Raw genomic sequence first — 220,996 nt, forward strand, 5'->3', positions numbered from 1 at the left:
GTAGCTCAGGTCGACCAGCAGGTTGGCCGCCACGAACAGCACCGAGGTGAACAGCACGCCGGCCTGCACCACCGGGAAGTCGCGCGCGAACACGGCCTCGACCACGGTGCGGCCCAGGCCCGGCCAGGCGAACACCACCTCGACCACGAAGGCGCCGCCCAGCATGGCCGCGAAGTACACGCCCAGCATGGTCACGAGCGGGATGGCGGCGTTGCGGAACGCGTACTTGGCGACCAGCAGCCATTCCGGCGTGCCGAGCGCGCGGCCCATGCGGATGTAGTCGCTGTCCAGCACGTCCAGCATGGCCGAGCGCACGATGCGCGTCTGCGCCGCCACCGGGTACCAGCCCAGCGCGATGGCCGGCATCAGGATGTGCGCGGCCGTGCCGTGGCCGAAGGCCGGCAGCCAGCCCAGGTGCACCGAGAACACCAGGATCAGCAGCAGCCCGACCCAGAAGCCCGGCATGGACTGGCCCAGCATCGCGAAGCCCTTGCCGAAGCTGTCCAGCCAGGTGCCGCGGTACACCGCCGACAGGATGCCCAGCGGCACGGCCAGCGCGACGCTGAACAGCAGCCCGGCGCAGGCCAGCTGGATGGTGGCCGGCAGGCGTTCCAGCACCAGGGCCAGCGCCGGCGTCTGCCAGCGGTAGGAGTTGCCGAAGTCGCCGAGCAGCGCATGCTGGGCGAACAGCAGGTACTGGCGCCACAGCGGCTGGTCCAGCCCCATGCTGCGGCGCATGGCCTCGATCACGGCGGGCGGCGCATCCACCGGCAGCAGCAGCACGATGGGGTCGCCCGACAGGCGCGAAATGATGAAGATCACCACGCTCGCGCCGACGATGCTGATGAGGCCCAGCCCGACGCGTCTCAACAGGAATTGCAGCACTTCAGCGATCCATGGCACTGCGCGCCAGCCGCAGGGCACGAAGGCGACTCGCAAGCCGCGGTTCGAGGGGCCGCGGAACTGGCTCTGCCAGGCCGCTGGCGGCGCCCCTGGAGGGGGATGGGATGGCTACACGCAGTGAGCCATCCAAACGGGGTGGTCTCATTTCAGGCCGATCTGTTGGAGATTGCGCCAGAAGCCGGGCCAGGGCCAGGGCGTGTAGTCGACCTTGTCGCGCCAGGCCATGGTCACGAGCGGCCGGTAGGTCGGCAGGCCGCCCAGCACGCGCTCGTGCTTGAGCTTGGCCAGGCGCTGCAGCACGGCCTCGCGCTGGGCTGGGTCCATGGTGCGCTTGGCTTCCTCGACCATCGCGTCGAGCTCCGGGTCGCTGGCGTACGAGTAGCTGCCCCAGCCCTTGCCCGCGACGAAGCTGTGCAGGTGCCCGGCCCAGGCCGTGCCCGGATCGCCCGGAAGGCCCTGGCCCCACATCCAGCTGATGACGCCGTCCATCTCGGGCGGGCCGTTGCGGCCGCGCCGGCCCAGGTTGATCCAGGCGCCGTACTCCAGGCCCTGCACCTTGCAGCGGATGCCCGCGGCCGTCAGGTAGGCGAACATGGCCTCGCCCATCTCCTTGACGTTGGGCTCGCGCGGCGTGGTCAGGTTGTAGCAGTTGGTGTCGAAGCCACGCGGGAAGCCGGCCTGCGTGAGCAGGTCCCTGGCCTTGCGTGGATCGTAGGGATAGGGCTTGAGGTTGGGGTCGTAGCCGGCACCACCCTTGCCGACCTGCACATAGCGCTCGCCCTGGCCGAACAGCACGGCCTTGACGATGGCGTCCACGTCAATGGCGTGGGCCGCGGCCTGGCGCACGCGCACGTCGCGCCAGGGCGAGTTGGGGATCTGCTCGGCGAAGTCGATGAACAGGTTGTTGCCCGAGACCACGGTGCTGGTCTGCACGCCGGGCATCTTCTTGAACTCGGCGATCATGGCCGGTGGCACGGCGTCGATCCAGTCGACCGCGCCGGTCTTGAAGGCCGCCACGCGCGTGAGGTCCTCGGGGATGATCTTGATGGTGAGGTTCTTGACCGTGGGGCGCGCGGTCTTGTGCCAGTAGTCGTCGAAGGCCTCCAGCTTGAGTTCCTCCTTGACGCTGCGCGAGACGAACTTCCAGGGGCCGGTGCCGACCGGCGCCTTGGCGAAGCCTTCCTCACCGACCTTCTCGAAGTAGGCCTTGGGCATGGCCCAGAGTTGCAGGTTGTCGGCGATGTAGGAGCCGTCGCCTTCCTTGAAATGGATCTTGAAGTGCAGGTCGTTCACGACCTCGAAACGCTCGACCGCGGCCTGCAGGTGCGACCAGCGCGATTGCGCCGGATCGGCCAGGCGCTTCTGCGAGAACTCGAAATCGCGCGCGGTCAGCGGATCGCCGTTGTGGAACTTCACGCCCTTGCGCAGCTTCACGTCGAGCACGGGCTTGCCGCCCACCTCCGTGACCTCCCAGGACTCGGCCAGCCAATTCACGCGCTTCTGGCTCGGGTCGGGTTTGACCAACTGCTCGAAGATCTGGCCGATGAAGTAGGTGTCCACGCCGGCCGAGTACTTGACCGGGTCCAGCGTGGTGGCCTCTGCCGCGAAGGCGATGGTCAGGCTGCCGGTGGCGGGCTTGGCGGCCTGGGCCGTCGCCAGTGGGCCGGCCATCGCCAGCGTGGCGGACAGCGCGAGCGCGCGCAGCGCAGGATGGGAAATCCGCAGGGCCATGTCTTGTCTCCGTTGTGGGAAATCGGCAGCAGCGGCACTTCGCAGCCGTGCACCAAAAACCGTCTATTCGAAAAACTGCAATGCAATGACATCACTTCCAGGATGTGACGAGAACCGGGAATACCCTCTGTTCTAAATTTGTCCCCTTCGCGACATTGGAAGAACTTTCCCCGCCACTGGATGCGCCACTTCCGACCTGCATGACGCCACACCCCGACGCTGCCGTTGAGCGCACGCGCAAGTTCACGCACAAGCGCGAGGCCGTGCTGGCGGCCGCTGCCGATCTGTTCAACCGGCGTGGTGTGCGCGGTGCCACGCTGGCCGATGTGGCCGCCAGCGTGGGGCTGGTCAAGAACAGCGTGACCTACTACTACCGCAAGAAGGAAGACCTGGCGACCGCCTGCTTCCTGCGCGCGATCGAGGAGCACCAGGCCTTCATCGCGCAGGCCGCGGCGCAGCCGAGCGTGGCCGCGCGCGTGGGCACGCTGTTCGCCCAGCTCGCGCAGCGCCTGGCCATGATCGAGGCCGGCACGCAGCCCGCGCTGATCCTGTTCCACGACCTGCGCGCACTGCCGCCGCCCCTGGTCGCGCAGGTGTTCGCGGCCTACACCGAGATGTTCCGCCGCGTGCGCGACCTGCTGCGCGGGCCGGAGACGGCCGGGCTCTCGCGCGAGGCGCTCAACGCACGCGGCCACCTGCTGCTGTCCACGCTCAACAACCTGCGCAGCAGCGTGCTGCGCCACGAGCCGCACGAGTACGCCCGCATCGCCGAGCGCGCCGCCGACATCGCATTGCGCGGCATGGCCGGCCCCGCGGCCACCTGGCAGGACAGCGGTGCCGAGCAGGCCTGGGTGCTCGACAGCGCGTCCGACATGGCGCCGGGCTCCTTCCTGCGCTCGGCCACGGAGCTCATCAACGAGCTGGGCTACAAGGGCGCCTCGGTCACGCGCATCTCCGAGCGGTTGCAGCTGACCAAGGGCGCCTTCTACGCACGGCACGACGCCAAGGACGACCTCGTCACGCAGTGCTTCGCCCACACCTTCGCCACCGTGCGCAAGGCGCTGGGCCTGGCCCAGGCCGCGCCGGGCAGCGCCTGGGACCAGCTGTGCCTGGCCACGCGCGGCCTGGTGCTGTTCCAGCGCTCGCCCGCCGGCCCGCTGCTGCGGCTGACCGCGATCTCGGCGCTGCCCGACCCCGAGCACCGCGCCCGCATCCTCGACGAGACCAACCGCCTGACCGAGCGCATGACCAGCCTGGTCGTGGAAGGCATGATGCAGGGCTCGGTGCGGCCGCTGGACGCATCGCTGGCCGCGCAGATCGCGCTGAACGGCATCAACGCGGCGGCCGAGTTGCACCGCTGGTCGCCGACCGCCGCGGCTGGCAACGTGGCGGCGCTGTACGCCAGGCCGCTGCTGCTGGGCCTGCTGCAGCCCGGCTGACGGCCGGTGCCATCCCGCGGACGCGCGATGGCGGCGCCGTGGGCCGCTGGCAGAATGGCCCGGCCCCCAGGGAGGAAGCATGGCCATTGAGGTGCTGATCGTCGAGGACGAGCCCGAGTTCATGCGGCGCTTTGCCGATGCCGTGCTCGGCGATGCCGGCCTGGCCCTGCTCGGCGCCGTGTCCAACGGCCAGGCTGCCAAGGCGCTGCTGGACCGGCAGCGGCCCGACGTGCTGCTGGTCGACCTGGGCCTGCCCGACATCAGCGGCATCGAGGTCATCCAGCATGCCCAGCAGCGCCACCCCGACTGCGACGTGCTGGTCGTCACCATGTTCGGCGACGACGCCCATGTGGTGGGCGCCATCGAGGCCGGCGCGGCCGGCTACCTGCTCAAGGACGCGGCGCCCGAACGCATCGCGGCCGCGGTGCACGAGCTGCGCAGCGGCGGCGCGCCGATCAGTCCCAGCATCGCGCGACGCATCCTGTCGCGGCTGCGCGGCGGAGCATCGGCGGGCACGCCCTCGCGGCCGGTGCCGCTGGAGCAGGCCTCGCCGCTGACCGCGCGCGAGACCGAATTGCTGCGCATGGTGGCCAAGGGCCTGCCCTTCGACACCATCGGCGAGCTGCTGGAGATTTCGCCGCACACGGTGGTCGCCCACGTGAAGAAAATCTACCGCAAGCTCGCCGTGCACTCGCGCGGCGAAGCGGTCTATGAAGCTTCGCAGCTGGGCCTGCTGTAGCGCGCTGCTGCTGGCCGCCTGGCTGCTGGCCGGCCTGGCGCAGGCGCAGACGCTGGAGCCGCTGCAAGCCGAACTGCTGCGCAGCGACGCCGCCCAGCCGCCGGACCCGCGCGATGAGCGCTGGCAGACCGTGGCGCTGCCCGATGCGCAGGAGGCTCCGGCCGTCTGGTACCAGCTGGTCTTCACGCTGCCGGACGCTGCAGCGGAGCATCTGCAGCACGATGGCTGGATGCTGTACCTGCCCTACTTCTACGGCGGTGGCAGCGTCTGGCTCAACGGCCGGCTGGTCGGCGCAGTGCCCGAGACCACGGACCAGGTGCGCGTGCGCTGGCAACGCCCGCAGCTGCTGGCCCTGCCGCCCAGCCTGCTGCTGCCAGGCGCCAACCGGCTGCAGCTGCGCGTGGCGACCTCGCAGGCGCCGGCTGCGGCGATGCTGCCGCGGCTGGTGCTGGGCCCGCAGAGCGATCTGCTGCCGCAGTTCGATCTGCGGCTGTTCTTCGTGCGCACGGTGCCGGTCATCACGGTGGTCGTGTCCTCGATGGCCGGCGTGTTCGCGCTGTACATCTGGCTGCGCCGGCCTCGGGAGACGCTCTACGCCATCGCCGGGCTGGTCGGCTTGGCCTGGGCCTTGCGCACCACCACCTTCGTGTTCGACGTGCTGCCGGCCTGGGCCTGGCCGCTGTGGCGGCTGATGTACCACGCCAGCAACGGCGGCTTCATCGTGCTGCTGGTTCTGTTCGCGCTGCACCTGGCGCGCTGGCAACCCCGTTGGCTCGTCCGCGGCCTGGTCGGCTGGTGGGCGCTGGGGCCGCTCGTGTACCTGCTGGGCGGGGCCAGCAGCGGGGCCGAACAGTGGGTGGCACGCTGGTGGGTGGCCGGGTTCATCCCGATCGGGGCGATGGGCGTGCTGGTGGCCGTGTTCGCGGCCTGGCGCCGGCCGTCGGCAGAGCGCGCACTGATCGCGCTGGTCTTCGTGCTCACGCTGCTGTCCGGCCTGCACGACCACTTCATGGCCCAGCAATCGCCCTGGTTCACCGCTCTGCTGCCGGGCTGGAGCGCGCACCGCTTCTTCCTGCTGCACTATGGCGCCAACCTGCTGCTGCTGACCATGGGCGGGCTCATCACGCTGCGCTACGTGCGCAACCTGCGGGCGCTGGAGGAGTCGCACCGCACGCTGGAGGCCCGGGTGGCTGCGCGCGAGCAGGAGATTGGCGCGAGCTATGCGCGCATCGCCGCTTTGCAGCGCGAGCAGGCCGCCACCGACGAGCGCCAGCGCATCATGCAGGACCTGCACGACGGCCTGGGTGCGCAGCTGTTCACCTCGCTGCTGCGTGCCGAACGCGGCGCGCTCGCGCCGCCGCAGGTGAGCGGCGTGCTGCGCGCGGCCATCGACGAGATGCGTGTAGCGCTGGACGCACTCGGCTCGGACGAGGGCGACTTCGCCGCCGCCTGGGCCGACTTCCGGTTCCGCTGGGACGCACGGCTGCGCGAGGCAGGCCTCGCGGCCCACTGGCGTCAGGAGCTGCCCGAGCAGGCCCTGCCGCTGCCGCCGCACAGCACATTGCAGGTGCTGCGCATCGCCCAGGAGGCGCTGACCAATGTGCTCAAGCATGCCCGCGCGCGCACCGTGGAGGTCACACTGGCCTGGCGCGACGGGCTGCTGCAGATGGACCTGGCCGACGACGGCGTGGGCATCCCGGCCAGCCCCGGAAGTGGCCACGGCCTGCCCAACATGCAGGCCCGCGCGGCGCGGCTGGGCGGCCGGCTGCTGCGCATGGAACGCGCGCAGGGCTGCTGCTGGCGGCTGGAGCTGCCCCTCGCGCAAACACGCGATGGCCTGCCGCACTGACGGCATTCCCGCCGCCGCCCCGCCTGCCTAGAGTCACGGCGTGCGCTGCCCGGTGGCGGCCGGAGACATGCCCATGCAGCCCCGCTCCCTGGCCCTGCCGCCAGTGCCCCATCCATGACCGCGTGGTCGCTGGCCATGCCGGAGGGTCCGCTCGCCGCCGTCGGCTGGGCCTACCTGTTGTCCAACGCGCTGCGCGTGTTCACCTATGTGCCGCAGATCGTGACCGTGTGGCGATGCGAGGACGGCGCGCGTTCGCTGTCGCTGCTGACCTGGTGGTCCTGGGTGGTCTCGAACGTCGCGACCACGGCCTACGGCCTGCTGGTGCTGCGCGACCTGCCCTTTCTGCTGATCGCGCTGCTCAACCTCGGCGGTTGCGGCGCGGTCGCCATGATCGCCCTGCGCCGGCGCGCGCAATGGCGGCGCCGGGCCTGCGTCTGATCAGAGCTTGGAGAAGTCGGGCTTGCGCCGCTCCATGAAGGCGCCGAAGGCCTCGCGCGCGGCCGGCTCGCCCAGCATGCGGCGAAACAGCGCGCCCTCTTCGTCCATGCGCGCGAGCACGGCGTCGGCGCTGGTCTTCTTGAGCAGGCGCTTGGTGGCGATCAGCGAACTGAGCGGCTTGGCCGCCAGCTTGCGCGCCTGGGCCTGCGCCAGCGCGTTGGCCTCCGACGGCGGCACGACACGGTTGACCAGCCCGACCTCCAACGCCGCCTCGGCCATGAAGGGCTCGCCCAGCAGCAGGGCCTCGGCCGCGCGGTGGTAGCCCATCATCTGCGGCACCAGCAGGCTGGAGGCCGCCTCGGGCACCAGGCCCAGGTTCACGAAGGGCATCGAGAAGGCCGCGTTGTCGCCGGCATACACCAGGTCGCAGTGGAACAACATGGTCGTGCCCACGCCCACGGCCGGACCGCAGACCGCCGCCAGCAGCGGCTTGGAGAAGCCGGCGATGCCGCGCAGGAAGCGGAACACGGGCGATGCTTCGCCGCTCGGCGGTGCGTTCAGGAAATCGCCGATGTCGTTGCCCGCGCTGAAGATGGTCTCGTGCCCCTGCAGCACCGCCACGCGCTGCGCGGGGTCGGCGTCGGCGGCGGCCAGGGCATCGGCCAGCGTCGCGTACATCGCGGCGGTGATGGAATTCTTCTTGTCGACGCGGTTGAAGGTGATGGTGGTGACGCCTGCTTCGGCGTGGACCAGGATGTCTTCGCTCATGGCTTATTCCTTGTAGTAGACGATCTGGTGGGAGGTGGCCAGCAATTCTCCGCCCTCGTTCCAGAGCTGGGCGGTCTGGTCGAAGAAGCCGTTGCTGAAGGCCTGGCCGCGGGCCTGGCCGAACAGATAGCCCGTGCCGCTGCGCGCGAGCATGGCCGCGTCGGCATGGAAGTAGGTCGTGATCGAGACCGTGCCGGCCGGCACGCGCGTGGCGCGGCGCAGCCAGACGCGCGGGTAGAACACGTCGGCCAGCGAAGCCAGCGAGAGGAAGTCCAGCGGCCGGCCCGGCTCATCGCGCACCCACAGCTGCGTGAGGCTGTGCTCGCCGCTGCCGTCCCAGGTGGCGGGCACGGCGCCGTGCACGGTCCGCATGTCGTAGCGCTTGAGCCACTCGGCCCCGAACGGCTTGAACCGATCAAGCGTGTGCGGCGCCGGTGCCGTCGGCATGGGCGCGTCGCTCAGGCCCCAGGTCTCGCGCCGCGCCGCCGTGACGGCCGTGGCGGTCAGCACCGTGTCTTCGCCGCCATCGGCACCGGGCTGGGTCATGGCCAGGGTCCAGTGCTGGGTCGAGCGGTTGGTGCGCACCGGCACGGCCGCGAGCCGGTAGTCGCCCGGCCCCAGCGCGGCCGCGTAGTTGACCGTCAGCGCGATGGGTGCGCCCAGCAGCTTCGGGTGCGACAGCACGCCGTTCAGCGCGCTGGCCGCCGTGATGCCGCCAAAGGGCCCGACCATGTTGGCCCAGGCCGGGTGCGCGGCGCCGCGGAAGGCGTGCTCACCGTCCGGCTGCAAGGCCACGGCCTGGTCGAAGAAGTGTTCGCTCATGTGCTTCAGATTCTCTCGAAGATCCCGGCAGCGCCTTGCCCCATGCCCACACACATGGTGACCATGCCGTACTTCAGATTCTTGCGCCGCATGGCATGCACGACTGTCGCAGACCGGATAGCGCCCGTGGCGCCCAGCGGGTGGCCCAGGGCAATGGCGCCCCCCATGGGGTTGACCTTGGCCGGGTCCAGGCCCAGCGTGTTGATCACGGCCAGGGACTGGGCGGCGAAGGCCTCGTTGAGTTCGATCCAGTCGATGTCCGCCAACTGCAGGCCGGCGTTGCGCAACGCGGCCGGGATCGCCTCGATCGGACCGATGCCCATCAGGTGCGGCGGCACGCCGCGGCTCGCGTAGCCCACGAAGCGCGCCAGCGGTTGGAGGTCGTACTGCTTGGCCGCGCGCTCGCTGACCAGGATCAGCGCGCCGGCACCGTCCGAGGTCTGCGAGCTGTTGCCGGCCGTGACCGAGCCGCGCGCGGCAAACACCGGCTTGAGCCGGGCCAGGCCTTCGAGGCTGGTGTCCGGGCGCGGGCCCTCGTCGAGCGACAGGGTCTTGCGCTTCTCGATGGTGGTTCCGTTGGCGAGATCGGCCGTGCGGTCCACCGCCTCGATGGGCGTGATCTCGGCCGCGAACTCGCCGGCCTGCTGGGCCTTCAGCGCGCGCTGGTGCGACTCCACCGCGAAGGCGTCCTGCGCGGCCCGCGAGACCTTCCACTGCTGCGCGACCTTCTCGGCCGTGAGGCCCATGCCGTAGGCGATGCCGTAGTCGTCGAGCTTGTTGGTGTCGGCGAAGATGACGGGCGACAGCGATGGCGAGTTGCCCATCATGGGCACCATGCTCATGCTCTCGGTGCCGGCCGCGATCATCACGTCGGCCTCGCCCACGCGGATGCGGTCGGCCGCCATCTGCACAGCCGACAGGCCGGAGGCGCAGAAGCGGTTCACGGTGATGCCGCCCACGCTGTGCGGCAGGCCGGCCAGCACGGCGCCGATGCGCGCCACGTTGAGGCCCTGCTGTGCTTCCGGGATCGCGCAGCCGCAGATCACGTCTTCCACGCTCCTGGGGTCGAGGCCGGGCACCTGGGCCATCGCGGCGCGCAGCACGGCGGCCAGCATCTCGTCGGGCCGCAGGTTGCGCAGCGTACCCTTGTGCGAGCGGCCGATGGGCGTGCGCGTGGCCGCGACGATGTAGGCGTCCTGGACTTGTTTGCTCATGTTCTTCTCCTCAGTTCCGCAGCGGCTTGCCGGTGTTCAGCAGACCCAGGATGCGCTCCTGCGTCTTGGGGTGCACGATCAGCGCGCAGAAGGCCTGGCGCTCCAGCGCCATCAGGTAGTCCTCGTCGACCAGCGTGCCGGCATCGACATCGCCGCCCGTCACCACGCCCGCGATCAGGCCGGCGATGTGGAAGTCGTGCTGGCTGATGAAGCCGCCGTCGCGCATGTTCACGAGCTGGCCCAGGATGGTGGCCTTGCCGTTGCGGCCGGCCACCGGGAACTGGCGCTTGAGCGGCGGGCGCCAGCCGGCGTTGGCCATGGCCTTGGCCTCCGCCAGCGCCACGTAGAGCAGCTCGTCCTTGTGCGGCACGACGATGTCGGACTCGAGCAGGTAGCCCAGCTTGCGGCTTTCCAGCGCGCTGGTGCCGACCTTGGCCATCGCGGCGGCCGTGAAGCCCTCGGACACGAACTTGAGCAGGTCCTTGTCGGTGGACGTGGCCGCGTTCTCGGCGGCACGGCGGGCGATGTAGGTCAGGCCGCCCGCGCCGGGCACCAGCCCCACGCCGACCTCCACGAGGCCGATGTAGCTCTCCATGGCCACGACGCGGCGCGCGCTGTGGATGGCCAGCTCGCACCCACCGCCCAGTGCCAGGCCGCGGATGGCCGAGACGACCGGCACGGCCGCGTAGCGCAGACGCAGCATGGTCTGCTGCAGGAAGCCCTCGGCGTCCTCGATGGCAGCCACGCCGACGGCCATGAAGGCCGGCAGCATGGCCTGCAGGTCGGCCCCGGCCGAGAACGGCTCGTCGCCGGGCCAGACCACCAGACCCTGGTAGTCCTGCTCGGCCAGTTCCACGGCGCGCGTGAGGCCTTCGGCCACCTCGGGGCTGATGGCGTGCATCTTGGTCTTGATGCTGGCGATCAGCACCTCGTGGTCCAGCGTCCACAGGCGCACCGAAGCATCTTCATGCACCGTCGTGCCGGCCGTGGCGAAGCCCTGCGCGCCGTCGCCGAGCACGCCTTCGGGGAACAGCTGGCGCGCATGCACGGGCAGACGGCGCAGCGGCTCGAAGCGGCCCGTGGTCGGGTTGAAGGAGCCCTCGGGCGTGTGCACGCCGCCGGCCTGCGCGACCGGGCCTTCGAACACCCACTGGGGCAGCGGCGCCGTCGACAGCGCCTTGCCCGCGGCGATGTCCTCCTGCACCCACTGGGCCACCTGCAGCCAGCCGGCCTCCTGCCAGAGCTCGAACGGGCCCTGGCGCATGCCGAAGCCCCAGCGCATCGCGAAGTCCACGTCGCGCGCGGTCTCGGCGATGGACGCGAGGTGCACGGCCGCGTAGTGGAAGCTGTTGCGCAGGATGGCCCACAGGAAGCGGCCCTCGGCACCCTCGGCTTCGCGCAGCAGCTTGAGGCGCTGCGCAGCGGGCTTCTTCAACATGCGTTCGTAGACCGCATCGGCCTTCTGCCCAGCCGGCACGTAGTCGCGGCTTTCCAGCTCGAAGCGCAGCACGTCGCGGCCGACCTTCTTGTAGAAGCCCGCCTTGGTCTTCTGGCCCAGGTTGCCCAGTTCCAGCAGCGCCTTGAGCGCGGGCGGCGTGGCGAAGCTCGCGTAGAACGGATCGGTTTCGGCCGTGAGCGTGTCCTGCAGCGTCTTGATCACATGGGCCATGGTGTCCAGGCCCACGACATCGGCCGTGCGGAAGGTGCCCGAGGAGGCGCGGCCCAGCTTCTTGCCCGTGAGGTCGTCCACCACGTCGTAGGTCAGGCCGTGGTTCTCGACCTCCTTGATCGTGCCCAGCATGCCGGCCACGCCGATGCGGTTGGCGATGAAGTTGGGCGTGTCCTTGGCCCGCACAACGCCCTTGCCCAGCGTGCTCGTGACGAAGGTCTCCAGGTCGTCAAGCACCTGGGCGCTCGTGCCCGGTGTGGGGATCAGCTCCACCAGCTGCATGTAGCGCGGCGGGTTGAAGAAGTGGATGCCGCAGAAGCGTGGCGCCACGGCGGCCGGCAGGGCTTCGCCCATCTTCGTGATCGACAGGCCCGAGGTGTTGGACGCGACGATGGTGTGCGGCGCGAGGTGCGGCGCGATCTTGGCGTAGAGGTCCAGCTTCCAGTCCATGCGCTCGGCAATCGCCTCGATCACGAGGTCGCAGCCGGCCAGCAGGCCGAGATGCTCTTCGTAGTTGGCAGGCTGGATCAGCACGGCCTCGTCGGCCACGCCCAGTGGCGACGGCTTGAGTTTCTTGAGGCCCTCGATGGCCTTCAAGGCGATCCCGCTCTTCGGCCCTTCCTTGGCGGGCAGGTCAAAGAGCACCACAGGCACGCGCACGTTGACGAGGTGCGCGGCGATCTGCGCGCCCATGACGCCGGCGCCCAGCACGGCGACCTTCTTGATTCTGAATTTCGACATGTTCTTTCCTTTCTTCACGGCTGGCGGACCCAGGTCTGGGTGCGCCAGAACGGGCCGATCGAACCGCGCACCTCGAGCCTGGCGCCACCCTCGATGGGCGTGAGGCGCAGCGTGTAGACCTTGCCGGACTCGGGGTCGAGGATCTTGCCGCCCTCCCAGACGTCCTTGCCTTCGGCCTTCCTGGCGCCGCGGATGATCTCCAGGCCCACCATGGGCTGGTCCTTGCGGTCGTCGCTGCACTCGGTGCAGCGCGCCTGCGGATCGGCCTCCTTGCGCAGCAGCTTCTCGATGCGGCCGCTGAGCTGGCCGGCCTGCTCGCTGATCTGCATCTGCGCCTTGGCCTCGCCGGTCTTGTCGTCCACGCTGTGCCAGCGGCCCACGGGCGTCATCTGCGCCTGCGCGGCCAGGCCGCACAGCAGCAGGGTCAGCGGCAGCAGCCTCATGCCAGTGCGGCGTCGGTGTCCATGAGCACGCGGCTGCCGGCGCGCGCGGTGCGCATCAGCGTGGCGGTCTCGGGGAACAGCTTGGCGAAGTAGAAGCGCGCGGTCTGCAGCTTGGCCGTGTAGAACGGGTCGGTGCTGCCGTCGGCGATGGCACGCAGCGATGCCTGCGCCATGCGCGCGAAGAAGTAGCCGAACACCAGGTGACCGGCCACGCGCAGGTAGTCCACGGCCGCGGCGCCGACCTCGTCGGGGTTCTGCAGGCCCTTGAAGCCGATCTCCATCGTGAACTTGGTCAGCTGCTCGCCCAGCACCGCGATGGGGTTGATGAACTCGGCCATCTTCTCGTTGACGCCCTCCTCCTCCACCAGCGCGCCGACCAGCTTGCCGAACTTGCGCAGCGCGGCACCCTGGTCACCCAGCACCTTGCGGCCCAGCAGGTCCAGCGACTGCACGGTGTTCGTTCCCTCGTAGATCATGTTGATGCGGTTGTCCCGCACGAACTGCTCCATGCCCCATTCCTTGATGAAGCCATGGCCGCCGAAGACCTGCATGCAGGCGTTGGTCGCGGTGTGGCCGTTGTCGGTGATGAAGGCCTTGACGATGGGCGTCAGCAGCGCGACGAGTTCGTCGGCGTTCTTGCGCGTCTTCTCGTCGGGGTGGTGGTGGGCCTTGTCGAGCAGCAGCGTGCAGTAGATCTGCAGCGCGCGGCCGCCTTCGGCGTAGGCCTTGGCGGTCAGCAGCATCTTGCGCACGTCGGGGTGCACGATGATGGGATCGGCCTCCTTGTCCTTGGCCTTGGGGCCGGACAGCGAGCGCATCTGGATGCGGTCCTTGGCGTAGGCCAGCGCGTTCTGGTAGGCCACCTCGGTCAGGCCCAGCGACTGGTTGCCCACGCCCAGGCGGGCCGCGTTCATCATCACGAACATGGCAGCCAGGCCCTTGTTGGGCGCGCCGACCAGGCTGCCGATCGCGCCGTCGATGGCGATCTGCGCCGTGGCATTGCCGTGGATGCCCATCTTGTGCTCCAGGCCGGTGCAGAAGATCGGGTTGCGCTCGCCCAGCGCGCCATCCGCCTTGACGTGGAACTTGGGCACCAGGAACAGGCTGATGCCCTTGCTGCCCTTGGGCGCGTCGGGCAGGCGGGCCAGCACCAGGTGCAGGATGTTCTCGGCCATGCCGTGTTCACCGGCCGAGATGAAGATCTTGTTGCCGGTGAGCCTGTACGTGCCATCGGGCAGGGGCTCGGCCTTGGTGCGCAACAGGCCCAGGTCGGTGCCGCAGTGCGGCTCGGTCAGGCACATGGTGCCGGTCCACTCGCCGCTGGTGAGCTTGGGCAGGTAGGTCTTCTTCTGCGCCTCGGTGCCGTGCGCGGCCAGCGCCTCGTAGGCGCCGTGCGAGAGGCCGGGGTACATGGTCCAGGCCTGGTTGGCGCTGTTGAGCATCTCGTACAAGCACTGGTTCACCACGTAGGGCAGGCCCTGGCCACCGTAGGCCGGATCGCAGGACAGCGCCGGCCAGCCGCCTTCGACGAACTGGGCGTAGGCCTGCTTGAAGCCGGTGGGCGTGGCGACCTCGTGCGTGGCCTGGTCCAGCGTGCAGCCCTCGGTGTCGCCACCGATGTTGAGCGGGAAGGTCACCTCGGCGGCGAACTTGCCGGCCTCTTCCAGCACCGCGTTGATGGTGTCGGCATCGACCTCGGCATGGCGCGGCATGGCCTTGAACTCGTCGCCGACGCGCAGCACCTCGTGCAACAGGAACTGCATGTCGCGCAGGGGGGGCGTGTAGCTGGGCATCTTGTTTTACTCCTTGGTGCGGGAAGGGCGGTTGGTCTTGGGTGCGCGCTTGCGCGCGGCTGTGGCGGAAAGGGGAACGACGGTGGCCGGGCTGCCGTAGCGCGCCAGGATGTGCTCGAAGCCGGCCTCGGCGCGGCGGATGGCACCGGGGTTCTGCAGGAAGCGTTCTTCGTAGTGCAGCGCGAGGATCAGGCCGTGGATCTCGAAGGCCATCTGGCGCGCGTCCGTGTCGGCGCGCAGCTCGCCCATCTCCTTGGCCAGGGCCACGGCCTTGTTGAGCGCGCCAAGCCAGGACTTGACGGAGTCGACCAGCGCATCGCGCACCGGACCGGGCCGGTCGTCGAACTCGGCCGCGCCGCTGATGAAGATGCAGCCGGACTGGATCTCCACGGCCACGCGCTGCATCCAGTTGCCGAACAATGCGCGCAGCCTGGGCAAGCCGCGCTCGACCCGCAATGCCGGGAAGAACACCTCCTGTTCGAAGCGCTGGTAGTACTCGCGCACGACGGAGATCTGCAGTTCTTCGCGCGAGCCGAAATGCGCGAACACGCCGGACTTGCTCATCTGCGTGAGCTCGGCCACGGCGCCGATGGACAGGCCTTCCAGGCCCATCTGCGAAGCCAGGCTCAGCGCGGCATCGACGATGGCGGCCTTGGTCTGGCGGCCCTTGGGCAGCACGCGCACCTTGTCCGAAGCGGGCTTGGCTTTCAAAGCAGCAGAGGATGGACGGGGCATATGAACAATAAAACGAACGGTCGTGCGATTTTGCAGGCAAAACGGTCCGGCGCAAGCCCCCCAGGCCTGCTTTTTTCGACGGGTGTTGCGCTCCTACCGCTCGGCCAGGGCCGTGCTGGCGATGGCACGGCCCACGGCCTCGAACAGCCGGCCGGCAGCGCGCTGCACGTCGCGTTCGGCGGCGCAGACCGCGACCACGGTCGCGTCGGCGTCGTAGTCGGCGTAGGCCGCGTCGATGTCGGTGCGCAAGGCATCGGTGGGCAGTTCGAGCGAGTGGCGCACCGCCGTGAAGTCGGTCAGCGGGAACTCCTTGCGTCAACACGCCGGAGCGGCACAGCGCCACACCGACCTCGCGCAGCGCGCGCTCGGCGCGCGCCAGCGACAGATCGCCGCGCGTGCAGGCCACCATGAGCACACGCGTGGCGCCATCGGCCGGCTGCACGATGCCGGCATCTCAGAAGCGGCCACATCGGGTGCCGGTCTTGTGGGCGAAGCGCCCCCCCTCCGCAGGCAGGCCGGCGCGCAGCGCGACGGGGGTATCGAGGCCGCAGGCACCACGCGCTACGCCGCGCAGCACGGCAATGGCCACGGTCACCTCCACGATGGAAGCCAGGCACCAGGACTGCCCGGCCCGGAAGGACACGCTCTCGCCACTGCCCAGGGCACGCGCGTAGGCACCGATGCGCGGCCCATCGGGCGCGGCGTCGATCCGATCCAGCGCGGCGGTCAGCCGCTCCTGTCAGGACGACGCGGCCGCGGCCGATACAGCTGATACGCAAAGACACAGCGCCAGCAAGCACCTGCGGCCCCGGTGAACGGCGCAGGTGCGGCGCTGCATCACCTCAGGGCTGCTCGTGCTGCTGGCGCGTCGACTGCCACTCGCGGTGCTGCTGCCACAGGCGCGCCTCCTCGGCGCGCCGCTCCCGGCGCCACCGCACATACCAGACCAGCACCGCGGTCGCGATTCCCGACAGGCCAAGCACCAACACCAGCAAAGACATCGATCCCGAATCTTTCTCGAAAAAGGAGGCCGGCCAAGCGCCGACGAGAAGCACCATGATGACACCGGCACATGACGGGTCCAAACCGGCGGGCGTTCTCCCGTGACACGAAAGCCTTTGTCCCGGCAAGGGAACACCGCCGCTGCGGTGCCGGCTCAGGCGGGGTAGACCGCCCCGAGCACACGCGCGCCGCGCGCACCGGTCACGCTGGCCAGGCTACCGGTCTGGCCGCGCAGCGTGCGGCTGGCCAGCCAGGCGAAGGCCGCGGCCTCGACCTGCTGCGGCGGCAGGCCCAGGGCCTGGGATGACAGCACCTGCAGCCCCGGCAGGCCCGCCTGCAGCCGGCGCATGAGGTCGCCGTTGAAGGCGCCGCCACCGCAGACCGCCAGCCGCGTGGCCTGAGGCGCATGGGCACGCACGGCATCCACGCAGACGCCGGCCGTCAGTTCGGCCAGCGTGGCCTGCACGTCGGCAGGCGCCAGGCCCGGGAAGGGTGCCAGCCGCGCCGCGAGCCAGTCCGCATGGAACAGGTCACGCCCCGTGCTCTTGGGTGGCGGCAGCGCGAAGAAGGGTTCGGCCCGCAGCGCGGCGAGCAGGCCGGCATGCACCTGGCCGCTCGCGGCCCAGGCACCGTCGGCGTCGTAGGCCTGGCCGCGGTGGCGCTGGCACCAGAGGTCGAGCAGCGCGTTGCCGGGGCCGCAGTCGAAGCCGAGCACGGCCGCGTCCTGGCCCAGCGGCGGCAGCACGCTCAGGTTGGAAATGCCACCCAGGTTCAGCACCGCCAGCGCCGCATCCGGCTGGCCGAACTGCGCCTGGTGGAAGGCCGGCACCAGCGGCGCGCCCTGGCCGCCCGCCGCGAGGTCGCGGCTGCGCAGGTCCGCCACCACGGCGATGCCGCAGCGCTCGGCCAGCAGCGAGGGGTTGAGCAGCTGCAGCGTGTAGCCCACGCCGTCGAAGGCCTGGGGCTGGTGGCGCACGGTCTGGCCGTGGGCACCGATGGCACGCACCTGGGCCGGCGCCAGGCCGGTCTGCAGCAGCAGCCGCCGGACGACCTCGGCATAGGCCAGGGCCACGCCATTGGCGGCCAGCGCCGCGCGGTGCAGTTCGTTGTCGCCGGGGGTGTTCAAGGCCAGCAGCTCGGCGCGCAACGCAGCGTCGAACGGGGCCGCCACATGGGCCAGCACGCGCAGGCCCTGGCCGGCGTCTTCGGCCAGCACGCCGTCCACGCCGTCCAGCGAGGTGCCGGACATCAGGCCGATGAAGCGCTCGGCCATCGGGCTGTGCTTACTGCGCGCTGGCCTGCTGCACCGCGCCGGCCGTCGACAGCTGCTGGCGCATCACGGAAGCCTGGCGTTCGAACGCGGCCTTGGCCGCGGCCGACACGGTGCCGGCCTCGGCCTGCTTGGCCATGACCATCGGATCCTGGTGCTCGCCGTTCACGCGGAACTCGAAGTGCAGGTGGGGGCCGGTGGTCCAGCCCGTCATGCCGACCGCGCCGATCTGCGTGCCCTGCTCCACGCGCTCGCCCTTCTTGACGAGGATGCGCGACAGATGGGCGTAGACCGTCACCATGTCGTTGCGGTGCTTGACATAAATGACGTTGCCGAAGCCGTTCTGCACGCCCGCGAACTCGACCACGCCGTCGCCCACGGTGCGCACCGAGGTGCCGATGGGCGCCGCGTAGTCCACGCCGAGGTGGGCACGCCACTTCTGCAGGATGGGGTGGAAGCGGTTGGCGAAGCCACTGGTCACGCGCGAGAACTCCATCGGCGAGGCCAGGAAGGCGCGGCGCAGGCTCTGGCCGTCCAGACCGTAGTAGCCGCCCTTCTGGCCGGGCTCCTGGAACCACATGGACTGGTAGACCTTGCCGTTGTTGGCGAACTCGGCGCTCAGCACGCGGCCGGCACGCAGCACCTCGCCATCGGCCTCCAGCGTCTCGTAGACCACGGAGAAGCGGTCGCCCTTGCGCAGCGCGCTGCGGAAATCGATGTCGCCCGAGAACATCTCGGCGATCTGCGAGGCCACCGATTCCGGCAGGCCGGCGTCGTCGGTCGCGGCGAACAGCGAGGAGGTGATCACGCCGCTGGCCAGTTGGCTGCCGGCCGTGAGCGGTGCCCGTTCGATGCGCGAACTGAAGCCCTGCGGCGTGCGCTCGACCACCAGGCGCTGGAATTCGGTGGCGTCCGCGCTGGCGATCCAGCGCATGGTCAGGCGCTGCAGGCTGTGGTCGTCGGCGGCTTCGGCCGTGACCAGCCGCCCGGCGCGGCCCAGCAGGGTCTGGCGCACGCGCGCATCGCGGCCCAGGTAGGCCACGGCGGCCGTATCGGCGATGCCCAGGCGGTCCAACAGCGAACGCGCGCTGTCGCTGGAGCGCGTGGTCTCGGTGCGGTAGAGGTTGAAGCGGTGCAGGTCCAGCGCCTCGATCTGCGTGTCCAGCGCGAGCGGCGTGACGCTCTGCGTGAGCTGGCGCACGGGCACGTCGGACACGTCAGGCCCGAGCGAGGCCACGGCAAAGGCGCCGCCGCCGCCGCACAGCAGCACGGCAGCCAGCAAGGCAGTGAGGCGTTTCGGGTGGCGCTGCAGCAAAGGCACAACGGAGTCGAGAACGGTGGCCAGCCCGTTTTTCAAAAGCTTGTCCCCTGAACGAAGGAAGAAACGGCAGCGAACCCGCCGTGGCGGATTGCAAGAGATCGGGTTTTCGTCTTACAGCGCAACCTAAAATTGCACCAAAAAACCGGGCGCAGTATATCGACGTCACCGGCCCGCAACAAATGGATAACCCTAATGGACACGTCTGTAGACAAAAGTAACGGAAGCATGCAAACGTTGAGCGATCGTGTACAGCAAGCCTTGGCCGTGACGCTGCGCGGCTGCGACGAACTCATCCCCCAGGCCGACTGGATCAAGAAGCTGCAGAAGGCGGAGACCAGCGGCCAGCCGCTGCGCATCAAGCTGGGCCTGGACCCGACCGCGCCGGACATCCACATCGGCCACACCGTGGTGCTGAACAAGATGCGCCAGCTGCAAGATCTGGGCCACACCGTGATCTTCCTGATCGGCGACTTCACGACCACCATCGGCGACCCGTCCGGGCGCAACAGCACGCGCCCACCGCTCACACGCGAGCAGATCGAGGCCAACGCCCAGACCTATTACAAGCAGGCCAGTCTGGTGCTGGACCCGGCCAAGACCGAGATCCGCTACAACAGCGAGTGGAGCGACCCGCTGGGCACGCGCGGCCTGATCCAGCTGGCGGCCAAGTACACGGTGGCGCGCATGATGGAGCGCAACGACTTCCACGACCGCTTCCACGCCGGCACGCCGATCAGCGTGCACGAGTTCCTCTACCCGCTGATGCAGGGCTACGACTCGGTGGCACTCAAGAGCGACCTGGAACTCGGCGGCACCGACCAGAAGTTCAACCTGCTCATGGGCCGCCACCTGCAGGCCGAGTACGGCCAGGAGCCGCAGTGCATCCTGACCATGCCGCTGCTCGAAGGGCTGGACGGCGTGGACAAGATGTCCAAGAGCAAGAACAACTACATCGGCATCTCCGAAGAGCCCAACACCATGTTCGCCAAGGTGCTGTCGATCAGCGACGTGCTGATGTGGCGCTGGTACACGCTGCTGTCGTTCAAGAGCGAAGCCGAGATCGCCGCGCTCCAGGCCGAGGTCGAGGGCGGGCGCAATCCCAAGGACGCCAAGGTGCTGCTCGCCAAGGAGATCACGGCGCGCTTTCACAGCGCCCAGGCGGCCGATGCGGCCGAGCAGGACTTCATCAACCGCAGCAAGGGCGGCGTGCCCGACGAGATTCCCGAGTTGCAGTTGAGTGGCGCGCCGATGGGCATCGGCGCCTTGCTCAAGGCTGCCGGCCTGGCCGCGTCGAGCGGCGAAGGCAACCGCCTGATCGACGGCGGCGGCGTGCGCGTGGACTCCAGTGTGGTCAGCGACAAGGGCTTGAAGCTGGCCGCAGGCACCTACGTCGTGCAGGTGGGCAAGCGCAAGTTCGCGCGCGTGACGCTGGGCTGAGGCACCCCCTGGCGCTCCCGGCCGCGGGCCGGGCCACCCTGTCGGTCAGTGGTCCAGCAACTCGTGGTAGCGGCGCGCGAAGTACACGAGCCCGCGGCCGCCGTCCTGCATGGCCAGCGCCGCGACCTGGCAGAACAGCACGTCGTGGGAGCCAACGCCCACGCACTGGGTGATGCGGCAATCCAGGCTGGCGACCGCGCCCATGAGTCGCGGTGCGCCGGTCGCGCCGTTGCACCATTCACCCGCGGCGAAGCGCTCCTCCGTGGGCGTCCTGCCACCGAATACCTGCGAGATCGCCTGCTGCCCTGCCGACAGCACGTTCACGCACACCGTTCCGTTGGCGTGCACCGCCGCGTAGGCGGACGAACTGCGGTTCAGGCAGACCAGCAGCGTGGGCGGATCGTCCGTGACGCTGCAGACCGCCGAAGCCGTGAAGCCGGCGCGCCCGGCCGGCCCGTCGGTGGTGATGATGTTGACGGCGGCGCCCAGGCGCGCCATGGCGTCGCGGTAGTCCAGGCGTGGCACGGTGGCCATGGTGGAATGCATTGCAGACTCCTGTGGGGTCAGCCGAGCCTGCAGGCCTCGGCGAACGTGAGGCGTGGCAGCCTCGGGTACAAGGTGGACGTGTCGCCGTATCCGAGGTTGACCAGCAGATTGGTGGTCCAGGTCGTGCCGGCGAAGAAGGCGGCGTCGACCTGCGGCTTGTCGAAGCCCGACATGGGGCCGGCGTCCAGCCCGAGCGCACGCGCGGCCAGGATCAGGTAGCCGGCCTGCAGCGAGGCGTTGCGGAACGCGGTCTCGTGCGCGGCGGCCGGGCTGCCCGTGAACCAGCTCTTCGCGTCGGCATGCGGGAACAGGCGCGGCAGCTGCTCGTAGAAGGCCGTGTCCCAGGCCGCGACCACGGTGACGGGCGCGGCCATGGTCTTGTCCAGGTTGCCCTTGGACAGCGCAGGCGCCAGCTTCGCCTTGCCTTCGGGCGTGCGCACGAAGACGAAGCGCGCGGGCGCGCAGTTGGCCGAGGTCGGCCCCATGCGCACCGGGTCGTAGAGCTGGCGCAGCAGCGCGTCGGAGACCGGCGCGTCGGTCCAGCCGTTGTGCGTGCGGGCGTCGAGGAACAGCGTGGCCAGCGCGGCCGCATCGAGGGAGGAACTCATGGTGTGGTGTGCTGCGCCAGGAAGGCGAGCACGCGCCAGCCGGCCGCGACCAGCATCTCGACCTGCGGCTTCCAGAACGCGGCCGCGCCGCCCAGGCCGGAGGACAGCAGCACGGTCGGCCGTCCAGCCGATTCAATGGCCGGGCCGTGGATGTCGTGCGCGACGACGGCCATCGCGCTCAGCCCTTCTTGCCCACGTGGGCGACCGTGGCGATCTCCACGAGCGCGTCCGGCTTCACGAGGCCGCACTGGATGCAGTAGCGCGCCGGCTTGCTGCCCGGGAAGAACTCGGCGTAGACGGCGTTGATGGCGCCGTAGTGGGCCCAGTCGGTCAGGAAGATGTGGTTCATGGTCACGTCGGCCATGGTGCCGCCGGCGGCCTCGACCACGCCCTGGATGATCGTCAGCACATGGCGGGTCTGCGCGGCGGCGTCGCCGACATGGACCACGTTGTTCTGCTTGTCGAAGGGCAGCGTGCCGGAGACGTACAGGATGCCGTCGGCCAGCGTGCCGGGCACGTAAGGGGCCAGCGGCACGCCGGTGCCGGGGGGAATCACTGCGGTTTGGGACATGGAAAACTCTTGTGGAAAAAGAGATCAGCCGGCCAGGGTGGCGCAGAACGCGTCGACGCCCGCGACCCAGCCGAAGAAGGTCTGCACGTTGTAGACCACGCCCTGCTGGATCTCGGCCGAGCCCAGCTGGTGCGTGGCCTCTTCCAGCAGCACGGCGAAGTACTCCAGGTGGAAGGCGTCGCTCCACGTAGCCGCCCAGCGAGGCGTAGGCGTTCTGCATGTGCCCAGGCCATCAGGTACTGGACGACATGGACCGGATCAGCAGCGCGATGCTGAGATTGAGGCGGTCGTGCGGGTCTTCGAACGAGCAGCCGCTGAGCGCTTCGATGCGCTGCAACCGGTAGTTCAAGGTATTGCGGTGGACGTGCAGGCGCTCCGCCGCACGCGCCAGGTTGCCGTTCTCCTGGAACCAGGCCTGCAGCGTGGGTATCAGCACCGGCCGGTGGCGCGAGTCGTCGCCGACCAGCGGCCCCAGGATGCGCTCGACAAAGCGGTCCAGCAGGGCGCGGTCGCGAATCGCCGCCAGCAGTTCGAGGGTGCCCAGCGCATTGAAGCTGCACACGCCCAGACGCTCCGGAAAGCACTGCGCCGCCGCCAGGGCCTGGCGTGCCTGGCCCAATCCCTGCGGCAGCATCGCGGGCGTGTGGCCGCTGGTGCTCAGCCCCAGGAACACGCGCAGCGGCGCCAGCTCGGTGTTCAGCCTTTGCAGCCAGGCCGCCAGAGCCTGCCGGTTCTCGCCGCCCTCGGGCAGCAGCGCGATCCAGGACTGCCCGTGGCCCACCAGGGGCAAGGCATGGCCGGCGCCTGCCAGGTGCTCGTTCAAGCGCTGCAGAAAGGTCGCGCGGCCCGCCTGCAGGCGGTCTTCGGCGTCGCCCTGCGCCACCTCGGCGAACAGGTGGTCGGCACCGTCGAGCTTGAACAAGGCCACCTGGCGCGGCATCTGCAGCGCCTGCCCCAGGCCCAGGCCCTCGGCCCGCAGCAGCAGCAGTTCCAGGTTCTGGTAGTCGCCGTCGAGCAGCACCTCCAGCACATGGCGCCGCGAGCGCGCCAGCTGTTCTGCCTGGACCAGCGCCGTGCCGATGGCGTGCGTGACCAGCACCATCTTGAGCGCATAGGGCTGCTCGACCAGCGGCACGCCCAGCCGGTCTGCTGCCGTGACGACCGAAGCGGGAATGGCCTGGATGAACTGCTCGCCGACCAGGATGACCATGCCGGCGCAGCGCCGCTCGTGGGCTTCGTGCAGCAGGCGCAGCAGGTTGGCCTCGTCGCGCGGGTGGCCGATGCCCGTGACGAACACCAGCTCGCCTCCGATCACCCAATCGGCGATGCCGGGGTTCTCCGCCTGGTAGGTCCAGCGGATCGGCTGGTGTTGCGCGGTGTGTCCGGCGCGCAGCCGCATGCCGGACAGTCCGGGCAGGGCCAGCACATCGGCAACGCTCAGGCTCACGGGGGTGGCTTTCGGCGGCGACTCAGGCGCTGCGGACCGGCAGGTTCGTGCTCTTCAGCAGGCGCTGCAGCTCACCCAGCAGGATGTAGCTGGCGAAGGCGGCGCCGATGCCGATCAGCGGCGGCAACCAGGGCGAGAAGTAGGCGCAGGCCGTGCCGATGGCATAGGCCAAAAGGCCGGTGGCGTTGAACCTGGGCAGCTTGGCCTCGGCGATCTTCGGGTAGCGGCCCTTGTGCACGTAGAGGTAGTCGGCCACGATCACGCCGCCCAGCGGGGGGATCAGCGAACCCAGCAGCACCAGGAACGGGATCAGCATCTCGTACATGCCGGCGATGGCCAGCACGGTGCCGATGCCGGCACCGACCAGCGTCATGGTCTTGCGGCGGTCGCTGCGGATCAGGTTGCAGCCGGCGGCGGCGAAGTTGTAGATGGTGTTGTCCTGCGTGGTCCAGACGTTGAGGAACAGCATCACCACGGCCGCCATGGACAGGCCCTGCAGCACCAGCACCTCGACGATGTCGGGCTGCTGGTAGACGATGGCACCGTAGGCGCCGGCGACGATCATGAGCCCGTTGCCGATGAAGAAGCCGACCAGGCTGGACAGCCCCGCGACGCGGGTGCTGGCCGCGAAGCGGGTCCAGTTGGTGGCCTGGATGGCCCCGCTCACGAAGGTGCCGAACACCATGGTGATGGCCATGTTCAGGCCCATGCTTTCCTTGGGCTGCACGGCCAGCAGGGCATCCAGGCCGCCCACGTCCTGCGTGGCCTTCCACAGCGAATAGACCAGCAGCGCGCACATGGCTGGCACGGCCACGCGCGACAGCAGGTCCAGCCCCTTGTAGCCAATGTAGGCCGTGGCGCAGAAACCGAAGCCGAACACCACCATCAGCGGGATGGTCCAGCTCTCGGGCAGGTGCAACAGCTTGACGAGCACGATGGCCACGGTGGCAGTGCCCCAGGCGTACCAGCCGATCTGGGTGAAGCCCAGGAGCAGGTCGGACAGCTTGCTACCCGTCTCACCGAAGCAGAAGCGCCCCATCAGCACCGCATTCAGGCCACTGCGGCAGGCGATCACGCCCAGCACGGCGGCATAGGCGCCCAGCAGCAGGTTGCCGATGACGGCGGCCCACAGCATGGTCTTGAAGTCGAAGGCCATGCCGATCTTGCCGCCAGCGAACATGGTCGCGGTGAAGAAGGTGAAGCCGAACAACAGGATGGAGGTGGAGAACAGTCCCTGGCGGGCGCCGGCAGGCACCTCGCTCAGGGGATAGTCGGTGTCGCTGGAGGCTTGGCTCATGGAAGTGCTCCGGGTTGAAGGACCGGCTTGCACAGCACGCAGCGTGCCAAATGCACACACTTCTCAGAGACACATTTTCATCAAACGATGGTGTGCAATATGCACAAAGATCCGCCCGGAATACCCGTCGGAAGGCGTGGCCGTTCGGCAGTACAGACAAAACTGGTGCGTGGCACGCACCAACAACGGGGCAGCGCGCCACACCGGGGAGCGGCGCCAGCCCACGCCGGTGCGAACAGGCCGATCAACCGCCGAAGACCATGGCGCGGTGCATGGCCGCCCCCGCGACCGTGCCGGCCGACGCAGCCAGCGCCGCGTTGCTCCAGCCCATGGCCGCATCCCCGGCCGCGAACACGCCCGGCACCGAAGTCTGGCCCATCTCGGCGCGGATGAAGGGGCCGGCTGGCGCGGCCTCGAAGGCGCAGCCCAGCTGTTCGGCCAGCGGGCTGGCCATGGCCACGGTGGGTGCGAGGAACAGGCCGCGCAGCGGCACCACGCGGTCCGCCAGCCGCACGCCGGCCAGCGCCGTGCCCTCGCCTTCCAGCGCCAGCACCTTCCCCGGCTCGACCGCGACGCCCAGCGCCGCCATGTGGGCGTGCTCGTCGTCGCTGATGCGGTGGCCGTCCAGGAACAGCGTGGTCGGCCCCCACTCGGCGATCAGCTGGGCCTGGTGCAGCGACAGCGGCATGCGGTAGAGCACGCCCAGCGGCTGGCGGTCGAACTCGTAGCCGTGGCAATAGGGGCAGTGGGCGACGCTCTGGCCCCAGCGCGCGGCCAGGCCAGGCAGCTCGGGCAGCAGATCGCGCACGCCCGTGGCCAGCAGCAGGCGCCGGCCGACCAGGCGTTCGCCGTTGTCCAGCGTCAGCGCGAAACCCTCGCCCTGCGGCGCGGCATCCAGGGCCTGGGTGGCCACGAAACGCACCGTGGGATAGGCCAGCAGCTGCGCGCGCGCCTGCGCCATGAGCGCCAACGGCGCCCGGCCGTCGTGGCCGAAGAAGCCGTGCGAGGCCTGCGCGAAGCGGTTGCGCGGCGCACCCGCGTCCACCACGCAGACCTGGCGGCGCGCCCGCGCGAGTTGCAGCGCCGCCGAAATGCCGGCGAAGCTGCCGCCGACGATGAGCGCATCAATGTCCATGTCCGATCTCCTCTGAAAAATCATGCGGCTGGCGCCCGCTGGCCAGCATGCGGCGGTGGAAGTCGGCCGACAGCTGCGCCAGCGTGACCTCGCCCAGCCGCGCCAGCAGCAACGCCTCGGCCTGCTGGTAGGCGCCTTGCAGTGCGGTGTTCACCGCCTGCTCGACCAGGCATTCGGGGTGCTCGCTGCGGTGGCCCACGGCCAGCAGCGCCGGCCCGCCGACCGCTTCATGGATGTCGCGCAGCGTGATGCGCTCCAGAGGGCAGCACAGCACCCAGCCGCCGCCATGGCCCTTGGCCGAGGCGACGAAGCCGGCCTCGCGCAGGCCGGCCATCAGGCGGCGCACCACCACGGGGTTGGTGGACATGGCGCGCGCCAGCGCTTCCGAGGTGGCCGGCCCCGGCATCTCGGCCATGTGCAGCAGGGCGTGCAGCACGCCCGACAATCGGCTGTCTTTGTTCATGCAACATTATGAGTTGCATGAAAAGAAAAACGCCGACCGGAGGCGCAATGCCCCCGGCCGGCGCTGGGTCACCACATCAACGGCGTTCGGAGACCACCTTGTCCGCCACCTCGCGCGGTGCCTGCGCGTAGTGCTTGAACTCCATGCTGTAGGTCGCACGGCCCTGGCTCAGCGAGCGCAGCGTGGTCGAGTAGCCGAACATCTCCGCCAGCGGCACCTCGGCCCGCACGATCTTGCCGCCGCCGCCCGGGATGTCCTCCATGCCCTGCACCATGCCGCGGCGCGAGGACAGGTCGCCCATCACGTTGCCCATGAAGTCCTCGGGCGTCTCGACCTCGACCGACATCGTGGGCTCCAGCAGCACCGGCGTGGCACGCCGCATGCCTTCGCGGAAGGCCAGGCTGCCGGCCATGCGGAACGCGTTCTCGTTGGAGTCCACGTCGTGGTAGCTGCCGAAGGTCAGCGTGACCTTCACGTCGACCACCGGGTAGCCCGCCAGCACACCGGCCTTGAGCGACTCCACCACGCCCTTCTGCACCGCGGGGATGAACTCGCGCGGCACCACGCCGCCCTTGATGGCGTCCACGAACTCGAAGCCCTTGCCCTCTTCCTGCGGTTCCAGCTTGAGCACCACGTGCCCGTACTGGCCCTTGCCGCCGGACTGCTTGACGAACTTGCCTTCCACGTCTTCCACGGCCTTGCGGATCGCCTCGCGGTAGGCCACCTGCGGCTTGCCCACGTTGGCCGACACGCCGAACTCGCGCAGCATGCGGTCGACCAGGATTTCCAGGTGCAGCTCGCCCATGCCGGAGATGATGGTCTGGCCCGATTCCTCGTCGGTGCGCACGCGGAAGGACGGGTCCTCCTGCGCCAGGCGCGACAGCGCCACGCCCATCTTCTCCTGGTCGGCCTGGGTCTTGGGCTCCACGGCCTGCGAGATCACAGGCTCGGGGAACACCATGCGTTCCAGCAGGACCACCTTGGTCGGATCGCTCAGCGTGTCGCCCGTGGTCACGTCCTTCAGGCCCACGGCCGCGGCGATGTCGCCCGCGTAGACGGACTCGATCTCCTGGCGCTCGTTGGCGTGCATCTGCACGATGCGGCCGATGCGTTCCTTCTTGCCCTTGACGGTGTTGTAGACCGTGTCGCCAGACTTCACCGTACCCGAGTAGACGCGGAAGAACACCAACTGGCCCACGAAGGGGTCGGTCATGATCTTGAACGCCAGCGCCGAGAACGGTTCGGCGTCCGAGGGATGGCGCTCCACGGTCTTCTCGTGGTCGTGCTCGTCGTGGCCCACGATCGCCGGGATGTCCAGCGGCGAGGGCAGGTAGTCGACGACCGCGTCCAGCATCGCCTGCACGCCCTTGTTCTTGAAGGCGCTGCCGGCCAGCATGGGAACGATCTCGCCGGCGATGGTGCGCTGGCGCAGAGCGGCCTTGATCTCGTCCTCGGTCAGCGGCTGGCCGTTGAGGTACTTGTCGAGCAGCGTCTCATTGGCCTCGGCTGCGGCCTCGACCATCTTCTCGCGCCAGGTGTTGGCCAGCTCGACCAGGTCGGCCGGGATGTCCGCATACGTGAAGCGCACGCCCTGGCTCGCATCGTCCCAGACGATGGCCTTCATCTTGACGAGGTCGACCACGCCCTGGAAGTGCTCTTCCGCGCCCACGGGAATCTGGATCGGCACGGCGTTGCCCTTCAGGCGGTCGGCGATCTGCTTCTGCACGCGGAAGAAGTCCGCGCCCACGCGGTCCATCTTGTTGACGAAGGCCAGGCGCGGCACCTTGTACTTGTTGGCCTGGCGCCAGACGGTCTCGGACTGCGGCTGCACGCCGCCCACGGCGTCGTAGACCATCACGGCGCCATCGAGCACGCGCATGCTGCGCTCGACCTCGATCGTGAAGTCCACGTGGCCGGGCGTGTCGATGATGTTGATGCGGTGCTCGGTGTTCGTGCCGGCCATGCCTTTCCAGAAGGCGGTGGTAGCGGCCGAGGTGATGGTGATGCCGCGTTCCTGCTCCTGCTCCATCCAGTCCATGGTGGCGGCGCCGTCATGCACCTCGCCGAGCTTGTGGTTCACGCCTGTGTAGAACAGGATGCGCTCGGTGGTCGTGGTCTTGCCGGCATCGATGTGGGCGCTGATGCCGATGTTGCGGACGTTCTGGATCGGTGTTTTGCGGGACATGGTGAAAGCTCTACTGGATGGAGCCGGCCCGCATGAAAAAGAAAGCGGCCGGCCCGTGGAACAGGGCGAGCCGCGCGCGCACGGCTCAGGGGTGGGTGAATGCGAGGGTGCGTGCGACTTGGTACATCGGAGTCTCCGAAAGGGAAGGCGGAACTTTAGACCAAACGAGGTGGTGGCGCTTGCCGCCGTTTCAAGGGCTGTGGCGGCATTCAGACGGCCAGGCGCTGCGCCGCTTCCTGCAGCGCCTGGCGCAGACCGAGGCGCACTGAATCCAGCCGGATGACCACCATGCCCTCTCCTTCCAGACGCCTCCTGCTCTGCGCCGCACTCTGCGCAGCCGCCTGCGCGCACGCTGCCCCGGCTGCCGCCTGGCCGACCAAGCCCGTCACCATCGTCGTGCCCTACCCGGCCGGCGGCTCGGCCGACGCCATGGTCCGCCCCATCGCCGAGAAGCTGGCCCGCCTGTGGGGCCAGCCCGTCGTGGTGGACAACCGCACCGGCGCCAACGGCATCATCGCCACCCAGCTCGTGATGCGCGCCGAGCCCGACGGACACACCGTGCTGCTGCACCTGACCGGCTTCATCCAGAACGCGAGCCTGTACCGCAAGCTGCCCTACGACCCGTTCAGCGACCTGGCGCCCGTCACCCAGCTCGGCACGCAGCCCATGGGTCTGGCCGTGAGCAGCGGTAGTCCACCTCGGTGAACGCGCTGCTGGCCGGTCTCAAGACCGGCAGCACGCCGCCGAGCTACGGCTCGTTCGGCACCGGCTCCACGGGCCACATCTTCGGCGAGCTGCTCAAGGCCAGCGCCGGCGTGGACCTGCCCCATGTGCCCTACCGCGGCGAAGGCCCGATGCTGTTCGACCTGATCTCCGGCCGCGTGACCACGGGCTTCGTCTCCTCGGCCACGGCCGCCGCGCGGTACAAGGACCGCTCGCTGCGCATCTTCGCGGTCACCGGCCCGCACCGGCTGGCCTCGCTGCCCGAGGTGCCGACGCTGACGGAGTCTGGCCTGCAGGGGTACGACCTGGTCGGCTGGTGCGGCCTGTTCCTGCCCAAGGGCGCGCCGGCCGTCGTCCTCCAGAAGATCGCCGCCGACGCGCGCAGCGTGATCGGCCAGAGCGACATCGCGGCGCGCCTACGCGTGCTGGAGATCGAGCCCACCGGCACCACGCCGGCCGACTTCGCCCGGCTGCTGCGCAACGACCACGCGCGCGGGGACGCGCTGATCAAGACATTCCGCATCGAACTGGAGTGAACCGCATGTCCCCGCCCCTTGCCCTGAACGATCCACCACTGCTGCGCCAGCAGGCCTGCATCGGCGACGCCCGGTTCGATGCCAACGACGGAGGGCAGTCCGCCGTGCGCGACCCGGCCACCGGCGCGCTGCTGCACCGCTGGAACGCGCTGCTGCTGCAGCACACCGACGACCTGGCCCGGCTGCTGACGGCCGAGCAGACGGCGCTCGGCGCGCTGGCGGGTGGCGAACGCCATGCGCTGGGCGGCACCTGCTATCGCCTGGGCGGCATGGGCTGATGGACCGGCTCACCGTCCGCGTGGAAGCCGTGCGCCGCGAGGCGCAGGACGTGCATTCCTACGAGCTGCGCCGGCCCGACGGCGCGCCGCTTGCGCCGTTCGCGGCCGGCGCGCACATCGACCTGCACCTGGCCGACGGTCTGGTGCGCAGCTATTCGCTGACCAACCTGCAAACCGAGCGCCAGCGCTATGTGGTGGTCTTGGGCCGTGCGCAGGACAGCCGCGGCGGTTCGCGCTTCGTGCACGAGCGGCTGCAGGTGGGCACGCTGCTGCCGATCGGCCTGCAGCGCAACCACTTCGCGCTGCGCGAGGATGCAGCCCACAGTGTGCTGGTCGCCGGTGGCATCGGCATCACGCCGCTGCGCGCCATGCAGGCCCGGTTGGCGCAGCTGGGCCGGCCGTGGGAGCTGCAATACGCGTGCCGCGCGCGGGCACGCGCGGCCTTCGTGGACGAGCTCCAGGCGCAGACGCCAGGCCGGGTGCAGCTGTACTTCGGTGACACGGCCGGCCGACGCCTGGACCTCGCACGCACCGTGCAGGCCTCGCCGGCCAGCGCGCACTTCTACTGCTGCGGGCCGCAGGCCATGCTGCAGGCCTTCCAACTGGCCACCGCCGCGCTGCCGGCCGAGCGCGTGCACCTGGAGCGCTTCGCGGCACAGCAGGCGCCGGCCCTGCAGGGCGGCTTCGTGGTCTAACTGGCGCGCTCGAGCCGGCGGTTGCCGGTCGCACCCGGCACGACCATCCTGGACACCTTGCTGGCCAACGGCATCGATGCGCCCTACTCCTGTATGCACGGCATCTGCGGCGCCTGCGCGACGCGCGTGCTCGACGGCCTGCCCGAGCACCAGGACAGCGTGCTCGGCCCGTCCGTGCCGGCAACCAGACCATGATGGTCTGCTGCCCCGGCGCGCGCAGTCCCGTGCTGCGGCTGGACATCCGACCTACGCCAACGCACCCACATGGAGCACAACGCACCAGTTCGAATACCGACAGCAAGGCATGAAATCCATGTTGGTGCATCAATGCACGAGAATGGCGCCCCTCCAACGTTATTCCATCCCTGCATCAGCTCATGCCGTACACCGATTGCCACGCTTTCATGGCCCATGTCGCCCAGCGCAACCCGGGCCAGCCCGAATACATCCAGGCCGTCACCGAAGTCATGGAAAGCCTGTGGCCCTTCATCGCCGAGCATCCGCGCTATGCGGAGCAGAGCCTGCTGGAGCGGCTGGTCGAGCCCGAGCGCATCGTGGTGTTCCGCGTGTCCTGGCAGGACGACCACGGCCAGATCCAGGTCAACCGCGGCTACCGCATCCAGCACAGCCTGGCCATCGGCCCCTACAAGGGTGGCCTGCGCTTCCACCCCTCGGTGAACCTGTCGATCCTGAAGTTCCTGGCGTTCGAGCAGACGCTCAAGAACGCGCTGACCACGCTGCCCATGGGCGGCGGCAAGGGCGGCTCGGACTTCGACCCCAAGGGCAAGAGCCCGGCCGAGGTCATGCGCTTCTGCCAGGCCTTCGCCAGCGAGCTGTTCCGCCATGTGGGCGCCGACACCGACGTGCCGGCCGGTGACATCGGCGTGGGCGGGCGCGAGGTCGGCTTCATCGCCGGCATGGTGAAGAAACTGACCAACCGCGCCGACTGCGTGTTCACGGGCAAGGGCCTCACCTTCGGCGGCTCGCTGATCCGCCCCGAGGCCACGGGCTACGGCACGGTCTACTTCGCGCAGGAGATGCTGGCGCACCAGGGCAAGTCGCTGGACGGGATGCGCGTGTCGGTCTCGGGTGCCGGCAACGTGGCCCAGTACGCCATCGAGAAGGCCATGGCGCTGGGCGCCAAGGTGGTCACGGTGTCGGACTCCAGCGGCACCGTGGTCGACGAGGACGGCTTCACCACCGAGAAGCTGGCCGAGCTCATGGAAGTGAAGAACCACCTGTACGGCCGCGTGGCCGACTACGCCAAGCGCGCCGGCGGCCGCTTCCAGGCCGGCGCCACGCCCTGGGGCGTCAAGGTCGACGTGGCCCTGCCCTGCGCCACGCAGAACGAACTGACGGGCGAGGACGCCCGCCGCCTGGCCGACAACGGCGTGCTGTGCGTGGCCGAGGGCGCCAACATGCCCTCCACGCTGGAGGCGGTGAAGGTGTTCGAGCAGCGCGGCGTGCTGTTCGCACCAGGCAAGGCCAGCAACGCGGGCGGCGTCGCCACCTCGGGCCTGGAGATGAGCCAGAACGCCATGCGCATCAGCTGGCCGCGCGAGGAAGTGGACGCGCGCCTGCTGGAGATCATGCGCAGCATCCACGGCGCCTGCGTGAAGCACGGCACGCGCAAGGACGGCAGCGTGAGCTACGTGGACGGGGCCAACATCGCCGGCTTTGTCAAGGTGGCGGACGCGATGATCGCGCAGGGCGTGCTGTAAACGCTCAGGCCGGTGACTTCGCCGTCACCGGCTTGTACTTGAACGCCGCGCGGATGATGCCGTGGTCGTTCGTGCCCAGCGCCTTGTGGTCCTCGAAGTTGAGGTGGTCGTTGTTGATCACCAGGCCGTCGAACATCCACAGCCGCTTCTTGCTGTTGTCGTAGAACTCCTGGCTCACGAGGATGTGGTCCAGCGATTCGCGGATGTCCTGGTGCACATGGGTGTAGTAGACGTCGCGCGTGTCGCGGTACTCCTGCAGCGTCTGCGCCGTGTACAGCGCCAGATCCCCGCCGCCCTCGGAGTCGCCGACCAGGTAGCGCGGCTGCTCGGTCAGGATGTTGGCGGTGTTGCTGTGCTGGCCGTCGTTGATGTCGCCCAGCACGATGACGGGCTGGTCGTTGTCCTTCATCTGTTCGCTGAGCAGAAAGCGCAGCGCCGCCGCCTCGGCCGTGCGGCGGATCGTGGACAGCGCCGAACCCAGGCCCTTGGCATGGCGGCCATAGGTGACCTTGTCGTACCAGTCTTCCTTGAACACCTGCGTGGGCGCCTTGGACTTGAAATGGCAGACGTAGGCCTGCACGGCCGGCTGTTTCTCGCGCGGCAGGATGGTGAAGTGCAGCACCGGCCGCGAGAAGCCCTGGATGTTGACCTCGATCTGCGGTGTCTGCGGGTCGTCGCCCTGGGACCGCAGCGCGAAGCGCTCGGGAAACGCCGTGATCCAGTCCGGCGCGCCCACCAGCAGTCCCTTGCGCACCAGCGCCGCGCAGACGATGTGCGTGCCGTCCGCGTCCGGCGGCACCAGCAGGTCGTACTGGTCGGCCAGCCCTGACACCTCCAGCGCCGCAGTCAGCGCATCGGCATGCCAGAGCTCCTGCACGCCCAGCACGTCGGGCGCCAGCAGCTTGAGCTGGTGGGCAGTCCAGGCGATCTTGCGGTCGTATTGCGCCTGCGTCCAGCCGGCGCCCGTGTAGATCTTGCGGCCCGGCAGGTTCAGGTTGTAGAGATTGAAGGTGGCAATCGTCAGGCGGGACAGCTTCATGGCCAGGCTCCAGCAGAAAAGGTGCGACGCCGCCGATCTGACGCCTTCAGGCGCGCGGCGGCAAGATGCCGCAGGTCACGCCTGGCCGAGCTGGCGTGCCTCGGCCTGCAGCACCAGACGGTCGATGCGCCCGTCGGGCAGGTTCACGAGCAGCTCGATGTGCCGGCGCAGCGCATGCACGGCGTGCACGAAGCGCTCCGGGTCGAGTGCGCCCTCGGCCCGCGGATCGGCGTAGGACCAGTGCGCGGTGGCGGGGTGGCCGGGCCAGACCGGACAGGTCTCGCCGGCGGCCTCGTCGCACAGCGTGACCACCAGGTCCATGTGCGGTGCATCGGGGCCGCTGAATTCGTCCCAGCCCTTGCTGCGCAGGCCATCGGTGGGCAGCTCTGCCGCGGCCAGGGCCTGCACGGTGCGCGGGTCGGGCTGGCCGTCCGGCGTCGGGGTGCTGCCCGCCGAGTAGGCGGCGAAGCGGCGACTGTCGAGCTGCCGCAGCAGCGCCTCGGCCATCAGGCTGCGCGCCGCGTTGCTGTTGCACAGGAAGAGCACGCGGATCGGGAACGGGTGTTGCATGCCAGGGGATTGTTCGGGCCACCGTGACAGCGGCGTGACAAGCCCGCTCAGCACGGCAGCACGATCTCCACGCGCAGCCCGCCGCCCGCGCGGTTGAACAGCCGGATCTCGCCCGCATGGCGCTGCGCCACGCGCTGCGCGATCGGCAGGCCCAGGCCGGCACCGGTGTGGCCGCTGGCGCGCGACAGGTCGGCCTGGAAGAAGGGGGCGAACACCTGGTCCAGGTGTTCGGGCGCGATGCCCGGGCCGCGGTCGCGCACCGACAGGGCGACCGCGCCGTCCTGCACTTCCAGCGCCACGTCGACCTGCCCGCCGCGCGGCGTGAAGCGCAGCGCATTGCGCAACACGTTCTCCAGCATGCTGGACAGCTCGGCCGCAGCACCGTGCAGCAGCACGGGCTGGCGCGGTGGCTGCCAGGCCACGGCCTTGCCGGCGGCTTCGGCCTCGTAGGCCACGTCGGCGACCGTGTCGCCGACCAGGGCCGCCAGGTCCAACGGCGTACGGGCGGCAGCACGCGGCTCGCGCAGACGTGCCAGCCGCAGCACCTGGCCGGTCAGCAGGTCGAGCCGGGCGCATTCGCGCTCGATGCGGTCCAGCTGCGCCGGCATGCCGGGGCCGCCGCGGCGCGCGAGTTCCAGGGCCAGCCGCAGCCGCGTGAGCGGCGAGCGCAGCTCGTGCGAGACATCGCGCAGCAGCAGTTCCTGGGCCGAGACCAGTTCCTGCAGCCGCTGCGCGGTGGCGTCGAAGTCGGCCGCCAACGCGCCCAGTTCGTCGCTGCGGCCGGCCAGGCCCGGGCCCATGCGCGCGCCGAGTTCGCCACGCGCCAGGCTGCGCAGGCCCTGCTGCACGCCCAGCACCGGCCGCATGATGTGGCGCGCCACCACCCAGCAGACCAGGCCGCTCACGCACACCGCGCACAGGAACAACAGCACCAGCACATGCGGCACGCCCAGCACCTCGTAGGCCGAGGAATCGAACGGCAGGAACAGCGCGAAATGCACGCCGCCGCCGGCGCTCTCGATGGCCGGCACGTTCCACCAGGAGTCGGGCACCGGCACATGGGCGCGGTGCACGGCCGGGCCGGCGCTGGCCGGCGCGCCCTCCCACAGCGCCACCGTCTGGGCCAGGTTCAACTGGACCCAGTCCTGCAGGCGCACCGGCAGCGGCCGGCCCAGCAGTTCGCGCCCCGTACGGTCCACCAGGAACACGCGCAGGCTGGCGTACTGCGCCTCGGTGCGGCGCACCCATTGCCCCAGTGCTGCATCACCCGCGCGGGCCGCGTGGCGCGCGGCCTGCGTGAGCTCGGCCGAACTCACGCCGTCCAACGCATGCAGCCGCGCCGAGGTCACGGCCAGCGTCACGCCGCTGCCGACCAGCAGGATCAGCACCAGTGCCGCCCAGAACGACAGGAAGATGCGGCGGAACAGGCGCGTGCTCAGGCTGGCACCTCCGCCGTGCCGTGCGGCTGCATCGCCGCCTGCAGCACATAGCCCACGCCGCGCGCGCTGCGCAGCACCGGCACGTCGGCGCGCGCGCCGTCCAGGCCCAGCTTGCGGCGCAGGTTGCTCACATGCGTGTCCAGGCTGCGGTCGGCCGGCAGCAGGGCGCGGCCCAGGCCCCGGCGCGTGAGCTGGGCGCGCGAGACCGGCCGGTTGGGCGCACGCATGAGCGCCTCCAGGATGCGCGCCTCGGCCGCGGTCAGCGCCACCGTCATCCCGCCGATGGCCGCCAGCGCCTGGCCCGGCAGCAGCCGCAAGGCATCCAGGGACAGGGCCGGCTCGGGCAGCGGCGCCTCGGGCGCGGGGCGCAGGCCGCGCCGCAGCATGGCGAACAGGCGGGCGCGCAGTTCGCGCGGGTTGAAGGGCTTGGGCAGGTAGTCGTCGGCACCGGCCTCCAGGCCCATGATGCGGTCGTCCTCGTGGCCGCGCGCGCTGAGCATCAGCACGGGCGTGGCCAGGGCCTGGGCACGCAAGGCGCGCAGCACGGCGTAGCCATCCAGCGTGGGCAGCATCACGTCCAGCAGCACCACATCGAAGCGCTCGCGCGCCAGCCGCTCGGCGGCCTCGCCGCCGTCGTGCACGCAGTCCAACTGCACGGGCTCGGCCTCCAGGAACTCCTGCAGCATGCGGCACAGCTCCAGGTCGTCGTCGACCAGCAGCACGCGCGCTGCGGTGACATCCAGGTGCCATGGCGTGATGGCCCGCAACGGCCGCCAGCAGGTTTGCAAAGAATTCATAAGAAAGGTGAAGGGACGGTGACCGGTTTCTATTATCCCCGTTGCGAATATTTCTCATTTGCCACGCTTTCGCGCCGGCAAGAATCCATCCAACGAGGTCCCGTGAACGCACGCATCCGCACCCGCAGCCTGGCCTTTGCGCCCTGTCTCCTGAGCCTTGTGCTGGCCCAGGCCTACGCCCAGAACACCGACCAGGCCTTGCAGACCGTCGTGGTCACCGCCTCGGGCCAGGCGGTGGACATCAAGGAAGCCCCCGCCAGCATCAGCGTCATCACGCGCGAGGACATCGAGAAGAAGCCCGTCACCAGCATCGGCGAGCTGCTGTCCACCATCCCGGGTGTGACCGGCGGCACGGCCGCCACCGGCCCGCAGTCGAAGATCAAGCTGCGCGGCCTGCCCGACAAGTACACGCTGATCCTCGTCGACGGCAAGCGCCAGGGCAGTTCGGCCGGCGTGAACTACCGCGACGACCTGGGCCAGCAGGACCTGGACTGGATCACGCCCGAGATGATCGAGCGCATCGAGGTGGTGCGCGGGCCGATGTCCTCGCTGTACGGCTCGGACGCCATGGGCGGCGTGATCAACATCATCACGCGCAAGATCGGCACGCGCTGGGGCGGCTCGGTCACGGCCAACTACTCGCGGCCCAGCGATTCGGAGCGCGGCGACCGCAAGCAGACCGGCTTCAACATCAGCGGCCCGCTGTCCGACCGCGTCGGCCTGCGGCTGGGCGGCAACTACACGGTGCGCGATGCCGACGATTCCACCGGCGGCTTCACGGGCGGCTACCAGTCCACCGCCGGCGCGAAGAACCAAAGCCTCAACGCGCTGCTGAACTGGCAGCTCACGCCCGACCAGGTGCTGGGCTTCGAGGCCGGCCAGGGCACGCAACGCGCCACGGACTCGAAGACGGTCGATGCCGACGGCGACCCGGTGGTCGGCGCCTGGGGCCTGGCCAAGCTGGTCCACACCCACTTCGGCCTGAGCCACGACGGCAAGTGGGGCGACGTGCGCTCCAAGCTGAACCTCACGCACCACAGGTACGAGGACCAGGGCGACACCATCGGCAACAATTCGCGCGAGACCACGCTGGACGGCCGCGTGGACCTGCCGCTCAAGCTGCTGGGCTTCGACCACGCACTGACCCTGGGCGGCCAGTGGCGCCGCGAGGAACTCGAGAACCGCGACACCATCGGCCTGGCGCCGATCGACTACACCGGCGCGCCGGTCACCAGCGCGGCGCTCAGCAACAGCACCTGGGCGCTGTTCGGCGAGGACAGCATCTTCCTGCGCGAGAACCTCTCGCTGACGCTGGGCCTGCGCATGGACCGGCACAAGAAATACGGCACCAACTGGAGCCCGCGCGCCTACGTGGTCTACCACCCGGCCGAGGCCTGGACGGTGCGCGGCGGCGTGTCGCGCGGCTTCCGTGCGCCAGGGCTCAAGGAGAACTCGCCGAGCGCAGCCACGCAGTCCGGCGGCAACGGCTGCCGCACGCTGCAAGGCCTGGGCTGGACCAGCAGCTTCCGCGACCCCGACGGCAGGGCGGGCTGCTACATGGTCGGCAACCCCGACCTGCAGCCCGAGACCAGCATCAACCACGAGCTGGGCCTGGGCTTCGACCAGGCCGGCTGGGCGGCCGGGGCCACCTACTTCCACACCAACTTCCGCAACAAGATCGACTACCAGCCGCTGGGCTTCTTCAACGGCTACTGGTGGACGCGCATGGAGAACGCGCAACGCGCCCGCACGCGCGGCCTGGAGGCCTATGTCAACGTGCCGCTGGCCAAGGGCCTGGAGTGGAAGAACAACTTCACGCGCATGTTCGAGTCCAAGAACCTGACCACAGGCGCGGCGCTGCTGGCCGTGCCCAAGCTGGTCGCCAGCTCGGCGCTGAGCTGGCAGATCCGGCCGGACTGGAGCGCGGATCTCAGCGCACGCTACACCGGCAAGGAGGTCGTGGTGACCGGCACGGCCACCACCTTCGCCAAGGCCTACACCACGGTGGACCTGGCGACCAACTACCGGCTGAACGAGGCGCTGACGCTGCGCGCAGGCGTCATCAACCTGGCCGACAAACAGACCCGCGACACCGGCGCCAACTACGACAACGGCGGGCGCATGTACTTCGTCGGCGCCACGGCGCGCTTCTAGCCTTGCGCCGCGGCCTGGGCGGCGCGCGCCAGCAGCAGCGTGCGCTCTGCGCCGTTGCCGGCGAGGCCGGCGGCGCGCAGCCACTCGGCCTGGGCTTCGGCGTGGCGGCCCAGCTTGCCCAGCAGGTCGGCGCGCACGCTGGGCAGCCACTGGTAGTTGCGCAAGGCCTTGTCGCCCTGCAGGCGGTCGACCAGCACCAGCGCCGCGGCCGGGCCTTCGGCCATGCCGACCGCCACGGCGCGGTTGAGTTCGACCACGGGCGAGGGCGCGACCTGCGCGAGCCGGCTGTACAGCGCGGCGATGCGGGCCCAGTCGGTGTCCGCCGCCGTGGGCGCGCGCGCATGGCAGGCGGCGATGCCGGCCTGCAGCGCGTAGAAGCCGTCGGCGCCGCCCAGCGCGGCCGCGCGCTCCAGCGCCACCAGGCCGCGGCGGATCAGCAGCCGGTCCCAGCGGCCGCGGTCCTGGTCGGCCAGCAGCACGGGCCGGCCGGCATCGTCCAGGCGCGCGGCCGCCCGGGACGCCTGCAGCTCCATGAGCGCGATGAGGCCCCAGGCCTCGGGCTCCGCGGGCGCCAGGCCGGTCAGCATGCGGCCCAGGCGCAGCGCCTCCTGCACGAGCTCGGGCCGCATCCAGTCGTCGCCGGCCGTGGCCGTGTAGCCCTCGTTGAAGACCAGGTAGACGACTTCCAGCACCGAGGCCAGACGCTCGGCCAGCGCCGTGCCCTGCGGCAGCTCGAAGGCCACGCCGGCCTCGCCCAAAGTGCGCTTGGCGCGCACGATGCGCTGGGCGATGGTGGGCTCGGGCACCAGGAAGGCGCGCGCGATCTCCTGCGTGGACAGGCCACCCAGCAACTTGAGCGTGAGCGCCACGCGCGCCTCGGCCGACAGCACCGGGTGGCAGGCCGTGAAGATCAGCCGCAGCAGGTCGTCGCCGATCTGGTCGGCGCGTGCGGCGTCCAGCGCATCGACGAAGTCCGGCACGGTCAAGGCCTCCTGTGCTTCGAGGTCATGGCCGACCTGCTCCAGCTTTTCAGCCGCCAGCTTGTCGCGCCGCAAATGGTCCAGCGCGCGGCGCTTGGCCGTGGTCGTGAGCCAGGCGCCCGGGTTGTCGGGCACGCCGTCCCGCGGCCAGTGCTCGAGCGCGGCGATCAGCGCGTCCTGCGCCAGCTCTTCGGCCACGCCGATGTCGCGCGTCATGCGCGCGACCACGGCCACGATCCTGGCGGACTCGATGCGCCAGACCGCGGCGATGGCGGCGTGGGTGGCCTCGTGCATCGGATCAGGCCTGCGGCGGCTCGCCACGCATGTGGACGAGCTCCCAGACATGGCCATCCAGGTCGGTGAAGCCGTGCGAATACATGAAGCCGTGGTCTTGCGGCTCGCCGGGCACGGTGGCCCCGGCCGCGCGGGCCTTGCGCACCAGGTCGTCGACCTCCTCACGGCTGGCGCACGACAGGCAGACCAGCACCTCGACGCTCTGGTGCGCATCGACGATGGCCTTCTTCGTGAAGCTCTGGAAGAAGGGCTCGACCAGCAACATGGCGAACAGGTTCTCGCCCAGCACCAGCGCGGCGCCCTGCTCGTTGGTGAACTGCGGGTTGAATTCGTAGCCCAGGCTGCGGAAGAAGGCCTGGCTGCGTGCCATGTCCTTGATGGGCAGGTTGACGAAGATCTGTGCGTGTTGCGGCATGGTGGGTCTCCTTACAGGGTTCCGATGTTCTTGAAGCGGTCGGTGGTGTCGCCGGGCGGGAAGTCGTCGACCTCGTAGAGCTGGCGCACCTCGATCTCGGCCGGTTGGCCGGCGCCGACCGGGTTGGGGAAACGGCGCGCCCATTCCAGCGCCTCCTCGCGCGAGCGCACCTGGATCAGCGTGTAGCCGGCCACCAGCTCCTTGGCCTCGGCGAAGGGGCCGTCGATGACGGTGCGTTGGTCCCCGGCGCCGTAGCGGATGCGCCAGCCCGCGGACGTGGGCTTGAGCCCGGCCGCGTCCAGCAGCACGCCAGCACGGGCCAGTTCCTCGTGGTAGGCGGCCATGGCCGCGTACATGTCGGCGTGCGCCGGATCGTCGGCAACCGGCTGCGTCTCGGTTTCGAACGCCGGCACGGAGCGGACCAGAATCATGAATCGCATGGTGTTCTCCTGTGGACCATGCCTGCACGACGAAGCGGCGTGCGCGGATTCGACAGCCGCGGCGAAAAAAACTCAGGCCGGCCGGCCGTCGTCCCAGCAGGGCGCCAGGCCGCGCACTTCCACCGTGCACCATTCGGCGGCCGGGCATTGGGCGGCGATCTCCAGCGCCTCTTCGCGTGTGCCGCAGTTCAGCAGGAAGAAGCCGCCAACCATCTCCTTGGCCTCGGCGAAGGGGCCGTCCAGCAGGCTGGTCTTGCCGTTGCGCTTCTGCACGCGCGTGGCGGAATGCTCGGAGGCCAGCGACTCGGCGGCCACCAGCAGGCCGCGCGCCTTGAGGTCGGCTCCGAAGCGCAGCATCTGGTCGTAGGCCGCGCGGCCTTCGGCGGCGCTGCGCGTGGCGCGCTGGCCGACGGGTTCGTGGATGAGCAGCAGGTAAGACATCGGTCTCCTTGGCAAAGCGCAGGCATGGTACAGGCCGGCCATGGCAGGCTGCGCTACAAGCTGTTGCTCAGCGCAGCCCCTCCCACCACAGCTTGTTCTGCCGCGGCGCACCCACCGTCAGCACCTCGCCGATCTCCGGCGTGGCCAGGTCGATGCCTCCGGCCTGGGCCAGCGCCGCGAGCTCGGCCAGCGGCGCCTGCCAGCGGTGGAAGGCCAGGTCGAAGGTGCTGTTGTGCACGCTGTAAAGCGTCTTGCCGCGCAGGTCGCCGAAGGCGCGCACGGTCTCGGCGGGCGTCATGTGCACCGAGGGCCACCAGGCGTCGTAGGCACCGTTCTCCATGAGCGCGATGTCGAAACCTTCGAAGCGCGCGCCGATCTGCGCGAAGCCGCCGAAGTAGCCCGAGTCGCCGCTGTAGTAGATGCGCTGGCCGCCGACCTCCAGCACCCAGGACGACCACAGCGTGCTGTCGCGGTCCCACAGGCCGCGGCCCGAGAAGTGCTGCGAGGGCGTGGCCGTGAGCTGCACGCCGGCATGCGTGGCCGCCTGCCACCAGTCGAACTCGGTGATGCGCTCGGGCGCCACGCCCATCTCCACCAGCCGCCGGCCCACGCCCAGCGGCACGAAGTAGCGTTGCACGCGGTCTTTCAGGTAGTCGATGGTCGGCACGTCCAGGTGGTCGTAGTGGTCGTGCGAGAGGATGAGGCCCTCGATGGGCGGCAGCTCCGTGAGGGCCAGCGGCGGCGCGTGGAAGCGCTTGGGGCCCATGAAGCTGAACGGCGAAACCCGCTCGCCGAACACCGGGTCGATCAGCCAGTAGCGCCCCTGCAGCTTGAGCAGGTGCGAGGAATGGCCCAGGCGCACGACGTGGTTGGCGTCCGGCGGCAGCGCCGCGAGCTGGGCCTGCGTGAGCGGGCGCACGGGGATGGCGTCTACCGGCACCGTGCCCTCCTTCTTGCCGAAGAAGAAGCGGCTCCAGATGCGCCACCCCTCCTGCGAGGGCTTTGCCTCGGGGTTGGCCGCGTTGCGGAAGCGGCAAGCCTCGGCCTCGTACTGCGGCGAGGCCGACAGGCCCGCCTCGCAGGCACGCGTGCTGGCGCAGCCGCCCAGCAGGAGCAGGGCCACCAGGCCGATGGCGCGGGCCAGGAAGCCCCTGTCGAAAGCAATTGCAGGCATGGGAAACAAGCGGTGCAGCGCAAGAGGGCGCGGGCGCGAGCTTACCTATGATCCGCGCATGATCCGGATCCGCCTGGCCGCGCTGGCCACCGTCTTCTCGCTGCTGCTGGCGCTGCATGCGCACCCCGTTCAGGCCCAGCCTCAGGCGCAGCCCGTGACGCCCGCGCCTGCCGCACCCGCCCCGGCCGAGCCCGTACCCGACGTGGCCACGCTGCGCAGCGACTTCGAGAAGCTGCCCGAGACCGCCGTCGGCGCCGACGCCGTGCGCGCGCTGCAGGGCCGCTACGGCACGCTGATCGCCGGCGCCAACAAGGTCATCGCGGCGCGCACCGGCCAGCTCAACGACCTCAATGCGCGCCTGGGCGAGCTCGGCCCCGCGCCGGCGGCCGGCGCCAGCGAAGACCCCGACATCACGCGCCAGCGCCAGACGCTCACGCGCGACCGCAACGGCGTGGACGCCGACATCCGGCTCGCGCGCCTGGTGGTCGTCGACGCCCAGCAGCGCAGCGACGACCTGCGCAACCGCCAGCGCGACCTGTTCGAGGCCCAGCTGACCGGCCGCGCACCCTCGCCGCTGGGCAGCGTGTTCTGGCAGCAACTGGCCGACGCCTGGCCGCAGGACCAGGCGCGCCTGGCCCCGCTGCTCGACGAGCTGCAGGCCGCCGTGCAGCGCATGGGGCAACCGGAGCACATCGGCCCCGTGCTGCTGGCGTTGGTGCTGGCGGTGCTGGCCATCACGGTGGGCGACCTGCTGGCCGAGCATGGCCTGGCCCGGCTCGCGCAGCGCCTGTTGCCGGGCGGGCGGCTGCGCCGTTCGCTGCTGGTGATCGCCATCGTGACCGTGAACCTGCTGGTCGTGGCCCTGGCCATGCGGGGCCTGCTGTCCCAGCTGCGCACGCACGCCGCGTTCGGGCCGCTCAGCAGCAAGCTGGTGGCGCTGGCCGACGATTCGATGCTCTTCATCGCCTTCGTCACCGGCCTGGGCCGCGCGCTGTTGGCCAACCGGCGGCCGTCCTGGCGGCTGCCGCGCATCCCGGATGCGCTGGCGCTGCGGCTCAACCCCTATCCCTGGCTGTTCGCGCTGGTCGGCGTGCTGGTCTGGATTCCCACGCAGATCGTCGAGATCGTCGGCGCAAGCCTGGCCGCCGTGCACCTGGTGCAGACCGTGACGGCGCTGGTCCTGGCGCTGCTGATCCTGGGCGCGCTGCTGCGCCTGAATGGCCCGCAGGCCGCCGCGCCCGCGGCCGAAGACGAGGCGACCCCGCCCGAGCCCGACCGCCCGCTGTGGGTCGGCCTGGCGATGGGCGCGGTGGCACTGGCACTGGTCGGCGTGATCGTGCTCACCGCCGCCGGCTACATGACCATCGGCAGCCTGCTGGCTTCCCAGCTGGCCTGGACCGGCCTCGTGGGCGTGACCTTCTACGTGCTGTTCAAGTTCGCCGACGACCTGTGCATGGCCGTGGTTGCCTCCAAGAGCGACTTCGGCCAGCGGCTGCAGCGCGGCTTCGGCTTCGCGCCGGCCACGCTGGACCAGGCCGCCGTGGTGCTGTCGGCGCTGGCGCGGCTGGTGCTGTTCTTCTACATGGTCATCGCGCTGCTGGCGCCGCTGGGCACGCGGCCCGACGAGGTGCTGGAGCAGACCGGCCGCATCGGCAAGGGCCTTTCGATCGGCGAATTCCAGCTGGTGCCGGCCGCGCTGTTCAGCGCCATCGCCGTGCTGGTGGGCGGCTTCGTCGCGCTGCGCGTGTTCCAGCGCTGGCTGCGCGAGCGCTACCTGCCCACCACGACGATGGAGCCGGGCATGCAGAGCTCGCTGGCCACGCTGCTCAACTACGTGGGCGTGGTGCTGGTGGTGGCGGCCGGCATGTCGGCGCTGGGCATCGGCGTGAACCGCATCGCCTGGATCGCCAGCGCGCTGTCGGTGGGCATCGGCTTCGGCCTGCAGGCCATCGTGCAGAACTTCATCTCGGGCCTGATCCTGCTGGCCGAGCGGCCCGTGAAGGTCGGCGACTGGGTGGTGCTGGGCACGACCGAGGGCGACATCAAGCGCATCAACGTGCGCGCCACCGAGATCCAGCTCGGCGACCGCTCCACCGTGATCGTGCCGAACTCCGAGTTCATCACCAAGACCGTGCGCAACATGACGCTCAGCAACGCCGAGGGCCGGGTGCTGATCCGCCTGCCCATGCCGCTGGCGACCGACGCCCCCCGGGTGCGCGAGCTCATGCTGGCGGCCTGCGCTGCCCATCCCAAGGTGCTGCCCACGCCCGCGCCCTCGCTGTCGCTGGAAGGCGTGGAGAACGGCATGCTGGTGTTCCAGTCCATCTGCTACGTGGACGGGCCGCGCAACGCCGGCGGCGTGCGCAGCGACCTGCTGTTCGCGATGCTGGAGTCGTTCCGCGACGCCGGCCTGGCGATGGCCGCGCCGCCCACCGTGGTGGTGGCGCCGCCGCCCGCCGCGCCGGCCTGAAGCCCGCAGAAACCCTGGGGGCGTCGCCCGCGCGGCGCCGTGGTCCCTCCACAATGCGCCCGCCCCAGCCGCGCTGCACGGGGCACCGCGGACTGTTTCCCCAGAAGCAAGGACCCACAGTGACGACCATCGCCCAGGCTCCCCTGTCCCGCCGGCTCGCCGTGCTGTCGCTGGCCGGGCTCGCCACCTCGGCCACGCTGGCCCAGAACAGCGGCTACGCGCCGCAGCGCGGCCAGGCCGGCAAGGACGTGATCTGGATCCCCACGCCGGACGAGACCGTCACGCGCATGCTGCAGATGGCGGAGGTCCAGCCCACGGACCGCGTGTTCGACCTCGGTTCGGGCGACGGCAAGATCGCCATTGCCGCGGCGCGCGAATTCGGCGCGCGCGCCACCGGGCTCGAATACAACGCCGACATGGTGGGCTTGTCGAACCGGCGTGCGCAGGAGGCCGGCGTGGCCGACAAGGTGCAGTTCCGCCAGGCCGACATCTTCGAGGCCGACTTCTCCAGCGCCACCGTGGTCACCATGTACCTGCTGCCCGCGCTGAACCTGCGGCTGCGCCCGCTGCTGTTCAAGATGCCGCCGGGCACGCGCGTGGTCTCGCACTCGTTCACGATGGGCGACTGGGCCCCCGACGAGACCGCCCGCGCCGGCTACGGCGACGTCTACCTGTGGCATGTGCCGGCCAACGCCTCGGGCAACTGGAAGCTCAGCAGCGCCGGCCTGCCCGAGGCCTCGCTGTCGCTCACGCAGCGCTACCAGGTGGTCAACGGCGACGCGGGCTTCGGCGAACTGCGCGCCAGCCTGGTACGCCCGCGCATCGTCGGTCCGCAGATCGGCTTCGGGCTGCGCGATCCCGGGGGCCAGCTCTGGCAGTTCGAGGGCCAGGTGGCGGGTGACCGCATCACGGGCATGGCGACACGGCCGGGCCAGGCCGGCGTGCCGTTCGAGGCACGCCGCACCGGCGAGGCTGCGCCCATCGCGCCCACCACCGCGACGGCGGAGCAGGACGCCAGCGCGTTCGCTGCGAGCACCGCCCGATGACATCGCCGGCGGCCGCCGCGCCGCTGACCATGCGCCACGCCATCGCCATCACGGTGGGCGTGGTCATCGGCGCGGGCATCTTCAAGGCGCCCTCCCTGGTGGCCGGCAGCGTGCCCAGCGCGGGCTGGATGTTCGCGCTGTGGGTGGCGGGCGGCGTGGTCGCGCTGGTCGGCGCGCTGTGCTATGCCGAGCTGGCCACCACCTACCCGAGCGCGGGCGGCGAGTACCACTTCCTCGCGCGCGCCTTCGGCCGCAGCACGGCGCTGCTGTACGCCTGGGCGCGCTTCGCGGTCATCACCACCGGTTCGATCGCGCTGCTGGGCTTCGTGTTCGGCGACTACATGACGCAGCTGCTGCCGCTCGGGCCCTACAGCAGCGCGCTGTGGGCGGCCATCGCCACCGTGGTGCTCACGGTGATCAACCTGCGCGGCATCCGCAGCGGGGCCGAGACGCAGTCCTGGCTCACGGCCGTGGAGGTCGGCGGTCTGGTGCTGATCGTCGGCGCCGCGCTGTGGTTCGCGCTGGGCGGCGGCAGCGCCCCATCGCCACCGGCGGCAGCGCCCGGCCCGGTTTCGCTGGCCGGTGTGGGCTTCGGCATGGTCTTCGTGCTGCTGACCTTCGGCGGCTGGAACGATGCGGCGTACATCAGCGCCGACCTCAAGGACCGGCGCGCCATCGCGCACGCGCTGCTGATCTCGGTGCTGTTCCTGACCGCGCTGTACCTGCTCGTGAACTGGGCCTACTGGTCGGTGCTGGGCCTGGCCGGCATGGCCAAGTCGCAGGCCGTGGCCACCGACGTGCTGGCGGCCGCCTTCGGCCCCGGCGCAGGGCAGCTCATCGCGGCCATGGTCGCAGCGGCGGCGCTGACCTCCATCAACGCCACCATGATCGTGGGCGCGCGCACCGCCAGCGCGCTGGGCCAGGACTGGCCGGCGCTCAAGGTGCTGGCGGCCTGGGACGAAGAGCGCCGCGTGCCGCGCAACGCACTGCCGATCCAGTGCGTGCTGGCGCTGGTGCTGATCGTGCTGGGCGTGGCCTTCAAGGGGGGCTTCCAGGCCATGGTGGAGTACACGGCGCCGGTGTTCTGGCTGTTCTTCCTGCTGGTGGGCATCGCGCTGTTCCGGCTGCGCGCCATCGACGGCACGCGCGAGCGGCCCTTCCGCGTGCCGCTGTACCCGGTGCTGCCTGCGCTGTTCTGCGCCAGCAGCGCCTACATGCTGTGGTCCAGCCTGGGCTATGTGTACTCGCAGCAGTTGGGCGGCTTCAACGCGGCCTGGGTCGGCGTGGGCGTGCTGGCCAGCGGGCTGGTGGTGCTGGGGCTGGTGCGGCGTACGGCCTAGCGCAGAGTCTGGAAACGCTCAACCCCGGCCCGACCAATAGCCAGGTCGCCGCCTGTGCGGCGCGACCGCAAGCACTTCGATGTCGTCGCCAGACTGGCGGTAAAGAATGTTGTATGGGAACCCGGCCATCCTGTAGCGCCGAATCGCGGGCGCGTCTTCCAGGCGAAACCGTTCTGGATGTGCGCAGATTGCCACCATCGCCGTGTCGAAAGCCGCGAGGTAGCGCGCGCCGAGGCCGGCACGCTGCATCTCGTAGTACGCCACGTACTCCAGGTGTTCCACCCGAGCCGCCTCGGCGAAGAAGTACCTCACTTCAGCAGGGCTTGGGCCTGGCGGCGCACCTCGTCGGCGGGCACGCGCTGCACCTGGCCCTGGTCGATCTCGACGGCGCGTCGAGCCGCCTCCGTCGACCAAAGCTGGGCAATCTCCGCCTCGGACAGTTCGTCCAGACTGGACAACAGCTGCTCCGCCAGTTCTGCCCGCTCCTGGACAGAAAGCGCGAGCGCTTCACGACGGATCGTTTCGGTCTTCATGCCCGAAATCCTAGCACTCGGCCGCCAATGCCACACGGTCACGCCCCAGCCGCTTGGCCTCGTACAGCGCGGCATCGGCGCGCGCCAGCACCGCCGCCACACTGGCGTCGCCATGGCGCACGCAGGCCACGCCCACGCTGATGGTGCAGGCCGGCACCTTGGCCGTGGCCGGCAGGCGCGCCACGGCTTCGCGCATGCGCTCGGCCACCATGCGGGCCTCGCCGGCGCCGGTCTCGGGCAGCAGCACCAGGAATTCCTCGCCACCGTAACGGCCGAGGCGGTCGACGTTGCGCAGCGCATGGCCCAGCGCGTCGACCACGCGCGAGAGCACGCGGTCGCCCACCGCATGGCCGTGGCCGTCGTTGATGGATTTGAAGTGGTCCACGTCCACCATCAGCAGCGCGAAGCCGTGCTCGAAACGCTGCCAGCGCCCGAACTCGCGTGTGCAGTCCTCCAGCACCACGCGCCGGGCCAGCGCGCCGGTCAGGCTGTCGTGGTTGGCCAGGTGCTCGAACTCCGAGCGCAGGCGCTCGCTGGCCATCAGCAGCACGCCCACGCTGACCAGCAGCACCGAGAAGCTGTAGGTGGCGATGTAGACCGATTGCATGGCCGAGGGCGCGAAGCGGTGGGAGTCGGGCGCGTCCAGCCAGAAGGTGGACACCGCGCGCGCCAGCAGAACCAGGGTCTGCACCGTGAGCACGCCGGCCGTGAAGCGCGCCGCGAAGCCCTTGCCCGCGCGCTGCAGCAGCAACCGGATGTGCAGCACCAGCACCACCGACAGCGTGCAGGCGAACACGGCCAGGCGCAGCCGGTAGTCCGGGTAGCCGATGTAGAAGAACACCTGCCAGAGCAGCAGCAGCACGCCGACCGCAGCCCAGGGCCGCCAGCCGCTGCGCAGGCCGTAGAAGCGCCGCGTGCCGAAATAGAACAGCGCACAGCCGCTCATGAGCAGGCCGTTGCCGAAGACGATGATCGCCAGCGGCGCGAACAGCCTCTCCAGCCCGTAGAACACGGTCGAGGAGGCCGCCACCACGGGCGCCAGGCCCCACAGCCACATGCCGCGGATCGAGCCCGGGTAGTGCCGCCGGAGCATGAGCAGCACGAAGCCCATGGCCACGCTGGTCATGAACGCCATCAGGGTCAGGGAACGCAGATCCAGGGCGATCATGGCGCGGGAGGCTCAGGAACCGGGACGACCGGGCGAAAGAAAAGGCGCGAGGGTACCGTATCCGGCCCCCCGCGCCCTGGCCCACCCGTGGGCGGGAATCAGCCGCCGCTGAGCTGGCCCAGCCGGATCAGCAGCGTCTCGCCGCTGTTGGCGCCGTCGTCCACGCCGTCGTTGTCGTTGACGATGATCCACTCGCCGTTGGCCAGGCGCGCCAGGCCCTCGATCTTCTCGACCGCGTTGCCACCCGGGGCCTTGAGGTCAGGCAGCAGGTCGCGTACCAGCGTCTTGGTGAGCACGGCACCGTCCGGCTGGCCGCTCAGGTCGATGCGGTACAGGCGCTTGATGCGCGCGTCCGGCCCGCCCTGGTTGTCGCGCTCCACGAGCATGAACTGGTTGTTGCCCATGGCCGTGATGTCCGACAGGCCGACCCAGCCGCCGTTGGGCGAGGCCACGGCGTCCAGCGGGTAGAACATGAACTGCCAGGTCCGCGCCGTGAGGTCGTAGACGCCGATGCGCGGCCGCGTCTCGCCGGCCCAGGCGCGCTGGAAGGCAACGACCAGCTTGCCGTTGGATTCGGCGATGCCCTCGAAGCCGAAGCGCTGCTGCTTGGCGTTGACATCGGCCGGCAACTGGATGATGTCCTGGACCACGCCGGTGGCCGTGAGCTTGAACACCAGGTTGGCCGACAGCACCGGACGCGCCGCCTCGCCCACCGTGCCCGCGCCTTCGGAGGCGATCCAGAAGCCGCCGCCGCTGGCAAGCGAGATGCCCTCGGGGTCCAGGTTGACCGTGCCGTCGGCATTGACCATGGCCGCCAGGTCGGTCGCGTCGAAGGCATTGGCGTCCTTGGCGGCCGGGAGCAGCGCGGCCAGCGCGGCGATCCTGCGGTCCGGGTCGGTGATGCGGATCTCGCGCTTGAGCTGGGCCGGCTTGCTGGCGGTGTCGATCTCGAAGATGCGGTTGCCGCGGAAGAAACTGTCGTCGATCGCGTAGACGATGGAGCCGGTGGGCGCTGCCGCCAGGCCCGACAGTGCGGCCCAGGGGATCGGCGTGCCGTCGGCGCGGTCGGCCGACTGGATGGTCGGGTAGGCCGGCGCGGCGGTCTGGTACTGGTAGATGTTGAGACTGGAGCGCACCAGGCTGGCGCGATCGTCCGCCTCGCTGGCCACGATCAGCAGATTGCGCGAAGGGATGGCCAGCACGCCCTCGGGCGCCAGCGCGGTCGGCAGCACCTGCTTGAAGGCCGGCACGTCGGGGCGGCTCATGTCGTAGACCGAGACCACGCTGGAGCGCTCGGAGGCGACGAACAGATAGTCCGTGCCGTCGAAGCGGCCGAAGCCGACGTTCTCGGGCTCGTTGCCCTTGGCGTCCGAGCGCTTGTCGTTGTAGTGGCCCACGCGCGCGACCAGGTGTTCCAGCGCATTGCCGGCGTCCCAGACCACATTGCCCTCGCTGTTCCACACCGTGAAGCCGCGGCTGCCGCCGTTGAGGTCACCCTCGTTGGCGGTGGCGAAGCGGGTTCTGGACAGCCAGGTCACGCCGTCGGGCTCGCGCAGGCGGTTGGGCTGCGATTCGGTGAAGCTGACCTGGTTGGGGCGCGGCGCGTCCGTCAAGTCCACTTGGGTCAGGTTGACCGCACCGGCGCTGAAGTGCCTGGTGAGCTTGCCGCTGGCCAGGTCCACCAGCGCGATGTGGTTGTTCTCCTGCAGCGTGACCACGGCCACGTTGTCGTCGTTGATGGCCACGTACTCGGGCTCGGGATCGTTCGGGTACAGCGTGGCGATGCCGGCCAGGTCCACCGTGCGCGTCTTCCAGGTGCCGGGCGCGCCGGCCACGTCCACGATCACCAGGCTGCCGCCCGGCAGCTGCGGCGGCGCGCCGTCGCCCAGGTCTTCGTCGCGTTCGTTCTCGATGGCCACGGCCAGGTACTTGCCGTCCTTGCTCCGCGCGATGGAATCGGGCTGGCCCGGCAGCGCGATCTCGGCGACCATCTTGCGCGTGGCGATGTCCACCACCACCAGCTTGCCGCTGGGCGCCGTGAAGCTCGGCGAGGTGTTGACGGCGACGATGGCGTGCGCGCCCAGCACGGTGACCGAGGTCGGCTCGCCGCCCATGGCCAGCGCGCCCAGGGGCTTCGGGACCTTCACGTCGCTGATGTCGACGAAGCCGATCTCCCCCTTGGGACTGTTGCTGTAGACCAGCGTCATGCCGTCAACGCTTGCGGCGACGATCTCGGCCGCCGTCACCGCGTCGGCTTCGCAGGACGCGCCGATCTGGCTGCAGACCGTGAAGGTCGCGGTGCGGTTGAAGAATTTGTCGGCATCGGGCACCGACGCGACAGGTTCGTCGTTGTCGCCGCCGCAGGCCACCAGCACGGCCGACAAGGCCACGGTCGACAGGCCGCTGATCGCCAGCGACATCCAGTTCTTTTGCAAAACGCTCTCCTCGGGTTGTAGGCGAGCGGCTTTGTATGGCGGCGGCGTGACGCCGCGATGACACCGTGTGCGCTGGGGACCAGGGTCTGTCAGCGCGCCTGGCCGTTGAGCCAGGGGTCGCTCGGCTCGCCGCCGTAGTGCTCCACGAGGAACTCGATGAAGGCGCGCGTGCGCCGCGGCAGGTGGCTGCGGCTGGGCACGGCCGCGTAGACACGGTAGCTGGCCGCGGCCCAGGCCGGCAGCACGCGCTGCAGCGTGCCGGCCTGCAGGTCGTCGGCCACGTTGAGCGACAGCGCGCCGGCAATGCCGAAATGCCCGCGCGCGGCCGCGATCAGCACGGACGCGTTGTGCGACGTGATCGCCGAGCGCTGCGGCTGCAGCGTGGCGGTCTCGGGCGTGCCGTCGCGGCCGTCGGAATGGAACAGCCAGACCTTGCGCTCGAAGGCCGACTCGGGCACCAGGATGGTGTGCTCCAGCAGGTCCTCGGGCTTCTCGATGGGCGCGTGCTGGCGCAGGTACTCGGGCGTGGCGCAGAGCACCACCTCGGCATGCGCGAGCAGCCGCGCGACGAAGTTTCCGTCCAGCGGATCGGGGTTGTGGATCAGGATGGTGACGTCGGCCGCATCGTCGGGCACCGTGGCCTCGGGACTGGACAGCAGCAGCTGGATGTTGAGCCCCGGGTGCCGCTGCGCGAAGCGTGGCACCAGCCGCGCCAGGCTGGCGGTCAGGAACTCCTGCGGCGCGGCCACGCGCAGCTGGCCGCGGACCAGGCCGGTGGCCTCGCTGGCCTGGTTGTTGGCGTCAGCTATGTCCTCGAGGATGCTGCGCACGCGCTCCAGGTACTGGGTGCCGACATCGGTCAGCGAGAGCGCGCGCGTGGTGCGGTTCAGCAGCCGCGACTTGAGCGACTCCTCCAGCTCGGCCACGGCGCGCGTGACCACCGAGTTGGCCACGTTGAGCGCGCGCGCCGCACCCGCGAAGCTGCCTTCGTCCACCACCTTGACGAAGGTGCGCATGGTCTTGAGTTCGTCCATGCGCGCATTGTCTCCGCAGGTGTGCGCCACCTGCCCCCGTGGCGCTCAGGGCGGCAGCGTCATGCCGCCGACCGCGCGGAAATCGATCGAGGCCAGATACCACAGGATCAGCGTCGGGATCACGACGGGCAGCGACAGCCCGACGAACAGCAGCACCGTGAGCAGGAAGGTCTTCATGTCCTCGGCCCAGCGCTTGACCAGTTCGATCAAGTCGACTTCCCAGAAATGCTGTTGCTGCTTCATGGTGGGTACCGCCTGGAAGTGGGCAGGGACGTTTGTACACCTGCGGCGCAGGCCCTGTCCATGGCGGGCCAGTGCCAGCGGGCGCGCTGCGGGCTCTCCCATGCCGGGTGTGCCGCAAGCGCGCTGCCGGCCGCCATGCCGGCGCAGGGCCTGCGCCCTTGGGGCCCTACTTCGCCAGGCCCAGCTTCTCGATGATGACCTTCTCGGTCTTCATGGTGTCCAGCGCGTACTGCTTGTAGGTGGCGCTGTCCATGTAGTAGGTCTCCATGTCGAACTTGGCCAGTGATTCCTTGTAGTTGGGCATCTCCATGGCCTTCTTGAAGGCGTCGTGCAGCTGCTGGGCGATCTTCGGGTCGGTGCCCTTGGGCACGACCAGGCCGAACGGCGAGGTCTGCACGAGGTTGATGCCCACTTCCTTGAGCGTGGGCGCGTTCGGGAACTTGGTCGAGCGCTTGTCGCCCCAGGTCGACAGCAGGCGCAGGCGGCCCTGCTCCACGTAGGGGCCCCAGCCCGGCGTGTCGGCCACCGACATCACGTGGTTGCCGATCACGGCCTGCAGCGATTCGGAGTTGCCCTTGTAGGGGATGTGGTTCAGCGTGATGCCGGTCTGCATGGCGATGTTCTCCATCGTCAGGTGCAGCGTGGTCAGCGCGCCGGGCGTGCCGTAGCTGAGCTTGCCGGGATTGGCCTTGGCGTAGGCGATGTACTCCTGCATGGTCTTGATCGGCGAGTCCGCCGGCACCACCAGGCCGAACGAGTAGCCGGCCAGGCCGATCACGTACTGCAGGTCGGTGGCCGGGTCCCAGTTGATCTTCTGCGTGTAGGGCAGGCGGAACACCGGCAGCGGCACCTGGGCCAGCGTGTAGCCGTCGGCCGGCACGCTCTGCATCATCTGCGCCGGCAGGATGCCGCCCGCGCCGGGCTTGTTCTCGATGATGACGGGCTGGCCGAGGATCTTGGAAGCGTTCTCGGCCAGCACGCGGAACGGCACGTCGGTGGAGCCGCCCGCCGTGAAGCCGATCAGGATCTTGATCGCCTTGCTGGGGAAACGGTCGCCCTGCGCCAGGGCGGGGCCGGCCGCCAGGCCGGCGGCCAGCAGCAGCAGGGAGAGGGTGCGGCGCTTGAAGGAACGTGCGTTCATGGTCTCGACTTCCAGGGGAAACATGGCCCGGCTGGCGCCGGGCCGTTGGGGGGAAAAATCAGCTGGCCGGGCAGCTATTGGGCGTGCGCGAGGCCGAGGAGAACTTGCAGCCGTAGGCCGGGTTGGCCACGGTGGCGCGGTCCAGCACCTCGTCGCCGGCGGGCTTGACGCCGTTCTGCTCCCAGTTCGTCATCGCGTCGAAGGCGGCGGTCTGCTCGTCCAGCGTGAAATCGCAATGGCTCACGCCGCGGATGGCGCGCTGCACCAGCCACTTGTCGGTGCCCAGTGCCACGGTGCGGCGCTTGTAGATCTGCTCCATGCTGAACGGCACGTAGACGTCGCCCAGCGTGTGGATGGTCACCACCGGCACGCTGATCTGCCCGGCGGTCTTGGGGAACCAGCGCAGGCCGTCGCGGCGCAGGCGGTTGGCCTCGGGATCGGCCTTGAGCCGGTAGGCGGCCTGGTTGAAGGCCGTTTCCGCGGGCGTCTGGGCCGGGTCGTTGTCGAACTGGTAGACGATGCCGGTGGTGTCGTAGCCATCCTTGTTCAGGATGCCGTTGATGGTGCCGTCGCGGCCGAAGGTGCCCCAGACCGTGGCATTCATGCCGCCGGCGAAGCCTTCGTTGAACATCGGCCGCTCGCCGCCGGTCAGCTGCTTGACGATCTCCTTGTACTGGTCGCCCAGCGGCGTGGTCGCGCTCGGGAAGGTCGTGAACAGCGCCGAGCGCACCTGCGGCGCCAGCGTGGCCCAGTTGGCCACGGGCCAGGCCGTGGCGGGCACGCCGACCAGCTGCTGGGCCGCGATCTGCGAGGCGCCGAAGTAGTTGTAGAGCTCGGTGTCGCCCAGCACGCCGCACATCGGCACGGCGCCGTGGTAACGCACGGGGTTGTTGGCCGTCGCGATGGTTTCGGCCTCGACCGCGGCCGCCGCGATGTGCCCGCCCATCGAAGTGCCGATGATGTAGGTCTTCTTCGGCGCCGCCAGCGTGCGGCCGTTCTGCGCGCCGATCTGCTGGAACGCCAGGGCCAGCGCGTTGGTGTCCTCGACACCGGCGCGCACGTCGTAGTAGTTGCTGGAGAAGCTCGACGCTGCCCAGGCATAGCCCTGTGCGATCAGGTGCGCGCGGATCGGCGCGTCGCTGACGCTGACGGTGGCACCGGTGCCGCCGTAGCCGTGCGCGTACATGACCAGCATGCCGTTCCAGTTCTTGGGCACCTCGACGCGGTAGCCGGCCCCGCGCAGCACGCCCCACCAGCGGTCGGTCTCGGGCGCGCCGGCCAGGGCCGTGAACGGCAGGCGGGTCTCGTCGACCGAAAACTGGCGGCTGTCCTGGACACGCAGCTCCTCGGGTGCGGGCGGGGTTTCGTCGCCGTCGTCGTCGCCACCGCCGCACGCGGACAGCGCCAGCGCGGCGAGGACGGAAAGGGTGACGGCCAGCCGGCCGCGCGAGGCAATGGATCGCATGGGGTTCATCTCCTGTTGGTTTTGACGGCTTTGTTTCTCTTGGCGGAATTCTTTTGAATGCCGAGGACAGCCGAATTTCAGTATCCACCCGTCAAAGAAAGCGATTACCTAGGGAAATCCATGACAAATCCATGGTCCGCACCAGGCAAATAATTCCGCTCAGCAAAATTAACAGGACGCCCATGGGACGGACCCGGCAGATCGATTTCGAGGAGGGCGCGGACAGCCGCCGTTTCGTGACCGCGCTGGCGCGCGGGCTGGACGTGCTGGCCGCGTTCCAGGTCGACGAGAAGTGGCTCAGCAACACCGAGATTGCAGCGCGCACCGGCCTGCCCAAACCCACCGTGGTGCGGCTGGCCTACACGCTGTGCGTGCAGGGCTATCTGCGCCACTCGCGCGAGAGCGGCAAGTACGCGCTGGGCGACAGCGTGGCGGCGCTGGGCATCACCATGGTCTCCAACCTCAAGCTGCGCCGCATCGCGCGGCCCTACATGCAAGACCTGGCGGACCGCTACGACATCTCGGTCTCGCTGGGCATCCGCCACGCGCTGTCGGTGCTGTACGTGGAGAACTGCCGGTCGGGCGCGCCGCTGTCGCTGGGGCTGGACATCGGCTCGCGCATTCCGATCGCCGACACCGCCATGGGCCACGCGCTGCTGGCCGTGATGGAGCCGAAGGAGCGCGAGCGCCTGCTGACCGAGATCCGCCAGGCCGAGGGCGAGCGCTGGCCGCAGGCGCGCCAGGCCATCGAAGACGGGCGCGCGCAATGGCAGGCACGCGGGTTCACGGTGGTGGTGCGCGACTGGCAGACCGACATCAGCGGTGTGGGTGCCGCCATCCGCCAGCCCGATGGCCGCGTGGTCACCTTCAACGCGGGTGGCCAGGCCAGCAAGTTCCCGCGCGAACTGCTGGAGCAGGAGATCGGCCCGCAGCTCGCGCGCATGGTCAAGGGGCTGGAATCGTTCGTGCGCAGCGAGGACGTGTAGCCGCCATCAGTGCGGCGTGGCCACCATGTCCACCCCGCGCAGCATCCGCGCGACCAGCCAGGCGGCCACCGCCACCAGCACGGCACCGGCCAGCGCGACGGCCTGCAGCGCGCCAGCGAAACCGGCCTGGGCGGATTGCAACAGTGCTGCGCCCTGCCCTGCCGGCAGCGACTGCGACAGGTGGACGGCACCGCCCAGCGACGCCCCGGCCGCGGCCAGGGCCTCGGCGCCCAGCCCCGGCGGCCAGGCCGCTGCCAGCCCGTGGCGGTAGACCACCATGCCGGCACTGCCCAGCAGCGCGATGCCCAGCGCGCCGCTGAACTCCGAAGCCGTCTCCGACAGCGCCGACGCGGCGCCCGCGCGCTCGGGCGGCGCCGTGGTGATGATGATCTCGTTGCCGATGGTGAACACCGGCGCCATGCCCAGCGCCATGACGATGGTGGCCGGCACCAGCGTCCACAGCCCCTGCCCCGCGGCCAACAGGCCGAAGCCCAGCGCCGCGGCCACCAGGCCGACCACGATCACGCGCGCACGCGGCCAGCGCGCCGCCAGCGCCGGCGCCGCCAGCGAGCCCACGACGAACGACAGCGCCCATGGCAGCGTGGCGATGCCGGCCGCAAGCGGCGTCAGGTCCAGCACCAGCTGCAGGTACTGGGTGATGAAGATGTAGACGCCGAACATCGCCAGGCAGGTCAGCGCATAGGCGGCCAGCGCGGCGCAGAACGGCGCATGGCGGAACAGCCGCACGTCGAGCAGCGGGTAGGCGATGCGGCCCTGCCGGCGCACGAACAGCGCGCCCACGGCCAGGCCCAGCACGGTGACGGACAACGCCGACACGCCCATGCCATGCTCGGCCAGTTGCTTGAGCCCGTAGATCGTCGGCAGCACGGCCGCGAGCGACAGCGCCACGCTGGCCAGGTCGAGCCGGCCCGCGGCCGGGTCGCGGTACTCGGGCAGCAGCCGCGGGCCGAGCAGCAGCGTGAGCGCCATCACCGGCACGTTGAGCCAGAACACCGAACCCCAGTGGAAGAACTCCAGCAGCACGCCGCCGACCAGCGGGCCGATCGCGCTGCCCAGCGAGAAGGCCGCGATCCACACGCCGATGGCGAACTGGCGCTGGCCCGCGTCGTGGAACATGTTGCGGATCAGCGCCATGGTCGACGGGGCGATGGTGGCGCCGGCCAGGCCCAGCAGCGCCCGCGCCGCGACCAGCAGCTCGGCCGTATGCGCCAGCGCCGCCAGTGCCGATGCGAACGCGAAGAAGGCCGCACCGAGCAACAGCAGCCGGCGCCGGCCGATGCGGTCGCCCAGCGTGCCCATGGTGATCAGGAAGCCCGCGACAAAGAAGCCGTAGATGTCCAGGATCCAGAGCAGCTGCGCGCCGGAAGGCTGCAGTTCGCGGCTCAGCACGGGCAGCGCGAGGTTGAGCACCGTGAGGTCCATGGCGTAGACCAGGCAGGGCAAGGCGAGGACGGCCAAGCCGGTCCATTCGCGCGCCGTGGCGCGGACGGGAGAAGTGGCAGGAGACATCGGCGGAATCTACAGGCTCTGGATGCCCTCCCGACGAAGCAGGCGGGCCGGAATCGACACGCCGTGGCGGCCGCCCGGCCGCGGCAGCTTCAATCCAGCGTCGCGCCCGTCAGCTTGACCAGGCCGGCATAGCGCTGCAGCTCGGCGTTCCAGAACGCCGCGAAGCTGGCCGCCGTGCCCGGCCGCAGTTCGGCCCCCACGTCGCTCAGGCGCTTGCCGAGGTCGCCGGCCTGGAAGGCGGCCTGCACCGCGCCGTTGAGACGCTCGACGATGGCGGCTGGCGTGCCGGCCGGTGCCGCCAGGCCGTACCAGGCGTTCATCTGCATGCCCTTGATGCCGACTTCCTCGAAGGTCGGCACGCCGGGCAGCAGCGGGTGCCGCGTGGCCGAGGCCACCGCGACCGCACGCACCTTGCCGCCCTTGAGCTGGCCGTACGCGCCGGTGTCCAGCATGTAGTCGAGCTGGCCGCCCATGACATCGGTCAGCGCGGGCGCGCTGCCCTTGTAGGGCACGTGGATCACGTCGATGCCGGCAATGGACTTGAACAGCTCGCCGGCCAGATGGGCCGAGTTGCCGACGCCGCCCGAACCGTAGGACAGCTTGCCCGGCTGGGCCTTGGCGGCCTGCACGATGTCGGCCGGCGACTTGTAGGGCGCACCCGCGGCCACGATCATGACGCTGGGGATCACGGCCAGCGAAGCCACCGGCGTGAAGTCCTTGACCGGGTCGAAGCCGGTGCGCTTGTACAGGTAGGGATTGGCCGAGTTGGTCGAGCTCGTGGCCAGCAGCAGCGTGTAGCCGTCGGCCGGCTGGCGCACGAACTGCTGCGTGCCGATGTTGCCGCCCGCACCGGCGATGTTGTCCACCACCACGCTCTGGCCCAGCTGCACGCGCAGCGCCTCGGCCACGGCGCGGCCCACGGCGTCGGCAGCGCCGCCCGCGGGCCAGGGCACGACCAGCCGGATCGGCTTGGCCGGGTAGGTCTGCGCCAGGGCGGCGGGGCCGCCCACGGCCAGGGCTGCGCCGAGTGCGCACAGGCGAAGGAACTGCGTTCTGTTCATGGTGATGTCTCCTGAAAAAAAGTGTGCCGTTGCGCGGCGGCGCAACTCACTGCAGGCCGAAGCGGCGCAGGGTGTCGGTGAGACCCAGCAGCTCGACCGTGGACACGCCCTGCGCGATGGCCTGGCGCTGCTGTGCTTCCTTGTCCTCGCGCGCCAGGCTGGCGGCGATGGTGGCGTCCACGCGCTCGTGCGGCACCACGGCCACGCCATCGCGGTCGCCGACGACGATGTCGCCGGGGCGGACGGTCACGTCGCCGATGCTCACCGGCACGTCCACGCGGCCGGGCTGGTTCTTGCCCGTGCCCTTGATCGACAGGCCGCGGCAGAACACCGGAAAGCCCAGCGCGATGATGAGGTTGGCGTCGCGCACGCAGCCGTTGATGAGCAGCCCGGCGATGCCGCGCTGCATGGCCTGCAGCGTCAGCACGTCGCCCCAGGGGCCGGCTTCCATGAAGCCCTTGGCATCGACCACCAGCACGTCGCCGGGGCGCGCCTTCTGCACGGCGTAGTGCAGCATCAGGTTGTCGGCGGGCCGGCAGTCCACCGTGTAGGCCGGGCCGGCCAGGCGGCAGGCCGGGTCGATCGGCTTGATGCCGTGGTCCAGTGCGCCTTGCGCGCCCTGGGCTTCGTAGACGGTGGCGGCGCCCAGCTGGCGCAGCATGGCGAGGGAATCGGAGAGCGGTGCATTCGGCATGGGCGCGCATCTTCGGGCAATGCGCCGGCCAGGCACAGCAGCGAATGCTGAGCCTTACTTCAGCTTTTCTGAAGTTCTGCCGCGCCGCGCCACGGCCGGTGCGCCGGACTGCAGCAGCGCCAGCATGCGTTCGACCAGGGGGTTGTCGCCGTCCACGCGCGTGACCGCCATCACCACCGTGCGCGTCTTCAAGGCCGGGATCGGCAGGAACACGAGATCGCTTTGGCCGCGTTCGGCCACCGACGCGCCCACGATGGCATAGCCCAGGCCGGCGGCCACCAGGGCCAGCGCGGTGTGGATCTCGATCGCCTCGTGGTCCACGCGCGGCTGCGCGCCGGCCTGCAGCAGCGCTGCGAGCACGCGCTGCGCGAAGCCGCTGTGCGGGTCCTTGGGGTAGCTGATCAGCGGCAGTCCGTCCAGGTCGGCCACCGCGAGCCGGCGCCGGCGCGCCAGCGGGTGCTGGGCCGACAGCGCGACGACGAAGGGGTCTTCGAACAAGGGCGTGTGGCGCAGGTCGGCCACCGGCTCGGGCGCCAGCGCGAAGCGCGACAGGCCCAGGTGGATGCGCCCGCTGCGCAGCTGGGCCGGCTGGTGCTCGGACAGCATCTCGACCAGTTCGAGCTTGACCTCGGGATGCGCCTGCCGGAACGCATGCAGGGCGCTGGGCAGCCGCGAGTTGAGCAGCGAGCGCACGAAGCCGATGCCGAGCCAGCCACTGCTGCCCGTGGCCAGTTCACGCGACTCCTGCTCCAGCCGCTGGCCGTCGCGCAGCAGGGCCTGGGCGCGCGGCAGGAAGAAGTGGCCCAGCGGCGTGAGCACCATGGGCCGGGCGCTGCGGTCGAACAGCGCACCGCCCAGGCAGGCTTCCAGCTGCGCCATCTGCATGCTGAGTGCGGTCGGCGCCACATGCAGCCGCTCGGCCGCGCGCGCCAGCGTGCCGCAGGCGGCCACTTCGCAGAAATAGCGCAGCTGGCGGAAGTTCATGGTGACAGGCCCGCCCCGCGGCTGCGGGACGGGCGCGGATCGTAGCAGCCTGCCCGGCGCCGCCGGGGCGCCGACAGACTCAGACGACCACGCGGACTGCAGGCGCGGAGCGGCGGCCGAGGAAGCCGGCACCGGCGGAGACCGCCAGGCCCAGCAGCAGCACGACCACGCCGGACCAGGCGGCGCGGCTCACACCCTTGGCGGTCGCGTCGGCGGCCTCGCGGGCCTTCTGCTCGGCCTGCACCTTGAGTTCCTGGTACTTCGCGACGGCCTGGTTGTAGGTCTTCTCGTAGTTGGCGGCGATCTGCTCGGCCTCGGTGCGGCTCTTGCCCGTGCGCGCCACGATGACGTTCACCAGCGCCTCCTTGTCGGCGGCGTCCAGCACCGGTTCGGCCTTCTTGCGCAGGCGGTCGAAGAACGCAGAAAGCTCGTTGCCGGCGTCCTGCGGCGCCGTGGCGGCGTCGGCGGCGGCGGCCTTGCCGTCCTGCACGGCGCCTTCGGCCTGCGACTTGACCGTGTCCGGGTTCAGTTCGGGCTTGCCGGTCTGGCGCATCAGGATTTCGAGCTGGTTGCGGGCGTCGGAGAAGTCGAAGTCAATGCCGCTCTTTTGCAGTTGCTGCTTGACTTCGGAGGCCACGCCCGGCGCAGCCGCCGCGACGCCTTGGCCGGCCAGTGCGATGCCGCTGCCCGCCACGCGCGATGCGGCGCCGACCACGCCGGTGGCCAGCGACGACAGTGCGTAGACCGTGACCAGCGTCGTGACGGCCCAGCACAGCACGCCGTGCAGCATGCCCTTGGCGGGCGCGTTGCGGCCGGCGAAGTACGCGCCGATGGCCAGCGCGATCAGCGTGGAGCCGCCGACCCAGATGCCTGCGCCCGTCCCGAAGCCGGCCAGCGGATTGCCGGCCTGCATGGCATCGATCGAGCCCGAACCGATGGCGGTGCCCAGGGTGCCGAGGAAGAGGTAGGTGGCCAGCGCGAGCAGCAGGCCCGCGAAGACCGAGCCCCAGGAAATGGCGGGCGTGGCGACCAGCGGAACGCCAGGGGTGAGCACGGTGGTGTTGTTCATAGTGTGTGCTGTGTAAGTTGCAGGCGGTGCGGCGTTCAGCGCCGGGCCAGCGCAGTTCCGATCAGGAATGCAGCGCCTGCCACCAGGGCGGTCACGAGCAGCGGGTTCTTGCTGGCCGAATCGCGCAGCAGGTCCAGCGCTTCGCCGGCCGCCTGCTCGACGCTTCCGGCGGCCTGGCGCGCCTTGCCCTCGAGTTGCAGTGCGCGGTCGCCCGCGGCGCCGCCGACCGCGTCCTGCACGCGGCCCGCGATCTTGTGGAATGTTCCTTCGGCTTGTTCAAGCATCGTTGGCTTTCGAATGGTTGTCGTCGTCCCAATACCGGGCCGCAACCATGCGACGGGGCCATCAGGTGCCCACACGATTGCGGGCCACTGGATGCTAGGCAGGACGGCCTGCGCGCCGCCGCGACAAGTGCGCCACCGCGCGTAGGTAGACAGGCTGTGGCGCTGCGAGCGCGCAACCCGCCGCGTTCGGCGCTGTCGAGGCCGCGCCCGCTTCACTCGACGCCATCCACATACCAGCGGTCCTTGCCCAGCATCACCCGGTGGTGCCCCGCGCCGGCCGGCATCATGGGGAAGCAGTTCTCCTGCGCTGCCACCTGCACGTCGAGGAAGAACGGCCCGTCATAGGCCAGGCATTCGGCCAGCGCAGCATCCAGCTCGGCCGGATCGGACACCCGCCGCGCACCCCAGCCGAAGGCCTTGGCCAGCGCCACGAAGTCGGGCAGCGCGGCGTTCCAGCTGTGCGAGAGGCGGTTGCCATGGATCAGCTCCTGCCACTGCCGCACCATGCCCATGTAGCCGTTGTTGGACAGCACCAGCTTGACGGGGGTGCGGTGCTGCACGGCCGTGGACAGCTCCTGGATGTTCATGAGCACCGAGGCGTCGCCGCTCACGCAGACGACCAGCGCATCCGGGTGCGCCACCTGCGCGCCGATGGCGGCCGGCAGGCCGTAGCCCATGGTGCCGGCGCCGCCCGAGGTCAGCCAGCGGCGTGGCCGCTCGAAGCGCAGGTACTGCGCGGCCCACATCTGGTGCTGGCCGACGTCGGTGGAGACGATGGCATCGCGCCCTTCGATCTGCGCCTGCAGCGTGGCCATGAGCTGCTGCGGCAGGATGGCATCGGGCTGCGGCGTGAAGTCCAGGCAGCGCTGGGCGCGCCAACGCTCCACGCGGTGCCACCAGGGATCGAGCCGCGTGGGATCGAGGCCGCGCAGCTCGGGCAGGGCCAGCAGCGCATCGAGCACGGCGCCGCAGTCGCCGACGATGGGCACGTCGACCTTCACCGTGCGGTGGATCGCGCTGGGGTCGATGTCGATGTGGATCTTGCGGGCGCGCGGGCAGAACTCGTCGAGCTTGCCGGTCACGCGGTCGTCGAAGCGCGCGCCCACGTTGATGACGAGGTCGGCCTCGTGCATGGCCAGGTTGGCTTCCAGGTTGCCGTGCATGCCCAGCATGCCGACGAATTGCGGATCGGAGGCCGGGAACGCGCCCAGGCCCATCAGCGTGAGCGTGCAGGGGCCGCCGACCTGGCGCACCAGCTGGGTGAAGGCGGCGCAGGCGGCCGGGCCGGCGTTCACGAGGCCACCACCGCCGTAGAACACGGGCCGGCGCGCGGTGGAGATCAGGTCGGCCGCGCGCTGCAGGCTGCCCGACGGAACACGCGGCAGCTCGGCGCCCTGCGCCGCGCGCAGCGGACGCCCCGCCACGGGACGGCCGACCGGCGCGAGCTGCACGTCCTTGGGCACGTCGAGCAGCACCGGGCCGGGCCGCCCGCCCGCGGCGATGGCCAGTGCGCGGCGCACCGCGTCGCCGACCTGGTCCGCGCTGCGCGGCTGGAAGTTCCACTTGGTCACGGGCCGCGACATGCCCAGCGCATCGCTCTCCTGGAAGGCCTGGGTGCCGATCACGGCCGTGGCCACCTGGCCGCTGATGCACAGCACGGGCACGGAGTCGCTCATCGCGTCGAGCAGGCCCGTGATGGTGTTGCCCACGCCGGGGCCGGAGGTGACCAGCACCACCCCGACCTTGCCGGTGCTGCGCGCATAGCCCTCGGCCGCGTGGACGGCGGCCTGCTCGTGGCGCACGAGGATGTGGCGCAGCCGCGGCTCGCCGTGCAGCGCGTCGTACAGCGGCAGCGCGGCCCCGCCGGGGTAGCCGAACAGCGTGTCGACGCCGCCTTCGATCAGGGCGTCCAGCAGCGCCTGGGCGCCATTGCGCGGGGCGGCGGGCACCGCCGCGGGTGCGGCGACGGACAGGGGATCGAGGACATCGGTGTTTTTCATGCCCTCCATTTTTTCGGCGCTGGCGCAGAATAGGCTTCCGATTTTTCGAAGTTACAGCCACAAACTCCGAATTTCATACGGCCCATCTCATGTCAGACGGAAAAATCTTCGACAAGACCGATCTCGCCATCCTGCGCATCCTGCTGCAGGACGCGCGCCGCACGCTGCAGGAGATCGGCGCCGAGGTGGGCCTGTCGCCCACCAGCTGCTGGAGCCGCATCAAGCGGCTGCAGGACGAGGGCGTGATCAAGCGCTACACGGTGGAGGTGGACCCGGCCAGCCTGGGCTACCAGGACACGGTGATCGTCCAGCTCACGCTGGAGAGCCACACCGAGGACACGCTCTACGCCTTCGGCCAGGTGCTGGCCACCATCCCCGAGATCCTGGAGGCCTACCTGGTCTCGGGCGACTACGACTACTACATCCGCATCGCCGTGCGCGACACGCGCGACTACGAGCGGCTGCTGCGCGAGAAGCTCTACAAGATCCCCGGCATCCGGCACAGCAAGTCGCACTTCGTGCTGCGCGTGCTCAAGCAGTCCACCGTGCCCGTGTGAGACGGCGCGCACAGGCGGACGGGCGCCGTGCCTACGGGCCCTTGCACGGTGCCCGCATGGCATGCGCCACCGCGTGCGCCGACCATCGCCGCAGCTGCCACTCCCGCGCAGCGGCACGCGGCGCACAGCCGGAAAGGCGACAGCATGACCAGCGACAGATGGAATCCCGCCAAGCCCGCCAAGCAACTGGCCCTGGCGGCATCGCTGGGCCTGTGCGCCAGCGGCGCCTGGGCCCAGGGCCTGGTGCTGCCCGAACAGCGCGTGTGGCTGCAGGTCTCGGCCTTCCGGCCCAGCGTGGATTCCGGGTTGCGGCTGGACGACACCGACAGCGTGCTGCGCGGCACGCCGCTGGATGGCGAGAACGATTTCGGCCTCGCAGGCCGCAAGACCGTGCCCGCGCTGCTGCTGGGCGGCCGGCTGTCCGAGCGCTGGCGCGCCGAGTTCGAATACTTCTCGCTGGACCGCAGCGCCAGTGCCACGGCCGACGGCATCCGCTTCGGCGAGGGCGAATTCGTGGCCGACATCGACACGCAGATGCGCACGCGGACCTACCGGCTCAGCGCGGGCTACTCCTTGCTCAAACAGCCCGATCGCGAGGCCGGCGTGCTGGTCGGTGCGCACGTGACGGACGCCCTGCTGCGCGTGCGCGGCACGGCCGTGGTCAACGGCCAGGTCGTCGGCGCCTTCACCGAGCGGCGCTCGGAAACCGTGCCGGCCCCCACCGTGGGGCTGTACGGCAGCTGGCGGCCCGGCGCCGGGCGCTGGGAACTGAACGGGCGCGTCGACCTGTTCAAGCTGAACATCGGCGACTACGACGGCCGCCTCGTGAACCTGCAGGCCAACGCGATGTACCGGTTCACGCCCCAAGTGGGCGTGGGGCTGGGCTGGCGTTACCACGACCTGCGCGTGGACGCTGATGCACGCAACTTCTCCGGCGAGATCAACTACCGCATGAGCGGGCCGCAGGTGTTCCTGCAGGCCGGCTTCTGAGCCGGCCGCCGCGCCGGCGGCCTTGGGTCGGTCGGTCAGGACGCCTTCCAGAAGATGTAGTCGGCCTGGTAGGGCACCGTCACACGCTGGCCCTTGGTGGCCATGGTGCAGGGCGCGCCGGAGGGTGCCACGCCGCCCTGCAGTGCCACGCGCTGGATGTAGGTCACGCCGCTCATCGCGCCGCTGCCCATGGCCGGGTTGGCCTTGACGAGTTGGTACGGCAGGCTGGTCGGGCCCGATGGCGCCACGGCCAGCTGCGTGGCCGTGAGCTTGGAGCCGTCGCTCGATTCCCAGGTGGCCGGCGGCCCGTAGTAGCGGCCGACCTGCTTGCCGCCCCGGTCCATGAGCCTGGCCTCCGGGCCGACGAAGGTCCATTCGACCTGGCCTGGCATGCCCGCCTTGTCGCGGCACTCGTACAGGATCTCGCCCTTGCCCACGGTTTCCATGGCCACGCGGTTGCCGGCCGGGACCTGGATGCTCGCCGGCAGGCTGGCCTGAGAGAAGCCCATGGCGCCGCTGCCGGGCATGGCCCCGCACGCAGCCAGCAGGACGGAGGCGGACAGGACGCCGCCCAGGGCAGCGCAACGGTTCAGGGTCGAGGAATGCATGGATGGCTCCCAGCTGTTGAAGGTGCTGCTACTACTGCGCAGCCGCCCGCCTGGATGCAGCGGCAAATGAAACAATTTGTGAGCACACCGGTGCCGCGGCCCCACAGTCCCTTGGCGAAGGCGGCGCCCCGGCCTAGCATGGCGGCCCGCGTCCACCCTGCTGCCCCATGTCCGCCGCCCTGCTCGTCGCCCTGTGCTGCACGGGCGCTTTGCTGCTGACCACGGCCTATTTCTTCCTTGGCGCGGTGCCGCTGCTCACGCTCCAGCACGACACGCCCATGGACGCGCGCTTCGTGCGCAGCTTCTTCAACACCTACTATCTGGCCGCCATGGGCACCGCGGGCGCCACGGCCCTCAGTTGCGCACTGGCCGGGCGGCCAGGCTTTGCGCTCGAGGCCGCCGCCATCGCCGGGCTGGCGGTGCTGCTGCGGCGCACCGTCCTGTCGCGCATGGACGCGCTGCGGGTCCAGGTCGAGGCCGGAGCAGGCGATGTGGCGCGGGCGTTCCGGCGCATCCACGGCGCCGCGCTGCTGGCCAACCTCGCGCAGCTTGTCGTCATCGTCTGGAGCCTGGTCGCCGCCTCGATGCCGTGACGCGCGGCCAGCCGGGGCCGGGGCCTGCCAGCGTCGCCGGCAGCCGCACGGGGGCACGGGCACAATCCGCGCCCCATGCCCGCCCCCGCCCTGCTGCCCCGCCCCACCGCCCTGCTGCTGATCGCCGCCATCGCCTGCTGCTTCGCGGGCAACCACGTGGCCGCGCGGCTGGCCTTCGACGACGGGGCCGGCGTGCTGACGGCCATCCTGTGCCGGGCCGGCACCGCCCTGCTGGTGCTGGGCGCGCTGGTCGCCTGGCGCCGCGAGCGGCTGGCGCTGCCGGCCGGCACCGGCGGCTGGCAACTGCTGCTGGGCCTGCTGCTGGCGGTGCAGAGCCTGTGCCTGTACTCGGCCGTGGCGCGCATCCCGGTGGCACTGGCCCTGCTGGTGGCCAACACCTTCCCGGTGCTGCTGGCCTTGCTGAACTGGGCCACGGGCGGCCCGCGGCCGACCCGGCGCGCCTGCCTGGTGATGGGCATCGTGCTGGCGGGACTGCTGCTGGCGCTGGACGTGCCGGCACGGCTGGCCGAGGCGCGCGGCGGCGGCAGCGGCATCGCCTGGGGTGCGGGCGTGGCCTTCGCGCTGACGGCCGCCACGGTCTTCTCGTTCAGCCTGTGGATCACCGACCGCCGGCTCGCGACGCTGCCGGGCACGGTGCGCAGCTTCTACGCCATGCTGACGGTCTGCGCCAGCATGGCGATGGCCGGCGCGGCCGGGGCCGTGCCCAGCGGCCTGGCCTGGCCGCAGCATGCGCCGGGCTGGACCGGGCTGGCGCTGCTGATGCTGCTGTACTGCACCGGCTTCACGCTGCTGTTCGTCTCGCTGCCGCGACTGGACATGGCGCGCAACGCGCCCATGATGAACGTCGAGCCCATCGCCACGCTCTTCATCGGCTGGGCCGTGCTGGACCAGTGGCTGGCGCCCATCCAGCTGGCCGGCACGGGGGTGGTGCTGGCCGGCATCGTGCTGCTGTCGCGCAGCCGGCGCTGACCTTGGTGGCTGCGGCCGGCACGCCGGCCGCCGCCCTGCGGTAGAAAGCCCTTCCCGCGGCCTGCTGCCGCGCCTTTGCCCACCAAGGTCCCATGCTCGGCTCCCAACTCGTCGTCCGCGCGCTCGCGCGCCAGGGCGTCACCACCGTCTTCAGCCTGTCCGGCAACCAGATCATGCCGGTCTACGACGCCTGCCTGGATGCCGGCATCCGCATCGTCCACGTGCGCCACGAGGCCGCGGCCGTGTCCATGGCCGACGCCTGGGCCCAGGTCACGGGCGGCGTCGGCGTGGCCCTGCTGACGGCCGGCCCGGGCCTGGCCAACGGCCTGGCGCCGCTGATGTCGGCGCTGCACGCCGAGAGCCCGGTGCTGCTGCTGTCCGGCGACACGCCGCTGGCCGAGGACGGCATGGGCGCGTTCCAGGAACTCGACCAGGCGGGCATGACGCGCCCCGTGGCCAAGGCCGCGCGCCGCGTGCGCGGCCTGGACGAACTGGCCGGCGCCGTGGACCAGGCCATCGCGCTCGCGCTGGCACCGCGCCGCGGCCCCGTGCACCTGGCCCTGCCCTTCGACCTGCTGACGGCCGACACCGGTCTGGCCGAGCTGCCGCCGCTGCCGACCGCCGAGCCCATGCCGCACGCCGACGCGGCCACGATCGACACGCTGGCCGCGCTGCTGGCCCAGGCCCGCAGCCCGCTCGTGCTGGCCGGCCCGGACGCGGCGCGCGCGCACAGTCACGCGGCGTGGCAGGCGCGCGGCGAACGCCTGGCCACGCCGGTGCTGCGGCTGGAGAGCCCGCGCGGCCTGCGCGATCCCTCGCTGGGCGCAGCCGCCGAATGCCTGGCCGGTGCCGACCTGCTGGTGCTGGCCGGCAAGCCGCTGGACTTCACGCTGGGCTTCGGCCGCAGCACGGTGTTCGCGCCCCAGGCCCGCGTCGTCGTGCTCGATCCGGACCCGGCGCTGGTCGCGCGTGCGCGCCGCCTGCTCGGCGACCGGCTGGCGCTGGCCTGCGTGTGCGAGCCCGGCGCGGCGCTGGACGCCGCCGCTGCGCGCGTCGCGCCCGAGCGCACGGACTGGCGGCGCAAAGTGGCCGGCGCCCTCGCCGCGCGCAACCAGGCGAACCCTGCGCCCATCGCGCCGGGCCGCATCGGCTCGCGCGCGCTGTGCGAGCAGGTGCAGCGCTTCCTGGCCACCGCGGCCGAACCCATCGTGGTCTGCGACGGCGGCGAGTTCGGCCAGTGGGCCCAGGCCATCTGCCAGGCGCCGGTGCGCATCGTCAACGGCGTGGCCGGCGCCATCGGCGGCGGGCTTCCCCAGGCCATCGCGGCCAAGATCGCGCGGCCCGGGGCCACCGTGGTCGTGCTGATGGGCGACGGCACGGCCGGCTTTCACCTGATGGAGCTGGACACGGCCGTGCGCGAGGCCGCGCCCGTCATCGCCGTGGTCGGCAACGACCTGCGCTGGAACGCCGAACACCAGATCCAGCTGCGCAACCACGGCCCCGGGCGCCTGGTCGGCTGCCAGTTGGCCGAGAGCGCGCGCTACCACGCCGTGGCGCAGGCGCTGGGCGGCTTCGGCGCCGCGGTGCGCGCGGAGGCGGACATCGCCGCGGCGCTGCGCCAAGCCCAGGCCAGCGGCCTGCCGGCCTGCGTCGACGTGGCCATCGACGGCCAGCCGGCGCCGGTGTTCAGCGCAGTGCCGACCGCGGGACACTGAGCACCATGCAGATCCGCCCCTACCTGGAGGCCGACGAGGCCGCCGTCGTCGCGCTCTGGCAGGCCTGCGGCCTGACCCGCCCGTGGAACGACCCGCACAAGGACATCGCGCGCAAGCTCACGGTGCAGCGCGAGCTGTTCCTCGTCGGCACACTGGAGGGCCGCATCGTGGCCAGCGTGATGGCGGGCTACGAGGGCCACCGCGGCTGGGTCAACTACCTGGCCGTGGCGCCGCAGCTGCAGGGCCGCGGGCACGGCGCAGCGCTGATGCAGCATGTCGAGCAGGCCTTCCTCGCGCAGGGCTGCCCCAAGGTCAGCCTGCTGGTGCGCGCGGGCAACAGCGCCGTGCTGGCCTTCTACCGCCGGCTGGGCTATGCGGTGGACGAGGCCGTGCCGCTGGGCAAGCGCCTGATCGCCGACTAGCTTCGGCTTTGGCCGACAGCGCGTAGCGGCCGGACAGGGCAAGATGGCCGCGTCCATGCCAACCGCACCGACTTCCCCCAACGGCATCCACACCGAACCCGCCACACGCCATGCCGCGGCCGAACGCCACCCGCCGCCGGACACGCAGACGCCGGCCGACCGCTACGCCGAGCTGTTCGAGGCGGTGCAGCGCGCCGGCGTGTTCGCCGACAGCAAGACCTTCCCCGACTGCGCACCGCTGGCCGCGCCCGAGCAGATCCTCGCGGCCTACCGAAAGCGCTGCGCGGCGCCGGGCTTCGACCTGCGCGCCTTCGTGGCCGCGCACTTCGTGCCGCAACGGCCGGCATTGGCCGGCCCCAACGATGCCCCGGCGCTGGCCCGCCCTGGCGGCGCGCCGGCGCAGGACCTGCGCAGCCACATCGACGCGCTCTGGGACGCGCTGACCCGCCACCCCGAGCAGCACCCGCACCGCGGCTCGCTGCTGGCGCTGCCGCACCCCTATGTGGTGCCGGGCGGGCGCTTCGTCGAGATGTACTACTGGGATTCCTACTTCACCATGCTGGGCCTGGCGGCCAGCGGGCGCACGCAGCTGCTGCATGCGATGACCGACAACTTCGCCTACCTGATCGAGCGCTTCGGCCATGTGCCCAACGGCACGCGCACCTACTACCTGAGCCGTTCGCAGCCGCCGCTGTTCGCCTGCATGGCCGAGCTCTGCGAAGGCTGCGGCGGCCAGGGCGCGCTGCGCTACCTGCCGCAGCTGCTGCGCGAGCATGCCTTCTGGATGGACGGTGCCGACGCGCTGGCACCGGGCCGGGCGCACCGGCGCGTGGTGCGCCTGGCCGACGGTGCGCTGCTCAACCGCTACTGGGACGACCGCGACCAGCCGCGCGAAGAGGCCTGGCGCGAGGACGTGGCCACCGCCGCGGCCGCACCGCAGCGCGCGGCGGCCGAGGTGTTCCGCGAGCTGCGCGCCGCCGCCGAATCGGGCTGGGACTTCAGCAGCCGCTGGCTCGACGCCCCGGCGGCCGGCCGCGACCGGCTGCAGGCCCTGGCCACCATCCGCACCACGCGCATCCTGCCGGTGGACCTCAACGCGCTGCTGCACAAGCTGGAAAGCCGCATCGCCCACCTGGCCGCGCAGGCCGGCGACGCCGCCATGGCGCGCCAGCACCGGGCCCTGGCCGACGCGCGCCGCACGGCCATGGACCACTGGCTCTGGAACGAAGAGGCCGGCGCTTGGCTCGACCTCGACTGGCCCGAACAGCGGCCGCGCCCGGCCCTGAACGCCGCCACCGCCACGCCGCTGTTCACGCGCACGGCCAGCCCGGCGCAGGCCCGCCGGCTGGCCGACACGCTGGCGCGCCGCCTGCTCGTGCCCGGCGGCCTGGCCACGACGGAACAGTGCAGCGCCGAGCAGTGGGACCGGCCCAACGGCTGGGCGCCGCTGCAGTGGATCGCCGCCGAAGGACTCAGCGCCTACGGTTGCGACGAACTGGCCGGCGAGATCCGCACGCGCTGGCTGCGCACGGTGGCGGCGGTGTACGGCCGCGAGCACCGGCTGGTCGAGAAGTACGCGTTGCACGCCCATCCCGAGGCCGTGGGCGGCAGCGGCGGCGAATACCCGCTGCAGGACGGCTTCGGCTGGACCAATGGCGTCACGCGGCAGTGGCTGTGACGGCGCCGGCTACGATCGCCCCCCATGCCGCACACCCCTGAGACGCCCTGCGTTGCCCTGTACTGGGATTTCGAGAACCTGCACGCCGGCCTGGTCGAGGCCCGCGCGGGCGAAGGCCACTACGCCAAGCCCGATGTGCGCTTCAAGCTGCAGGAGCCGCTGGTGGACGTGGCGGCCGTCACCGCCGCGGCCATCGCCCTGGGCCCGCTGGCCATCCACCGGGCCTACTGCAACTGGCAGTTCTTCAGCCGCTACCGCGATGCGCTGATGCAGGCCGGCATGGACCTCGTGCAGATGTTCCCGCCCGGCGGCGCGGCCAAGAACGGCGCCGACATCCGGCTCAGCCTGGATGCGCTGGAAGACCTGGCGCGCTTCCCGCACATCCGCACCGTGGTGGTGGTGGGCGGCGACAGCGACTTCCTGCCGCTGGCGCAGAAGATCCACGCGGCCGGCCGCCGGCTGGTGGGCGTGGGCACGCGGCCCAACACCAACCGCCACTGGGCCGGCAGCTGCGATGCCTTCCTCTGGTACGAGGATCTGGTGGGCGGAGCAGCCGCCGAGGTGCCCGCGAGCGCCTGAAAACCCCACTCCTATACTGGCCCGGATGCAGCCGACCGACCCTGTCTCCACCACCGATGTGCGCATGCGCGGCTTCACGCAGCGCGCCGAAGTGCCCGCCGCACTCGCCTGGATCGACGCCCACACGCCCTGCCTCGAAGGCGAACCGGTGGCCACCGAAGACGCCACCGGCCGCGTGCTCGTGCAGGACCTCGTCGCCCCCATCGCCGTGCCCGAGTTCGACCGCGCGGCCATGGACGGCTACGCGCTGCGCGGCGGCGAGACCACCGGCGCGGGCGACTACAACCCGCTGGAGTTCGCGGTCGTGGGCCAGGCCTTTCCCGGCCGGCCGTTCGAGGGCGCGGTGCCCGCGGGCGCTGCGGTCCGCATCATGACCGGGGCGCCCGTGCCGGCCGGGCTGGACGCCGTGCTGCCCGCCGAGTACGCACGCGAGGAGCACGGCCGCGTGGCCGTCGCCCAGCCGGTGGCGCCCGGCCAGCACGTGGGCCGCGTGGGCGAGGACATCGCACGCGGCAGCCAGGCGCTGGCAGCGGGCCGGCGGCTGCGCGCGCAGGACGCCGGCCTCGTCGCCTCGCTGGGCCTGGCCCAGGTGCAGGTGCTGCGCCAGCCGCGCGTGCGCCTGCTGGTCACCGGCAACGAGGTGCGCGCACCGGGACAGGCCAAGGGCCCGCACGAGATCTACGACGCGAACTCCGTCACGCTGCGCGGCCTGGTGGCGCGCGACGGCGGCCTGCTCGAGTCGCACCTGCGCCTGGGCGACGACCCGGAGCGGATCGCACAGGCGCTGGCCGCGCCGGGCGCGGACGTGGTGCTGGTCTCGGGCGGCTCCAGCGTGGGCGCCGAAGACCATGCGCCGCGCCTGCTGGCCCGCCTGGGCGAGCTGGCCCTGCACGGCATCGCCATGCGGCCCTCCAGCCCGGCCGGCATGGGCCGCATCGGCACGGCCCTGGTGTTCCTGCTGCCGGGCAATCCGGTGTCCTGCCTGTGCGCCTACGACTTCTTCGCCGGGCGCGCCATCCGCCGCCTGGGCGGCCGGCCGAGCGACTGGCCCTACCCGCGCGTGCAGGCCCTGCTGGCACGCAAGATCGTCTCGCAGGTCGGCCGCCTCGACTACGTGCGCGTGAAGCTCGGCGCCGAGGGCGTGGAGCCCATTGCGCTGTCGGGCGCCTCGGTGCTGAGCTCCACGGTGCGGGCCGACGGCTTCGTCGTCGTGCCGGCGCAGAGCGAGGGCCAGGGCGCCGGCAGCGAAGTGACCGTCCATCTCTACGCATGCCCGTGAAAGCCCAATCCCAATTCCTGCACGTGCTCACGCGCGACGAGGCGGAACAGCGCTTCCGCGCCCACCTGAACCTGGCGCCGCTGGGCGCCGCGACCGTGGCGCTGCATGCCGCGCTGGGCCGCGTGCTGGCCGAGGACGTGGTCGCGGCCGTCGACGTGCCCGGCTTCGACCGCTCCAATGTGGACGGCTTTGCCGTGCAGGCCGCCGACACCTGGGGCGCGATGGAGGAGGAACCGCGCCTGCTGGCCCTCACGGCCGAAACCCTGGCGCCCGGCACCGTGCCGCAGGCCGAGGTGGCCGAGGGCGGGGCCACGGCGATCGCCACCGGCGGCATGCTGCCGCGCGGCGCCGACGCGGTGGTGATGGTGGAGCACACCGATGTGCAAGGCGGCCAGGTGGTGGTGCGCCGCGCCGCCACGGCGGGCGAGAACGTGAGCTACGCCGGCACCGACATCGCGCGTGGCGAGACCGTGCTGCGCGCCGGCCAGCCGCTGAGCTCGCGCGAGATCGGCGTGCTCGCGGCGCTGGGCCTGGACCGGGTGGACGTGTACCGCCGGCCGCGCGTGGCCATCTTCTCCACGGGCAACGAAATCGTGGCGCCCGGCATGCCGCTGCCGGTGGGCGCGGTGTACGACTCCAACGCCGCCATCCTCGCTGCCGCGGTGGAGGAACTGGGCGGCGAGCCCGTGCGCCTGGGCGTGGTGCCCGACGACGAGGCCCTGCTGTCGGCGGCGCTGCGCCAGGGCCTGGAATGCGATGCCGTGGTCTTCTCGGGCGGCACCTCCAAGGGCGAGGGCGATCTGTCCTACCGCATCGTGGCGGCCCTGCAGGACCCCGGCGTCGTCGCGCACGGCGTGGCGCTCAAGCCCGGCAAGCCGGTCTGCCTGGCCGTGACCCAGGGCAAGCCGGTGGTGATCCTGCCGGGCTTTCCCACCTCGGCGGTGTTCACCTTCCATGAGTTCATGGCGCCCGTGGTCCGCGCCTTCGCCGGCCGGCCGCCCGAGCAGCGCCAGCTGGTGGATGCACGCCTGCCCATGCGCGTGAACTCCGAACGCGGCCGCACCGAGTACCTGCTGGTCGGCCTGGTGCCGGGCGACCAGGGCCTGGCCGCCTACCCCATGGGCAAGGGCTCGGGCTCGGTCACCACCTTCAGCGGCGCCGACGGCTTCATCACCATAGCCCAGCACACCGAGATCCTCGACGCGGGTGCGCCGGTGCAGGTGCAGTTGCTCGGCCAGGGCCTGCAGGCCGCCGACCTGATCCTGGTCGGCAGCCACTGCGTGGGCCTGGACTGGCTGGCCGGCGCCCTGGTGCGCCAGGGCCTGCGCATCAAGAGCATGAGCGTGGGCAGCACCGGCGGCCTGATGGCCGCCAAACGTGGCGAATGCGACCTGGGCGGCATCCACCTGATGGACCCGGACACGGGCGTCTACAACACCCACCTGCTGACGCCCGCGCTGGAGCTGGTGCCGGGCTACGGCCGCATGCAGGGCATCGTCTACCGGCACGGCGACGCGCGCTTCGCGGGCTTGGATGCGGCCACGGCCATCGCCGCGGCGCGCAGCGAGGCCGGCTGCGTGATGGTCAACCGCAACGCCGGCAGCGGCACGCGCATCCTGATCGACCGGCTGCTCGGCGGCGCGCAGCCGGCCGGCTACGGCGTGCAGACCAAGTCGCACAACGCCGTGGCGGTGGCCGTGGCGCAGGGCCGCGCCGACTGGGGCCTGGCCATCGACACGGTGGCGCGGCAGTACGGGCTGGGCTTCATCCCGGTGCAGGAGGAGCGCTACGACTTCGTGCTGCCCAGGGACCGGCTGGAACGCGCGCCGGTGCAGGCCTTCCTCGCGCTGCTGCGCTCGGACGCGGCACGCGCTGCGCTGCGCGGGCTGGGCTTTCGCGTCGACCCCGGCGGCTGACACGGCGGCGCTTATGCAGTGCCGTTCATATCGCGCAGAGGAAGGCGGGCCACCAGAATCGGCCCTCCTCTTCCCTTCCAAGGCACCGCCCCGATGCTGCTGCGCAAACGCTTCCTGCTCCTCGCCCTGCCCGCCGCCCTGCTCGCCTGTGCCGCACAGGCGCAGGACAAATTCATCGTGCTGGCCTCGACCACCTCGACCGAGCAGTCCGGCCTGTTCAAGCACCTGCTGCCGCAGTTCACGCAGGCCAGCGGCACCGCGGTGCGCGTGGTGGCTGTCGGCACCGGCCAGGCGCTGGACATGGCGCGCCGCGGCGACGCCGATGCGCTGTTCGTGCACGACCAGCCGGCCGAGGAGAAGTTCGTGGCCGAGGGCTTCGGCCTGGAGCGCCGCGCCGTCATGTACAACGACTTCGTGCTGATCGGCCCCAAGGCCGACCCGGCCGGCACGCGCGGCAACAACATCGCCGCCGCGCTCAAGCGGCTGGCCGACACGGGCGCGGGCTTCGTCTCGCGCGGCGACAAGAGCGGCACCCATTCGGCCGAGCTGCGCCAGTGGAAGCTGGCCGGCGTCGACCTGGCCGCCGCCAAGCCCGCCGGCTACAAGGAATGCGGCTGCGGCATGGGGCCGGCGCTGAACATCGCGGCCTCCACCGGCGCCTACGTGCTGGCCGACCGCGGCACCTGGCTCAACTTCAAGAACCGGGCCGACCTGGGCATCCTGGTCGAAGGCGACCAGCAGCTGTTCAACCAGTACGGCGTGATCGTGGTGAACCCCGCCAAGCACCCGCATGTGAAGAAGGACCTGGCGCAGGGCTTCGCCGACTGGGTGGTCTCTGCCCCGGGCCAGGCCGCCATCGCCTCCTACACCATCGGCGGCGAGCAGCTGTTCTTCCCGAACGCCGGCAGATGAGGCCGGGCGGCCGTGGGACACTGCGGCCCCCCTCGCCTGCTTCGCCCATGCATTCCTCCCGCCGCGGCATCCACCTGCGCTACACCTTCGAGACCGCCGAGAGCCACGGCCAGCAGCGCGCCGAGATCGAGAACCCCCTGTTCGACCTGCTCTCGGCCCTGCAGGCCGAGGGCTCCATCAGCGCCGCCGCGCGCGCGCAGAACAGCTCCTACCGGCACGCCTGGGGCGCGCTCAAGCACTGGGAGGAGGTGCTGGGCGCGCCGCTGGTGCTGTGGGGCCAGGGCCGCCACGCGCGGCTGACGCCGTTCGCACAACGCCTGCTGTGGGCCGAGCGCCAGGCCCGCGTGCGCATGACGCCGCATGTGGAGGCGCTGCGCGCCGAACTGGCGCGCGTGTTTGCGCTGGCCGACGACGCCGCGCTGCAGGTGCTGGAGATCTTCGCCAGCCATGACCTGGGCCTGCCGCAGCTGCAGGCCCTGGCCGAGGAACACGACGGCCTGCACATCGGCCTGCGCTTCGCCGGCAGCCAGGAGGCGCTGCGCGCGCTGAACGAGGGCCGCTGCCGCGTCGCCGGCTTCCATGTGGCGCAGAAGGCGGCACCCGACAGCGTGATGGCGCGCGCGCTGCGCCCGCTGCTGCAGCCCGGCGAGCACAAGCTGATCGGCAGCCACTGGCGGCGCCAGGGCTGGATCTGGCGCTTAGGCGAAGAGCGGCCCGAGGACATCGCTGCGCTGCGCAGCGGCCGCTGGCGCTTCGTCGCGCGCCAGCCCGCCTCAGGCACCCGGCTGCTGACAGACCATCTGCTGGCCCAGGGGGCCGTGGCCCCGGAAGACGTGCCGGGCTACACCACGCACATGGAAGACACGCACGTGGCCGTGGCCGCGGCGATTGCCAGCGGCGCGGCCGACGTGGGCATCGGCATCGAGGCGGCGGCCGCCGAGGCGGGCCTGTCGTTCGCGCCGCTGGTCGACGAGAACTACTACCTGCTGTGCCACAAGCAGGACCTGGAGACGCCGCCGCTGCGCGCCCTGCGCGCGCGCCTGGCCTCGCCGGCCTGGGCCGAGGCGCTGGCCCGGCTGCCGGGCTACGGCGTGCAGCAGCCGGGCGAGGTGCTGGCGCTCACCCGGGCACTGCCCTGGTGGCGCTACGCGCGGCCGAAGGCCTGAGCCTCAGCGCTGCAGCTGCTGCAGTTCCTGCGGCGTGTTGGCGTTGAAGAAGGCGGCCGCGTCGTCGAAGGGCAGCTCGATCTTGCGGTGCTGGCTGGCCCACAGGCCGAACTTGCGTTCGCCCGTGTGCAGGAAGGCCACGAGGCTCTCGACCAGTTCGGTGCGCAGCAGGCAGAACACGGGCTGCGCACGCAGCCGACCGTCCTCCAGCGTGGCCGCCATGGCGATCTCGGCGTCCTGCGCCACAGCGGCCGTGGCCAGGCGTGCGACCAGGTCGGTCGGGAAGTCCGGCGTGTCGCAGGGCACCGTGACCAGCCAGGGCGTCTCGGCGTGCTCCAGCCCCGTCAGCAGGCCGGCCAGCGGGCCGGCGTAGCCCTCCACCGAATCGGGCCAGACCGGCACGCCCATGGCCTCGTAGGCCGACAGGTTGCGGTTGGCACTGACCATGCTCGTCCCCACCTGCGGCTGCAGGCGCAGCAGCGCATGCAAGGCCAGCGGCATGCCGCAGTGGTTCTGCAGGCCCTTGTCGACGCCGCCCATGCGGCTGCCGCGGCCGCCGGCCAGCACCAGGCCGGTGATGTCTTCGCGCGCGATGGTGTTCATGTTTCGATGAGGTCGAAGGCCTGCGTCTCGACCTGGACGAAGGCCAGGGTCATGGCGGCGATGGCACGCCACAGCCGGGCCGCGGGCTGGGCCTCGACCGCCTGGGACAGCGGCTCGATCCAGGGCTGCACGTGGGCGCGGAAGAAGTCGCGCTGCTGCGCCAGGTTGTCCGCCGCCATGCCCTCGCCCGCGATCAGGTAGCGCATGACCTCCAGCACATAGGACACATGGTCCTCGGTCTCGAACTGCGCGGCATCGCGCGTGAGACCCAGGGCCGCGAGGTCCTCGCGCAAACGGGCCAGCGGCTTCTCGTTGACGAAGCCCGCGAGGAAGAACGAGGCATAGGGAAAGACCTCGGGCTTGCCCACGCCCTGGAACAGCGCGGCGAACTCGTCCTGCGCGGACGCCGGCGTGGCGGTGCGCATCTGCGCCACCAGATCCTGCCAGGGCGCTTCCAGGAAGCTGCCGGGCTCGGGCGCCTCGGTCACGGCCAGCTGGAACTGCGCGAGCAAGGCGGCGTCGGGCGGCGCCAGCCACAGGCGCGCCAGCAGGCCATAGAGCTCGGCGCGCGCGATTTCTTCGCTGAAGGTCTCGGTGCTCACAGGTCGGTGATCCGCAGTTCTTGGGGGTTGGAGTACATGTCGACGACGCGGCAGTCGCTGCACATCTTGAGCCGTTCGGCCGCGGCGCCCTGGAAGGCGGCGTGGCCGGCCAGCTTGGTCAGCATGGTCTCGATGGCGCGCAGTGTGCCGAAGGGCTTGGCACAGCGCACGCAATGGAAGGGCTGGGCCTCGTGCAGCACCCGGGCCTGGGCCCGCGCACGGCCACCGTCGGCCAGCAGCAGACGCGGTTCGAGCCGGATCGCGTCCTCCGGGCAGGTGGTCTCGCACAGGCCGCATTGCACGCAGCTCTTCTCGGTGAAGCGCAGCTGCGGCCGGTCCGGGTTGTCGGACAGGGCCTGCGAGGGGCAGGCACCCACGCAGGCCAGGCACAGCGTGCATTTGGCCGCATTGACCTGCAGGCTGCCGTACAGCGCCCCGGGTGCGGGCAGTGCGATGGCCTCGGGCACGGCCTCTTGGCTCTGCGCCAGCAGATGGGCCAGCGCCAGCTCGAGCGTGTTGCGCTTGTCGGCCTGGACCACGAAGCTGGCGGCCTGGGCCACGCCCTGGGCCGGCGGCACGCGCAGGGCCGCGTCGAGCGCGGCGGTGTCGCCTGCCGGGATCAGCCGGAAATGGGTGCCGGCATAGCCCAGACCGTGCACGATGGCCTGGGCCTGCGCCATCTGCGCGGCCAGCGCCTCGAGGTACTGCGGCGCCTCGCTGCTGCCGGTCAGCACCCAGACCTGGCTGGCGCCCTGCGCCAGCGCGGCCAGCCACACGTCCAGCCCCACGCTGGCGCTGTGCCACACGGCCAGCGGCAGCACGCGGGCCGGCACGCCATGGGCCCGGCCCGTGCTGGCCGCGCGGCCCAGGGCCTCGATGGCCGCCGTGCCCTCCTCCTGGCTGTGCAGCAGCAGCGCCGCATCGCGGCCGCCGGCTGCGGCATAGGTGCGCAGCAGCGTGCGCACGCGCTTGCCCAGGTCGGCCGGCGTGGGGTAGGCGAAGCTCAGCGCGCCGCTGGGGCAGACCGTGCCGCAGGCGCCGCAGCCTACGCACAGGTGCGGCTCCACCACGATGCCCGCCGTCGGGTGGCCCACGCTGCCGCGTCCGCGCGCCGCCGTCTTGCCCTTGAGCGAGGCGTCGGAACGGATGGCCTGGGCCGAGCACACGTCGATGCAGGCCGAGCAGCCGACCTGCTGGTTGCGCGTGTGGGCGCACAGCCGCTGCTCGTAGCGGAAGAAGCGGGGCTTGTCGAACTCGCCGACCAGCCCACGCAGCTGCAGCACGGCCTGCGTGAGCGCTGCGTCCGGCGGCACATGGACGTAGCCCTGCGGCGGCTGGTGCATGGTCAGCGCAGGCACCTCGCCGAGGTCCAGCACGAGGTCGAAACGCGCCTCCTCGCTGCGCGGGCTGCGCTCGAAATCGATCGCACCGGCGGCCTGGCAGGCGGCCACGCAGTCGCGGTGCGCCGTGCAGCGCGCGAGGTCGACCTGGTAGCTGAAATCGATCGCGCCTTCGGGGCAGGCCGCGATGCAGGCATTGCAGCGCGTGCACAAGTCGAGGTCGATCGGGTTGCCGCTCTCCCAGCCGGCCTCGAAGGTGCCCAGCCAGCCCGAAAGGCGCGTGAGCCGGCCGCGCAGCACGACCTGGTCGTGCCGCTGCGCCAGCGCACCGCCGTCGACCAGCAGCGTGAGCTCGAGCGCATCGCCGAGCAGCGCCGCCGCGGCCTCGGCACGTTCGGCCGGCCCGACCACCAGGCAGCGGCCGGCCGAGCGGTAGCCCACCGTCGCGACCGGTTCGGGCGGTGGCAGCTGGGCGGCGGCGATCAGCGCTGCCAGCTTGGGCGTGGCAGCAGCGCCATCGCGCGACCAGCCGCCCGTCTCGCGCAGGTTGACGAAGCGGATCGGCCGTTCGGCCATCGGCGGCGCGCCTTCGGTCTGTTCGGCCAGTTCCATGAACAAACGGCTTTCCTGGGTGCAGCCGACCAGCAGTTCCTCGCCCGAGCGGGCGGCGCGCTGGAACGCCGGCGCCTCGCGCCGGCACAGCACGGAGTGGACGTCGGCCAGGCCCTCAGCACTGGCCCCCGGCGTTGCCGCCAGCGCCCGGCTCAGGGCCGGGCGGTCCAGGGTCATGGAGCGATTGCAGTCGCAGATCAGGGTCTTCATCGTGGGGCTCCATCGCGGCCGCAGGTGGGAGCTGCGGGCCGGCTGCCGGCGGACCCGTCCGTGCGGGCTCCGTCTCGGTCTCGGGGGCGGTCAGGCCAAGCCAGGCCGCCTGCGCCATCTGCCGCAGCATGGCTGCGGGCAGGGGGTCGGGGGTGTTGTAGTCGTCGATGTAGGTGTCCAGCCCGTCCATCACATTGAAGTGCGGATCGCTGAACAGCTTCCGGAGCGCGGCGTTGCGCACCTCGCCGCTGACCTCGGGCGCGACGAAGCGCGAGAAGTCGGAGTCGCTGGTCAGCTGCGTCACATCGTCCAGCGTGGGCAGCGGCGGCGCGGCGGGCTCGGGGGCGGGCGCATCGGCAGGCGCCACAACGGGCGCGGGCGCAGCCACGGGCGCTGGCACCTCCGGCACCACCCCCCCCTGGCGCGCCTGCACCTTGCGCTGCGACCAGCGCGCGAGAAAGCCGCTGTCCTGGGCCATGGCTCAGCGCCGCTCTTGCGGCGCCACGAAGGACGCCGGGCGCTTGCGCCGCTTGGGCTCGGGCCGGTAGTGTTCGTCGACGTAGTCCTGCAGCGCGGCGCGCACGCCCTCGTCCAGCGGGCAGTTGTCCACGCGCTCCTGCGCGTCGAGCCAGCGGCCGGCCTCGTTGTACGACAGGGTCACGATCTCGGGCCAGGCCCGCGACGGGTCGGCATGGTCGGTGCGCCACATCACGAACCAGACCGGCGCGCCGGAACTCAGGTTGAGGTAGTAGCCCTCGGCCTCGTCGCGGTGCAGGGTGACCGGCAGATCGGGGAACAGCCACTGTGCGCAGCGGCCATCGTCGCGCAGCAAGCGCGGTGCGCTGCCGAAGCCGCCGTCGTCGGCGACGACCTCGGCGATGCTGAAGCGCCACTCCTCCCAGCGGCTGGGTTGCCGCAGGCGGTCGATGCGCACCGCAACGCGCATGCAGGGAGGAAGCTCGTTCGAGAACACCGTGGGGACACTCCGCGGCGCCGTGGCACCGGTTGGCGGCCTGTCCAGCACGGCCGATGCGCGGCAGTGTAGTGCGCACCCCCCTGTCGCCACAGATGGGGGCAATCCCCAGCATGCGGGAATGGCGCTGCGGCTTATGCTTTGTCGGTAATATGTGTCGCTGTGCCGGCGATCGCGCCGGAAAGAGGTTAGCCAGATGTCCCAGCCAAACCCTTCGCGCGATACGCGCCAGCCCGCCCTGTCCCGCCGCACCGTGTTCGCCGGTGCCGGCGTCGTGGGCGCCGCAGCCGCGGCCGCCGCCGTGCTCCCTGGCGCGGTGCGCAGCCCCGCCCCTGCCGTCGCAGCGGCGCCGCAGCCGACCGGCTCCGGCTACCAGCTCACGGAACATGTGAAGCGCTACTACCAGACCGCACGCGTCTGAGCCGCACGAGGAGCCTGCCATGTTGCTCACCCGCAAGTCCTCCGCCACGCACCCGGTGCACCTGTCCTCGGGCCTGGTGGCCCAGCTCGCGCGCGGGCTGTCCCATGCGGTTCCCACCGTCGACCGCCGGGCCTTCCTGCGCCGCTCCGGCCTGGGCGTGGGTGCCGGCATCGCCGCCTCGCAGCTCACGTTGGTCAAGAAGGTCGAGGCCGCGGCCGACGCCCCGGCCACCGGCAAGGGAAAGGTCGAGGTCAAGCGCACGGTCTGCGGCCATTGCTCGGTGGGCTGCGCGGTGGACGCCGTGGTCGAGAACGGTGTCTGGGTGCGCCAGGAGCCGGTGTTCGACTCGCCGATCAACATGGGTGCGCACTGCGCCAAGGGCGCGGCGCTGCGCGAGCACGGGCATGGCGAGTTCCGCCTGAAGTACCCGATGAAGCTCGTCAACGGCAAGTACGAGCGCATCGGCTGGGACCAGGCTTTGAGCGAGATCAGCGCCAAGATGCTGGAGCTCAAGAAGGCCAGCGGCCCCGATTCCATCTTCATCGTTGGCTCGTCCAAGCACAACAACGAGCAGGCCTACCTGCTGCGCAAGTGGCTGTCGTTCTGGGGCAGCAACAACACCGACCACCAGGCGCGCATCTGCCACAGCACCACGGTGGCGGGCGTCGCCAACACCTGGGGGTATGGCGCGATGACCAACTCCTACAACGACATGCAGAACGCCAAGGCGGCGCTGTACATCGGCTCCAACGCGGCCGAGGCGCACCCGGTGTCCATGCTGCACCTGCTGCATGCCAAGGAGACGGGCTGCAAGGTGATCGTGGTGGACCCGCGCTTCACGCGCACCGCGGCCAAGGCCGACGAGTACGTGCGCATCCGCTCGGGCACCGACATCGCCTTCCTGTTCGGCGTGCTCTACCAGGTGTTCAAGAACGGCTGGGAGGACAAGAAGTACCTGGAGGACCGCGTCTACGGCATGGACAAGGTGCGCGAGGAGGTGCTCGCCAAGTGGACGCCGGACAAGGTGCAGGAGGTCTGCGGCGTCGACGAGGCCACCACGCTCAAGGTCGCCAAGATCATGGCCGAGAACCGGCCCAGCACGCTGGTGTGGTGCATGGGCCAGACCCAGCACACCATCGGCAACGCCATGGTGCGCGCCTCCTGCATCCTGCAGCTGGCGCTGGGCAACATCGGCAAGTCCGGCGGCGGGGCCAACATCTTCCGCGGCCACGACAACGTGCAAGGCGCCACCGACGTCGGCCCCAACCCCGATTCCCTGCCCGGCTACTACGGCCTGGCCGAGGGCGCGTTCAAGCACTTCGCGGCCACCTGGGGCGTGGACTTCGAGTGGATCAAGCAGCAGTACGCGCCGGGCATGATGACCAAGCCCGGCATGACGGTCTCGCGCTGGATCGACGGCGTGCTCGAGAAGAACGAACTCATCGACCAGGACAGCAACCTGCGCGGCCTGTTCTTCTGGGGCCACGCACCCAACTCGCAGACGCGCGGGCTGGAGATGAAGAAGGCGCTGGACAAGCTCGACCTGCTGGTGGTGGTCGACCCCTTCCCGAGCGCCACGGCCGCCATGGCGGCCATGCCCGGCCAGGCCGGCGATCTCAACCCCAACCGCGCGACCTACCTGCTGCCGGCGACCACGCAGTTCGAGACCAGCGGCTCGTGCACCGCATCGAACCGCTCCATCCAGTGGCGCGAGAAGGTCATCGAGCCGCTGTGGGAAAGCCGCAGCGACCACATGATCATGTACCAGCTGGCCGAGAAGCTGGGCTTCGCCAAGGAGCTGGTCAAGAACTACAAGATGCAGAAGGTCAAGGGCATGGACGAGCCCGTGCCCGAGGACATCCTGCGCGAGATCAACAAGTGCGTCTGGACCATCGGCTACACCGGCCAGAGCCCCGAGCGGCTCAAGGCCCACATGCGCAACATGAACGTCTTCGACGTGAAGACGCTGCGCGCCAAGGGCGGCATCGACAAGGAGACCGGCTACGCGCTCGACGGCGACTACTTCGGCCTGCCCTGGCCCTGCTGGGGCACGGCGGAGATGAAACATCCCGGCACGGCCAACCTGTACGACACCAGCCAGCACGTGATGGACGGCGGCGGCAACTTCCGCGCGAACTTCGGCGTCGAGCGCGCGGGCGTCTCGCTGCTGGCCGCCGACGGCTCGCACAGCAAGGGCGCGGACCTGACCACCGGCTACCCCGAGTTCGACCATCTCCTGCTCAAGAAGCTGGGCTGGTGGGGTGAGCTCAGCGAGGCCGAGCAAAAGGCCGCCGAGGGCAAGAACTGGAAGACCGACCCGACCGGCGCCATCATCCGCGTGACCATGAAGAACCATGGCTGCCACCCCTTCGGCAACGCCAAGGCGCGGGCCGTGGTCTGGAACTTCCCCGACCCGATCCCGCAGCACCGCGAGCCGCTGTACAGCACGCGGGCCGACCTCGTCGCCAAGTACCCGACGCACGACGACAAGAAGGCCTTCTGGCGCCTGCCCACGCTGTACAAGACGGTGCAGGAGCAGAACAAGGACATCGGCAAGACCTTCCCGCTGGTCATGACCTCGGGCCGGTTGGTCGAGTACGAAGGCGGCGGCGAGGAAACCCGCTCCAACCCCTGGCTGGCCGAGCTGCAGCAGGAAATGTTCGTCGAGATCAACCCGCGTGCCGCCAACGACCGCGGCATCCGCAACGGCGACCAGGTCTGGGTCAAGACGCCGCCGATGGCCGCCGTGCCCGACTTCAAGGGCCTCAAGGTACGCGCCATGGTGACCGAGCGGGTGGACGCGGGCACGGTGTTCCTGCCCTTCCACTTCTCGGGCCGCTGGGGCGGCATCGACATGGCCAAGTACTACCCCGAAGGCGCGATGCCCATCGTGCGCGGCGAGGCCATCAACACCGCCACGACCTACGGCTACGACAGCGTCACGATGATGCAGGAAACCAAGACCACCGTGTGCCAGATCGAGAAGGCCGCATAAGGAGAACGACATGGCACGCATGAAATTCATCTGCGACTCGGAGCGCTGCATCGAGTGCAACGGCTGCGTCACGGCCTGCAAGGCCGAGAACGACGTGCCGTGGGGCGTGAACCGCCGCCGCGTGGTCACGCTGGGCGACGGCCAGCCCGGCGAGAAAAGCATCTCGGTGGCCTGCATGCACTGCAGCGACGCGCCCTGCATGGCGGTGTGTCCGGTCGACTGCTTCTACCGCACCGACGAGGGCGTGGTGCTGCACGACAAGGACGTGTGCATCGGCTGCGGCTACTGCAGCTACGCCTGCCCGTTCGGCGCGCCGCAGTTTCCGAGCAACGGCACCTTCGGCCTGCGCGGCAAGATGGACAAGTGCACCTTCTGCGCCGGCGGCCCGGAAGAGCACGGCAGCGCCGCCGAGAACGAGAAGTACGGCCGCAACCGGCTGTCCGAAGGCAAGCTGCCGGCCTGCGCCGAGATGTGCTCGACCAAGGCCCTGCTCGGCGGCGACGGCGACGTGGTGGCCGACATCTTCCGCACCCGCGTGCTGCACCGCGGCAAGGGCAGCGAGGTCTGGGGCTGGGGCACGGCCTACGGAAAGCCGGGCAAGTGATGGCCCGCGCCACCCTCCTGTGCGCCGCGCTGGCCGCCGCCGCGCTGCTGGGCGCCTGCGGCGAGAAGCCGCAGCATGCCGGCACCAGCCATGGCAACAGCACGCCAGCCTGGAACGGCCCGCAAAGCGGCTTCACCGCACCGGGCTGGAAGGTCGGCGACCAGGCCAGCTGGGACGAGCAGATCAAGCAGCGCAACCGCGGCCAGAACGAGTACCTGCGCCTGCCCTGACCACCGATGCAAAGGCCTCGACCATGAACAAGGCGCTTTCCCGCTGGATCGCGGTCGCCCTGCTGGGAGCTGCGGGTGCCTGGGCCCAGACCCCTGCCCCGGCCGCCACGACCGAATCCGCCGCCACGGCAAGCAACGGCCCGCCGCCCGGCTTCGTGGCACCGGCCGAACCCCAAGCCGACGACAGCAACGCAGCGCGTGCGAAGTCGCAGCCCGGCAACAACGCGCCGTTCTGGCGCGGCGTGCGCAACTCGGGCGAGACCGCAGGCGTGACGCAGGTTCCCGGCCTCGAGACAGGCGTGCTGATCCAGCGTTTCGAACGCTACCCGGGCGTTGACTACGCCACGGCCGGCGAGGCCTGGCGGCAGGTGCGCAACCGCTTCATCATCCCCTACGGTGGCGCGCTGATGCTGATCGCGCTGGTGGCCATCGCGCTGTTCTACTTCGGCCGCGGCACCATGGGGCATGCCAGCGCGGAAGGCGGCCGGCGCATCGAGCGCTTCACGCCCTTCGAGCGTGCCGCCCACTGGCTCAACGCCATCGCCTTCGTGCTGCTGGGGATCTCCGGCATCGTCATGGCCTTCGGCAAGTTCCTGCTGCTGCCCTGGATGGGGCACACCGTGTTCGGCCTCATCACCTACTGGCTCAAGACGCTGCACAACTTCGTGGGCCCGCTGTTCGCCGTCTCGCTGCTGGTGATCTTCTTCACCTTCGTCAAGGACAACCTGCCGCGCCGGGAGGACTGGACCTGGGTCAAGAAGGCCGGCGGCATGTTCTCCGGCCACGAGGTGCCCTCGCACCGCTTCAATGCCGGCGAGAAAGGCATCTTCTGGGGCGGCGTGTTCGTGCTGGGCCTGACCGTGGTGGCCTCGGGCCTGGTGCTGGACCACCTCGTGCCCAACCTCGCCACCACGCGCGGCACCATGCAGATCGCCCACATGTTCCACGCCACGGGTGCGGTGCTGATGCTGTGCGCCTTCTTCGGCCACATCTACCTGGGCACGCTGGGCATGCGCGGCGCCTACAAGGCCATGCGCACCGGCTATGTCAGCGACGCCTGGGCCCAGGAACACCACGCGCTCTGGTACGAGGACATTCGGGCCGGCAAGATCCCCGTGCAGCGTTCGGGCGATCCGGCGGCCAAGGAACCCCTGCACCCGGCCCGTCAGGCGTGAACGGCCCTCCGGAGACCCCCATGAGACACACCGCCCTGCTGGCTCTCGTCTTTGTCGTCGGCAGCGCGTCGGCCAAGCTGCCCGCGCTGTCGGACGAGGCCAAGGCCAAGGCCGCCGAGACCACCGCCAGGACAGCCTGGTCCGACAAGGTTGCGGCCTACCAACTGTGCCAGGCCATGGACCGGGTGGCCGCCGGCTACCTCGCGCACGCGCGTGCCGAGGGCAAGGCCGTGCAGCCGACGCCCACGCCGCCATGCAGCGATCCGGGCGCGTTCAGCTACGCGCCGCCCGAATCCAAGCCCATCGAGGCGGCCGGTGCGCACTCGCCGCCCCAGACGGCGGCGACGCCTCCCAGCACCACGCAGCCCGCGGCCGCGGGGACCAAGCCCTGAACGCTCCGGACGTTCAGGCCACGGCCGCCCGAGGGTTCGAAGCCAGCGCCACGCACCACCCCTTGCCCGGCGCGCCCCGCATGACGCAGGCGGGCGCGCCGCTGCTGCGCAGCATCGAGATCCTCGACCAGCACGGCGAACGCCGCGCCATCGAGATCCCGGCCGAACGGCCGCTGACCGTGTTTGTCGACAAGCGCGAGCTCGTGACGCTGATGACGCTGGGCGCCCAGCCCGAACTGCTGGTGCTGGGCTACCTGCTCAACCAGCGGCTCATCGCCGGGCTTGGCGACGTGCAGTCCATCAGCGTGGACTGGGAGGTGGATGCCGCCGCCGTCCGCACGCGCGCGGGGCTGGCCGACCTCGAAGCGCGCACTGCCCACCGCATCGTCACCACGGGCTGCGGCCAGGGCACGGTGTTCGGCGAGGCCATGGGCGCGCTCGACGGCCTGCAGCTGCCCGACGCACAGGCCGCGCGCATCACCCAGCGCCAGCTCTACGCGCTGCTGGACAGCCTGAAGCAGCGCGACACCGTGCACCGCCGGGCCGGCTCGGTGCACGGCTGTGCGCTGTTCCAGGGTGGCCGCATGCTGGTCTTCGCCGAGGACGTGGGCCGCCACAACGCCATCGACACCATCGCCGGCTGGATGCTGGTGCATGGCGTGGGCGGCGCCGACAAGGTCTTCTTCACCACCGGCCGGCTGACCAGCGAGATGGTGATCAAGGCCGCGCAGATGGGCGTGCCCATCGTGGTCTCGCGCAACGGCGTGACGGCCATGGGCCACGACCTGGCCACGCGGCTGGGCATGTGCCTGTTCGGCCGTGCGGCCAACCGGCACTTCCTGTGCTACACAGGCCTGGAACGCTTCGACGCCGAGCCGCAGACAGCCGGCCCCGCCCCGGCCTGAGCGGCCGCGCGGCGGCGCCGACAATGCAGCCCCGCGATGCACACCCTCACCGACAGCTGGGCGCTGGCCTGGCAACTCGTCCTGAACGCCGACCCCGAGCTGCTGGGCATCACGGCGCTGTCGCTGCGCATCAGTGGCACGGCCACGGCTGTGGGCGCGCTGGCCGGCCTGTTGCTGGGCGCCTGGCTCGCGGTGGCGCGCTTTCCGGGGCAGGGGCTGCTGGTCTGGCTGCTCAACACGCTGCTGGCCCTGCCGGCGGTGGTGGTGGGCCTGCTGGTCTACCTGCTGCTGTCACGCTCGGGGCCGCTGGGCGCGCTCGGCATCCTCTTCACGCCGACCGCCATGGTGGTGGCGCAGAGCGTGCTCGTCACGCCCTTGATCGCAGCCCTCACGCGCCGGCTCGTGCTGGCGGCGCTGGCCGAGGGTGGCGAGCAACTGCGCGCGTTGGGCGCGCGGCCCTTCGCCGCGGCGCTGCTGATGCTGGTGCACGACCGGCTGGGCGTGGCCACCGTGCTGCTGACGGCCTTCGCCCGCGCCATCGCCGAGGTCGGCGCGGTGATGATCGTGGGCGGCAACATCGCCGGCGTCACGCGCGTGATGACCACCACCATCGCGCTGGAGACCAGCAAGGGCGACCTGGGGCTGGCGCTGGCGCTGGGCTGCGTGCTGCTGGCCGTGGTGGGCGCCGTCAACGGCGCCATCGGCCTGCTGCACTGGCTGGGCAGCCGGGTGCCGCCGGGGCCCGCGCCGCAGCCCGCACCAGCCATGGCCGCGCACCGGCAGGCGGCACCCGCGGCGGCGGCCGCGCCGCTCATCGTGGCCGAGCAGCTCGCGGTCCGCTTCGGCCCGGTGCTGGCGCTGGACGACATCTCGCTCACGCTGCAGCGCGGCGACCGCCTCGTGCTGGTGGGCGCCAACGGCTCGGGCAAGACCACCTTGCTGCAGGCGCTGCACGGCCTGCTGCCCAGCGCGGGCCGCTGCACGCGCCTGGCGCTGCAGCCCGAGGGCCGCCTGCCGCGCACCGCCATGGTGTTCCAGCGGCCATTCGTGCTGCGCCTGTCGGTCTGGCGCAATGTCTGGGTCGGCCTGTGGCTGGCCGGGGTGCCCGCGGCCGAGCGCCACGCGCGCTGCCATGCAGCGCTGGCGCGCGTCGGTCTGCTCGCGCAGGCCCACCGGCCGGCACAGACGTTGTCGGGCGGCCAGCAGCAGCGCCTGGGGCTGGCGCGGGCCTGGAGCCTGCAGCCCGACATCCTGTTCCTGGACGAACCCACCGCCAGCCTGGACCCGGGCGCGCAGCGCGAGATCGAAGCCCTGGTGCAGGCCCTCGCCGCCGACGGCGTCACGCTCGTGATGAGCACCCACCACCTGGGCCAGGCCCGGCGCCTGGCCACGCGCGTGGCCTACCTGCAGGACGGGCGGCTGGTCGCCCTGCGCGGCGTGGCGCAGTTCTTCGACGGCGAACCGCTGCCGCCGCCGGCCGCGCAGTTCCTGCTGGGCGAGCTGGGCTGGCGCTGAAGCGGCTCAGGCCGCGAGGGCCGCGGGCATGGGCTTCGGCGCCAGTGCCTGGCACAGCTTGGTCCAGTCCTGGTCGTCCAGCAGCGCACGGGCCTGCGCCAGCACGGGCGGACGGGCTTCGGGCGGCAAGCCGCCGACCAGCTGCGCCCGCTCGGCGGGACTGAACGCGCGCAGCATCCAGTGCAGCCACTGGCCCATCTCCTGCGGCCCGATGCTGGCGAGGATCCGGCCTTCGATGGCCGCCAGTTCGGCGTCGCTGTAGGCGGCCCACAGGGTCTGGTTGTGGCGCGTCTCCTCCACATCCATGTGCTCGAAGTTCTCGGCGACGAAGGCGGCCAGTTGGCGGTACAGGCGGTGGGCCACCGCCGGTTCGGGCGCTGCGCGCAGCGCCGCGGCCTGCCCGCGCAGCGCGGCGATCGCGTCCAGGTGCTCGCGGTGCTCGACCGCGATGCGGCCGCTGGCGCCGGCGCTGCGCGCCTCGATGGCTGGGTGGATGAAATCGTTCTCGTGCCGCAGGTGGGCGCAGGCGCCATCGAGCAGCGCGTCGAGCCGGGCCAGGCCGGCGGCCAGGTCCTGGGCGTCGTCCAGGTCCATCCGGCCCAGGGCTTGCAGCGTGTCGGTCATGAACAGGCGCAAAGCCTTGTGGATGGGAGCGTAGATGTTGTAGCGGGCAGGGGTGTGCATGGTGTGGCGAAGCCGTGGTGGAGAAGGCGCCAGTGTTGCGGCCGGCGGCGTTGCCGGCATCGCCCCGACGGGCCATCGCCACGGGGGCGCGGCATGGCTCCTTGCGGGCCATGGCCGTGGCCCGTTCGGCCGATGGCCGCGGCGCGCGCGGCCGGCACAGTGGTGTTCCCACCCTCCGGAGTACCGACGATGCAAGCCTTGTTCCTCCTGCTGCCCCTGTGCACCGCTTTGGCCGCGCAGGCGGCCGGCCCCGCACCCCGCGACCGCATCGAGCGCGGCCGCTACCTCGTGAACACCAGCGGCTGCGCGGACTGCCACACGCCGCTGAAGATGGGCCCGCGCGGCCCCGTGCCAGACAGCGCGCGCAGCTTCGCCGGGCATCCCGAAGGCCTGGCCCTGCCGCCCGCGCCCGCGCTGCCGCCAGGACCCTGGCAGGTCGTGGCATCGGCCACGAACACGGCCTGGTCCGGCCCCTGGGGCACCAGCTTCACGGCCAACCTGACGCCCGACCCCGACACCGGCCTGGGCCGCTGGACCGCGCAGGACTTCGTGCAGACCCTGCGCACCGGCCGCCACCTGGGCCGTGGCCGGCCCGTGCTGCCGCCCATGCCCGCCGCCTACGGCCAGATGCGCGATGCCGACCTGCAGGCCATGTTCGCCTACCTGCAGTCGCTGCCCCCCGTGCGCAACCGCGTGCCCGCCCCGCTGCCGCCGCCGCCACGCTGAGCGCCGGCCGCGCGCCGGGCCGGGCCTTCCTAGAATCGGCCGGCCCACCGCCCCGCGCATGGACCTCCGAACACCCACCGCCCCGGCCAGCAAGTACCGCATCCCGCGCCCGCGGCGCGATGCCGTGCCACGCCCGGCGCTGCTGGCGCGCACGCTGGAGCGTGCCGCCGACGCCAGGCTGGTGCTGGTGCAGGCGCCGGCCGGCTTCGGCAAGACCACGCTGCTCGTGCAGCTGGCCGCCGCGCTGGTTGCCACGCCTGGCGCCGAGGTGGTCTGGGTCTCGCTCGATGCCGAGGACAACGACGCCAACCGCCTGTTCGCCGCGCTGTTCGGCGCGCTCGCAGCACTGGATCTGCCCTGGACTGTGCCCCCGGCCACGGTGCTGGCCCAGCTGCAGGACGCCAGCCCCGCCGCGCGCACCGCACTCGGCGCCCTGCTCGACGCGCTGGGCGGCCGGCCGCAGGCCCGCATCGCCATCGTGCTGGACGATCTGCACCATGTCAGCGACACGGCCGCGCTGCAGCTGCTGGACACCTTGATCGCCCGCGCACCGCCCGAGCTGTGCGTGCTCATCGGCAGCCGCGTCGCACCGCCCCTGTCGCTCGCGCGGTGGCGCGCTGGTGGCGAGCTCGTGGAGCTCGGCTTGGAGGACCTGCAGTTCGACCTGGATGCCGCCCAGGCGCTGTGCCGGCTGCACGGCCTGCAAGCCCCTTCCGACGAGGCGCTGCAGGCCGCGCTGGCGCGCACCCACGGCTGGGTCGCCGGCCTGCACCTGGTGCTGGGCAGCGCGCGCCAGGGCCGCGGCATGCCTGCGCTGGTGGGCCCGGCCGCCCACCGCCATCTGTTCGACTACTTCGCGCAGGAAGTGCTGGCCGCGCTGCCACCGCCCTTGCAACAGTTCCTGCTCTACGGCAGCGTGCTGCCCGAGTTGAGCCCGGCGCTGTGCCAGGCCGTCACCGGCCGCGGCGATGCCCGGGCCGTGCTGGACGATCTGTTCGACCGCCAGCTGTTCCTGAGTGCGCTGGACGAGACCGTGCCGGTGCTGCGCCTGCACGACCTGTTCCGCGACTTCCTGCGCGGCGAACTCGACCGCCGCGCCCCCGGCCTGGCCGCCGAACTGCACGCCCGCGCCGCCGCGGCCGAGACCCGGGCCGAGCGGGCCGTGCCGCACTGGCTGGCCGCCGGCCGCTGGCCCGAGGCCCTGGCCGCGCTGCGCCAGATGGCCGAGGGGCTGCTGGCCGTGGGCGGCACCCACCGCCTCGAACGCTGGCTGGAACAACTGCCGCCGGACTGGCGCGAGACACAGGCCGATGCGGCCCTGCTGCGCGGCCTGTGCGCCTGGTCGCGCTGGGACTGGGTGCTGGCACGCGACGAGTTCCAGCGCAGCCACGACGCCTTTGCACGGCAGGGCCAGCCGCGCGACCGCTGCGTGGCACTGGGCATGCTGGGCGCCTGCCACAACGCGCTGGGCGACCTGGAGCGGGCCGGCCAGGTGCTGGCCACGGCGGCCGATGCGCCGCTGCCCGCGGCGCTGCAGGTGGCCTTCGACTCGCTGGCCGCCTGGCACGGCGTGGCGCGCGGCGATGGTGCGGCCGTGGTGGCCGGCCTGGCCGCGATGGCGGACAACGCGGCGCTGGCACCAGCGGCGCGCTACCCCAACATCGTAGACATGAGCTATGGCCACTTCATCGGCCTGCCCGGCACGCGGCCGCTCATGGAGCGGCTGCGCCGGCTCTGCCAGGACGAAGTCCAGGTGCCGGCGCTGGACGCCTGGCTGGCCTTCTGGCATGGCGCCCCTGCCCCGGCCCGGGCGGCGCTGGAGGGCCTGCTGCAACTGCAGCGCCAGCTGCCCGGCGACGTGATGCTGGGCATCAGTGCGCTGCACCTGCACAGCCTGCAGCTCGCCGTGCAAGGCCAGGCCGCCGAGGCCCTGGCCGTGATCGCACCCGTGGGCGACCGCATGACGCCGGGCTTCAGCCAGGGCTGGCGGCGCACCTATGTTCACGTGCAGGCCCGCATCCATTGGCGCGGCGAGGATGCCGATGGCCTGGCCGCGCTGCTGCCGGTGCTGTCCCGGCCGCGCTCGCTGCGCGAATGGCCGGTGCTGGACACCGGCGCCGCGTTGGTGCAGGGCCAGCATGCGTTGCTGCGCGGCGACCTGCCGGCGGCCAGCGCCCTGCTGGAGCAGGCCGTGGTGCTGCAGCGCGGCGGGCGGTTGCCGGCCTTCATGGGCGACGCGCGTTGTGCGCTGGCCATGTGCCGCGCCGCCCAGGGCGCGCTGGATGCCGCGGCCGCGGCGCTGGACGAGGTGCTGGCCGAGGCCGTCGACGACGCGGGCCTGGGCTTGCTGCTGGAGCCCCCCGGCCGTCTACAGGCGCTGTGGCAGGCCGTGGGCCCGCGCCTGCGCTGCCCGGCCAGTGCGCAGGCCGCACTGCGCCGCCGCCTCGCGGCCTGGCAGGTGCAGGGCGCGCCCGGCACCGCGGTGCCGCCGGACGACCCGTTGTCGGCACGCGAGCGCGAGGTGCTGGCCCTGCTGGCCGAGGGCCAGAGCAACAAGCTCATCGCCCGCGCGCTGGAACTGAGCCAGCACACCGTCAAGCGCCACGTGGCCAACATCCTGACCAAGCTGGCGCTGGACAGCCGCACGCAGGCGGCGGCTTACTGGCACCGGCGCTGAGCCGGGCGCGTGCCCGCCCAGCACAACGGCCCGCCACGGCAACCCTTCCAGACGCGACAGTGGCCATCGACTGCGGCCTCACAATTAATGACTGCAATATCAGTCCCTAAATATCATAAGGATTGGTTTTGCAGACACAATGAATTCGAAGATCGCCAAGAGGTTGCGCTCAATTAATGACCTCATTCACAGTCTTTAATAAACTTAAGAACTTTGATTACAAACATTAGAAAAGACAAGCGCACATGTCTGCTCTGACGTTTGGACCGGCCGCCATGAAATACGACGAAACGCTGCGCACCCCTTCATCGCGCTTGCAGGAAGCCCAGGATGTGGGACGCAAGTTGCAGGAACTTCGCATCGCGCATGGGTTCACCCAAAGCGATGTGGCCGCGCGCGCGGGCATCTCCCGGTCAACTGCGGTGCTGATCGAGCAAGGCGACGAGAGCCGAACCCTGGCCCAGGTCCTTCGGTACCTGCACGCCATCGAGTCCCCCCTGACATTGGCGGGGCTGCTGAGGGGCGAGTCGGGCGCCGTGCGCAACATGGCCACCAACGCCAGGACAAAGCGCGTCCGCGTGCGCAGTTCCAGCGCGCGGAAAGCCAACCCTGGTCCGGCTTCCTCGTCCAGCGACGCCGACAAATACGACTTCTGAACATGCGCAATCCCTACGCTAAGCCTCCCGCGAGCGTCACCGTCTTCGCGCACCTGGCAGGAGTCGACGGGAAAAATGGCTTCGTCCCGGCGGGACTGCTCGAAGACGTCGGCACGAAGGCGCCAACGTTCGCGTATGGCCGCCGGTATGTCGAGCGGCCTGCTGCGATCGAGCTTGATCCGGTCGCCCTGCCCCTTGCCAACGAGACGGGCGGCGTCAAGCGGTTCCCCCTGCCGGGGCACGAAGAATTCGGAGGACTGCGCGATGCCGCGCCGGATGCCTGGGGACGCCGCGTCATCGAAAACAAGCTCAAGGCAGGGAGCGGTGTGCTCCCCGAGGTGGCCTATCTGCTGGAAGCGGGCGTGGACCGCGTGGGAGCGCTGGACGTTCGCCTGGACCGCAATGCGCCGGCCAAGGCCTCGGCGGTCGGCGAAGTGAGCGTAGAGCGACTGCTGGAGGCGGCCGACCGCATCGAGAACGACGAACCTGTTGGCGAAGACCTGGCCAGTTGCTTCGAAGGCCTGGGCACCGCGGGCGGGGCGCGTCCCAAAGCTTCCGTCCGTGATGGTGCCGGCGTGCTGTGGCTGGCCAAGTTCCCCTCCAGAACCGACCGCGTGTGCAATGCGGTGCTGGAAGCCGGCACTCTGGAGCTTGCCCGCGCTGCCGGCCTGCGGGTGCCCCCTGTGGATGTGAGAACCGTCGCTGGCGCCCGCATCCTTTTCATCCGGCGCTTCGACCGCTACTGGGCCGAACCTGGTGCAACGCCTCGGGCCGGCCAGGAAAGCTGGGAGCTCTCGCCGAAGACGGAAAACGGCCCGGAAGTCGAAGGCCGCATCGGCTTTTGTTCAGCCATGACCCTCATGGGCATCGATGAGTTTCAAGCCCGCACAGGCTCCTACCAAGCCCTGGCAGAGCAGATGCGCGCGCGCATGGCAGCGGCATTCATCGAACGCGACCTTCGAGAGCTGTTCAAGCGCCAGGCCTTGAACATATTTGCCAACAACAACGACGACCATCTGCGCAACCACGCCTTTGTCTTCGACGTGGCAGCCAAGGGTTGGCGGTTGAGTCCTCTGTACGACGTGCTGCCGATGAACACCGTGGCGCACGACCGCTACCTGCACCTGGAGCTCGGGGACCAGGGCAGGCTCGCAACCCTGGACAACCTGATGACGCGCTGGCAGATGTACTTCTCCGCCCGCAGCGACGCCGTTCGCGCCATCCACGAGGTCTGGGTTGTGGCCCGAGGGTGGAAGGAATACTTCGAGCGCTTCAATCCGTCGGCCTCGGACATGCAGTACCTTGAGGGCGCGTTCAGGCGCCTGGAAGATTTCGCCACGCCGGGACTGGCAAAGGAACTGCGGTCCTTCGTTGGTTGAGCCGCGGGGGAGTCGGCCGATGCGTGTGACGACAGCATTGCGCATGCTGCCGCTTGTTGTTGTTCCCGCCCGCCCCTACTCCACCGTCACCGACTTCGCCAGGTTCCGCGGCTTGTCCACATCCGTCCCGCGCGCGCACGCCGTGTGGTAGGCCAGCAGCTGCAGCGGCACCACGTGCAGCAGCGGCGAGAGTTCGCCGTAGTGCTCGGGCATGCGGATCACGTGGATGCCTTCCCCGCTCTCGATGTGCGTGTCGCCGTCGGCAAGCACGTACAGCACGCCGCCGCGCGCACGCACCTCCTGCATGTTGCTCTTGAGCTTCTCCAGTAGCTGGTCGTTGGGCGCCACGGTGACCACCGGCATGGTGCTGGTGACCAGCGCCAGCGGCCCGTGCTTGAGCTCGCCGGCAGCGTAGGCCTCGGCGTGGATGTAGGTGATCTCCTTGAGCTTGAGCGCGCCTTCCAGCGCCACCGGGTAGTGCAGGCCGCGGCCCAGGAACAGCGCGTTCTCCATCTTCGCGAAGTCCTCCGACCAGGTAATGATCTGCGGCTCCAGCGCCAGCACGGACTGCAGCGCCACGGGCAGGTGGCGCATGGCCTTGAGGTGGCGCTGCTCGGCCTCCTCGGTCAGCCGGCCCTTGGCCTGGGCCAGCGCCAGCGTCAGCAGGAACAGGCCGGCCAGCTGGGTGGTGAAGGCCTTGGTCGAGGCCACGCCGACCTCGACACCGGCGCGCGTGATGTAGGCCAGCTTGCACTCGCGCACCATGGCGCTGGTGGCCACGTTGCAGACCGTCAGCGTGTGCTCCATGCCCAGGCTTTGCGCATGGCGCAGCGCGGCCAGCGTGTCGGCGGTCTCGCCGCTCTGGCTGATGGTGACGACCAGCGTGCGCGGATCGGGCACCGACTCGCGGTAGCGGTACTCGCTGGCGATCTCGACCTGGGTCGGAATCTTCGCGATGCCCTCCAGCCAGTACTTGGCGGTGCAGCCGCTGTAGTAGCTGGTGCCGCAGGCCAGGATCAGCACTCGGTCGATTTCCTTGAACACACGGTGCGCGCTGGCGCTCACACCCTCTTCGTCGGGCTGGCCATCGAACAGCTCGGGCGCGACGCCCACCAGGCCTTCCAGCGTGTCGGCGATCGCGCGCGGCTGCTCGAAGATTTCCTTCTGCATGTAGTGCCGGTAGGGGCCCAGCTCGGCCGCGCCGCTGTGCGCCTGCACGGTCTTGACGGGGCGGGTCACGCTCTTGTGCGCCTTGTCGACGATCCAGTACTTGCCCAGCTGCAGGTCGACCACGTCGCCCTCGGCCAGGTAGACGATCTGGTCGGTCACGCCGGCCAGGGCCATGGCGTCGCTGGCCAGGAAGTGCTCGCCGCCGTCCTTGCCCACGCCCAGGATCAGCGGGGAGCCGGCACGCGCGCCGACCACGCGGTGCGGCTCGTCCTTGGCGAACACGGCGATCGCGTACGCGCCGCGCAGCTGGCGCACGGCGGCTTTGACGGCTTCGAACACGTCGCCGTCGTACAGGCTGTCGACCAGGTGGGCGATGACCTCGGTATCGGTCTGGCTGTGGAACACATAGCCCTTGGACCTCAAAGCCACGCGCAGCTCGTCGTGGTTCTCGATGATGCCGTTGTGCACCAGCGCGATGCGGCCCGGCCGCTCAGCCGCATCGACGCCCGGACCATGGCTGAAGTGCGGATGGGCGTTGTGCACGGCCGGCGCGCCGTGCGTGGCCCAGCGCGTGTGGGCGATGCCGGTGCCGCCCTCGATGTGCTCGGCCTGCACCTGGGCCATGAGTTCGGCCACGCGCGCCGTGCTGCGGGCCCGCTGCAGCCCGCCGCCTTCGGCCGGCCCCAGGCTGGCGGCATGGATGGCGACGCCGCAGCTGTCATAGCCCCGGTACTCCAGCCGCTGCAGACCCTGGACCAGGATGGGAACGATGTTGCGCTTGGACACTGCGCCGACGATGCCGCACATAGAGTTCTCCTGTGAATGAGCGGGCGGATGCTAGGCGATGGCAAGCGTTCTTTTTGTTCGATTTTTCACGGGTTTCGAAACATTGTTTCCCCACACCTGAGAGAAGGAAGAAAATTTCGTTCATGATCCAAAAATGGAATCTTTGGAAATCGATGCCACCGATCTGCGGCTGCTGGACCAGTTGCAGCGCGATGCCTCGTTGAGCAATCTGGCGCTGGCCGAGCTCGTGCATGTGTCGCCGCCCACCTGCCTGCGCCGCGTCAAGCGGCTGGTCGATGCAGGACTGGTGGAACGCCAGGTGGCCATCCTGTCGCCCGACCGGCTGGCGCCGGTGCTGGGCCACGGGCTGACCGCCCTGGTGGAGATCACGCTGGACCGCCAGGGCGCCGAGCAACTGGCCGCCTTCGAGCAGCGCGTGGTGGCCGACGACGCCGTGCAGCAGTGCTACCGCGTCTCGCCCGGGCCGGACTTCTGCCTGGTGGTGCACGCGCGCGACATGCCGGACTACCTGGCGCTGGCCGAGCGGCTGTTCACGGCCGACGCCAACGTGCGCAACGTGAAGGCCTTCTTCAGCCTCAAGCGGGCGAAGTTCCAGACCCTGTTGCCGCTGCCTGGGGCAAGGTGAGCCAGACCGTGCAGCCCTGGCCGGGCGCGGCCTCGGCGCGCACGCTGCCGCCATGGCGGCGCACGACCTGCTGCACCAGCGCCAGGCCCATGCCCAAACCTTCGAAGCGCGCCCCGTGCAGGCGTGCAAAGGGCTGGAACAGGCGCGTGGCCTGGGCCGGCGGGAAACCGGCACCGTTGTCGCGCACGCGCAGTTGCACACCTCCGTCGGGCAGCACCGCGCCATCGACCTGGATGCAGGGCTCGACCGCAGGGCGCGTGAACTTGAGCGCATTGGCCAGCAGCGCGGCCAGCGCCTGGCGCAGCTGCGCCACGTCGCCCGGCACGGGCGGCAGGCCGGGCGCGATCTCCCAACGGATGGCGCGCGCACGGTCGGCCTCGGGCAAGGCGGCCTCGGCCGCGCGGCGGGCTTCGGCCACCAGCAGGGCGCCATCGGTCAGGCCCGGCTGCAATGGCGCGCCCGACAGCCGCACCAGCGCCAGCACGGCGTCCATCATCTCGCCGAGCTGGCGCGAGGAGCGGTCCAGCTGGGCCAGCGCGGGGGCAAGATCCTCGCCGGACGCCGCCATCTCGCGCAGCACTTCGCCATAGGCCAGCACATGGCGCACCGGCGCGCGCAGGTCGTGCGAGACCATGCGCGCCATGTCCTCGGCATCGGCCTGGGCCGCGCCCAGCTGCGCGCGCAACGCCTGCAGTTCGCTGGGGCCGTCTGCGCTCACTTCGCCTTCTTCGCGGGGCGCGTCCAGTTCGGGATGCTGACCTGGCGGCCGCGCGCCACGCTCAATGCACCGGCCGGGGCGTCCTTGGTGATGGTGGAGCCGCCGCCCACGGTGCCGCCGGCGCCGATGGTGACGGGCGCAACCAGCACGCAGTTGCTGCCCACGTGCACGTCGGCCTCGATCACGGTGCGGTGCTTGTTGGCGCCGTCGTAGTTGGCGGTGATGCTGCCGGCACCGTAGTTCACGCGCTCGCCCACGGTGGCATCGCCCAGGTAGGCCAGGTGGTTGGCCTTGGCCCCCTTGGCCAGCGTGGAGTTCTTGACTTCGACGAAGTTGCCGATGTGCACCTCCTCGCCGAGCTTCGCGCCGGGGCGCAGCCGCGCGTAGGGGCCGACGATGGCGCCCGCGCCCACCTGCACCTGGCTGCCCGCGTCGGCGCCGCCTTCGATGTGGCAGAAGGCCTGGATCACGGTGCCGGCAGCGATCTGCGCGTTGGCAATCACGCAATGCGGGCCGATGCGCACGCCCTCGCCCAGGCGCACCTCGCCTTCGAACACGCAGCCGACATCGATCTCCACGTCGCCGCCGCACTCCAGCCGGCCGCGCACGTCCAGGCGCGCCGGATCGGCCAGGCGCACGCCCTGCTCCATGAGGCGCTGGGCATGGCGCAGCTGGTAGGCACGCTCGAGTTCGGCCAGCTGCACCGGGCTGTTGACGCCGTCGACCTGGATGCGGTCGGCCGTCTTGCTCGCCACCACCGGCACACCGTCGGCGACGGCCATCTGCACGATGTCGGTCAGGTAGTACTCGCCCTGCACGTTGTCGTTGGTCAGCCGCGCCAGCCAGCGCTTGAGCTGCGCCGTGGGCACGGTCATCACGCCGGTGTAGATCTCGCGGATGGCGCGCTGCGCGTCGGTGGCGTCCTTGTGCTCGACGATGCGCTGCACGGCATCGCCATCGCGCACGATGCGGCCGTAGCCCGTGGGATCGGGCATGTCCACCGTCAGCAGTGCCAGCCGCTCGCCAGCGCTGCTGGCGAGCAGCGCGCGCAGGGTGTCGGCCGCGATCAGCGGCACGTCGCCGTTGAGGATCAGCGTCACGCCATCGTCGGGCAGCAGCGGCACGGCCTGCTGTACGGCATGGCCCGTCCCCAACTGCGGTTCCTGTCTGACGCAATGCAGCGCCAGGGCGGCCTGGGCGGCGCCCGTCTGTTGGACGAAACTCTCCACCGTCGCAGCGCCATGGCCAGTGATGACGATGGTGCGCCGCGGCGCCAGTTGCGCCGCCGTATCCAGAACGTGCCCAAGCAGGGCACGGCCGGCCAGACGGTGCAACACTTTGGGGATGCTGCTCTTCATCCGCGTGCCCTTGCCCGCGGCCATGACCACCACATCGACGGATGCCATGCACTACCTCGCTTTCACTGGTTCCAATGCCGCGCGGATTATCGTGCTCGCCCTGGCCTGCCTGATGATGGGCTGCAGCTCGGTGCGGCTGGCCTACAACAACGTGCCCACCTTCGGCACCTGGTGGCTCAACAGCTACCTGGACTTCGACGATTCGCAGTCGACCCGGCTGCGCGAAGACCTGGCCAGCCTGCAGCAGTGGCACCGCACGCAGCTGCCCGAGATGGCCGGCCTGCTGCAACGCGCCCAGGCACTGGCCGGGCAGGAACACCTGCCAGCCTCGCAGGCCTGTGCGCTGGTGGACGACGTGCAACGCCAGCTGGCCGACATCAGCGCCCACTCGGAGCCCGGCGCGGCGCAACTGGTGCGCACCCTCACGCCGGCGCAACTGCAGCATCTGGACGCCAAGTACAACAAGACCAACGAAGACTTCCGCAAGGAGTGGCTGGACTTGAGCCCGGACAAGCTCCACGAGAAGCGCTACGACAAGGCACTGGACCGCGCCGAGCACTTCTACGGCCGGCTCAGCACCGAGCAGCGGGCGCTGCTGCGCCGCCAAGTCGATGCCTCCAGCTACGACCCGCGCAAGCTGCAGGCCGAGCGTTTGCGGCGCCAGCAAGACACCTTGCAGACGCTGCGCAGCGTGGCCGGCGAGCAGACCCCGACCGAGCAGGCAGAGCGTGCGCTGCGCGGCCTGTTCGCGCGCTACCGCCAGTCGCCCCAGGCCGACTACCGGGCCTATGCGCAGCGCCAGATCGAGGAGGGGTGCGAAGGCCTGGCGCTGCTGCACGACACCACCACGGCGGCGCAGCGCGAGAACGCCGTCAAGCGGCTGCAGGCCTACGAGAAGGATTTCCGCGCGCTGGCGGCGCAGCGCTGACGCGTCAGCGCTTGGCCAGGCGCAGCGCCGGGCGCGGCTGCGGCAGTTCCCCGCGCTGCCGGCTGCGCTCCAGGTAGGCCTGCAGGCTGGGCGGTACGTCGGGCACGCCCCAGGCATCGCCCTGTTGCGCCCGTGGTTGGAATTCGCCTGTGCCGTTGTCCTGTTGCTGCTGGCGGTTGTCGGGCGGCATGTGGCGGTGCTGCAGCCCGGCGGACACGGAATCGCGGAAATCCTGGTGCATGGCGGTCAAATCCTGGAGCGCCGCGTGCCCGGAACCGGGCATGTCGGCAAGAATGCACCAGCTTAGGGCGCATGCTGCGGCCCCTCCGTCGTCCACGGCTTGTTACAGGCGTCGGCGCCCTCCTACAGCAGCGGCAATTTCTCCAGTGGCTGGGCGGCGTAGTCGGCCAGCTGCGTCAGCGCGTGCGGGTTGCGCAGCAGCAGCCGTCCGTCCTCCAGGCTGTGCAGCCCCAGGGCCTGCAGGCGGCGCAGCGTGCGGTGCGTGTGCACCAGCGAAAGCCCCAGTGCGTCGGCCATGTGCTGCTGCGTCAGCGGGAAGGCGCAGCTGCCGTCTTCGGCGACCAGCCCCAGCCGCTGCAGGCGCTTGAACAGATGGATCAGCAGCACGGCCACCCGCTCCATTGCGCTGCGTCGGCCGGTGGTCAGCAGGTTCTCGTCCAGCATCTGTTCCTCGCGCGCGCAAAGCCAGGTCAGGTCGTAACCCAGGCGCGGCTGGGCGCGGTAGAGCTCCCACAGCCGCTTGCCCTGGAACACGCAGACCGAGGCCTCGGTCAAGGCCTCCACGCCGTAGGTGGCACCTTCCGAGAAGCGCTGCTGCAGGCCGAAGAAATCCCCCGGCAGCAGGAAGTTCAGGATCTGGCGCCGGCCATCGCTGAGTGTCTTGTAGCGGAACGCCCAGCCGGCGTAGAGCGTGTAGAGCCGGCCGCCATCGGCCTGCTCGCGGATCAGCACATGGCCCGCCGGCACGCGCTCGGTGGCGCTGCGCAGGTCTTCGATGAACCCGAGTTCGCTCGCCGCGAGTTGGTGGAAAGCGCCGCTGGCGCGCAGACCGCAGTGCGCACAGCGCTGGGGCATGGGAGGGGCGTCAGGCGGCGTCACGGGGCGCGAGTGTAGGGGCACCGCGCATGCTCCTACACTCGCACCGTCCCGGCACCCGGGACGATGGAGGTGCAGCGATGGGTTCCAGCCTGGATGCCGTGGCGCAAGCGTTCTGCGCCGATCCTGCCTACCCGCAGAGCGTGCGGGCGCTGGCCGCCTTGGGCACGCCGCGCCGCTATGGCAGCGGCGCCAAGCTGCTGCACGAAACCGACCGCGGCGACACGCTGTTCGTCGTCATGCAGGGCCAGGTGCGCGCCTACGGTCACGACCCGCAGGAACGCGAGATCACCTTCGGCTACGTCGGCGCGGGCGACTATTTCGGCGAGATGGCGCTGGATGGCGGCCCCCGCTCGGCCACCGTGGAGGCGCTGGAGCCCACCGTCTGCGCGCTGATCACGCGCGACGCACTGCTGGCCTACATCGGACGCCAACCCAGCTTCGCGCTGGAACTGCTGGCCAAGGTGACACGGCGTGCGCGCATGGCCACCAACAGCGCGCGCAACCTGGCCTTCATCGACGTCTACAGCCGCCTGGCCAAGGTGCTCGGTGGCGTCGCCCGGCCCGAGGGCGACGGCCGCGCCGTGCTGCCCGAGGACCTGAGCCTGCAGGAGATCGCCCAGCGCGTCGGGTGCACCCGCGAGATGCTCAACCGCATCCTCAGGGACCTGCAAGGGGCCGGCTACCTGGAGCGGCTGGACGGCCGGCTGGTGCTGCGCACGCCCCTGCCGTCGCGCTGGTAGTCCCGAAACTGACCCGCTTTTTGCAAGAATTCGCTCCAATTTGTGTGCATACGTCACAAACCACCTGTGGGTTCCACACGGCGTTGCGCCAGGCCTGCCACCTAAGCTTCGCACCGGCCTCGCCCATGCCGCGGGGAACAAGGAAGCTGCCATGTTGGAAGGTTCAACGTCTGTCCACACCGAGGCTGCCTGGGACATCGGCAGCGTCATCGCTGCCACGCCGCGGCGATTCCTTTCCGATGCCACGACGATGCTGCGCTGCATCATCGAACACGTGGATTACGGGCTCGCATTGATCTCGATCGGTTCGCGCCGCTTGCACCTGGCCAACTCGGCCGCCCTGCTGGCGATGAGCGCCGACAGCAACCACAGCAGTGGCCTGTCGGTGGTGGCCGGCGAGCTCTGCGCGCTGACGCCGGTGGGCGAGCGCGCCCTCGAACGCAGCCTCACGCTGGCCCGCACCGGCGTGCGCGACCTGCTGACCGCCAACAAGGGCCCGGGCCGCACCACGGTGGCCGTGGTGCCACTGGCCGGCCCCGAGGACGACGGCCAGGCCCTGCTGATCTTCTCCAAGCCGCGCCTGTGCGACGCCACCACGCTGGCGCTGTTTGCCCGCTCCTGCGACCTCACAGCCGCCGAAAGCAACGTGCTGGCCGCCGTCTGCGAAGGCAAGCGGCCACACGAGGTGGCCCGCCAGCATGGCGTGCAGGTCTCCACGGTGCGCAGCCAGCTGCTGTCGATCCGCCAGAAGACGCGCAGCGGCTCCATCCGCGAGCTCGTGCAGACCGTCTCGCTGCTGCCGCCGATGGCACGCCACCTGGCCTGACCCTGCCGGGCCCCGTCGCGCCCGCGCGCGCGGCGCCGGGATGCATGGCTTAGACTGGCGCGAACACGCCACACCAGCGCCGCCGCCACGCGGCACGTCGAGCCATGATGTCCGAGTTGAGTGCACAGACCGACGCGTTCAGTTCCAACGCCGCCCCGTCCAGCCCCTTGCGCCGCCTTGCCGCCCTCGGCGACGTGCGGCATTACCGCAAGGGCACCATCCTGATCCATGAGTCGGACCATGGCGACACGCTCTTCGTCGTCATGGAAGGCCGCGTCAAGGTCTTCAGCACCGATTCCAACGGCCGCGAGATCACGCTGGGCGTGATCGTCGCCGGCGACTACTTCGGCGAGATGGCGCTGGATGGCGGGCCGCGCTCGGCGAGCGTGATCACGCTGGAGCCGGCCGTGTGCTCGCTGGTGTCGCGCGCCACCTTGCTGGCCTTCATCGGCCAGGAGCCTGGCTTTGCGCTGGACCTGCTGGGCAAGGTGATCCGGCGCGCGCGATCGGCCACCAACGCCGTGCGCAACCTGGCCTTCACCGATGTCTACGGCCGCATCACGCAGCTGCTGACGGAACTGGCCGAACCCCAGCCCGACGGCACCGCGCTGATGCGCGAGCGCATGACGCAGCAGGACATCGCCAGCCGCGTCGGCTGCAGCCGGGAGATGGTCAGCCGCATCATGAAAGACCTGGAGGCCGGCGGCTATGTCGGCGTGCGCGACCGGCGCATCGCCTTGCTGGCGAAGCTGCCGGCGCGTTGGTAGGCCTGGCGCTCAGGACTGCTGCTGCATGCTGCCGCGCGCCGGCGGCAGCACCAGGCCGACCAGGCCCAGCGCCAGCCGTGCCAGCGCGGCGCCGGCCTGGCCCAGGGCCAGCCCGAGGTCGCGCACCGGCTGGGCCACGGCCTGCTGCCAGCGGCCGGACTGCAGGGCACGGCCGACTGCGCGGGCCTGGGTCTGCGGCAGCGGATCCCAGGCGAAGTAGGCTGCAGCCCCACGCTCGGCACCCGAGGATTCGAGCACCACGCGCTGCCCCGCCTGCACCACCATCCCCCGCCCAGGGACCAGGAACAGGTCACCTGAGGCCTGGATGTCGGTGCGCAGCATGTCCATGGTGACCCAGACACGCCCGTGCGCAATGCGCAGCACGCCCGCGCTGGACGGGGTCAGGCTCAGGGCCTGGCCGGCGTCGAGCTTCCAGCAGCCCGGGAGGGCGGCGGCGGACGAGGATTGATGCGTACTTTGCGTGGCTTGGGTGAACATGGCGGGCTCCTGAGTTCGGTGCTTGGGAAGGAATGATCGTCGCCAGCCCCTTGGCGGTCCAATGAAATCGGGCTAGGCTATTGATTCGCCGAGCGCATCAATCACCCCATGCAGCACTCCCAGACCCATCTGCGCACCCGGCCCATCGCGGCCGGCACCCTGCGCGCCTTCCTGGCCGTGGCACGCCACCTGAACTTCCGCGTCGCGGCGGAGGAGCTGGCGCTCACCCAGTCCGCCGTGAGCCGGCAGATCCAGAGCCTGGAGGAAGAGGTCGGCGTGCCCCTGTTCCTGCGTCACACGCGCGCCGTGGAGCTCACGGGCGCTGGCGCGCAGCTGCTGGCCGCCGCCGCACCGGCATTGGAGCGGCTGGACGGCGCCGTGCGCCAGATCCGCCAGAGCGCCGGGCGGCGCAGCGTCTCGCTGACGACCTTCGCCTCGTTCGCCTCAATGTGGCTGATCCCGCGCCTCGAAGCCTTCCAGCGCGACCATCCGGACATCGACATCCGCATCGACGCCACCGACGCCGTGGTCGACCTGGACATCTCCGATGTGGACATGTCGCTGCGCTACGGCCACTTCGCCAACATGCCGGCCGACGGCCGCCGCCTGTTCGGCGAACAGCTGACGCCGGTGGCCAGCCCCTGGCTGCTCAAGAGCGGCGTGCGCCTGCACCAACCCGAAGACCTGGCCCAGTTCACGCTGATCGAGGCCGGCGATGCCCACTACACGCACCTGCAGTGGCTGACCTGGCAGCGCTGGATCGAATTGCAGTTGCCGGCCGCCAGCGCCCGCAAGTTCCAGCCCCAGCGCTGGCTCTACTTCAACTATGCCTACCAGATGGTGCAGGCCGCGCTGGCCGGCCAGGGCCTGGTACTGGCGCGCTTGCCCCTGGTGGCCGAAAGCATGGCCAATGGCGACCTGGTCGAGGTACTGCCCGACCGGCGCATGGACTCGCCGATGACCTACTGGCTCAAGCTGGCGCCCCGCAGCGAGGCCCGGCCCGAGGTTCGGGCCTTCTGCGACTGGCTCATGGACCAGGCGGCGCTCACGCGTGCGGCCGTCGGCGACGCGCCCGACCCCGACACGGTGGACGACATCGATTGACCCGGCCGCGGCCGGCTACTTGATCGGCCAGACCACGCCGTGGTCGTTCAGGATGGCGTCCAGCGGCACGTCGTGCGGCTCGGGCTCGAAGTCGTCCAGGAAGCCCGTGCCGAAGCCCAGGCCCACCGTCAGCGGCTTGGGCTGCAGCGTGGCCAGCGTGCGGTCGTAGAAGCCGCCGCCATAGCCCAGCCGGTAGCCGCCCGCCGCATAGCCCACGCAGGGCACGAACAGCAGCGTGGGCACCACCACCTCGGTGCCCTTGGGCTTGGGAATGCCGTAGGCGTCTTCTTCCATCGGGCAGCCGGGGTACCAGGCGTGGAAGGTCAGCGTCTTGTGCACCTTGTCCACCACGGGCAGGCCGATGCGCTTGCGCGTCGCCTCGCCCTGCAGCTCACCGTCTTCCTTCCAGCGGTGCAGCGCCGGCAGCGGATCGAACTCGCCCTTGATCGGCCAGTAGGCGCCGATCACCGTGTCGGCCCGGCCGACCAGCCAGATGCGCATGACCTGCTGCAGGGCCCGCGCACGCTCCATGCGGTCGGGCAAGGCCAGGCGCGCTTCCAACAGTGCGGTGCGCAAGGCTTTGCGTTCGCGCGCCTTGTCCTCGGCCGATTTCTCCATAATCCTCCCCCATGCAAGTACGGGCCATTCTGACATCGATCGTTCTCATGGCCGGCCTGGGTGCGGCCCTGCCCAGCCCGGCCCAGACCCCTGCCGACCAGCTGATCCTGGACATGCAGCAGGCCGCGCGGCGCGGCGACAAGGCACGCCTGGCCAGCCTGCTGCCGCAGGTGCGTGGCCACGTGCTGGAACCCTGGGCGGCCTACTGGGAAGCCCGCAGCCGGTTGGAGGACTTCACGAGCGCCGACATGCAGGCCTTCAGCGCCCGCTACGCCGGCAGCTACCAGGAAGACCGGTTGCGCAACGACTGGCTGCTCTTGCTGGGCCAGCGCCGCGACTGGAGCACTTTCGCCGCCGAGCACCCGCAGTTCCGCATGGGCGACGACCGCCAGGTGCGCTGCTACGCCCTGCTGGTCGACCAGCTGCGCAGCAACCAACCCGCCTCGCAGGTGGCGGCCGACGACGTGCGCCGCCTGTGGCTGGCCCAGCGCGACGCCGACGACGGCTGCACCCAGGCGGCAGACCGCCTCTACGCCACCCGCCGCCTGCCGGCCGAGGACGTCTGGCGCAAGGCCCGCCTGTCGGCCGAGGCCAACCGCGGCCGCGCCACGCGCGACGCCGTGCAGATCGTCGCGCCCGAGGTGCTGGACCAGGTCGGCCAGCTGCTCGACAGTCCGGTGCGCTACCTGGCCGGCCGCAGCGTGGCCGCCTCCAAGCTGCGCCGCGAACTCATCACGCTGGCCCTGGTCAAGCTGGCCGCCTCCGACCCCGAGCAGGCCGCCGCGGCACTGGACAGCAAGTGGAGCGTGCAGCTCTCGGCCGAGGAGCGCAACTGGCTCTGGGGCACGATCGGCAAGCAGGCCGCGATCCGCCGCTCGCCCACGACCTGGGAGTACTTCAGCAAGGTCCAGCGCGACACCGACCTGCACGACGAAATGCTGGTCTGGAAGGCCCGCACCGCGCTGCGCGAAGGCCAGTGGAAGGCCCTGACCACCACCATCCAGGCCATGGGCGACGAGAGCCGCCTGGACCCGACCTGGATCTACTGGCGCGCCCGCGCGTTGCAGAAGATCGGCAATGAAGCCGACCGCGCCGAGGCGCTGCAGCTGTACGAAAGCATCGCTGGCGTGCGCGGCTTCTACGAGCAGCTGGCGCTGGAGGAACTCGGCCGCAAGATCGAGGTGCCGCCCGCGCCGCCACCGCCCACGCCCGACGAGAAGGCCCTGGCCCGCAGCAACCCCAGCCTGCAGCGCGCGCTCTACGCCATCGGCATGGGCTTGCGCAGCGAAGGCGTGCGCGAGTGGAACTACGCCACCAACCTGCACAGCCCGGGCGGCATGGCCGAGCGCGACCTGCTGGCCGCTGCCGATCTCGCCTGCGAGCGCGAGGTCTGGGACCGCTGCATCAACACCAGCGAGCGCACGCGCCAGGCCATCGACTTCAGCCAGCGCTTCCCGATGCCGATGCAGGATTCGGTGGTGCCGCGCAGCCGCGCAATCAATCTCGACCCGGCCTTCGTCTATGGCCTGATCCGCCAGGAGTCGCGCTTCATCCTCGACGTGCGCTCGCACGTGGGTGCCTCCGGCCTCATGCAGGTGATGCCGGCCACGGCGCGCTGGACGGCCCGCAAGATCGGCCTGACCGACTTCCAGCCGGGCCAGATCAACGACCGCGAGACCAACATCGCCATCGGTACCGGCTACCTCAAACTCGTGCTGGACGATTTCTCTGGTTCCATGCCCATGGCCGCGGCCGCCTACAACGCCGGCCCGGGCCGGCCGCGCGTGTGGCGCGGCCAGGCCGGCAGCCCGACGCTGGAAGCCGCCATCTGGGCCGAGAACATCCCGTTCAACGAGACGCGCGACTACGTCAAGAAGGTGGTCTCCAACGCCACCAACTACGCCGCCATCCTGACCGGCCAGCCGCAGTCGCTGAAGGCGCGCATGGGCAGCGTGGGCCCGCTGGCCACCGGCGCGCCCGACCCGAGCAAGGAACTGCCGTAAGCGGCTGAGGACGCGATGGACAACGCCCTGGCCCGCATCGGCGCCACCGTCGCCGAGGAATTCTCCGACCTGCGCAGCCTGGAGGACGCCACGCGCATCGTGCTGCGCCTGGCCCTGGCCGCCCTGCTCGGCGGCCTGCTGGGCATCGAGCGCGAAGCCAAGGGCAAGGCCGCTGGCGTGCGCACCCACATGCTGGTGGCCATGGGCGCCGCCATGTTCGTGCTGGCCTCGCAGCAATTCGACATCGGCGCGGCCGACATGAGCCGGGTGCTGCAGGGCGTGATCGCCGGCGTTGGCTTCCTGGGCGCCGGCACCATCCTGAAGGGCGACGCCGAAACCCAGGTCAAGGGCCTGACCACGGCGGCCGGCATCTGGATGACGGCCGCCATCGGCGTGGCGGCAGGCCTGGGCAAGGAGAGCACGGCCATCCTCGCCACGCTGCTGACGCTGGCCATCATGGCCTCGCTGCCGCTGTTCGCGCGGCTGTTCGAGCACAAGGGCGGTGCGCCACAGCGCACCTCCACGCCGCCGGACCACTGACCCGGAGCCATCCCGACAGGCTGGCTTCATCGTCGAGCCCCACCGCAGCACCACCGCCCCATTGACCTTGCCCCCATGGCAAGGTTTAGCATCGCGGGCAATTCATGCATCGACGGGATTTCCGCCCGTCGCCCAAGCCCGTGAAACTGCTGCGCATCTGGCTGCTCGTGCTGCTCGCCGTGTTGCTCCCCGTCCGGGGTGCGATGGCGGCGGCCATGGCCTGTCCGCCGCCCGCGAGCGCTCCGGTGCAGCAGCTCGGCGCGGATGCCGGCGGCCATGGGCACGGCAACCATGGGCATGACGAGGCTGGGCATGCCCAAGGCGCCGACAACGCAGCGGCCGACCATGCGCATGCGGCCGGCCCCGCCGACAAGTGCAACATGTGTTCGGCGTCGTGCGCCACGCCGCCGGTGCCGAGCGCGGCGCGGGGCCTCGCCACCCCGCTCGATCTGGCCTCAGCCTCCTTCCCCGATCTCCGGGCCCCGGCGCCGACCTTCCAGTCGGACGGCCAGGACCGCCCCCCACGAACCATCTGACCCTTCGAGGCCTCCGCCAGAGGCCTGATGGGGCTCGTGCGTCCGCTTCGTGGACGCGTGAGCGTCTGCCGGCACACGCCGGCTCTCTCACATGGTTTTGAACAATGAACAAGCTCGCTCACGGCTGGGCACCTGCGCTGGTGCTGTGCCTGTCGCTTGGCGTGTCGGCCCAATCGGTCGGCAGCCAGGCAGAAGATCCTCAAGCGGCTGCGCCGGTGCTGCGCTACGAGTCCGCCTTCTCCGACTACAAGCCCCGGCAGGACATCCAGCCCGGCAACTGGCGCCAGCTCAACGATGCGCTGGTGGCCACGCCCAATGACCAGTCCGGCGCGCACGCCGGTCACGCCATGCCACCGGCTACGGGCAATGCGCCTTCCGCACCGGCTGCCGCCCCTTCGATGGCCGGGCCGCATGGGGGCCGCGCCATGCACGGAGGCAAGCCATGATGCGGCTCACGGCAGCAGCGCTCGCGACCCTGGTGCTGGCGGGCTGCGCCTCCTTCTCGCCTGACGGCGGGTTGGACCGAGTGGCCGAGCTGACCCAAGAGCGTGCAGGCCAAGGCATTGCACCCCAGCGTACCGCGCAGGATGTGGACCAGGCCCGTACCCGGGTCAGCGAGCTGTTGCGCCAACCCCTGTCGCCAGATGCCGCCGTCGAGCTGGCCTTGCTCAACAACCGTGGCCTGCAGGCGAGCTTCAGCCAGCTCGGCATCGCCGAAGCCGACCTGGTCCAGGCGGGGCGCCTGCGCAACCCGGTGTTCGGCTTCGGCCGCCTGGCGCTGGGGGGCGGCGCCGCGGAGATCGATCGCTCGGTGATGTTCGATGTCCTGGGACTGCTGACGATGCCTGCGGCCATCCGGATCCAGCAGCGCAACTTCGAGCAGGCCCAGTACGCCGCAGCGTTGGAGGCGGTCGGCCTGGCCGCCGACACGCGCAAGGCCTACTTCACAGCCGTGGCCGCGCAGGAGATGGTCCAGTACCTTCGGCAGGTCAAGGAGACGGCCGACGCCTCCAATGAACTCGCCAAGCGCATGCTGCGTGCGGGCAACTTCAACAAGCTGGCCCAGCTGCGCGAGCAGGCGTTCTATGCCGACGCGACAGCAGGGCTGGCCCGCGCCGAGCAGCAGGCCGTCGCCGAGCGCGAGCGCCTGACGCGCTTGCTCGGACTATCAGGCGCGCAGCTCGACTTCAGGCTGCCCGGGCGCCTGCCCGAGCTGCCGAAGTCGCCCACCACGCCGCAGAACGCCGAGCAGCTCGCCATCGAGAAGCGTCTGGACGTGTTGATGGCCAAACGCTCCACCGAAGCCACGGCCCGGTCGCTGGGCCTCACGAACGCCACGCGCTTCATCGATGGGCTGGAAGTGGGCTACCAGAACAAGAGCGAGACCGGCGAGCCGCGCCGCAACGGCTTCGAGATCGAGCTGCCCATCCCCCTGTTCGACTTCGGCGCCGCACGGTCGGCGCGGGCCGAATCCACCTACATGCAATCCGTGCACCGCACCGCAGCCATCGCCGTGAATGCACGGTCCGAAGTGCGCGAGTCCTACTTTGCCTACCGGACTGCGTTCGACCTCGCCAGGCACTACCGCGACGAAGTGGTGCCGCTGCGCAAGCGCATCTCCGAAGAGAACCTGCTGCGCTACAACGGGATGCTCATCGGTGTCTTCGAACTGCTGGCCGACGCGCGCGAACAGGTCCGGGGCGTCACCGACTATGTACAGGCCCTGCGCGACTTCTGGATTGCACAGACGAATCTGCAAACCGCGCTGACGGGCCGCTCGCCCGGCGGCGCTACCGCGGCACCGGCTGCGCCCGGCGCAGCCCCCAGCGAACAGGCCGCCGGCCACTGAAAGAGCACCATGTCCAACCGCAGAAACTTCTTCAGGACGGCAGGCGCCGTCGCCCTGGGTGCCACGACGGTCAGCCGCGTGGGCGCCGCATCCCTGCCCGAGGCCGTCTACCAGAGCTCGCCGGCCATGCAGCCGCCGCGCCCGCCCGACACGGGCCGGCCGTTCAACCCGGTCGCCACGCTCAACGGCTGGAGCCTGCCCTGGCGCATGCGCGACGGCGTCAAGGAATTCCACCTGGTCGCCGAGCCCGTGGTGCGCGAGTTCGCGCCCGGCATGAAGGCCAACCTGTGGGGCTACAACGGCAGCAGCCCCGGGCCGACCATCGAGGCCGTCGAGGGCGACCGGGTGCGCATCTTCGTCACCAACAAGCTGCCCGAACACACCACCGTGCACTGGCACGGCATCCTGCTGCCCTCGGGCATGGACGGCGTGGGCGGCCTCACGCAGCCGCACATCCCGGTGGGCAAGACCTTCGTCTACGAGTTCACCCTGCTGCGCGCCGGCACCCACATGTACCACCCGCATGCCGACGAGATGACGCAGATGGCCATGGGCATGATGGGCATGTTCGTCATCCATCCCAAGGGCCAGCGGCAGATGCGGGTGGACCGCGACTTCGTGTTCCTGCTGGCCGCCTACGACATCGAACCCGGCGCGGCCACGCCGAAGACGGCCGAGATGACCGACTTCAACCTGTGGACCTGGAACAGCCGCGTGTTCCCCGGCATCGACCCACTGGTGTGCCGCACGGGCGACCGGGTGCGCGTGCGCGTGGGCAACCTCACCATGACCAACCACCCGATCCACATGCACGGGCCGCACTTCGTGGTCACCGGCACGGACGGCGGCTGGGTGCCGCCCGCGGCGCGCTGGCCCGAGGTGACGACCGACATCGCCGTGGGGCAGATGCGCGCCTTCGAGTTCGATGCCGTGGCCGGCGACTGGGCGATCCATTGCCACAAGTCGCACCACACGATGAACGCCATGGGCCACGACGTGCCGAACATGATCGGCGTGGACCACCGGGGCGTGGCCGAGCGCATCACCAGGCTCGTGCCCGACTACATGGTCATGGGCGACAAGGGCATGGTGGACATGGGCTCCATGGAGATGCCGCTGCCCGACAACACGCTGCCCATGATGACCGGCACCGGACCCTTCGGCCCGCTCGAGATGGGCGGCATGTTCAGCGTCGTCAAGGTGCGCGACGAGGTGCGGCCGGGCGACTACAAGGAGCCTGCGCCCTACCAGCACCCGCCAGGCACTGTCGCCTACGAGTTCAAGGGCCAGGTCGCGCAACCCGCCCGCGCGCCAGCCCCCCAGGCGGACCGCAACACCATGACCGTGCGCAAGCCCTCCGGCAGCGGTCACGCCCACCACTGACACCCAGGACCCCGACATGCACACCAGAATCACGCTGCTCGGCCTTGCCGCGCTGTTGGCCCATGCCGGCGCCCTCGCGCACGGCGCCGAGGACCACCCGGCCAAGGCCAGGACGTTCGACGCCTCCACGGTGGAGGACACCGCCTTCGGCCGCGCCGGCGACCCCGCCAAGGTGGTGCGGACCATCCAGGTCGACATGGCCGACAGCATGCGCTTCACGCCCGCGGACATCACCGTCCGGCGGGGCGAGACGGTGAGGATCGTGGCCGCCAACAAGGGCCAGGTGCTGCACGAGATCGTCATCGGGACGCCCGGGGAACTCCGCAAGCACGCCGAGATGATGAAGAAGTTTCCCGGCATGGAACACGAAGAGGCCTACATGGCCCACGTCAAGCCAGGCAGGCGCGGCGAGATCGTGTGGCAGTTCACCCAGGCCGGCGAGTTCGCGTTCGCCTGCCTGCTCCCCGGGCATTTCGAGGCCGGGATGGTTGGCAAGGTCACGGTCCGATGAAGCGCCGCCTCGTTCTGTCCGCCGCCGCGGCATGCCGGCCGCATTCGGCAGCTGCCATGCCGGCCAAGACCGGCCGCGCATCGGTCTTCGCGCACCATCCCCGCACCTGAAAGATTCCCATGACATTCGCACACATCCTGGCCGCGGCGGCCATCGCCTGCGCCGCCATGGCCGCGCAGGCACAGCCCGCACCGGCCGTTGGCCCCGGCGCCCAGCAACAACCCGGTGCCGCGCCGCTGGTCGATGGCGAGGTCCGCAAGGTGGACCTGGAACAAGGCAAGCTCACGCTGCGCCACGGTCCCATCCCGAACCTGGACATGCCACCGATGTCCATGGTGTTCCGGGTGGCCGATCCGAAGATGCTGGACGCCGTCAAGCCAGGCGACAAGGTGCGGTTCACGGCGGACAAGGTCGGCGGGACCTTCACCGTGACCTCACTGCGCGCCGCGGACTGATCAGGCCTGCAAGGCCGCCACGCGCACCGTGTGGCGCGCGATCATGCTTTCCTCGTCGGTGGCGATGCGCAGGCACAGCACGCGCGAACCGGCGGCGCTGAGCAGTTGGTCCTGCGCGGTGTTGCGGCCCTCGTCCATCGCCACGCCCAGCCAGCCCAGGCCCTGCATGACCTCGCGCCGAACGCGTTGCGAGTTCTCGCCGATGCCGCCCGTGAACACCAGCGCGTCCAGGCCCTGTAGCGTGGCGGCCAGCATGCCGATCTCGCGCCGGATCGCGGCCACGAAGTAGCCGATCGCCTGCTCGGCCTCGGGCGTGCCCGCCGCCTCCAGCGTGCGCATGTCGTTCGACAGCCCGCCCGACAAGGCCTTGAGGCCGGACTGCTGGTACAGCAGCTGCGACAGATCCGCCACCGGCATCTGCCGCTGCTCCATGAGGTACAGCAGCACGCCCGGGTCGATGCGGCCGCAGCGCGTGCCCATGGGCAGGCCATCCAGCACCGAGAAGCCCATGGTGGCGGCCACCGAGCGGCCCTGGCGCAGGCCGCACAGCGAGGCGCCATTGCCCAGGTGGGCGACGACCACGCGGCCCAGCGCCTCGCCCGGGTCGAGCGCGCGCAACCGGCCGGCGATGAACTCGTACGACAGCCCATGGAAGCCGTAGCGCCGCACGCCCTCGGCGTGAAAGTTGCGCGGCAGCGCGAAGGCGTCCTCGTTGAAGCCCAGGCCGCGGTGGAAGCCCGTGTCGAAGCAGGCCACCTGCGGCACGTCGCCGAAGCTCGCGCGCGCGGCCGCGATGCCAGCCAGGTTGTGCGGCTGGTGCAGGCGCGCCAGCGGCACCAGCGCCTGCAGCTGCGCGAGGACGGCTTCGTCGATCAGCACCGGCTCGCCGAAATCGGGGCCGCCGTGCACGACGCGGTGGCCCACGGCCGCCACGCGCAGGCCGCGCTGGTGCTCGGCCAGCCAGGCGATGGTCCAGGTCAGTGCGTCCCGGTGGTCGGCTGGCTGCTCGACGCCGCTGTGCCAGCGATGGCGCGCGAGCACGCCGCCATCGGCATCGCGCACCTGGAAGCCGGCCTGCGCGCCCAGGCCATCGATCTCGCCGGACAGGCGCAACGCCAGGCCCGGCAGTTCGAACAGCGCGAACTTGATGGACGAGGAACCCGCGTTGAGCGTCAGCAGCACCTCGGTGCCAGCGCCCGCGGCCGGCCCCACCGGGACCGCACGGAACAGTGCAGCCTCGCTCATGCTTGCACCTCCTGCACCGGCACGGCGCTCTGCCCCGTGCGCATGAAGTGCTCGGACAGCTGCGCCAGCGCGCAGGAGGCCAGCCGCGCGCGCTCGTCGTCGGCGCGGCTGGTCAGCATCACGGGCACTTTGGCGCCGACCACCAGACCGGCCGAATGCGCCATGGAGACGAAGGTCAGCTGTTTGGCCAGCATGTTGCCGGCCTCGATGTTGGGCACCACCAGCACCTGGGCCGCACCGGCCACGGGCGAGGCCAGCTTCTTCACGCGCGCGGCGCCCGCGTCGATGGCGTTGTCCATGGCCAGCGGTCCGTCGACGATGCCGCCCGTGATCTGGCCGCGCTCGGCCATCTTGGCGATGATGGCCGCGTCCATCGACGAGGGGATCGCCAGGTTCACGGTCTCCACGGCCGACAGCAGCGCCACGCGCGGGCAGGCCACGCCACAGGCGCGCGCCAGGTCGATCGCGTTCTGCGTGATGTCGACCTTGGTCGGCAGGTCGGGCGCCACGTTGATGGCTGCATCGGTGATGAACAGCGGGTAGGCCAGCGTGGCCACGTCGAGCGCGAACACGTGCGAGATCCGGCGGCCGGTGCGCAGCCCACCGTCCTTCTTGACCACCTGGGCCAGCAACTCGTCGGAATGCAGGTTGCCCTTCATGATGGCGCGCACACGCTGCGTGTGCACCATCTCCACGGCGTAGCGGGCCGCCTGGCCCGCGCCGGGCACGTCGAACACCGGCAGCCCGTCCAGCGTTGCGCCGAGCGACTGCGCAGCCGCCAGGATGCGGGCCCGGTCGCCGATCAGCAGCGGCGCGATCAGCCCACGCCGCCAGGCCAGCAGCGCGCCACCGAGCGCGTTGGCATCGTCGGGGCAGACCACGGCGGTGGGCATGGGCGGCAGCGCGGCGGCGGCGTCGATCAGCCGCGTGAAGTGGTCGTGCGCGTCCAGCAACACGGCCGGCAGCTCGCGCGCGCCGGTCACCACGCGCTGCGTGGGCGCATCCACGCGCACCGGGCCGCTGGCGATCAGGCGGCCATCGGCATGGCGCACCTCGGTGTCGAACAGCACGGCCGGTGCGGCCAGCTTCTCGACCACGCGCACAGAAACCTGCAGCGCATCGCCCAGGCGTGCCGGTTCGCCGAAGGCCATCTGCGCGTCGCGGTAGCGCGTGCCGGTGCCAGGCAACACGTTGCCCAGCACGCTGGAGACCAGCGAGGCGATCCACATCGAGGGCACGAAGCAGTCGTCCACGCCGTCACCGTCCAGGTCCATCGCCTGGCCTGGCGTGGTCATGGGGTTCAGGTTGCCCGAGGCGTGGGCGAACAGGTACAGGTCGCGCTCGGTCACGCTGCGCTGGATGCTGGCGGACTCGCCCACGCGCAGTTCGTCCCAGGTGCGGTTGGCGCGGCTGCCGGCAGGCAGCGACAGGTCGGCCGGCGCGTTCATGCCGTGGCCTTCGCGCGGGCGGTCCGGCGCCGGGTGGGCGGCGGTGCGGGACTGTCCTCGTCGGACTCATCGCCTTCGTCGTGGACGATGGGCGCGGCCAGCGGCAGGCGCAGCAGCGCCTCGAAGCGCTGCAGCAGGTCCTGGGCTGCAGCATGCGCGGCCGCGTGCTGGCTGGGGCCCTCGCCCATGATGGCGTGCACGGCAGCCAGCGCATCGCGGCGCTCGGCCTCCGTGTCCAGCAGCAGCGGCAGCGTGGCCAGCGCCTGCTCGGGTTCGAACTCGATGGCGATGGACTGCTGGTAGACCACGCGGCCCCAGGCCTCCTCGTCCATGCGCGCGAACTCGGCCGTGGCGCGGTAGGTCTGCAGCCGCTCCAGGCGCGAGCGGCGCAGGTAGCCGCGCGCCTTGGCCATCAGCAGCAGCATGCGCACCGTGCCCTCGACGGCGCCGCCCTCGGTCATGCCGTCCAGCGCCGCGCGCACATCGGGCAGCGCACGCAGGTCCTCGCGGCGCCGCGCGTGGCGCTGCGTCAGCGCGGGCGTGGCCATGCGCTGCACCGCGGGCGCGCCGTAGAGCAGGTGGAACAGCAGTTCGTTGCGGCCGTCGCGCAGGTCGCGGTACAGGTTCAGCTGCTGCTCCAGCAGCTGCGCGCCCATGCGTTCCCAGGCCAGGAAGGGGTTGGCGGCATCGACGGGCGTGCGTTGCGCGCGCGCCTGTTCGGCCAGCGTGGCGACCTGCCCCATCAGCGGGTTGCGGTCGGAGTAGGCCACGCGCCGCGCGCGCAGCGGCTGCATGGCGCGGAAGGCCTTCGCGGCTGGCGGCGTGACGGCCGCACGCACGAGCGGGCGCAGCGTCGTCTCGTACACCTGGGTGCCGAGCTCGGACAGCCGCGCCACCGAGGCGAACTGCGCCTCTTCGTCGCGGCCGTCATCGAACGCCAGGATGTCCTCGATCTCGCGCGGCTCGAAGCGGATGCGCACGCGGTCCTCGTCGTCCAGCCGCATCTCGTACAGGCCGGGCGGCAGCGCCTCGAGCGCGGCCATCACATCGGTGATGGCGTCATGCTCGCGGCCGGCGATCTTGGCCGAGACGAAGATGCCCAGGTGGCCGATGTCGGCATGCACCATGTAGACGATGCGCTGGCCGTGGGCGCGGATCTCGTCGGCGTCGGCATACAGGTCGGGGATCCAGTTCAGCGCCTGCGGCGGCGGCGTGATGTTGTCGCCCTCGGAGGCGAACACCACGATGGGCGAGCGGATCCTGCGCAGGTCGATGCGCTCGCCACCGAGCTCGGCCTCGCCGCGCGCGAGCTTGTTGCCCACGAACAGGTTCTCCACGATCCAGCGGATCTCAGCCTCGGTCATCAGGAAGAAGCCGCCCCACCAGCGCTCGAACTCGAGGAAGCGTTCTGCTTCCGTGTCCACGTTGGCGTAGAGGTGGTAGACCTTCTTGAACAGGCTGTTGGCCGGGTTCAGGCCCTCGAAGTTGGCGACCAGGGCCGAGCCGTCGAAGATGCCGTCGCCCAGGTCCGACAGCAGCAGCGCCGGCAGCGCACCGCCGCGCAGGCCGCCGACGTAGCGCATCGGGTTCTGCCCGGTCTTTCCGGCCCAGTAGGACATGGGCGCACCGTTGATGACGACCGGGCCGACCAGCTCGGGCCGGGAGGCGGCCAACAGCATGGTGGCCCAGCCGCCCTGGCAATTGCCGACCACGGCCGGCCGGTGCGCCCCGGGGTGGCGCGCGGCGATCTCGGACAGGAACAGCAGCTCGGCATCGCGCACGTCGGCCAGGGTCTGGCCCGGCTCGGGCACGGGGCGGAACGCGACGAAGTAGACCGGGTGGCCGTTCTTGAAGGCCTCGCCAACCTGGCTGTCGGCCTTGAAGCCGCCGATGCCGGCGCCGTGGCCCGCGCGCGGGTCCACGATCATGAACGGGCGCTTGCCCTCGTCGACCACCGCGCCCGCGGGCGGCACCACGCGCAGCAGCTGGTAGTTCACGGGGCGCGGCAGCGTGGCGCCGTCCAGCACGAGTTCGTAGTCGAAGTCCAGCACCGGCGGCATGCCGGCGGCCTCGTGTTCGAGGAAGGTGTTGCCGCGGCGGCGCAGCGTGTCCAGCAACAGCAGCTGGCGCTGGGTGGCATCGCGCCAGTAGTCCTGCCATTGCGCGGCCAGCGCGGCGCCATCGGCCGGCGGCTGCCACAGCGATGCGAACAGCTGCTGCATGCTCTGCGCCAGCGCGCCCAGCCCGGCCTGGGCCTGCTGCGCCTGGCGTTCGGCCAGGCGGCCGATCTGCGCGCCGAAGGCACGCTGGCCGTCCCAGGCGGCGCGTGCGTTGTCGGCCTGTTGCTGCCAGTGCGCGCCGTGGGCGAGCCAGGGGATGGAGAACGGAGCCGGCGATGTCGGCAAAGGCATGGTGTGCGTCCTGGAGGCAAGCGTTGAGGAAAGGCCGGCAGGGGGCCAGCCTTGCGCCGAACCAGCATAGGAAGCGCACTTGACAGCGGCGTGTCGGTGCCGCACCGAAGAAAAACGGCGCCGGAAACCGGCGCCGTTGCACGCGGAACGCGGCCGCCTACAGCGGGGCAGCGCGTGCGGCCAGCGTCTCGCGCACAGTGCCGATCACGGCCACCGGCAGCGGCACGTAGCCCAGTTGTTCGGCCGCGAGCCGGCCCTCGACCAGCGCCCAGTCGAAGAAGGCCAGCGTGCGCTGCGGGCGGCCACTGCGCAGGTTGTCGCGCATGAGGCCGAACACCGTGGCCACGACGGGGTAGCTGCCGGCACCGGGGCTGTCGACCAGCACCTGGTCGAAGTCGCGCGCGGCGTCCCAGCGTGCGGACTGCGCGGCCTCGGCAGCCGCCGCGGCCGACGGCGCCACGAAGGCGCCGGCCGCGTTGCGCAGCGCCACCACCGTGAGTCCGGCCTGGCGCGCCTGCACGGCGTCCAGGTAGCCCAGGGCATTGGGCGTGCGGCGCAGCGCCTCGGCCATGCCGGCGCTGCCGCGCACGCCCTGGCCCACGGGCCAGCGCACCTGCGCGTCGGCACCGGCCTTGGCACGCCAGTCGGCGCTCTGGCCGGCCAGGTAGTGCGTCAGCGTGAAGGTGCTGCCCGAACCGTCGCTGCGGCCGACCACGGCAATCGCCGCGTCGGGCAGCGCCAGCTGCGGGTTCAGCGCGCGGATGGCGGCGTCGTTCCAACGCTGGATGCGGCCCAGGTAGATGTCGGCCAGCACCGGGCCGGACAGGCGCAACTCGCCGCGCAGGCCCGGCAGGTTGGCCGCCACGGCGATGCTGCCCAGCACGATGGGGAACTGCACCAGGCGCTGGCGCCTGAGCTCGGCCGAGGACAGCGGCACCTCGCTGAGCGCGAAGTCCACCGCGCCGGCACGCAGCCGCGCCATGCCGGCCAGCGAGCCGACCGGCTCGTAGTCCAGCGCGGTACCGTTCATGTCGTCGTCAAGCCCGGCGTTGGGCGTGGCGTGGGCGATGCCGCCGGCCAGGTGGTGGCGGTACTCGCGCACCCAGCGCGCGGCCAGCGGATGGACGAAGGTGGAGCCGGCGCCCTGCAGGCCGGCGCGGCCGAACTCATCTTGCGTCTGGGCCATGGCCGGCGCCAGCGCCGCGCCCAGGAGGGCGGCCAGCGCGGTGCGGCGCGAAGGCAGCGTGCGCATGGCGCTCACCCTGCCACCGGCACGGACTGCGTGCGCAGGCCGGCAGCACCCGGGCGGCTCTCGAAGCGGCCCAGGTCGCGCGAGACCGACAGGCGCTCGCTGAAGATGCGCTCGACCAGGAAGAAGGCGCGCTCGGCGCTGCCCAGCAGCGCCAGCACGGCACCGCGCTCGTCCCACGACAGGCCCTGGCCCAGGTCCAGCGCACGCTTGCGCAGCGCCAGCAGCTGCGGTGCGTTGTCTTCCTGCACGTTGCCGCCGAGTTCGCCGCGCGTGACGCGCTTGGCCACGGCGGCATCCACCAGGGCCAGCAGTTCGGCGACCAGCGGCCTGGCCTGGCCGGAGAAGGCCTGCCGCTCGACCCGGCGGCTGATCTGGTACAGCGCCTCGCCCAGGCTCGCGCTGAAGTCTTCTTCCTCGATCAGGCTGGCCAGCAGGTCGGCCTTGGCCGGGGTCTGGTCGGGCGTCAGCATGGCGGCCGTGTAGCTGCGGATCTCGCGGTTCAGCGTGTCCAGCGCCTTGTAGTGCGCCTCGATGTCGGTGGGCGCCCTGGCGTCGCCGCGCGAGGCGGCCATCAGCAGGCCCGCGCCTTCGACGTAACGCGACAGCTCCTTCTGCACCGAGACCACGCCGGCGCCGAAGTTGCCCTGGGCCTTGCGGTCCAGGTGGCGCGGCATGGAGTAGTCCTCCAGCTCCTCCTCGCTGCTGGCGCCGACGCGCGAGAGCACGCGCTCGAACACGCCGATGAAGGGGAACATCAGCACCGTGTTGAAGATGTTGAAGCCGATCGAGTAGATGCCCACGGCCACCGGCACCATGGGGTAGGTCTCCTTGCCGTCGGCCAACACCATCTGCGCCGGGTTCATGCCGAACAGGCCCATGGCCCACTGCAGCAGGTCCATGGACAGGAAGAACAGCGGGAACATCACCGCCACGCCCATGAAGTTGAACGCGATGTGCGCATAGGCCGCGCGCTTGGCGTTCTTGGTCAGGTTCAGCGAGGCCATCCACGAGGTGACGGTGGTGCCCAGGTCGGCGCCCAGCGAGAAGGCCACGGCGGTCTGCCAGTCCAGGATGCCGGCCGCGCCCAGGCCCATCACGATGCCAATGGTGGCCGAGGACGAGTGGATCATGGCCGTGATGCCGGCCGCGGTGAACACGCAGATCGCCAGTCCGCTGAACGTGGTGGCATTCAGGCTGGAGATGGCGGTCATGACCTCGGGCATGTTGCGCAGCGGCTTCAAGCCGCCGGTCAGCAGGTTCAGGCCGTAGAAGATCAGCGAGAAGCCGACGATGGCCAGCGCGATGTTGGTGGTCTTGGGGCTCTTGGCGAACACATAGACCAGGCCGAAGATGCCCGCCGTGATCAGGCCCAGCGGCCCCAGCGGCAGGGCGATCAGCCCGTTGCCCAGCGTGGTGCCGATGTTGGCGCCCATGATCACGCTGATGGCCGGGCGCAGCCCGACCACGCCGGCGTTGACCAGGCCCACCACCATCACGGTCATCGCGGTGCTGGACTGCAGCACGCCGGTGATCAGCGTGCCGGCCGCCAGGCCCTTGACGGGCGTGCCGGCGATCTTGCCGAGCAGCGCGCGCATGCGGTGCACGGCCAGGTTGTGGATGCCGTCGGACATGAATTCCAGGCCGAGCATGAAGATCCCGAGCCCGCCGAAGACGGGCACGAGGATCTCTCGAAAGATATCGACTTGCATAGGTGTGTTGGTGTTGGATGGAGGACGCCGCGAGATTACGAATCGCCCATGTCGTCTACATGACAGCGTGAATTCGTCACAACAAATTCACTGTATGCAAAGAAAACCGCCACACGCGCGGCATCGGAGTGCCGTGCAGCCGCTACAGCCAGCCCGCGCGCCGAAAGCGCCAGTACAGCAGGCCACAACAGCCCGCCATGAGCGCCAGACCGGCCGGGTAGCCCCAGCGCCACTTGAGCTCTGGCATGTGCTCGAAGTTCATGCCCCAGATGGCCGCGAAGGCCGTGCAGACCGCGAAGATCGCGGCCCAGGCCGCCAGCCGCTTGGTGACCTCGCTGTCCTCGATCGCCACCATGGACAGGTTCACCTGGATCGCCGTGGCGATGGTGTCGCGCACCGCGTCGATGGAAGCGTTGATGCGCGCCAGGTGGTCCACCACGTCGCGGAAGTAGTCCTGCGCGCCGGCGCAGACCGGCGGCACGCGGCCACCATGCAGCCGGCCCACGCCTTCGAGCAGCGGCGCGACGGCGCGCTTGAGCGCGATGGCGCGCTGCTTGAGCGCGTACAGCTGCTCGATGCTGGCGCGCGCCGCGCCCTTGGTGAAGATGCGCTGCTCGATGCCTTCGAGTTCGACCTCCAGCGCGTCGATGACCGGGAAGTAGCGGTCGACCACGGCGTCCAGCAGTGCGTAGAGCACGAAGCCAGCGCCATGGCGCAGCAGCTCGGGCTCGCGCTCGCAGCGCTCGCGCACGCCCAGGAAGCCCAGGCGGCTGCGGTTGCGCACGGACAGCACGTAGTTGCGGCCCACGAACACGTCGACCTCGCCCACGTGCAGGGCGGGCCGCGGGCCCACCGAGGGTTCGACCAGGTGCATCACGGCGAACAGCGAATCGCCGTACTCCTCGATCTTGGGCCGCTGGTGGCCGCAGCGCGCGTCCTCGAGCGCGAGCGGGTGCAGGCCGAACTCCTGGCCCATCTCGTCGAGCTCTTCGGGCGTGGCATCGGCCAGCGCCACCCAGACGAAGCAGCCGGGCCGGTCCAGGTAGTCGCTGATGTCGGCCACCGGGATGTCGGCCAGCTTGGCGCCGGCCGCGTAGGCCGCGCAGTTGATCAGCATCGCAACACCTGGTTCCTCTCCGGCATACAGCAGACAAGCGCTCGCGCATTGTTCCGACAGAACGGTGACAACGGCGTGACAGCATTGACACGCCGCTGTCATACGCCATTCCTAGCATTCCCGTTCCCAAAGGACCCGCACCATGAACGACAAGCTTCTCCCCGACCACCACGAGAGCGTGATGCAGCGCATCGAACGTGACCTGCTCGACAGCTACGACGAGGAGCTGGAGATGGAGATCGACGATGGCCGCCTGGATGCGGCCGGGGAAGCCGGTGCCGAGGACGGCCTGGGCCGCCAGGCCTACTTCCGCGAGCTGCTGCGCCTGCAAGGTGAACTCGTCAAGCTGCAGGACTGGGTGCAGTTCCACAAGAAGAAGGTCGTGATCCTGTTCGAGGGCCGCGATGCGGCCGGCAAGGGCGGCGTGATCAAGCGCATCACCCAGCGCCTGAACCCGCGCGTGTGCCGCGTGGCCGCGCTGCCGGCGCCGAACGACCGCGAGAAGACGCAGTGGTACTTCCAGCGCTACATCTCGCACCTGCCCGCGGGCGGCGAGATCGTGCTGTTCGACCGCAGCTGGTACAACCGCGCCGGTGTCGAGCGCGTCATGGGCTTTTGCAACGACGCCGAGTACGAGGAGTTCTTCCGCTCCGTGCCCGAGTTCGAGAAGATGCTGATCCGCTCGGGCATCGCGCTGGTCAAGTACTGGTTCTCCATCACCGACGACGAGCAGCACCTGCGCTTTCTGGGCCGCATCCACGACCCGCTCAAGCAGTGGAAGCTCTCGCCCATGGACTTCGAGAGCCGGCGCCGCTGGGAGGCCTACACCAAGGCCAAGGAAACCATGCTGGAGCGCACCAGCATCCCCGAGGCGCCCTGGCATGTGGTGCAGGCCGTGGACAAGAAGAAGGCCCGCCTGAACTGCATCAGCCACCTGCTCACGCAGCTGCCCTACGAGGAGATCGCGCACCCGTCCATCGTGCTGCCCGAGCGCGCGCGCAACCCCGAATACATCCGCCACCCCGTGCCAGCCGAGATGTACGTGCCCGACCGCTACTGAGCGCCCCCGGCCGCAATTGATTCGCGGCGCGCATCGGTCGCGCGCATTTTCGGCATCCACGGCGCGCCCGCGCCGCGCTAGCATGGCCAGCCCTGAACCCGCGGAATCCGCCATGCTCAAGCTCTACGTCGCCAACAAGAACTACTCGTCCTGGTCGTTGCGGCCCTGGCTGCTGATGGCCCAGGCCGGCATCGCGTTCGAAGAGGTCATGGTGCCCTTTGACGACCTGGCCGCCAGCTCGCCCTTCAAGCAGACGCTGCAGCCGCTCGCGCCCACGGGCCAGGTGCCGCTGCTCGTCGACGGCGACCTGGTGGTCTGGGACACGCTGGCGATCGCCGAGTACCTGGCCGAGAAGTTTCCCGAGAAGAAGCTGTGGCCGGCGGATGCGCGTGCCCGGGCCCGTGCACGCAGCGTCTGCGCCGAGATGCATGCCGGCTTCAGCGCCCTGCGCAACCACTGCCCCATGAACCTGGAGGCCAGCATGCCGGAAATGGGCCGCGTGATCTGGCGCGACCAGGCCGCCGTGCGCGACAACGTGGCGCGCATCGTGGCCATGTGGCAGGAGTTGCTCGACACCCATGGCGGGCCCCTGCTGTTCGGCGAGTTCAGCATCGCCGACGCCTACTACGCGCCGGTCTGTGTGCGGCTGGCCAACTTCGCGCTGCCGGTGCCGCCGGCCATCACGGCCTACATCGAACGTGTGCGAGCGCTTCCGGCCATGCAGCGCTGGACCGAGGCCGCGCTGGCCGAGCACCGCTTCGTGGACTTCGACGAGCCCTACCGCGCCGCGCCCTGATCCTCAGTTGGGCAGGCCGTGCCCACGCACCCGGTAGGTGGCATCGAACACCAGCCGGCCCGGCACACCCTGGTTCATGACGGTGTAGCGCAGGAGCTTGATCGGGGTTTCGCCGAAAGTGGCGTAGAGCTGGCCAGCCATCATGCGCGCGGCGGCCTGGCGGATCGCGGGCTTCTCGGCATCGATCTGCACGGTCAGGCGGTCCGGCCCGCTGCGCAGCACCGACATGCAGTCCAGGCCGCCGAGCTCTTCGAAGGCGGGAATCGTCAGTCGTTCGGTGCGCTGGGCCTGGGCTTGCATCGGGAACCTTCCTCAGGAGACGTTTCGGAAAACGCCGCATTCTGGGGAACCCTGGCAGTTGTACTTGTAGGACGGCACCGCTCCCCACTGCGGGCCGATGCTGCGGGCCGCGCCCTAAAAAAAGAAGGGGCGCCATGCGCCCCTTCCACTCGGCCGCCTGCGCGCTCAGAGCTTGAACGGCACCACTTCCTGGCGCTGCTCGCCCAGGCCTTCGATGCCCAGCGTGATCACGTCGCCCTTCTTGAGGAACACCGGCGGCTTCATGCCCATGCCCACACCGGGCGGCGTGCCCGTGGTGATCACATCGCCCGGGTTCAAGGTGTTGAGCTGGCTCACGTAGGCCACCAGCTTGGCCACGTTGAAGATCATGGTCTTGGTGTTGCCGGTCTGCATGCGCTGACCGTTCACGTCCAGCCACATGCCGAGCTTCTGCACGTTGGCAATCTCGTCGCGCGTGACCAGCCAGGGGCCGATCGGGCCGAAGGTGTCGAAGCCCTTGCCCTTGTCCCAGGTCAGGCCGTGCTCGAGCTGCCAGGCGCGTTCGCTGACGTCGTTGACCACGCAAAAGCCCGCCACGTAGTTCAGCGCATCCTTCTGCGAGACATAGCGTGCGCGCGTGCCGATGACCACGCCCAGCTCCACCTCCCAGTCGGTCTTGACCGAGCCCTTGGGCAGCATGACGGGATCGTTCGGGCCCTGGATGCAGCTGTTGGCCTTGGTGAAGACCACCGGCTCGCCGGGGATGGGCATGTTGGACTCGGCCGCGTGGTCGGCGTAGTTCAGGCCGATGGCGATGAACTTGCCGACGTTGGCCACCGGGCTGCCGAAGCGCGGCTTGCCGCGCACCAGCGGCAGCTTGTCGGTCTTGAGCTTGCGGATCTTGGCCAGGGCCGCATCGCCGAGCTGGGCCGCGCCGATGTCGGGCACCACGGACGAGAGGTCGCGCAGCTGGCCGTTGGCGTCGATCAGGCCCGGCTTCTCCTTGCCGGGGTTGCCATAGCGGACGAGTTTCATGTCTTGTTTTCCTTTTGGAGGGTCAGTAAGTGGAGCGGCCGCCCGAGAGGTCGAACACCGCGCCGGTCGAGAACGAACAGTCTTCGGAGCAAAGCCAGCCGACCATGGCTGCGACCTCCTCGACTGTACCGAAGCGGCCCATGGGGATCTTGGACAGCATGAAGGCGATGTGCTCGGGCGTCATCTGGTCGAAGATCGGCGTCTTCACCGCGGCCGGGGTGATGCAGTTCACGCGGATGCCGGTGTCGGCCAGCTCCTTGCCCAGCGACTTGGTCAGCCCGATCACGGCCGCCTTGCTGGCGCTGTAGGCGCTCGCGTTGGGGTTGCCGTCCTTGCCGGCCACCGAAGCGATGTTGACGATGCGGCCGTAGTTCTGCGCGCGCATGAGCGGCACGATCTCGCGGCAGCAGAAGAACAGGCCATTGACGTTGACCTGCTGCACCTGCTCCCAAGCCTCTGGCGGGTAGTCCCAGAGCTTGACGTTGGGGCCCGTGATGCCGGCGCTGTTGACCAGGATGTCGACCGCCGCGTGCGCGGCGCCGGTCTGGCGCGCGGCCTCAGCCACGCTGGCGTGCGCGGCCACGTCGACCTGCACCGTGTCCACCCCGCTGCCCAGCGCCGCGCTGGCCTGGGCCAGCGCCTCGGCATTGCGGTCCCACAGCGTGACGGTGGCACCCGAGGCCAGCATGCGCTGCGCGATGCCGAAGCCCAGGCCCACGGCCCCGCCCGTGATGACCGCGTGGCGGCCCTTCAGGTCCAGCTGGTTCATATCGTCATGCCGCCGTCGACCGAGAACACCTGGCCCGTGGCGAACACCGACTCGTCGCTGGCCAGGTAGGTCACGATGGGCACGATCTCGGCCGCCTGCGCGAGCCGGCCCATGGGCTGGCGCGCCACGAAGGCCTTGCGCGCCGCCACCGGGTCGGCCTGGGCGTTGATGCGCTCGCCCAGCGAGGGCGTGTCCACCGTGCCGGGCGCGATGGCATTGCAGCGGATGCCGCGCGCCACGTAGTCGGCCGCCACGCTCTTGGTCAGGCCGATCACCGCCGCCTTGCTGGTGCCGTAGACGCAGCGGCTGGGCAGCCCCTTCAGGCTGCTGCACACGCTGGCCATGTTGATGATGCTGCCGCGGCCCTGGCCACCCTGGCCGTCGTCGTTGGCCAGCATGCGCGGCAAGGCCGCCTGGATGGCCCAGAACTGCGCCCGCACGTTGAGGTTCAGCGCGAACGCCAGGTCGTCGTCGGTGGCGTCGAGGATGGGGCCGTTGTGCACCACGCCGGCGCAGTTGAACAGCACGTCGATGCCCGGCATGCCCGCCACCAGGGCCGCGATGGCGGCCTTGTCCAGCACGTCGAGCCGCTGCGTGTGCACCAGCGGCTGGCGCGCATAGGCCTGCTCCAGCAAGCCCTGGTTGACATCGGTGGCCCACACCTCGGCGCCTTCGCGCGCCAGCGCCTCGACCGCCGCGCGGCCGATGCCCTGGCCGGCGGCGGTCACCAGCACTCTCTTGCCCTGCAGTCGCATCGCGTCTCCTCGTGTTCAGGGTTTCGCCGGATGGGTGCCACCCGGAAGCTGTGGAATTATCAATTGGTCAGACCACTTGGCCAATTCAGTACAAGCCCTAAGAACCACCGTGCCGCTGCAGTCCATCGCCCCGCAACGCCTGTACCGCCAGATCGCCGACCAGCTGCGTGCGCTGATCGCGCAGGGCGAGTTCGCCGTGGGCGCGCGCCTGCCGGCCGAGCGCGAGCTGGCCGTGCAGCTGGGCGTGAGCAGGCCCTCGGTGCGCGAGGCGCTGATCGCGCTGGAGGTCGAGGGCTGGGTCGAAGTGCGCACGGGCTCGGGCGTCTACGTGCTGGAACGCGAGCGCCGTGCCGCCACGCCGGTGGCGGAGACCGAATGGGGCCCGCTGGAACTGATCCGAGCGCGCCGCGTGGTCGAGGGCGAGACCGCCGCCATCGCGGCCCAGCAGCGCAAGCGCACGCACCTGGACGCGATGGCCCGCGCCATCGACACCATGCGCGAACTGGCGGACCGCAAAGTCATGCCACTCGAAGGCGACCGTGCCTTCCACCTGGCCATCGTCGACGCCTGCGACAACCAGGTGCTCAGCGAGACCGTGCAGGGCTTCTGGGATTCGCGCCGCGGTCCCATCTTCACGCGGCTGGGCGGTTACTTCGAGACCGTGCCGTCCTGGCGCATGGCGATCGCCGAGCACGAGGCCATCCGCGCGGCCATCGCCGCGCGCGACGAAGCCGCCGCACGCACCGCCATGCACACCCACATGGACAAATCGCACCAGCGTTTCTCCGCCAGTTGGCGCCGCGCCAAAGAACTTTCCTGATCCCACCCACCGAGAGGAGACACACCATGCACAAGCGACACATCCTGAAGACGGTTGCCCTGGCCAGCCTGCTGGCCGCCACGGGCCTGGCCAGCGCCCAGACCAAGCTCAAGTGGGCCCACGTCTACGAGACCTCCGAGCCCTTCCACAAGTACTCGGTCTGGGCCGGAGAGGAAATCAAGAAGCGCACCAACGGCAAGTACGAGATCACCGTGTTCCCGGCCTCCACGCTGGGCAAGGAGGCCGACATCAACCAGGGCCTGACGCTGGGCACGGTGGACATCGTGCTGACGGGCGCCAGCTTCGCCGGCCGCAGCTACCCGCCGCTGGCCATCACCTACTTCCCGTTCATCTTCCGCGATGCCGAGCACCAGCTCGCCTACGCCAAGAGCGACGTGTTCAAGGAACTCGCCAAGGGCTACGACGACAAGACCGGCAACCACATCACGGCGCTGAACTACTACGGCGCGCGCCACGTGACCAGCAACGCCGCGCACCCGGTCTCCAAGCCAGAAGACATGAAGGGCCTGAAGATCCGCGTGCCCGATGCGCCTGCCTACATGGCATTCCCGAAGGCGCTGGGCGCCAACGCCACGCCCATCGCGTTCGCCGAGGTGTACCTGGCACTGCAGAACAACACCGTCGACGCCCAGGAGAACCCGCTGCCGACCATCGAGGCCAAGAAGTTCTACGAGGTGCAGAAGAACATCTCGCTGACCGGCCACATCATCGATTCGCTGCTGACAGTGGTCTCGGGCAGCACCTGGGCCAAGCTCAGCGCAGACGAGAAGAAGATCTTCAGCGAGGTGATGATGGAAGCGGCCGACAAGACCGGCCGCGAGATCATCGCGTCGGAGGCGCGCCTGGTCGAAGAGTTCAAGAAGAAGGGCAACAACGTGATCACGGTGGACAAGGCCGCGTTCCGCGAGGCCGTTCTGAAGAACACCAAGCCCACCGACCACGGCTACCGCCAGGCCGACTACGACAAGATCATCGCGATCAAGTAAAGGCTCTCCCCCGTTTGGCCAGCGGAGCCGGCCGATACCCCCACAGGGGGCGCACCCAGCGGCCTGGCAGAGCCAGTTCCGCGGGTGCGCTGGAACAGGCTTCGCTGCACTCGCCGGCGCAAGCCGCTGCACTCTGGAACACGCATGTCAGATCAGAAAATCATCGACGATGATGGGCACTTCCACGCGCAGGACGAGGAAGTGGACCTGTCCGGCACCATCGCAGAAGGCTGGGCCGCACTGGCCCTGTTCTGGCTGCTGGGCGCCACCGTGCTCTACCAGTTCGTCACGCGCTACGTGCTCAACGATTCCGCGGCGTGGACCGAAGAGGTCGCGCGCTACATGCTGATCGGCGTGGTGTTCATCGGCGCGGCCATCGGCGTGCACAAGAACAACCACATCCAGGTCGACTTCTTCTTCCGCCACATGCCGGCCACCATGGGCCGCTGGCTGTCGCGCGTGGTCGACGTGGTGCGCATCGCCTTCTTCGTCGCCGCGGCGGTCATGACGGTGCAGATGATGCTCAAGATCGGCGGCAACACGCGCATGACGGTGGTCGATGCGCCGATGAACATCGTCTACGGCGTCTGCCTGGTCGGCTTCATCGCCATGGCCTGGCGCGCGCTGCAGGTCGCGCGCATCCACTGGGCGCGCGGCTACAGCTTGCTCGAACGCCCCGAATCCACCATCGACGACCGATAACCCAGCCCCCTGCGCCCATGCTCAAGATCTTCTTCCTGTTGTTCATGGCCGGAGGCATTCCCGTGGCCATCGCCATGGCCGGCGCCTCGCTGGTCTACATCCTGGTGTCGGGGAACCTGCCGCCCTTCGTGGTGGTGCACCGCATGGTCAGCGGCATCGACAGCTTTCCGCTGCTGGCCGTGCCCTTCTTCATCCTGGCCGGCAACCTGATGAACAACGCCGGCATCACCACGCGCATCTACAACTTCGCGCTGTCGCTGGTGGGCTGGCTCAAGGGCGGCCTGGGCCACGTGAACATCGTCGGCTCGGTGGTGTTCGCCGGCATGAGCGGCACGGCGATTGCCGACGCCGCGGGTCTCGGCACCATCGAGATCAAGGCCATGAAGGAGCACGGCTACAGCACCGAGTTCGCGGTCGGCGTGACGGCCGCCTCCGCCACGCTGGGGCCCATCATTCCACCCAGCCTGCCGTTCGTGATCTACGGGATGATGGGCAACGTGTCCATCGGCGCGCTGTTCCTTGCGGGGCTGCTGCCAGGCTTGCTGATGACCATCCTCATGATGCTCACGGTCACCTACTACGCGCACAAGAACGGCTGGGGCCGCGACATGAAGTTCAGCGCGCCGCGGCTGATCAAGGCGCTGTCTGAGCTGGCCGTGGTGATCGGCTGGCCGCTGGGCCTGTGGCTCATCGTCTCCAAGCTCGACGTGCCCGCCCAGCCGGCGGTGTTCGTGGGCCTGGCCTCGTTGTTCATCCTGGACAAGCTGTTCAAGTTCGAGGCGCTGCTGCCCATCATGACGCCCGTGCTGCTGATCGGCGGCATGAGCACGGGCCTGTTCACGCCCACCGAAGGCGCCATCGCGGCCTGCCTGTGGGCCATGATCCTGGGCTTCGTCTGGTACCGCACGCTCAAGTGGAAGATGTTCGTCAAGGTCTGCCTGGAGACCATCGAGACCACCTCGACCGTGCTCTTCATCGTCGCTGCCGCCTCCATCTTCGGCTGGATGCTGACGGCCACGGGCGTGACCACCGACATCGCCTCCTGGGTGCTGGGTTTCACCAAGGAAGCCTGGGTGTTCCTGCTGCTGGCCAACCTGCTGATGCTGTTCGTGGGCTGCTTCCTGGAGCCCACGGCGGCCATCACCATCCTCGTGCCCATCCTGCTGCCGATCGCGCTGCAACTGGGCATCGACCCCGTGCACTTCGGCCTGGTCATGGTGCTCAACCTCATGATCGGCCTGCTGCACCCGCCCATGGGCCTGGTGCTGTTCGTGCTGGCGCGCGTGGCCGGGCTCTCGTTCGAGCGCACCACCATGGCGATCCTGCCCTGGCTGGTGCCGCTGCTGCTGAGCCTGGCCATCATCACCTACGTGCCACAGCTGGTGCTGTGGCTGCCCAAGATGTTCTTCTAAGCCCCGAGAGGCTCCCCACGATGACCCCCTTCATTCGCCTGCACCCGTCCGACGACGTGGTGATCGCCCGCGCCCAGCTGGTCGGCGGCGCCAGCGTCGAGAACTTCACGGTGCGCGGCCTGATCCCGGCCGGCCACAAGGTCGCGGCACACGCCATCGCCCAGGGCGCGCCCGTGCGCCGCTACAACCAGATCATCGGCTTCGCGAGCAAGCCCATCGCCCAGGGCGAGCACGTGCACACGCACAACCTCGACATGGGCCCGGACAAGGGCGACTTCGCACGCGACTACGCCTTCGGCGCCGACGTGAAGCCCGCCCCCGCCAGGCGCGAGGCCAGCTTCATGGGCATCGTGCGCGCCGACGGCCGCGTGGCCACGCGCAACTACATCGGCGTGCTGACCAGCGTGAACTGCTCGGCCACCGCCGCGCGCGCCATCGCCGACCATTTCTCGCGCCAGACCAACCCGCAGGCGCTGGCCGCCTTTCCGAACGTGGACGGCGTGGTGGCGCTCACGCACGGCACGGGCTGCGGCATGGACACGCAAGGCATGGGCATGCAGATCCTGTCGCGCACGCTGACGGGCTATGCCACGCACGCCAACTTCGCGGGCGTGCTCGTCGTGGGCCTGGGCTGCGAGGCCAACCAGATCAACGCCTGGCTCGCCACCGGCCACCTGGCCGAGGGCGAGAACTTCCGCACCTTCAACATCCAGGACACGGGCGGCACGCGCAAGACCGTGGAGAAGGGCATCGCGCTGATCCACGAGATGCTGCCGCGCGCCAATGCCGTGCAGCGCACGCCCTGCAGCGCGGCCCACATCACGATCGGCCTGCAATGCGGCGGCTCCGATGGCTACTCCGGCATCAGCGCCAACCCGGCGCTGGGCGCGGCCGTAGACATCCTGGTCGCGCATGGCGGCACGGCCATCCTCAGCGAAACGCCCGAGGTCTACGGCGCCGAGCATCTGCTGACACGCCGCGCCGTGCGCCGCGAGGTCGGCGAGAAGCTGGTCGAGCGCATCCACTGGTGGGAGCGCTACACCGCCGTCAACGAGGGCGAGATGAACAACAACCCCTCGCCCGGCAACAAGGCCGGCGGGCTGACCACCATCCTCGAAAAGTCGCTGGGGGCCGTGGCCAAGGGCGGCACGAGCAACCTGGAGGCCGTCTACGAGTACGCCGAACCGGTGACGGCCCATGGCTTCGTCTACATGGACACGCCGGGCTACGACCCGGTCAGCGCGACCGGCCAGGTGGCCGGCGGTGCCAACATGATCTGCTTCACTACCGGGCGCGGCTCGGCCTACGGCTGCGCGCCCTCGCCTTCGCTCAAGCTCGCGACCAACAGCGTGCTGTGGCAACGCCAGGAAGAAGACATGGACATCAACTGCGGCGAGATCGTCGACGGCCAGGCCAGCATCCAGGAGATGGGCCAGCGCATCTTCGAGCTCGTGCTGGCCACGGCATCGGGGCAGCAAAGCAAGAGCGAGAAGCACGGCTATGGCCAGAGCGAGTTCGTGCCCTGGCAGGTCGGCGCGGTGATGTAAGGTCAGAACCCATGAGCAAGACCATTTCTTCCCAAGAGTTGACCGGCCTCGTCGCCAAGGTCATCGCTGCCGCCGGCAGTGCCGAGGCGGAGGCGCACACCGTTGCATCCAACCTCGTCATGGCCAACCTCTCGGGCCACGACTCGCACGGCGTGGGCATGGTGCCCCGCTATGTGGACGCCGTGCTCGAAGGCGGCCTGAAGCCCAACACCTCTGCCAAGGCCACCGTGGACATCGGCACCATGCTCGCGCTGGACGGCCAGCGTGGCTACGGCCAGGTGGTCGGCGAGCAGGCCATGGAGTTGGGCATCGCGCGCGCGCAGCAGCACGGCAGCTGCATCATGACGGTGGGCAACAGCCACCACCTGGGCCGCATCGGCCACTTCGCCGAGATGGCGGTGGCGCAGGGCCTGGTCTCCCTGCACTTCGTCAACGTGCTGTCGCGCCCGGTGGTCGCGCCCTTCGGCGGTGGCGACGGGCGCTTCGGCACCAACCCCTGCTGCATCGGCGTGCCGCTGCAGGGGCAGGAGCCCTTCATCCTCGACTTCGCCACCAGCCGCCAGGCCCAGGGCAAGATGCGCGTGGCCCACAACAAGGGCGAGCGCGTGCCCGAGGGCACGCTGATCGACGAGCTGGGCCGGCCCACCACCGACCCCGGCGTGGTGGTGGTGCCGCAGAGCAACGGCCTGTTCGGCGCGCTGATGACCTTCGGCGAGCACAAGGGCTACGGCATGGCCGTGGCCTGCGAGCTGCTGGGCGGCGCGCTGTCGGGCGGCGGCACCTGGCACCGGCCGGCGGACCAGGCGCGCAGCGTGCTCAACGGCATGCTGACAGTGCTGATCGATCCGGCCAGGCTGGGCACGCAGGAAAGCTTCGAGCAGGAGGCATTGGCCTTCGTCGACTGGCTGCGCCAGGGGCCGGCAGGCGAGGGGCATGACCAGGTGCGCATCGCCGGCGAGCCCGAACGCGCGGCGCGCGTAGCACGCCAGGCTGCGGGCATCGTGGTGGACGACCAGACCTGGGCCGAAATCGTCGAGGCAGGGCGCAAGGTCGGCTGCGTGGTGGCGGGCTGAGGGCCCCATCCGGACGGAGCGCCAGCGCTCAGTCCCTCTATCCCGCCGCGGCCCGCGGCACGAGGCGCACCGGTTTCTCGGCCCGCGCCCGCAACTGGCCGCAGCCGCCATCGATGTCCTGGCCGGCCGAGTCGCGCAGCTTGGTCAGTACGCCGCGCTGGTGCAGCGTGCGGGCGATGGCCTTGGCCTTGTCCCAGTCCGGCCGACGGAACGCGAGGCCCGGGATGGTGTTGTACGGGATCATGTTCAGCAGCGCGTACTTGCCCCTGAGCAGGCGCACGATGCCGTCGATCTCGTCCTCGCCGTCGTTCACACCGTCCAGCAGCGTCCACTGGTACTGGATCGGGTAGCCGGTGGCCTGCGCATAGCGTTCGCCGGCGTCAACGAGTTCTTCCGGCGCGAGCTTCGGCGCGCGCGGCAGCAGTTGCTCGCGCAGCGCGCGCTTGCTGGTGTGCAGCGACAGAGCCAGCGCCGGCTTAACCGGGCCCTGCGGCAGCCGCTCGAACACCCGCGGGTCGCCCACGGTGGAGAACACCAGGTTCTTGTGCCCGATGTTGCCGTGCAGGCCCAGCACCTCGATGGCCTCCATCACCTGGTCGAGGTTGTGCGCCGGCTCACCCATGCCCATGAAGACGACCTTCTTCACCGGCCGCAGCGCGCGCGCCAGCGCGACCTGGGCGATGATTTCGGCGCTGCTGACCTGGCGCACCAGGCCTTCGCGGCCCGTCATGCAGAACTGGCAGCCCACCGCGCAGCCGACCTGCGACGACACACACAGGCCGTCGCGCGGCAGCAGCACGCTCTCGATGGACTGGCCGTCCTGCAAGCCGACCAGCAGGCGGGCCGAACCGTCCTCTGCGGGGTGGTGCGATTGCAGCGCGGCCAGCGCGGCCAGGTCGCGCGTCAGCTGTGGCAGGTCTGCGCGCACACGCTGCGGAAAGAAGTCGTCGTGCCAGCGCCGTGCGCCGTCGATCAGCGGGAGGCCCTGGGCCCATTGGCGCAGCACCCGGCCCTCGTGCAGCGGAAGCGCGCCCAGCGCGCGCAGGCGCTGGCGGAGTTCGGTGAGAGTCATCTTCGCGCGGGCGGGCAGGTCGCAGTGGCGGGGCACGGATTGTCGCGCGCCGAACGCAGGGCACGCGCACCGTGCCGAAGCGCCACAGGTCGCGCGCCACCAGTGTCTGGAAGCCCTGCGGTGTGGCGCGGCGCTGCTGGCCGCCACGATGTCCAGCCCCACCTGGACCGAAAGCACGTCGGCCAGCGCCGGGCCGCAACCCTTGCAGGGCACCTCATTCGAACGTAGAACAGGGCAGGGCCGAAGACAGTGCCGCAGCACGGCGAGGCGAACCAACGCAGTGATGCGTTTCAAGACAAAGCCGGCTCAGGCCTGCGGCGTGCCGAGCAGTTGCACGGTGTGCCAGCCGTGCGCCGCAGCATGCGCCTGCAGCATCGCGTCGGGATTGGCCGCCACGGGGTGGCCGACGGCGCCCAGCAGCGGCAGGTCGTTGATCGAATCGCTGTAGAACCAGGCATCGGCCAGCGCGTCGGCCGGCAGCCCCTGCCCGGCCAGCCAGGCCAGCATGCGCACCAGCTTGCCGCCGCGCATGTTCGGCGTGCCCAGCACGCGGCCCGTGTAGATGCCCTGTGCCAGTTCCAGGTCGGTCGCCAGCCAATGGTCGAAGCCGAGTTCGGCGGCCGAGCGCGCAGCGATCACGCTGTTGCTGGCCGTCGTGAGCACTGGCAGGTGCCCCGCAGCGCGGTGCGTGGCCACCGCGTCGCGCGCCGCGGCAGGCAGGCGCGGGCGCAGTTCTTCCACGAGGAAGCGGTCCTGCCAGGGCGCCCAGAAGGCCGGCGTGCGACCCGCCAGCAGGCGCGCGTAGAAGGCGCTGAAGGCATCCACGCCGACCTGGCCGCTGCGGTAGGCCTCGCCCATCTGTTCGTTCTGCTGCGCCAGGGCCGCATCGGCCAGGCCATGGCGCACGAGGAAGCGGCACCACAGGTCGTCGCCGTCGCCGTCCAGCAGCGTGTGGTCGAGGTCGAACAGCGCCAGCGGTGCGGGCATCACAGCGGCACCGCCGGGCCGAAGTCGCCGACGTAGCTCGCGTGCGTGCACAGGCCCAGTTGCGCCGACCAGCGGTGTAGCGAGACCTGGGGCGGCTCCAGCCGCGCGCGCAGCGGCGCACCGGGCCGCAGGTCGAGCGCGATCTGGTGCGCCACCGACGGGGCCACGTGCAGCGGCGCACCGCCGAACTGCATCTGCACCGGCCGGTGCAGGTGGCCGCACAACAGGCCCTGCACCGCGCCATGGCCACGCAGCAGCGCGGCCAGCGCGTCGGCACCGGACAGCAGGCTGCAGGCGTCCATGGCCTCGATGCCGGTGGGCAACGGCGGGTGGTGCATGAAGAGCAGCACGGGCGCGCCGCGGCAGGCATCGAGCGTCCGCGCCAGCCAGGCCAGTTGCGCGTCGTGCAAGGCACCGTGCGACTGGCGCGGCACCACGGTGTCGAGCGCCACCAGCTGCAGGCCGGCGTGCGCCACCTGGTAGCAGCATGCACCGTCCGGGGCATCGGCGGCCACCGGCATGCACCGCGGCAGGGCATGGCGGGCGACGGCGGGGTCGTCGTGGTTGCCGGGCACGGCATAGACGGGCATGGGCAGCGCCGACAAAACCTCGGCGACGGCCGCGTATTCCTCGGCACGGCCGTGCTCCGTGAGGTCGCCGGTCAGCAGCACGAGATCGGGCTGCGGGCGCAGCGCCAGCACATGGGCCACCGCGGTGCGCAGGGCGGCCAGCGTGTCCATGCGACCGTCCAGGAACGCCGGCCCGGTGCCCACATGCGGGTCGGAGAGTTGGGCAATCAGCAGAGGCGGCAGCATGATTTGGAGTCTATGTGCGTTTTTATTTCAATTCCACAAATAAATGTGGAACTGAAATTGCTATCGTGGATTTCATATGGTTGTCATGGTGTTCCCAAAACATCGCGGCGCCAGCTTGATGGCTGCTTTCCCCCACCCACCCCGTCATGAAGGAGTCGTGCCATGTCCCCCTCTCGCCCCGCCCCGTCCCGTGCGCAGTCCGAGATCTCGCTGCCGCGTCGCCGTCTGCTCACCAGCGGTGCCGCCGTGTCGGCCACCGCCATGCTGGGTGGCATGCCGCTGTTCGCCTCGGGGCAGCAGCAGGTCAAGCTGGTGTTCATGTATCCGGTGGGCGTGTCCGGTGACATCAACCGCCTGGTCAGCGGCATGATCGCCGGCTTCAACGCCGCGCACAGCGACATCCAGGTCGAGGCGGTCTACGCCGGCAGCTACGACAACACCGAGCAGAAGGTCATGACCGCGCTGGGCGTGGGCGACCCGCCAGCGTCCTGGCTGCCGATCAACTCCATGCTGACCACCTTTCTGGGCATGGACGCGCTGGAAGACGTGACGGCGCTGGCCAAGGCCGACGACGTCTTCCAGGACTTCCTGCCCGGCTTCCTGGGCACCTGCATGGCCGACGACAAGCTCTACGGCCTGCCGTTCCAGTGCAGCACGCCGGTGCTGTACTACAACAAGAACGCGTTCGAGAAGGCCGGCCTCAAGGCCGCGCCCGCCAACTGGGCCGAGCTGGAGGCTGCCGCCAAGGCGCTGGCGATCCGCCAGGGCGACACCGTGTCGCAATGGGGCCTGACCATCGGCGGCGGCTGGCACGACTGGATCTTCGAGAGCTTCGTGCGCCAGAACGGCCTGGTGTTCTGGACCAAGGACAAGGTGGCGTTCGACGCACCCGAGAGCATCAACGCCATGGAGTTCTGGCTGCGCATGGCGCAGGCCAAGCTGATGCCCGCGGCCTCCACCTGGGAGAGCTCGGCCAACGACTTCATGGCCGGCCGCACCGCCATGCTCTACCACTCCACCGGCTCGATGACCAACATCCTGAAGTCGTCCTCGTTCCCGGTCGGCGTGGCGCCCATGCCGCGCGGCAAGCAGAACGGCTCGACCATGGGCGGCGGCCCCATCCTGATCGCCAAGAAGCAGCCCGATGCCCACAAGCGCGCGGCCTGGACCTTCGCGCGCTGGATGACCAACACCGCCAACCAGGCGCAGTGGTGCGTGGACACGGGCTACCTGGCGGCGCGCAAGTCGTCGTGGGAGACGCCGGTGCTCAAGGCCCACGTGGCCAAGCTGCCCGAGTCGCGCGCGGCCTTCGTCACGGCCGAGGTGGCCGGCGCCTTCCTGCAGGTGCCGGGCTACCACAAGGTGCGCGCCCACCTGCAGAGCGCGATCGACCGCACGCTGGCCGGCGAGATCAAGCCCGACGCCGCGCTGCGCGACGCGACGGCCAAGGCCAACACCGAGATCCAGCGCCTGGCCCGCCGCCGTGCCTGAGGCCATCCTGTCCATGCCGCCCGCCGCGCTGCCGCAGGCCGGGATGGACGCCCAGCGCCGCCAGCGGCGGCGCGAGGTGTTCACCGCCGTGGTGATGCTCGCGCCCTCGCTGGTGTTCCTGGCCGCCTTCACCTACTGGCCCATCCTGCGCTCGCTGGCCTACGGCTTCTTCGACGTGCAGCTGGGCTCGCCGGAGATCTTCTTCGTCGGCTGGGAGAACTACCAGCGCCTGTGGATGGATGCTCTGTTCTGGCAGTCGCTGCGCAACACCGTGCTGTACATGGTGGTCACGGTGCCGGCCTCCATCGGCCTGGCCCTGCTGCTGGCCGTGGCACTGGACCGCAAGCTGCGCGGCACGGCGCTGTACCGCTCGACCTTCTTCTACCCGGTGATGGTGCCCTCGGTGGCGGCCGGCATGGTCTGGGTGTTCCTCTACGCGCCCGGCTACGGGCCCATCAACGGCCTGATGGACTGGCTGGGCCTGCCCAAGCTGGAATGGCTGTACGACCGCCGCTGGGCGCTGCCGGCCATCATCTTCATGAGCATCTGGAAGTACGCGGGCTACTTCATGCTGATCCTGCTGGCCGCGCTGCAACTGGTGCCGCGCGACCTGTACGAAGCGGCGCGGCTGGACGGGGTCTCGGGCTTCCGCCAGCTGGTGCACATCACCGTGCCGCTGATCTCGCCCACGCTGTACTTCGTGGTCGTGATCGGCGTGCTGCACTCCTACCAGATCTTCGACTACGTGTTCGTGATGACGCAGGGCGGTCCGGCGGACGCCACCAACGTGCTGACCTTCTACATCTACCAGAACGCCTTCCAGTTCCAGGACATCGGCACCGCTTCGGCCATCGCCAATATCCTGCTGCTGGTGGTCGGCGCGTTGATCGCCGTCGTGGCCCTGACCCTGGGCCGCCGCGTGCACTACCTCGGGAGATGAGCATGCTGGCCAAACGACTGTTCGCCCATTCGCGCTGGATGCACTGGCTGCTGCTGCCCACGGTGGCGCTGTGGCTGAGCCCACTGGCGTGGATGCTGCTCACCTCGTTCAAGACCAAGATCGAGATCTTCGACCCTGCCGCCGGCCTGCTGCCGCGCGCGCTGCAGTGGGACAACTACCCCGCCGCGCTGGCGGTGGCGCCGTTCGGCACCTACCTGCTGAACTCCATCCTCGTGACCGGCGCCATCCTGGCGGCGCAGCTGACCACCATCACGCTGGCGGCCTACGCCTTCGCGCGGCTGCGCTTCCCGGGGCGCGACCTGCTGTTCGGGCTGTTCCTGCTGCAGATCATGTTCCCGATCTACGCCACCTTCCTGACCAACTTCATCACGGTGCGCGAGCTGGGCCTGCTCAACAGCCTGTGGGCGCTGATGGTGCCCTTCATCGCCAGCGGCTACGGCACCTTCATGCTGCGCCAGGCCTTTCGCCAGGTGCCGCAGGACCTGGCCGATGCCGCGCGGCTGGACGGCTGCGGCCATTGGGCGACGCTGTGGCATGTCTACCTGCCGCTGGTCAAGCCCACGCTGCTGGCGTTCGCGATGATCTCGGTCGTCACGCACTGGAACGACTACATGTGGCCGCTCTTGGTGACCAACAGCGAATCGGTGCGCACGCTGCCCATCGGCCTGGGTTTGCTGGCCAAGGCCGACAGCGGCGCCGACTGGCCGCGCCTGATGGCCGCGACCATGGTCGTCATCTCGCCCCTGCTGCTGCTGTTCATCATCTTCCAGCGCCGTTTCGTCGACAGCTTCATGCATGCCGGCTTGAAGTAGGCTCCACCCTTCCGCGAAAGCTCCATCCCATGGCCGCCATCTCCCTGCAAGGCATCTGCAAGCGCTACCGCGACCACACCGCCGTGGACCGGCTCGACCTGGAGGTCGAGGACGGTGAATTCATGGTGCTGGTCGGCCCGTCCGGCTGCGGCAAGTCCACCACCCTGCGCATGATCGCGGGCCTCGAAGACATCAGCGAGGGCCGCCTGCTGATCGGCGGGCGCGACGTGACCCATGCCGAACCCCACGAGCGCGACATCGCCATGGTGTTCCAGTCCTACGCGCTGTACCCGCACATGACGGTGCACATGAACATGGCCTTCGGCCTGCTGCGCGCCAGCCAGCTGCCGCGCGCCGAGATCGAGCAGCGCGTGCAGGACGCGGCGCAGCGCCTGAAGATCACCGACCTGCTGCAGCGCCGGCCCAACGAACTCTCGGGCGGGCAGCGCCAGCGCGTGGCCATCGGGCGCGCGCTGGTGCGCCAACCCAAGGTCTTCCTGTTCGACGAGCCGCTCTCCAACCTCGACGCCAAGCTGCGCAGCCACATGCGCGGCGAGCTCGAACGCCTGCACGACGCGCTGGGCATCACCATCGTCTACGTCACGCACGACCAGGTCGAGGCCATGACACTGGGCACGCGCATCGCGGTGATGGACGGCGGCCGGCTGCAGCAGCTGGGCGCGCCGATGGAGGTCTACCGCCAGCCGGCCACGCGCTTCGTCGCCTCGTTCATCGGCTCGCCCGAGATGAACTTCCTGCCGCTGCCGGCCGATGCCGAGGATGGCCGCGCCTGGCTGGGGGAACGCTACGGCGCGCTGGCGCAGGACACGGTGCTGGGCCTGCGGCCCGAGGAACTGAGCCTGGCGAGCGACGCCGCGCCCGCGCCGCTGCGCTGGCCCGGCGTGGTGCAGCGCGTCGAGCGCCTGGGCGCCGAGGCCTATGCGCAGATCCGCGTGGGCGATGCCGGCGTGCTGGTGCGCACCGCGGCCGACGCGCCGCTGCAGGCCGACCAGGCCGTGGTGCTGACGCCCGATCTGGCGCGGCTGCGTGTGTTCGATGGGCGCACCGGTGCGGCGCTCGCTATCCAATGAGCGCCGCGCCGGGCCGCCCCAAGCAAGCTCGCTCCCCCTCGGGGGGCAGCGAACCTCGCGCAGCGGGGAGCGTGGGGGCCACATGAACATCACCCCCACACTGAGCGCCCGGCAGGAGCGCATCGTCGAGATCCTGCGGACCACGCCGTCCATCACCACGGTCGAACTCGCGCAGCGCCTGGGCGTCTCGGGCGAGACGGTCCGCCGCGAACTGCAGACGCTGGCCGACGACGGCATCGTGCAGAAATTCCACGGCGGCGTGAGCCTGCACCGCGACGTGCAGGAGTCGCCGTTCCAGCTGCGCCTGCGCAGCAACGTGGCGGCCAAGCGGCGCATGGCCCGGCAGGTGTCGGCGCTGCTGCCCGACGGCGCCAGCCTGGTGCTGGACAACAGCAGCACGGCCTGCTTCGTGGCCGAGGCGCTGGCCGAGCGGCGCGGCCTCACGGTGGCCACGCCCTCGCTGGAAGTGGCGCGCGCACTCGCGCACAGCGGCGACCGCCACACCGTGATGCTGCCCGGCGGCACGCTGCGCAGCAGCGACATGACACTGGCCGGCGCCAACGCGCTGCGCTTCGCCGCGCAGCTGCACCCGGACTACCTGGTGGTCTCGGTGGCCGCGCTCAGCGCGCGCGGCGGCTGCCTGGACTTCGACCCCTTCGAGGTCGAGTTCAAGCAGGCCGTGTCGCCGCACGCGGGCACGGTCATCGTGGCGGCCGACGCCAGCAAGTTCGACGCGCCGGGCCTGATCACGACCCTGCCCTGGGACAGCGTGCACGTGCTCGTGACCGACCGGGCGCCCGAGGGCGAACTGGCCCGGGCGACCGCGCACCTGCGGCTGGTGCTGGCCACCGACGCCGTCAGTCCAGCCGCAGACCCAGCTGCGCCGTGACCGTGCCGAAGCGCCGCAGGTCGCGCGCCACCAGCGCCTGGAAGCCCTGCGGCGTGGCGTCTGCCGCCTGCGTGAGCGTGTAGCCCAGGCCGCGCAGCTGGGCCTGCAGTTCCGGGTCGGCCATTCCCTGCACCAGCACCTGGTTGAGCCGCTGCACGACAGCCGCCGGCGTGCCGGCCGGCACCAGCAAACCATGCCATTGGTCCAGCTCGTAGCCGGGCAGGCCCTGCTCGGCCACCGTGGGCACGCCGGGCAGCTGCGCCGTGCGCTGCGGCGAGGTCACGGCCAGCGCGCGCAGCTTGCCGGCGGCCAGCAGCGGCGCGGCGCTGCTGGCCGTCACGATGCCCAGGCCGACCTGGCCCGACAGCACATCGGCCAGCGCCGGGCCACAGCCCTTGTAGGGCACCTGGGCCATGCGCACGGGCGCGGCCAGCTGCAGCATCTCGCCGGCCAGGTGCTGCGGCGTGCCGGCGCCGCAGGAGGCGAACAGCGCGGGCGGGGCCGGCGGTTTCGCGGCCTGCAGCAGGTCGGCCAGGCCGCGCAGCGGCGAGGACTGCGGCACCACCAGCACCGAGGGCACGAAGCCCACGTTGAACACGGCCGTGAAGTCGCGCCCGGGCGAGAAGTCCAGCGGGCCGTAGACGCCCGGGTTGATAGCGAAGGAACTGTTGACCATCAGCAGCGTGTGGCCGTCCGGCGCGGCCTTGGCCACGTGGCTCGCGCCGATGTTGCCGCTGGCCCCAGGCCGGTTCTCCACCACCACGCTCTGGCCCAGGGCCTGCTGCAGCACGGGTGCGAGCTTGCGTGCGAGCAGGTCGGTGCCGCCGCCGGGCGCGAAGGTCACGACGATGGTGATGGTGCGGCTCGGAAAGTCGGCCGGGCCGGCGTGGGCGACGCCCAGGCCCGCCAGCGCGAGTGCGGCTTGCAGGAACAGTCTGCGCATGGGCATCTCCTTCAGGCGTCCAGGCCGATGTCGAGCACGGCCGCGCTGTGCGTGATCCAGCCCACCGCGATCTGGTCCACGCCGGTCTCGGCGATGCCGGGCGCGGTCTCCACGGTCACGCGGCCCGAGGCTTCGAGCACGGCGCGGCCGGCCGTCATGCGCACGGCCTCGCGCAGCGTGGGCAGGTCCATGTTGTCGAGCAGCACGATGGGCACCTGCAGTTCCAGCGCCTCGCGCAGCTGGGCCAGCGTGTCGACCTCGAGCTCGATCTGCACCATGTGGCCGATGGCCGCGCGCGCACGCTCCACGGCCGTGCGCAGGCTGCCCGCGATGGCGATGTGGTTGTCCTTGATCAGCACCGCATCGTCCAGGCCGAAGCGGTGGTTGCTGCCGCCGCCCACGCGCACGGCGTACTTCTGCAGCGCACGCAGGCCCGGCAGCGTCTTGCGCGTGCAGGTCACGCGCGCCGGGGTGTGGGCGATCGCGTCGGCGATGCGCGCCGTGGCGCTGGCCACGCCCGACAGGTGGCCCAGGAAGTTGAGCGCGGTGCGCTCGGCCGTCAGGATGGCGCGCGCCGGGCCTTCGATCTGCGCGATCGCGCTGCCCGGCGTCAGCCGCGCGCCGTCGGCCAGCAAGGGCTGCCAGGCGATGGCCGGGTCGCAGAGCGTGAAGGCCAGCCGCGCGAGGTCCAGCCCGGCCAGCACGCCGGCCTGGCGCGCCACCAGCGTGAGCCGGCTGCGCGCCTCCTGCGGCACCACGGCGTTGCTCGTGATGTCGCCGGCACGGCCCAGGTCTTCCAGCAGCGCGGCGCGCACCAGCGGCTCCAGCATCACCTGGGGCAGCGGCGACAGCGGCAGGACTGCGGCCTGCCGGGAAGTGGAAGAGGTCTCCATGGTATTGCTCAATCTGAGTATTAGTGGCGCAAAAAAATGCGGGGACACCGTTTTTACACTCAACCTGAGCATAAATCCAGCGCCACGGTGTAACCCCGGCGCCATGCGGGGGGAATCAACGCGAGAGGGGGAGCTTGCTGCCCGAGATCGCGCGCTCGAGCAGCACGTCGTCGCGGAAGCGGAACAGCATGGCCGGCCGGCCCGAGCCGCCCTGGGCCAGCGCGCCGGTCTCCTCGACCAGGGCCTGCTGTTCGACCTGGCGGCGAAAGTTCTGCTTGTGCAGCGCGTGGCCGGCCAGCGCTTCCACGGTCTGCTGCAGTTGCAGCAGCGTGAATTCATCGGGCATCAGTTCGAACACCACGGGCCGGTACTTGATCTTGGCGCGCAGCCGCGCGATGCCCGTGGCCAGGATGCGGCGGAAGTCCTCGCGCATGGGCTGGCCCGTGGGCAGCGCGGGCGCACCGGCACGGCCGCGGCCCAGCGCCTCGGGCACCAGGCGGGCTTCGAACAGCAGTTCATAGCGCTGCAGCACGAAGTCCTCGTTCCAGGCCGAGCCGCCGAGGCCGAAGGCCGTGTCCACGCGCAGGCGGCGCTGCTGCGCGCTGGCGGCGTCGGGAGCGGCATCGCGCCAGGATGCCAGGGCCGGCAGGATCTGGCCGGCCAGCAGCGCCTCGGCCGCGTCCGAGCGCCGGTCTTCCCAGGGGAAGTAGCGGTACCAGTCGCGCCAGCCGCCGGCCTCGTCGGTGGCCGCGGCCTCGCGCGTGAGGCCCAGGTAGCTGACCGAGATCACGCGGCGGCCCTGGTCGCGCGCACGGTCGCGGTCGGCGAAGGTGTAGAGCTGCTCGATGTAGCCGATCGGGTGGTGCGTCTGCCGCTCGATCCAGGCGCGCATGCCGGCCTGCAGCGAGCGGTGCGTCTGCTCGAACGGCCCGCTGGGCAGCGCCAGCCCCTTGTGCGTGGTCAGGATGCGCGCCTGCCCGGCCGTCACGGCGACGAGCACTGCCACCAATTCGGCGGCGACGGGCTGGGACGGCTGGGAGGCTTCGGACAAAGGGCGTGGGGGCGGCGGAAAGGGCCCCGCATTGTGCCGTCGCCGGGCTTCTATGATCCCGCTTCCCCCACTCCCCGCAGACCTTGCCGGTGCGACTGAACCTCTATTCGCTGCAGCTCTTCGTCGCCGTGGTCGAGGAAGGCACGATCGCCGCGGCCGCCGAGCGCGAACACATCGCAACCTCCGCGCTCAGCAAGCGCATCTCCGAGCTCGAACGCCAGGTCGGCACGCCGCTCCTGATCCGCCGCGCGCGCGGTGTCGAGCCGACCGAAGCCGGCCGCAACCTGGCGCGCGGCGCGCGCCAGCTGCTGCACAACGCCGAGGGCCTGGCCGACACCATCCTGGAGCAGGCCAGCGGCGCCGCCGGCCATGTGCGGCTGGCCGCCAACCTGTCGTCCATCACGCAGTTCCTGCCGGGCGACCTGGCCCGCTTCACGCGGCTGCACCCGCGCGTGCAGATCGACCTGGAGGAGCGCGTGAGCTCGGTCGTCACGCGGCTGGTGCTGGACAACGCGGCCGACATCGGCATTTTCACGAGCGCGCTGGACCTGCAGGGCCTCACGGTGTTCCCGTACCGGCGCGACCGCATGGTGCTGGTGCTGCCGGCCGCGCACCCGCTGGCCGGCCACCGCGCGCTGGCCTATGCCGACACGCTGGAATACGACCAGGTCGGCATGCACCGCGGCAGCGCCGGCAACGAGATGCTGATGCGCGCGGCCACGGCCGCCAACCTGCCGCTGCGCATGCGCTTCCAGGTGACCTCGTACGACGCGATGGTCGCCATGGTCAAGGCCGGCTTCGGCGTGGGCGTGATGCCCGGCGACGCGATGGCGCTGTACGCGGGCGATGGCCTGGCCACCATCGCGCTGACCGACGGCTGGGCACAACGCGAACTCAAGATCTGCGTGCGCGCGGGCGATGGCCTGCACAGCGCGGGCCGGCTGCTGCTGGCGCACCTGCAGGCGGCCGCACTATCTTGAGACGGCCGCAATCTCGGCCGCGCTGAGCCCAGCCTCGCGCAGCACCTCGGCCGTGTGCGCGCCCGCATCCGGCGCCGGCCGCCGCACGGCGCAGGGCGCCTCGGAAAACTTGACCGGAAAGCCGTTCATGCGCACTGCGCCGTGGCCCGGGTGCTCCACCTCCAGCACCATCTGCTGCGACAGCACCTGCGGGTCGCTGTAGACCTCGGCCAGGTTCATGACCGTGCCGCAGGGCACGCCGGCCGCGTTGAGCGTGGCGATCCAGTGCGCCTTGTCGTGGCGCGAGACGGCCACGTTCACGTGCGCATTGATCGCTGCGCGGTGCTGCACGCGCAGCGCGTTGGTGGCGAAGCGCGGATCCTCGCGCAGGTGCGTGAGGTCCAGCGCCTGCAGCAGCTTCTGGTAGACCGCGTCGTTGGATGGCGCCACCGCGATCTCGCCATCGCTGGCCGTGAACAGGCCGTAGGGCGCCACCAGCAGATGGTCGTTGCCGGTGGGCACGGGCAGCCTGCCGCTGGCCAGGAAGTCGGCGCTCGCGAACGCGCCGAAGCTGATCAGCCCGTCCACCAGCGAGGCGCCCACGCGCTCGCCCTGGCCCGTGCGCGCGCGCCGCACCAGCGCGGCGGCCGTGCCGAGCGCGGCATAGCAACCCGCGATCAGGTCGCTGATCGGCAGCGTGCTGCGCATGGGCCCGGTGGCGGGCGTGCCGTTCATGCTCATGAAGCCGCTCATGGCCTGGGCGATGAAATCGAAGGCCGGCCGGTCCACATAGGGGCCGGACTGGCCGAAGCCGCTCACGCTGGTGTGCACGATGCCCGGGGCCAGCGCGCGCAGTTGCGCCCAGCCCAGGCCCATGCGCTCCATCACGCCCGGGCGGAAGTTGTCGACCACCACGTCGGCGCCCGCGATGAGCCGGCGCAGCGCGGCCATGCCGGCCTCGGACTTGAGGTCCAGCTGCACCGAGCGCTTGTTGCGGTTGAACGAGGCGAAGTACCAGCTCATGCCGTCGACGATCTCGCCCTGGGCGCGCACCGGGTCGCCCTCGGGTGCCTCGATCTTGACGACGTCGGCCCCCATGTCGGCGAGCAGCATGGTGCAGAACGGGCCGGAGAGGATGCGCGTCAGGTCGATGACGCGGATGCCGCTCAACTGCATGAAGAAATCTCCTGTGTCTGAAGCAGGCGCGATCTTGCAGCCTGCACAGCGCCCACGCATCGCATTTGGCGATGCCGCCCTGCCCATCGGCCAAGCCTGCGCCCGCCCGCGCCACTATGCTGAGCGCAGGAGATCCGCATGCCCACCCCACCCACCTACCCCTCCCAGGTCCGCATCACCGAGGTCGGCCTGCGCGACGGACTGCAGTCCGAGGCCGCGTTCGTGCCCACCGCCACCAAGGTCGCGCTGCTGGAGCGGCTCATGGACGCCGGCGTGCGCCACTTCGAGGCCACCTCCTTCGTCTCGCCGCGCGCCGTGCCGCAGCTGCGCGACGCTGGCGAACTGCTGGCCACGGTGCGGCGCCGCCCGGGCGTGCAGCTGTCGGTGCTGGCGCCCAACCGCAAGGGCGTGGAGCGCGCGCTGGCCGCCGATGCCGACGAGGCCGTGGTGTTTCTCTCGGCCTCCGAGACGCACAACCGCAAGAACCTGAACCGCAGCGTCGCCGACTCGCTGCAGGACATGCGCGAGATCGCCGACATCGCGCGCGGCGCGCCCCTGCGCCTGCACGGCGCCATCGCCTGCGCCTTCGGCTGCCCGTTCGAGGGCGATGTGGCGCTGGACCAGATCGAGGCCATTGCCCATGAGTTCGCCGAACTCGGCTTCTCCGGCCTCACGCTGGGCGACACCACGGGCATGGCCACGCCGCCGCTGGTGCGCGCCACGGTGGAGCGCCTGGCCGCGCGCGTGCCGCAGCTGCCCGTCGCGCTGCACTTCCACAACACGCGCGGCCTGGGGCTGGCCAATGTGATGGAAGGCCTGGCATTGGGCATCACACGCTACGAATCAGCGCTGGCCGGCACGGGCGGCTGCCCGTTCGCGCCCGGCGCCACGGGCAACGTCTGCACCGAGGACACCGTGCACCTGATGGAACAGCTCGGCATCGCCACCGGCATCGACCTGGATGCGCTGTGCGAAGCCGCGCGCGAACTCGAGCGCGTGCTCGGCCGCACTCTGCCGGGCCAGGTCATGCGCGCCGGCGCGCGGCTGCGGCGCTACGCGGCGGAAGCCCAGGCCGCCGCCGTCGGCTGACTATTCGAGCTGGATCTTCGCCGCCGCGATCACCTCGCGCCACTGCGCGATGTCGGCGGCCAACCGCTCGCCCAGCGCCTGCGGCGTGCCGGGCCGCACCTCGCCGCCCTGGGCCTGGATGGCGGCCTGCACCTCGGGCATCTGCAGCATCTTGTGCAGCGCGGCGTTGAGCTGGGCCACCACGGGGGCGGGCACGCCGGCCGGCGCGAACACGGCATACCAGACGTTGACGTCGAAGTCCTTGACGCCGCTCTCGGCAATCGTCGGCACGTCCGGCAGGATGGGACTGCGCCGCGCTGAACTCACGGCCAGCGGCCGCAGCTTGCCGGCCTGCACCTGCGACAGCGCGGATGGGATGGACGACGACAGCAGCGTCACCTGCCCGCTCACCACGTCGACCAGCGCCGGCGCCGAGCCCTTGTACGGGATGTGCTGCATCTTGGCGCCCGCACGCAGCTGGAACAGTTCGCCCACCAGGTGCGAGACGGTGCCGTTGCCGGCCGAAGCGAAGGTGATGCGGCCGGGCTCGCGCGCGGCGGCCACCACATCGGCCAGCGTCTTGTAAGGCGAGGCGGACGAGGTGAGCAGGATGATCGGGAAGTCGGCCACGTTGATGACGGGCTGCAGGTCGCGCTGCGGCTGGTACGGCAGGCTCCTGTAGAGCAGCGGCGCCACGCCCAGGTTGTCGAGCTGGCCCAGCAGCAGCGTGTGGCCACTGGCTTCAGCCTTGGCCGCCTCGGCCACGCCGATGGTGCCGCCGGCGCCGGCCTTGTTGTCGGGCACCACGGTCCAGCCCGTGGACTCGGCCAAGCGCATGGACACGGTGCGCGCGATGAAATCGGTGCCGCCGCCCGGCGGGAACGGCACAAGCATGCGGATCGGCTTGCTCGGAAAGGCCTGCGCGCGCGCCGGCATGGCGGCGGCCAGCGCCAGCGCGCTGGTCAGCAGTTGTCTGCGGTCCATGGTGTCTCCTCGTTGTCGTGGCCGGGGGATTGCTCTTGCCCCCGGGCTGGACCATGATCCCGGCCTGCACCGGTCACTGCGTGCATTTTTTTCGGCCATGCATCGCGCAGCGCGACGGCACCAGCCGACTGACACGGCGCTGACAACCATGTCATCCGTCCGCGTGAAAAACCTTCACAAGCCCGCCGCGGGCATTTCACACCCCGCAGCGACCGCGCCCCCTACAGTCCGACGCGCCGTGCACCGCGCACCCGGGCGAGCGCCGCCCCACGCCCTGTTCACAACCACTTTTTCAATACCAGCAGGAGACCCGCCATGACCTGGCAGCAGATTTACGACCCCTTCGGCAACATGTTCCTATCGACCGCGCTCGCGGCGATTCCCGTGATCGTGATGCTCGGCGCCCTCGGCTTCTTCCACATCAAGGCCCACATCGCCGCCGGCATGGGCCTGGTCGCCGCGCTGGTCGTGGCCGTGTTCGCCTACGGCATGCCGGCCGACATGGCCGGCCGCGCCGCCATGCTGGGCGGCTTCACGGGCCTGCTGCCCATCGGCTGGATCGTGCTGAACATCATCTTCCTGCACCAGCTGACCGAGCAGAACGGCAGCTTCAAGGTGCTGCAGGACTCGCTCTCGGGCATCACCGAGGACCGCCGCATCCAGCTGCTGCTGATCGCGTTCTGCTTCGGCGCGTTCTTCGAGGGCGCGGCCGGCTTCGGCACGCCCGTGGCCGTGACGGCCGCCATCCTGATCGGCCTGGGCTTTTCGCCGCTGGCCGCCTCCGGCCTGTCGCTGATCGCGAACACCGCGCCCGTGGCCTTCGGGGCGCTGGGCACGCCGGTCATCACGCTGGCCCAGGTGCATGGCTACGACCTCATGGAAGTCACAGCCATGATCGGCCGCCAGTTGCCCTTCTTCTCGCTGCTGGTGCCGTTCTGGCTGATCTGGGCCTTCGCCGGCCGCAAGGGCATGCTGGAGATCTGGCCCGCGGTCCTCGTCACCGGCCTGTCCTTCGCGATCCCGCAGTACCTGGTGTCCAACTTCATGGGCCCGGAACTGGTGGACATCATCGCCGCCATCGTCTCCATGCTCAGCCTGGTCGCCTTCCTGCGCGTCTGGCAACCGAAGAAGGTCTGGACCTCGCCGGCCATGCGCGGCCGCGACCCCAGCGCCGCCGAGGCCAAGCCGCCGCAACCTGTGGTGCGCCACTCCAAGGAGGCGCTGGTCGCCGCCTGGACGCCCTGGGCCATCCTGTCGATCTTCGTGTTCGTCTGGGGTCTGCCGCCCGTCAAGGCCTGGCTCAACGGCATCTTCGCGCCCAAGTTCCCGATCGAGGGCCTGCACAACCTGATCATGAAGGTGCCGCCTGTCGTGACCACGCCGCACCCCGAGGCCGCCGTCTACACGCTGAACCTGCTGTCGGCCACCGGCACGGGCATCCTGCTGGCGGCCATCGTCAGCGCGCTGGTCATGAAGTACAACCCGGTCGCCATCGTGCGCACCTTCTGCAAGACCTTCTGGCTGGTGCGCTACTCGCTGCTGACCATCGTGCTGATGCTGGCCCTGGGCACGCTCACGCGCTTCTCGGGCACCGACACCACGCTGGGCCTGGCCTTCGCCAACACCGGCGTGCTCTATCCCTTCTTCGGCACGCTGATGGGCTGGATCGGCGTGGCGCTGACGGGCTCGGACACGGCCTCGAACGTGCTGTTCGGCGGCATGCAGAAGGTCGCGGCCGAGCAGCTGGGCCTGTCGCCCAACCTCATGGGCGCGGCCAACAGCTCGGGCGGCGTGATGGGCAAGATGATCGACGCACAGTCCATCGTCGTGGCCTCCACGGCCACGCGCTGGTTCAACAAGGAAGGCGAGATCCTGCGCTACGTGTTCTTCCACTCGATCGCGCTGGCCTGCCTGGTGGGCCTGTACGTGACCATGCAGGCCTACGTCTGGCCGTTCACCCTCATGGTCGTGAAGTGAGGCCACCCCCGTTTGAACTTCTCACTGCGTGTAGAAGTTCCATCCCCCCTCAAGGGGGCGCCGCCAGCGGCCGGGCAAAGCCCGTTCCGCGGCGTCTGCTGGCATGGCCTGCTCCGCGGCCCTTCGCCCCGCGTCGTGCCAGCGCCTCCGCATGCCGGCAACCAACCATTCCGCACGCTGGACACGCAACAGAGAAAATCAGGCCATGACCGTCATCACCACCATCGAGGACCTGCGGGTCCTGGCCGAAAAGCGCGTGCCGCGCATGTTCTACGACTACGCCGACTCCGGCTCGTGGACCGAAGGCACCTACCGCGCCAACGAGGCCGACTTCCACAAGATCAAGCTGCGCCAGCGCGTGGCCGTGAACATGGAAGGCCGCAGCACGGCCACCACCATGGTCGGCCAGGCGGCCAAGATGCCCGTGGCCATCGCGCCCGTGGGCCTGACGGGCATGCAGCATGCCGACGGCGAGATCCACGCGGCGCGCGCGGCCGAGAAGTTCGGCATCCCGTTCACGCTGTCGACCATGAGCATCTGCTCCATCGAAGACATCGCCGAGAACACCACTGCGCCGTTCTGGTTCCAGCTCTACATGATGCGCGACCGCAAGGCCATGGCCCGCATGATCGAGCGCACCAGGGCGGCCAAGTGCAGCGCGCTGGTGCTGACACTGGACCTGCAGGTGATCGGCCAGCGCCACAAGGACCTGAAGAACGGGCTGACCGCGCCGCCGCGGCCCACGCTGCGCAACATCGTCAACCTGGCGACCAAGCCGCGCTGGTGCCTCGGAATGCTGGGGACGAAGCGGCACACCTTCCGCAACCTGGTGGGCCATGTGGAAGGCGTGTCGGACATGCGCTCCCTGTCGTCCTGGACCAACGAGCAGTTCGACCCGCGCCTGTCCTGGGCCGACATCGCCTGGGTCAAGGAGCAATGGGGCGGCAAGCTGATCCTGAAGGGCATCATGGTGCCCGAGGACGCGGAACTGGCCGCGCAGGCCGGCGCCGACGCCATCGTGGTCAGCAACCACGGCGGCCGCCAGCTCGACGGTGCGCCCAGCAGCATCGCGGCGCTGCCGGACATCGTCAGCGCGGTGGGCAGCCGCACCGAGGTCTGGATGGACGGCGGCATCCGCAGCGGCCAGGACGTGCTCAAGGCCTGGGCCCTGGGCGCGCGCGGCACCATGATCGGCCGCGCCATGGCCTACGGCCTGGGCGCCATGGGCGAGGCCGGCGTCACCAAGGCGCTGCAGATCCTGCACAAGGAGCTGGACGTGACCATGGCCTTCTGCGGCCACACCAACATCCAGAACGTGGACCGCAGCATCCTGCTGCCGGGCACGATTCCCGGCTGAGGCGCGCCACGACACTGGCGTGACGCTCTGCCCGGCCGCTGGCGGCGCCCCTGGGCGATGGGACTTCTACACGAAGTGAGAAGTCCAAACGGGGTGGTTCAAAACAGCGAGCCGTGCACGCTCACCTGGTCCCGGCCGGCCTGCTTGGCCGCGTACATGGCCTGGTCGGCACGCTGCAGCACGGTGTCGAAACCGGAGTCTCCCGCCTCGACGGTGCTGACGCCGAAACTGGCCGTGCAGCGCAGCGCCTGGCCTTCGAACGCGCCGCGCCAGTCGGCAATGAGTTCGCGCAGGCGCTCGGCGGTGCGCTGGGCGTCCAGCGGCTGCACCTCGGGCAGCAGCACCGCGAACTCCTCGCCACCGATGCGCGCCAGAAAGTCCACCTCGCGCACCGCACAGCGCACGATGCCGGCGACGGCGCAAATCACCATGTCGCCCGCCGCATGCCCATGGGTGTCGTTGACCTGCTTGAACAGGTCGATGTCGAACACCAGCACGGCCAGCGGGTGTCCGTAGCGCCGCGCGCGCAGGAATTCGCGCTCGGCCACCTCCTGGAACGAGCGCCGGTTGGCCACGCCGGTCAGCGCGTCCAGCCGCGCCAGCTGCTCGGCCTCGTCGCGCGCCCGCGCCAGTTCGGCCGTGCGCTCCTGCACCTGCTGCTCCAGCCGGATGTTGGCCTTCTCCAGCTGGAACGAAGCCTGCAGGCGCTGGCGCGTGGCCTGCGCCTGCGCCGCGCGGCGCTGCTGGTGCAGCAGGTTGATGCGGTCGGCCAGGGCCAGCGAGAGCAGCACCACGTCGACGAGGATGCCGAACTCGGCCGCGTGGAAGTGGACGAAGGTGTAGGGCAGGAAGCCGCTGACCGTCAGCGCGGTGACGAAGCTGCCCGTGAGGCTGGCCATCGTGGCGAGCACGAAGAAGCGCGCCGCGCGGTAGCCGCGCAGCCAGGCGCGCAGGCCGGCGGTCAGGATCAGCGGCGTGCCCAGGAAGATGAAGTACACGGGCGCCGCGTTGTAGGCCACCAGGTCGCCCGACAGCGACACCACCCCCCAGGCCACCAGCGTCAGCGCGAGGTAGGCCTGCATCACCCGGTGCACGCGCGGCGTGCGCTGGCGCGACTCCAGGAACTGCATCGAGAACCACAGCGCCATGACCTGGAAGCCGAAGATGAAGGGCGTGTGAGCCCAGTTGCTCCAGCGCGGCGACTCGGGCCAGAAGTACTGGTAGGCGAAGCCGTTGTAGGCCGCGTTCATCAGAAAGAACGACAGCAGGTAGGCGCAGTAGGCCAGGTAGTTGCGGTCGCGCGTGGACGTCCAGATGAAGGCGTTGTAGAGCACCATCACGGCCAGGATGCCGTAGAACATGCCGTAGTAGGCCGACCAGCGCCGGTCGCTCTCGTGGAAGGCCTTGAGCTCCCAGAGCTCCATGGGCGTCATGAAGGCCTGCGTGCTGGTGATGCGCAGGTAGTAGGTGTGCGGGCCGGGTGCGACCGGCAGACTGAGCACGAACTGCGGCGCGTCGACCTCGCGTTCGCCGAACGGCAGCGTGTCGCCGAAGCGGCGGTGGGTGGTCTGGCCGTCCGCCCCGGGCGCGTACAGGTCCACGGTGTCCAGCCAGTTGGTGCGCAGCACCAGCAGCCGCGCCAGCGTGGCGGTGCCGGGGTTGTCCAGCGTGAAACGGAACCAGTAGGCGGACGAGGTAAAGCCGAAGCTGGACAGGCCGCCCGTGGGTGGCGCGAAGCGCTGGCCGCGCACCGCCTCCAGCGTCAGCTGGCCCGTGGGGTCTTCGAGCACCTCCACGGCCTCGCGCAGCACCACCTGGCCCTGCCCGGGCACGACCTGCACGGCCTGGGCCCACGCCGCGCCGGCACACAGCCACAGACAGACTCCCCACAGCCACCCCAGAGCCCTGCACATCAATCGATCGGCACCCGGACGCCCGCACGACAACGGGCGCCCCATTGCGCACCGCCCCACGGCAAAGCGGCGCATTGTCGCAGCGCCCGCGCAACAGTCTGTACGCCGAATGGCGCGCTGCGCCTACTCCGGCCAGGAGAACCTGGGCGGGCGCTTCTGCAGGAAATCCTGGATCGCGCTCTTGTGCTCGGGCGAGCCCATGGCCAGGGCCTGGGCGTCGGCCTCCAGGCTCAACTGTCCGACCAGGTCGCCCGTGGACGCGCAGGCGCGCTTGATCAGGCTCACCGCCATGGGCGAGGCGCCCTCGAAGCTCCGGGCCAGCGCCAGCGCGCGCGGCAGCAGCTGGTCGGCCTCGACCACTTCCATCGCGATGCCCAGGCGCAGGGCTTCGTCGGCCTTGACCTCGCGCGCCGACAGCATGAGCTCGCGCGCACGCTGCGGACCGACGACGCGCGGCAGCGTGTAGAAGATGCCGCAGTCCGGCACCAGGCCGACCTTCAGGAAGGACACGCTCATGCGCGCGCGCGGCGTGGCGATCAGGAAGTCACCGGCCAGCGCCAGGCCGAAGCCCGCGCCGTAGGCAGCGCCATCGACCGCGCAGATCACCGGCTTGTCCAGGCTCAGGAGCTTGGCCAGCCAGCCGTGCAGCAGGTGCAGGCGGTCACGCCAGCCGGCGTTGTCCAGTCCGGCGTTGGCGATGTTGCGCAGGTCGCCGCCCGAGCAGAAATGCCCGTTGGCGCCCGTGATGACCAGCGCGCGAATGCCCGTGTCGGTGCGCACGCGCTCGACCACCTCGGCCACCTCCACGCGCATCTCCGGCGAGAGCGCGTTGCGCACGGGTGCGTCGTCCAGCGTCAGGATGGCGGTGGCGCCCTGTTGTTCGAAACGGATCCTGCTCATCGCTGCTCCTCGCTCATTGCGGGCTCGCGCCCAGGTCGCGACCACCCGGCAGCGAGCTGCCGCCGTCCACGTTCAGGATGGCGCCGGTCACGTAGCTGGCCAACGGCGAGGCCAGCACCATCGCCATGTTGGCGATCTCCTGCGTGCTGCCCATGCGGCCCAGCGGCACGGAATCGGTGACCCGCTTCTCGGCCGCGGCGTCGGGCGCGAGGCGCCTCATGCCCTCGGTTCCGGCGATGGGGCCGGGCACCAGCGAGTTCACGCGGATGCCGTCCGCCCCCCACTCCATGGCCAGCACGCGCACCATCATGTCCAGCCCGGCCTTGGCCGCGCAGACATGGGCCTGCAGTTTGGTCGGGTTGGCGGCCTGCGGCGCCGAGATGTTCAGCACCGAGGCGCCGGGCTTGCGCAGGAATTCGTAGGCCGAGCGCACCACGTTGAAGCCGCCGATCAGGTCGATGTCGACCACGGTCTTGAAGCCTTTGGGCGACATGCCCAGCGCCGGCGCGACGAAGTTGCCGGCCGCGCCCGAGACCAGCACGTCGATGGGGCCGAAGCGCTCGTGCGCGGCGCGCAGTGCGGCCTCGATGGCCTCGGGCTCGCGCACGTCGGCGCTGTAGCCCTCGGCCTCGCCACCGTGGGCACGCAGCTGCGCCACGGCGCCCGCGATGCGCTCGGCCGAGCGGCTGGCGATCGCCACCTTGGCCCCGGCCTGTGCGAAGGCATCGGCGATGGCCAGGTTGATGCCGGAGGAGCCGCCCGCCACGAAGACGTGGTGGCCCTTGAAGTCGAAAGGATGGGATTGAGACATGTCAGTGATCCATTGGCAGGCACACGGCCCGCATCGCACGAAACCGGCACGCAAGCCGCTGCTCGAGAGGCCGCGGAGCAGGCCATGCCAGCAGACGCCGCGGAACGGGCTTTGCCCGGCCGCTGGCGGCGCCCCCTTTGAGGGGGTATCGAACTTCTACACGCAGTGAGAAGTTCAAACGGGGTGGGCTCATTGATCTATCTTGATGTTGGCTTCGCGGATGACGCGGCCCCAGATGTCCAGGTCGCGGCGCATCTCCTTGGCGAATTCGGCAACGGGTTCGCCGCCCGGCAACAGGCCCAGCTCCTCCAGGCGCTTGCGCACCTCGGGCTGCGCCAGGATAGCGTTGAGTTCGTCGGACAGCTTCTTGGCGATCGCCGGCGGCGTGCCGGCTTGCGTGAACAGCGCGAACCAGCCATAGGGCTCGAAGGACTTGTAGCCCAGCTCGGTGAATGTCGGCGCGTTGGGCGCCAGCGGCGAGCGGCGCGCGCCCGTCACGCCCAGCACCTTCACGCGGCCGCCGTTGACCTGGGCCGCGGCCGTGGTCGCGTCCAGGAAGCCCACCTTGACCTGGCCGCCCAGCAGGTCGGCCATCAGCGGGCCGGCGCCCTTGTAGTGCGCGATGGACAGGTCCAGGCCGGCCTGCTGGTTGAGCATCGCCGCGTGGATGTGGCCCGAGGTGCCGTTGCCGTAGGAGCCCAGCGCGTAGGTGCGCGGGTCGGCCTTGGCCAGCTTGACGAATTCCTCGACCGTGTTGGCCGGCACGTCGCGGTGCACCAGCAACAGGTCGGCCGAACGCGCCGCCACGGCCAGCGGCTGGAAGTCCCGGAGCAGGTCGTAGGGCAGCTTGGGCATCAGCGCCGGGTGCTGCACCATGACCGTGATCGCCATCAGGATGGTGTAGCCGTCGGCCGGTGCCTTGGCCACCATGTCGTTGCCGATCACGCCGCCCGCGCCGGGCTTGTTCTCCACGACGACCGTGGCCTTCCAGTTCTCGCCGAGCTTGGTGGCCATCAGCCGGCCGATGGTGTCGGTGCCGCCGCCCGGTGCGTAGGGCACGACCATGCGCAGCGGCTTGTTCGGAAAGTCCTGCTGCGCCAGCGCCGGCAGGCCGGTGAGGGCGAACGTGGTGAAGGCCAGGGCCTGGCGGCGCGTGATGTCGGTCTTGTGCATGGTCTTGTCTCCGTGGAATGTTTTACGAACGTGCGAAGGCTTCCTGGATCTCGCGCCAGGCCACCTTGCCGGTGTTGGATTTGGGCAGGGCCACGCGGAACTCCACCGCGCGCGGGGCCTTGTACACCGCCATGCGCTCACGGCACCAGGCGATCAACCCTGCCTCGTCGAGCGCCTGGCCGGGCCGCAGCACCACCACCGCGCAGACGGCCTCGCCCTGCTTGGCGTCGGGCCGCGCGACGATGCAGGCCTCGTGGATGGCCGGGTGCTCGTACAGCATGCTCTCCACCTCGGCCGGCCAGACCTTGTAGCCGCTCACGTTGATCATGCGCTTCAGGCGGTCGCGCATGAAGAAGTAGCCGTCGGCGTCCATGCTGGCGAGGTCGCCGGTGCGGAAGTAGCGCTGGCCGTCGATCTCCAGGAAGGCCGCGCGGTTGGCTGCATCGTCGCGCCAGTAGCCCTGCATGACCTGCGCGCCGCGGCTGACCAGCTCGCCGGTCTCGCCTGGCGGCAGCTCAGCCAGCGTCTCGGGGTCGACGATGCGCGAGTCCACGCCGAAGGTCGGGATGCCCAGGCACTGGCGCTTGCTGGCCGCCAGCGGGTTGCAGTGCAGGAAGGAGGCCGTCTCGGTCAGGCCGTAGCCCTCGATGTAGGTGATGCCGAAGCGCTCCTTGAGCATGCTAGAGACGGCTTCGGGCATGGCCGCGCCGCCGCCGTTGAGCATGGCCAGGCTGGACAGGTCGCGGCGCTGTGCCTCGGGATGCGCGAAGAAGTCGATCAGCATGGCCGGCGGCGAGGCCCAGACCGAGACGCGGTAGCGCTCGATGAGTGAGGCCGCGGCAGCAGCGTCCCAGCGCGCGAGCATGACCACGGTGGCGCCCTGCCAGACCGGCATCAGCAGCGCGTTCTGCATGCCCAGCAGGTGGAACATGGGCGCCACGCCCAGCACCACGGATTCGGCGTGCAGGTTGCGCCACAGGCAGGCGCCCACGGCAGAGGCGATCAGGCTCGCGTGCGTGTGCATGCAGCCCTTGGGCCGGCCCGTGGTGCCCGAGGTGTAGGGCAGCGCGGCGAGGTCGCCGGACTGGCCCTGCACGGGCGTGGCGGGTGCGCCCGCCAGTGCCTCGGTCCAGGCCACGCAGCCGGCCTGCGCCAGTGGCTGCCGCGGCGCACGCACGACCTCGGGCACGCGGAGTTCAGTCGGCGCCGTCAGCGCGTCGGCGTAGCAGATCACCACCACCTCGCGCAGCGCGCCACGCGCGAGCGCGGGCTGCATGGCCGGCAGCAGCTCCTGCGCCGCGATGGCGTGGCGCGCGCCGCTGTCTTCCAGGTAGTGGTCGACCTCGCCGGCCGTGCACATGGCATTGACGGGCACGATGACCGCGCCGCAGCACTGCACGGCGAAGAAGCCGACCGCGAACTGCGGGCAGTTCTGGCTCATCAGCAGCACGCGGTCGCCCTTGGCGACACCGGCGCGCTGCAGGTGGCCGGCCAGCGCTTCGACCTGGCGCAGGTACTCGGCATAGGTCAGCACGCTGTCGTAGTAGACGATGGCGGGCCGCTGCGGGTAGCGCGCAGCGCTGGTCGCCAGGTTGGCGAACAGCGTGGTCTGCGGCACGGCCAGCGCGTGCGGGAAGCCGCGCGGCCAGTGCTGGAACCAGGCCCTGCTCATTGGTTTTCCATGGCCCGGGCGATGATTTCCTTCATCACCTCGTTGGCGCCACCGTAGATGCGGGCCACGCGCACGTCGGTGTACATGCGGGCGATGGGGAACTCCTGCATGTAGCCGTAGCCGCCGTGCAGCTGCAGGCACTCGTCCACCACCTCGCAGGTGGCCTGGCTGATCCACCACTTGGCCATGGCCGCGGTGGGCACGTCGAGTTCGTTGCGGGCCAGGCGGGCCACGCAGTCGTCGACGAAGCTGCGCGCAAAGCTCGCCTTGGTCTGGCACTCGGCCAGCTTGAAGCGCGTGTTCTGCAGGTGCAGCAGCGTGTCGCCGAAGATCTTGCGGTCGCGCGTGTAGGCCAGCGTGTCGTCCACGGCGCGCTGCATGATGGCGGCGTTGCCGATGGCCAGCAGCAGGCGCTCGCGCGGCAGCTGCATCATGAGGTGGGCGAAGCCCTTGCCTTCTTCGCCACCGAGCAGGTTGGCCTGCGGCACGCGCATGTCGTCGAAGAACAGCTCCACCGTGTCCTGGCCCTGCTGGCCGATCTTCTCGAGCAGGCGGCCGCGGCGGAAGCCCTTCAGGTCCTGCGTCTCGATCACGACCAGCGAGACACCCTTGGCCTTGGCCGTCGGATCGGTTTTGACGGCGACGACGATGATGTCGGCGAGCAGGCCGTTGGTGATGAAGGTCTTGGCGCCGTTGACCACGTAGTCGCTGCCGTCCTTGACGGCGCTGGTCGTGATGCGCTGCAGGTCGGTGCCCGCGCCGGGTTCGGTCATGGCCACGGCCGCCACGGTCTCGCCGCGCGCGATGCCGGGGATCCAGCGCTTCTTCTGCGCCTCGGTGCCATAGGCCAGCAGGTAGTGCGCGACGATGCCGCTGTGCACGTTGATCGAGAAGCTGTTGACCAGCGCGCGCATCTGCTCCTCGCAGACCACGGCCTCGTGCAGGAAGGAACCGCCGCCACCGCCGTACTCTTCGGGCACGCCCGCGCAGAGCAGGCCCAGTTCGCCAGCACGGCGCCAGATGGCGCGGTCCACGTGGCCCTGCTCCTGCCACTTCTTCTGGTGGGGCACGCACTCGGTCTCGAAGAAGCGGCGCGCGGTGTCGCGCACCATCTGCAGCTCGTCGGTCATCCAGGGCCGTGCAACGGCGCCGAACGTCATGGCCGGCCTCCGCCGCAAACGAGCACTTGCCCGCTCACGTAGTTGGATTCAGGAATGCAGAACATGTACACGGCACCAGCCGCTTCTTCCGGCGTGCCGCCACGGCCCAACGGGATCGTGGCCTCAGCAGCCTTCAGGCGATCGGGCTGCACGCCCACTGCGATGGTGCGGCCGCCGATGTCCACACTGGCTTCGCCGGCCGTGAGCGGCTGCGTCAGCCGCGTCTGGATCAGCCCGAAGGCCACGCTGTTGACGTTGACCTTGTAGCGCCCCCACTCCTTGGCCATGGCCTTGGTCAGGCCGTTGATGCCGGCCTTGGCGGCGGCGTAGTTGGCCTGGCCCGCGTTGCCGTACACGCCCGAGGTGGACGAGATGTTGACGACCTTGCGGAACACGGGTGCATCGGCCTCTTTCTTCGCAGCCTCGCGGATGAAGTCGGACGCGGCGCGCAGGATGCGGAAGGGCGCGGTCAGGTGCACGGCCAGGATGTCTTCCCATTGCTGGTCGCTCATCTTCTGGATCACGTTGTCCCAGGTGTAGCCGGCGTTGTTGACGATGATGTCCACACCGCCGAATTCCTTCAGCGCGGTGGCGACGAAGCGCGTGCCGAAGTCGGCATCGGTCACGCTGCCCACGCAGGCCACGGCCTGGCCGCCGGCCGCGCGGATGGCGGCCACGGTTTCCATGGCGGGCGCTTCGTCCAGGTCGTTGATGACCAGGCGCGCGCCTTCGGAGGCGAGCTTCATGGCGATGGCGTTGCCGATGCCGCGGCCGGAGCCTGAGACCAGGGCGACTTTGTCTTGGAGCTTCTGGATCATGTCTTGTCTCGTTGGAATCAGGAAAGGGCGATCACGGCATCGCCGGCCAGCTTGGCCTGGCCGTTCTGGTCGGTGGTGGACAGTTCGACGCGCACGCGGCGCTCGCCGTCCTGCTCGAACTTCTCGGTCACCCGGCCTTCGCAGCGAACCTTGGCGCCCACCTGCGTGATCGCGACGAAGCGCACGCCGTACTCGCGCAGCGCGCTCTGCGGCACCCAGTTGGTCAGCAGCCGGCCCAGGTAGGCCATGGACAGCATGCCGTGCGCGAACACGTCGCCGACACCGGCAGCCTTGGCGAAGTCGGTGTCCACGTGGATGGGGTTGTGGTCGCCGGAGGCGCCGCAGTACAGCGCCAGCGTGAGGCGCGAGATGGCCTCGGTCTCGAAGGCCGGCAGTGCGTCGCCCACCTCGATCTGTTCGTAGGAAATCGTCATTTGTTGTTCCTCACGCGTTTCTCATCACGGTCACACCCTTGAGGTCGGCCACGTGCTCGCCGCGCTGGTTGGTCACGCGCGTCACCCGCACGACGAACTCCAGCGCCCCGCCCTTCTTGTCGTAGATGTCCTCGATGCGCTGCTCGAAGGTCAGCTGGTCGCCGGCATAGGCCGGGCGGTGGTAGACGAAGCGCTGCTCGCCATGCAGCAGGCGGCGGTAGTCCAGGCCCAGCAGGTTGCGCAGCGCGGCCGGGTCGGGCGACTCCATCTCCAGGCAGAACAAAAAGGTTGGCGGCACGGGCAGCGTGGGGTGGCCGGCATCGCGCGCGGCCGACTCATCGCTGTAGACCGGGTCCGCCTGGCCCGTGGCCTTGGCGAAGAAGCGCAGGCGCGAGGCTTCCACGGCGACCGTGAAGGCCGGCTGGGTGTGGCCGATGTATTTCTTGTCGATCATGTTCAGCCCCGCTCGTACAGGGTGACCACGCAGGCGCCGCCCAGGCCCAGGTTGTGCTGCAGCGCGAGGCGCGCACCTTCCACCTGGCGCTGGTCGGCTGTGCCGCGCAGCTGGTGCGTGAGCTCGTAGCACTGGGCCAGGCCCGTGGCACCGAGCGGGTGGCCCTTGGACAAGAGGCCGCCCGAAGGGTTGGTCACGACCTTGCCGCCGTAGGTGTTGTCGCCGTCCAGGATGAACTTCTCGGCCGTGCCTTCGGGCGTCAGGCCCAGGCCTTCGTAGGTGATGAGTTCGTTGGCCGTGAAGCAGTCGTGCAGCTCGACCACGTCCACATCCTCCGGGCCCACGCCGGCCGCCTCGTAGACCTGCTTGGCAGCGGCGGCCGTCATGTCGTAGCCGACCACGCGGCGCATGTCGCCGCTGTCGAAGGTGCTGGGCGTGTCGGTGGTCATGGACTGCGCCGCGATACGCACCTTGAGCGCGATGCCATGCTTCCTGGCGAACTCTTCCGAGCAGACGATGGTGGCGGCCGCGCCGCAGGTGGGCGGGCAGCACTGCAGGCGCGTGAGCGGGTCGAACACTGCCGGCGAGGCCATGACTTCTTCGAGCGTCACGGTGTCGCGGAACACCGCGAGCGGGTTGCGCGCGGCGTGCTGGCGCGCCTTGACCGAGATGCGGCCGAAGGTGTCGGGCCGGATGCCGTACTGCTTGATGTAGTCACGCCCGGCGCCGCCGAAGAACTGGGCCGCGCGCGGGGCGGTGGGCAGGGTGCCTTGCAGCTGGTTCATGGTCTCGGCGAAGCGGGCCATGGGCGAGGGACGGTCGTCGTAGGCGCCCTTGAGCGCGCCCGGCACCATCTGCTCGAAGCCCAGCGCGATGGCGCATTCGGCCACGCCGCTCTCCACGGCCTGGCGCGCCAGGTACAGGGCGGACGAGCCGCTGGAGCAGTTGTTGTTGAGGTTGAACACCGGGATGCCCGACAGGCCCACACCGTAGATGGCAGCCTGGCCCGCGGTGGAGTCGCCGTAGACGTAGCTCACGTAGGCCTGCTGCACGCTGTCGTAGGGCACGCCGGCGTCCTTGAGCGCGAGCTCGGCCGCGCGCGCGCCCATCACGGTGTAGGGCTCGCTCTTGCCGGGCTTGGTGAAGGGGATCATCCCGACGCCGGCGACGTAGACATTGCGTTTCATGTTGTCTTCCTCTGGTTGCAGCGGACCGATGGCGAGCGGCAGGCACGCGACCGGAACTGCGGGGAAGTCTAGGGATGGGGATGGGCAACGCCCATGGCCGAAGCGATGGACCGCATTGGCCCGAACGCTCAAAAAAGCAGGGACCGGGGGTTAACCCGGGGCCTCAGGACAGGCGTTCCTGCCGGTAGGCGCCGGGCGCCAATCCGGTCCAGCTCTTGAATGCGCGGTGGAAGGTGCTGGCCTCGGAAAAGCCGAGCCGCCCGGCGATCTCGGGCAGCGTGAGGCCCGGCTGCGTGAGGTAGTCGATGGCGGCGTCGCGCAACAGGTCGTCGCGGATCGCGCGAAAGCCCGCGCCCTCCTCGCGCAGCCGGCGGCGCAGCGTCTGCGGCGTCATTGCGAGCTGCGCGCCCACCTCCTCGAGCGAAGGCATGGGCCCACCCAGGTGGCGGCGCAGCAGGCGACGGATGCGCTCGGCCAGGCTGCTGTCGTCGCGGTACTTGAGCAGCAGGCTGGCCGGCGCCTGGGCCAGGAAGCCCGCGAGGCTCTCGGGCGTCTGCACGATGGGCAGGCTGAGCCAGCGGGCCTCGAAGCGCCAGCCGGTGCGCAGGCCGTAGTGCGGCGGTGCCTGGAACAGCTGCGGCGCGTCGCCCGGCTGGTCTGCCTCCTTGCACCGCAGGTCCACCGCCAGCAGCGGCAGCCGCCGCGCCACCAGCCAGCACACCAGGCCATAGCCCAGGAAGCCGAAGCAGCGCATCGCATATCCCAGCGGCTCGTCGACCGGTGCACGCGGTGCCAGCGACATGCTGGCCACGCCCTCGCGCACCTGCAGCCGCGGCGTGAAGTCGGACAGCAGCAAGCGGTAGTGGCGCAGGCCTGCGCGCAGGGCCTCCTCCAGAGTGCGGCAGCCCACCGCAAGCCGGCACACGGCCTCGAAACTGCCCAGCGGCAGCGGCCGGCTGCACAGGCCCCAGAGCTCGTCGCGCAGGCGGTGCCGCAACTGGAAGATCAACGCGGCGTACTGCGCCTGGCTCACGCGCGAGAGCGGCGAGCCCAGCAGTTCGGGCGGGATGCCGGCGCGCTGGAGCAGGGCTTCGCAGTCCAGGCCGGAGCGCCGTGCACCCAGCACGATCTGCCGGACCTGGCCGATGGGAATGGTCTGCCGCGTGGTGCCGCTGGAGGAAGGAGACATGGGATCGCGGCAAATTGTAGGAGCGCGCTACCCGCCTTCCTGTCGCATCCGTGGCCCGGCGCGGCCGGCGCAGGCTGGCTACTCCGGCTTGAAGCCGATCTCGTCGAGCATCTGCTTTTCGCGCGCGTACTGCGCAACGGCGTACTGGCGGTAGGCCTCGCCGCCGATGTTCCAGGGCGCCAGGTCGAAGTCGTCGACGATGCGGCGGTAGGTCGGGTCCTGGACGGCCTTCTGGAAGGCGGCTTCCAGCTTTGCGCGCACGGCCGGGGCCATGTTCTTCGGCGCGACGATGCCGAACGGTGACTGGACGACGAGGTCATGGCCCAGTTCGCGCAGCGTGGGCACGTTGGACCACTGGGCCAGGCGCTGCTCGGTGAAGGTGGCCAGCACGCGCAGCTTGCCGCTGCGCGCCATGGCGCCGAAGCCAGGGTCGCCATAGACGTCCAGGTGCCGGCCGACCACGGCGGTCAGCTGCTCGTTGCCGCCCTTGAACGGGATGAAGTTGAACCGGGCGCCCGTGGCGCGCGCGAGCCGCTCGCCGTAGATGCGGTTGGCGCTGATGGCGCCCACGTTGCCCCAGCTGATCTGGCCCGGGCGGGCCTTGGCGTCGGCCAGCAGATCGGCCAGGGTCTTCCAGGGCGCATCGGCCGCGACCGCGATGCCGGTGGTCAGGTTGTTCAGACCCATGAGGTAGCTGAAGTCGGTGCGCGGGTCCCAGGCCACCTTGTTCATGTGCGGCCAGCGGATCACGGAGTTGTGCATCACGCCGAGCAGGTAGCCGTCGGCATCGCCCATGCTGGTCAGGCTGGAGACGCCCGTCACGCCACCCGCGCCTGCGCGGTGCATGAGCACGATGGGCTGGCCCAGGTCCCTGGCCGCGGCCTCGGCCAGCGCGCGCAGCACGGCGTCGAACATGCCACCGGCCGGGAACGGCAGCTGCAGCTGGATGGGCTTGTTCGGGAAGTTGCTGCTGGCCAGGGCCGGCGTGCCGAGTGCGCTGGCGGCTGCGGCGGCAAGGCCGGCGCGCAGCACCGCGCGGCGCGCGATGGACGTGGTGGGGGCGTGGGATGCGATGGGCATGGCTGTCTCCTTGCGGCCTCGAACGGGGCCGGGTGCTATTGAAAAGAACTCGCCGGCAAGACTGGAGGCGGCCGGCCCGCCGGGGTATGGCCGATTCGTCGAAGGACGATGGCCGTATCGACCAAACGCTCAGGCGCTGGGCAAGGGCAGGTAGCGGAACGAGCCCATGCTGCGGGCCACGCAGCGGCCCTCGTCGTCGCGCACCTCGGCGCGGCACTGCACGGTGTCGCCGTCGTCGGCGATGGCCAGGGCCTCGCCATCGGCCGTGAGCCGGCCGCGGCCGGGCTGCAGGTAGCTGATGTTGAGGTCCAGCGTGACGGCGGTGCGCGCGAAGCCGGTCCTGGACACGGCCGCGCTGGCCATGACCACATCGAGCAGCGTGGCGACCACGCCGCCGTGCATGGCGTGGATCGGGTTCTCGAGTTCGCGCCGCGCATCGACCACCAGGCGCGCGCGGCCGCCCTCGGAGAATTCGCGGCGGATGCCCAGCAGCTGCGAGAAGGGCACGGTGTTGTACAGCCGCAGGCTCTCGGCGGCGTCCATCAGCGGGCCTTGGCGTGCTCGGCACGCAGCTGGGTCTTGAGCACCTTGCCTGCGGCCGACAGCGGCAGTGCGGCCGTGAAGGCCAGGCTGCGCGGGCACTTGTAGCCGGCCAGCTGCGTGCGGCAATGGGCCTGGATCGCGCTCGCCAGTTCGGCGCTCTCGGCCACTCCCGGGCGCAGCACCACGACCGCGTGCACGGCCTCGCCCCAGCGCGCATCGGGCACGCCGATGACGGCGGCATCGATGACATCGTCGTGGCCGCGCAGCGCGGCCTCGACCTCGCCCGAGTACACGTTCTCGCCGCCGCTGATGATCATGTCCTTGAGCCGGTCGGCGATGAAGATGAAGCCGTTCTCGTCCATGCGGCCGCCGTCGCCCGTGTGCAGCCAACCGTTGCGCAGGGCCTGGGCCGAAACCTCGGGCAGCTTCCAGTAGCCGCTGGTGACCATGGGGCCGCGGATGATGATCTCGCCGACTTCGCCACGCGGGCAGTCGCGCTCCTCGGGATCCACGATGCGGATCTCCGCGCCCAGCCCCGCGCGGCCGACCGAGCGCAGGCGCTCTGCCGGCGCGCCGCGGCGGTGGTTGGCCGGCAGGTTGATGCAGGCCGCGCCCGAGGTCTCTGTCAGGCCGTAGGCCTGGAAGAACTCGGCATTCGGCCAGGTGGCCAGCGCGCGGTCCAGCAGGTCGGGCGGCATGGGCGCGGCACCGAAGGCGATGCGGTTCAGGCTCTGCACCTTGCCCGCGTCGAAGTGGGGCGCCTCCAGCAGCGCCTGCAGCATGGTGGGCACGACGATGGTGTCGGTGATGCCGTGCGTGAAGATCGCATCGAGCACGACCTCGGCACGGAACTGCGGCATGGTGACCCAGCTGCCGCCCACGATGCTCTGGCCGATGAGCCTGCCCAGGCCCGCCACATGGAACAGCGGCGCGACCAGCAGCGAAACGCTGTCGGGCGCGTTGTTGAGTTCTGCGCCGCGCGTCATCGAGGCCGACCAGAAGTTCAGGTGCGTGAGCATCACGCCCTTGGAGCGGCCCGTGGTGCCGCCCGTGTAGAGGATGGCGGCCAGGGCCTCACCGCCGACGCGCGCGTCGTCCACAGGGGCTGTAGCGGCCGCCTGGGTGGCAAGCTCGGCCATGGGCAGCACCTGGGCCAGGTCGGCCAGCTCGGCGGACGGCGCGGCGAAGCTGGTATCGGCCAGCAGCAGCGGAGCGCCGCAGTCGGCCAGCGCATAGCGCAGCTCGGGCACGCTCCAGCGCGTGTTGAGCGGGCAGGCCACGGCGCCCAGCCACCAGCAGGCCAGCAAGCCCATGACCATGGCGTCATCGTTGGGCGCGAGCAGCGCCACGCGCTCGCCGGGGGCGATGCCGCGTGCGCGCAGCACTGCGGCGCGGCGTGCGACCTGGTCGAGCAGTTGGGCGAAGGTGTAGGCGCGCTCGGCGTCGGGCGCGAGGTGGCGCAGCGCGGTCTTGTCGGGATGGCGTTGCAACGAGCGGTGCAGGCCTTGGGTCAGGTACATCTTCAGGCTCCGGGAGAAGTCGATGGGCGGTAGCGCAGCGTGGCCATGGCGCGCGCCACCAGCTGGCCTGCGGCGTCGCGCAGTTCGGCCTCGCAGAAGCAGACCGAGCGGCCGCCGCCCGTGACCTGGCCTTCGGCCCGCAGGCCGGTGCCGCCGGGCCGCACGAAGCCCAGGTGCAGGTCGATCACGTCGACCGACTGCGCGGCCGGGTTGCGAGCCAATGCGGCTTGGATCAGCGAGGCGTCGAGCAGCGCGATGGCCTGGCTGCGGCTGGTGGCGGCCTGCGGCGCATCGCAGGCGGGGATGGCGAGCATGCTCATGCGGCGAGTGCTTCGGACAGGCGCAGGTGCCGGAAGAGCGGATAGGACATGGTGGGCGCAGTATCTGGAGCGCCCCGCCGACCATCAATGGCGAAATGGCAGCGCCGATTGGCGCAAAGTGACAAAGCCGCCGAACCTCGGGAAATCCCCGAGGCCGGTCAGAGGAGGCGCTGCAGGCTGGCTTCGAGCTGCTCGGTCGGCAGCCGACGGAAGCCCGAGCGCGCGAAGCGTTGCAGGCGGCCGATGGCGAAGGCCGTCAGCACCGAGGCCTGCACGTTAGCGTCCACCGTGGGCGTGGCCGCGCCCTCCCCGGCCAGCGTGGGCCGCAAGCACTGGCGCAGGCTGGACTCGATGCGGTCGAAGAACTGGTTCATGCGGCCCTGCAGCCGCTCGTGCTCGAGCACCAGCGCATCGCCGACCATCACGCGCACCATGCCGGGGTTCTTCTCGCCGAACTGCAGCAGCACGGTCAGGATGCTGCGCGCCTGCTGCGTGCCGCCGGCAGCCTCGTCGGCCGTGATGGCACCGACCAGCTGGAACACACTCTGCTCGATGAATTCGATCAGGCCTTCGAACATCTGGGCCTTGCTCGCGAAGTGGCGGTACAGCGCGGCCTCGCTGACCTGCAGCCGCCCGGCCAGCGCTGCGGTGGTCACGCGCTCGGCGCCGGGCTGCTCGAGCATGGCGGCCAGGGTCTGCAGGATCTGAAGCCGGCGTTCGCCGGGCTTGGGCCGCTTGCGCTGTTCGCGTAGCGCGGCAGCGGCTGCCGAGGCGTCCTCGCCGCCTTCGGACGTTGTGGTCGGCAGGGCGGCGTCTTCGGGCATGCGGCGGTGTCGTCGTGCGCTCAGCGCGCGCGGATCATGGTGCCGTAGGCCTGGTCGGTCAGGATCTCGAGCAGCATCGCGTGGGGCACACGGCCATCGACGATGTGCACGGCGTTGACGCCGCTCTTGGCCGCGTCGATCGCACCGGCCAGCTTGGGCAGCATGCCGCCGGAGATGGTGCCGTCGGCGATCAGCTCGTCGATCTCGCGCGAGGTGAGTTCGGTCAGCAGCGCGCCGGCCTTGTTCAGCACGCCCGGGATGTTGGTCAGCATCATGAGCTTCTCGGCCTGCAGCACGGTGGCCAGCTTGCTGGCCACCACATCGGCGTTGATGTTGTAGCTCTCGTTGTTCTCGCCGAAGCCGATGGGGCTGATGACGGGGATGAACTGGTCGTCCTGCAGCGCCTTGACCACGCTGGGGTCGATGCCGACGATGTCGCCGACCTGGCCCACGTCGTGGAACTTGGTCGGGTCGGCCTGGTCGGCCATCTGCAGCTTCTGCGCGCGGATCAAGCCACCGTCGCGGCCCGTCAGGCCCACGGCCTTGCCGCCGGCCTGGTTGATGAGGCCCACGATGTCCTGCTGCACCTCGCCGGCCAGCACCCATTCGACGACTTCCATGGTCTCGGCGTCGGTCACGCGCATGCCCTGGATGAACTGGCCGGTCTTGCCCAGGCGCTTGAGCGCGGTCTCGATCTGCGGGCCGCCGCCGTGCACGACCACGGGGTTCATGCCGACCAGCTTGAGCAGCACCACGTCTTCGGCGAAGTCGGCCTGCAGGGCCGGATCGGTCATGGCGTTGCCGCCGTACTTGATGACGATGGTCTTGCCGTGGAACTTGCGGATGTACGGCAGGGCCTGGGCCAGGATCTCGGCCTTGTCGCGCGGCGCGATGGCGGACAGGTCGGGCTCGGTGGGGGCGGCGGTCATGGCGGGCACTCCGGAGGCTGGAAAAACTGCGGCGGATTGTAGGGGCCGCTGTGTGTCACTTTCCGAGCCAGCGCGGCACCTTGAAGCGGATGATCATGAGGTAGGCGCCGACGTAGGTGACGACGAACAGCGCGCAGAACGCCACCAGCACCGCCGTGTTGCTCCAGAACATGACGGCCGGCACCACGGTCAGCAGCGAGAAGATCCAAAGGTAGGGCGAGGTGCGGTTGTTGCGCGCCAGCAGGTCGCTGGCCTCGTCGTCCTCGAACACCACGCGCACGATGCGCCGGAAGATCAGCTGGTGCAGGTGCAGCGCATCGGCCATGCTGGGCGACTGGCCGCGCGCGAGCTTGCGGTAGACGGAGAACAGCGTTTCGCTCACCGGATAGATCAGCAGCAGCATGGGGAACCAGGGCGACACGGTCGGGTGGCGCTGCACCAGCAGCACACAGGCCACGGCGATCACGAGGCCCCAGACATAGGCACCGCCATCGCCTGCGAAGATCTTGCCGTAGGGATAGTTCCAGAGCAGGAAGCCGCCCGTGGCGCCGACCAGGCAGACCAGCATGGCGGCCAACTGCCGGTCGCCGACCTGCAGGGCCACGTGGACCAGGGCCAGGCTGATCAGGATGGCGACCATGCCGGCCAGGCCGTTGTAGCCGTCGATGAGGTTGAAGGCGTGCGGCAGGCCGGCGATGGCGACCATGGCGAAGATCGCGGCAGCGAGCGGGGCGGCCTGCAGCCAGTCGTCCAGTGGCGCGAAGCCGATGCGGCGCACGCCGAGGTTGAGCAGCCAGCACAGCAGGATGGCGGACAGCGCTGTGAGGCCCAGGCGCAGGCGGGCGCGCAGGCGCTGGGTCATGTCTTCGGCGATGCCGGCGAACACGGCGGGGGCCATGCACATGGCCATGAGCCAGAGGAAGGTGGAGTTGGCGCGCCAGTCGACGTTGAGGGAGGCGGCCTGCGGGGTACCGGCGTAGGCCCAGGCGAGGACGAGACCAACGAAGATACCCAGGCCGCCGATGCGGGGCACGTGGCCCAGGTGAAAGCGCTGCGGCATGTCGTGCGCGTACTGGCGCGCGTGGCGGCGCGCGAGCCGGATGACGACGTAGGCCGCGAGGGCGGAGGTGATAAAGCTGAAGACGACGAGGAAGACCATGGGACGTGGGAACCTAGAATTCCCGGACCGAAATTAGACCATGCAAGCCGAGCAACCCCGCCCGATCACCGTTTCCATCGTCAGCCATGGGCAACAGGCCTTGCTCTTGCCGCTTCTGGAGCAGTTGGAAACCCACTGCGCCGAACTGATCGACAAAGTCGTGCTAACGGTCAACATCTCGGAGCAGGAATTCGTGGCCGGGAGGGTATGGAACTTTCCGCTTGAACGGGTCACGAATGCGCGCCCTCGCGGGTTTGGCGAAAACCACAACGTTGCCTTTACGCGTTGCCATACTCCCTGGTTTCTAGTGCTCAACCCGGACATGCGGCTCGATGTGGATGTGCTGACGCCGATGCTGACGCAGGCCAGCGCACACAGCGGCGTGCTTGCACCCCGTGTGCGCGAACCGGGAAAGCCTCACCTCGAGCCGCACAGAGAAATCCTCACACCCAGGGAAATTCTGTTGCGACGCAGGCCCAACTACATTGCGCCGCAATTTCCTGCCTGGATTCCAGGCATGTTCATGCTCTTCCGCGCAACTGCCTATGCGAGCGTCAACGGCTTCGACCAGCGCTATTTCATGTATGGCGAAGACTTCGACATTTGCGCGCGCTTGAGGCTTGCTGGCTGGAGGCTCACTGTATTTGAAGAACTTGTAGCCATCCATGACGCAAGGCGGGCCAGTCACCGCAGCCTGCGGCATCTCTGCTGGCACGTCGGGAGCCTGTTCCAAGTGTGGTCGTCGAAGGCCTTTTGGAAATATCTCAAAACCCGACTCAAGTGACAAAGTTTTGTTGCACAGATCGCACCACGCGGCATCCGTAGACTGACAGTTCAACAGAGGCGAAGTACGAGCCGCGGATCAGATGCGGTACGCCGAGCATAGTGCAGCGCTTGCTGCAATTGGACGGCCGGTACTAGACCTCAGCACCGTCTGCCAACGCAAAAAGACCTCCCGGGTCGAATTGAACTATCAGGCCTACAGTTGCAGCTGCTAGTTGATGGCACAGGCATCTAGCTATCGGCGTAGGCGAAAGGGCAACGCAAAAACACCGCGGCGAGTACCGGGGTGAATGGCTTAGGGTGCACCTCGGCATCGACGCGTAGACGCTGGAAAGATGCGTCGTTGAGGTGACCTGCAACGCCGTCGGCGTTTCGTTGATACTGTCCGCGCTGCAGGCCCAGATGCCCGCAGGCGAGCCAATCGAAAGCGTCTACCTCGATGGAAACTGCGACACTCGAGACGGCCCAAAGACCATCGAGGAACGGCACGCAACGGCGGTGATCTCCCCGCGTGAAAATTCCCCCATCGGAATACGCCCAGTGTGGCGTCTGCGCGACGCATTCAGGCGTCCGGGAGCGTAGGTGCTTGGGACCGAGAACCGACAAGAAGTGAAGCGGCCGCAACCAGCGAAGGCTTGTCGAGACGAAGATGCACTCCTTCAATCCACTTGGCGAACAACAGAGCACGCCGACGTTCGTCCCCAAGAATTGAGGACTTGCATGTCCGCCTGACCTTGCTGAGCCTCTTTAAGCAAACCGGCTGCACTCAAACTGTGCAGGTTGCTGCTTTGCCACAAGTCCGTCTGAGGCAGGGAGAAATCGGTCCGAAATTCAACTTATGCAACAGAGCCGCAACGAGCGACAATACCAGCAAAACGCTGTCCAAATGGTACCCTCCGTCACACGCTGTGGAATGGAATTAAATACATTTGCTGCCTTTCATGAGTCAATTTACAAAAGAAAAGAACCGAGTTCCTCTCGGCATATTGGCAATTTCGTGCTCGATTGTTTTAATCTCATTCTTTTGGCAAGGGAACAAAGGGTTCAATTTATGGGATGAAGGTTATCTATGGTACGGAGTTCAGCGCGTACTAATAGGCGAGGTTCCGCTTCGCGACTTCATGGCCTACGATCCCGGTCGATATTATTGGTCAGCAGCATTAATACGCATCTGGGGTGACAACGGCATAATGAGTGTTCGCGCTACCGTGGCGACCTTTCAAGCCGCCGGACTATTCGTCGGCCTCTCATTGGTAGCACAATCCAGAAATTTCAAAAGTCGAACTGACATTGTATTTTGGCTTATAGCGGCAGCCACCTTCATGGTTTGGATGTTTCCACGGCACAAGCTCTTTGACATCTCAATCTCCATATTTCTGATTGGAATTCTGACATATCTTGTCAGCAAGCCAACGCCGGGACGATACTTTACAGTGGGCGTATGCGTCGGATTGACAGCGGTTTTCGGACGCAATCATGGCATATATGGAGCCATCGGAAGCCTTGGAGTAATTTCTTGGCTATCAATCAAAAATAGCTCAGCCCCCTCCATTATGAAGGCTGGCGCCATATGGGGAGCAGGAGTACCTGTCGGATTTGCACCCATCATTTTCATGAGCACCCTAGTTCCCGGCTTTGCAATTGCATTATGGGAGAGCGTACGATTTCTATTTGAGCACCAGGCAACCAACCTCCCACTCCCAATACCTTGGCCATGGACGGTAAGCTTTGCAACCGCTTCTGTCGGTGATGCGACAAGAGGGGCCTTAATCGGCATTTTTTTCATCGGAACTCTGGTATTCGGAGGACTTTCGATTCTCTTTGTTGTGTACCGCAAATTCGTAGGAAGGCCTCCCCCCCCTGCTCTGGCGGCCTCAGCATTTATCGCACTACCCTATGCGCACTATGCATTTTCGCGTGCCGATGTCGGTCATCTCGCACATGGCGTATTCCCACTCCTCGTCGGCAGCTTAGTTTTACTGGCTTCGGCCCCGCCAAAAATCAAATGGCCTTTTACCCTGGCTCTCTGCGGTGCGAGTTTTTGGGTGATGCATGTCTTTCACCCAGGCTGGCAATGCCTTGCAAGTAAACAGTGTGTAGAGGTAGAAATAGCAGGCAAGAATCTTCAAGTCGACCAAGGCACGGCACGTGAAATCGCTTTGTTGCGCCAGTTGGAGATTCAGTTCGCGCCAAATGGTCAAGCATTTATTGCGACGCCCTTTTGGCCCGGAGCATATGCTTTGCTAGAGCGCAAATCGCCCACATGGGAAATTTACGCACTTTTTTCACGCCCTGAAATTTTCGAGCAACAAGAAATAAATCGCATCAAGGCAGCACAGCCCGGGTTTGCCCTTATTCTCGATATTCCCCTTGACGGACGGGATGAGCTACGATTCAAGAACACCCACCCCCTAACCAACAAATACATTATCGACAATTTTTACCCAGCGCCCATCTCTGCAGGCCCTGAATACAGAATATACACACCCAAGAACCAATAAGAAGACTCAACAATCATCAACGCACTTAAAAGCCATTGATATACACCCACACATGACCAACCCACCAAACTTCCAACCAAACGTAGGCCGTTGGTTTGAAAGCGATCGAGAAATTCGGGTGTTCATAATTGCCATCCTTGCATCATTCATTGCCAAAGGCATTGCAGCAGTTAATGGGGCATTCAGTGTTGACGATATTTTGTTCATCAACTCCCCATTTGATGGCGCTGCGGTAACGGAAGTTTCCTTCAGGGATGGCCGCCTTCTTTATCCTTTATTCCTGGAGATGCTTTGGCGGCTCGGGCTTGATTCTCAAAAATCAACTTCAATATCCTTTCTTGTTTTCACGCTGTGTCTGATTTTGACGGCACAGCTTGCGTGTAGAGTCTGGAAAATTGAGGAAGATTTCTACGCGTGCCTGTGCGTTGTTTTGTTCGCAACCCTGCATCCGTACCAAGCAGATTTTCTCACTTGGAAAATGGGCACCATTACATCGGGAATTCCACTGCTACTTTCCCTCTATGGTCTTTGGTGCGCAGCTCTGCACAAATCTCGATCTTCGCTTGCCTTTGGCGCGCTCTGCATTGCGCTCAGCCTAAACATCCACCAAATAGGCATAAGCTGGGTCGCCGTGACCGTATGCTTCTCGTTCATATTCGCGTTATTGAGAAAAAACTCAAATATCAAAGAGAACTTGACCTCCAGCAGCGCATTTATCCAACTCTTGGCCATGATACTTGGAGTTGCTCTTTATCTATCAACGCTGATAATATTCGAATTTTTCTCCAACGATCCAGCCCAAAGTAACGCACTGTACACCGCCGACCTATTCACAATAGCCAACCAAGCGTCGACGCTTCTAAATCTAATCATTTACAAAAATCCGTTCTTCTCGTTTCTTACAGACCTAGTTTTTGTTTTCTTTCTCCTTTCCTTCTTTTTTATTTGCATTAACTCCACCAGAAATAAAAATACTACGAGGGGATTGAAAGCTGGAATCCTGATCTCCCTTTCCCTTGCAATACTAGCTGCAGCTATTTCGTGCATAATTTTCCCCACCATAACACTCCAAAAGGGACAATTATTTCCCAGAACCATGTCCGCCTTGGGCCTGTTCTGGGGTGCGCTATGTGCAGCGCTAATAGTACATCTGAGACAAGAAATTTGCAGAAGAACTCTTCTTGGAATATTCTCAATAGTATTTTTTGTATTTATTGGAATCAATAATCAGATATTTAGCGAGCAAATTCGCGCAAATCACAGAGACATAGAATTAGGCCGAAAACTCATAAATCAAATAACCGCACTAGAGGGTCACCAGTTTATTGAAAGAGTGGCAATTATTGGAACCAATCAAGACTCGTTGCGTGGATTGAGGTTTCCCCTCGATTTATCCAGCCCTCAAAGGCTAGAAGTTGGAATAGTAATGTCGATCTTCGCAAACAAGTACAACAATCAATATCGGGTCTCCTTGCTGAACGATGCTCTAGGCGGAAATTTCTTGGGCGAACTGGATAACGCTCAAGCAGAGGAGGCCACCTCTTATTGCAGGTATTCACTTAAAGCGAACGGCAAGTTTCCCGCAGCTGGCTCCGTTGTAAGAAGCGGCGCACTTGCTATAGTATGTTTATGAACACGCCAAGTACACAACATTCGCAGAAGAAACCAATTTTCAAATGAAGAAAATTGCCATACTACAGTCCAATTACATTCCCTGGAAAGGCTATTTCGACATGATCGCCGCCGTGGATGAATTCATCCTTTACGACGACATGCAGTACACCCGCCGCGACTGGCGCAACAGAAACCTGATCAAGACTCCTCAAGGTGCTCAGTGGCTCACCGTACCCGTTCTGGTGAAAGGGAAGTATCACCAGAAAATTTGCGAAACGGAAATCGATGGTGCTGACTGGGCCGCAGCGCATTGGAAAGCAATAGCTCAGAATTATCGGCGGGCATCACATTTTTCCGAAGTCGCGTCATGGCTTGAACCCATCTACCTCAGCGAGAGATTCACCCAGATTTCCAAGCTAAATCGACGCTTTATTGAAGCCATCTGCTTTTATTTTGGGATTACAACGGTCATTAGCAACTCCTATGACTACAAACTGCAGGGCGGAAAGACTGAGCGCCTAGCGGATCTGTGTGTGCAAGCTGGCGGGACCGAATACATCTCCGGGCCAGCAGCCAAGGACTATGTTGACGAGAATGTGTTTTCTGACTTGGGAATCAAGTTGACCTGGTTTGACTACGCTGGTTACCCCGAATATCCGCAGCTGTGGGGTGATTTCATTCATGGTGTCACGATCCTCGATCTGCTGTTTAACTGCGGTAAAGATGCTGCGCGCTATATGAGGCATGTGACATGAAGACAAAGCTCTCGATCGTTACAACTCTTTACCAGTCTGCAAGCTACATAAATGAGTTTCACGCAAGAGCGAGCGATACGGCAAGGCAGCTAGTTGGTGATGAGTTTGAGATCGTCCTAGTAAACGATGGCTCACCGGATGACAGCCTCGAGTTGGCCATCAAACTCACAGAACAAGATCCACATGTTGTTGTGGTTGACTTGTCGCGTAACTTTGGACATCACAAAGCTATGATGACGGGTCTTGCGCACGCCAAAGGAGAGCTTGTTTTTCTTGTCGACTGCGACCTTGAAGAAGAGCCTGAGTGGCTCCCTCGCTTCAACCAGCAGATGGTGCGGGAGCGGTGCGATGTGGTTTACGGCATCCAGGTAGAGAGGAAGGGGGGTATCTTCGAGAAGGCGTCAGGTGCTGCTTTCTACAAAATCTTCCGCAAGCTGACCGGTATTAATCAACCCGACAACATCGTAACCGCCCGGCTTATGACGCAGCGTTATGTGCGAGCCTTGCTCAGCCATCGTGAGCGGGAGTTGAACATAGGCAGTTTGTGGATAGTCACAGGATTCAAGCAAACAGCTCACTCGGTTAGTAAGCATTCGACTAGCCCTACTACATACACCTTCTCTAGAAAGTTAAGCCATTTAGTCAACGCCATTACATCTTTTAGTAGTGTTCCACTTGTTTATACATTTTATTCCGGCCTGCTCATATCGATATCAGCGCTGATCTTCATTTCATATCTTTTTCTGCGCTACTTCTTTATTTCTTCGCCACCCAGTGGATACACATCCCTTATTGCATCTATTTGGTTTTTTTCTGGACTAATTATATTCTTTTTAGGCGTTCAAGGCATCTATCTATCCAAGATATTTTCCGAGGTGAAACAACGACCGTACACTATTATTCGGGAGATTCACCAGAAGCAAATCCAAGGAAACTAATCGCATGACGACCTCCTTCAGCCCAATACCGCATGACCGCTACGGAGTGCTCTCGCAGGACGATCCAACATCGGAATTTGATGAAATTGCGGAGCAGGTCAGGAGACTTGGCTATGCTATTTTAGATTCCGGCTATTCTGCGACTGAACTAAAGCTTCTGTCAGATTCTTTTAATCTGACACGCGCCAACTACATACAAACGTATAGTGAAGCGCGCCTACGCAGCGCAAAAGAGTTCCACACAATCCGCGCGCCCCTCACACAAGGTGATCCAGCATTTCTCCGGCTGGTCACAAATCAGAATCTTCTAGACGTACTGAGCAAGCTGATCATCGGGAAATTCATCCTCAACCAGCAGAATGGAATTATCAATCCGCCGAACGAAAAATACAACCAAGGAGCGTGGCATCGCGATTTACCCTACCAGCACTATGTTTCCAATAGTCCTTTGGCTATTAATGCGCTCTTTTGTCTAGATGATTTCACCCTGGAAAACGGCTCAACGTTCGTACTGCCTGCCACGCACAAAACTGCCAATTATCCGTCCGGATCGTACATCAAGAGGAATGCCTTGCAAATTGAGGCACGATCGGGTCAGTACATTTTGCTGGATTGCATGCTTTTCCATAGCGGGGGAAGCAACAGCACCGCCAAAGAGCGCAGGGCGGTCAACCATGTGTACACGATCCCCTATTTTAAGCAGCAGATAAAGCTACCAGAGCTTCTTAAGACCGCTGATCTCAGCCCCGAGCAAAAAGAGCTCCTTGGATTCAACGTGGAGGAGCCTTGCTCCATTGATCAGTATCTAGCCAAGCGCATTAACTAGGGAAAGAGCCTCATGAACTCTCTACAAAGTGAGAATGGTTTGCTTGCCGAGGTTGCGAGTTACTACTCCGGAAAGCTTGCAGAACATGGAGACACGCCTCGTGGTGTCGACTGGAATGGAGAAGAAAGCCAGAACAGACGTTTTGAGCAGCTGCACAAGATAGTTGATCCGAGGCAGCCTGTTTTTTCTCTCAACGACCTGGGCTGCGGTTATGGCGCATTGCTGGACTATCTACATGATAAGCGCCTTGCCTGCAACTATCTTGGAGTGGACGTTTCGCACGAAATGATCGTCGCCGCCGAGAAACGGCACGCCGCAGTTAAGCAAACTCGTTTCATCGCCTCAGCAGAGCCAGACCGAATAGCGGATTACGGTGTGGCTAGTGGAATTTTTAATGTCCGCCTGGGGTCAACTGACGCCGAGTGGCTTGACTATTTACAGGACACATTGGAGATTTTGAACCGAACCAGCAGTCTCGGTTTTGCGTTCAACTGCTTGACTTCGTACTCAGACAATGATAAAAGGCGCGACTATCTCTATTATGCAGATCCGTGTCGATTATTTGATTTGTGCAAGCAACGCTATTCTTCACAGGTCGCGTTGCTTCATGACTATGGTCTCTACGAGTTCACGATTCTGGTGAGGAAGGCGCCATGAAGAAACCCATTGTGATTTTCGGCTCCGGCCACATCGCCGAACTCGCACACTACTATTTCAGCACGGACTCCGACTACAAGCCCGTTGCTTTTACGGTAGACGCGAACTACATCAAAGAAACCGAATTTTGCGGACTACCGGTTATTGAGTTTGAGAATGTTGCTAAAGAATACCCGCCTGACTCCCATAGCCTTTTTATTGCACTTAGCTACTCGAAACTGAACGCGATACGCAAAGATAAGTTTCTCGCGGCGAAGGCGATGGGCTACAAGCTAGCTAGCTTCCTCAGCTCGAACGCGACAATTCTCAATGAAGGACGGATCGGCGAGAACTGTTTTATTCTCGAAGACAACACCATTCAACCATTCGTAACAATAGGAAACAATGTAACGCTTTGGAGTGGAAACCATATTGGCCATCATTCATTCATTCACGATCACACCTTTATTGCATCCCATGTGGTGGTATCCGGTGGGGTCGAGATTGGTGAGCAATGCTTTGTCGGCGTCAACGCAACATTGCGAGACCATGTCAAGATTGGCGACAAATGTGTCGTAGGGGCTGGGGTACTCCTACTTAAAGACGCAGCGCCTGAGGGCGTCTACATAGGCGCAGCGACGGAGCGATCAAAAGTACCAAGTACCAGGTTGAGAGGTATATGACAAAGCGTTGGATAAAACTAGGCCAACTATATGCCCCTAGTAAATCGATCCGGCACCCGAAACTGCTCTCGCACGCCTCCAATCCACTGCCCGTCCACTTATCAGGTGATATTTATCGTATCTTTTTCAGCTCCCGCGACAAGCATAATCGCTCATCAGTGGGAGCAGTTGATATCGACATTGCTCAGCGTAAAATTTGCGCCGAGCATCACTTTCCATTTTTCGAGCATGGTCCAGTCGGAAGTTTTTATTCCGATGGCGTAAGTATTGGCAACTGCTACGAGGCAAATGGTGTTAAGTACATGTTATTCATGGGGTGGCAAAATCCACCAAGTGGGCGCTGGCGGGGCGACATAGGGCGACTGGTAGTGACTCCGGAGCTGTCGCTTCAACTGGACGATGAAGAGCCCTTTATGGGGAGCGATTCAACTGACCCGATTAGCCTGTCTTACCCTTGGGTCCAAGCAAGACCATTTGGTGGATTCGATATGTGGTATGGCTCTACACTCATATGGGATGCAGGAAATGGAGAGATGTTGCATGTAATTCAACATGCCTCGTCTTACGACGGTAATAACTGGAGCAGGACAGGCCTGTCTATACCATACAAGCTTGGAACTGCTCAAGCTTTCTCAAGACCAACTGTGGTCAGGAACAGTGATCGAAATCTTGAGATGTGGTTCTCTTTTCGCAGCGGGGCTGGCGAAAAGTATCGCATCGGCTATGCCAGGTCTGAGGATGAAAAAAAATGGACGTTGGACTTGGACGGTGCCGGCATTGATGTCTCACCCAGCGGATGGGATTCTGAAATGATTGAGTATCCGTTTGTTTTCGATCACAAAGGTTCACGGTACATGTTATACAACGGCAACGGATATGGAATAACAGGATTTGGTTTGGCGGTGCTTGATGAACTCTAAGAAAAATTTCGGGAGAATTTTTCGTCAGTTCTTTCGCTATGCATTGATTGGTCTGACAACCAACTCATTGGGGTATTTGATCTATCTACTCATTACCCATGCATGGGGCCATCCAAAGCTAACAATGACTATTCTTTATATCCTGGGTGCATTAGCTAGCTTTCTCGCAAACCGCCGATTTACCTTTCAGCATAGTGGCAGCATAGGTCGCAGCGGCACTCGTTACTTTATTGTGCAGTGCTCCGGGTATCTTTTGAACTTATTACTGCTTCTTATGTTCGCAGACTGGCTGGGATTTCCGCATCAAGTTGTCCAGGCAGCGGCAATATTTGTGGTCGCAGCATATCTTTTCTTGTCAGTACGTTTTTTTGTCTTTCGCAATGCTTGATTGCGACAAAACGCCAGAACTCATCCAGGACTTCCAAATATTTCCTTGCGGCGTCTGAACAATGAAGAAAAAGCAAAGTAGATATTCCTTTACCTCGATATCTATATTTTTTTTGGCGCTAACTCTTTTACAGGGACTTCCCCTTTCGTCAACAGCGGCTCATAGGTTTTCTTCCTGATAAACGGTATTCGCATTCATTGATCGCGGACGCACGATGAACTCAGAAGCCACCGCAAAAGGACAGACTGCACATCTACAGGCGGGCTTTTGTCGGCCAGTTGGTCCGAGGCCCCAGATACGAACCGCTCAGCAGGACTCCATTCATTCGTCGTGCTTGAAGCACGGACGAGTTATCGAGCTCACCTGCTGCCGGTCTGACCTGTGGTGGTTATCTGCTATCGCACGTCCAACTCAGAGAATCAGTTCATGCCAGTTGCGGCTTCTGCCGCGCCGCCGGTATTTGGGGCACATGGTCGGGGTCGAATGCACCGTCGCGCGTGAGCACCGCCCACAGAATGCGCGCGTTCTTGTTGGCCAGCGCCACCACGGCCTTTTGCCAGCCCACGCGCTCTTTCAGTTGCACCAGCCACTGGCTGATGCGGTCGCTGCGTTTGGCCGCGCTCATCACGGCCGACTTGGCGCCCTGGATCAGCAGCGTGCGCAAGTAGTCGTCGCCGCGTTTGGTGATGCCCCCGAGCCTGGCTTTGCCGCCGGTGGAGTTCTGGCTGGGCACCAAGCCGAGCCAGGCGCCGAACTGCCGCGCGTTGGCAAACTGGCCAAAGTTGCCCACGCTGGCAACCAGCGCCGACGCCGTGGTCGGACCGATGCCCAGCAGAGTGGCTGCCTTGGCCGCCCGCGCATCGGCGCGCACGTGGGCGGCAATGCGCTCGTCGCACCAGGCAATCTGCAGGTCGACGTCGATCCAGTGCAGATGCGCGCGTTGCAGCGCCAACCGTGCCACGCCGGGCAACTCGTTGCTGGCGTCCTCGATCACGCTGGCCAGCACCAGGCGCAGCGCGTCCGGACCTTGCGCGAAGACCAGCCCGAACTCGGTCAACAGGCCGCGGATGCGGTTGATCAACGCTGTGCGCTCTTCCTTGAAACCTTCGCGCAGCCGGTGCACGGCAAGCTGGCCTTGCTGCTCGGCCGTCTTGACCGGCACGAAGCGCATGTGCGGGCGAGCTGCGGCCTCGCAGATGGCAGCGGCATCATTGGCGTCGTTCTTGCCGCTCTTGCCAGCCATGCGGTAGGGCGTGACGAAGTGGCCTGCGATCAGCCGCGCATCCAGGCCCAGCACGCGCAACCGGCGGGCCACATGGTGTGCGCCACCGCAGGTCTCCATCGCCACGATGCAACCGGCCGGCAACTCCGCGCACCAAGAGAAGAAGCGGTCCGGCGGCAACGCGCGGGCTACGACCACGCGCCCAATCGCATCGACCGCGTGAACCTGGTAGACCCGCTTGGACAGATCGACCCCTACCCGCGCCACCGGCGCCCGTGTAATCTCTGCCATGGACTTCCCCTTTCCTGTTTCAGATTGAACTTCCGCGAGTCAATCTTGGTGCCTGGACACCGTGCTGGGATTGGGGAAGTCCCTTCGTATTCATTTTGTCTTGTACGAGCATTACCCCAGACCGGGCTGGGTAGATGCCGCTGTTTACACCAGCTATGCGACAGTAGATGATGCTTACAAAGAAGTTGATAGCTTTGGCTTGGCCGTCAATGGTGCTACGTACCAACATTCCAGAATCAGCTACATCGGCCCGCTTCGCTTGCTTGGGAGCTATTTGGGGGAAATAGAAGGTCGCCTGATTTTCAATTTAGCACTATTTTTAATCTATTGCATTGCCTCAATAAAGATCTGCGACCTGATCCTCGAACAAAGAAGATACAGGTCATTATTGATGATCTTCTTCACATGCAATCCACTGGTTGTCATTTCCATTGTTTCTGGCGGAGCGGATGGGCCGGCGGCGATATACTCACTTGTATCACTTGCCTTTTTGGCATACGCGCTCAAAAGGCATCACTGGGCATACTTTTTTCAATCTGGCACCTGGCTTGCGCTGTCGCTATCAGCCCATATATTTTCCGCAATTCCATACCTCCTCGCCTTAATCCCATTATTATTCCTTATCTCGCCAAGCAAGGCGCCGTCAGCAGGGCTCTTGAAGATTAGCTTGCCAAATCTTTTATCAAGAAACCTTGCAAAATACCTACTGCACTATTCCCTTGGATTTATATCAGTAATATACATAATCAATATTGCCGCAAAACATCTCGGCATTGAGAAATTCTTCCTTTCGTACAGTTTTGGTCGTGCGCAAAACTCACTTCAGGGTTCTGGCCAGAAGTTCAATCAACCAATTGAATTCGCAATTCAAAACTCTGCGCCTTGGATTGGGGCACTACTTTTCCTCTCGGTCGCGTTTATTTTCTGGTTTGATCGCTCGCACCATGCTAAGAACGCTCGCTATAAATTAAGACTGCGAGGCTCGCTTCTTGGATTTTCTTTTCCCTTGTTTTTTGTTTTGATTTTTGACCTATTCATTGGGGGCAGCCTAATAATATCACCCCATTATTTTTCATTATTCTTCCCGGCTTTTGCCATTGCGCTGGCGGTGCTTTTTTCTGCACTAGACTCAGTGATTTTCTCCAAGGCAAAATTTTTTATAGTTCAGGCGGCAGTTCTTTTGAGCTTCGCCAGCTCGGCTTTTCCGCACAACAACTCGGCAAGCTTTTCTTTCAGCGGGATTGATTCAAAGAGTTTGTACGCCTCGCAAATCGACTTCAAAGATTCTGCGCTTCGATTGGCCGAAGGCGCAGTTTTCAATATCGTTTACTCAAAGACCAATTTAAGTTCGCGCGGCGACTACATTGATTACTTTGAAGGGAAAAAGCGTAGCTTCGATTACATAGACACCTTGGCGTACACGTTCCCCTGGTCTGGGGATAAGATGCACTTAGTCTCTCTTCGGGAAGATAAGCGATTTAGCTTCGAGCTGAAGAAGGGCATGTCAACATTGATATTCTCCAACACATCGAATGAACTTAATAAGTTGCTTGGCGCCATCCATGAATCATTCGGTGTTTTTTCCTTAAAATCCAGAGAATGCGGAGATCGCACTGCATACAACTGGTGCCTTGCTGTTATCGAATATGGACATTAAAATCCCCTTCAATTTGCCTCATATGTCAGGCAAAGAGTTATATTACATTGCTGAAGCACACTTCAACGGTAGCTTGGCAGGTGATGGCCCTTTTACCAAGCGCTGCCATGGCTGGCTGGAGCAGCGAACCGGATGCAGTAGGGGCTTGCTCACTCACTCTTGCACGGCGGCACTCGAGATGGCCGCTCTGCTGCTAGATATTCAGCCTGGTGACGAAGTCATCATGCCGTCGTACACGTTCGTATCGACCGCCAATGCATTTGTCCTTCGCGGTGGGGTTCCCGTGTTTGTTGACATCAGGGAAAGTACGTTAAATTTGGACGAGCGGCTGATCGAGTCTGCGATCACGCCGCGTACCCGTGCTATTGTTCCCGTTCACTACGCGGGAGTGGCATGCGAGATGGATGCGATCATGGCCATCGCTCGGCGCCATGGGCTGAAGGTCGTCGAGGATGCCGCTCAGGGAGTAATGTCGACCTACAAAGGGCGCGCATTAGGTAGTATTGGTGACCTGGGAGCGTACAGTTTTCACGAAACGAAGAACGTAATATCGGGGGAAGGCGGCGCGCTGCTCGTTAATGACCCCGATATGAGGCTTCGCGCAGAGATCGTCCGCGAGAAGGGCACTGACCGTAGCCGTTTTTTCAGGGGGGAAGTGGATAAGTACACTTGGCAAGAGGTGGGTTCATCCTTTCTGCCAGGGGAACTCATTGCTGCGTTCCTTTGGGCGCAACTTGAAGAGGCAGATCGCATAACCAAACAGCGGCTCGCTAGCTGGCAGCGTTATCACGAGCTTTTGGAACCGCTGGAAGCCAAAGGAATACTGAGGCGTCCGATTGTTCCAGATGACTGTGAACACAATGCACATATGTACTATGTTCTCCTGGCTCCGGAACTCGACCGCCAGAAGCTTCTCGATTCTTTTAAGAGGAATGAGATTTGGTCGGTTTTTCATTACGTCCCGCTCCACTCATCCCCCGCAGGGAAGCGTTATGGCCGGCCGCATGGCGATTTGGATGTTACGAACCAACAGTCTGAGAGGCTGGTCCGCTTACCACTTTGGGTTGGGTTATCGAATGAGCAACAGGATCGGGTTGTGGAGGTGCTACGGATTGCTGCCAGATAACCTGCCCTCAGGGGTGAGGCCCTTCATCTCGTCAAATCGGGCTTGTGTTCAAATGACGTCCAGTTGTTGACTGTCAGCGTCGACTCAAAGGTGAGCCACGGCACCTAAGGCGCGGTTGATGCGCGCCTCTTTCGACGCCATCGAGGCGGCATTGATCGCCTCGCCGTTCATTGGTAGGGTTAAGAATTGGTCAAGCACTTCATTGAGGACAGGAATGCAGAGCCGCGCCCCCCCAGTACCGTCCAGCCCCCCACAACGGCCGACCGCACTGGTCAACTCAAGGTGTGGGCGCTCTGCTGCTAGGAACAAGGCTCCTCTCTCGATTGTGCATTGATCGTGCGATTCGGCATTTCCGGCGTTTAGCGTCCGCTGATTCCGTCGGATTTGCAGCTGTCGCAGTGCCCTACCGACCCGATCGACGATTCGCCGGCGCGCACAAATGGAACTACTGAAATTTTGGAATCTAGCGCTTGAGGGACTGACCTTATTCACGATTGCACGCTGAAGCTCGCCACGTACATTGGCTTCTTGATCGCCAGTTGCGGCTTTGCCTATACCGCATTGATCAGACAAACATAGAAATAGTAGATAAATCATGAAGTTTGGATTTGGTAGCTGGCGATTCTTTCTGGCATTTCTGGTCGTGATTTCACATTTGTGGGAGGGCATGATCCACGGGCCGGCCGCTTACGCGGTGTGGGGTTTTTTTGCACTGAGCGGATTTTTGATGACACACGTACTTCAGCGAAAGTACGGCAACACCCCCAATGGACTGAAGGACTTCGCCATCAATCGCTTCCTGCGGATCTTTCCCGCATACTGGATAGCCTGTATTCTTGGCGCCATTGCAATTCTCGCACTGCCCCGTTACAACATCGATCTTGTAGCCCTCAATCCGCAATTTTCTTGGCCAAAGGGGTGGCAGACTTGGCTGAGCAATAGCGTTCTGATTCCGCTTCCTGTGCAGGGACTCTTCGTCCCGGTTTCAGGCGCCCTGGCTGTGGAAGTCGGAGCATATGTGCTGATGCCCTTGATGGCCTTCAGCCGGCCTGCTGCGTGGCTGGGTCTTATCTTGAGTCTCCTCTTGAACTGCGTGCACGGATTCGCCCCTGGCAGTTTTCCGGTACGTTACTCTTCGTTCCTCACAGCCTTTTGGGTCTTTGCATTTGGAGCGTTGCTCGTGCATTACAGGCCGAGGCTGACCCGCTTTGAGGCACCAGCCTTGAGTGTCTTGGCTTGGTTGGCCAATGGCCTTGTCTGGCTGTGGTACGACCCTTGGCCATGGAGCTACGGCCTTTACTTCTCGGTCTTGCTCTCCGGTTGGGTTGCACTGTCACTGGCTCCGCGCAAGACCGGAATAATCGATGCCTGGCTAGGCGATCTGTCCTACCCGGTCTATCTGTTCCACACGGTCGCGGGCGTTTTTGTCTGGCTGCTCCTGCCGCAGGGGCGAACATTCCCCTTTTTCCTGGCCTCGTTCCTGCTGACTCTGTGCATTTCGTGGCTAGTCGTCGTGCTTGTCGATCGACGCCTCGACGAGCTCAAGCGGCGCAAGGCGATCACGGCCGAAGCGATCAAGACCCCATCTGCCACCGACGCAATTGGACAAGCCGCCCGCTGACTTTCATTAGCAGCGGATTGGGCCGACAATGTGGGCGCTGCAAGCTCGTGCGGTCGTATCAGGGACGAACCCACAACGACACCTCGTTCGAACGTTCGACCCCCGCGGTCGAACGGTATTCAAGGTAGATTTTTTTCTCACCCGGCAAAGCCAACAGCCCTGCGCCGACTCTCGCTGTCGCCACGCCTGCTGCCAGCTGGCTGTCCAGCCGGTGTCCATCCATCACGATGACCGCACCAGCCGGAGGCCTGCCTTCAAACCGGATCCAGATGGCCGAATGACCATCAGGCTGTAGATTGACCGCGGTTCCAGCGCGGGTGTCATGGGGACCGAAATCCGTGATCTTCGCAGCCATCGGCCGCTCCGGTCCGACCGCCCACTTATGCGCAATGGAACGCGCCGCCACGCAGAACACCACCAGACCCGTCAGCACCACCAGGAGTGTCCGATGTCGGAACGGGGCGCGCGGCAAAGGGGTTCCGTCGAATTGCCGCCCCAGGTCGATGGCCGGCTTTTCGACCAAGCGCCAGCTCCACGCAGCGAACACGGTGGCCAAACCCAGGGCAAGTGCGCTGAGGACGTGCGGATGCAACGTCTGCGACACCAACGCCAAAACGATCTGCTGGCTGGGCCAGCCGTAGATGTAGATGCCATAGCTCCAATCCTGATGCGGCCGAAGCAAACGTCCCAAAGCTTCCGCTTGGCCAAGCATCAACATAAGCCAGATCGCAAAGGCATAGAAGGCGATGAAGTACACCACGCCGCTACCCCACACCAGCGCCGGCAGCAGAGCCATTCCCTGCCACAGTGCAGGCTTCAGCCATGCGGACACGCCATAAAGGACAACGCCCGTCAGAAACATCAGGCCTGCGCCAAGGCTCCAGTCCGCGTCGAAGAATCCATTGGGAAATCCGCCAAGAGCGTCCAAAAGCAATGCGAGCGCCAGCGCGGCAATGCCCGTCGCCGCAATGCGGCCGCTTGTCCGCAAAATGCCCGCCGCACCGAGACAAGCCAAGAGCGCGTACATCTTGGCTTCCATCGGCAAGGTGTGGATGGGACCATTGATGGTCGGCAGACGATTCGTTGCCAGCAAACCATCCACCTGCCAGGTCAGCTTGAAAATACTGTTGCGTAACACATAGTCGTACAGCCCCTGTGATTTCAGGTAGTACCAGCGAGCGTCTTGCCCTGTGACGATCACCGCCAAAATCGCCGTGACCAGAAGACATACGAAGTAGCCCGGCCAGATTCTGAGAAAACGTTTTAAAACAAAACCCAGGACATCAGGATTCTTGTGGAGGCTTTGGGTGACAAACAGGCCGCTGAGCAAGAAGAACAGCTTGACCGCCAAGCCTCCCACGTCCGTGACCGGCCACAGCAACTCCAAAATAGGGTCTACGTGCCCTGTTGCACCGGTCAGCGCAAACGAATGGAAATAGATCACGCTCGCGGCCAAAACCAAGCGCACCAGCGTGTAGTTGTTATCGTGGCTCTCGATAGTTTCATGCAGTGTCTTGCTGCCAAAAACCAGTTGCCGCAACGAGAAACGGCGCATCGTCGCCGACGGCATGGTATTCATTTCAGGGCGTCACCTGCAGTGAAACGGCGTTCGAGCGCTCGACTCCCGCGGCGGAACGCTTCTCCAGAAAAATCCGTTTCTCACCGGGTACTGCCAGTATGGCAGCATCAACCTTGGCAACCACCAAGCCGGGGGCTACCTGGCTCTCAAGCCGTCGCCCGTCCATCACAATGACGGTACCGTTGGGTATGTGGCCTTCATATCTGACCCAGATGGCCGAATCACCGCCAGGCTGAAGATTGATCGGCTCGCCGACGCGGCTTTCATGCGGACCAAAATCCGTGATATTCGCAGACAACGGAGGAATTTTCCGCTGGCCTGCGATCACATGCACGACCGGCTTTCCATTGCGCTGAACGAGGGTATCGCTCTGAATATCGGTAACTCCGTTTTCCTGCAATACTTGCATATAGCGCGCACGGTCGCTTTCTTTCCAGAATGCCACACGCACGTCCGGCGTTGTATCAAGATGCTTGCGCAGCAATTCGGGGGTGACATCCAGCTCGTAAATTACCTGATTTCCCGTGAGGAACGCGAATGGCATGAAAAACCCCCATTCCGGGAAGTACCACACCGCCCGCTGCTTTTCTGCAAGAGCGGTGCGCGACAGAACCACCAGCGCATCGCTGCTCATTCCTGTGCCCCCCGTTTGCACCAGTGCAGCATGGACTCGGTTCTGCTGGATGACGTTGGATACGAGCAACGGCACCAGCAATAACACACCGGCAACTGCATGCGTCTGCAGGCCACCACTTAGCCGGACCGAAAGCCAATGCAAAGCCGTGCCGAGCACAAGATAGCCCACGGCGACCAGTACGGTGAAATGGTGCGTCCCCATCCTGGCGCCAAAACCCGCGGCCAACAGCACGTAGACTGCAGGCAGAAGAGCAAACGCCAGCAATGTCCGCGCCCAACGCGGATCGCGCCGTCTCTCGTGCCAGGCGCCCATGAGACAGACCGCCATCGCGATGACCGTCAGGGTCGGTTTGGCGACGGTCTGGCTGGCGGAGAGAATCTGGTTGGTCATCATCAGTTCATTGCCCACGCCCGCCATGCCCATCCGCGCATGGGTGAATGCACTCGCCAATCCGGACAGATAGTCGGGACTGGCCCCAGTGGGTTTCAGGCCAGTCAGGGCATTGCGCAGCCATTCCACAAATGGCGCCGGCCCGCCGGACGCATACATCACCCCCGCATACCCGACGACATACGGCAGCATGCCGATCGCAAAGCCCGCGGCCCAGGCTGAAACACGCGGCATCGCCCCCTCTCGCCCCCCGCCGAAAACAGCCAGCCATGCCACTGGCGGCAGAAAGAACAGGAAGACGAAGTAGCCGTAGACGGCCAGGCCCATCGACACACCGCACAGCACCAAGAGCAGCCGGCTAACGGTCTGGCCTCGCTGCGCAGCGCACAATGCAAGATAGACCCCGCACATCATCCATGCCTGCCCCGCCAGAATGATGTAGGCCTGCGTACGGAAGGAGCCGAGAAATGCCATGTCAGTCGCCAGCACCGTTGCCAGGGCCACGGCCAAGAGCGGGCGCCCGGTGATCCGGCGCAAGATCAGCCAGGCGAACAGAACGATGACGGCACCGAACAGCGCGTGGGTGAGCCGCGCGGACACCACCGAGGTACCGAGTACACCGTAGGTCAGTAACCCCAGCCAAAGTGTCTGCGTGCCGTGGTAAAGATTGCCCAGGATCGGCAGCTTCGGGCCCGGCAGAATCCAGACCGGATTGGCCAGCGCAGGATGCAGCCAGCGCGCCACCAGGTAGTCCGGATTGATCGCATCCATGTAGAGCCCCGGCAGTTCCAGATTACGCAGTGCGCAGACGCAGAACACTGCGAGCGCCACGCTCCATCCAGCCCGCCCGCGCAAGATCTGCAGCACTGCGGCGCATGCGTCCAAAACGCAATTTTTCTCTGTCGTCACACTTTCACCTTCATTTGCGTCCGAACACATACCGTCGAGCCGATACATAGTTCAGCACCAAGCCAGCCAGCGATCCTGCCGCGACGCCGAGCACCGGCCAGCGGCCCACGATGTCCATGCGCCACACCAACGCGGCGTAGACGAAGTAATTGGCGGCGAACCCACCCAGCTGTGATACGAGGTAGCGCCCCCATTCAAGCCAGCGAGACGACTCGGCACGCGTGTCAGCGAACGTGATCGAGCGGTTGAACAGCCACGTGGTCGAAACCGCACACAGAAACGACACCAATCTGGCGCAGTACGGGCCAGCACCTGCCCATGTGGTCAGCGCGTACAACACCCCCGCATCCACCAGGAAGGCGAGCCCACCAGCGATGCAGAACAGTCCAAAGCGCTGCATCGGCCTGCTTAGCGCGGCGCAGACTGGTTCAGGTACGCCAGCATCTTGGTCTCATGCCGGCCACGGGTCACCGTGTCCAGAATCAGTCCAACCGTACCGCTGAGCAAGCCGGCCAGCATCACCCCGGTTGCGAACAGGGCCGTCGGCAGGCGCGGCACCAGGCCGGTCGCAAGGAACTCGAACACCACCGGAACAACCAGCACCACAGCCACGACAGCCAACCCCGCACCGAGCCCCCCGAAGAAGACCAACGGACGCTCGGCGCTGAACAGCCGCAGCATCGTGCGCAGGATGCGAAACCCATCCTTGTAAGTGCTGAGCTTGCTGAAAGAGCCTTCCGGACGTTCCTTATAGGGTGTCTCGACTTCGCCCACCGACATCTTCATTTCGAGCGCATGCACCGTCAGTTCGGTCTCGATGTCAAAACCGCTGCTGAGCACCGGAAAGGATTTCACGAAGCGGCGCGAGAAAGCGCGGTAGCCAGTCAGGATATCGCGGCAGTTGCGCCCGAACAGCCAACTGAGAAACCCGGTCAACATTCGGTTGCCCCAAACATGGCCTGCACGATAGGCGTCCTCCACCTGAGCCTTGCGAACGCCAACAACCATGTCATGCCCACCTTCGAGCAAGCAGCGCACGAGTTGCGGAGCACTGGCTGCGTGGTAAGTGTCATCCCCGTCCACCATTACATAGACATCGGCATCGACATCAGCGAACTGGCGGCGCACCACATGCCCCTTGCCCTGCAGAGTCACGTGGCGCACATGGGCACCGCTCGCAGTTGCGATCTCTGCCGTGCTGTCGCGTGAGTTGTTGTCAAACACCCAGACTTCCGCATGCGGCAACGCCGCGCGGAAATCTTCCACCACCTTGGCAATGGCCACGGCTTCGTTGTAGCAAGGAATCAGTACTGCAATGCGCATCGGAGCGCCTCCCCATCGATGTGATCTGATCGGCCTCGCATGCAAGCCGTCTTGATTGCTCAGACGCTCCATGCGAGCCGTGAAAAACTGAAGGCCCGCCGCTTTGAAGCACGGAGTTGCCCGCCCTATCTGCCCGTTCAACCCATGCAGCGGACTTTTTATGACTGCTTCCTGTGCGCATCCATCGGCACTGCGGCGCCATGAAGGCTACCCGCCACCGGCAACACATCCGCAAACAGCTGCGCCCTCTTCTCAGGCACGTACGTCGATGTCCATCTCAAACACCCGGCGCAGCGCCTCCCGTGAGAAGCGCGCATGCACGAAATCCGCGCCAGCGACAGCCGTTATGGCCCAGGCCCGTGCATCGGACATCAGCAGGAGCAGTGCGTCGGCGATTTGCTGGGCCTCATCCGCGACCGCGGCCACCTCTTCGATGCCAGCGAGCCCCTGGGCTCCAACGGAGGTGGTCACCATCGGCAACGCATGGTGCAAGGCTTCCAGCACCTTGCCCTTGACGCCCGCTCCGAACCGTAACGGAATCACGGCGGCCCCGCTGCGCCTGTAGTACGCATGTAACTCGTCATCGCTGACATGGCCGATCACCCGGACGCCGTCGCTCGCGAGGCCCTGCACCTCGGCAGTCGGATTGGAACCAACCAGCGCAAGAGTGGCATCTGGCAACTGGCTCTTGATGCGCGGGAAGATGTCTTTTACCAACCACTTCGCCGCATCGACATTGGGCGGGTGCCCGAATCCCGCGACAAACAGCAACGCATGCGGATCGCGCCCCTCTCGCGCAACGGCAGGATAGGGCTGCTCGAAGAAGTACAACGGAACGGTTCGCGCAGCCACCTGCGGTAACAGGGACTGGACAACCCGTGTCTCCGTTGCAGAGGGGTAATACACGACATCACAGTTGCGCCACAACATCTCCTCGACGGCGCGGATCTGTGCGGCTTCGCGATGCAGGCGATTTTCCCCGGTCTTCTCGAACTCAAGCATCAGGCGGGCGTAGTGAAGATCGTGCCCGTAATACAGCAGCTTGGCTCGGGTGTGGGAGCGCACTGCCTCCCAGTGGTCCACCGCGATGTGGGGGCGATTCAGGAACACATAGTCGAGATCCTGCGTGTGCGCCTGGATCCAGTCTGCGTAACGTCCAACGAATTCATTGCCGTAGAAGACCTCGATGCCCTCTTGTTCCAGCAAAGGCGAGTACTGCGTGTCGTGCCAGTGGTTGGCTGGCCAAAACTTCACATTCAGGCCCATGGCACGAAACTCGCGGAGGAAACACCAGATGCTGCGGGAGCCAGCGTCCCGGTCTGGTTGCGGGACATAGTGGTCGACTACAAGAATCGTGCGTTTGCCAATGGAACGATCATGCGCCCTGAATGGATTGACGCCGTTGTCGAGGTGCTCACGCTCCAAGGTGGATTTCCAGCGCGCATAAAACTTTTTCTGGTTCTCGACTTGATGCGCCTTGATGCCGCTCCCGGTGTCCGTCCCGTGGGAAATACCCTCGTAGTGGATGACGACCGACTGTGGCTGGTACATCACTGTCTTGCCTGCCGCACGGACGCGGAATGCCAAGTCGGTGTCTTCATAGTAGGCCGGCAGGTAGTGCTCGTCGAAACCACCCAACTGCTGCCAGAGCGCGGCAGGGATCATGAGAGAAGCGCCCGAACAGTAGTCCGCCTCCTTCACGTAGTTGTACACAGGGCGGGATGGATCGTCGAGCCGCCCCCAATTCCAGGCAGACCCATCGCGCCACAGGATGCCCCCGGCCTCCTGCAATCGCCCATCTGGATAGACGAGCTTGGAACCAACGAGGCCGCAGTCGCGATGCTTCTCAAACAAGGCCAGCATGCTATCGAGCCAGCCCGCAGTCACTTCCGTGTCGTTGTTGAGCAGGTAGATATACCTCCCTTTAGCCTGCTTCGCGGCAGCATTGCAAGACCGCAGGAATCCCAGATTCTGTGGATGGCTGATGTAGCGCAGCCCAGGGATGCGGCGAATCAGGTCGATCTGCGGGTCGCCCGATGCATCTTCGGCGACAACCACTTCGATGGACGCACGCGGCATATGCGTGGCAATCGATCGCACACATGCCAGGGTGTGTTCCAGGTTGCCGTAGGTCGGGATGACGATGGAAACATCGGGTTTAGCGACCACGGGAAAGCGAAGCGAAGACAGCACCTCGGCAAAGTCCTCCTGCGGCACCGGACCTTCGCCCACCGGGGCAAGCGGCGCATTGTCGCGTTGCCGGCGCCAGATTTCATAATGGACGACCCCCGTGAACAGCGGGCCTGCCAGGCGATACGCAATCGCAGCAGCCCGGTCTTTCATATGACCGGGAATAGGTGCGCGCTTGTAGCTGGCGCGCGCTAGCCGCACGATCTCCGGCGCCACGAGCGTACGGATCGTAGACCATTCACCGCGCGCAATACGCGCCAACATGCGCAATGGCTTGGTGACACGCCACGACAAGGATCCGGCGAGTGCGGCGCGCTTGGCCTCTATGTCTGCACGGTCGCGCTGAGATTGGGCTAACTGCAACTGCACATTGCCGAGCAGCGTGCGCTGAGCAGCGATGCCCGCATTCAACTGGCTGCGCTCTTGATCGGCATGGGCGAGACGCTCCTGCAATGACTTGCACTCGGTCTGTGTTTGCGACAAGGTCGCGTCAAGCTGCAAAGCCCAGGCCGTACGCTCGTCGAACTCTTTCTGAAGTCGCTCATGTGCTTCTGCAAACTGGCTCAGCTGCATCCCGCGGCGTTGCACGGCCGATGACAAGTTGTCCATTGGCAGCGCGGCACTAGCAGCCCAGTCCAGCCGATCCGCCAGCACCGTTCCCGTCAACTCGGCCTGCAGCTGCGCTTCCTCACGAGCGTAGTTCTCGATGTCATGCACGTCGACGTGCAGACCCGTGGCCTGAATCGTCGTAAGCACGAAACTTTGGCGCGTCCACTCCATCGCGTCGGCGCAGCGACCAAAACGGGAAACGGAATTGAGGAGCAGCAGCAAAGTCCGGAACAGCAGCCAACCAACGGAGATCCCGTCCCGCAAGACCCATTCGCGGTCGATCACTGCGAAGCCCTGACCCTGCGGCTTGACAATGATGTTCTGAGGCACGAGATCGAAGAAGACACCCGGCAATCGGGTGTTGGCGTCCCAGGGAACTGCAGGCATCTGCGCGCCTTCCGCCAGATCGGCCGCGGTGCGCAGATAGGCGCGCAGAAGCCCCCCGACTTCCTCTGACGTCCATCCATCGGCCGACACGGCCCGGATCAAGCCAAGCGACAAGGGAACGCCGTGGACGTAGGCCGCAGAAGCCCCCAGCACATGCTGCACATGCGCCGAGGCGACACCCTCGGACGGAACAAGGCGCCGGTACTCCAGCTTGATCGCTCCGCCGTCCTGCCGCACGAACTGCGTCTCCTTGCAGTACGGCTTGGCGCGGTCGGTGCTGTAGTGGTACGCCAATACCGGCGACGCATCCGGCACAACCGGTGCCTGCCTGGCAACGAACAGGAAGGAATTCGCCAGGTCCAGCGCCAGTCCGTTGCGGGCCAGCACAGGCCAGACAAGTTCCGGCGAGAAAGCCAGCACCTCCGGCAACTGCGGGTCGCGGCGCGCACTCTGCCAGGCGAATGCAGTGGCATCGAAGTCCTGTGCGAGAAATCCCTCTTCCGTGACGATGGACAACGGCAGCTTGTAGTCCGGGAACGGTGCCATGCACTGGACCTGCACGAAACCTGCTCCGTGCAGCATGGCTTGCAGTGCAGCGCGGCCGAACGTCTGAGTCTCATCGGCCCGGTACCGGTCCTCCACGCCATACATGGCCACGCCGAAATGGTCTTCCGGTGCCGCAGCAAAGTACTTGAGGCCCAGCTGATTCTCGATTGCGATGATGAGCCGCCCCTGCGGTTTGAGCAGTGCACGCGCGCGCTGGAGCATCACCTGCGCTGGGGATTCACCAGTCACAAAACGGTTGGCGTACTCGAGCACGCCGACCAGCGTCACGACGTCGAAGCGCTGCGAAGTCGAGAACTGCTCGAAGCTGTCGGCCACCACCTCCACGTTCGCAAGGTCGCGCGTCCGCGCACGTGCGATCGCGGCACGCCGCGGTGAGCCTTCCAGCGCCAGCACCTGTGCGCCGCTTTCGCCAAGGTAACGCGTGATGGCGCCACAGCCCGCGCCGATTTCCAGAACCTGCGCGCCTGCCAGCGTCAATTGAAACGGACGCAGGATGTTGGCGCGCGTTCCGGTCAGGTGGTACAGCGACGGCCAATCGGTGCAATGTCCACGCAGTTCGGTCGAGAGGACGCTAAGATCCTCCACATTGGCAACGATGGATCCAATGCGTTGCTCGACCTCATCGCCATCGCTATAGGCAATGCCGCCGAATCCCTCGCGCACCCACACCTGCGCCGCCGGATCGAGCGTGTATCCCTTGATCAAAAGATCGTCTTTCATGATGAAGCCGAAATGTTCCTGAAGCTCAGCCCCAGATCCGCCAGTCCGAAGAACCGCGCGTCGGGACCGACTTGAAGATGAATGGAGTCGTAGCGGCGGTCGTGCGGCACGATGTCCTCGCCATCCCGTGTCGCGACCCCCAGAGAAATGAAGTAGTCACCCTGCGCCAGGCGGCAAGTGAATGCCATCTCGACGGCGACCAAGGAATCGGACTTGCCGAGCGCTTTAATGCCATGCGCATCGAGCGTTTCCGAGTTGGCGCCATACACGGTCACGCCTTCTTTGGTCTTGATGGTCACCCCAAGGATGGGACGCAGCAATTCCTTCTGGAACCGGATGGAGACGCCAAGCCGGATCGTCTGGCCACTCGAGAGTACGGCTGGATAGAGTTCCTCGTCCGCAGCGAGATAGAAGTCCAAGATCGCCGCGGAACCATCGCCCCATCGGTACTCGTGGGGGTTGTAGCCCGGATGCTGCGCAAACACATCGTCCGAGTCGCTCAACGGAAATGCGGCGCACACTGGAAGTGCTGCGGCACTGCTTGTTGATGGCTGCGCCGCCGCAGGCGCCACTGCGCGCTCTCTGCCGAACAGTAGGTCGAGGTACCGGTTGGCCACGCGCCTGGGCTCCCCCGAATCCAGGACACCGCCATCGCTCAGCAGGATCGCGCGCGAACAATGCGTCACGATCTGCTCTGTGGAATGGGTCACCAGAAGAATGCTGGTGCCGTTCTCTTTCAATTGGCGCAAGCGCTCGAAGCAGCGTGCCTGGAATTTCGCATCGCCCACCGCAAGAGCCTCGTCGACGATGAGGATGTCCGGCTCGACCTGGGCCTGCACAGCAAAGGCCAGCCGCACCATCATGCCGCTGGAGTAGGTCTTGACTGGCTGATCGACGAAATCGCCAATGTCGGCGAACTCGACGATCGCGTCATAGCGCGCATCGGTCTCCTGCTTGGTCAGCCCGAGCAAGGCCGCATTCATGTAGACGTTGTCGCGACCAGTGAAATCAGGGTTGAATCCGGACCCGAGTTCCAGCAGTGCTGCAACCCGGCCTCGGGTCTCGACAACCCCGCCAGTCGGCGACAGGGTGCCGCAGATGAGTTGCAGCAAGGTGGATTTGCCAGCCCCGTTGCGCCCCAGGATCCCCACTGTCTCGCCGCGCCCGACGTCGAAAGACACATCGCGCAACGCCCAGAATTCGCGGCAGTAGGCCTTCTGCGGCTGCCCCGTCCAGTGCCGCAGGCGCGGCATCAGAAACGACTTCAGCCGGTCGCTGGGTCGCTCATAGATCTGGAAGCATTTGCTCAGGCTCTCGACATGGATCGCTGCATGGTCAGAGGACATCGGCGAACCCTTTGCGCACACGCGCGAACCAGGTCCATCCCAGCCACGCCACGGCGTACGCCACCACCCAATACATCGCCCAGCCAAGCCAGTTCACCGGCTCGCCCCAGATCGCAGCGTTGCGCACCTGCTCCAGGATGAACGTGATCGGGTTGAGATAAAGGTAGTGCGCAAAGCCCGCCGGCACGGAATGCAACGGATAGAAGACAGGCGCCAGAAACATCAGGAGGGCCGTCACGATGCCCATCAGTTGGCCAATGTCGCGAAGGTAGACGCCCAAAGAGGACACGATCCAGACCAAGCCAACGGTCATCAAAACCAGCGGCGACACCAGCACCGGTACGAGCAGAAACGACCAGGAAATGGCGCCCTGCCACACGAACAGGGCGCCAGCGAAAATCAGCAGCGCGATCAAGAAATGGAACAGCGCCGTTCCCACCGACACCCAGGCCAAGGTTTCCAGCGGAAAGACGATCTTCTTGACGAGGTTGGCGTTGCCCACGATCAGCGTTGGGGCGCGCTGCAGGCATTCGGCCACCAGCGCGTGGATGATGAGTCCGCCGAACATCACGACGGCAAACTCCAGTGGATCGGTGGAAGCCGCGCGCCAGCGGGATTTGAAAACCACGCCAAACACGAAGGTGTAGATGGTCAGCATCAACAGCGGGTTGATGAAGGACCACACGATGCCAAGAAAGGAACCGGCGTAGCGGCCGGCGACTTCACGCCGGACCAACTGGCTGATCAGCGACCGGTGGACCCATAAGGATTGGACAACAGCGGTCGGCGCATTCGCGGTTAGGGTCAAGGAAAAACCTCGGCCTGGGCGAACGGCAACCCTTGCTGGTCCTTGGCCGACAGTTGCGGCAAGCCGCCTGTTTGCGGCCAATGGACTGCGAGCGTCGGATCGTTCCACGCAATGCACCGTTCGTGCGTGGCCGCGTAGTAGCCGGTTGTCTTGTAGATAAAGTCGGCTGTGTCGCTCAGCACCAGGAATCCATGCGCAAAACCGGGCGGCACCCAGAGCTGGCAGTGGTTGTCCTCCGTCAATTCGGTGCCGACCCATTGACCGAAGCTCGGGGATGAAGCGCGGATATCGACCGCGACATCGAACACTGCACCTCGCACTACACGCACCAGCTTGCCCTGCGCATGGGGCGGCAGTTGGTAATGCAAGCCGCGCATCACGCCCTTGCTGCTGCGACTGTGGTTGTCCTGCACGAAATCCAGATCCACCCCGGTTGCTGCGCGAAAGCCTTCGGCATTGAAGCTCTCGTAGAAGAAGCCCCGCGCATCGCCGAACACCTTAGGTTCGATCAGCAGCACATCGGGAATCGCAAGCCGCGTCACCTTCATCAAAACACCTGTTCCTTCAGCAGACGCAGCAGATACTGGCCGTATCCACTTTTGAGCAGAGGGGCCGCCAGCCGCTCGAGCTGGACAGCATCGACCCACCGCTGGCGAAAAGCAATCTCTTCCGGGCAGGCTACCTTCAAACCCTGGCGGTGCTCGATGGTCGCAATGAACTGGCTGGCTTCCAGCAGACTTTCATGCGTGCCGGTGTCCAACCAGGCGTAGCCCCGCCCCATGATCTCGACATCGAGCTTGCCTTCGTCGAGGTAAAGCCGGTTCAGGTCCGTGATCTCCAGCTCCCCGCGCGCGGAGGGCCTGAGTTGCCTGGCCAGCTTTGCCGCGCGTCCGTCATAGAAGTACAGACCTGTCACCGCGTAGTTCGACTTGGGCTCGCGCGGCTTTTCCTCCAGGGAGAGGACCCTGCCTTCGGCATTGAACTGGGCCACGCCATAGCGCTCGGGATCGTTCACGTGATACGCGAACACGCTTGCACCGTCTGTGCGGCGACCGGCGCTCTCCAGCAGATCCTGGAAGTCGTGGCCATGGAAGATGTTGTCGCCCAGCACCAACGTGCTCGGCGCTCCATCCAGGAAGGCCTCTCCGATCAGAAAGGCCTGCGCCAATCCGTCCGGACTCGGCTGCACTGCGTACTGCAGACTCAGCCCCCATTGACTCCCATCTCCCAGCAGTTGCTGGAACCGCGGCGTATCCTGCGGCGTGCTGATCACCAGGATGTCGCGAATTCCCGCCAACATCAGCGTGCTGAGCGGGTAATAGATCATTGGTTTGTCATACACCGGCAGCAACTGCTTGCTGATGGCCAGCGTGGCCGGGTGCAGCCGGGTGCCGGAGCCGCCAGCCAGGATGATGCCCTTGCGTTTCGTCGTCATGCGAGGCGTTCCAAGTTCTCCGTGAGCATGCGTGCCACGCCGGCCTGCCAATGCGGCAGCACCACACCGAAAGCTTCGCGCAGCTTGTGTGTGTCCAAACGGCTGTTGCCAGGTCGCGGCGCCGCAACCTTGAAGGCAGTCGATGGGACGGGCTGTACCGCGTCGCCCACCGCCTTGAGCACCAGTCCGCGCTGCTGGGCAAAGTCGATCACGAAGCGCGCGTAGCCATGCCACGAGGTTTCGCCGGCAGCCACCAGGTGGTACAGACCGGCCAGCGCATCGCCGCCCGCCGCCTGCGTTCGACGCAATGCCAATGCCGTCACATCGGCCAGCAACTCCGCGCCGGTTGGCGCGCCGAACTGGTCGTCGACCACGGTCAGGTGCTCGCGCTCGGCTGCCAAGCGCAGCATGGTCTTGGCGAAGTTCTGGCCGCGCGCGGCGTAGACCCAGCTGGTGCGAAAGATGAGATGCCGTTGGCATTGCTGCTGAAGAAGCAGCTCGCCTTCCAGTTTGGTGCGGCCATAGACGGACAGCGGGCCGGTCGGGCTGCGTTCCGTCCATGGCTGGTCGCCACTGCCGTCGAACACGTAGTCGGTCGAGTAGTGGACCATCCAGGCGCCCAGCGCCTGCGCCTCGCGCGCGAGCACACCGACGCCCACCGCGTTCAATGCGCGCGCAAATTCAGGCTCGCTCTCGGCCTTGTCCACTGCCGTGTGGGCGGCGGCATTCACGATGACGGTCGGCGCGACGCGACGCACGGTTTCCGCCAGTTCCTCGGGCCTGCTCAAGTCGCCGCACAGCTCGGTGCTGTCGAAGTCCAATGCCACCAGCTCGCCCAGCGGTGCCAAGCTGCGCTGCAACTCCCAGCCGACCTGGCCACCCTTGCCCAACAACAGGATCTTCATGCTGCAGCGCGCTCGCCGTAGTTCGTCGACACCCACTCGCGGTAAGCGCCGCTTTGCACGCGCGCGACCCAGTCGCCGTTCGCGAGGTACCACTCCACCGTTTTGCGAATGCCTGTGTCGAAGGTCTCGGCCGGCTTCCAGCCGAGCTCGCGCTCGATCTTGCGCGCGTCGATCGCGTAGCGGCGGTCGTGGCCGGGGCGGTCTGTCACGTAGGCGATCTGCTCGGCATAGGACTTGCCGTCGGCATGCGGCCGCTTCTCGTCCAGCAGAGCGCAGACGGTGCGCACGATCTCCAAGTTGGGCTTTTCGTTCCAGCCGCCCACGTTGTAGACCTCGCCAAGGCGGCCCGCCTCCAGCACACGTCGGATGGCACTGCAGTGGTCGCCGACGTAGAGCCAGTCACGGATCTGCTGCCCATCGCCATACACCGGCAGTGGCTTGCCGGCCAGCGCGTTGACGATCATCAGCGGGATCAGCTTCTCGGGGAAATGGAACGGGCCGTAGTTGTTGCTGCAGTTGGTCGTCAGCACCGGCAGGCCGTAGGTGTGGTGGTAGGCACGCACCAGGTGGTCGCTGGCGGCCTTGCTGGCCGAATACGGGCTGTTGGGCTCGTAGCGGTGCTGCTCGGTGAAGGCCGGCGCCTGCGCATCCAGCGAGCCGTAGACCTCGTCGGTGGACACATGCAGGAAGCGGAATGCCGCCTTGCGCTCGGCCGGCAGTGCACCCCAGTACGCGCGCACGGCCTCCAGCAGCCCGAAGGTGCCGACCACGTTGGTCTCGATGAAGGCGGCCGGTCCATGGATGGAACGGTCCACATGCGATTCGGCTGCGAAGTTCACGACGGCACGGACTTCGTTCTCGGTCAGCAGGCGGCCGACCAACGCCGTGTCCCCGATGTCGCCCTGCACGAACCGATGCCTGGCGTCGTCAGCCAGACCGGCCAGGTTTTCCAGGTTGCCCGCATACGTGAGCTTGTCCAGGTTCAGTACGGGTTCGCCAACCTTGGCCACCCAATCCAGAACGAAGTTGGTGCCGATGAAGCCGGCGCCGCCGGTGACAAGAATCATGGGGAGTATCCGCAAAACGAACCGGCGATTATCGCAGGGCAGTTGTAACGCCAATGGCGCTTACAGTTACCGGCATCCACTCCTTCGAGGATCGGCCATGGCCAAAAAACCCAACCCCTTCAACCCGTTCGGCGACGACGCCTCGGCCGCCCAGTTCGCCGAATCGGTCCGTGCCTCGGCCCAGCAGATCTGGCTGGCCGGCCTGGGCGCCTTCGCCAAGGCCCAGGCCGAGGGCAGCAAGGTCTTCGAAGGGCTGGTCAAGGAGGGCGCCGACATGCAGGACAAGACCCAGGCGGCCGCCCGGGAGGGCCTGCACGAGGCCGGAACGCGTTTTGGCAGCATGGCCAGCGAGTTCGGCGCGCGCGCCGCCGGCCAGTGGGACAAGCTGGAAGGCATCTTCGAGGAGCGCGTGGCCAAGGCGCTGCGCAAGCTCGGTGTGCCACGGATCGATGAGCTGGAACAGCTGGCCGCCCGCGTCGATGCGCTGGAACGTGCAGCACAACGCCCGGCGACAGCGCGCAAGACCACCGCCCGGCCCCGCCACGCCGCGGCGACACCACCGGCCGCACCGACCAAACGCGCCGCCCGCAAGCGACCGGTGCCACGCAAGGACTGAACGGCCATGCCCGAAGACAAGATCTGGGATGCTGCAGCACTGCGGGACCTCGCCGCCCAGGCCGCCCCCGCGCCTTGCGCCTCCTGCGCCACGCTGCCCACCACCGGCTGGGAAACCGTCCCCGTCTCGCTGGACCGCCAGCGCCTGGAGCCCCTGGGCACGCTCTACGATCCGCAGGCCGGCAACCCGCTCGACACCACGCTGGAGGAATACCACCCCCAGCGCACGCGCTACTGGTCGGCCGACGCGCCCATCGCGCCGGCCTGGTTCCCTTACAACCGCTGCGGCGTCTGGCGCTGCCGAACCTGCGCCACGGTGTTCCTGCGCTATGCCGAGCACGGGGGCTACTTCGAGGAAGAGCGCATCCGCCGCGTCGTGCCTGCCCTGGTCGACCAGGCGGCCCCGCCACCGGGAAATACCTAGCGGCCGGCGGGCGCTGGCTGCGGCATGCTGCCTCCCAGGGAGGACCGATGCCGAAGAAAGCTCCGCGCCGCACGGCCGAACGCATCCTGGAAGTCACACTGGCGCTGTTCAATCGCTTCGGCGCACCCAATGTCTCCACCACGCTGATCGCCGCCGAACTGGGCATCAGCCCCGGCAATCTCTACTACCACTATCCCGCCAAAGACGAGTTGCTGGGTGCGCTGTTCGACCGCTACACCCAGCACATGCACGAGCTGCTGGACGCCGGCGCCGAGGTCCGCGACGTGGAAGACGCCTGGTTCTTCCTGCACAGCCTGTTCGAGCGCATCTGGGAATACCGCTTCCTCTACCGCGACCTCAACGATCTGCTCAGCAACCACCGCCGGCTCGAACAGCAGGTCCAGCAGGTGCTGCAGGCCAAGACGCGGGCGGTGCGCGACATGCTGGCCAGCCTCTCGGCCAGCGGCGCGCTGCAGATCGACCCGCGCACGGCCGAGCCCACTGCCACCAGCATGGTGGTGGTGCTGAGCTGGTGGCTCAGCTACGAATACGCCCGCGCGCCGCGCGACGCGCTGGAACCGGCTGCGGCGCAGGCCGCGCTACTGCGCGGCGCCCACCATGTGCTGATGTTGCTGGCGCCATACCTGGTGCTGGCGCAACGCGAACACTTGCTCGCGCTGGTCGCGGCCTACGCCCGCGAAGCGCCTGTCACGCAAACCACCTAGACTTGGCGCGACACCCGCCACAAAGAGGAGACCACGATGGGCGACTGGAGCGCATTCCCGCATGCGGGCGCATTCCATTTCGATGCAGCCGGCGTGCTCCAATGTTGGACCAGGCTGCACGCTGGCGATGCCGAGCCACCACCCTCAGACCCCGCCGTGCTGCAGGCCTGGGTACTGTTCCACAACGGCGACTTCGCACAGGCCTGCGCGGCGGGCCTGGCGGCCGGCGGCAAAGGGATGACCGTGGCCAACAAGGCCACCGCCATCTACGCCAACTACCTGGAGCCCAGCGAGAAGGAGCGGCTGGACCTGTTCCGGCTGGTCGCCACACGGGCCGAGCAGCAGGCTCAGGCCACGCCGGACGACCCGAACGCCTGGTATTGGCACGCCTACGCGCTGGGCCGCTACAGCCAGGGCATCAGCATCGCCAAGGCGCTGGCCCAGGGCCTGGGCACCAAGGTCAAGGAATCGCTGGAAAAGGTCATCGCGCTGTCGCCGCGGCATGCCGATGCCCACCTCGCATTGGGCACCTTCCATGCCGAAGTCATCGACAAGGTCGGCGCGCTGATCGGTTCCATGACCTACGGCGTCAAGAAGGAGGTCGGCCTGCGCATGTTCCGCCAGGGCCTGGAACTGCATCCGGCCTCGGTCATCGGCATGGTGGAATACGCCCACGCGCTGCTGATGCTCGAAGGCGACAGCCGCATGGACGAGGCCAACCGTCTCTACGAGCATGCCGCGGCCGCGGAGCCGCAGGACGCCACCGAGCGGCTGGACGTGGACGTCGCGCAGGCCGCCCTGGCCGACTGACAGCACGCGCAGCTGTCCTACAGCGCGACCCGGCCCACGGCCCTGGCCGTGCCGGCATGCCGCAGCGAGCATGCAGGGCACCCATCCCGGAGCCCTTGCCATGCTGAACATCTTCGAAGCCCTGCGCATCAGCCACCAGTTGCAACGCGCGCTGGCCGACCAATTGGTCGCCACCAGCGGCGACAGCCCCGAGCGCCAACAGCTGTTCCGCGACCTGCGCTGCGAGCTGGCCGCGCACGAAACCGCGGAAGAGCGCTGCTTCTATGCCCCGCTCATGGAGCACGACGCCGCCGTCGACACCTCGCGCCACGGCATCGCGGAGCACCACGAGATGGACGAGATGGTCGAGGAGCTGATGGACCTGGACATGTCCTCGCCGGCCTGGCTCGTCAAGGCGCGTGCGCTGCACCACAAGCTGCACCACCACCTGGACGAGGAGGAGCAGAAGTTCTTCCAGCTGGCCGGCAAAGTGCTCAGTGCCGCGCAGAAGACGGCGCTGGCGAAAGAGTACGAGGCAGAATTCACCACACAGCGTGTGCAGGCCTGATGCCGTCGGGGCCGAAGCGCCGTGTACCCGCTGAAGTCCAAGAAGAGGAGCCCGCCATGTCCGAACTGCAGACCGCCTTCCAGGCCGCCGTCGTCGCCTCCCAGCAGCGCAGCCAGCGCCCCGACAACGCCACACTGCTGCGCCTGTATGGCCTGTACAAGCAGGCCAGCACCGGCGACAACAAGGTTCCCAAGCCGGGCTTCTCCGACATGGTCGGCCGCGCCAAGTGGGACGCCTGGAACAAGCTGCAAGGCATGTCGGCCGAAGACGCGATGCAGCAGTACATCGACGGCATCGCGGCGCTCGACGACTGAGGTTTCAGCGCGCTGCCAGCGCGGCCAGGGCAGCGTCGCGCTCGGCCCTGGGTTGTGCCGCCAGCGCCGCCACGGCGGCATGGAAGCGCGCCCAGTCGCGGCCTTCGCGCGCGAACAAGGCCTCGAAGGCCGGAACCTGCCCGTCGTAGGCCGCCTGCACGCCGAACACGGCATTGTTGGCGCGCGCGATGTAGGCGTCGTAGCCCGCGAAGCCGGCCCAGTGCTCGCGCTTGAGCCGCGCATAGGATGCGTGGAAGTCCGCCATCGCGCGGGCCTTGCGCTGCTCCATGGGCTCCGGATTGGCGTCGTCCGCGTACACCGCGGCCAGTGCCTGGCGCGTCTGCAGCATCAGCGCGCGCAGTTCGCGGCGGCGCCCGTCGAAGCGCAGGTAGGCCTCGCGCGCACCATCGCCGGCTTCGCTGGCCAGCCATTCCGCCCCCCCCAGCCGCTCGACCGCCGTGGCGTAGGACTCGTTGAAGGTGGTGTCGTCCTTCACGTAGACGACCTGGTGCGCGAGCTCGTGGAACAGCAGGCGGGCCAGCTCGCCCTCGTTGGAGCGGATGAAGGTGTTGAGCAGCGGGTCGCCGCCCAGCCAGTTCATCCAGCCCAGCGTGGAGTAGGCGGGCACGCCGTAGACACTCGTCTCCATGCCTTCGGCACGCAGCCGGTCCGCCAGCGCGCGCGCCTCGGCCTCGTCGAAGTAGCCGCGGTAGCCGATGCAGCCCGTGAACGGGAAGCACCAGGTCTTCAGGGTCAGCGCGTACGGCGGCGCCGCCACGGCATTCCACACGGCCGCTTGGCGGTGCAGGTCAGCGTAACGGTGGTAACTTGCGTTGTCGGGCAGATGCAGACGCTCCACCGCAAACCGGCGCATGCGCTGCGCCAGCTCCAGCCGCTGGCGCAGCTCGGGCGGCGTCGCGGGGTCGTCCAGCCAATCCTGGATCGGGCGGGCCGCCTGCATCAGCGCCAGGTGGCCGCGGGCCGACTGCAGGTAGTAGGACATGTCGGCGCACCCCGCCAGGGCCGACAGCACCAGCGCGACGCCAACGCGCTTGAACAATGCACGATTCCACACATCGGGCAGTTTACGGGCAGACCATCCGCGCTCTGGCACGCAGGTTGCTGGCGGTCCGGCACGCCCTCCCTGTTCCGTGCAACGGCCGTGAACCAAGACGCCCCGCCAGCGTCGAACTGCTGACATGCCAAAGCCTCCCCGTCCCAAGAGCCAGTACGGTCGACTCACCGCGCTTGCCAGCGGCCACCATCTCGCCACCTTGACGGCCCAGCGCGTGGTCGAGCAAGGCGGCTCGCTGGTGGACGCGATGGTGGCCGCGTCGGCAATGTTGACAGTGACCTTGCCGCATGCCGGATCGCTGGGCGGCTGCGGCGTGCTGCTGGTCTACGACGCGGCCTCGCACCAGGTGCAGGTGCTCAACGGCACCGGCCGGGCACCGGCCGCCACGCCGGTGGAGGAGCTGGCCAGCACTGGCCTGCCACGGCACGGGGTGCGCGCCGCGGTCACGCCCACGCTGGTGCGCCTGTGGGCACGTGCGCACGAACGCTTCGGCCGGCTGCCCTGGGCGCAGCTGCTGGCGCCGGCCACCGCCGCGGCTTCGGCCGGCATCGGCACCTCCGAGGAACTCGCGCGCAACCTGCTGCAGGCCGATCCCAGCATCGCGGCACAGCCGGGCTTCACCGACGCATTCCACCGCAACGGCCAGCCGCTCGCCGCGGGCCAGCCCATGCGCCAGCCGCAGTTGGCCGAGGTGCTGCAGGCCATTGCACGGCAGGGCGAGGCAGGCTTCTACACCGGCTGGGTCGCGCGCAGCCTGGCCGCCTTCTGCGCCGAGCACGGCGGCTGGCTGGGCCAGGACGACTTGGCGCAGGCCCAGGCCGACTGGTGGGAGAGCTGGAGCACGCACTACGCCGGCCGCCAGGTGCACGTGGCGCCGCCGAACTCGGCCGGCGTGCTGATGCTGCGCCAGCTCAACCTGCGCGCCGCCGCCGGCGCGGTGCAGAACGACCCGGCGCACGACGTGCTGCGCGCCGTGGCCGTGCTGCAGCGCTACCGCGCCCGCCTGGGCGACCCGGCGCGCCGCCGCCTCATGCCGGCCGATTTCGAGCTTGGCGAGCGCCACATCGGCAACGGCCCGCTGGACGCCACCGCCACACGGCTGACGCCCGCCGATGCCACCGGTTTCGTCGCCATGGACGTGGACGGCAACGCCGTGGCCCTGCTGCAAAGCGTGTTCCAGCCGCTGGGCAGCGGCGCCGTGGACCCCGGCACCGGCGTGCTGCTGAACAACCGCATGGCCGAGTTCCGTGCCGAGCCCGGCCTGCCCAACAGCGTGCAGCCGCGCGCCCGGCCGGCGCACACGCTTTCGCCCTGGATCGTGGTGCACGGCAACCGTGCCGAGCTGGCTGCCATCTCGCCGGGCGGCATCGGCCAGACCACCGGCGGCCTGCAGCTGGCCAGCGGCGCGCTGGAGAGCGAGGCCACGCTGGGCGAGCTCGCGGGCCGGCCGCGCTGGAGCTTCAACGACGCGGGCGAGGTGCTGCTGGAAGCCGGCATGGACGGGGCCGTGGCGCCCGCCCTGCGCGCGCACGGCCTCACCGTGCAGGAGGACGCGGGCCAACAGCTGCACTTCGGCTCCGTCAAGGCGGTGCGCGCCCTTGCGCATGGCGGCCTGGAAGCCGTGGCCGACCTGCGCCGCCAGGCGCATGCCGTGGCCTGGTAGGGCGCATGGCCGCGGCAGCGGCCATTTTTGTCAGTCGGGCAGCACCGCCGTGGCCTCGATCTCCACCTTGGCGCGCGCCTCCATCAGCGCGCTGACCTCCACGCAACTCATGGCCGGGAAATGCCGGCCGATGTGGGCCCGGTAGGCCTGGCCCAGTTCGCGCTGGCGGCGCAAATACTCCGCGCGGTCGGTCACGTACCAGGTCATGCGCACGATGTGCTCGGGGCCGGCGCCGGCCTCGCGCAGCACGGCCACCACATTGGCCAGGGCCTGGGCGGTCTGGTCGATGAAGTCATCGCTCTCGAACTGCTGGGCGGCGTTCCAGCCGATCTGGCCGCCCACGCACACCAGTGTGCCGCGGGCGGCCACGCCGTTCGCATAGCCCTTGGCAGGGGCCCAGCCGGGGGGTTGCAGGAACTTCATGGCTCTCTCAACTTGTAGCGCTGCAACTTGCCGGTCTCGGTGCGCGGCAGCGCCGGCAGGAAGGCCACCTCGCGCGGGTATTTGTAGGGTGCCAGGCTGGCCTTCACATGCGCCTGCAGCGCGCGCACCAGCGCCGCATCGCCGCTGTACCCCGGCCGCAGTACACAGAAGGCCTTGACCAGCATGCCGCGCTCGGCATCGGGCTTGCCGACCACGGCGCATTCGGCCACGGCCGGGTGCTGCAGCAGCACGTCCTCGACCTCGGGACCGCCCACGTTGTAGCCCGCCGTGACAATCATGTCGTCGGCCCGGGCCTGGTAGAAGAAGTAGCCGTCGGCGTCCTGGACGAAGGCATCGCCGGGGTAGTTCCAGCCCTGCTGCACGTACTGCGCCTGGCGCGCATCGTCCAGGTAGCGGCAACCCACCGGGCCGACCAGCGCCAGGCGGCCGACACTGCCGCGCGGCAGTTCGCGCCCCTCCTCGTCGACGACCCGGGCCGTGAAGCCTGGCACCACCTGGCCCACGGCGCCGCGCCGCATGCGCTCGGGCGGCGAGGAGATGTAGATGTGGAACACCTCGGTGCCGCCGATGCCGTCCAGCATCTCGATGCCCGTGGCCTCCTTCCAGAGCTGGCGCGTGGCATCGGGCAGCGCCTCGCCGGCGCTGACGCAAAGTCGCAGCTGCGGCAACCCGCCCAACGCCTTGGCGTGCGGCGCCATCTGGCGGTAGAAGGTCGGCGCCGTGTAGCAGATGGTGGCGCCGACCGCGCGCGCCTGGCGCACCAGGCTCTCGGGCGTGTAGGGCGCATCCGGGAAGTAAACCGAGGCGCCCGCCCACATCGGGAACAGCAGCAGCCCGCCCAGGCCGAAGGTGAAGGCCAGCGGCGGCGAGCCGACCACGACGTCCTCGCTGCGCGCGCGCAGCACCTGGCGTGGCCAGCAATTGCACATGGCCAGCACGTCGCGGTGGCTGATGACGGGCGCCTTGGGCCGGCCCGTGGTGCCCGAGGTGAAGGCGATCAGCGCGATGTCGTCGGCCGCCGTCGGGCACGCGCTGCAGTGGCCCGGCTTGCGTGCTGCGCGCGCCTCCAGGCTGGTGGCGTCGTCGGGCGCGTGGAAGACCACTGTGCCGGCCGGCAGCTGGTCTGCGCCGGGCGCCTGGCGCAGCTCGTCGAGCAGCCGGGCCTCGCACAGCGCCGCGGCCGGCTGCGCCTTGGCGATGATCTGGCCGAGTTCGCGCGCCCGCAGCAGCGGCATGGTGGCCACCGCGATCAGCCCGGCCTTGACCACGGCCAGCCAGGCCAGCGCCAGCGTGATGGAGTTGCCACCGCGCAGCAGCACCCGGTTGCCGGGCACCAGGCCCAGGTCCTCGGTCAGCACCAGGACGATACGGTCGACCTCGGTGCGCGCCTCGCGGTAACTCAGCGTGCGCGCGTCCGAGCGCAGCAGCGGGCGGTCTGCCCAGGGCTGCGCGGCCGCCTTGTCCAGCAGTTCCTCGACCAGGTTGAGCTGGTCGGGCAATTGCAGCTCCGGCAGGTCGTAGCGCAGCTGTGCGCATTGCGCAGGCGGCGGCAGGCGCTCGTGCACGAAGCGATCGAGCTGCGCGCTGGTGCCGCGGGCCATGCTCAGTCTCCCTGGAAGACGGGCTTGCGCCTGGCCGCGAAGGCTTCGTAGGCGCGGCGGAAGTCTTCCGTCTGCATGCAGATGGCCTGGGCCTGGGCTTCGGCCTCGATGGCCTGGTCGATGCCCATGGACCATTCCTGCGCCAGCATGGTCTTGGTCATGCCGTGGGCGAAGCTGGGGCCGGCGGCCAACTCGCGCGCCATGGCCTGGGCCTGGTCCAGCAGTGCATCGGGCGCGTGCAGGGCATTGAAAAAGCCCCAGGCCAGGCCTTCGGCGGCCGTCATGGCGCGGCCCGTGTACAGCAACTCGGACGCGCGGCCCTGGCCGATCACGCGCGGCAGCAGCGCGCAGGCGCCCATGTCGGCACCGGCCAGGCCCACGCGCGTGAACAGAAAGGCCGTGCGTGCCGCCTCGGTGCCGTAGCGCAGGTCGCAGGCCAGCGCCAGCATCGCGCCGGCACCGGCGCAGACCCCGTCGATGGCGCCCACGATGGGCTGCGGGCAGGCACGCATGCACTTGACCAGCTCGCCCGTCATGCGCGTGAAGGCCAGCAGCTCGGGCATGGGCATGCGGGTCAGCGGGCCGATGATCTCGTGCACATCGCCGCCCGAGCAGAAATTGCCGCCGGCCCCGGCCAGCACCACGGCCCGCACGTCGGTGGCAAAGCGCAGGCCATGGAACAGGTCGCGCAGTTCGGCATAGGAGTCGAAGCTCAGCGGGTTCTTGCGCTCGGGCCGGCGCAAGGTGATGGTGCCCACGCCGGCGTCGACCTGCCAGTCGACATGCCGGCCCTGGTAGCCGGCACGCTCGGAGAACTGGGCACGCATGGGGTTGTCCATGCCGATGGGGTAGCTCATTCGGTCTCCAGGAAGTTGTGTTGCGTGTGCTGCTTGACCTTGCCCAGCAGCTTGTGCAGCGTGCCGATGTCGCGCGCGCCAAGGCCGGCGAAGGCCTCGACGATCCACTGCTCGTGCTGCTGCGCCATGGTGCGGAACTGGGCGCGCCCTCGCGCGGTCAGCCGCACGCGGTAGGCACGCCGGTCGCCCTCCACGTCCACGCGCTCCACCAGTCCCTCGGCGACCAGCTGGTCGGTGATGCCCGTGACATTGCCGCCCGTCACCATCAGGCGGGCCGAGAGTTCGCGCATCTTGAGCCCCGCGGGCACGCGCTCGAGCTGGGCCATCAGGTCGAAGCGCGGCAAGGTGGTGGCGAACTGGGTGCGCAGGCGCGCGCGGATCTGGCGTTCGACCTGCTGGGTGCAGGTCAGCATGCGCAGCCACAGGCGCAGCTCCTCGGGATGTTCGCTGTGGGCGCGGGCTTCGAGGTCCATGTCAGTGCCTGTCGGGTTCGTCGGTGGCGGCACGCTGGCGCGCCAGCTCGCGCAGCAGCTGGTCGCGCCCGGCCAGGTAGGGCAGCGGCCAGTCGGGCTGAGGCGCGGCCTGCAGGCGCGCCGCTTCATGCAGGGTCCAGGCCGGATCGGCCAGGTGCGGCCGCGCCACGGCGCACAGGTCGGCGCGGCCGGCGGCGATGATGCCGTTGGCCTGGTCGCCGTCGGTGATCGCGCCGACCGCGATGGTGCGGATGCCCACCTCCTGGCGGATGCGGTCGGCGAACGGGGTCTGGTACATGCGGCCGTACACCGGCCGGGCCGCGCGCGTGGTCTGGCCAGAGGACACGTCGATCACGTCGCAGCCGGCGGCCTGGAAGGCGCGCGCGACCGCCACGGCATCGTCACCGGTGTGGCCGCCGGGCGCCCAGTCGTGCGCCGAGATGCGCACGCTCATGGGCCGCTCGGCGGGCCAGACCGCGCGCATCGCCGTGAAGACCTCGAGCGGATAGCGCAGTCGGTTCTCCAGCGGTCCGCCGTAGGCGTCGCTGCGCAGGTTGGTCAGCGGCGTGATGAAGCTCGACAGCAGGTAGCCGTGCGCGCAGTGCAGCTCCAGCCAGTCGAAGCCGGCGGCAGCGGCGCGCGCGGTGGCGGCCACGAAGGCGTCGCACAACGCGTCCATGTCGGCGCGCGTCATGGCCTGCGGCACCTGGTTGTCGGGGCCGTAGGCCACGGCGCTGGCGGCCAGCAGCGGCCAGTTGCCTGCGGGCAGCGGCGCGTCCACCGCCTCCCAGCCGCGCTGAGTCGAGCCCTTGGGCCCGCTGTGGCCCAGCTGCAGGCCGATGGCGGCGCTGCTGCCGGCATGCACGAAGTCGACGATGCGCGCGAAGGCCTGCTGCTGCGCCGTGTTCCACAGGCCCGGACAGCCCGGCGTGATGCGGCCCCCGGGCGTGGGGCTGGTCATCTCCACGAACACCATGGCCGCGCCGCCCAGCGCACGGGCGCCCAGGTGCACGAGGTGGAAATCCTGCGGCACGCCGTCGACGGCGCTGTAGGTGGCCATGGGCGAGACCAGGATGCGGTTCTTGAGCGTGAGCCCGCGCACCGTGAGCGGCAGCAGCATCGGCAACCGCGCGTCTGCGCCGCCGGCCAGCCAGCGCTCGTGGTCGGCCAGCCAGCGCGCGTCGCGCAGGCGCAGGTTTTCGTGGCCGATGCGCTGCGAGCGCGTGAGCAGCGAGTACATGAACTGCTCCATGGGCAGGCCGCTGTAGCGCGCCACGTTCTCGAACCACTCGGTGGAGTTGCGCGCCGCGTTCTGGATCTTGAGCACCTCCACACTGCGGCGCGCCTCGAAGGCGGCCAACGCCGCATCCAGCGTGGGCTCGGCGGCGATGGCGCCGGCCAGGTCGATCGCGTCCTCCAGCGCCAGCTTGGTGCCGCTGCCGATGGAGAAATGCGCCGTGTGCGCGGCATCGCCCATCAGCACCACCGGAACGCTGCGGCCATCGAGCGCGAGCCGGTGCACCCAGCGCGCGCAGACCACGCGTGGAAAGCGGATCCAGATGGCCGAACCACGCAGGTGCGCGGCATTGCTGATGAGCTTCTCGCCATCCAGGTAACGCGCGAACAACCGCTCGCAGAAGGCGATCGCGTCCTCCTGCGCCATGCGGTCCAGGCCATGGGCCTGCCAGACGGCCTCAGGCGTCTCGACGATGAAGGTCGAGGTCTCGCCGTCGAACTGGTAGGCATGGGCCTGGAACCAGCCGTGCGCGGTCCACTCGAAGGCGAAGGTGAAAGCATCGAAGCGCTTGCGCGTTCCCAGCCAGACGAAGCGGCAGGCGCGCAGGTCCACGTCGGGACGGAAGGTCTCGGCATGGCGCTGGCGCACGCGGCTGTTCAGGCCGTCGCAGGCGATGACGAGGTCGGCCCCGTGCTGCTGCGCCACGGCCTGGTCGTCGCGCACTTCGGTCTCGAACACCAGCTGCACGCCCAGCTCCAGGCAGCGCGCCTGCAGGATGTCCAGCAGCCGCTTGCGGCCGATGCCGCAAAAGCCATGGCCACCCGAGCGCAGGCTGCGGCCCTTGAAGAAGACTTCGATGTCGTCCCAGTGGTGGAACTGCTCGCCGATGCACGCGGCCGAGGCTGGGTCCGCCGCCTGCAGGTTTTCCAGGGTCTGGTCGGACAGCACCACGCCCCAGCCGAAGGTATCGCCGGCGCGGTTGCGTTCCAGCACGGTGACCCGGTGCGCGGGGTTCTGCCGCTGCATCAGCAGCGCGAAGTACAGGCCGGCCGGCCCTCCGCCGATGCACAGGATGTTCATGCTCGAATAGTTTAGGCCTCAATTATTGCAAGTCAATCGGGTCGAGCTTGGCCGGGTAAGCGGTCCCGTCCTACAGAACCATGCCTTGACCAGGGCTTTCGCAATTGGCAAGAATTTGTTGCATGCGCAACCCCCTCATCCCCAAAATCGAAGCCCAGCTGCAAGGATTGCCAGTCCCCGTCGCACTGCAGCTGCCGGCCGGTGAACGCGTGGGCGCCAGCGGTGCCAAGGTCACGCTGGCGTTCCAGGACTGGTCCAGCCTGGCCACCATGGCCGCCGGGCAGATCGGCCGGCTGGCCGAAGACTTCGTCGAGAGCCGTGTGCAGTTGCAGGGCCGCATGCGTGACCTCATGGAGGTGGCTGCCCGGCTGCTGCCAGGGCACCCCGGTGAGCAGGCGGCGTCGGGCTGGTGGGGCAACATGCTGCGCCGTGCCAGATCACTGGCCGCGCATTCGCAGGCCAAGGACGCCGAGCAGATCCAGTTCCACTACGACGTCTCGGACGACTTCTACGCCCTGTGGCTGGACGACAAGCGCGTGTACTCCTGCGCGTACTTCCGCGAGGCCGACATGACACTCGGCCAGGCCCAGGAGGCCAAGCTCGACCACATCTGCAGAAAGCTCATGCTGCACAGCGGCGAGCGCTTCCTGGACGTGGGCGCAGGCTGGGGCGGCCTGCTGTTGTGGGCCGCCGAGCACTATGGCGTGGACGCCACCGGCATCACGCTCTCGCACAACCAGCACGCGCACGTGAACCGCGAGATCGAGCGGCGCGGCCTGTCGGGCCGGGTGCGCATGCTGCTGTGCGACTACCGGGACCTGGACGCCGAGCCCTTCGACAAGATCGCCTCGGTCGGCATGTTCGAGCATGTGGGCCGGGCCAACATGCCGACCTACTTCGCCCGCATCCACGAACTGCTCAAGCCAGGCGGCCTGGTGCTCAACCACGGCATCACGGGCTCGTCGGTCCACCACGACCAACTCGGCGCCGGCATGGGCGACTTCATCGAGAAGTACATCTTCCCGGGCGGCGAACTGCTGCACGTCTCGCATGTGCTGCGCGAGCTGGCCGGCGCCGGCCTGGAGATGGTGGACACCGAAAACCTGCGCCCACACTACGCACGCACGCTGTGGGCCTGGTCCGATGCGCTGGAAGCCCGGCTGGACGAAGCCCGGCAGGTGCTCGCCTCCACGGCCAGGGACGTAGCAACGGCTGAACGCGTGCTGCGTGCCTACCGGCTGTACCTGGCCGGCAGCGCCATGAGCTTCGAGCACGACTGGATCTCGCTGCACCAGATGCTGGCCAGCCGGCCCAGCGGCAGCACCCGGGTGGGCCCGATGACGGGCGCACAATCTCCCTACCCGTTCAACCGCGGTTACATGTACCGCTGACCCCCATGCTGTTCAAGTTCAAGTCCAAGGCCACTGGCGACCTCATCATGCTGGAGCCCAACGGGCGCCGCGTGCTGCAGCTGATCGGCAAGGAGCCAGGACCCAGCGGCATCATCCAGCCCGACCAGATGGCAGGTGCCGTGGCCGCGCTGGAGAAGGCCATCGCCGAAGAAGAGGCGGCCCAGAAGGCTGCAGAGGACGAGGCGCATGCCAAGGGTGAGCAGCCCCGGACCAAGCCCGAGGTGGTGTCGCTGCGCCAGCGCGCCATCCCGTTCATCGAGATGCTGCGACGCGCCCAGGCCGCGGGCAAGGACGTGGTCTGGGGCGTGTAGCCCGACCCCTGCGTTCAGTCGACCTTGGCGCCCGAGGCCTTGACCACGGGCTGCCACTTCTTGAGTTCCGCGGCGATCAGTGCAGCGAACTGCTGCGGCGTGTTGCCGCTCGGGATCGCGCCCTGCGCCAGCAGCCGCTCGTTGACATCCTGGGTCCTGATGGCCTTGGCCACGTCCTGCTGGATGCGGTTGACGATCTCAGGCGGCGTGCCCGCGGGTGCCAGCAGGCCGAACCATGAGCTGGCCTCGAAGCCCTTGAGCGCGGGCCCGCCGGCCTGCTCCACGGTGGGCACGTCCGGCAGCGCGGCCGAGCGCTGGGCACTCGTGACCGCCAGCGCGGTCAGCTTGCCGGCCTTGATCTGCTGCATGGCCGAGGGCAGGTTGTCGAACATCACGTCCATGTTGCCGCCCACCATGTCCATGAGCGCAGGGCCCGAGCCCCGGTACGGGAAGTGCACCATGTAGGCGCCCGTCATGGTCTTGAACAGCTCGCCGGCCATGTGGATCGAGGTGCCGTTGCCGCTGGAGGCCATGTTGAGCTTGCCCGGATTCGCCTTGGCGTAGGCGATGAAGTCCTGCACGTTGTGGATCTTGAGCGCGCGCGCCTTGTCGGCATTGACCACCATCACGTTGGGCACGCCGGCCACCAGGCTGATCGGCGCGAAGTCCTTCACCGGGTCGTAGGGCATCTTGTCGTAGAGCCACTTGTTGATGGCGTGCGTGCCCACCGTGCCCATCAGGATGGTGTAGCCGTCCGGCGCGGCCTTGGCCACGATGTCGGCACCGATGTTGCCGCCGGCGCCGGCCTTGTTGTCCACCACCACGGGCTGGCCCAGCGACTTGGTGAGCTCCACCGCCACCGCGCGGGCCAGGATGTCGGTGGTGCCGCCCGGCGCGAACGGCACGACCATGCGGATGGGCTTGGTGGGCCAGCCCGACTGGGCCAGCACGGGCAGGGCATGGGCAGAGGCGGCCAATGCGGCGGCGCCCAGCAGCAGGCGGCGGATCGACAGGATGGATGGCATGTCGCAGGTTCCTTGGTTCGGCAATGGCCGCGATGCTAGGCGAGCGCCATGCTGCACTGCGCCAGTGGTAACCCGCGCGACAGCGGCTAGGGAAAGTACGGAGCATCCGTCTGCCCAGCGCGCAGATGCTCGGCAGCACCCCAACAACAAGAGGAGACACCACGATGGTCGTACGTTCCCTTGCTGCGCTGGCCCTGTCCGCGCTGGCGCTTTCGGTTGCGGCACAGACGCCGGCCGAGCGCGCGGCCAGCGCCACGAAAAAGGTCAACGGCAGCTTCATCCGCGCCAACGCGGCCAAGACGCCGGACTGGCCCAGCGTCGGGCTCGACTACGCCGAGACGCGCTACAGCCGGCTCGACCAGATCAACGCCGGCAATGTCAAGCAACTCGGGCTGGTCTGGTCCTACAACCTGGAGAGCACGCGTGGCGTGGAGGCCACGCCGCTGGTGGTCGACGGGGTGATGTACGTGACGGCCTCGTGGAGCGTGGTGCACGCCATCGACGTGCGCAGCGGCCAGCGCATCTGGAGCTACGACCCGCAGGTCGACAAGTCCAAGGGCTTTCGCGGCTGCTGCGACGTGGTCAACCGCGGCGTCGCACTGTGGGAGGGCAAGGTCTACGTGGGCGCCTACGACGGCCGCCTGGTGGCGCTGGACGCGGCCAGCGGCCGTGTGCTGTGGGAGAAGGACACGCTCATCGACCACGCGCGCAGCTACACCATCACGGGTGCGCCGCGCGTGTTCAAGGGCAAGGTGCTGATCGGCAACGGCGGCGCCGAGTACGGCGTGCGCGGCTACATCACGGCCTACGACGCCAACACCGGCGACCAGAAATGGCGCTGGTTCACGGTGCCGGGCGATCCGGCCAAGCCCCATGAAGATGCGTCGATGGCGCGGGCCGCCAAGACGTGGGACCCGGCCGGCAAGTACTGGGAAGCCGGCGGCGGCGGCACGGTGTGGGACACCATGGCTTTCGACCCCGAACTCAACCTCATGTACATCGGCACCGGCAACGGCTCGCCCTGGGCGCGCAGCAAGCGCAGCCCCAAGGGCGGCGACAACCTGTACCTGGCCTCCATCGTCGCGCTGGATCCGGACACCGGCGCCTACAAGTGGCACTACCAGGAGACGCCGGGCGACAACTGGGACTACACCTCCACGCAGCCCATGATCCTGGCCGACATCAAGATCGCCGGCAAGCCACGCAAGGTGATCCTGCACGCGCCCAAGAACGGCTTCTTCTTCGTGATCGACCGCACCAACGGCAAGTTCATCTCGGCCAAGAACTTCGTCGAGGTGAACTGGGCCACGGGCTACGACGCCAAGGGCCGGCCGATCGAGATCGCCGCCGCACGCCAGAACGACAAGCCGGGCGAGAGCATGCCCGGCCCCTATGGCGCGCACAACTGGCACCCCATGTCGTTCAACCCGGCCACCGGCCTGGTCTACCTGCCGGCCCAGCATGTGCCGATCAACCTCATGGACGACAAGGACTGGAAGTTCAACGAGAACGTGGCGCTGCGCCCGCATTCCAACCAGGGCTGGAACACCGCCATGTTCCTGAACGCCGCGCCGCCCACGAGCAAGCCCATGGGCCGGCTCGTGGCCTGGGACCCGGTGGCGCAGAAGGAAGCCTGGGGCGTGGAGCATGTCTCGCCCTGGAACGGCGGCACGCTGACCACGGCCGGCAACCTGGTGTTCCAGGGCACGGCCGACGGCCGCATGGTGGCCTACGACGCCAAGACCGGCGCCAAGCTCTGGGAAACGCCCACCGGCACCGGAGTGGTGGCCGCGCCGTCCACCTACCTGGTGGACGGCAGGCAGTACGTCTCGGTCGCGGTGGGCTGGGGCGGCGTGTATGGCCAGGCCGCGCGCGCCACCGAGCGCCAGGGCCCGGGCACGGTCTACACCTTCGCGGTGGGCGGCACCGCCAAGATGCCCGACTTCGTGGAGTACCGCGCGGGCAAGCTGCTGCAGGGCGTGAAGTACGACGCGGCCAAGGTCGAGGCCGGCACCGGGCTGTACGTCAGCAACTGCGTGCTGTGCCACGGCGTGCCGGGCGTGGACCGCGGCGGCAACATCCCCAACCTGGGCACCATGGACGCGGCCTTCATCGAGAACCTGGACAAGTTCGTGTTCAAGGGCCCGGCCATGGCGCGCGGCATGCCGGACTTCACGGGCAAACTGTCAATGGACGATGTGGAGGCCATCAAGGCCTTCATCCAGGGCACGGTGGACGCGGTGCGGCCCAAATAGGCCAGCCTTCATCAAACTGAGATTGCATTCTCAGTAGAATCGCGGGCCGCATCGTTGCGGCCCGCCTCTTTTGCGCCTTCCAATCCGCCTCCTGCTGCTGCGTCTGCTGCTGGTGGCCGTGTTCTTCAACACGGCCATCGGCGTGCCGGCGCACGCCATCGAGCACCTGCGCGAGGCCCAGGCCAGCCTGCGCGATGCCGAAGCACCGGCAGAACCTGCCGAGGCCCACACGGCCTGCGCCTGGTGCAGCAGCTACGCGACGCTGGAGCAGGCCCTGGACATGGCGCTGCCGCGGCCCTGCCCGCCAGCCGCCAGCGCCGGACACGCCATCCCTTGGCACAGTGCAGACGCAAGCCTGAGCGCGGAGCGCTGGCCGTTCCGCTCGCGCGACCCACCGCAAGCCTGAGACCCCGCCGCCCGCGCGGCCCCACCCGTTCGGCCTTGACCGGCCACCGCCTCAGCCTGCCCGCCATCCAGCCGGGCGGCGCCTTGCTGTCTTTCGCCCATGCCCATTCCTCCCTTCACGCGGCGGCTGCTGCCGCTCGCGCTCTGCACCGCTCTGCCCGTTCTCGCCCAGGACGCCCAGCTGTCCACCGTCGAGGTGGTCGGCCGCACCGCCTCCGGCGCCTACCATGCCGAAGAAGCCGCAGGCGCCAAGAGCGAGCTGCCGCTGCGCGAGTTGCCGCAGTCCGTCCGCATCGTCACGCGCCAGGCCATCGACGACCTGGGCGCGACCCGGCTCGACGACGTGCTCGACTACGTCGGCGGTGTCTCGCGCCAGAACAACTTCGGCGGGCTGTGGGACAACATCACCATCCGCGGCATGCCGGGCGACCAGAACGCCGGCACGGCCACGCTGTTCAACGGTTTCTCGTCGGGCCGCGGCTTCAACGCGCCGCGCGACCTGGCCGGCGTGGAACGCATCGAATTCCTCAAGGGCCCGGCCGCCGCGCTGTACGGCAGCAGCGAGCCGGGCGGCACGCTCAACGTGGTCTCCAAGCGACCGCTCTGGAAGTCCGCGCATGCCGTCGAGGCCTACGGCGGCAGCCATGGCCTCAAGCGTGGCGCGCTCGACAGCACCGGCCCCATCGGCGAGAACTTCGCCTACCGGCTCAACGTGGCCGTGGAAGACCGCGACGGCTGGCGCGACCATGTCGGATCGCAGCGCCAGGTGCTGGCGCCGGCCTTCACCTGGAAGCTCACGAACAACACCGTGCTCGACTACACGGGCGAGATCCTGCGCCACGCCACGCCGCTGGACCGCGGCGTCGTGGCCGTGGGCAACCGGCTCGGCGCGATCCCGCGCACGCGCTTCCTGGGCGAGCCGGCCGATGGCGATGTGCGTGTGGACAACCGCACGCACCAGGCCATCCTCTCGCACATCTGGGACAGCGGCTGGACGGGCCGGCTCGGCCTGTCGCACCGGACCACGGGCATTCACGGCACCTCGACCGAAGCCACGGCGCTGCAGGCCAACGGCCTGCTCACGCGCCAGCGCCGGCTGCGCAACTACGACTCGGACGACCTCGCCGTGCAGGCCGAGCTGCAGGGCCGCGTGGCGACCGGCAGCCTCTCGCACGAGCTGCTGTTCGGCGTCGAGTGCTACCGCTTCGACATGGACACGCTGATGCTGCGCGTGAACCCCAGTACCAGCCAGCCCTACGCCATCGACATCTACAACCCCGTCTACGGCCAGGCCCAGCCCACCCCGCTGGCCAACACCGACACCTTCGAGCGCCAGCGCAACACCGCCTTCTACCTGCAGGACGCCATCACGCTGGCGCCGTCGTGGCGCTTGCTGGCCGGCCTGCGGGTCGACCGCTACGAGCAGACCCTGCTGAA

The 220,996-nt window shown here is 68.3% G+C and carries 214 protein-coding genes (2 of these 214 only partly in view); 98 read left to right on the top strand and 116 right to left on the bottom strand.

Annotation, left to right across the window (positions count from 1 at the left end):
* A protein-coding gene (locus ACSQ4M_RS00525; protein WP_436187728.1) for an ABC transporter permease crosses the window boundary here: on the bottom strand, nt 1-885 show its 5' portion. It extends 36 nt beyond the left edge of the window; only the first 885 of its 921 coding nucleotides appear in the window; its start codon is at nt 883-885; the stop codon falls past the left edge of the window.
* 159 nt (nt 886-1,044) lie between these two features.
* On the bottom strand, nt 1,045-2,634 hold the full coding sequence (locus ACSQ4M_RS00530) for an ABC transporter substrate-binding protein (RefSeq protein ID WP_436187729.1): 1,590 nt from the start codon (nt 2,632-2,634) through the stop codon (nt 1,045-1,047).
* Nucleotides 2,635-2,834: 200 nt separating this feature from the next.
* On the opposite strand from ACSQ4M_RS00530, the gene ACSQ4M_RS00535 reads away from it, so the two are divergent.
* From ACSQ4M_RS00535 to ACSQ4M_RS00550, 4 genes are all read left to right on the top strand, one after another.
* A complete protein-coding gene (locus ACSQ4M_RS00535; RefSeq protein ID WP_436187730.1) occupies nt 2,835-4,073 on the top strand; it encodes a TetR/AcrR family transcriptional regulator in 1,239 nt (412 codons plus the stop codon).
* Between the two features lie 79 nt (nt 4,074-4,152).
* Nucleotides 4,153-4,812 carry a response regulator gene (locus ACSQ4M_RS00540; protein ID WP_436187731.1) on the top strand — a complete coding sequence of 220 codons (660 nt, stop codon included), beginning with the start codon at nt 4,153-4,155 and terminating at the stop codon, nt 4,810-4,812.
* On the top strand, nt 4,784-6,661 hold the full coding sequence (locus ACSQ4M_RS00545; RefSeq protein WP_436187732.1) for a sensor histidine kinase: 1,878 nt from the start codon (nt 4,784-4,786) through the stop codon (nt 6,659-6,661). The genes ACSQ4M_RS00540 and ACSQ4M_RS00545 overlap by 29 nt, the downstream gene beginning before the upstream one ends.
* Nucleotides 6,662-6,775: 114 nt before the next feature.
* Nucleotides 6,776-7,099 (top strand): hypothetical protein, encoded by a 324-nt coding sequence (locus ACSQ4M_RS00550; protein WP_436187733.1) that lies wholly within the window; start codon nt 6,776-6,778, stop codon nt 7,097-7,099.
* Here the strand turns inward: ACSQ4M_RS00550 and ACSQ4M_RS00555 are convergent, their stop codons facing one another.
* From ACSQ4M_RS00555 to ACSQ4M_RS00590, 8 genes are all read right to left on the bottom strand, one after another.
* Nucleotides 7,100-7,867 carry an enoyl-CoA hydratase gene (locus ACSQ4M_RS00555; protein ID WP_056663908.1) on the bottom strand — a complete coding sequence of 256 codons (768 nt, stop codon included), beginning with the start codon at nt 7,865-7,867 and terminating at the stop codon, nt 7,100-7,102. It abuts the gene before it with no gap.
* Between the two features lie 3 nt (nt 7,868-7,870).
* A complete protein-coding gene (locus ACSQ4M_RS00560) occupies nt 7,871-8,689 on the bottom strand; it encodes an acyl-CoA thioesterase (RefSeq protein ID WP_436187734.1) in 819 nt (272 codons plus the stop codon).
* Between the two features lie 5 nt (nt 8,690-8,694).
* On the bottom strand, nt 8,695-9,903 hold the full coding sequence (locus ACSQ4M_RS00565) for an acetyl-CoA C-acyltransferase (protein WP_436187735.1): 1,209 nt from the start codon (nt 9,901-9,903) through the stop codon (nt 8,695-8,697).
* A gap of 10 nt (nt 9,904-9,913) precedes the next feature.
* Nucleotides 9,914-12,313, bottom strand: a complete 2,400-nt coding sequence (locus ACSQ4M_RS00570; RefSeq protein WP_436187736.1) for a 3-hydroxyacyl-CoA dehydrogenase NAD-binding domain-containing protein — start codon at nt 12,311-12,313, stop codon at nt 9,914-9,916.
* Between the two features lie 14 nt (nt 12,314-12,327).
* On the bottom strand, nt 12,328-12,756 hold the full coding sequence (locus ACSQ4M_RS00575; RefSeq protein ID WP_436187737.1) for a DUF2147 domain-containing protein: 429 nt from the start codon (nt 12,754-12,756) through the stop codon (nt 12,328-12,330).
* Nucleotides 12,753-14,549: an acyl-CoA dehydrogenase C-terminal domain-containing protein gene (locus ACSQ4M_RS00580; protein ID WP_436187738.1), complete on the bottom strand. Its 1,797-nt coding sequence runs from the start codon at nt 14,547-14,549 to the stop codon at nt 12,753-12,755. Before ACSQ4M_RS00580 ends, ACSQ4M_RS00575 begins: the two co-directional genes overlap by 4 nt.
* Nucleotides 14,550-14,555: 6 nt before the next feature.
* On the bottom strand, nt 14,556-15,284 hold the full coding sequence (locus tag ACSQ4M_RS00585) for a TetR/AcrR family transcriptional regulator (RefSeq protein WP_436187739.1): 729 nt from the start codon (nt 15,282-15,284) through the stop codon (nt 14,556-14,558).
* A gap of 93 nt (nt 15,285-15,377) precedes the next feature.
* The gene (locus ACSQ4M_RS00590; protein ID WP_436187740.1) at nt 15,378-15,566 is read right to left on the bottom strand and encodes a hypothetical protein; all 189 of its coding nucleotides are present in this window, start codon (nt 15,564-15,566) and stop codon (nt 15,378-15,380) included.
* Between the two features lie 4 nt (nt 15,567-15,570).
* Between ACSQ4M_RS00590 and ACSQ4M_RS00595 the strand changes: the two genes are divergently transcribed.
* Nucleotides 15,571-16,056 carry a hypothetical protein gene (locus tag ACSQ4M_RS00595; RefSeq protein WP_436187741.1) on the top strand — a complete coding sequence of 162 codons (486 nt, stop codon included), beginning with the start codon at nt 15,571-15,573 and terminating at the stop codon, nt 16,054-16,056.
* 70 nt (nt 16,057-16,126) lie between these two features.
* On the opposite strand, the gene ACSQ4M_RS00600 is transcribed toward ACSQ4M_RS00595, so the two are convergent.
* From ACSQ4M_RS00600 to ACSQ4M_RS00610, 3 genes are all read right to left on the bottom strand, one after another.
* The gene (locus ACSQ4M_RS00600) at nt 16,127-16,342 is read right to left on the bottom strand and encodes a hypothetical protein (protein ID WP_436187742.1); all 216 of its coding nucleotides are present in this window, start codon (nt 16,340-16,342) and stop codon (nt 16,127-16,129) included.
* 98 nt (nt 16,343-16,440) lie between these two features.
* The gene (locus tag ACSQ4M_RS00605) at nt 16,441-17,559 is read right to left on the bottom strand and encodes an anhydro-N-acetylmuramic acid kinase (RefSeq protein WP_436187743.1); all 1,119 of its coding nucleotides are present in this window, start codon (nt 17,557-17,559) and stop codon (nt 16,441-16,443) included.
* 10 nt (nt 17,560-17,569) lie between these two features.
* Nucleotides 17,570-18,913, bottom strand: a complete 1,344-nt coding sequence (locus tag ACSQ4M_RS00610; RefSeq protein ID WP_436187744.1) for a peptidoglycan DD-metalloendopeptidase family protein — start codon at nt 18,911-18,913, stop codon at nt 17,570-17,572.
* Nucleotides 18,914-19,102: 189 nt separating this feature from the next.
* On the opposite strand from ACSQ4M_RS00610, the gene tyrS reads away from it, so the two are divergent.
* A complete protein-coding gene (gene tyrS, locus ACSQ4M_RS00615; protein WP_436187745.1) occupies nt 19,103-20,314 on the top strand; it encodes a tyrosine--tRNA ligase in 1,212 nt (403 codons plus the stop codon).
* Nucleotides 20,315-20,359: 45 nt separating this feature from the next.
* Here tyrS and ACSQ4M_RS00620 read toward each other — a convergent pair whose 3' ends face one another.
* The 10 genes from ACSQ4M_RS00620 to fusA all read right to left on the bottom strand — a co-directional run bounded on the left by ACSQ4M_RS00620 (nt 20,360) and on the right by fusA (nt 28,566).
* The gene (locus tag ACSQ4M_RS00620) at nt 20,360-20,860 is read right to left on the bottom strand and encodes a flavin reductase (RefSeq protein WP_436187746.1); all 501 of its coding nucleotides are present in this window, start codon (nt 20,858-20,860) and stop codon (nt 20,360-20,362) included.
* Between the two features lie 17 nt (nt 20,861-20,877).
* Nucleotides 20,878-21,468: a malonic semialdehyde reductase gene (locus tag ACSQ4M_RS00625; RefSeq protein ID WP_436187747.1), complete on the bottom strand. Its 591-nt coding sequence runs from the start codon at nt 21,466-21,468 to the stop codon at nt 20,878-20,880.
* Nucleotides 21,465-21,641, bottom strand: a complete 177-nt coding sequence (locus ACSQ4M_RS00630) for a hypothetical protein (protein ID WP_436187748.1) — start codon at nt 21,639-21,641, stop codon at nt 21,465-21,467. The genes ACSQ4M_RS00625 and ACSQ4M_RS00630 overlap by 4 nt, the downstream gene beginning before the upstream one ends.
* Nucleotides 21,642-21,646: 5 nt before the next feature.
* Nucleotides 21,647-22,039 carry a pyrimidine utilization protein C gene (rutC, locus tag ACSQ4M_RS00635; RefSeq protein WP_436187749.1) on the bottom strand — a complete coding sequence of 131 codons (393 nt, stop codon included), beginning with the start codon at nt 22,037-22,039 and terminating at the stop codon, nt 21,647-21,649.
* Nucleotides 22,040-22,063: 24 nt separating this feature from the next.
* Nucleotides 22,064-22,192 (bottom strand): hypothetical protein, encoded by a 129-nt coding sequence (locus tag ACSQ4M_RS00640; protein WP_436187750.1) that lies wholly within the window; start codon nt 22,190-22,192, stop codon nt 22,064-22,066.
* A 79-nt stretch (nt 22,193-22,271) separates the two neighbouring features.
* Nucleotides 22,272-23,486: a PucR family transcriptional regulator gene (locus tag ACSQ4M_RS00645; protein WP_436187751.1), complete on the bottom strand. Its 1,215-nt coding sequence runs from the start codon at nt 23,484-23,486 to the stop codon at nt 22,272-22,274.
* 22 nt (nt 23,487-23,508) lie between these two features.
* Nucleotides 23,509-24,783 carry a cytosine permease gene (codB, locus tag ACSQ4M_RS00650; RefSeq protein ID WP_436187752.1) on the bottom strand — a complete coding sequence of 425 codons (1,275 nt, stop codon included), beginning with the start codon at nt 24,781-24,783 and terminating at the stop codon, nt 23,509-23,511.
* 244 nt (nt 24,784-25,027) lie between these two features.
* Nucleotides 25,028-25,918 carry an NAD(P)/FAD-dependent oxidoreductase gene (locus ACSQ4M_RS00655; RefSeq protein ID WP_436187753.1) on the bottom strand — a complete coding sequence of 297 codons (891 nt, stop codon included), beginning with the start codon at nt 25,916-25,918 and terminating at the stop codon, nt 25,028-25,030.
* Nucleotides 25,908-26,381 carry an Rrf2 family transcriptional regulator gene (locus ACSQ4M_RS00660; protein ID WP_436187754.1) on the bottom strand — a complete coding sequence of 158 codons (474 nt, stop codon included), beginning with the start codon at nt 26,379-26,381 and terminating at the stop codon, nt 25,908-25,910. The genes ACSQ4M_RS00655 and ACSQ4M_RS00660 overlap by 11 nt, the downstream gene beginning before the upstream one ends.
* Before the next feature lie 76 nt (nt 26,382-26,457).
* A complete protein-coding gene (gene fusA / locus ACSQ4M_RS00665; RefSeq protein WP_436187755.1) occupies nt 26,458-28,566 on the bottom strand; it encodes an elongation factor G in 2,109 nt (702 codons plus the stop codon).
* A gap of 288 nt (nt 28,567-28,854) precedes the next feature.
* On the opposite strand from fusA, the gene ACSQ4M_RS00670 reads away from it, so the two are divergent.
* From ACSQ4M_RS00670 to gdhA, 6 genes are all read left to right on the top strand, one after another.
* Nucleotides 28,855-29,271, top strand: a complete 417-nt coding sequence (locus ACSQ4M_RS00670) for a tripartite tricarboxylate transporter substrate-binding protein (protein ID WP_436187756.1) — start codon at nt 28,855-28,857, stop codon at nt 29,269-29,271.
* A complete protein-coding gene (locus tag ACSQ4M_RS00675; RefSeq protein WP_436187757.1) occupies nt 29,268-29,825 on the top strand; it encodes a tripartite tricarboxylate transporter substrate-binding protein in 558 nt (185 codons plus the stop codon). The genes ACSQ4M_RS00670 and ACSQ4M_RS00675 overlap by 4 nt, the downstream gene beginning before the upstream one ends.
* Before the next feature lie 5 nt (nt 29,826-29,830).
* Nucleotides 29,831-30,103 carry a hypothetical protein gene (locus tag ACSQ4M_RS00680; RefSeq protein WP_436187758.1) on the top strand — a complete coding sequence of 91 codons (273 nt, stop codon included), beginning with the start codon at nt 29,831-29,833 and terminating at the stop codon, nt 30,101-30,103.
* Entirely contained in the window at nt 30,103-30,798 is a 696-nt protein-coding gene (locus ACSQ4M_RS00685) for a ferredoxin reductase (protein WP_436187759.1), read from the top strand. Before ACSQ4M_RS00680 ends, ACSQ4M_RS00685 begins: the two co-directional genes overlap by 1 nt.
* 21 nt (nt 30,799-30,819) lie before the next feature.
* A complete protein-coding gene (locus ACSQ4M_RS00690; protein WP_436187760.1) occupies nt 30,820-30,993 on the top strand; it encodes a 2Fe-2S iron-sulfur cluster-binding protein in 174 nt (57 codons plus the stop codon).
* A 182-nt stretch (nt 30,994-31,175) separates the two neighbouring features.
* Nucleotides 31,176-32,519 carry an NADP-specific glutamate dehydrogenase gene (gene gdhA / locus ACSQ4M_RS00695; RefSeq protein ID WP_436187761.1) on the top strand — a complete coding sequence of 448 codons (1,344 nt, stop codon included), beginning with the start codon at nt 31,176-31,178 and terminating at the stop codon, nt 32,517-32,519.
* A gap of 4 nt (nt 32,520-32,523) precedes the next feature.
* Here gdhA and ACSQ4M_RS00700 read toward each other — a convergent pair whose 3' ends face one another.
* The 4 genes from ACSQ4M_RS00700 to ACSQ4M_RS00715 all read right to left on the bottom strand — a co-directional run bounded on the left by ACSQ4M_RS00700 (nt 32,524) and on the right by ACSQ4M_RS00715 (nt 36,364).
* The gene (locus ACSQ4M_RS00700) at nt 32,524-33,558 is read right to left on the bottom strand and encodes an endonuclease/exonuclease/phosphatase family protein (RefSeq protein WP_436187762.1); all 1,035 of its coding nucleotides are present in this window, start codon (nt 33,556-33,558) and stop codon (nt 32,524-32,526) included.
* A gap of 75 nt (nt 33,559-33,633) precedes the next feature.
* Nucleotides 33,634-34,128 carry an arsenate reductase ArsC gene (locus ACSQ4M_RS00705; RefSeq protein ID WP_436187763.1) on the bottom strand — a complete coding sequence of 165 codons (495 nt, stop codon included), beginning with the start codon at nt 34,126-34,128 and terminating at the stop codon, nt 33,634-33,636.
* Nucleotides 34,129-34,175: 47 nt separating this feature from the next.
* The gene (locus ACSQ4M_RS00710) at nt 34,176-35,516 is read right to left on the bottom strand and encodes an ATP-binding protein (protein WP_436187764.1); all 1,341 of its coding nucleotides are present in this window, start codon (nt 35,514-35,516) and stop codon (nt 34,176-34,178) included.
* Between the two features lie 47 nt (nt 35,517-35,563).
* Complete coding sequence (locus ACSQ4M_RS00715) at nt 35,564-36,364, bottom strand: response regulator transcription factor (protein WP_436187765.1); 801 nt, start codon at nt 36,362-36,364, stop codon at nt 35,564-35,566.
* Between the two features lie 102 nt (nt 36,365-36,466).
* Here ACSQ4M_RS00715 and ACSQ4M_RS00720 point away from each other — a divergent pair, with 102 nt between their 5' ends.
* On the top strand, nt 36,467-38,518 hold the full coding sequence (locus ACSQ4M_RS00720) for a TonB-dependent receptor domain-containing protein (protein WP_436187766.1): 2,052 nt from the start codon (nt 36,467-36,469) through the stop codon (nt 38,516-38,518).
* Here ACSQ4M_RS00720 and ACSQ4M_RS00725 read toward each other — a convergent pair.
* The 5 genes from ACSQ4M_RS00725 to ACSQ4M_RS00745 all read right to left on the bottom strand — a co-directional run bounded on the left by ACSQ4M_RS00725 (nt 38,515) and on the right by ACSQ4M_RS00745 (nt 42,262).
* Nucleotides 38,515-39,792, bottom strand: a complete 1,278-nt coding sequence (locus tag ACSQ4M_RS00725; RefSeq protein WP_436187767.1) for an RNA polymerase sigma factor — start codon at nt 39,790-39,792, stop codon at nt 38,515-38,517. The two genes, ACSQ4M_RS00720 and ACSQ4M_RS00725, sit on opposite strands and share 4 nt — an antisense overlap.
* Before the next feature lie 4 nt (nt 39,793-39,796).
* On the bottom strand, nt 39,797-40,207 hold the full coding sequence (locus ACSQ4M_RS00730) for a VOC family protein (RefSeq protein WP_436187768.1): 411 nt from the start codon (nt 40,205-40,207) through the stop codon (nt 39,797-39,799).
* Between the two features lie 11 nt (nt 40,208-40,218).
* A complete protein-coding gene (locus tag ACSQ4M_RS00735) occupies nt 40,219-40,647 on the bottom strand; it encodes a YciI family protein (protein WP_436187769.1) in 429 nt (142 codons plus the stop codon).
* 72 nt (nt 40,648-40,719) lie between these two features.
* Complete coding sequence (locus ACSQ4M_RS00740) at nt 40,720-41,088, bottom strand: YciI family protein (protein WP_436187770.1); 369 nt, start codon at nt 41,086-41,088, stop codon at nt 40,720-40,722.
* Between the two features lie 67 nt (nt 41,089-41,155).
* Nucleotides 41,156-42,262 (bottom strand): MBL fold metallo-hydrolase, encoded by a 1,107-nt coding sequence (locus ACSQ4M_RS00745; RefSeq protein WP_436187771.1) that lies wholly within the window; start codon nt 42,260-42,262, stop codon nt 41,156-41,158.
* Nucleotides 42,263-42,320: 58 nt separating this feature from the next.
* Here ACSQ4M_RS00745 and ACSQ4M_RS00750 point away from each other — a divergent pair, with 58 nt between their 5' ends.
* The 3 genes from ACSQ4M_RS00750 to ACSQ4M_RS00760 all read left to right on the top strand — a co-directional run bounded on the left by ACSQ4M_RS00750 (nt 42,321) and on the right by ACSQ4M_RS00760 (nt 47,118).
* Nucleotides 42,321-44,732: a DUF3772 domain-containing protein gene (locus ACSQ4M_RS00750; protein WP_436187772.1), complete on the top strand. Its 2,412-nt coding sequence runs from the start codon at nt 42,321-42,323 to the stop codon at nt 44,730-44,732.
* Between the two features lie 119 nt (nt 44,733-44,851).
* A complete protein-coding gene (locus ACSQ4M_RS00755) occupies nt 44,852-45,778 on the top strand; it encodes an SAM-dependent methyltransferase (protein ID WP_436187773.1) in 927 nt (308 codons plus the stop codon).
* On the top strand, nt 45,775-47,118 hold the full coding sequence (locus ACSQ4M_RS00760) for an APC family permease (RefSeq protein WP_436187774.1): 1,344 nt from the start codon (nt 45,775-45,777) through the stop codon (nt 47,116-47,118). Before ACSQ4M_RS00755 ends, ACSQ4M_RS00760 begins: the two co-directional genes overlap by 4 nt.
* Nucleotides 47,119-47,136: 18 nt before the next feature.
* Here ACSQ4M_RS00760 and ACSQ4M_RS00765 read toward each other — a convergent pair whose 3' ends face one another.
* The 8 genes from ACSQ4M_RS00765 to ACSQ4M_RS00800 form a co-directional block, all read right to left on the bottom strand.
* Nucleotides 47,137-47,430: a type II toxin-antitoxin system RelE/ParE family toxin gene (locus ACSQ4M_RS00765; protein WP_436187775.1), complete on the bottom strand. Its 294-nt coding sequence runs from the start codon at nt 47,428-47,430 to the stop codon at nt 47,137-47,139.
* Nucleotides 47,427-47,651 (bottom strand): addiction module protein, encoded by a 225-nt coding sequence (locus tag ACSQ4M_RS00770; RefSeq protein ID WP_436187776.1) that lies wholly within the window; start codon nt 47,649-47,651, stop codon nt 47,427-47,429. Before ACSQ4M_RS00770 ends, ACSQ4M_RS00765 begins: the two co-directional genes overlap by 4 nt.
* 10 nt (nt 47,652-47,661) lie before the next feature.
* Nucleotides 47,662-48,819, bottom strand: coding sequence for a GGDEF domain-containing protein (locus tag ACSQ4M_RS00775; protein ID WP_436187777.1), 1,158 nt, complete (start codon nt 48,817-48,819; stop codon nt 47,662-47,664).
* Nucleotides 48,820-48,917: 98 nt separating this feature from the next.
* Nucleotides 48,918-51,254: an esterase-like activity of phytase family protein gene (locus ACSQ4M_RS00780; RefSeq protein WP_436187778.1), complete on the bottom strand. Its 2,337-nt coding sequence runs from the start codon at nt 51,252-51,254 to the stop codon at nt 48,918-48,920.
* Between the two features lie 89 nt (nt 51,255-51,343).
* A complete protein-coding gene (locus tag ACSQ4M_RS00785; protein ID WP_436187779.1) occupies nt 51,344-52,288 on the bottom strand; it encodes a LysR family transcriptional regulator in 945 nt (314 codons plus the stop codon).
* Nucleotides 52,289-52,333: 45 nt separating this feature from the next.
* A complete protein-coding gene (locus ACSQ4M_RS00790) occupies nt 52,334-52,531 on the bottom strand; it encodes a hypothetical protein (protein ID WP_436187780.1) in 198 nt (65 codons plus the stop codon).
* A gap of 166 nt (nt 52,532-52,697) precedes the next feature.
* A complete protein-coding gene (locus tag ACSQ4M_RS00795; protein WP_436187781.1) occupies nt 52,698-53,672 on the bottom strand; it encodes a tripartite tricarboxylate transporter substrate-binding protein in 975 nt (324 codons plus the stop codon).
* A gap of 58 nt (nt 53,673-53,730) precedes the next feature.
* Nucleotides 53,731-55,137 carry an alpha/beta hydrolase family protein gene (locus tag ACSQ4M_RS00800; protein ID WP_436187782.1) on the bottom strand — a complete coding sequence of 469 codons (1,407 nt, stop codon included), beginning with the start codon at nt 55,135-55,137 and terminating at the stop codon, nt 53,731-53,733.
* 182 nt (nt 55,138-55,319) lie between these two features.
* Between ACSQ4M_RS00800 and ACSQ4M_RS00805 the strand changes: the two genes are divergently transcribed.
* A complete protein-coding gene (locus tag ACSQ4M_RS00805) occupies nt 55,320-56,123 on the top strand; it encodes an IclR family transcriptional regulator (protein WP_436187783.1) in 804 nt (267 codons plus the stop codon).
* A 6-nt stretch (nt 56,124-56,129) separates the two neighbouring features.
* Here the strand turns inward: ACSQ4M_RS00805 and ACSQ4M_RS00810 are convergent, their stop codons facing one another.
* The 7 genes from ACSQ4M_RS00810 to ilvB form a co-directional block, all read right to left on the bottom strand.
* Entirely contained in the window at nt 56,130-57,653 is a 1,524-nt protein-coding gene (locus ACSQ4M_RS00810) for an MFS transporter (RefSeq protein WP_436187784.1), read from the bottom strand.
* A gap of 89 nt (nt 57,654-57,742) precedes the next feature.
* Nucleotides 57,743-58,714, bottom strand: coding sequence for a Bug family tripartite tricarboxylate transporter substrate binding protein (locus tag ACSQ4M_RS00815; protein WP_436187785.1), 972 nt, complete (start codon nt 58,712-58,714; stop codon nt 57,743-57,745).
* A gap of 46 nt (nt 58,715-58,760) precedes the next feature.
* On the bottom strand, nt 58,761-59,408 hold the full coding sequence (locus ACSQ4M_RS00820) for a 4-carboxy-4-hydroxy-2-oxoadipate aldolase/oxaloacetate decarboxylase (RefSeq protein WP_436187786.1): 648 nt from the start codon (nt 59,406-59,408) through the stop codon (nt 58,761-58,763).
* A gap of 54 nt (nt 59,409-59,462) precedes the next feature.
* A complete protein-coding gene (locus tag ACSQ4M_RS00825; RefSeq protein ID WP_436187787.1) occupies nt 59,463-60,392 on the bottom strand; it encodes a LysR family transcriptional regulator in 930 nt (309 codons plus the stop codon).
* A 79-nt stretch (nt 60,393-60,471) separates the two neighbouring features.
* Nucleotides 60,472-61,461, bottom strand: coding sequence for a hypothetical protein (locus tag ACSQ4M_RS00830; protein WP_436187788.1), 990 nt, complete (start codon nt 61,459-61,461; stop codon nt 60,472-60,474).
* A gap of 35 nt (nt 61,462-61,496) precedes the next feature.
* Entirely contained in the window at nt 61,497-61,745 is a 249-nt protein-coding gene (locus ACSQ4M_RS00835; protein ID WP_436187789.1) for a CsbD family protein, read from the bottom strand.
* 212 nt (nt 61,746-61,957) lie between these two features.
* Complete coding sequence (gene ilvB / locus ACSQ4M_RS00840) at nt 61,958-63,745, bottom strand: biosynthetic-type acetolactate synthase large subunit (RefSeq protein WP_436187790.1); 1,788 nt, start codon at nt 63,743-63,745, stop codon at nt 61,958-61,960.
* An 89-nt stretch (nt 63,746-63,834) separates the two neighbouring features.
* Between ilvB and ACSQ4M_RS00845 the strand changes: the two genes are divergently transcribed.
* Nucleotides 63,835-64,302 carry an Lrp/AsnC family transcriptional regulator gene (locus ACSQ4M_RS00845; protein ID WP_189688944.1) on the top strand — a complete coding sequence of 156 codons (468 nt, stop codon included), beginning with the start codon at nt 63,835-63,837 and terminating at the stop codon, nt 64,300-64,302.
* 144 nt (nt 64,303-64,446) lie between these two features.
* On the top strand, nt 64,447-65,292 hold the full coding sequence (locus ACSQ4M_RS00850) for a hypothetical protein (protein WP_436187791.1): 846 nt from the start codon (nt 64,447-64,449) through the stop codon (nt 65,290-65,292).
* Nucleotides 65,293-65,327: 35 nt separating this feature from the next.
* On the opposite strand, the gene ACSQ4M_RS00855 is transcribed toward ACSQ4M_RS00850, so the two are convergent.
* Nucleotides 65,328-65,900: a DUF3455 domain-containing protein gene (locus tag ACSQ4M_RS00855; RefSeq protein ID WP_436187792.1), complete on the bottom strand. Its 573-nt coding sequence runs from the start codon at nt 65,898-65,900 to the stop codon at nt 65,328-65,330.
* A gap of 167 nt (nt 65,901-66,067) precedes the next feature.
* On the opposite strand from ACSQ4M_RS00855, the gene ACSQ4M_RS00860 reads away from it, so the two are divergent.
* The 10 genes from ACSQ4M_RS00860 (at nt 66,068) to ACSQ4M_RS00905 (ending at nt 77,150) form a co-directional block, all read left to right on the top strand.
* Nucleotides 66,068-66,493, top strand: a complete 426-nt coding sequence (locus ACSQ4M_RS00860) for a hypothetical protein (protein WP_436187793.1) — start codon at nt 66,068-66,070, stop codon at nt 66,491-66,493.
* Between the two features lie 75 nt (nt 66,494-66,568).
* Complete coding sequence (locus ACSQ4M_RS00865) at nt 66,569-67,483, top strand: EamA family transporter (RefSeq protein ID WP_436187794.1); 915 nt, start codon at nt 66,569-66,571, stop codon at nt 67,481-67,483.
* 92 nt (nt 67,484-67,575) lie between these two features.
* Entirely contained in the window at nt 67,576-69,198 is a 1,623-nt protein-coding gene (locus ACSQ4M_RS00870) for a thiamine pyrophosphate-binding protein (protein WP_436187795.1), read from the top strand.
* 5 nt (nt 69,199-69,203) lie between these two features.
* On the top strand, nt 69,204-69,620 hold the full coding sequence (locus tag ACSQ4M_RS00875) for a GNAT family acetyltransferase (RefSeq protein ID WP_436187796.1): 417 nt from the start codon (nt 69,204-69,206) through the stop codon (nt 69,618-69,620).
* A 55-nt stretch (nt 69,621-69,675) separates the two neighbouring features.
* Entirely contained in the window at nt 69,676-71,298 is a 1,623-nt protein-coding gene (gene treF / locus ACSQ4M_RS00880) for an alpha,alpha-trehalase TreF (RefSeq protein WP_436187797.1), read from the top strand.
* Nucleotides 71,299-71,322: 24 nt separating this feature from the next.
* A complete protein-coding gene (locus ACSQ4M_RS00885) occupies nt 71,323-71,877 on the top strand; it encodes an NYN domain-containing protein (protein ID WP_436187798.1) in 555 nt (184 codons plus the stop codon).
* A 25-nt stretch (nt 71,878-71,902) separates the two neighbouring features.
* A complete protein-coding gene (locus ACSQ4M_RS00890; protein WP_436187799.1) occupies nt 71,903-73,156 on the top strand; it encodes a molybdopterin molybdotransferase MoeA in 1,254 nt (417 codons plus the stop codon).
* Complete coding sequence (locus tag ACSQ4M_RS00895) at nt 73,147-75,072, top strand: molybdopterin biosynthesis protein (RefSeq protein ID WP_436187800.1); 1,926 nt, start codon at nt 73,147-73,149, stop codon at nt 75,070-75,072. Before ACSQ4M_RS00890 ends, ACSQ4M_RS00895 begins: the two co-directional genes overlap by 10 nt.
* 93 nt (nt 75,073-75,165) lie before the next feature.
* On the top strand, nt 75,166-75,984 hold the full coding sequence (locus ACSQ4M_RS00900; protein WP_436187801.1) for a substrate-binding domain-containing protein: 819 nt from the start codon (nt 75,166-75,168) through the stop codon (nt 75,982-75,984).
* Between the two features lie 47 nt (nt 75,985-76,031).
* Nucleotides 76,032-77,150: a substrate-binding domain-containing protein gene (locus ACSQ4M_RS00905; protein WP_436187802.1), complete on the top strand. Its 1,119-nt coding sequence runs from the start codon at nt 76,032-76,034 to the stop codon at nt 77,148-77,150.
* A 3-nt stretch (nt 77,151-77,153) separates the two neighbouring features.
* On the opposite strand, the gene mobA is transcribed toward ACSQ4M_RS00905, so the two are convergent.
* From mobA to ACSQ4M_RS00930, 5 genes are read right to left on the bottom strand one after another with little or no spacing between them, the layout of a single operon-like run.
* Nucleotides 77,154-77,753, bottom strand: coding sequence for a molybdenum cofactor guanylyltransferase MobA (mobA, locus tag ACSQ4M_RS00910; protein WP_436187803.1), 600 nt, complete (start codon nt 77,751-77,753; stop codon nt 77,154-77,156).
* Nucleotides 77,750-78,355: a TorD/DmsD family molecular chaperone gene (locus ACSQ4M_RS00915; RefSeq protein ID WP_436187804.1), complete on the bottom strand. Its 606-nt coding sequence runs from the start codon at nt 78,353-78,355 to the stop codon at nt 77,750-77,752. Before ACSQ4M_RS00915 ends, mobA begins: the two co-directional genes overlap by 4 nt.
* Nucleotides 78,352-80,517 (bottom strand): 4Fe-4S binding protein, encoded by a 2,166-nt coding sequence (locus ACSQ4M_RS00920; protein ID WP_436187805.1) that lies wholly within the window; start codon nt 80,515-80,517, stop codon nt 78,352-78,354. Before ACSQ4M_RS00920 ends, ACSQ4M_RS00915 begins: the two co-directional genes overlap by 4 nt.
* Nucleotides 80,423-80,995, bottom strand: coding sequence for a DUF3306 domain-containing protein (locus ACSQ4M_RS00925; protein WP_436187806.1), 573 nt, complete (start codon nt 80,993-80,995; stop codon nt 80,423-80,425). Before ACSQ4M_RS00925 ends, ACSQ4M_RS00920 begins: the two co-directional genes overlap by 95 nt.
* Before the next feature lie 3 nt (nt 80,996-80,998).
* Nucleotides 80,999-81,463, bottom strand: a complete 465-nt coding sequence (locus tag ACSQ4M_RS00930) for a DUF3305 domain-containing protein (protein ID WP_436187807.1) — start codon at nt 81,461-81,463, stop codon at nt 80,999-81,001.
* A 223-nt stretch (nt 81,464-81,686) separates the two neighbouring features.
* Here ACSQ4M_RS00930 and ACSQ4M_RS00935 point away from each other — a divergent pair, with 223 nt between their 5' ends.
* From ACSQ4M_RS00935 to ACSQ4M_RS00970, 8 genes are all read left to right on the top strand, one after another.
* Complete coding sequence (locus tag ACSQ4M_RS00935) at nt 81,687-81,911, top strand: formate dehydrogenase (RefSeq protein ID WP_436187808.1); 225 nt, start codon at nt 81,687-81,689, stop codon at nt 81,909-81,911.
* A gap of 19 nt (nt 81,912-81,930) precedes the next feature.
* Complete coding sequence (locus ACSQ4M_RS00940) at nt 81,931-84,906, top strand: formate dehydrogenase subunit alpha (RefSeq protein WP_436187809.1); 2,976 nt, start codon at nt 81,931-81,933, stop codon at nt 84,904-84,906.
* Between the two features lie 10 nt (nt 84,907-84,916).
* Nucleotides 84,917-85,510 (top strand): formate dehydrogenase FDH3 subunit beta, encoded by a 594-nt coding sequence (gene fdh3B / locus ACSQ4M_RS00945; protein WP_436187810.1) that lies wholly within the window; start codon nt 84,917-84,919, stop codon nt 85,508-85,510.
* Nucleotides 85,510-85,740: a hypothetical protein gene (locus ACSQ4M_RS00950; protein ID WP_436187811.1), complete on the top strand. Its 231-nt coding sequence runs from the start codon at nt 85,510-85,512 to the stop codon at nt 85,738-85,740. Before fdh3B ends, ACSQ4M_RS00950 begins: the two co-directional genes overlap by 1 nt.
* Nucleotides 85,741-85,763: 23 nt before the next feature.
* Nucleotides 85,764-86,915 carry a formate dehydrogenase subunit gamma gene (locus tag ACSQ4M_RS00955; RefSeq protein ID WP_436187812.1) on the top strand — a complete coding sequence of 384 codons (1,152 nt, stop codon included), beginning with the start codon at nt 85,764-85,766 and terminating at the stop codon, nt 86,913-86,915.
* A gap of 20 nt (nt 86,916-86,935) precedes the next feature.
* Nucleotides 86,936-87,307, top strand: a complete 372-nt coding sequence (locus tag ACSQ4M_RS00960) for a hypothetical protein (protein ID WP_436187813.1) — start codon at nt 86,936-86,938, stop codon at nt 87,305-87,307.
* An 80-nt stretch (nt 87,308-87,387) separates the two neighbouring features.
* Nucleotides 87,388-88,212, top strand: coding sequence for a formate dehydrogenase accessory sulfurtransferase FdhD (locus ACSQ4M_RS00965; protein WP_436193947.1), 825 nt, complete (start codon nt 87,388-87,390; stop codon nt 88,210-88,212).
* A gap of 36 nt (nt 88,213-88,248) precedes the next feature.
* Nucleotides 88,249-89,727, top strand: coding sequence for an ABC transporter permease (locus tag ACSQ4M_RS00970; protein WP_436187814.1), 1,479 nt, complete (start codon nt 88,249-88,251; stop codon nt 89,725-89,727).
* Nucleotides 89,728-89,733: 6 nt separating this feature from the next.
* Here ACSQ4M_RS00970 and ACSQ4M_RS00975 read toward each other — a convergent pair whose 3' ends face one another.
* Nucleotides 89,734-90,411: a hemerythrin domain-containing protein gene (locus ACSQ4M_RS00975; RefSeq protein ID WP_436187815.1), complete on the bottom strand. Its 678-nt coding sequence runs from the start codon at nt 90,409-90,411 to the stop codon at nt 89,734-89,736.
* A 189-nt stretch (nt 90,412-90,600) separates the two neighbouring features.
* Here ACSQ4M_RS00975 and ACSQ4M_RS00980 point away from each other — a divergent pair, with 189 nt between their 5' ends.
* The 4 genes from ACSQ4M_RS00980 (at nt 90,601) to ACSQ4M_RS00995 (ending at nt 95,849) form a co-directional block, all read left to right on the top strand.
* The gene (locus ACSQ4M_RS00980) at nt 90,601-91,137 is read left to right on the top strand and encodes a c-type cytochrome (protein ID WP_436187816.1); all 537 of its coding nucleotides are present in this window, start codon (nt 90,601-90,603) and stop codon (nt 91,135-91,137) included.
* Between the two features lie 58 nt (nt 91,138-91,195).
* Nucleotides 91,196-93,814 (top strand): LuxR C-terminal-related transcriptional regulator, encoded by a 2,619-nt coding sequence (locus ACSQ4M_RS00985; protein WP_436187817.1) that lies wholly within the window; start codon nt 91,196-91,198, stop codon nt 93,812-93,814.
* A 275-nt stretch (nt 93,815-94,089) separates the two neighbouring features.
* Nucleotides 94,090-94,470 carry a helix-turn-helix transcriptional regulator gene (locus ACSQ4M_RS00990; protein WP_436187818.1) on the top strand — a complete coding sequence of 127 codons (381 nt, stop codon included), beginning with the start codon at nt 94,090-94,092 and terminating at the stop codon, nt 94,468-94,470.
* Nucleotides 94,471-94,472: 2 nt separating this feature from the next.
* Nucleotides 94,473-95,849 carry a type II toxin-antitoxin system HipA family toxin gene (locus tag ACSQ4M_RS00995; RefSeq protein WP_436187819.1) on the top strand — a complete coding sequence of 459 codons (1,377 nt, stop codon included), beginning with the start codon at nt 94,473-94,475 and terminating at the stop codon, nt 95,847-95,849.
* A 75-nt stretch (nt 95,850-95,924) separates the two neighbouring features.
* On the opposite strand, the gene glmS is transcribed toward ACSQ4M_RS00995, so the two are convergent.
* Nucleotides 95,925-97,826 (bottom strand): glutamine--fructose-6-phosphate transaminase (isomerizing), encoded by a 1,902-nt coding sequence (glmS, locus tag ACSQ4M_RS01000; protein ID WP_436187820.1) that lies wholly within the window; start codon nt 97,824-97,826, stop codon nt 95,925-95,927.
* 133 nt (nt 97,827-97,959) lie between these two features.
* Between glmS and ACSQ4M_RS01005 the strand changes: the two genes are divergently transcribed.
* The gene (locus tag ACSQ4M_RS01005; RefSeq protein WP_436187821.1) at nt 97,960-98,451 is read left to right on the top strand and encodes an Lrp/AsnC family transcriptional regulator; all 492 of its coding nucleotides are present in this window, start codon (nt 97,960-97,962) and stop codon (nt 98,449-98,451) included.
* Here ACSQ4M_RS01005 and ACSQ4M_RS01010 read toward each other — a convergent pair.
* Both ACSQ4M_RS01010 and glmU read right to left on the bottom strand, forming a co-directional pair.
* Complete coding sequence (locus ACSQ4M_RS01010; RefSeq protein WP_436187822.1) at nt 98,402-99,169, bottom strand: sensor histidine kinase; 768 nt, start codon at nt 99,167-99,169, stop codon at nt 98,402-98,404. The genes ACSQ4M_RS01005 and ACSQ4M_RS01010 overlap by 50 nt on opposite strands.
* A complete protein-coding gene (gene glmU, locus ACSQ4M_RS01015; protein ID WP_436187823.1) occupies nt 99,166-100,575 on the bottom strand; it encodes a bifunctional UDP-N-acetylglucosamine diphosphorylase/glucosamine-1-phosphate N-acetyltransferase GlmU in 1,410 nt (469 codons plus the stop codon). Before glmU ends, ACSQ4M_RS01010 begins: the two co-directional genes overlap by 4 nt.
* On the opposite strand from glmU, the gene ACSQ4M_RS01020 reads away from it, so the two are divergent.
* On the top strand, nt 100,574-101,455 hold the full coding sequence (locus ACSQ4M_RS01020; RefSeq protein WP_436187824.1) for a DUF6279 family lipoprotein: 882 nt from the start codon (nt 100,574-100,576) through the stop codon (nt 101,453-101,455). The two genes, glmU and ACSQ4M_RS01020, sit on opposite strands and share 2 nt — an antisense overlap.
* 4 nt (nt 101,456-101,459) lie before the next feature.
* Here the strand turns inward: ACSQ4M_RS01020 and ACSQ4M_RS01025 are convergent, their stop codons facing one another.
* Complete coding sequence (locus tag ACSQ4M_RS01025; protein ID WP_056661142.1) at nt 101,460-101,696, bottom strand: hypothetical protein; 237 nt, start codon at nt 101,694-101,696, stop codon at nt 101,460-101,462.
* Nucleotides 101,697-101,818: 122 nt separating this feature from the next.
* A complete protein-coding gene (locus tag ACSQ4M_RS01030; protein ID WP_436187825.1) occupies nt 101,819-102,550 on the bottom strand; it encodes a Crp/Fnr family transcriptional regulator in 732 nt (243 codons plus the stop codon).
* Nucleotides 102,551-102,651: 101 nt separating this feature from the next.
* Here ACSQ4M_RS01030 and ACSQ4M_RS01035 point away from each other — a divergent pair, with 101 nt between their 5' ends.
* The 3 genes from ACSQ4M_RS01035 to ACSQ4M_RS01045 all read left to right on the top strand — a co-directional run bounded on the left by ACSQ4M_RS01035 (nt 102,652) and on the right by ACSQ4M_RS01045 (nt 104,907).
* Nucleotides 102,652-103,314 carry a Crp/Fnr family transcriptional regulator gene (locus ACSQ4M_RS01035; RefSeq protein WP_436187826.1) on the top strand — a complete coding sequence of 221 codons (663 nt, stop codon included), beginning with the start codon at nt 102,652-102,654 and terminating at the stop codon, nt 103,312-103,314.
* 151 nt (nt 103,315-103,465) lie between these two features.
* The gene (locus ACSQ4M_RS01040) at nt 103,466-104,140 is read left to right on the top strand and encodes a helix-turn-helix transcriptional regulator (protein ID WP_436187827.1); all 675 of its coding nucleotides are present in this window, start codon (nt 103,466-103,468) and stop codon (nt 104,138-104,140) included.
* 107 nt (nt 104,141-104,247) lie between these two features.
* Nucleotides 104,248-104,907, top strand: coding sequence for a Crp/Fnr family transcriptional regulator (locus tag ACSQ4M_RS01045; protein ID WP_056661471.1), 660 nt, complete (start codon nt 104,248-104,250; stop codon nt 104,905-104,907).
* A 9-nt stretch (nt 104,908-104,916) separates the two neighbouring features.
* On the opposite strand, the gene ACSQ4M_RS01050 is transcribed toward ACSQ4M_RS01045, so the two are convergent.
* Complete coding sequence (locus tag ACSQ4M_RS01050) at nt 104,917-105,405, bottom strand: DUF2917 domain-containing protein (RefSeq protein WP_436187828.1); 489 nt, start codon at nt 105,403-105,405, stop codon at nt 104,917-104,919.
* Nucleotides 105,406-105,513: 108 nt separating this feature from the next.
* Here ACSQ4M_RS01050 and ACSQ4M_RS01055 point away from each other — a divergent pair, with 108 nt between their 5' ends.
* Complete coding sequence (locus ACSQ4M_RS01055; RefSeq protein WP_436187829.1) at nt 105,514-106,509, top strand: LysR substrate-binding domain-containing protein; 996 nt, start codon at nt 105,514-105,516, stop codon at nt 106,507-106,509.
* Nucleotides 106,510-106,524: 15 nt separating this feature from the next.
* Here ACSQ4M_RS01055 and ACSQ4M_RS01060 read toward each other — a convergent pair whose 3' ends face one another.
* Entirely contained in the window at nt 106,525-107,127 is a 603-nt protein-coding gene (locus tag ACSQ4M_RS01060; protein WP_436187830.1) for a 5-formyltetrahydrofolate cyclo-ligase, read from the bottom strand.
* A gap of 11 nt (nt 107,128-107,138) precedes the next feature.
* Here ACSQ4M_RS01060 and ACSQ4M_RS01065 point away from each other — a divergent pair, with 11 nt between their 5' ends.
* The 8 genes from ACSQ4M_RS01065 to ACSQ4M_RS01100 all read left to right on the top strand — a co-directional run bounded on the left by ACSQ4M_RS01065 (nt 107,139) and on the right by ACSQ4M_RS01100 (nt 114,404).
* Nucleotides 107,139-109,130, top strand: coding sequence for a transglycosylase SLT domain-containing protein (locus tag ACSQ4M_RS01065; RefSeq protein WP_436187831.1), 1,992 nt, complete (start codon nt 107,139-107,141; stop codon nt 109,128-109,130).
* A 15-nt stretch (nt 109,131-109,145) separates the two neighbouring features.
* Nucleotides 109,146-109,670: an MgtC/SapB family protein gene (locus tag ACSQ4M_RS01070; RefSeq protein ID WP_436187832.1), complete on the top strand. Its 525-nt coding sequence runs from the start codon at nt 109,146-109,148 to the stop codon at nt 109,668-109,670.
* A 140-nt stretch (nt 109,671-109,810) separates the two neighbouring features.
* Nucleotides 109,811-110,206 (top strand): hypothetical protein, encoded by a 396-nt coding sequence (locus ACSQ4M_RS01075; RefSeq protein WP_436187833.1) that lies wholly within the window; start codon nt 109,811-109,813, stop codon nt 110,204-110,206.
* A gap of 104 nt (nt 110,207-110,310) precedes the next feature.
* A complete protein-coding gene (locus tag ACSQ4M_RS01080; protein ID WP_436187834.1) occupies nt 110,311-110,652 on the top strand; it encodes a hypothetical protein in 342 nt (113 codons plus the stop codon).
* Nucleotides 110,649-112,055, top strand: a complete 1,407-nt coding sequence (locus ACSQ4M_RS01085) for a TolC family protein (protein ID WP_436187835.1) — start codon at nt 110,649-110,651, stop codon at nt 112,053-112,055. The genes ACSQ4M_RS01080 and ACSQ4M_RS01085 overlap by 4 nt, the downstream gene beginning before the upstream one ends.
* 9 nt (nt 112,056-112,064) lie before the next feature.
* Nucleotides 112,065-113,438: a multicopper oxidase family protein gene (locus ACSQ4M_RS01090; RefSeq protein ID WP_436187836.1), complete on the top strand. Its 1,374-nt coding sequence runs from the start codon at nt 112,065-112,067 to the stop codon at nt 113,436-113,438.
* 16 nt (nt 113,439-113,454) lie between these two features.
* Nucleotides 113,455-113,949: a cupredoxin domain-containing protein gene (locus ACSQ4M_RS01095; protein WP_436187837.1), complete on the top strand. Its 495-nt coding sequence runs from the start codon at nt 113,455-113,457 to the stop codon at nt 113,947-113,949.
* 119 nt (nt 113,950-114,068) lie between these two features.
* On the top strand, nt 114,069-114,404 hold the full coding sequence (locus tag ACSQ4M_RS01100; protein ID WP_436187838.1) for a copper-binding protein: 336 nt from the start codon (nt 114,069-114,071) through the stop codon (nt 114,402-114,404).
* Here the strand turns inward: ACSQ4M_RS01100 and ACSQ4M_RS01105 are convergent, their stop codons facing one another.
* The 6 genes from ACSQ4M_RS01105 to ACSQ4M_RS01130 all read right to left on the bottom strand — a co-directional run bounded on the left by ACSQ4M_RS01105 (nt 114,405) and on the right by ACSQ4M_RS01130 (nt 123,586).
* Nucleotides 114,405-115,649 carry an acetate/propionate family kinase gene (locus tag ACSQ4M_RS01105; protein ID WP_436187839.1) on the bottom strand — a complete coding sequence of 415 codons (1,245 nt, stop codon included), beginning with the start codon at nt 115,647-115,649 and terminating at the stop codon, nt 114,405-114,407.
* Nucleotides 115,646-117,097, bottom strand: a complete 1,452-nt coding sequence (locus tag ACSQ4M_RS01110) for a bifunctional enoyl-CoA hydratase/phosphate acetyltransferase (protein ID WP_436187840.1) — start codon at nt 117,095-117,097, stop codon at nt 115,646-115,648. The genes ACSQ4M_RS01105 and ACSQ4M_RS01110 overlap by 4 nt, the downstream gene beginning before the upstream one ends.
* Nucleotides 117,094-119,508 carry a DUF3141 domain-containing protein gene (locus tag ACSQ4M_RS01115; RefSeq protein WP_436187841.1) on the bottom strand — a complete coding sequence of 805 codons (2,415 nt, stop codon included), beginning with the start codon at nt 119,506-119,508 and terminating at the stop codon, nt 117,094-117,096. The genes ACSQ4M_RS01110 and ACSQ4M_RS01115 overlap by 4 nt, the downstream gene beginning before the upstream one ends.
* A 157-nt stretch (nt 119,509-119,665) precedes the next feature.
* Complete coding sequence (gene pstS, locus ACSQ4M_RS01120; protein ID WP_436187842.1) at nt 119,666-120,760, bottom strand: phosphate ABC transporter substrate-binding protein PstS; 1,095 nt, start codon at nt 120,758-120,760, stop codon at nt 119,666-119,668.
* Nucleotides 120,761-120,765: 5 nt separating this feature from the next.
* Nucleotides 120,766-122,469 (bottom strand): Na/Pi cotransporter family protein, encoded by a 1,704-nt coding sequence (locus ACSQ4M_RS01125; RefSeq protein ID WP_436187843.1) that lies wholly within the window; start codon nt 122,467-122,469, stop codon nt 120,766-120,768.
* A 142-nt stretch (nt 122,470-122,611) separates the two neighbouring features.
* Complete coding sequence (locus tag ACSQ4M_RS01130) at nt 122,612-123,586, bottom strand: magnesium and cobalt transport protein CorA (protein WP_436187844.1); 975 nt, start codon at nt 123,584-123,586, stop codon at nt 122,612-122,614.
* Nucleotides 123,587-123,728: 142 nt separating this feature from the next.
* Between ACSQ4M_RS01130 and ppk2 the strand changes: the two genes are divergently transcribed.
* A complete protein-coding gene (gene ppk2 / locus ACSQ4M_RS01135; protein ID WP_436187845.1) occupies nt 123,729-124,646 on the top strand; it encodes a polyphosphate kinase 2 in 918 nt (305 codons plus the stop codon).
* Nucleotides 124,647-124,758: 112 nt separating this feature from the next.
* On the top strand, nt 124,759-125,442 hold the full coding sequence (locus ACSQ4M_RS01140; RefSeq protein WP_436187846.1) for a glutathione S-transferase family protein: 684 nt from the start codon (nt 124,759-124,761) through the stop codon (nt 125,440-125,442).
* A gap of 3 nt (nt 125,443-125,445) precedes the next feature.
* Here the strand turns inward: ACSQ4M_RS01140 and ACSQ4M_RS01145 are convergent, their stop codons facing one another.
* The 4 genes from ACSQ4M_RS01145 to ACSQ4M_RS01160 form a co-directional block, all read right to left on the bottom strand.
* Complete coding sequence (locus ACSQ4M_RS01145; protein WP_436187847.1) at nt 125,446-125,742, bottom strand: hypothetical protein; 297 nt, start codon at nt 125,740-125,742, stop codon at nt 125,446-125,448.
* Nucleotides 125,743-125,907: 165 nt separating this feature from the next.
* Nucleotides 125,908-126,756 carry a fumarylacetoacetate hydrolase family protein gene (locus tag ACSQ4M_RS01150; protein ID WP_436187848.1) on the bottom strand — a complete coding sequence of 283 codons (849 nt, stop codon included), beginning with the start codon at nt 126,754-126,756 and terminating at the stop codon, nt 125,908-125,910.
* 22 nt (nt 126,757-126,778) lie between these two features.
* Entirely contained in the window at nt 126,779-127,525 is a 747-nt protein-coding gene (locus tag ACSQ4M_RS01155; RefSeq protein WP_436187849.1) for an SDR family NAD(P)-dependent oxidoreductase, read from the bottom strand.
* Nucleotides 127,522-128,280 carry an SDR family oxidoreductase gene (locus ACSQ4M_RS01160; RefSeq protein ID WP_436187850.1) on the bottom strand — a complete coding sequence of 253 codons (759 nt, stop codon included), beginning with the start codon at nt 128,278-128,280 and terminating at the stop codon, nt 127,522-127,524. The genes ACSQ4M_RS01155 and ACSQ4M_RS01160 overlap by 4 nt, the downstream gene beginning before the upstream one ends.
* Nucleotides 128,281-128,389: 109 nt before the next feature.
* On the opposite strand from ACSQ4M_RS01160, the gene ACSQ4M_RS01165 reads away from it, so the two are divergent.
* The 6 genes from ACSQ4M_RS01165 (at nt 128,390) to ACSQ4M_RS01190 (ending at nt 134,841) form a co-directional block, all read left to right on the top strand.
* On the top strand, nt 128,390-129,100 hold the full coding sequence (locus ACSQ4M_RS01165) for a FadR/GntR family transcriptional regulator (protein WP_436187851.1): 711 nt from the start codon (nt 128,390-128,392) through the stop codon (nt 129,098-129,100).
* Nucleotides 129,101-129,126: 26 nt separating this feature from the next.
* Nucleotides 129,127-130,107, top strand: a complete 981-nt coding sequence (locus ACSQ4M_RS01170) for a sialic acid TRAP transporter substrate-binding protein SiaP (RefSeq protein ID WP_436187852.1) — start codon at nt 129,127-129,129, stop codon at nt 130,105-130,107.
* 144 nt (nt 130,108-130,251) lie between these two features.
* Nucleotides 130,252-130,809, top strand: a complete 558-nt coding sequence (locus ACSQ4M_RS01175) for a TRAP transporter small permease (protein ID WP_436187853.1) — start codon at nt 130,252-130,254, stop codon at nt 130,807-130,809.
* Between the two features lie 17 nt (nt 130,810-130,826).
* Entirely contained in the window at nt 130,827-132,221 is a 1,395-nt protein-coding gene (locus ACSQ4M_RS01180; protein WP_436187854.1) for a TRAP transporter large permease, read from the top strand.
* 20 nt (nt 132,222-132,241) lie between these two features.
* Nucleotides 132,242-133,768 (top strand): UxaA family hydrolase, encoded by a 1,527-nt coding sequence (locus ACSQ4M_RS01185; RefSeq protein WP_436187855.1) that lies wholly within the window; start codon nt 132,242-132,244, stop codon nt 133,766-133,768.
* 11 nt (nt 133,769-133,779) lie between these two features.
* The gene (locus ACSQ4M_RS01190) at nt 133,780-134,841 is read left to right on the top strand and encodes a malate/lactate/ureidoglycolate dehydrogenase (RefSeq protein WP_436187856.1); all 1,062 of its coding nucleotides are present in this window, start codon (nt 133,780-133,782) and stop codon (nt 134,839-134,841) included.
* Nucleotides 134,842-134,878: 37 nt separating this feature from the next.
* Here the strand turns inward: ACSQ4M_RS01190 and ACSQ4M_RS01195 are convergent, their stop codons facing one another.
* The 3 genes from ACSQ4M_RS01195 to ACSQ4M_RS01205 form a co-directional block, all read right to left on the bottom strand.
* Nucleotides 134,879-135,913 carry an RNA methyltransferase gene (locus ACSQ4M_RS01195; protein WP_436187857.1) on the bottom strand — a complete coding sequence of 345 codons (1,035 nt, stop codon included), beginning with the start codon at nt 135,911-135,913 and terminating at the stop codon, nt 134,879-134,881.
* Between the two features lie 306 nt (nt 135,914-136,219).
* Nucleotides 136,220-136,900, bottom strand: a complete 681-nt coding sequence (locus tag ACSQ4M_RS01200) for an HAD family hydrolase (RefSeq protein ID WP_436187858.1) — start codon at nt 136,898-136,900, stop codon at nt 136,220-136,222.
* Nucleotides 136,900-137,715, bottom strand: coding sequence for a phosphodiesterase (locus ACSQ4M_RS01205; protein ID WP_436187859.1), 816 nt, complete (start codon nt 137,713-137,715; stop codon nt 136,900-136,902). Before ACSQ4M_RS01205 ends, ACSQ4M_RS01200 begins: the two co-directional genes overlap by 1 nt.
* A 162-nt stretch (nt 137,716-137,877) precedes the next feature.
* Here ACSQ4M_RS01205 and ACSQ4M_RS01210 point away from each other — a divergent pair, with 162 nt between their 5' ends.
* The 5 genes from ACSQ4M_RS01210 to ACSQ4M_RS01230 all read left to right on the top strand — a co-directional run bounded on the left by ACSQ4M_RS01210 (nt 137,878) and on the right by ACSQ4M_RS01230 (nt 142,959).
* The gene (locus ACSQ4M_RS01210; RefSeq protein WP_436187860.1) at nt 137,878-139,206 is read left to right on the top strand and encodes an ABC transporter substrate-binding protein; all 1,329 of its coding nucleotides are present in this window, start codon (nt 137,878-137,880) and stop codon (nt 139,204-139,206) included.
* Nucleotides 139,199-140,146, top strand: coding sequence for a carbohydrate ABC transporter permease (locus ACSQ4M_RS01215; protein ID WP_436187861.1), 948 nt, complete (start codon nt 139,199-139,201; stop codon nt 140,144-140,146). The genes ACSQ4M_RS01210 and ACSQ4M_RS01215 overlap by 8 nt, the downstream gene beginning before the upstream one ends.
* 2 nt (nt 140,147-140,148) lie before the next feature.
* Complete coding sequence (locus tag ACSQ4M_RS01220) at nt 140,149-140,979, top strand: carbohydrate ABC transporter permease (protein WP_436187862.1); 831 nt, start codon at nt 140,149-140,151, stop codon at nt 140,977-140,979.
* 29 nt (nt 140,980-141,008) lie between these two features.
* Nucleotides 141,009-142,070, top strand: a complete 1,062-nt coding sequence (locus ACSQ4M_RS01225; protein ID WP_436187863.1) for an ABC transporter ATP-binding protein — start codon at nt 141,009-141,011, stop codon at nt 142,068-142,070.
* A gap of 82 nt (nt 142,071-142,152) precedes the next feature.
* On the top strand, nt 142,153-142,959 hold the full coding sequence (locus ACSQ4M_RS01230) for a DeoR/GlpR family DNA-binding transcription regulator (protein ID WP_436187864.1): 807 nt from the start codon (nt 142,153-142,155) through the stop codon (nt 142,957-142,959).
* Here ACSQ4M_RS01230 and ACSQ4M_RS01235 read toward each other — a convergent pair.
* The 3 genes from ACSQ4M_RS01235 to ACSQ4M_RS01245 all read right to left on the bottom strand — a co-directional run bounded on the left by ACSQ4M_RS01235 (nt 142,928) and on the right by ACSQ4M_RS01245 (nt 145,846).
* Nucleotides 142,928-143,902, bottom strand: coding sequence for a tripartite tricarboxylate transporter substrate binding protein (locus ACSQ4M_RS01235; RefSeq protein WP_436187865.1), 975 nt, complete (start codon nt 143,900-143,902; stop codon nt 142,928-142,930). The genes ACSQ4M_RS01230 and ACSQ4M_RS01235 overlap by 32 nt on opposite strands.
* A gap of 11 nt (nt 143,903-143,913) precedes the next feature.
* Nucleotides 143,914-144,795: a carboxylating nicotinate-nucleotide diphosphorylase gene (gene nadC, locus ACSQ4M_RS01240; protein ID WP_436187866.1), complete on the bottom strand. Its 882-nt coding sequence runs from the start codon at nt 144,793-144,795 to the stop codon at nt 143,914-143,916.
* A gap of 115 nt (nt 144,796-144,910) precedes the next feature.
* Nucleotides 144,911-145,846 (bottom strand): NUDIX hydrolase, encoded by a 936-nt coding sequence (locus tag ACSQ4M_RS01245; RefSeq protein ID WP_436187867.1) that lies wholly within the window; start codon nt 145,844-145,846, stop codon nt 144,911-144,913.
* A gap of 89 nt (nt 145,847-145,935) precedes the next feature.
* Here ACSQ4M_RS01245 and ACSQ4M_RS01250 point away from each other — a divergent pair, with 89 nt between their 5' ends.
* Nucleotides 145,936-146,826 carry a LysR family transcriptional regulator gene (locus tag ACSQ4M_RS01250; protein ID WP_436187868.1) on the top strand — a complete coding sequence of 297 codons (891 nt, stop codon included), beginning with the start codon at nt 145,936-145,938 and terminating at the stop codon, nt 146,824-146,826.
* On the opposite strand, the gene ACSQ4M_RS01255 is transcribed toward ACSQ4M_RS01250, so the two are convergent.
* Complete coding sequence (locus ACSQ4M_RS01255; protein ID WP_436187869.1) at nt 146,818-147,981, bottom strand: CaiB/BaiF CoA transferase family protein; 1,164 nt, start codon at nt 147,979-147,981, stop codon at nt 146,818-146,820. The two genes, ACSQ4M_RS01250 and ACSQ4M_RS01255, sit on opposite strands and share 9 nt — an antisense overlap.
* A gap of 138 nt (nt 147,982-148,119) precedes the next feature.
* On the opposite strand from ACSQ4M_RS01255, the gene ACSQ4M_RS01260 reads away from it, so the two are divergent.
* Nucleotides 148,120-149,070, top strand: coding sequence for a hydroxymethylglutaryl-CoA lyase (locus tag ACSQ4M_RS01260; RefSeq protein WP_436187870.1), 951 nt, complete (start codon nt 148,120-148,122; stop codon nt 149,068-149,070).
* Here the strand turns inward: ACSQ4M_RS01260 and ACSQ4M_RS01265 are convergent, their stop codons facing one another.
* Entirely contained in the window at nt 149,071-150,033 is a 963-nt protein-coding gene (locus ACSQ4M_RS01265; protein WP_436187871.1) for a Bug family tripartite tricarboxylate transporter substrate binding protein, read from the bottom strand. It lies immediately after the preceding gene.
* A gap of 315 nt (nt 150,034-150,348) precedes the next feature.
* On the opposite strand from ACSQ4M_RS01265, the gene ACSQ4M_RS01270 reads away from it, so the two are divergent.
* Both ACSQ4M_RS01270 and ACSQ4M_RS01275 read left to right on the top strand, forming a co-directional pair.
* Complete coding sequence (locus ACSQ4M_RS01270) at nt 150,349-152,010, top strand: L-lactate permease (protein ID WP_436187872.1); 1,662 nt, start codon at nt 150,349-150,351, stop codon at nt 152,008-152,010.
* 205 nt (nt 152,011-152,215) lie between these two features.
* Nucleotides 152,216-153,367: an alpha-hydroxy acid oxidase gene (locus tag ACSQ4M_RS01275; protein ID WP_436187873.1), complete on the top strand. Its 1,152-nt coding sequence runs from the start codon at nt 152,216-152,218 to the stop codon at nt 153,365-153,367.
* A gap of 98 nt (nt 153,368-153,465) precedes the next feature.
* Here ACSQ4M_RS01275 and ACSQ4M_RS01280 read toward each other — a convergent pair whose 3' ends face one another.
* The 18 genes from ACSQ4M_RS01280 to ACSQ4M_RS01365 all read right to left on the bottom strand — a co-directional run bounded on the left by ACSQ4M_RS01280 (nt 153,466) and on the right by ACSQ4M_RS01365 (nt 171,453).
* On the bottom strand, nt 153,466-155,208 hold the full coding sequence (locus tag ACSQ4M_RS01280) for a sensor domain-containing diguanylate cyclase (RefSeq protein WP_436187874.1): 1,743 nt from the start codon (nt 155,206-155,208) through the stop codon (nt 153,466-153,468).
* A 195-nt stretch (nt 155,209-155,403) separates the two neighbouring features.
* Nucleotides 155,404-156,180 carry an enoyl-CoA hydratase/isomerase family protein gene (locus ACSQ4M_RS01285; protein ID WP_436187875.1) on the bottom strand — a complete coding sequence of 259 codons (777 nt, stop codon included), beginning with the start codon at nt 156,178-156,180 and terminating at the stop codon, nt 155,404-155,406.
* A gap of 13 nt (nt 156,181-156,193) precedes the next feature.
* On the bottom strand, nt 156,194-156,991 hold the full coding sequence (locus tag ACSQ4M_RS01290) for an SDR family oxidoreductase (protein ID WP_436187876.1): 798 nt from the start codon (nt 156,989-156,991) through the stop codon (nt 156,194-156,196).
* Between the two features lie 189 nt (nt 156,992-157,180).
* The gene (locus tag ACSQ4M_RS01295; RefSeq protein WP_436187877.1) at nt 157,181-158,164 is read right to left on the bottom strand and encodes a Bug family tripartite tricarboxylate transporter substrate binding protein; all 984 of its coding nucleotides are present in this window, start codon (nt 158,162-158,164) and stop codon (nt 157,181-157,183) included.
* A gap of 22 nt (nt 158,165-158,186) precedes the next feature.
* On the bottom strand, nt 158,187-159,836 hold the full coding sequence (locus tag ACSQ4M_RS01300) for a long-chain-fatty-acid--CoA ligase (protein WP_436187878.1): 1,650 nt from the start codon (nt 159,834-159,836) through the stop codon (nt 158,187-158,189).
* Complete coding sequence (locus ACSQ4M_RS01305) at nt 159,833-160,996, bottom strand: acyl-CoA dehydrogenase family protein (RefSeq protein ID WP_436187879.1); 1,164 nt, start codon at nt 160,994-160,996, stop codon at nt 159,833-159,835. The genes ACSQ4M_RS01300 and ACSQ4M_RS01305 overlap by 4 nt, the downstream gene beginning before the upstream one ends.
* Complete coding sequence (locus ACSQ4M_RS01310) at nt 160,993-161,814, bottom strand: SDR family NAD(P)-dependent oxidoreductase (RefSeq protein ID WP_436187880.1); 822 nt, start codon at nt 161,812-161,814, stop codon at nt 160,993-160,995. The genes ACSQ4M_RS01305 and ACSQ4M_RS01310 overlap by 4 nt, the downstream gene beginning before the upstream one ends.
* 17 nt (nt 161,815-161,831) lie before the next feature.
* Nucleotides 161,832-162,248, bottom strand: a complete 417-nt coding sequence (locus ACSQ4M_RS01315; protein ID WP_436187881.1) for a MaoC family dehydratase — start codon at nt 162,246-162,248, stop codon at nt 161,832-161,834.
* A 10-nt stretch (nt 162,249-162,258) separates the two neighbouring features.
* Nucleotides 162,259-162,702, bottom strand: a complete 444-nt coding sequence (locus tag ACSQ4M_RS01320) for a MaoC family dehydratase N-terminal domain-containing protein (RefSeq protein WP_436187882.1) — start codon at nt 162,700-162,702, stop codon at nt 162,259-162,261.
* Nucleotides 162,703-162,704: 2 nt separating this feature from the next.
* Nucleotides 162,705-163,889 carry a lipid-transfer protein gene (locus ACSQ4M_RS01325; protein ID WP_436187883.1) on the bottom strand — a complete coding sequence of 395 codons (1,185 nt, stop codon included), beginning with the start codon at nt 163,887-163,889 and terminating at the stop codon, nt 162,705-162,707.
* A gap of 163 nt (nt 163,890-164,052) precedes the next feature.
* A complete protein-coding gene (locus ACSQ4M_RS01330) occupies nt 164,053-165,078 on the bottom strand; it encodes an AraC family transcriptional regulator (protein ID WP_436187884.1) in 1,026 nt (341 codons plus the stop codon).
* Between the two features lie 78 nt (nt 165,079-165,156).
* Nucleotides 165,157-166,158, bottom strand: a complete 1,002-nt coding sequence (locus ACSQ4M_RS01335) for a tripartite tricarboxylate transporter substrate binding protein (RefSeq protein ID WP_436187885.1) — start codon at nt 166,156-166,158, stop codon at nt 165,157-165,159.
* Nucleotides 166,159-166,287: 129 nt separating this feature from the next.
* Entirely contained in the window at nt 166,288-166,701 is a 414-nt protein-coding gene (locus ACSQ4M_RS01340; protein WP_436187886.1) for a PaaI family thioesterase, read from the bottom strand.
* A complete protein-coding gene (locus tag ACSQ4M_RS01345; protein WP_436187887.1) occupies nt 166,701-168,221 on the bottom strand; it encodes an AMP-binding protein in 1,521 nt (506 codons plus the stop codon). The genes ACSQ4M_RS01340 and ACSQ4M_RS01345 overlap by 1 nt, the downstream gene beginning before the upstream one ends.
* 2 nt (nt 168,222-168,223) lie before the next feature.
* On the bottom strand, nt 168,224-168,541 hold the full coding sequence (locus ACSQ4M_RS01350) for a PaaI family thioesterase (protein ID WP_436187888.1): 318 nt from the start codon (nt 168,539-168,541) through the stop codon (nt 168,224-168,226).
* 158 nt (nt 168,542-168,699) lie between these two features.
* Nucleotides 168,700-169,365 (bottom strand): nucleoid occlusion factor SlmA, encoded by a 666-nt coding sequence (slmA, locus tag ACSQ4M_RS01355; RefSeq protein ID WP_436187889.1) that lies wholly within the window; start codon nt 169,363-169,365, stop codon nt 168,700-168,702.
* 20 nt (nt 169,366-169,385) lie between these two features.
* The gene (gene argB, locus ACSQ4M_RS01360) at nt 169,386-170,294 is read right to left on the bottom strand and encodes an acetylglutamate kinase (RefSeq protein ID WP_436187890.1); all 909 of its coding nucleotides are present in this window, start codon (nt 170,292-170,294) and stop codon (nt 169,386-169,388) included.
* Nucleotides 170,295-170,349: 55 nt separating this feature from the next.
* Nucleotides 170,350-171,453, bottom strand: a complete 1,104-nt coding sequence (locus tag ACSQ4M_RS01365; RefSeq protein ID WP_436187891.1) for an MraY family glycosyltransferase — start codon at nt 171,451-171,453, stop codon at nt 170,350-170,352.
* 40 nt (nt 171,454-171,493) lie between these two features.
* Here ACSQ4M_RS01365 and ACSQ4M_RS01370 point away from each other — a divergent pair, with 40 nt between their 5' ends.
* The 10 genes from ACSQ4M_RS01370 (at nt 171,494) to ACSQ4M_RS01415 (ending at nt 181,497) form a co-directional block, all read left to right on the top strand.
* Nucleotides 171,494-172,237, top strand: coding sequence for a glycosyltransferase family 2 protein (locus ACSQ4M_RS01370; protein WP_436187892.1), 744 nt, complete (start codon nt 171,494-171,496; stop codon nt 172,235-172,237).
* A 940-nt stretch (nt 172,238-173,177) separates the two neighbouring features.
* Nucleotides 173,178-174,737, top strand: coding sequence for a hypothetical protein (locus tag ACSQ4M_RS01375; protein ID WP_436187893.1), 1,560 nt, complete (start codon nt 173,178-173,180; stop codon nt 174,735-174,737).
* Nucleotides 174,738-174,789: 52 nt separating this feature from the next.
* Nucleotides 174,790-176,370 (top strand): glucosyltransferase domain-containing protein, encoded by a 1,581-nt coding sequence (locus ACSQ4M_RS01380; RefSeq protein WP_436187894.1) that lies wholly within the window; start codon nt 174,790-174,792, stop codon nt 176,368-176,370.
* A 43-nt stretch (nt 176,371-176,413) separates the two neighbouring features.
* Complete coding sequence (locus tag ACSQ4M_RS01385; protein ID WP_436187895.1) at nt 176,414-177,106, top strand: WbqC family protein; 693 nt, start codon at nt 176,414-176,416, stop codon at nt 177,104-177,106.
* Entirely contained in the window at nt 177,103-178,044 is a 942-nt protein-coding gene (locus ACSQ4M_RS01390; RefSeq protein ID WP_436187896.1) for a glycosyltransferase family 2 protein, read from the top strand. The genes ACSQ4M_RS01385 and ACSQ4M_RS01390 overlap by 4 nt, the downstream gene beginning before the upstream one ends.
* Before the next feature lie 4 nt (nt 178,045-178,048).
* On the top strand, nt 178,049-178,870 hold the full coding sequence (locus ACSQ4M_RS01395) for a phytanoyl-CoA dioxygenase family protein (protein ID WP_436187897.1): 822 nt from the start codon (nt 178,049-178,051) through the stop codon (nt 178,868-178,870).
* A 12-nt stretch (nt 178,871-178,882) separates the two neighbouring features.
* The gene (locus tag ACSQ4M_RS01400) at nt 178,883-179,527 is read left to right on the top strand and encodes a methyltransferase (RefSeq protein WP_436187898.1); all 645 of its coding nucleotides are present in this window, start codon (nt 178,883-178,885) and stop codon (nt 179,525-179,527) included.
* On the top strand, nt 179,524-180,189 hold the full coding sequence (locus ACSQ4M_RS01405; RefSeq protein ID WP_436187899.1) for an acetyltransferase: 666 nt from the start codon (nt 179,524-179,526) through the stop codon (nt 180,187-180,189). The genes ACSQ4M_RS01400 and ACSQ4M_RS01405 overlap by 4 nt, the downstream gene beginning before the upstream one ends.
* On the top strand, nt 180,186-181,109 hold the full coding sequence (locus ACSQ4M_RS01410) for a hypothetical protein (RefSeq protein ID WP_436187900.1): 924 nt from the start codon (nt 180,186-180,188) through the stop codon (nt 181,107-181,109). The genes ACSQ4M_RS01405 and ACSQ4M_RS01410 overlap by 4 nt, the downstream gene beginning before the upstream one ends.
* Nucleotides 181,099-181,497, top strand: a complete 399-nt coding sequence (locus ACSQ4M_RS01415; RefSeq protein WP_436187901.1) for a GtrA family protein — start codon at nt 181,099-181,101, stop codon at nt 181,495-181,497. Before ACSQ4M_RS01410 ends, ACSQ4M_RS01415 begins: the two co-directional genes overlap by 11 nt.
* Nucleotides 181,498-181,921: 424 nt before the next feature.
* On the opposite strand, the gene ACSQ4M_RS01420 is transcribed toward ACSQ4M_RS01415, so the two are convergent.
* Nucleotides 181,922-183,010 carry an IS110 family transposase gene (locus tag ACSQ4M_RS01420; RefSeq protein WP_436187902.1) on the bottom strand — a complete coding sequence of 363 codons (1,089 nt, stop codon included), beginning with the start codon at nt 183,008-183,010 and terminating at the stop codon, nt 181,922-181,924.
* A 100-nt stretch (nt 183,011-183,110) separates the two neighbouring features.
* Between ACSQ4M_RS01420 and ACSQ4M_RS01425 the strand changes: the two genes are divergently transcribed.
* From ACSQ4M_RS01425 to ACSQ4M_RS01435, 3 genes are all read left to right on the top strand, one after another.
* On the top strand, nt 183,111-184,667 hold the full coding sequence (locus ACSQ4M_RS01425) for a hypothetical protein (RefSeq protein WP_436187903.1): 1,557 nt from the start codon (nt 183,111-183,113) through the stop codon (nt 184,665-184,667).
* Nucleotides 184,657-185,793, top strand: a complete 1,137-nt coding sequence (rffA, locus tag ACSQ4M_RS01430; protein ID WP_436193948.1) for a dTDP-4-amino-4,6-dideoxygalactose transaminase — start codon at nt 184,657-184,659, stop codon at nt 185,791-185,793. Before ACSQ4M_RS01425 ends, rffA begins: the two co-directional genes overlap by 11 nt.
* A 595-nt stretch (nt 185,794-186,388) precedes the next feature.
* The gene (locus ACSQ4M_RS01435; RefSeq protein ID WP_436187904.1) at nt 186,389-187,414 is read left to right on the top strand and encodes an acyltransferase family protein; all 1,026 of its coding nucleotides are present in this window, start codon (nt 186,389-186,391) and stop codon (nt 187,412-187,414) included.
* A gap of 58 nt (nt 187,415-187,472) precedes the next feature.
* Here ACSQ4M_RS01435 and ACSQ4M_RS01440 read toward each other — a convergent pair whose 3' ends face one another.
* The 4 genes from ACSQ4M_RS01440 to ACSQ4M_RS01455 all read right to left on the bottom strand — a co-directional run bounded on the left by ACSQ4M_RS01440 (nt 187,473) and on the right by ACSQ4M_RS01455 (nt 192,252).
* Nucleotides 187,473-188,993, bottom strand: a complete 1,521-nt coding sequence (locus ACSQ4M_RS01440; protein WP_436187905.1) for an acyltransferase family protein — start codon at nt 188,991-188,993, stop codon at nt 187,473-187,475.
* A gap of 1 nt (nt 188,994) precedes the next feature.
* A complete protein-coding gene (locus tag ACSQ4M_RS01445) occupies nt 188,995-190,851 on the bottom strand; it encodes an ArnT family glycosyltransferase (protein ID WP_436187906.1) in 1,857 nt (618 codons plus the stop codon).
* An 88-nt stretch (nt 190,852-190,939) separates the two neighbouring features.
* Nucleotides 190,940-191,329 (bottom strand): GtrA family protein, encoded by a 390-nt coding sequence (locus ACSQ4M_RS01450; protein WP_436187907.1) that lies wholly within the window; start codon nt 191,327-191,329, stop codon nt 190,940-190,942.
* Nucleotides 191,330-191,337: 8 nt separating this feature from the next.
* Nucleotides 191,338-192,252 (bottom strand): glycosyltransferase family 2 protein, encoded by a 915-nt coding sequence (locus ACSQ4M_RS01455; protein ID WP_436187908.1) that lies wholly within the window; start codon nt 192,250-192,252, stop codon nt 191,338-191,340.
* A 39-nt stretch (nt 192,253-192,291) separates the two neighbouring features.
* Between ACSQ4M_RS01455 and ACSQ4M_RS01460 the strand changes: the two genes are divergently transcribed.
* Nucleotides 192,292-192,456: a hypothetical protein gene (locus ACSQ4M_RS01460; protein WP_436187909.1), complete on the top strand. Its 165-nt coding sequence runs from the start codon at nt 192,292-192,294 to the stop codon at nt 192,454-192,456.
* Between the two features lie 48 nt (nt 192,457-192,504).
* On the opposite strand, the gene ACSQ4M_RS01465 is transcribed toward ACSQ4M_RS01460, so the two are convergent.
* Genes ACSQ4M_RS01465 through rfbB form a run of 7 tightly spaced genes read right to left on the bottom strand, consistent with a single transcriptional unit; the run spans nt 192,505 to nt 202,286 of the window.
* Entirely contained in the window at nt 192,505-196,725 is a 4,221-nt protein-coding gene (locus ACSQ4M_RS01465; protein ID WP_436187910.1) for a glycosyltransferase, read from the bottom strand.
* Nucleotides 196,722-198,071: an ABC transporter ATP-binding protein gene (locus ACSQ4M_RS01470; protein ID WP_436187911.1), complete on the bottom strand. Its 1,350-nt coding sequence runs from the start codon at nt 198,069-198,071 to the stop codon at nt 196,722-196,724. Before ACSQ4M_RS01470 ends, ACSQ4M_RS01465 begins: the two co-directional genes overlap by 4 nt.
* Nucleotides 198,061-198,879 (bottom strand): ABC transporter permease, encoded by an 819-nt coding sequence (locus ACSQ4M_RS01475; RefSeq protein ID WP_436187912.1) that lies wholly within the window; start codon nt 198,877-198,879, stop codon nt 198,061-198,063. Before ACSQ4M_RS01475 ends, ACSQ4M_RS01470 begins: the two co-directional genes overlap by 11 nt.
* Nucleotides 198,876-199,427, bottom strand: a complete 552-nt coding sequence (gene rfbC / locus ACSQ4M_RS01480) for a dTDP-4-dehydrorhamnose 3,5-epimerase (protein WP_436187913.1) — start codon at nt 199,425-199,427, stop codon at nt 198,876-198,878. Before rfbC ends, ACSQ4M_RS01475 begins: the two co-directional genes overlap by 4 nt.
* A complete protein-coding gene (gene rfbA, locus ACSQ4M_RS01485) occupies nt 199,427-200,314 on the bottom strand; it encodes a glucose-1-phosphate thymidylyltransferase RfbA (protein WP_436187914.1) in 888 nt (295 codons plus the stop codon). The genes rfbC and rfbA overlap by 1 nt, the downstream gene beginning before the upstream one ends.
* Nucleotides 200,311-201,219, bottom strand: coding sequence for a dTDP-4-dehydrorhamnose reductase (gene rfbD / locus ACSQ4M_RS01490; RefSeq protein WP_436187915.1), 909 nt, complete (start codon nt 201,217-201,219; stop codon nt 200,311-200,313). The genes rfbA and rfbD overlap by 4 nt, the downstream gene beginning before the upstream one ends.
* Nucleotides 201,216-202,286: a dTDP-glucose 4,6-dehydratase gene (gene rfbB, locus ACSQ4M_RS01495; protein WP_436187916.1), complete on the bottom strand. Its 1,071-nt coding sequence runs from the start codon at nt 202,284-202,286 to the stop codon at nt 201,216-201,218. Before rfbB ends, rfbD begins: the two co-directional genes overlap by 4 nt.
* A gap of 97 nt (nt 202,287-202,383) precedes the next feature.
* Between rfbB and ACSQ4M_RS01500 the strand changes: the two genes are divergently transcribed.
* The 6 genes from ACSQ4M_RS01500 (at nt 202,384) to ACSQ4M_RS01525 (ending at nt 205,721) form a co-directional block, all read left to right on the top strand.
* Nucleotides 202,384-202,902 (top strand): phasin family protein, encoded by a 519-nt coding sequence (locus ACSQ4M_RS01500; RefSeq protein ID WP_436187917.1) that lies wholly within the window; start codon nt 202,384-202,386, stop codon nt 202,900-202,902.
* Between the two features lie 6 nt (nt 202,903-202,908).
* Nucleotides 202,909-203,325, top strand: coding sequence for a hypothetical protein (locus ACSQ4M_RS01505; protein ID WP_436187918.1), 417 nt, complete (start codon nt 202,909-202,911; stop codon nt 203,323-203,325).
* 47 nt (nt 203,326-203,372) lie between these two features.
* Entirely contained in the window at nt 203,373-204,050 is a 678-nt protein-coding gene (locus ACSQ4M_RS01510) for a TetR/AcrR family transcriptional regulator (protein WP_436187919.1), read from the top strand.
* A 36-nt stretch (nt 204,051-204,086) separates the two neighbouring features.
* Nucleotides 204,087-204,860 (top strand): hypothetical protein, encoded by a 774-nt coding sequence (locus tag ACSQ4M_RS01515; RefSeq protein WP_436187920.1) that lies wholly within the window; start codon nt 204,087-204,089, stop codon nt 204,858-204,860.
* A gap of 100 nt (nt 204,861-204,960) precedes the next feature.
* On the top strand, nt 204,961-205,407 hold the full coding sequence (locus tag ACSQ4M_RS01520; RefSeq protein WP_436187921.1) for a hemerythrin domain-containing protein: 447 nt from the start codon (nt 204,961-204,963) through the stop codon (nt 205,405-205,407).
* Between the two features lie 56 nt (nt 205,408-205,463).
* Nucleotides 205,464-205,721 carry an acyl-CoA-binding protein gene (locus ACSQ4M_RS01525; RefSeq protein ID WP_436187922.1) on the top strand — a complete coding sequence of 86 codons (258 nt, stop codon included), beginning with the start codon at nt 205,464-205,466 and terminating at the stop codon, nt 205,719-205,721.
* Between the two features lie 4 nt (nt 205,722-205,725).
* Here the strand turns inward: ACSQ4M_RS01525 and ACSQ4M_RS01530 are convergent, their stop codons facing one another.
* Nucleotides 205,726-206,724, bottom strand: coding sequence for an aminopeptidase (locus ACSQ4M_RS01530; protein WP_436193949.1), 999 nt, complete (start codon nt 206,722-206,724; stop codon nt 205,726-205,728).
* 196 nt (nt 206,725-206,920) lie between these two features.
* On the opposite strand from ACSQ4M_RS01530, the gene ACSQ4M_RS01535 reads away from it, so the two are divergent.
* The gene (locus ACSQ4M_RS01535) at nt 206,921-208,459 is read left to right on the top strand and encodes a gamma-glutamyltransferase family protein (protein WP_436187923.1); all 1,539 of its coding nucleotides are present in this window, start codon (nt 206,921-206,923) and stop codon (nt 208,457-208,459) included.
* A 30-nt stretch (nt 208,460-208,489) separates the two neighbouring features.
* On the opposite strand, the gene ACSQ4M_RS01540 is transcribed toward ACSQ4M_RS01535, so the two are convergent.
* Genes ACSQ4M_RS01540 through ACSQ4M_RS01560 form a run of 5 tightly spaced genes read right to left on the bottom strand, consistent with a single transcriptional unit; the run spans nt 208,490 to nt 214,151 of the window.
* Nucleotides 208,490-208,882 (bottom strand): RidA family protein, encoded by a 393-nt coding sequence (locus ACSQ4M_RS01540; RefSeq protein WP_436187924.1) that lies wholly within the window; start codon nt 208,880-208,882, stop codon nt 208,490-208,492.
* Nucleotides 208,879-210,504 (bottom strand): AMP-binding protein, encoded by a 1,626-nt coding sequence (locus ACSQ4M_RS01545; protein ID WP_436187925.1) that lies wholly within the window; start codon nt 210,502-210,504, stop codon nt 208,879-208,881. The genes ACSQ4M_RS01540 and ACSQ4M_RS01545 overlap by 4 nt, the downstream gene beginning before the upstream one ends.
* A 2-nt stretch (nt 210,505-210,506) precedes the next feature.
* Complete coding sequence (locus ACSQ4M_RS01550) at nt 210,507-211,361, bottom strand: enoyl-CoA hydratase family protein (protein ID WP_436187926.1); 855 nt, start codon at nt 211,359-211,361, stop codon at nt 210,507-210,509.
* A complete protein-coding gene (locus ACSQ4M_RS01555; RefSeq protein ID WP_436187927.1) occupies nt 211,358-211,834 on the bottom strand; it encodes a MarR family winged helix-turn-helix transcriptional regulator in 477 nt (158 codons plus the stop codon). Before ACSQ4M_RS01555 ends, ACSQ4M_RS01550 begins: the two co-directional genes overlap by 4 nt.
* Nucleotide 211,835: 1 nt before the next feature.
* On the bottom strand, nt 211,836-214,151 hold the full coding sequence (locus ACSQ4M_RS01560) for a bifunctional salicylyl-CoA 5-hydroxylase/oxidoreductase (protein ID WP_436187928.1): 2,316 nt from the start codon (nt 214,149-214,151) through the stop codon (nt 211,836-211,838).
* A 122-nt stretch (nt 214,152-214,273) separates the two neighbouring features.
* Here ACSQ4M_RS01560 and ACSQ4M_RS01565 point away from each other — a divergent pair, with 122 nt between their 5' ends.
* Entirely contained in the window at nt 214,274-215,542 is a 1,269-nt protein-coding gene (locus tag ACSQ4M_RS01565; RefSeq protein WP_436187929.1) for a class I SAM-dependent methyltransferase, read from the top strand.
* 5 nt (nt 215,543-215,547) lie between these two features.
* A complete protein-coding gene (locus ACSQ4M_RS01570) occupies nt 215,548-215,874 on the top strand; it encodes a DUF1840 domain-containing protein (RefSeq protein WP_436187930.1) in 327 nt (108 codons plus the stop codon).
* 14 nt (nt 215,875-215,888) lie between these two features.
* On the opposite strand, the gene ACSQ4M_RS01575 is transcribed toward ACSQ4M_RS01570, so the two are convergent.
* Nucleotides 215,889-216,899, bottom strand: a complete 1,011-nt coding sequence (locus tag ACSQ4M_RS01575) for a Bug family tripartite tricarboxylate transporter substrate binding protein (protein WP_436187931.1) — start codon at nt 216,897-216,899, stop codon at nt 215,889-215,891.
* Between the two features lie 164 nt (nt 216,900-217,063).
* Between ACSQ4M_RS01575 and ACSQ4M_RS01580 the strand changes: the two genes are divergently transcribed.
* The 3 genes from ACSQ4M_RS01580 to ACSQ4M_RS01590 all read left to right on the top strand — a co-directional run.
* Nucleotides 217,064-219,154 carry a PQQ-dependent dehydrogenase, methanol/ethanol family gene (locus ACSQ4M_RS01580; RefSeq protein WP_436187932.1) on the top strand — a complete coding sequence of 697 codons (2,091 nt, stop codon included), beginning with the start codon at nt 217,064-217,066 and terminating at the stop codon, nt 219,152-219,154.
* A 70-nt stretch (nt 219,155-219,224) separates the two neighbouring features.
* A complete protein-coding gene (locus ACSQ4M_RS01585; RefSeq protein WP_436187933.1) occupies nt 219,225-219,560 on the top strand; it encodes a hypothetical protein in 336 nt (111 codons plus the stop codon).
* Nucleotides 219,561-219,659: 99 nt separating this feature from the next.
* Nucleotides 219,660-220,996: the 5' portion of a TonB-dependent siderophore receptor gene (locus ACSQ4M_RS01590; protein WP_436187934.1), read on the top strand. 778 nt of this gene lie beyond the right edge of the window; only the first 1,337 of its 2,115 coding nucleotides appear in the window; the start codon lies at nt 219,660-219,662; its stop codon lies off the right edge, out of view.

Source organism: Pseudorhodoferax sp. LjRoot39 (assembly GCF_964253035.1).
GTDB lineage: Bacteria > Pseudomonadota > Gammaproteobacteria > Burkholderiales > Burkholderiaceae_C > Pseudorhodoferax.

Excerpts from the sequence above, each read along its gene's own strand:
- ACSQ4M_RS01030 (WP_436187825.1), bottom strand. The coding sequence starts at position 102,550 with ATGCCCCAGCGCTGTGCGCACTGCGGTCTGCGCGCCAGCGGCGCTTTC.
- ACSQ4M_RS00960 (WP_436187813.1), top strand. The coding sequence starts at position 86,936 with ATGAGACACACCGCCCTGCTGGCTCTCGTCTTTGTCGTCGGCAGCGCG.
- ACSQ4M_RS01270 (WP_436187872.1), top strand. The coding sequence starts at position 150,349 with ATGACCTGGCAGCAGATTTACGACCCCTTCGGCAACATGTTCCTATCG.
- ACSQ4M_RS01390 (WP_436187896.1), top strand. The coding sequence starts at position 177,103 with ATGAAGACAAAGCTCTCGATCGTTACAACTCTTTACCAGTCTGCAAGC.
- ACSQ4M_RS00975 (WP_436187815.1), bottom strand. The coding sequence starts at position 90,411 with ATGCACACCCCTGCCCGCTACAACATCTACGCTCCCATCCACAAGGCT.
- ACSQ4M_RS01405 (WP_436187899.1), top strand. The coding sequence starts at position 179,524 with ATGAAGAAACCCATTGTGATTTTCGGCTCCGGCCACATCGCCGAACTC.
- ACSQ4M_RS01500 (WP_436187917.1), top strand. The coding sequence starts at position 202,384 with ATGGCCAAAAAACCCAACCCCTTCAACCCGTTCGGCGACGACGCCTCG.
- ACSQ4M_RS00800 (WP_436187782.1), bottom strand. The coding sequence starts at position 55,137 with ATGCGATCCATTGCCTCGCGCGGCCGGCTGGCCGTCACCCTTTCCGTC.
- ACSQ4M_RS00660 (WP_436187754.1), bottom strand. The coding sequence starts at position 26,381 with ATGAACAAAGACAGCCGATTGTCGGGCGTGCTGCACGCCCTGCTGCAC.
- ACSQ4M_RS00700 (WP_436187762.1), bottom strand. The coding sequence starts at position 33,558 with ATGAAGCTGTCCCGCCTGACGATTGCCACCTTCAATCTCTACAACCTG.
- ACSQ4M_RS00865 (WP_436187794.1), top strand. The coding sequence starts at position 66,569 with ATGCCCGCCCCCGCCCTGCTGCCCCGCCCCACCGCCCTGCTGCTGATC.
- ACSQ4M_RS01155 (WP_436187849.1), bottom strand. The coding sequence starts at position 127,525 with ATGAACCAGCTGGACCTGAAGGGCCGCCACGCGGTCATCACGGGCGGG.
- rutC (WP_436187749.1), bottom strand. The coding sequence starts at position 22,039 with ATGTCCCAAACCGCAGTGATTCCCCCCGGCACCGGCGTGCCGCTGGCC.
- ACSQ4M_RS01110 (WP_436187840.1), bottom strand. The coding sequence starts at position 117,097 with ATGAACGCGCCGGCCGACCTGTCGCTGCCTGCCGGCAGCCGCGCCAAC.
- ACSQ4M_RS01055 (WP_436187829.1), top strand. The coding sequence starts at position 105,514 with ATGCAGCACTCCCAGACCCATCTGCGCACCCGGCCCATCGCGGCCGGC.
- ACSQ4M_RS00550 (WP_436187733.1), top strand. The coding sequence starts at position 6,776 with ATGACCGCGTGGTCGCTGGCCATGCCGGAGGGTCCGCTCGCCGCCGTC.
- ACSQ4M_RS01265 (WP_436187871.1), bottom strand. The coding sequence starts at position 150,033 with ATGGACCGCAGACAACTGCTGACCAGCGCGCTGGCGCTGGCCGCCGCC.
- ACSQ4M_RS01380 (WP_436187894.1), top strand. The coding sequence starts at position 174,790 with ATGACCAACCCACCAAACTTCCAACCAAACGTAGGCCGTTGGTTTGAA.
- ACSQ4M_RS01435 (WP_436187904.1), top strand. The coding sequence starts at position 186,389 with ATGAAGTTTGGATTTGGTAGCTGGCGATTCTTTCTGGCATTTCTGGTC.
- ACSQ4M_RS01550 (WP_436187926.1), bottom strand. The coding sequence starts at position 211,361 with ATGAGCTACCCCATCGGCATGGACAACCCCATGCGTGCCCAGTTCTCC.
- ACSQ4M_RS00685 (WP_436187759.1), top strand. The coding sequence starts at position 30,103 with ATGGACCGGCTCACCGTCCGCGTGGAAGCCGTGCGCCGCGAGGCGCAG.
- ACSQ4M_RS01085 (WP_436187835.1), top strand. The coding sequence starts at position 110,649 with ATGATGCGGCTCACGGCAGCAGCGCTCGCGACCCTGGTGCTGGCGGGC.
- ACSQ4M_RS01125 (WP_436187843.1), bottom strand. The coding sequence starts at position 122,469 with ATGCAAGTCGATATCTTTCGAGAGATCCTCGTGCCCGTCTTCGGCGGG.
- ACSQ4M_RS00820 (WP_436187786.1), bottom strand. The coding sequence starts at position 59,408 with ATGCCGAATGCACCGCTCTCCGATTCCCTCGCCATGCTGCGCCAGCTG.
- ACSQ4M_RS00585 (WP_436187739.1), bottom strand. The coding sequence starts at position 15,284 with ATGCCCCGTCCATCCTCTGCTGCTTTGAAAGCCAAGCCCGCTTCGGAC.
- rfbC (WP_436187913.1), bottom strand. The coding sequence starts at position 199,427 with ATGAAGGTGACGCGGCTTGCGATTCCCGATGTGCTGCTGATCGAACCT.
- ACSQ4M_RS00730 (WP_436187768.1), bottom strand. The coding sequence starts at position 40,207 with ATGCCGCAACACGCACAGATCTTCGTCAACCTGCCCATCAAGGACATG.
- ACSQ4M_RS01065 (WP_436187831.1), top strand. The coding sequence starts at position 107,139 with ATGCAAGTACGGGCCATTCTGACATCGATCGTTCTCATGGCCGGCCTG.
- gdhA (WP_436187761.1), top strand. The coding sequence starts at position 31,176 with ATGCCGTACACCGATTGCCACGCTTTCATGGCCCATGTCGCCCAGCGC.
- ACSQ4M_RS00925 (WP_436187806.1), bottom strand. The coding sequence starts at position 80,995 with ATGGCCCAGGACAGCGGCTTTCTCGCGCGCTGGTCGCAGCGCAAGGTG.
- ACSQ4M_RS01535 (WP_436187923.1), top strand. The coding sequence starts at position 206,921 with ATGCCAAAGCCTCCCCGTCCCAAGAGCCAGTACGGTCGACTCACCGCG.
- treF (WP_436187797.1), top strand. The coding sequence starts at position 69,676 with ATGCCAACCGCACCGACTTCCCCCAACGGCATCCACACCGAACCCGCC.
- ACSQ4M_RS00980 (WP_436187816.1), top strand. The coding sequence starts at position 90,601 with ATGCAAGCCTTGTTCCTCCTGCTGCCCCTGTGCACCGCTTTGGCCGCG.
- ACSQ4M_RS01465 (WP_436187910.1), bottom strand. The coding sequence starts at position 196,725 with ATGAAAGACGATCTTTTGATCAAGGGATACACGCTCGATCCGGCGGCG.
- ACSQ4M_RS01205 (WP_436187859.1), bottom strand. The coding sequence starts at position 137,715 with ATGCTGCCGCCTCTGCTGATTGCCCAACTCTCCGACCCGCATGTGGGC.
- pstS (WP_436187842.1), bottom strand. The coding sequence starts at position 120,760 with ATGCGCACGCTGCCTTCGCGCCGCACCGCGCTGGCCGCCCTCCTGGGC.
- ACSQ4M_RS00895 (WP_436187800.1), top strand. The coding sequence starts at position 73,147 with ATGCCCGTGAAAGCCCAATCCCAATTCCTGCACGTGCTCACGCGCGAC.
- ACSQ4M_RS00995 (WP_436187819.1), top strand. The coding sequence starts at position 94,473 with ATGCGCAATCCCTACGCTAAGCCTCCCGCGAGCGTCACCGTCTTCGCG.
- ACSQ4M_RS00805 (WP_436187783.1), top strand. The coding sequence starts at position 55,320 with ATGGGACGGACCCGGCAGATCGATTTCGAGGAGGGCGCGGACAGCCGC.
- ACSQ4M_RS01020 (WP_436187824.1), top strand. The coding sequence starts at position 100,574 with ATGCACTACCTCGCTTTCACTGGTTCCAATGCCGCGCGGATTATCGTG.
- nadC (WP_436187866.1), bottom strand. The coding sequence starts at position 144,795 with ATGGAGACCTCTTCCACTTCCCGGCAGGCCGCAGTCCTGCCGCTGTCG.
- ACSQ4M_RS00605 (WP_436187743.1), bottom strand. The coding sequence starts at position 17,559 with ATGGCCGAGCGCTTCATCGGCCTGATGTCCGGCACCTCGCTGGACGGC.
- ACSQ4M_RS01140 (WP_436187846.1), top strand. The coding sequence starts at position 124,759 with ATGCTCAAGCTCTACGTCGCCAACAAGAACTACTCGTCCTGGTCGTTG.
- ACSQ4M_RS01105 (WP_436187839.1), bottom strand. The coding sequence starts at position 115,649 with ATGAGCGAGGCTGCACTGTTCCGTGCGGTCCCGGTGGGGCCGGCCGCG.
- ACSQ4M_RS01200 (WP_436187858.1), bottom strand. The coding sequence starts at position 136,900 with ATGCCCGCACCGCTGGCGCTGTTCGACCTCGACCACACGCTGCTGGAC.
- ACSQ4M_RS01045 (WP_056661471.1), top strand. The coding sequence starts at position 104,248 with ATGTCCGAGTTGAGTGCACAGACCGACGCGTTCAGTTCCAACGCCGCC.
- ACSQ4M_RS01090 (WP_436187836.1), top strand. The coding sequence starts at position 112,065 with ATGTCCAACCGCAGAAACTTCTTCAGGACGGCAGGCGCCGTCGCCCTG.
- ACSQ4M_RS00680 (WP_436187758.1), top strand. The coding sequence starts at position 29,831 with ATGTCCCCGCCCCTTGCCCTGAACGATCCACCACTGCTGCGCCAGCAG.
- ACSQ4M_RS01210 (WP_436187860.1), top strand. The coding sequence starts at position 137,878 with ATGTCCCCCTCTCGCCCCGCCCCGTCCCGTGCGCAGTCCGAGATCTCG.
- ACSQ4M_RS01300 (WP_436187878.1), bottom strand. The coding sequence starts at position 159,836 with ATGAGCAGGGCCTGGTTCCAGCACTGGCCGCGCGGCTTCCCGCACGCG.
- ACSQ4M_RS01195 (WP_436187857.1), bottom strand. The coding sequence starts at position 135,913 with ATGACTCTCACCGAACTCCGCCAGCGCCTGCGCGCGCTGGGCGCGCTT.
- ACSQ4M_RS01130 (WP_436187844.1), bottom strand. The coding sequence starts at position 123,586 with ATGCTGATCAACTGCGCGGCCTACGCGGCCGGCGCCAAGCTGGCCGAC.
- ACSQ4M_RS00905 (WP_436187802.1), top strand. The coding sequence starts at position 76,032 with ATGCATTCCTCCCGCCGCGGCATCCACCTGCGCTACACCTTCGAGACC.
- ACSQ4M_RS00530 (WP_436187729.1), bottom strand. The coding sequence starts at position 2,634 with ATGGCCCTGCGGATTTCCCATCCTGCGCTGCGCGCGCTCGCGCTGTCC.
- ACSQ4M_RS01520 (WP_436187921.1), top strand. The coding sequence starts at position 204,961 with ATGCTGAACATCTTCGAAGCCCTGCGCATCAGCCACCAGTTGCAACGC.
- ACSQ4M_RS00625 (WP_436187747.1), bottom strand. The coding sequence starts at position 21,468 with ATGAGTTCCTCCCTCGATGCGGCCGCGCTGGCCACGCTGTTCCTCGAC.
- ACSQ4M_RS00620 (WP_436187746.1), bottom strand. The coding sequence starts at position 20,860 with ATGCATTCCACCATGGCCACCGTGCCACGCCTGGACTACCGCGACGCC.
- ACSQ4M_RS01330 (WP_436187884.1), bottom strand. The coding sequence starts at position 165,078 with ATGTCTCCTTCCTCCAGCGGCACCACGCGGCAGACCATTCCCATCGGC.
- ACSQ4M_RS01290 (WP_436187876.1), bottom strand. The coding sequence starts at position 156,991 with ATGTCTCAATCCCATCCTTTCGACTTCAAGGGCCACCACGTCTTCGTG.
- ACSQ4M_RS01345 (WP_436187887.1), bottom strand. The coding sequence starts at position 168,221 with ATGTACCTGACCCAAGGCCTGCACCGCTCGTTGCAACGCCATCCCGAC.
- ACSQ4M_RS01115 (WP_436187841.1), bottom strand. The coding sequence starts at position 119,508 with ATGCCTTTGCCGACATCGCCGGCTCCGTTCTCCATCCCCTGGCTCGCC.
- ACSQ4M_RS00825 (WP_436187787.1), bottom strand. The coding sequence starts at position 60,392 with ATGAACTTCCGCCAGCTGCGCTATTTCTGCGAAGTGGCCGCCTGCGGC.
- ACSQ4M_RS00775 (WP_436187777.1), bottom strand. The coding sequence starts at position 48,819 with ATGATCGCCCTGGATCTGCGTTCCCTGACCCTGATGGCGTTCATGACC.
- ACSQ4M_RS01545 (WP_436187925.1), bottom strand. The coding sequence starts at position 210,504 with ATGGCCCGCGGCACCAGCGCGCAGCTCGATCGCTTCGTGCACGAGCGC.
- ACSQ4M_RS01515 (WP_436187920.1), top strand. The coding sequence starts at position 204,087 with ATGGGCGACTGGAGCGCATTCCCGCATGCGGGCGCATTCCATTTCGAT.
- ACSQ4M_RS01315 (WP_436187881.1), bottom strand. The coding sequence starts at position 162,248 with ATGACGATTTCCTACGAACAGATCGAGGTGGGCGACGCACTGCCGGCC.
- ACSQ4M_RS00955 (WP_436187812.1), top strand. The coding sequence starts at position 85,764 with ATGAACAAGGCGCTTTCCCGCTGGATCGCGGTCGCCCTGCTGGGAGCT.
- ACSQ4M_RS01175 (WP_436187853.1), top strand. The coding sequence starts at position 130,252 with ATGTCAGATCAGAAAATCATCGACGATGATGGGCACTTCCACGCGCAG.
- ACSQ4M_RS00835 (WP_436187789.1), bottom strand. The coding sequence starts at position 61,745 with ATGCTTGAACAAGCCGAAGGAACATTCCACAAGATCGCGGGCCGCGTG.
- ACSQ4M_RS01145 (WP_436187847.1), bottom strand. The coding sequence starts at position 125,742 with ATGCAAGCCCAGGCCCAGCGCACCGAACGACTGACGATTCCCGCCTTC.
- ACSQ4M_RS01050 (WP_436187828.1), bottom strand. The coding sequence starts at position 105,405 with ATGTTCACCCAAGCCACGCAAAGTACGCATCAATCCTCGTCCGCCGCC.
- ACSQ4M_RS01530 (WP_436193949.1), bottom strand. The coding sequence starts at position 206,724 with ATGTCCTACTACCTGCAGTCGGCCCGCGGCCACCTGGCGCTGATGCAG.
- ACSQ4M_RS00935 (WP_436187808.1), top strand. The coding sequence starts at position 81,687 with ATGTCCCAGCCAAACCCTTCGCGCGATACGCGCCAGCCCGCCCTGTCC.
- fusA (WP_436187755.1), bottom strand. The coding sequence starts at position 28,566 with ATGTCCCGCAAAACACCGATCCAGAACGTCCGCAACATCGGCATCAGC.
- ACSQ4M_RS00830 (WP_436187788.1), bottom strand. The coding sequence starts at position 61,461 with ATGAACAACACCACCGTGCTCACCCCTGGCGTTCCGCTGGTCGCCACG.
- ACSQ4M_RS01470 (WP_436187911.1), bottom strand. The coding sequence starts at position 198,071 with ATGTCCTCTGACCATGCAGCGATCCATGTCGAGAGCCTGAGCAAATGC.
- ACSQ4M_RS00790 (WP_436187780.1), bottom strand. The coding sequence starts at position 52,531 with ATGAAGCAGCAACAGCATTTCTGGGAAGTCGACTTGATCGAACTGGTC.
- rfbA (WP_436187914.1), bottom strand. The coding sequence starts at position 200,314 with ATGACGACGAAACGCAAGGGCATCATCCTGGCTGGCGGCTCCGGCACC.
- ACSQ4M_RS01305 (WP_436187879.1), bottom strand. The coding sequence starts at position 160,996 with ATGACGTTCGGCGCCGTTGCACGGCCCTGGATGACCGACGAGCTGCAG.
- ACSQ4M_RS01220 (WP_436187862.1), top strand. The coding sequence starts at position 140,149 with ATGCTGGCCAAACGACTGTTCGCCCATTCGCGCTGGATGCACTGGCTG.
- fdh3B (WP_436187810.1), top strand. The coding sequence starts at position 84,917 with ATGGCACGCATGAAATTCATCTGCGACTCGGAGCGCTGCATCGAGTGC.
- ACSQ4M_RS00540 (WP_436187731.1), top strand. The coding sequence starts at position 4,153 with ATGGCCATTGAGGTGCTGATCGTCGAGGACGAGCCCGAGTTCATGCGG.
- ACSQ4M_RS00555 (WP_056663908.1), bottom strand. The coding sequence starts at position 7,867 with ATGAGCGAAGACATCCTGGTCCACGCCGAAGCAGGCGTCACCACCATC.
- ACSQ4M_RS00715 (WP_436187765.1), bottom strand. The coding sequence starts at position 36,364 with ATGAATTCTTTGCAAACCTGCTGGCGGCCGTTGCGGGCCATCACGCCA.
- ACSQ4M_RS01325 (WP_436187883.1), bottom strand. The coding sequence starts at position 163,889 with ATGAAACGCAATGTCTACGTCGCCGGCGTCGGGATGATCCCCTTCACC.
- ACSQ4M_RS01285 (WP_436187875.1), bottom strand. The coding sequence starts at position 156,180 with ATGAGCAGGATCCGTTTCGAACAACAGGGCGCCACCGCCATCCTGACG.
- ACSQ4M_RS00855 (WP_436187792.1), bottom strand. The coding sequence starts at position 65,900 with ATGCATTCCTCGACCCTGAACCGTTGCGCTGCCCTGGGCGGCGTCCTG.
- glmU (WP_436187823.1), bottom strand. The coding sequence starts at position 100,575 with ATGGCATCCGTCGATGTGGTGGTCATGGCCGCGGGCAAGGGCACGCGG.
- ACSQ4M_RS00725 (WP_436187767.1), bottom strand. The coding sequence starts at position 39,792 with ATGCACGAGGCCACCCACGCCGCCATCGCCGCGGTCTGGCGCATCGAG.
- ACSQ4M_RS01440 (WP_436187905.1), bottom strand. The coding sequence starts at position 188,993 with ATGAATACCATGCCGTCGGCGACGATGCGCCGTTTCTCGTTGCGGCAA.
- rfbB (WP_436187916.1), bottom strand. The coding sequence starts at position 202,286 with ATGATTCTTGTCACCGGCGGCGCCGGCTTCATCGGCACCAACTTCGTT.
- ACSQ4M_RS01230 (WP_436187864.1), top strand. The coding sequence starts at position 142,153 with ATGAACATCACCCCCACACTGAGCGCCCGGCAGGAGCGCATCGTCGAG.
- ACSQ4M_RS00740 (WP_436187770.1), bottom strand. The coding sequence starts at position 41,088 with ATGTCTTACCTGCTGCTCATCCACGAACCCGTCGGCCAGCGCGCCACG.
- ACSQ4M_RS00900 (WP_436187801.1), top strand. The coding sequence starts at position 75,166 with ATGCTGCTGCGCAAACGCTTCCTGCTCCTCGCCCTGCCCGCCGCCCTG.
- ACSQ4M_RS00655 (WP_436187753.1), bottom strand. The coding sequence starts at position 25,918 with ATGGACATTGATGCGCTCATCGTCGGCGGCAGCTTCGCCGGCATTTCG.
- ACSQ4M_RS01365 (WP_436187891.1), bottom strand. The coding sequence starts at position 171,453 with ATGGTCTTCCTCGTCGTCTTCAGCTTTATCACCTCCGCCCTCGCGGCC.
- ACSQ4M_RS00705 (WP_436187763.1), bottom strand. The coding sequence starts at position 34,128 with ATGCAACACCCGTTCCCGATCCGCGTGCTCTTCCTGTGCAACAGCAAC.
- ACSQ4M_RS00810 (WP_436187784.1), bottom strand. The coding sequence starts at position 57,653 with ATGTCTCCTGCCACTTCTCCCGTCCGCGCCACGGCGCGCGAATGGACC.
- ppk2 (WP_436187845.1), top strand. The coding sequence starts at position 123,729 with ATGAACGACAAGCTTCTCCCCGACCACCACGAGAGCGTGATGCAGCGC.
- ACSQ4M_RS01410 (WP_436187900.1), top strand. The coding sequence starts at position 180,186 with ATGACAAAGCGTTGGATAAAACTAGGCCAACTATATGCCCCTAGTAAA.
- ACSQ4M_RS00970 (WP_436187814.1), top strand. The coding sequence starts at position 88,249 with ATGCACACCCTCACCGACAGCTGGGCGCTGGCCTGGCAACTCGTCCTG.
- ACSQ4M_RS00940 (WP_436187809.1), top strand. The coding sequence starts at position 81,931 with ATGTTGCTCACCCGCAAGTCCTCCGCCACGCACCCGGTGCACCTGTCC.
- ACSQ4M_RS00845 (WP_189688944.1), top strand. The coding sequence starts at position 63,835 with ATGTCAGACGGAAAAATCTTCGACAAGACCGATCTCGCCATCCTGCGC.
- ACSQ4M_RS01060 (WP_436187830.1), bottom strand. The coding sequence starts at position 107,127 with ATGGAGAAATCGGCCGAGGACAAGGCGCGCGAACGCAAAGCCTTGCGC.
- ACSQ4M_RS01295 (WP_436187877.1), bottom strand. The coding sequence starts at position 158,164 with ATGCACAAGACCGACATCACGCGCCGCCAGGCCCTGGCCTTCACCACG.
- ACSQ4M_RS01525 (WP_436187922.1), top strand. The coding sequence starts at position 205,464 with ATGTCCGAACTGCAGACCGCCTTCCAGGCCGCCGTCGTCGCCTCCCAG.
- rffA (WP_436193948.1), top strand. The coding sequence starts at position 184,657 with ATGGACATTAAAATCCCCTTCAATTTGCCTCATATGTCAGGCAAAGAG.
- ACSQ4M_RS01180 (WP_436187854.1), top strand. The coding sequence starts at position 130,827 with ATGCTCAAGATCTTCTTCCTGTTGTTCATGGCCGGAGGCATTCCCGTG.
- ACSQ4M_RS00815 (WP_436187785.1), bottom strand. The coding sequence starts at position 58,714 with ATGAACAGAACGCAGTTCCTTCGCCTGTGCGCACTCGGCGCAGCCCTG.
- ACSQ4M_RS01395 (WP_436187897.1), top strand. The coding sequence starts at position 178,049 with ATGACGACCTCCTTCAGCCCAATACCGCATGACCGCTACGGAGTGCTC.
- ACSQ4M_RS00785 (WP_436187779.1), bottom strand. The coding sequence starts at position 52,288 with ATGGACGAACTCAAGACCATGCGCACCTTCGTCAAGGTGGTGGACGAA.
- ACSQ4M_RS01560 (WP_436187928.1), bottom strand. The coding sequence starts at position 214,151 with ATGAACATCCTGTGCATCGGCGGAGGGCCGGCCGGCCTGTACTTCGCG.
- mobA (WP_436187803.1), bottom strand. The coding sequence starts at position 77,753 with ATGAACACCATCGCGCGCGAAGACATCACCGGCCTGGTGCTGGCCGGC.
- ACSQ4M_RS01025 (WP_056661142.1), bottom strand. The coding sequence starts at position 101,696 with ATGCACCAGGATTTCCGCGATTCCGTGTCCGCCGGGCTGCAGCACCGC.
- ACSQ4M_RS01160 (WP_436187850.1), bottom strand. The coding sequence starts at position 128,280 with ATGCGACTGCAGGGCAAGAGAGTGCTGGTGACCGCCGCCGGCCAGGGC.
- ACSQ4M_RS00985 (WP_436187817.1), top strand. The coding sequence starts at position 91,196 with ATGGACCTCCGAACACCCACCGCCCCGGCCAGCAAGTACCGCATCCCG.
- ACSQ4M_RS00670 (WP_436187756.1), top strand. The coding sequence starts at position 28,855 with ATGCCCTCTCCTTCCAGACGCCTCCTGCTCTGCGCCGCACTCTGCGCA.
- ACSQ4M_RS01235 (WP_436187865.1), bottom strand. The coding sequence starts at position 143,902 with ATGCGCAGACTGTTCCTGCAAGCCGCACTCGCGCTGGCGGGCCTGGGC.
- ACSQ4M_RS01170 (WP_436187852.1), top strand. The coding sequence starts at position 129,127 with ATGCACAAGCGACACATCCTGAAGACGGTTGCCCTGGCCAGCCTGCTG.
- ACSQ4M_RS00545 (WP_436187732.1), top strand. The coding sequence starts at position 4,784 with ATGAAGCTTCGCAGCTGGGCCTGCTGTAGCGCGCTGCTGCTGGCCGCC.
- ACSQ4M_RS00575 (WP_436187737.1), bottom strand. The coding sequence starts at position 12,756 with ATGAGGCTGCTGCCGCTGACCCTGCTGCTGTGCGGCCTGGCCGCGCAG.
- codB (WP_436187752.1), bottom strand. The coding sequence starts at position 24,783 with ATGAGCCAAGCCTCCAGCGACACCGACTATCCCCTGAGCGAGGTGCCT.
- ACSQ4M_RS01370 (WP_436187892.1), top strand. The coding sequence starts at position 171,494 with ATGCAAGCCGAGCAACCCCGCCCGATCACCGTTTCCATCGTCAGCCAT.
- ACSQ4M_RS01555 (WP_436187927.1), bottom strand. The coding sequence starts at position 211,834 with ATGGACCTCGAAGCCCGCGCCCACAGCGAACATCCCGAGGAGCTGCGC.
- ACSQ4M_RS00885 (WP_436187798.1), top strand. The coding sequence starts at position 71,323 with ATGCCGCACACCCCTGAGACGCCCTGCGTTGCCCTGTACTGGGATTTC.
- ACSQ4M_RS01420 (WP_436187902.1), bottom strand. The coding sequence starts at position 183,010 with ATGGCAGAGATTACACGGGCGCCGGTGGCGCGGGTAGGGGTCGATCTG.
- ACSQ4M_RS00850 (WP_436187791.1), top strand. The coding sequence starts at position 64,447 with ATGACCAGCGACAGATGGAATCCCGCCAAGCCCGCCAAGCAACTGGCC.
- ACSQ4M_RS00875 (WP_436187796.1), top strand. The coding sequence starts at position 69,204 with ATGCAGATCCGCCCCTACCTGGAGGCCGACGAGGCCGCCGTCGTCGCG.
- ACSQ4M_RS01035 (WP_436187826.1), top strand. The coding sequence starts at position 102,652 with ATGGGTTCCAGCCTGGATGCCGTGGCGCAAGCGTTCTGCGCCGATCCT.
- ilvB (WP_436187790.1), bottom strand. The coding sequence starts at position 63,745 with ATGAAAAACACCGATGTCCTCGATCCCCTGTCCGTCGCCGCACCCGCG.
- ACSQ4M_RS01350 (WP_436187888.1), bottom strand. The coding sequence starts at position 168,541 with ATGAGCATGCTCGCCATCCCCGCCTGCGATGCGCCGCAGGCCGCCACC.
- ACSQ4M_RS00950 (WP_436187811.1), top strand. The coding sequence starts at position 85,510 with ATGGCCCGCGCCACCCTCCTGTGCGCCGCGCTGGCCGCCGCCGCGCTG.
- ACSQ4M_RS01580 (WP_436187932.1), top strand. The coding sequence starts at position 217,064 with ATGGTCGTACGTTCCCTTGCTGCGCTGGCCCTGTCCGCGCTGGCGCTT.
- ACSQ4M_RS01275 (WP_436187873.1), top strand. The coding sequence starts at position 152,216 with ATGACCGTCATCACCACCATCGAGGACCTGCGGGTCCTGGCCGAAAAG.
- ACSQ4M_RS00920 (WP_436187805.1), bottom strand. The coding sequence starts at position 80,517 with ATGAAGACCCTGATCTGCGACTGCAATCGCTCCATGACCCTGGACCGC.
- ACSQ4M_RS01070 (WP_436187832.1), top strand. The coding sequence starts at position 109,146 with ATGGACAACGCCCTGGCCCGCATCGGCGCCACCGTCGCCGAGGAATTC.
- slmA (WP_436187889.1), bottom strand. The coding sequence starts at position 169,365 with ATGCCCGAAGACGCCGCCCTGCCGACCACAACGTCCGAAGGCGGCGAG.
- ACSQ4M_RS01320 (WP_436187882.1), bottom strand. The coding sequence starts at position 162,702 with ATGATCGACAAGAAATACATCGGCCACACCCAGCCGGCCTTCACGGTC.
- ACSQ4M_RS01540 (WP_436187924.1), bottom strand. The coding sequence starts at position 208,882 with ATGAAGTTCCTGCAACCCCCCGGCTGGGCCCCTGCCAAGGGCTATGCG.
- ACSQ4M_RS01375 (WP_436187893.1), top strand. The coding sequence starts at position 173,178 with ATGAGTCAATTTACAAAAGAAAAGAACCGAGTTCCTCTCGGCATATTG.
- ACSQ4M_RS01005 (WP_436187821.1), top strand. The coding sequence starts at position 97,960 with ATGGAATCTTTGGAAATCGATGCCACCGATCTGCGGCTGCTGGACCAG.
- ACSQ4M_RS01040 (WP_436187827.1), top strand. The coding sequence starts at position 103,466 with ATGTTGGAAGGTTCAACGTCTGTCCACACCGAGGCTGCCTGGGACATC.
- ACSQ4M_RS00760 (WP_436187774.1), top strand. The coding sequence starts at position 45,775 with ATGACATCGCCGGCGGCCGCCGCGCCGCTGACCATGCGCCACGCCATC.
- ACSQ4M_RS00535 (WP_436187730.1), top strand. The coding sequence starts at position 2,835 with ATGACGCCACACCCCGACGCTGCCGTTGAGCGCACGCGCAAGTTCACG.
- ACSQ4M_RS01385 (WP_436187895.1), top strand. The coding sequence starts at position 176,414 with ATGAAGAAAATTGCCATACTACAGTCCAATTACATTCCCTGGAAAGGC.
- ACSQ4M_RS01575 (WP_436187931.1), bottom strand. The coding sequence starts at position 216,899 with ATGCCATCCATCCTGTCGATCCGCCGCCTGCTGCTGGGCGCCGCCGCA.
- ACSQ4M_RS01335 (WP_436187885.1), bottom strand. The coding sequence starts at position 166,158 with ATGCCCATCGCATCCCACGCCCCCACCACGTCCATCGCGCGCCGCGCG.
- ACSQ4M_RS01450 (WP_436187907.1), bottom strand. The coding sequence starts at position 191,329 with ATGCAGCGCTTTGGACTGTTCTGCATCGCTGGTGGGCTCGCCTTCCTG.
- ACSQ4M_RS00990 (WP_436187818.1), top strand. The coding sequence starts at position 94,090 with ATGAAATACGACGAAACGCTGCGCACCCCTTCATCGCGCTTGCAGGAA.
- ACSQ4M_RS00565 (WP_436187735.1), bottom strand. The coding sequence starts at position 9,903 with ATGAGCAAACAAGTCCAGGACGCCTACATCGTCGCGGCCACGCGCACG.
- ACSQ4M_RS01225 (WP_436187863.1), top strand. The coding sequence starts at position 141,009 with ATGGCCGCCATCTCCCTGCAAGGCATCTGCAAGCGCTACCGCGACCAC.
- ACSQ4M_RS00560 (WP_436187734.1), bottom strand. The coding sequence starts at position 8,689 with ATGAGCGAACACTTCTTCGACCAGGCCGTGGCCTTGCAGCCGGACGGT.
- ACSQ4M_RS00600 (WP_436187742.1), bottom strand. The coding sequence starts at position 16,342 with ATGGTGCTTCTCGTCGGCGCTTGGCCGGCCTCCTTTTTCGAGAAAGAT.
- ACSQ4M_RS01080 (WP_436187834.1), top strand. The coding sequence starts at position 110,311 with ATGAACAAGCTCGCTCACGGCTGGGCACCTGCGCTGGTGCTGTGCCTG.
- ACSQ4M_RS01460 (WP_436187909.1), top strand. The coding sequence starts at position 192,292 with ATGCAAGCCGTCTTGATTGCTCAGACGCTCCATGCGAGCCGTGAAAAA.
- ACSQ4M_RS01400 (WP_436187898.1), top strand. The coding sequence starts at position 178,883 with ATGAACTCTCTACAAAGTGAGAATGGTTTGCTTGCCGAGGTTGCGAGT.
- ACSQ4M_RS01185 (WP_436187855.1), top strand. The coding sequence starts at position 132,242 with ATGACCCCCTTCATTCGCCTGCACCCGTCCGACGACGTGGTGATCGCC.
- ACSQ4M_RS01260 (WP_436187870.1), top strand. The coding sequence starts at position 148,120 with ATGCCCACCCCACCCACCTACCCCTCCCAGGTCCGCATCACCGAGGTC.
- ACSQ4M_RS01310 (WP_436187880.1), bottom strand. The coding sequence starts at position 161,814 with ATGATCCAGAAGCTCCAAGACAAAGTCGCCCTGGTCTCAGGCTCCGGC.
- ACSQ4M_RS00570 (WP_436187736.1), bottom strand. The coding sequence starts at position 12,313 with ATGTCGAAATTCAGAATCAAGAAGGTCGCCGTGCTGGGCGCCGGCGTC.
- ACSQ4M_RS00770 (WP_436187776.1), bottom strand. The coding sequence starts at position 47,651 with ATGAAGACCGAAACGATCCGTCGTGAAGCGCTCGCGCTTTCTGTCCAG.
- ACSQ4M_RS00750 (WP_436187772.1), top strand. The coding sequence starts at position 42,321 with ATGATCCGGATCCGCCTGGCCGCGCTGGCCACCGTCTTCTCGCTGCTG.
- ACSQ4M_RS01570 (WP_436187930.1), top strand. The coding sequence starts at position 215,548 with ATGCTGTTCAAGTTCAAGTCCAAGGCCACTGGCGACCTCATCATGCTG.
- ACSQ4M_RS01095 (WP_436187837.1), top strand. The coding sequence starts at position 113,455 with ATGCACACCAGAATCACGCTGCTCGGCCTTGCCGCGCTGTTGGCCCAT.
- argB (WP_436187890.1), bottom strand. The coding sequence starts at position 170,294 with ATGACCGCCGCCCCCACCGAGCCCGACCTGTCCGCCATCGCGCCGCGC.
- ACSQ4M_RS00630 (WP_436187748.1), bottom strand. The coding sequence starts at position 21,641 with ATGGCCGTCGTCGCGCACGACATCCACGGCCCGGCCATTGAATCGGCT.
- ACSQ4M_RS00580 (WP_436187738.1), bottom strand. The coding sequence starts at position 14,549 with ATGCCCAGCTACACGCCCCCCCTGCGCGACATGCAGTTCCTGTTGCAC.
- ACSQ4M_RS00890 (WP_436187799.1), top strand. The coding sequence starts at position 71,903 with ATGCAGCCGACCGACCCTGTCTCCACCACCGATGTGCGCATGCGCGGC.
- ACSQ4M_RS01565 (WP_436187929.1), top strand. The coding sequence starts at position 214,274 with ATGCGCAACCCCCTCATCCCCAAAATCGAAGCCCAGCTGCAAGGATTG.
- ACSQ4M_RS01150 (WP_436187848.1), bottom strand. The coding sequence starts at position 126,756 with ATGAAACTCGTCCGCTATGGCAACCCCGGCAAGGAGAAGCCGGGCCTG.
- ACSQ4M_RS00930 (WP_436187807.1), bottom strand. The coding sequence starts at position 81,463 with ATGCGCGTTGCGGTGCGCATCGACCGCCTGCGGCAACCCAGCCGCTGG.
- ACSQ4M_RS00860 (WP_436187793.1), top strand. The coding sequence starts at position 66,068 with ATGTCCGCCGCCCTGCTCGTCGCCCTGTGCTGCACGGGCGCTTTGCTG.
- ACSQ4M_RS01455 (WP_436187908.1), bottom strand. The coding sequence starts at position 192,252 with ATGCGCATTGCAGTACTGATTCCTTGCTACAACGAAGCCGTGGCCATT.
- ACSQ4M_RS00795 (WP_436187781.1), bottom strand. The coding sequence starts at position 53,672 with ATGAACGCACGTTCCTTCAAGCGCCGCACCCTCTCCCTGCTGCTGCTG.
- ACSQ4M_RS00965 (WP_436193947.1), top strand. The coding sequence starts at position 87,388 with ATGACGCAGGCGGGCGCGCCGCTGCTGCGCAGCATCGAGATCCTCGAC.
- ACSQ4M_RS01340 (WP_436187886.1), bottom strand. The coding sequence starts at position 166,701 with ATGGACGCCGCCGAGAGCCTGCGGCTGTACAACACCGTGCCCTTCTCG.
- ACSQ4M_RS00870 (WP_436187795.1), top strand. The coding sequence starts at position 67,576 with ATGCTCGGCTCCCAACTCGTCGTCCGCGCGCTCGCGCGCCAGGGCGTC.
- ACSQ4M_RS01505 (WP_436187918.1), top strand. The coding sequence starts at position 202,909 with ATGCCCGAAGACAAGATCTGGGATGCTGCAGCACTGCGGGACCTCGCC.
- tyrS (WP_436187745.1), top strand. The coding sequence starts at position 19,103 with ATGCAAACGTTGAGCGATCGTGTACAGCAAGCCTTGGCCGTGACGCTG.
- glmS (WP_436187820.1), bottom strand. The coding sequence starts at position 97,826 with ATGTGCGGCATCGTCGGCGCAGTGTCCAAGCGCAACATCGTTCCCATC.
- ACSQ4M_RS01510 (WP_436187919.1), top strand. The coding sequence starts at position 203,373 with ATGCCGAAGAAAGCTCCGCGCCGCACGGCCGAACGCATCCTGGAAGTC.
- ACSQ4M_RS01100 (WP_436187838.1), top strand. The coding sequence starts at position 114,069 with ATGACATTCGCACACATCCTGGCCGCGGCGGCCATCGCCTGCGCCGCC.
- ACSQ4M_RS01190 (WP_436187856.1), top strand. The coding sequence starts at position 133,780 with ATGAGCAAGACCATTTCTTCCCAAGAGTTGACCGGCCTCGTCGCCAAG.
- ACSQ4M_RS01415 (WP_436187901.1), top strand. The coding sequence starts at position 181,099 with ATGAACTCTAAGAAAAATTTCGGGAGAATTTTTCGTCAGTTCTTTCGC.
- ACSQ4M_RS01255 (WP_436187869.1), bottom strand. The coding sequence starts at position 147,981 with ATGCAGTTGAGCGGCATCCGCGTCATCGACCTGACGCGCATCCTCTCC.
- ACSQ4M_RS00735 (WP_436187769.1), bottom strand. The coding sequence starts at position 40,647 with ATGCGATTCATGATTCTGGTCCGCTCCGTGCCGGCGTTCGAAACCGAG.
- ACSQ4M_RS00745 (WP_436187771.1), bottom strand. The coding sequence starts at position 42,262 with ATGCCTGCAATTGCTTTCGACAGGGGCTTCCTGGCCCGCGCCATCGGC.
- rfbD (WP_436187915.1), bottom strand. The coding sequence starts at position 201,219 with ATGAAGATCCTGTTGTTGGGCAAGGGTGGCCAGGTCGGCTGGGAGTTG.